Genomic DNA, 177,964 nt, shown 5'->3' on the forward strand with positions numbered 1-177,964 from the left:
BGCGCGCGCCCGTAAGGAAGGACGTCACGCGAGCGACGGCCGCCCGATCGGCGGCGTCACTCCCATTCGATCGTCGCCGGCGGCTTCGACGTGCAGTCGAGCACGACGCGGTTGATCTGGCGGCATTCGTTCGTGATGCGCGTCGAGATCGTCGCGAGCACGTCGTACGGCACGCGCGACCAGTCGGCGGTCATCGCGTCCTCGGAGCTGACCGGGCGCAGCACGATCGGCGAACCGTAGGTGCGTTCGTCGCCCTGCACGCCGACGGAGTGCACATCGGCGAGCAGCACGACCGGGCACTGCCAGATGTCACGGTCGAGGCCGGCCTTCGAAAGCTCCTCGCGGGCGATCGCGTCGGCGTCGCGCAGCACGTCGAGGCGCTCCTTCGTGATCTCGCCGATGATGCGGATGCCCAGGCCCGGGCCCGGGAACGGCTGGCGCCAGACGATCTCGTCGGGCAGGCCGAGCTCGGTGCCGATGGCGCGCACCTCGTCCTTGAACAGCGAGCGCAGCGGCTCGATGAGCTCGAACTTGATGTCGTCGGGCAGGCCGCCGACGTTGTGGTGGGACTTGATGTTCGACGCGCCGTCGCCGCCGCCGGACTCGACGACGTCCGGGTAGAGCGTGCCCTGCACGAGGAACTTGACTTCCTTGCCCCGGGCGCCCGCCTCCTCGATGACCTGACGCTGCGCCTTCTCGAAGGTGCGGATGAATTTCTCGCCGATGATCTTGCGCTTCGTCTCGGGGTCGGAGACGCCCTTGAGCGCATCGAGGAAGTCCTTCGACGCGTCGACGGCGATGAGCCTGATGCCGGTCGCGGCGACGAAGTCGTGCTTGACCTGCTCGGCCTCGCCCTTGCGCAGCAGGCCGTGGTCGACGAAGACGCAGGTGAGCTGGTCGCCGACCGCACGGTGCACGAGCGCGGCGGCCACGGCGGAGTCGACGCCGCCGGACAGGCCGCAGATGACCTGCGCGTCACCGACCTTCTCGCGGATCGCCTCTACCTGCTCGTCGATGATGTTCTTCGCGTTCCAGTCGTCGGGAATGCCGGCGCATTCGTGCAGGAAGTTCGAGATGAGGTCCTGGCCGAGCGGCGTGTGGCGGACCTCGGGGTGCCACTGCACGCCGTAGAGCCTGCGCGAGGCGTGCTCCATCGCGGCGACGGGCGCGCCCTCGGTGTGCGCGAGGACCTCGAAGCCCTCCGGGGCCTTGTTCACGGCGACGCCGTGGCTCATCCACGTCGTCTGCAGCGACGGCGAGCCGTCGAGGATGCCGACGGCGTCGTCGATGACGGCCTCGGTCTTGCCGTACTCGCCGAGCGCGGCCTTGTCCACGTCGCCGCCGAGCTCGTGGGCCATCACCTGGAATCCGTAGCAGATGCCGAGCACCGGCACGCCGGCGTCGAAGACCTTCGGATCGATCGTCGGGGCGCCGGGCTCGTAGACGGACGCGGGGCCGCCGGACAGGATGATCGCCGAGGGCTTCTTGGCGAGCATCTCGTCGACGGACATCGAATGCGGGACCAGTTCGGAATACACATTGGCCTCACGTACGCGGCGCGCGATGAGCTGCGCGTACTGGGCGCCGAAATCAACGACGAGGACAGGACCGGTTGCCATACAACTCCCTTTGACGGACGGATTGCACTCTTACGGGCATTACAACATAGATATTGTGCTGCCGCAAGGAGACATCGGCCGCGTCGGCGCCACGGGCGGCGCCGTCCTCGGCGCCGACGCCGCTGAAGCGGTCAAACGCGCCCCGCGCAAGGCGCCGGACATGCCCGGACGGCCACACGCAACACGCCGCGATTCGCACATGGAATCGAACGGAGCTGGAAACGTGGATCACCTCGGAGACCAATGATTCCAACGGTTTACCGCATTGTTCAGTCATCGGCCGAATTCACATTTCATCGGCAGATTCTTCCAAAATGCATAAGAAATCGCACATTTTCGCTCACACCTAACCAAAAGAACGCAAAACGTCAGCGAGTCCGCGTAACATGTTCCTCGACCGGACACGGGGTTCCTTCCTCACGGAGGGACATGCGGATCCCGTGCCCTGACCGAAAAAATCAATCGCACACTATGTGCAGGAGTACAGGAGCACACATGACTAATCCTGTTATTGGCACCCCCTGGCAGAAGCTGGATCGCCCGGTTTCCGAAGAAGCCATCGAAGGCATGGACAAGTACTGGCGCGTCGCCAACTACATGTCCATCGGCCAGATCTATCTTCGCAGCAACCCGCTGATGAAGGAGCCGTTCACCCGCGACGACGTCAAGCACCGTCTCGTCGGCCACTGGGGCACCACCCCGGGTCTGAACTTCCTCCTGGCCCACATCAACCGCCTCATCGCCGACCACCAGCAGAACACCGTGTTCATCATGGGTCCTGGCCACGGCGGCCCGGCCGGTACCGCGCAGTCCTACATCGACGGCACCTACACCGAGTACTATCCGAACATCACCAAGGACGAGGCTGGCCTGCAGAAGTTCTTCCGCCAGTTCTCCTACCCGGGCGGCATCCCGTCCCACTTCGCCCCGGAGACCCCGGGCTCGATCCACGAGGGCGGCGAGCTCGGCTACGCGCTCTCCCACGCCTACGGCGCGATCATGAACAACCCGAGCCTGTTCGTCCCGTGCATCGTCGGCGACGGCGAGGCCGAGACCGGCCCGCTGGCCACCGGCTGGCAGTCCAACAAGCTCGTCAACCCGCGCACCGACGGCATCGTCCTGCCGATCCTGCACCTCAACGGCTACAAGATCGCGAACCCGACGATCCTCGCCCGCATCTCCGACGAAGAGCTGCACGACTTCTTCCACGGCATGGGCTACCACCCGTACGAGTTCGTCGCCGGCTTCGACAACGAGGATCACCTGTCGATCCACCGTCGCTTCGCCGAGCTCTTCGAGACGATCTTCGATGAGATCTGCGACATCAAGGCCGCGGCGCAGACGGACGACATGACCCGCCCGTTCTACCCGATGCTCATCTTCCGCACGCCGAAGGGCTGGACCTGCCCGAAGTTCATCGACGGCAAGAAGACCGAGGGTTCCTGGCGTGCGCATCAGGTCCCGCTGGCCTCCGCCCGCGACACCGAGGAGCACTTCGAGGTCCTCAAGAGCTGGATGGAGTCCTACAAGCCGGAGGAGCTCTTCAACGCCGACGGCTCGATCAAGGACGACGTCACCGCGTTCATGCCGAAGGGCGATCTGCGCATCGGCGCCAACCCGAACGCCAACGGCGGCCGCATCCGCGAAGACCTCAAGCTCCCCGAGCTCGATCAGTACGAGATCACCGGCGTCAAGGAGTACGGCCATGGCTGGGGCCAGGTCGAGGCTCCGCGCTCGCTCGGCGCGTACTGCCGCGACATCATCAAGAACAACCCGGATTCGTTCCGCATCTTCGGACCGGACGAGACCGCTTCCAACCGTCTGAACGCGACCTACGAGGTCACGAAGAAGCAGTGGGACAACGGCTACCTGTCCGCTCTCGTCGACGAGAACATGGCCGTCACCGGCCAGGTCGTCGAGCAGCTGTCCGAGCATCAGTGCGAAGGCTTCCTCGAGGCCTACCTGCTCACCGGCCGTCACGGCATCTGGAGCTCCTACGAGTCCTTCGTCCACGTGATCGATTCGATGCTCAACCAGCATGCGAAGTGGCTTGAGGCGACCGTCCGCGAGATCCCGTGGCGCAAGCCGATCTCCTCGGTCAACCTGCTCGTCTCCTCGCACGTGTGGCGTCAGGATCACAACGGCTTCTCGCATCAGGATCCGGGTGTCACCTCGGTCCTGATCAACAAGACGTTCAACAACGACCACGTGACGAACATCTACTTCGCGACCGACGCCAACATGCTGCTCGCGATCGCCGAGAAGTGCTTCAAGTCGACCAACAAGATCAACGCGATCTTCTCCGGCAAGCAGCCGGCTCCGACGTGGATCACCCTCGACGAGGCTCGCGCCGAGCTCGAGGCCGGCGCCGCCGAGTGGAAGTGGGCTTCGAACGCCAAGAGCAACGACGAGGTCCAGGTCGTCCTCGCCGCCGCCGGCGACGTTCCGACGCAGGAGATCATGGCCGCTTCCGACGCCCTGAACAAGGAAGGCATCAAGTTCAAGGTCGTCAACGTCGTTGACCTCCTGAAGCTGCAGTCCCCGGAGGACAACGACGAAGCGATGTCCAACGAGGACTTCGCCGAGCTCTTCACCGCCGACAAGCCGGTCCTGTTCGCGTACCACTCCTATGCCCAGGACGTCCGCGGCCTCATCTACGACCGCCCGAACCACGACAACTTCCACGTCGTCGGCTACAAGGAGCAGGGCTCCACGACCACGCCGTTCGACATGGTCCGCGTCAACGACATGGATCGCTACGCGCTCGAAGCCCAGGCTCTCGAGCTGATCGACGCCGACAAGTACGCCGACAAGATCAACGAGCTCAACGAGTTCCGCAAGAAGGCGTTCCAGTTCGCGGTCGACAACGGCTACGACATCCCGGAGTTCACCGACTGGGTGTACCCGGACGTCAAGGTCGACGAGACGCAGATGCTCTCCGCCACCGCGGCCACCGCGGGCGACAACGAGTGAATCCTCTGCAGGACTGACCTCGTCTAGTCGATAGAGGCGGGGATCCGGACATTGTCCGGATCCCCGCCTTTTGCGTTGTCCGGGTGTTATCTAGCTCACATTTATGTTCGGCCCGCGCGCGCCGACAACGTTTGCACACCGACGCTAGGTAGAATGGCGGTTGTGAACAACGTCGTCACGCTGCCCGCCGGCGTCGCGCCGAAGCCGGGCATCCTCGCACTGCAACTGTAGAAGGAGCGAACAGTGAGCCTCAAGAACGTCAGCATCCTCAGTCCGAATCCCGGCAACGGACGCAACATCGTGGCGCTCGGAGTCGTCAACGCACTTGCCAAGCATCTGCGCACCAGCATCTTCCGTCCCGCCGTCTCCCCCGACGAGACCTTCACCGACATGCTGCTCAAGTACACGTCGGTGGACCAGACGCGCGCGCAGGCCGTCGGCGTCACGATGCCGACGGCGCGGCTGCGCAAGAAGGAGGCGCGCGAGCAGATCGTCGCCAACTTCATCGACATGAACGCCGAGCTCGATCCACAGGCGCGCGTCATCGTCGGCTCGGACAAGACAAGGGTCGCCGACCCCGAACGCTTCTCGTTCAACGCGGACGTCTCCGCCGACCTGCAGTCGCCGGTCCTGCTCACCGTGTGCACGATCGGACGGAGCCCGGATGAGGTGCTCGAGACGATCGAATCATGCTCCGAAGTCGTGACGAACGCAGGCACCAAGGTCATCGGCGTATTCGTCACCGGCTGCAAGGACGACCAGACGACGGCGCTCAAGGCGTATCTCAAGGACTGCCCGGTGCATGTGTGGACGCTGCCGTTCCTCGACATGTCCGGCCTGACGCCGTCGCGCGCCGACGAGGCGATTGCGCTGTTCGACGAGCATGTGCCCGAGCATGAGCTGATGGAGACGCTCGACTCCCCCTTCGTGCCGCCGACGACGCCCTACGCGTTCCAGTACGACCTGCTCGCACGCGCGAAGGCGGACCGCAAGACGATCGTGCTGCCGGAAGGCTCCGACGACCGCATCATCCAGGCCGCCGACTACCTGCTGCAGTCCAACATCTGCGATCTCGTCATCATCGGCGAGCGCGACGACATCCTCAATCGTGGGCGCGCGCTCGGTCTGCATTCCCTCGACAAGGCACGCTTCCAGTCGATGGAGGACGAGCAGCTGCTCGCCGTCATGGTCGACCGGCTGTGCGAGCTGCGCGCGAAGAAGGGCATGACGCCCGACGTGGCGCGCAAGACGCTGCGCGACCCGAACTACTTCGGTACGATGCTCGTCGTGCTCGGACAGGCCGACGGCCTCGTCTCCGGCGCGATCAGTTCGACGGCGAACACGGTGCGTCCGGCGCTGCAGCTCATCAAGACGAAGCCCGGCACCAAATCGGTGTCCGGAGCGTTCCTGATGTGCCTCAAGGACCATGTCTCGGTCTTCGCCGATTGCGCGATCAACCTCGACCCCGACGCCGAGCAGCTCGCGGACATCGCGCTGCAGTCGGCGCAGACGGCGAAGGCCTTCTCCGTCGAGCCGCGCGTCGGCATGCTCTCCTATTCGACGCTCGGCTCGGGCAAGGGGCCGGACGTCGATCTCGTCGACGCGGCGACGTCCATCGCCCGGCAGAAGGCGCCGGAGCTTGAGCTCGTCGGCCCGATCCAGTTCGACGCGGCATGGTCGTCCGAAGTGGCGTCCGTCAAGGCGCCGGGCAACCCGGTTGCCGGTCGCGTCACCGTCTTCGTCTTCCCCGACCTCGACTCCGGCAACATCTGCTACAAGGCGGTGCAGCGCACGGCGAACGCCGTCGCGATCGGCCCGATCCTGCAGGGTCTGAACAAGCCGGTCAACGACCTGTCCCGCGGCGCCCTCGTCCGGGACATCATCAATACGATCGCGCTGACCGCGATCGAAGCCCAGCGCAACGACTGAGCATGCGGGATATCCCGCAGCCGCCGCCCGCAGATGATGGTCTCGTCCGACCGTCGCCTGCGGGCGGCGGCTTTTCCGTGCGCCGCGTTCCCCTTCCCGCGACGGCATCGCCGGGAATGTCCATATTCGGCGGAGCCGTTCGCATGTTTGTAGCATTCGGTGAGTAATCTGTCTTGAGGAAAGTCGCAACCGCGGCGAACGCAATAACCCAATGGAGGATGCCACAATGGCGAAAACCGTCCTTGTTATCAACTCGGGCTCCAGCTCGATCAAGTACCAGCTCGTCGACCTCGAGACCGGCGAGGGAATCGCGTCCGGCCTCGTCGAGAAGATCGGCGAACCGATCGACGGTCACTACAAGTACGAATACAACGGCGAGAAGCATGAGCTCGAAGAGCGCATCGAGAACCATGAGCAGGGTCTCAAGCGCGTGCTCGGCTTCTTCGACGAGTTCGGCCCGAAGCTCGACGAGGCGGGCATCATCGCCGTCGGCCACCGCGTCGTCCAGGGCGGCAACACCTTCCCGCATCCGGCGCTCGTGACCCCGGAGACGACCGAGAAGGTCGAGGGACTCGCCGTCCTCGCGCCGCTGCACAACGGCCCCGAGGCGAAGGGCGCGCGCGTCATGCGTCAGCTGATGCCGGACGTCCCGCAGGTCTACGTCTTCGATTCCTCCTTCTTCCAGCAGCTGCCGAAGGCCTCCAGCACCTACGCGCTCAACAAGGAAGTCGCCGAGAAGTACAAGATCCGCCGCTACGGCGCGCACGGCACCTCCCACTGGTTCGTCTCCTCGCAGATCCCGGAGTTCCTCGGCGTGGACGCCGAGGCCGCGAAGGGCCTCAAGCAGATCGTGCTGCACATCGGCAACGGCGCCTCCGCCTCCGCCGAGCTCGGCGGCCGTCCGATCGAGACGTCGATGGGCCTGACCCCGCTCGAGGGCCTCGTCATGGGCTCGCGCACCGGCGACATCGACCCCGCCGCCGTCTTCCACCTGATGCGCAACGCGCACATGGACGTCGACGAGCTCGACGATCTCTTCAACAAGAAGTCCGGCATGATGGGCATGACCGGCTTCGGCGACATGCGTGAGGTGCACCGTCTGATCGCCGAGGGCAACGAGGACGCGAAACTCGCGCTCGACGTCTACGTCCACCGCATCGTCAGCTACATCGGCGCCTACACCGCGCAGCTCGGCGGCCTCGACGTGCTCACCTTCACCGCCGGCGTCGGCGAGAACGACGAGATCGTGCGCCGCATGGTGTGCGAGAAGCTCGCGCCGTTCGGCGTCAAGCTCGACATGGAGAAGAACGACACGCGTTCGAAGGAGCCGCGCATCATCTCCACGCCGGATTCCTCGGTGACCGTCGTCGTCTACCCGACGAACGAGGAGCTCGCGATCGCGCAGCGCGCGCAGGAGATCGTCGAGAAGGCCGAGGACAAGTACGGCAACAAGATCGCCGACTGAGCATCGATCGGTGCGGCGCCGGCCATGACGACCGCCGGCCGCGCATGATACGGAGGGACGACTCGTGGGAGTCGTCCCTCCTTTCGTTTGTCCGCCGTCCATCCGCCCGGGCATCCCTCGCCGCGTTATGGGGGGCAGCCGACGCATCCTGTACGGCTTACGGGACGTACGACTTACGGGGATGCCGCCCGCAATGGCGTGGAGGCGCCGTCCGCAGCGGGACGGCGCGCGTAAGGTCAGCGGTGCTGCGCGAGCATCGCCGCCCACATGCCGGTGAAGTCGGGGATCGTCTTGCGTGTCGTCTGCACGTCCCTGACCTCGATGCCGGGAATGCGCAGGCCGAGCATCGCCGCGAAGGTGGCCATGCGATGGTCGGCGTAGGTCTCCATGACCGCGCCGTGCAGTTCGTCGTCGGCGACCGGCTCGATGGCGATGCCGTTGTCGAGTTCCTCGGCGTGCGCGCCGACGCGTTCGATCTCGGTGACGAGCGCCTGAAGGCGGTTCGTCTCGTGTCCGCGCAGATGGCCGATGCCGACGAGCTGCGACGGGCCGTCCGCGAGCGTCGCGATGGCGGCGACGCTCGGCGCGAGCTCCCCCGCCGCGGACATGTCGAGTTCGCCGAGTCCGTGGATCGAGCCGTCGCCGGTCACGCACAGCGTGCCGGAAAAGTCGTCGTTGAACATCTCGCAGTCGTTGATCTCGTCGAACGGTTCGCCGTCGAGCGTGATCGTCGCACCGAACTTGTGCAGCATCGACGGCAGCAGGCCGCCCGGCTGCGTCGTATGGGCGGGCCAGTTCGGAACACGCACGGCGCCGCCGGCGATGAGCGCGGCGCCCAGGAACGGCGCGGCGTTCGACAGGTCAGGCTCGACGGTCACGGTCCGCGGCAGGTCGAGGTCACGCGGCTGCACGAGCCAGCGTCCCCGCTCCGGCATCGTCACGTCGCCGCCGGCGGCGTTGATGTCCTCCATCGTCATGCGGATGTGCGGCAGGCTCGGCAGCGTCCTGCCGGTGTGGCGCAGCAGCACGCCGCCGGGGATGCGGGACGCCGCGAGCAGCAGGCCGGAGACGAACTGCGAGGACGACGACGAGTCGACGCGGATCTTGATCGGCTTGCCGTCGGCCGAGCCGAGCTTCTTCGGCGGCGTCACCGTGAACGGCAGGCATCCTTCCTGACCGTGGTATTCGACATGGGCGCCGAGCTGCTTGAGGCCGAACAGCAGCGGTTCCATCGGCCGTGCATACGCCTGCTCGTCGCCGTCGAAGCGTACCGGGCCGTCGGCGAACAGCACAAGCGGCGGCACGAAGCGCATCACCGTGCCGGCGAGGCCGCAGTAGACCTCCGTGCAGCCGGTGAACACGCCGTTCGGCGGCGGCGTCACCGTGACCGTCGTCGGGTCGTCGGCGTCCTCCCGGCAGGTCACGCCGAGCGCGCGCAGCGCGTTCATCATCAGGTCGGTGTCGCGCGAACGCAGCAGGCCGCGGATGCGCACGGGATCGGCGCCCAGCGCGGCGAGGATGAGGTAACGGTTGGAAAGCGATTTGCTGCCCGGGATCGTGGCGGTCGCGTCCAGCGATGCGGTCGCGAGCGGTGCGGGCCACGGATCGGCCACGACGGCCGTATGGTTCGGTTCGTTCATGTCCTCCATCGTAATGGAGGCGGCTGAATTCGCAGTCCCCCGCATCTGCATGCCGGAGCGGCGCGGCAAACGCGGACGGCGCAACCGCACACGGTTTTGCCGGCACTCCTCTGCCGAATGCCGATCCGCACCGGTCATGACAATGAAAAAGCCGCCCGGAGGCGGCTTGTTGGCTCCTGCGACTGGGCTTGAACCAGTGACCGTCCGATTAACAGTCGGATGCTCTGCCAACTGAGCTACGCAGGAATGCTGCTTGCATCGAATCTCTTCAACGCAACAAAAAGACAATATACGCGCCATGCACCGAATATGCAAATCGGCGTGTCGCACATATTCGCCAAAGCCGGGAACCGTCGCAGATAAACGAAAAAATCGGTTCAAGGCCGGCGAACGGGTCGCGGATTCCGCGCCCCCGAAACCAATGACGCGAACCACCCATGCGTCCGACGGGATCCGTTCCGCCGTCGGCCTTGAACCGACACCATCCACTGTACGCGCTTTGCCCATAGGCGGTGCGATTTCGCCCGCATGCATACAAATTCCCCATACATGCTTCACGGTTTGGACAAATCCGTCCACAGCGCAGCGCCTGCATGCGCGACGGTAACGAAAAAAGCCGCACGAAGGCGGCTTGTCGGCTCCTGCGACTGGGCTTGAACCAGTGACCGTCCGATTAACAGTCGGATGCTCTGCCAACTGAGCTACGCAGGAATACTGCTTGCATCGAATCTCTTCAACGCAACAAAAAAACAATATACGCGCCATGCACCGAATATGCAAATCGGCGTGTCGTCGTCATGGCATCACGATCCGTTCGAGCGGCATCGCCGAGTCGATTGGGAAGTCCGGCGACGACGGTGCGACGCCCGACTGGACAAGGTTCGAGCCGAGCATGGCCACCATCGCGCCGTTGTCGGTGCACAGCGCGATGCGCGGCAGCCGCACGTCGACGCCGTGCTCCTCTCCCGCCATCAGCAGCGCCTGCCGCAGCTGAGAGTTCGCCGAGAATCCGCCTCCGACGATGAGCGTGTCCGCGTCGTACTGCGCACAGCCGCGCATCGCCTTCTTCGCGAGCACGTCGGCGACCGACGCCGCAAGCGACGCGCACACGTCGTCCACCGGAATCGGCTCACCCGCGGCCTGCCGTTCCTCGATCCAGCGCGCGACGGCCGTCTTGACGCCCGAAAAGCTGAAGTCGTACGGATGCTGCTTACCGGCGCGTCCCTGCGTGAGCCCCTGTGGCACATGGATCGCGTGCGGGTCGCCGCGCTGCGCGTGCGCGTCGATGTGCGGACCTCCCGGATACGGGAAGCCGAGCAGCCGCGCCACCTTGTCGAAGCATTCGCCAGCCGCGTCGTCGAGCGTCGTGCCGACGACGTCCACATGGCGCGCGATGTCCTCGACGTGCAGCAGCGACGTGTGGCCGCCCGAGACGATGAGCGCCATCGTGTTCGCCGGCAGCGCGCCGAACTGCAGCTGCGTCACCGCGACATGCCCGATCACGTGGTTGACGCCGTAGACCGGCTTGCCGGCGGCCCATCCGAGCGCCTTCGCGCCGGAGACGCCGACGGCGAGGCATCCGGCGAGGCCCGGCCCGGCCGACACTGCGATCGCGTCGACGTCCGAGATCTCCAGCCCGGCGTCCGCGAGCGCCTTCGAGACGACGGGAACGAAGGCCTGCGCGTGCGCGCGCGACGCGATCTCGGGGATGACGCCGCCGTAGCGCGCGTGTTCGTCCATCGACGACGCGACGACGTTCGAGCGCAGCGTGCCGCCCTGCACGACGGCCGCCGCCGTCTCGTCGCAGGTCGATTCGATGCCGAGGACGATCGGTCCGTCCATCGCTGCTGTCTGTTCCATGCTTCCACCTTGTCCTGTCATGTGTTCCCGTCCTGCCGCCGTCATGCCGTGAACCCGACGACGCGGGGCCTCAATTCGAGGCTCATCGTGTACGCGTCCACGCCTTCGGGCTGATAGTACCGTCTGCGCAGCCCCATCCGTTCGAATCCCATGCCCCGGTAGAGCGTGAGCGCGGCATCGTTGTCGACGCGCACCTCGAGCAGCATGCGTTCGGCGCCGGCCGCCTTCGCGTCCGCGACCATCCGTTCGAGCAGCGCGCGGCCGATGCCTTCGCGCTGATGGTCCCGGGCGACGCCGATCGTCATGATCTGCGCGTCGTAGCCGTCGTACCAGTATCCCGCGTAGCCGCGTATGCGCGGGGTCGCGTCGTCCGTTCCGCCCGCGCCGTCGTCCGTGTCGTCCACGTCGAAGTAGTAGGAGCGTGCGGGCGCGTCGAGCTCCTGCGCGATGGCGCGTTCGCTCCAGGCGCCGGCGCCGAAGAGGTCCCGTTCGAGCGCACCCATCGCCTTGATGACCGTCGCGCGGTCGAGCATGTCGCCGGTCACGATCATGCCGTCGCCGCCCCGTCGCCCGTCCCGTGCGCCGGATCGTGGTTGAGCACGTGCTTGAGCGGGTTCGGCACGCTGACGTCGGGCCTGCGCAGATACAGCGGCTCGACGGCGCCCGTGCCCTCGTCTGCCGGGGCGTGCGCCTGCGCGACGTCGGCGAACAGTGCGAGCCCCGCGGCGCCCATGTCGAGCGCGCCGATGTCGCTCACCGTCTCCAGCCGCGCGAGGCCGTCCCATGCGGACGCGTACTTGCGCGCACCGTGGCCGACGACGTCGAGGACGACGTCGACGCCGGGGTGGGCGTCGCGGTAGCGGTCGACGGCCTCGCCGACGCGCCGCGCGATATGGTCGGGCGCGTCGATGTCCATGTCGATGAGCGTCGTCGGGTCGCCGGTGCCGGCGTCGAGGTCGGCATACAGGCCGAAGTAGAGCTGCCGGCGGCGCGCGTCGTTGACGCTGAGCGTGAGCGCGACGCGCGGCGTCCCGTCGGTGACGACGCTCACGTCGGCGTAGTCGAAGCGGTCGGCGAAGCGCGGGTCGTGGCGGTGGGCGTAGTGCATGAGCACGGCGTTCGGCGTCAGGTCGTCCTGTCCGAGCAATGTCGCGCCGGTCGCGTAGGCGATCGCCTTCGCCGTGACGATGCCGGCGCGCAGGCCGGTGAACGGCGCGGGCCCCACACCGACGACGATGCGTTCCGCCTCGTGCGGTGCGACGCCCGCCTGCCGGCATGCGGCGTCGATGTCGTTGCGCAGCTTCTCCACATGAGTGCGCGAGTCGTGTTCGACGACCGGGTCGTGTCCGACGACGCCCACGGTCGAGCCGAACGATGTGTCGATGACTAGTGTGTGCATGTTCCGTCTTTTCGTTGTAGTGCGTCGGTCGTCGTCACCGGCGCGGGTCGAAGTCGAAGTCGTCGAGGAAGCCGTCCCAGCGCGCGCCGACGCCGGTGAGCGTCGCATAGCGCACGCCGTCGCTCGTCAGCGCGGCCCCGTCGGCCGTCCCGTGACGCTCGGCGGGGCGTTCGAGCACGACGTCGAGCCGTTCGTCGGCGAGCGCGGCGGCCATCTGCTCGCCCCATTCCATCAGGACGACGACGCGTTCGTCGACATCCTCGAGCTCCTCGTCCAGACCGAGCGATTCGAGCTCGTCGAGGAGCCGGTCGACGCTGTCCTGTCCGGGCGCGTAGTCGACGCCGCCCAGACGGTAGGCGTCGACGTGGATGAGGCGTGCGGGACGTCCGTCGGCGAAGGTCCCGGTCAGTTCGCGTGCGATCGTGAACGTCGGCGAGACAATCAACTCGTCGATGCCCAGCCCCGCGCCGAAACCCTGCGCGAAGGTCGTCTTGCCGGCCCCGAGCGGGCCGGACAGCAGAATGACCTCGCCGCCGCGCATGCGCCGCGCCACGACGGCGCCGAGCGCGCGCATGTCCTCGGCGCGCGGCACCGCGAATCGTTTCGATTCCATGTCCTTCGACCTTCCGATGTTGCCGTTGCTGTCCCGCACCATGTTACTCAACGCCTTTGTTCGCGATGAGCTCCACGCAGCGCTCGATCGCGTAGGCGGCGTCGCCGCCGTTCGTCTTGCACTGCTCGTCCGCCCAGGCGAGCCTGCGCACGCAGCGTCCGAGCGCCTGCGACGACCAGCCGGCGAGCTGGCGCTGCGTCTTGCGGATGAGCCATGGCTGCATCTTCGCCTCGGCGGCCGTGATCGACCCGGCGCGCACGGCGGACGTCTTCGCCAATGAGCGCAGCTTCATCGCGAGCGCGCCGACGAGCGCGATCGGGTCGACGCCCTGGACGAGCGCCGAACGCAGCATGACGACGGCTTGCGCGCCGTCGCCGGCGAGCGCGGCGTCGGCCACGTTGAAGCCGGTGACCTGCGGATTGCCGATCATGTACCGGTTGACCTGCTCGAGCGTGATCGGGTCCTCGTCGAAGTCCATGCACAGCTGGCCGACCATCGCGCACAGCTCGCCGAAGCCGTGCTCGCCGTAGACGGCAGCCAGCTGTTCGGCGGCCTGCGGTTCGACGCGGCGTCCGCGGCGTTCGAATTCGCCGATCGCGAAGTTGCGCACGCCGCCCTTCTCCTTGAGCGCCTTGAGGTCGTCGACCTGCTGCATCGCGGCGCCTGCGCGCCGCAGCTCGTCGACGAGGCGCCTGCCCTTGGCGCCGCCGGCGTGGCGCATGACGACGCCCGAGGCGTTCGGGTCGCCGGCCGAGTCGCGCACGTAGGCGACGAGCGCCTTGCCGAGCGATTCGTCGGCGTCCTCGAGATGGGTGAGCAGCACGCCGGCGCGTTCGCTCAGCAGCGACGGGCTGACCGCCTCGTCGAAGTCGTACCCTTCGGTCATGCGCGCGTCGAGTTCGACGAAGTCGGCGTCGCGGTGGTTGTCGAGCCATCGGCGCACGTCGGCGCGCGCCTCGCGTTCGTTGAGGAACTCGATGCCACCGAAGACGATGACGCAGTTCGCGTCGTTGTTCACTCCCATAGTCCCAATGTGTGCGCATCGTTGGACAATCACGGCCCGCTCCCCTCCCCGCCGCCGGACGCCCGATGGCGAGGCGGCCGTGAGCCCGCCCCGACCCGTCCATGCGGCCGCCGACGCCCCGTCGCGCGGGCCGTGCGCGGACGCCAGCGCAGGCGCACGAGCATCGCGGCCGTGCGTCGCCACCACAGCCGAGACCGGACGATGGGCGCGGGCGACGCGAAGGCGCGACGGCGCGGCATGCCGTCGCGCAGCCGCGCCATCGCGCGCAACAGCACGGCGATGAGCAGCACGAGGATCTCGGCGGCCGCCATCCGCAGCGCGCCGACCGTGTCCGACGGCCATGCAAGCGTCGCGGAGCCGTCCTCGGCGCCGAAGACGTCGGCGGCGATCTCGACGCTCTTCGTGCCGAGCGACGCGCACCACGCGAACGCGAAGCCGACCTGCGGCATGCACCAGCTGACCGTGTACGCGACGAGTCCGCATACTGTGGCGGCGTCCATCCACGGAGCGACGAGCAGATTCGCCGGCACCGCCCACAGCGCGATCCGCGGCTGCATGAGCAGCTGCAGCGGCGACGTGAGCAGCTGCGCGCCGAGCGTCGTCGCGAGCGCGTCGGCCATCGTACGCGGCAGCCATCGGCGCAGCGCGGCGGCGAGTGGACCGGAGGCGAGCGCGATGCCGAGGACCGCCGCGCAGGACAATGCGAAGCCGAGATCGGCTGCGCGCGCCGGTCTGGCGACGATCGAGACGATGGCCGTCCACAGCAGCAGCGGCGCCGTCTGGCTGCGCCGTCCCAGCAGCACGTAGCCGAGGGCGAACAGATGCATGACGACGGCCCGCGTGATCGATTCGCTCGGCACGAGGACGGCGGTGAGCGCCGCGACGGCGGCGGCGCGGGCGCAGGCGACGGCCCAGCGTGGCATGAGCGCCCATGAGCACAGCGCCGTCGCCGCCGCGACGAGCAGCGCGTAGTGGCCGCCGGAGACGGCCATCAGATGGATGATGCCCGCACGCCGGCTGCCCTCCTCGAGCCGGCGCGCATAGACCTCGTCGACCGGTTCGCCCTCGCCCAGCGCGTCCTGTCCGAGCACGCCGAGCGTCAGTCCGGGCACGAGGACGCGCCCCTGGTCCGAAAGTCCTTCGACGACGTCGAAGAACCGCCGCTGCATCGCATGCACGGCGCGCCGCCACGGCGCCGGCGGCCGCAGGGCGAGGGCCGAGCCGGCGTCCCGCCGCGCCACCGTCAGCTGCAGCGTGCGCGCGTCCCACGGCGCGCGGGCGAGCGTGCCGGCCATGCGGTATTCGCCGCCCTGCACGATCCGCATGCACAGCGCCTCGGGAAGCAGCGCCTGCACGTCGACGGCCGAGGGCGTGCGCACGCCGGCCGCCTGCACGGCGCGCGTGGAGGCCCGCACCGTGCASRGCGGCCGCACGCGACGACGACCGCAGCGCCGGCGCCCGGGCCCTGAAGTCGACGGTCGCCCGCGACGGGCCGTCATGGGACAGCCGCATCGCCGGATCGGCCGCCTCATGCGTCAGCGCGACGACCGTCGACAACGCGCCCGTCAGCGCCGCCGCCGCGCACATGAGCAGGCATGAGGCGCAGCGCAGCGCTGGACGCGCGCGGCCGGCGCGCACATGGCGCAGCCAGGCGGACACGCCGTGCAGCGCCGCGAGCATGACGGTGCAGGCGGCAACGCACGTCGCGGCGGCGAATCCACGCAGTCCGGGCGCGCCGTCCGGCGGCAGCGCGGCGCGCGCCGCGAGCGCCGCCGCCCACAGGCACAGCGCGACGGGGAGCATCCGCAGGTCGCGGTGTCCCGATTCGCCGTCGATCCAGCGGGCCGGAAGACCGCGCAGGCCGACGTGGCCGCCGCCGGCCGGTCGCCGCCGCGCCGTCCCGGCCACCGTTCCCTCATCGGTCATCGTTCCCGCGCCGGTCATCGCACCGTCACCTGTCCGCGGATCTTCTCGAGCGTCTTGGGGCCGATGCCGTCGATGTTGAGCAGCTCGTCGACGGCACCGAACTGTCCCACGCCCGCGCGGTAGGCGATGATGTTCGCCGCCGTCACCGGCCCGATCCCCTTGACCGTCTCGAGCTGCTCCTGCGTCGCCGTGTTGAGGTCGATGGGCTGCGACGACGTGCCCGGCAGGGCCTGCTGCGCCGTCTGCGGCGCCGGATCCGTCGTTGGCTGCTGCTGCGGCGACGTCTGCGCCGCATCCTGCTGTCCCTGCGCCGCGCCGGTCCGGGACGACTGCGACTGCGCATCCGGGGCGCCAGACGTGCTCGGCGTGCATGAGGGGGCGGTGTCCCCGGAGGCGTGCGGCGACGTCGCGATGGATGTCGGTTCGGGCGAGGCGGCGGCCAGATTGACCGACTGCTGCACGAGCAGCGCGAGGCTCGCCGCGAGCATGACGACGAGGATCGCCATGACGACGAGCGCATGCACCGGTTCGACGCTCAGCCTGGGCCGCGTGCGGGGCTCGCTTCCCCGCCGTTCCTCGTCCGCGTGCACGCCGGCGAGGCCCTCGAGCAGCGCACGCGCGCCGGTGGCGTCCGCACCGTCGGCCCTTGTGTCCGCGTCCCCTGCGCCGTCGCAAGGGCCGACGCGCTCGCCACCGAAACCGCGCGCGCCGCGATCGTCCGGCGAGCCGCGCTCACATCGCCCACTGCGTCCATCCTGCCCGCCGCGCCGCGCAGTACCGGGTCGCGGCGGCAGCGGCACGTCGGGCCGGCGCGAACGGCGCGCGTCGGCTCCCCGTGTCGGAGCGGCCGGACGGCCCTCATCATCGTCATCGAACATGGCCCCACTATCGCGGCCCGGACGTGTCCGTGTCCATCCGGACGGAAGCATGTGTACGGACGGCCCCTCCGTCCACATTCCGCCATGGGCCAAGAACGGCGCCATATCAACGAAAAAGGGAGGGTCGCCCTGACGGGCGGCCCTCCCCCACGACGTGTCGCGGTCAGTCGCCGGGCACGACCGACACGATCTTCGGCGCCTTGACGATGACCTTGCGCGGGGGCACGCCGCCGAGACGGTCGGCGACGGCCTCGAGCGCCATCCGTTTGAGCTCGTCCGGATCGATGTCCGGGCTCACCTCGAGCTTGGCGCGCACCTTGCCCTTGATCTGCACGACGGCCGTGACCATGTCCTGGCCGACGTAGCGTTCGTCCGCCTGCGGCCACGGATGGTGCGCGAGCGAACGGTCGTGGCCGAGCCTGCTCCACAGCTCCTCGGCGATGTGCGGGGCGATCGGCGAGACCATCAGGATCAGCGGCTCGACCGCGGCGCGCGGCACGCGCTCGAGGCCGGTCAGATGGTTGTTGAGCACGATGAGCTTCGCGATGGCCGTGTTCGGACGCATCGCCTCCATCTCGACCGTCACCTCGGCGATCGTGTTGTTGAGCAGCTTGAGCGTCTTGTCGTCGGGCGTCTCGTCGACAACGGTGACCTCGCCGGTCGCCTCGTCGATGACGTTGCGCCACAGACGCTGCAGGAAGCGCATGCCGCCGACGACGTTGCGCGTGTTCCACGGGCGGGACTCATCGAGCGGACCCATGCTCATCTCGTACAGGCGGAAGGTGTCCGCGCCGTAGTCGTCGTACATGTCGTCCGGCGTCACGATGTTCTTCAGGCTCTTGCCCATCTTGCCGAACTCGCGGTTGACGTGCTGGCCGTGCCACGTGAAGGTCGGCTCGCCGGACGCGTCCGCCGGACCCTCCTCGACCTCGTCGGCCGGGACGTACTCGCCGCGGTCGTCGGTGTAGGCCCAGGCCTGGATCATGCCCTGGTTGAACAGCTTGTGGAACGGCTCGCTCGAATCCACGTAGCCGAGGTCGAAGAGGATCTTGTGCCAGAAGCGCGAGTAGAGCAGATGGAGCACGGCGTGCTCGACGCCGCCGATGTACAGGTCGACGCCGCCGGATTCGCCGGCCGTCGGATTGTGCTTCGGGCCCATCCAGTAGTCGTATTCGTCGCGTTCGACCATGTGCTCGGTGTCGTGCGGGTCGAGGTAGCGCATGTAGTACCAGCACGATCCGGCCCAGTTCGGCATCGTGTTCGTCTCGCGGTGGTAGCGCCTGGGGCCGTCGCCCAGGTCGAGCGTGACCTCGACCCAGTCCCCGTTGCGGCTCAGCGGGGCCTCCGGGTTGGACTGCGCGTCCTCCGGGTCGAAGGTCTTCGGGCTGTAGTCGGGCACCTCCGGCAGGTTGATCGGCAGCATCGAATCGGGCACGAGATGCGGTACGCCCTCGTCATCGTAGACGATCGGGAACGGCTCGCCCCAGTAGCGCTGACGGCTGAAGAGCCAGTCGCGCAGGCGGTAGCTGACGGTGCCGTGGCCGACCTGCGCCTGCTCGAGCCACGCGGTGACGGCCGCGATCGCGTCGTCGACGCCCATGCCGTTGATGTCGAGCGCGTCGCCGCGCGCCCAGGTGGCGTCGACCGACGAGTTGACGACGACGCCGTCATGGGAGGTGTACGGTGCCTTGCCCTCGTAGTTCGCGAGCGTGTCGCCGCCGTCGGGCAGCGGCGCGACGGTGTAGATGACCGGCAGGCCGTACTTGGCCGCGAAGTCGTAGTCGCGCTGGTCGCCGCCCGGCACCGCCATGATCGCGCCGGTGCCGTAGTCCATCAGCACGTAGTCGGCGGTGAACACCGGCAGTTCGGCGCCGGTGATCGGGTTGATCGCATACAGGCCGGTGAACAGGCCGGTCTTCTCTCCGGCCTCGTTGACGCGGTCGGCGGCCGTCTTCGACTCCGCCACCGTGCGGTAGGCGGCCACGGCTTCGAGCGGCGTCGCATAGCCGCCGGTCCACTGCCCGCTCACGCCGTCGGGCCACTGTTCGGGTACGTGCATCAGCAGCGGATGCTCCGGGGAGACGACGCAGAAGGTCGTGCCGAACAGCGTGTCCGGACGGGTCGTGTAGATCTCCATGTCCTCGAGGCCGTCGCCGGCGCGCACCTTGAAATGCACCGACGCGCCATGCGACTCGCCGATCCAGTTGCGCTGCATGAGCTTGACCTTCTCGGGCCAGTCGATCGTGTCGAGGTCCTCGATCAGGCGGTGGCCGTAGGCGGTGATGCGCATCGACCACTGGCGCAGCTCGCGCTGGAACACCGGGTAGTTGCCGCGTTCGGAACGTCCCTCGGCGGTCACCTCCTCGTTCGCCAGCACGGTGCCCAGACCCGGGCACCAGTTGACCGGCGACTTCGAGATGTAGGCGAGGCGGTACTCGTTGAGCACGTCCGCCTGCTCGGCCTCGCTCAGGTCGTCCCAGGCGCGGCCCTCATGGCCGTCGATCGGGCGGGCGCCGGAGCGGAACTGCTCGACGAGCTCGCCGATCGGGCGCGCGCAGCCCATCGAACCGCTCGGGTTGCGCTTGTCCGGGTCGTACCATGCGTCGAAGATGCGCGAGAAGATCCACTGCGTCCAGCGCACGTAGCCGGGCTCGATCGTCGCGAAGGAGCGGCGGTCGTCGAAGCTCAGGCCCATGCGGTGCAGCTGGCGGCGCATGTTCGCGATGTTCTGCTCGGTCGTCACGCGCGGATGCTGTCCGGTCTTCACCGCGAACTGTTCGGCCGGCAGGCCGAAGGCGTCGTAGCCCATTGCGTGCAGCACGTTCTCGCCCTTCATGCGGTGGTAGCGGCTGACGACGTCGGAGGCGAGGTAGCCGAGCGGATGGCCCACATGCAGGCCCTTGCCCGACGGGTACGGGAACATGTCCATCGCGAAGAACGGCCGGCGGCCGTCCGCGTGCCGGCCCTCGCCGTCGGTCAGCCCGCCTTCGACGTTCGCCGCCCAGAACGTGCCCTGCTCGTCCCAGATCCTCTGCCATTTGCCTTCGATGGTCTGCGCCATCGCGGCGTTGTACCGGAATGCGGACTGATCCGCATCGTGCGCCTGCGCCGGCGCGCTCGCTTCGTTCTCACTCATAGGGCACGATTATCGTTTTTCAGCTGGACAGTGCCCTCCGCGCCGTCCGCAGTGCGAACGTGCGGCTCATTCCTCGTAGCGCGAGTCGACGATGTCGGGCGGGTTGAGTCTCAGGTCCGCGTCGACGCCGAGCGCGCGGCCCGCCTCGTCGACGATCCGGTCCCACGATCCGTCGTAGATCATGCCCTGCAGCGTCGTGTTCATCTGCGCGAGCAGCTCGTCGCCGCCGGCGATCGCGATGCCGTAGCCGCGCTCGCCGAAGGACGCATCGACGAGGCTCACGTATTCGGCGCCGGCCTGGGCGCGCAGGCCGGCGAGCACCGGACGCGCGCCGGCCACGGCGTCGGCCTCGCCGGCGAGCAGCGCGGAGACGCAGCGGGAGAAGTCGTCCTCCTCGCGGAAGCGTACGCCGTCGATGTGTGCGGCGAGCTGTTCGCGCACGCCGTCGTGTGCGACGACGCACACGCTGCGGCCGCGCACGTCGCCGGCTCCGCGGATCGCCGCACGTTCGTCGTTGCGCACGAGCAGCCCGTCCTCGGCGATCAGGTACGGCCCCGAATAGCGCACGTCGCCGCCGCGCGAGGCGAGCTGCTTTGTGAACGCGCGCGCGTCCTTGCCGCCCTCGTAGGCGTACGACGTCATCGCGAAGTCGATCGTGCCGTCGGCGAGCATCGCGTCGCGCGTCGCCGCCGTCATCGCGTGGAAGACGATCTGGCGGTTGCTGTAGCCGATCTTCTCGGCGACGTACTTGGCCACGTCGACGCTCAGGCCGCTGTAGCCCTCCTCGTGGTACCAGGAGACGCCGGGCTCGTCGACGGCGACGCCGATGTCGACCATCGGGCCGTCGGCCTGCCCGGGCACCGTCACCTGCACCGACGTGCCGCACGCGGCGAGCGGCGAGACGGCCGCCACGGCGCACAGCGCGGCAAGGACCCTCATTCTTCCACGGCTACGCATGCTGCCTCACTTGAACAGACGGGAACGGGTGAGGAACCACAGCACGAGCAGCGCGAGCACGAGCGCGAACACGATGATGATCAGGAACCCCCAGCGCGAGCCGGTGAACGGCATGCCGAGCATGCCGTTCTGGAAGTTCATGCCGTACATCGAGAAGATGAGCGTCGGGACCGACAGCGTGATCGAGATGATCGTGAAGATGCGCATCACGTTGCTCAGGTTGTTGGAGACGACCGACGAGAACGCGTCGGTCATGTTCGCGAGGACGCCGCTGTAGATGTTCGCCATCTCGATCGCCTGCTTGTTCTCGGTGATGACGTCGTCGAGCAGGTCCTCGTCCTCCGGGTACTGCTTGATGCGCGAGAGCGTCGTGAGCTTCTCCATGACGATCTCGTTCGACTTGAGCGACGTGTTGAAGTAGACGAGCGTCTTGCTCAGCTCGAGCAGCATCAGGATCTCGCGGTTCTGCATCGAATGGCGCAGCCGCAGCTCGAGCTTGTCGGTCTCGCCGTCGATGATGCGCAGGTAGCGCAGGTACATCGTCGCGTTGCGGTAGAGGATCTGCAGGATGAAGCGCGAGCGCATGAAGGTGTTGAAGCCGCGGATCGTGCCCTCCATGAACGGGTGGAGCACCGGCGTGTCCTGCATGCACACGGTGACGATGAGCGTGCGCGTGACGATGATCGACAGCGGGATCGTCTCGTACCAGTTGCGTCCCGAACGCTCCCCGACCGTCGGGATGTCGACGATGATCATCGTGTAGTCGTCCTCGACGTCGACGCGCGAACGCTCCTCGTCATCGAGCGGGGCGCGCAGGTCGGCGAGGTCGATGCCGGTCTCCTGGGCGACGGTGGTGAGCTCGACGTCGGTGGGGTCGCACAGCGCGAGCCATGAGCCGTTCTCCGGCTTGTCTATCTGTTCGACCTGTCCGTGAACGGTACTGAACATGCGCAGCATGAGATCACCCGCCTCTCATTCGCCGAGCCGCGCGACGGACGCGGCCTGTCCTTGTGCAAACATCAACAGCTTAGCCGCACCTATGAGACACGCCGCCCGGGCGGGGCCGGGCGGCGTGGGCGCCATGCGGGCGGCTTCAGCCGGCGATCGGCCTCCACATCGGCATGTCGGGGTTGCGCAGCTGCTCGGGGCCGTTCTCCCAGTCAACGAACTCGGCGATCTGCGGGCCGTGGTTGAACTCGGCGAGCAGCCAGCGGTCGCCGTCGGCGCCGTGCTCGAGGCTCAGACGCGACCAGAAGGCGTTGCGCATGGCGTCGAGCCCGTTGGCGGCGTCGACGTCCATGCCCAGCAGCGTCGCGATCGTCGCGACAATCCACGATCCGTGGGAGACGACGAACAGCGTCTCCTCGCCGGGCACGTCCCGCGCCTGGCGCACATACGAGCGGATCGTCTCGGCGCCGCGCTCGCCGACCTCGCGCCGGCTTTCGACGCCGTGGGCGAGCTCGCCGCCCTCGTGGCGCCTCCAGGAGCGGAAGTCCTCGGGCCAGCGCTCGCGGATCTCCTCGCGCGTCATGCCCTCCCATTCGCCGAAGCCGCGCTCGCGCAGCCTCGGGTCGAGATGCACGTCGAGGCCGAGGATGTCGGCGAAGACGTGCGCCGTCTGCTGCGCGCGGAACAGGTCCGAGCTGACGACGACCATCGTGCGCTGCGAGGCCGGCGCCTTGCGGTACTCCTCGGCGTCGACGGCGCGCACGGCCGCCACCGGCGCCTCCGGCAGCAGCTCGGGATGGGTGGCCAGATTGCTCACCTTCGCCCAGTAGTAGCGCTGCGCGAGCGCGAGGCCGCTCTGGTCCACCTGCCATTGGCCGACGATGTCGAGCGGGACCTCGACCTGGCCCTGCAGGCGGCGTTCGAGGTTCATCGAGGTGCGCCCGTGGCGCAGCATGACGATGTCGGTGATCATCTTTCCTTGTGACTCCTTACGCTTCGTGGATGGCGACGGGGCCGGTTCAGTCCTTCGCGATCGTCTTGCCGGCGTGCGCGCCGGCGGACAGGTCCTCGATCGTGTCGATCGTCATGACCGGCACGCATGCCGGGACCTTCGTGCCGCGTTCCTTCGCGAGCCTGACCTGCTCGTCGTAGACCGCGTCGTCGGTGTGCAGGATGACCTCGCCGCGGAAGCGGTAGCCCTTCTTCTGCTCGAAGTTGACGAACGCGACGACCAGGGGGCTGCCGTTCTCGAGGTTGCGGTAGGTCTGTCCGGCGGTGCGCTCGTGGTAGGCGAGATGCTCGTCGTCGAGCGCGAACATGCTCATCTTCGGTCCGAGGTCAGGCACGCCGTCGGGGCTGACGGTGGCGACCCATGCGAGGTTGTCCTTGATGAAATCCTTCATCGCTTCAGTAAGCTGTGCCATTGTGGGGCTCCTTTCTGTACACTCCCCACACTACGCGACCGCGGCCGGCCACATGCCCCGTTGCGCTGTGGAATGAGCGCGACGCATGTCATGCTGCTCACATGTGAGCCCGCTCACACCGATGCCGCACCGTCGCGGCCCGTCGGACGCTCTCCGTCGTGCAGGGTGCCGATAACGAAAAACCCGGCCGAAGCCGGGTGTCGATCGTGGAGCTAAGGGGATTCGAACCCCTGACCCTCTCCATGCCATGGAGATGCGCTACCAGCTGCGCCATAGCCCCGAATAGGGAGGAACCTGATGCCAGGAACCTTCGTGGAGCTAAGGGGATTCGAACCCCTGACCCTCTCCATGCCATGGAGATGCGCTACCAGCTGCGCCATAGCCCCATCGGCTTTTCAGCCAACTCGAAATAGTGTACATCATGGATTCCCAATATGCAAAGGTCCGGCGTGTCGCACTCTGCGACACGCCGGACCTTCCCTGTCGGAACACCGTCACTGGGTCTGCTGGCCGGTGTCGTCCTTGTGTCCGGAGTCGCCCTGCGTGGTCGTGCCCTCCTGCCCGTCGTCCGTGGAGCCGCCGTTCTGCGACCCGTCGCCGGTTCCCGCGCTCTGCGACCCGTCGCCGGTTCCCGCGCTCTGCGACGGCGACGGCGTCGCGCTCGGTTCGACGACCGGCGAGTTCGAGCCCTGATCGTCCTTCGTGTCCGAGCCGCCGTCCTGACGCCGGTCGTCCGTCGAGGGCGTCGACGCCGTATCCGACGCCGAAGGCTCCGGCGTCGGCGTGATGACGCTCTGCGACGGCGCCGGAGAGACGTCGCCGCCCTCCTCGCTCGTCACGCTCGGGCTGACGATGTCGTGGACGACCGAATCGGTGCCCCTGCCGCCGGTGAGCGCGAGGATGACGCCGGCGGTCACGGCTACGGCGACCAGACCGGAGACGACGGCCACGACGATCGCCACGCGCTTGTCATGACCGGTGAGCTGAGGCCCGGAGGGAGCCGGCTTCGCCGGCGCTTTCCCCGATGTGGAGGCGCCGGCGCCGTTCGACGCGACGACGCGGCCCTTGCGTCCGCGTTCCTGCGCCGGCCGGCCGACCGGGGTGATCGTCTGCGTGTCGTCGGACGCATCGGAGGTCCCCTCCTGCCGTCCATCCTTCTCGCCGAGCTGCTGCGCGGCTGCGTCCTGCAGCTTCTTGCTCGAGGCGTCGATGACGTTCTTGTAGATCTGCGATGCCGACGTCGACACGATCGAGGCGACGGCGACGCCGATCACCGAGCCTGCGATGCCGATCTTCGACGACAGCAGGAACGACGTGACCGCCGCGAGCGCGCCCGCGAGCAGCTGGGAGAACGATAGTCCATTGAAAAAATTCTTCACGGTCGATTCATCCGATCATGGCGCGCCCGCCGGCCGCTTGGACCGTCGGGCGCGTCGGTGGGCAGAACTGCCATAAGCATAGACCAGTTCACCGTCCGTCGGCCTTATGCCGTGTCGGGTTCTCCCACAGCTCAGTGTCGGCGAGCGCGGGCCCGTGGTTGTAGTCGACGAGGATCCAGCGGTCGGGGTCGTCGAGCCCCGCGTTGACCAGACGCGCCCAGTGCGCGTTGCGCATCGATGTGACGGAGACGAAGTCCGGCAGCGCCAAGCCGATGCCGAACAGCACCTGCAGCATGTTCTCGATGAGCGCGCCATGGGAGAACACGAACAGATCGGTGTCCGCGTCCGCCCGGTGCGACCAGTCGCGCAGCGCCTCGACGCCGCGTTCGCCGGCATGTTCATGGGATTCTGCCCGGTGGCGCATCTCGCCGCCGAGGCCGCGGCACCACAGCTCGAAGTCCTTCGGCCACTGCGCGTCGAGCTCCTCGCCGGACATGCCCTCCCAGTCGCCGAAGCTGCGTTCGCGCAGCCGCGGGTCGGCGTGGACCTCGAGGCCGAGCGGGTCGGCGAACAGATGCGCGGTGCGGTTCGCGCGCCGCAGGTCGGAGGCGACGACGAGCTGCCGCGCGACGGGGTCGCGTTCGACGTAGAGCCTGCGCAGCGCGTCGCCGGTCTGGCGCGCCTGCCAGACCCCCACGTCGTCGAGCGGGATGTCGATGCTGCCCTGAACGCGGCCGGCGAGGTTGTAGGAGGTGCGCCCATGGCGCACGAGCGTAATCGAACGCACCGTCCCGATCGCCGTCATCGTCGCTCCCCCATCGGTCAGTCGGCGTCGGCGGCCGCGTCGGCCGCCTCGGGTAGTTCGAGGTCGATGCGCGGGCAGTCGCGCCACAGGCGTTCAAGCCGGTAGAAGTCGCGCGCCTCCTCATGCATGACGTGGATGATGAAATCGCCGTAGTCGAGCAGGATCCACTGCGCCTCCTGGATGCCTTCGCGGCCCTGGGGCTTGAGCTTGCCGCCCTTCGTGTACAGGTCCTTCTCGATCTCCTCGGCGACGGCGAGCACCTGGCGCTCGTTCGTCGCCGACGCGACGAGCATGCAGTCGGTGATGCCGACCAGGTCGCTCACGTCGTAGGCGACGATGTCGGACGCCTTCATGCGGTCGGCCGCCGCGGCCGCGATCCGCACCGATGCGATGGATGATTCAAGTGCCGTCATATCAACGCTCCCAAGCTGGTTTCCAATGCTGCACGATGTGCTGCGTGTTCTCCGAATAGACCATCGCGTCGTCCGGCACGTCATGGCGGATCACCGATCCGGCGCCGCTCGTGACATGGTCGCCGACCTCGACCGGCGCGACGAAGAGGTTGCCGGCGCCGATGTGCACGTCCGAGCCGATCGTCGTGTGGTTCTTGTGCACGCCGTCGTAGTTGGCAGTGATCGTGCCGCCGCCGATGTTCGTGCGCTCGCCGAGGTCGGCGTCGCCCACGTAGCTCAGATGCGGCACCTTCGTGCCGTCGCCGATGTGCGCCTTCTTCATCTCGACGAAGGCACCCGCTTTCGAGCCCTCGCCGAGCTCGTTGCCGGGACGCAGGTACGTCCACGGCCCGATGTTCGCGTCGCGGCCGATGTGCGACTCCTGCACGCGCGAGCGTTCGACGTGCGCGCCGGCGTCGACGGTTGCGTCGATGAGCGTCGTGTACGGGCCGACGACGGCCTCCTCGCCGACGGCCGTGCCCCCCTGCAGGAAGCAGCCGGGCAGGATCGTCGCGTCGCGGCCGATCGTCACGTCGTCCTCGATCCACGTCGTCGACGGGTCGAGGATCGTCACGCCCTCATGCATCCAGTACTCGCACACGCGCAGGTTGTGGGCGCGCGCGAGCGCGGCGAGCTGCACGCGGTCGTTGACGCCTTCGACACTCAGCGGGTCGGGCGCCGCGAAGGCGCCGACCTTGCCGCTCGCCTTCGCCGCCTTGAGCGCGTCGGTCAGGTAGAACTCGCCCTGCGCGTTGTCGGCGTCGAGGTCGGCGATTGCGGCGGCGAGCGCATGCGCGTCGAAGACGTACACCGACGTGTTCACCTCGCGCACGGCGAGCTCGCTGCTGTTCGCGTCCTTCTGCTCGACGATCTTGAGGACGTCGCCGTCGGGGGCGCGGATGATGCGTCCGTAGCCGGTCGGGTCGTCGAGCACCGTCGTGAGCACCGTCGCGTCGTCGCCGCTGGCCGCATGGTAGTCGAGCAGCGCGCGCAGCGTGCCCGTGTCGAGCAGTGGCATGTCCGACGCCGTGATCAGCACGTCGCCGTCGAGGTCGCCGCCGGCCGTCAGCTGGCGCATCGCGCACTGCACGGCGCGGCCGGTGCCGGGGATGTCGTCCTGCTCGACGATCGTCACGTCGGGGTCGTAGCCGCGCGCCGCCTCGGCGACGCGTTCGCCCTGATGGCGCACGACGACGGTGAGCGTAGCGGGCCCGAGCGCCTCGACGGAGGACATGACGCGTTCGAGGAAGGTCTTGCCCGCGAAGGTGTGCAGCACCTTCGGCTTCGACGAGCGCATGCGCGTGCCCTCGCCGGCTGCCAGCACGATTGCGGCGGTTACCGTCATCTGTTCTCCTTTGCGAGGACGGGGCCGATCGCCCCGTCATGGTCCCTGATGCGAAAGGCGCCCACATCCAAACGCCGAAGGCCGGATGCGGACGCCGCTGGCTCCCCCACCTGGACTCGAACCAAGACAAAGGGTTCCAAAGACCCGTGTGCTGCCATTACACCATGGGGGAACGGCGGGCGGACCCGCCAAGTGTTCATTATGCCATAGGGCCGGACCATGGGCGCGACCCCGTGGCGGGTCAGGCAAAGAGGAAGCCCTGGCCGTGGTGCTCGGGATAGGTCTCGAAGAGCTTGGCGACCGAGCCGTCCTCGAACACCGCCTTGATCGCGCTCGCCAGCAGCGGCGCGATCGACAGTACGGTCAGGCCGTCCCAGCGCTTCTCCTCGGGGATCGGCACCGTGTCGGTGAGCACGACCTCGCGCGCGCCGCAGCTCTTGAGCCGTTCGACGGCCGGGCCGGAGAGCACGCCGTGGGTCGCCACGACGGTCACCGACTTCGCGCCGGCCTCCTGCAGCACCTTGCACGCGCCGGCGATCGTGCCGGCCGTGTCGATCAGGTCGTCGACGAGCACGCAGTCCTTGCCCCTGACGTCGCCGACGACGCGGTTCGCGACGGCCTGGTTCGGCCTCGTGATGTCGCGCGTCTTGTGCACGAAGGCGAGCGGGCCGCCGCCGAGGTGCTGCGCCCACTGCTCGGCGACGCGGATGCGGCCGGCGTCCGGGGAGACGACGGTCACATTGTCGAGCTGGTTGGAGAAACGGTCGCGGATGTAGTCGACGAGCACCGGCATCGCGATCAGATGGTCGACCGGGCCATCGAAGAAGCCCTGCGACTGCGCGGCGTGCAGGTCGACGCTCATGATGCGGTCGGCGCCGGCCGTCTTGAGCAGGTCGAAGACGAGACGGCACGAGATCGGCTCGCGGCCGCGGTGCTTCTTGTCCTGGCGCGAATAGCCGAGCAGCGGGCTCACGGCCGTGATCGAACGCGCCGACGCGCGCTTGAGGGCGTCGATCATGATGAGCTGCTCCATGATCGACTGGTTGACCGGGTTGCTGTGGCTCTGCAGCACGAAGACGTCGGCGCCGCGCACGGATTCGGTGTAGCGCACGTACATCTCGCCGTTCGCGAAGTCGTAGGCGGTCGTCTCGAGCACGTCGATGCCGAGCTGGTCGGCGACGTCACGGGCGAGCTTGGGATGCGCCCTTCCGGTGACGAGTATCAGGTTCTTGTCTGGTTTGCCTTCGAGGATTGCGCTCACCGTATCTCCAAACGTCGGTTGGTTCGTAGCCGAGTCCCCAGTGTAGTGCCGGCAGCTGACGTGGGCGGAGGGGACTCCTCAGCCGCGCCCGCGGTACAGGCCGTGCTTGCCGATGTACTGGACGACGCCGTCGGGCACGAGGTACCACACCGGCTCGCCGTGCGTCGCGCGGTCGCGCACGTCGGTCGACGAGATCGCCAGCGCCGGGATCTCGAGCATGTCGACGCGCCCCGCCGGCAGCGTGACCGCCGACGAATAGCCGGGGCGCGTGACGGCGACGAAGTGCGCGATGCGGAACATCTGCTCGACGTCCTTCCAGCGCATGATCTCGGCGACGGCGTCCGCGCCGGTGATGAAGAACAGCTCGGCGTCCGGATACAGCGCGCGCAGGTCGCGCAACGTGTCGATCGTGTAGGTGACGCCGGGACGGTCGATGTCGACGCGCGAGACGGTGAACTTCGGGTTCGATGCCGTGGCGATGACGGTCATCAGATAGCGGTCCTCGGCGTTCGTCACATGCTTGTCGAGCTTGAAGACCGGACGCCCGGTCGGCACGAAGACGACCTCGTCGAGGTCATAGACCCACGAGACCTCGGACGCGGCGACGAGATGGCCGTTGTGGATCGGGTCGAAGGTGCCGCCCATGATGCCGATGCGCGGGCGCGTGTGCCAGTTGCCGCGCGGCGAACGGCGCCCCGGCGGCGAGACGAGGTGCGCCGTGGCCGCGTCGGACACCGACAGCTCGGCCATGCGCCGTGGCGCGTCGGCGACGCGCGACGCGTCGCCGTTGTCGCTGCCCGCCATGTCAGCGCTTCTCCTCGGCGCCGGCCGCGGCGCTGTCGGCGGCGACGCGATCGATCTCCTGCTGCAACGTGAGCTCCTGGGCGCGGTCGTCGGCGGCGTCGCCGTCGGGGTCGATCTTGCCCATGTCCTCATTCCATTCGTCCTGCACGACGCGCCGGATCTCGGCGAAGGTCGGCAGCAGGAAGCTCGGCTGGAACGCGCGGCGCACATGGGCGACGCGTTCGGTGATGCGGATGAGCGTGTCGGTCATGCCGTCGATGTCGTTGTCGCGTTCCATCGTGCGGAAGCGGTCGATGTAGTCCTCCATCAGCACGATCTGTTCGACGACTTCGCGGTAGCGTTCGTCGTCGACGTCGACGACGTCGGCGGCGTCCGTCTCCGGCCATCCGATGAGCACGGCGTCGGCGTACTCGAGCGACGCGCGCTGCGCCGCCGAGGCGATGCCGTCCTCGATCTGCACGAGGAACACGTAGCGCACGAGGCTGAGCCGTTCGGAGGCGACCTTGAGCAGGTTGCGCCGGTCGGTGAGGTCGACGCCCCATGGGTTCGCGAGCACATGCGCGTCGTCGAAGGTGACGGTCGCCGCGTCGTCGCGCGCCGTGGATCCATTGTCCGCGACGCCGGCGTTCGCCGGCGCGTCGTTCTTCGCAACGCCGTTCCTCGCGGCGTCGGCGGACGTCATCGTTCCGTCGTCGTTCCTGACGTCGTCCGCACCGTCGTTCACGCCGTCGTTGCGCACGCTCATGCCCTCACCTGTCCCGTGCCGTAGCCGATCCATTTCGTCGTCGTCATCTCCTGCAGTCCCATCGGGCCGCGCGCGTGCATCTTCTGCGTCGAGATGCCCAGCTCGGCGCCGAAGCCGAACACGCCGCCGTCGGTGAAGCGCGTCGAGGCGTTGACCATGACGACCGCCGAGTCGACGTCCTTCGTGAACCGTTCGATCGCGCCGTAGTCCTCGGCGAGGATCGCCTCGGTGTGGTGCGTCGAATAGCGGTTGATGTGCGCGATCGCCTCATCCATCGAATCGACGACGCGCACGCCGATCTCGAGGGCGAGGTACTCGGTGCCCCAGTCGGTCTCGTCGGCCTCGAACAGCTTGATGTCGCGGATGTTCGCGTCGCCGATGATCTTATACGAGACCTCGTCGGCGTGCATGACGACGTCGGCGTCCGCGAGCGCCTTCGCGACGGCCGGCAGGAACTCCTCGGCGATGTCGCGGTGGACGATGAGCTTCTCGGCGGCGTTGCACACGCCGACGCGCTGCGTCTTCGCGTTGAGGATGACCGGGATGGCCTTGGCGAGGTCGGCGGAACGGTCGACGTAGATGTGCACGTTGCCGGCGCCGGTCTCGATGACCGGGACCTTCGACTTCTCGACGACGGCCTGGATGAGCTGGGCGCTGCCGCGCGGCACGAGCAGGTCGATGTGGCCGCGCGCCTCCATCATCGCCGTCGCGCCCTCGCGCCCGTAGGCGTCGACGGAGCCGACGAGCGCGTCGTCGAAGCCGAGTTCGCGCAGCGTGTCGCCGACGATGGCGAGCGTCGCCGCGTTCGTGCGCTCCGCCGCGTGGCCGCCGCGCAGAATCGCCGCGTTGCCGGACTTGATGCACAGCGCGATGACGTCGACGGTCACGTTCGGCCGCGCCTCGTAGATCATGCCGATGACACCCATCGGCACGCGCACCTGCTGCAGACGCAGGCCGTTGGGAGCCTCGAAGCCGCGCACGACCTGGCCGACCGGGTCGGGAAGCGTCGCGACGTGGCGCATGTCGTCCGCCGACGCGGCGACGCGCGTCACGTCGAACTTGAGACGGTCCAGCTTGCCGGCGTCCATGCCGTCCTCGAAGGCGCGGTCCATGTCGAGCGCGTTCGCGCCGGCGATTTCGTCGGCGCGCGCGTCGAGCGCGTCGGCGATCGCGTTGAGGATGCCGTTCTTGACGTCGGTCGTGGCCTTCGCGAGCTTCGCCTGCGCGGCGCCCGCACGGTCGGCCATCGCGCACACCGCGTCGAAGACGTCGTCGCTGACCTTGTTGTGTTCGCTCTGTGTGTTCGTCATACTTGCACATTAGTGGACGCCCTGCCCTCATGCGCGCGCACGTCCGCGGGACGGTCGCCTGGCCGCGCGCGTCCGCCCGTTCCGCGACGCGGACAGCGTCGACGCGACTTTCGTCTGTGAACCCTATACTGAAATCATCCACACACTTCATCTCTCTACATCGTTAAGGACGGACGAGTGAACAAGTTCCACAGCACACGCAGCACCACCGACTCACTGACCTCGAAGCAGGCCATCCGCAAGGGCATCGCGGACGACGGCGGCCTCTTCGTCACCGACGAACTCGGCGAACGCCTCGTCCCCATCGACGACCTCGCCGGCAGGAGCTACCAGCAGATCGCCTATGACGTGCTCTCCGTGCTCCTCGACGACTTCACCGAAGAAGAACTCAAGGCATGCATCACCAAGGCCTACGGGCCGCAGTGGTCGGACGAGCGCATCACGCCGGTCAAGCCGCTCGGACAGGACTGGGTCATGGAACTGTTCCACGGCCCCACCTCCGCGTTCAAGGACGTCGCCTTGCAGATCCTGCCGCGCTTCATGGCGCGCACGACGCCCGCCGACGGCGACCCGGACGAGAAGATCATGATCGTCACGGCCACCTCCGGCGACACCGGCAAGGCCGCGCTCGCCGGCTTCGCCGACGCCGAGGGCACCGGCATCACCGTCTTCTACCCGCAGGGCCGCGTCAGCCGCGTGCAGGAACTCCAGATGACGACGCAGCAGGGTTCCAACGTCAACGTGTGCGCGGTCGAGGGCAACTTCGACGACGCGCAGTCCACCGTCAAGAAGATCTTCGGCGACAGGGACCTCGCCGCGCGTCTCGAAAAGGACGCGCACGTCGCGCTCTCATCGGCCAACTCGATCAACGTCGGCCGCCTCGTGCCGCAGGTCGTCTACTACTTCTCCGCATACGCGCAGCTGCTCGAACAGCAGGCCGTCAACGTCGGCGACCCGGTCGACTTCGTCGTGCCCACCGGCAACTTCGGCGACGTGCTCGCCGGCTACTACGCGAAGATGCTCGGCCTGCCGGTGCGCCAGCTCGTCGTCGCCTCCGACAGGAACAACGTGCTCTTCGACTTCCTGACGACCGGCACCTACAACCGCAAGCGCCCGTTCTACGAGACGATCTCGCCGTCGATGGACATCCTCATCTCCTCGAACCTCGAACGCATGCTCTACTACATGAGCGAGAAGGACCCGCGCCTGACCGCCTACCTGATGAACGACCTCGCCGAATGGGGCGCGTTCGAGGTGCCGCCGGAGCTGCTCGCCCAGATCCGCCGCCTGTTCGCCACCGGCTGGGCCGACGAGGACCAGGTGCGCCGGATGATCGCCGAATGCTTCAGCGAACACGGCTACGTGCTCGACCCGCACACCGCATGCGGCTACTTCGTCATGCAGCAGATGCCCGCCGATCCCGGCGTGCCGCGCGTGCTGCTGAGCACCGCCAGCCCGTACAAGTTCCCGCGCGTCGTCAACGAGGCGCTCGGCCTCAAGCACGACGGCACCGACTTCGAATGCATGGACGAGCTGAGCGAGAAGACCGGCACCGAGATCCCGCCGATGCTGCGCAGCCTCGAGACCGCCGACGTGCGCTTCCGCGACTGCGTCGAGATCTCCGACATGGGCCACTACGTCGAACAATGCGCCGACCGCCTGTGACACCTGTGCCGCCTTACCGGTAGCATCGTAACGCACGACCGCCCGCAGTCCTCACGACTGCGGGCGGTCGTGCGTTACGGGTCGTGCGTTACGGGTCGTGCGTTACGGGTCGTGCGTTACGGGTCGTGCGTCGTTTGATCCGCCGTCGCTACCGGTAGCGCCGCATCGGCTCACTGCAGCCGGCGCGGCGCGTCGGCGAAGTCGAAGAGCACGCCGTCCGCGAGCGTGCAGATGCGGTCCCAGTCGTGGTCGGAGGAATCGTCGTGCACCGCCCACACCTGCATCCCGGCGGACTTCGCCGAACGCATGCCGGCCAGCAGATCCTCGAACACGGTGCAATGGGCCGGGTCGACACCTACCTGTCGCGCCGCCAGCAGATACACGTCCGGATGCTCCTTGCCGCGGTCGCCGGCATCGTCCACGCCGACGACCGCGTCGAACAGATCAGCCATCCCCGCATGCTCGAGCGCCGGCGTGCGCAGATCGGGCAGCATCGTCGTGGCGACGGCGAGCCGCGCGCCGCTCGCCTTGAGCGCGCGCAGATAGTCGACGGCGTGCGGCTTCGGCTCCACGGCCTGCGCGTACATCCGCCTGGCCATGTCGTTCCATTCGGCGACGAGCGCCTCCGGCGTGTCGTGCAGCCCGAACCGTTCGATCGTGTATTCGGCGATTTCCATGAACTGCATGGCGCTCACCTTCGCCATGTAGTCGTCCGGCACCGTGATGCCGCGCTTCGCGAGGAACTCCTCGTCGATCCGGTCCCACACGCCCATCGAATCGAGCAACGTGCCGTCCAGATCGAAGATCGCGGCGCGCCCCGTGTTATCGGCGGCGCCGCCCGCCGTCATGTCGTCGGTCCGCGTGCCGCCGGTAAGTGCATCGTCCATTGCATTCCTCCTGTCGAACCGTCGAATCGAATCGCCGTCTGATGGGTGCCGCCCGTAAGCAGGCTGTGCCGTGTGATGCCACCCATAGGAGCACAGCGCCATCCGTAGGTGCGCCGTGCCGCCCATAAGCGGGGGGCGTCACCCATGCAGGCGATGCCGCCCGTAAGCGAACGGAGGCCGCGCGGGCGCGCCGTGCCGCCATGTCACGTGAGCTTCGAGGCGGCGAGCAGCTCCTTCGCATGTTCGAGCGACGTGGGCGTCGTGCTGCCGTCGAGCATGCGCGCGATCTCCTCGGTGCGCGCGTCGCCGATGACCTCCCGCACATGTGTGCTCACGGTGCCGTCGTCGTCCTTGCTTTTGCCGACGACGAACTGGCTGTCGGCCCACGACGCGACCTGCGGCAGATGCGTCACGACGATCACCTGCGCGCGCCGGGCGAGTCTGGCGAGCCTTTTGCCGAGCTCGACCCCGGCCTTGCCGCCCACGCCGGCGTCGATCTCGTCGAAGATGAACGTCATCGCCGGCACCGCCCCGTCGTCGCTGTCCGACTCGTCGGTCGCGCGCTCGCCGGCGCACGACAGCTCCAGCGCGAGCATCAGACGGCTGAGTTCGCCGCCGGACGCACTTTTGCCCATCGCGAGCGCCGGCGACCCCTTGAACGGCGTGAACAGGAATTCGACGTCGTCGCCGCCGTTCATGTCGAGCGCGTCGGCGCCGTCGCGCGCGTGCACGGCGACCGTCAGCGACGCGTCGGCCATCGCCAACTGCGCGAGTTCGCCGTCCACGTCCTTCGACAGTCGTTTCGCGGCGCGTTCGCGTGTCTTCGTCAACGCGGCCGCCGCCTTGCGCGCGGTCTCGAGGCAGCGGTCACGCCGTGCCGCGAGTTCCTCGAGCTTTTCGGGGGATGCGTCCAGGTCCTCCACGTCGAAGCGCGCCTTGTCGCGCCATGCGATGACGTCGTCGAGCGTCGGACCCCAGCGGCGCGTGAGCTCGTCGAGTTCGTGGATGCGGCCGTTGATCGTGTCGAGGTCCTCCCCTGACTCGTCGAGGTCGAGCTGCTGCGACAGCGTGAACGAGATGTCCTCGAGTTCCGCCTGCAGCGAATCGAGACGGTCCGCGCACTGTTCGAACACGCCGCCCAGACGGATGCCGCGCAGCGCCTGCGACGCGTAGCGGACGAGCTCGTCGGCGCCGCGGTACTCGCCGCCGTCGCCCTGCGACGAGTCGAGCGCGGCGAGCGCGCCGGCGACGCCCGCGTTGATCTGCGCGGCGTGCTCGATGCGTTCGCGCTGGCCTTTGAGCTCCTCGAGCTCGCCCGGCTGCGGGTCTACGCGGTCGATGCGCGCGATCGATTCGCGCAGATAGTCGGCCTGCTGGCGCATCGACGATTCCTGAGAGCTGAGCCTGCGCAGACGGTCGTCGATCTCGCGGTACGCGTTCCATGCCTTCGCGTAGGCGCGGCGCTCCTTCTCGTTGTTCGCGCAGCGGTCGAGGAACTCACGCTGGCGCGACGGCGACGCGATGCGCAGCTGGTCGCTCTGACCGTGGATTGTGATGAGTTCGCCCGCGATCGAGGCGAGCACCGACTTCGGCACCGTCCTGCCACACAGGATGGCGCGCGAACGTCCCGACGCGGGCACCGTGCGCGACACGAAGATCTCCCCGTCGTCGTCGGTGGCGCCCGCCTGTTCCGCAACCGCGAGCACGGCGTCGCCCTCGTTGGCCAGGAAGATGCCCTGCGCCCACGCCTGCTTCGCGCCGGCGGAGACGCGGCCGGAGTCGGCGGCGCCGCCGGAGATGAGCCTGATCGCGCTGAGCAGCATCGACTTGCCGGCGCCGGTCTCGCCGGTGATCGACGTCATGCCGCGCGCGGGCACGAGCTTCGCCTCGCGGATCGGTCCCAGATCACGCAGTTCGAGTTCTTCCAGCACCTGTCACCGTTCCTGTTCCGTCGTCGTGCCTTCGTCCGTCGCGTCGCCGCGTTCGGGATCGTCGAAATCGCCCTGACCGCGCAGCGACGTGTCGACGCGCGCGCCGGCGGCGGCCGGATGCAGGTCGCGCCAGCCGACGACCGGAAGATTGAACTTCGTGACGAGTCGGCTCGTGAACGGCGCGTCGGACAACCGTGCGAGGCGCAGCCGTCCGGAGGACTGGCGAATGTCGACGCGCGCGCCGCGCGGCAGCGGGCGCTGGCGGCGGCCGTCGCAGCAGATCCAGCCGTCGGAGGTCGAATCGTCGTCGATGCGGATCGAGAACGTCGAATCCGAGCCGATGACGATTGGCCTCGAGAACAGCGCGTGCGCGGCGAGCGGCACGAGCAGCAGCGCCTCCACCGTCGGCCAGATGATCGGGCCGCCCGCCGAGAACGCATACGCGGTCGAGCCGGTCGGCGTGGAGACGATGATGCCGTCGCAGCCGAAGGAGCTCATCGCCACGCCGTCGACGGCGATCGACAGCTCGACCATCTTGCCGCGGTCGGCGCGTTCGATCGTGATGTCGTTGAGCGCCCAGTCGCCGAGCGGCGCCGACGCGCCGGGCAGCCACACGTCCACATGCGCGATCATGCGTTCATCGATGCTGTAGTCATGCACGGCGATGCGGTGGATCGCCTCGTGGATCTGGAAGCTTTCGAATTCGGCGAGGAAGCCGACGTGCCCCATGTTGATGCCGAGGATGGGCACGTCCGTGCAGGTGACGAGTTCTGCGGCGCGCAGGATCGTGCCGTCGCCGCCGAGCACGAGCACGATCTCGGTGTCCGGGTCGACCTTCGGCGACGGCGAGCCGAAATCGGGCGCTTCCGTGTTGTCGATGACGGAGACGTCGAATCCCTCGTCACGCAGCTGTGCGATCGCGTTCTCGACGACCGTGCTGCGCCGGAGCCTCTCGTGGGTCACGACGACGACATGGCGTGGCCCTTTCGTTTCCGCTGCCTGCATGGACACCCCTTTACGCATGATGTTTCCACTCACAGTGTAATGGAACCGCCGGCGCAACGGAACCGACGCATGCGGGAGGTTTTCCCCTCGGCCATGCGCCGCCCCGCCGATTCCTACGGGCGGCACGTGCATCCCGTAGGCGCGCGCATCCGGCGCTCACGTCTACGGGATGCGCCTCACCCCCGAAGAATCGCGCCCGGCCGCGGACGCCGTGCGCCGCACGCCATGTGACGCGATCGCCGCAGGCGTCCGCGGCGCTCCCCGCAGGCGTCCGCGGTGATGCGCGGGTCGACGAAACGTCACCGACCCCTCTACAATGAGCAGCGTACTGAAAACAAGGATGGCGACCAATCGGAGGCAGCATGGCCAATCTCCTGTTCGACGAATCGGCGTCGAACAGCGACGCGTCGAAGGGATACGCCTGGTGGTTCTCCGGCGACACCTTCGAACAAGCAGCCGCTAACGAACGCCATCCCCGCAAACGTTCGCTCTCCTACCGGATCAACTCGCATCCCGGAAGGCTGACGATCCTCTACTTCCTGCTGCTCATCAGCGTATCGACGGGGCTGCTGCTGCTGCCGATAGCCACGCAGCCCGGGGAGAGGACCGAATTCTCGACGGCGTTCTTCACAGCCGTGTCCGCGCTGTCCACCTGCGGCATCTCGATCGTGAACACGACGACGCACTGGACGTACTTCGGGCAGGCCGTGCTCATCGTCTCCGTTCAGCTCGGCGGCCTCGGCGTGATGACCTTCGCGTCGCTCATCGCGCTCGCCGTCAACCATCACCTCAAGGCGATGCAACGCCTGCTCACGGCGAACGAACTCGGCACGAACAAGCTCAGCGAGATCCGCGGCGTGCTCGCCGTCGTCCTCACGACGACCTTCGTCATCGAGCTCATCACGTTCATCGCGCTGTTCCCCGGCCTGTTCCACGTCAACAAGGGCAACGTGGGCAACACGTTGTGGGAGTCGCTCTTCTTCGCCGTGATGGCGTACAACAACTCCGGCTTCACGCCCGACGGCGCCGGCCTGTACGTCGACAACTGGGCGGTCGGCATGCCGATCATGCTCTCGGCGTTCTGCGGCACACTCGGCTTCCCAGTCATCCTCAACATCTACCGCACGGCGCGACGCCATCAGAGCCCGAAACGCTGGAGCCTGCACACGAAGGTCACGCTCGTGACGACCTTCGCGATCGTGCTTGCCTCCCTCATCTGGTTCCTCACCGTCGAATGGGACAATCCGGCGCTGTTCAAGTACGCCGATGTCGAGACGCGCATGCGGCGCGCGATGGTGGCCGCCGTGATGCCGCGCTCGAGCGGCTTCGACCTGTCGTGGGTGCCGCAGGTGAGCGAGGCGACGAAGGTGTTCATGAGCGTCGTCATGTTCATCGGCGGCGGCAGCACGTCGACGGCCGGCGGCATCCGCGTGACGACCTTCGCCGTCATCCTGCTCGTGTGCAAGGCCGCGTTCACCGGACACAGCGACGTCACGGCGTTCAAGCGGCGCATCCACACGCACGTCGTCATGACGGCGGTGAGCATCACGACCGCCTGCTTCGTGCTCGTCCTCTTCGCGTCGATGGCGCTCATGCTCATCACGGGCGCGTCGTTCAGCCACGCCGTCTTCGACGCATGCTCTGCCTTCGGTCTGGGCGGATACACGGTGGGCGTCGCGGACGTGAACAATCCCCCGTCCCTGTACATCCTCGCCGCGACGATGCTCGTCGGCCGCATGGGTCCGATGACGCTCGCGTACGCCGTGAGCCGTCCGCGTCAGGCCGAGCTCGTGCGCTACCCCACCGACCAGATCGTCGTCGGCTGACCGCGCCATCTGCCGGCAACGATGCGCCGCCGGCAGCACATCGTTACGGGCAGCGCATCATTATCGTTATCGGCAGCACATCGTTACAGGCAGCGTATTGCCGCCCATAAGGCAGTGCGTCCTTATGGGCGGCATCGCCTACAGGCGGCGCAACGTCACCGGATGCACACCATCGCATCACTACGGGATGCACATCACTACGGGAGACGGTGTCGCCACCGGTAGCGACACCGCTATCGATGACGCATCCATCATCATCGATTGCGCATCGTTACGGGTAGCATGCTGTAGCGGAACACAAAAGCAGGCGTACGGGTAGCGCGTCGCAGTCGGCACATCGGCTACCGGTAGCGGACCTGCAACAGACCTTAGGAGGTCAGGATGGCAGATAATCGCAGCGTGCTCGTCGTGGGACTCGGCCGTTTCGGCAGCGCGGTCGCCACGACGCTCGACGAGATGGGACAGGATGTGCTCGCCGTCGACAAGGACGCCGAGCTCGTCAACCGCTGGTCCGCGCAGATCCCCACCGTCCAGGCGGACATGACCGACGTCCTCGCGCTCGAACAGATCAACGCCTCCGATTTCGACATCGCCGTCGTGGCGATCGGCGACAGCGTCGAAGCCTCCGTCATCACCGCCGGCAACCTGCTCGACGCCGGCATCTCCGACATCTGGGCGAAATCGGTGTCCAAGGAGCACGCACGCATCCTGCAGCGCATCGGCGCACGCCACATCATCAACGCGGAGACCGACGCCGGCAAACGCGTCGGCCATCTCGTCTCCGGCAACTATCTCGACTACATCGAGCTCGAAGGCGCATACAACGTCGTCAAGATCCACACGCCGTCGCAGTTCGTCGGCTACACGATCGGCGACGCGAAGATCCACGACCGCTACGGCATCACGATCGTCGGCGTCAAATCCCCCGGCCACGAGTTCCAGTACGCGTCCAACGACCTCGAGCTGCGCCGCAACGATGAACTCATCATCATGGGCAAGCAGGACCAGATCGACCACTTTATCCGGGGCTGATCCGTTACAGGCGGCAATCCGCCCGCGCACGTCGAACAGGCCGCGCCATCGCTGCCGTACCTTAAGACTTACGGGAAGCGTCATCGCTTACGGGCAGTGCCTCCTCTTACCGGCGGCACTGCCCGTTCTGGTATGCGCCCCGCCTTTCTTACGGGATGCGCTCCGCCCGGTCATAGGTGGCACGCCCATTACGGGCAGTGCGATCGTTACGGGCAGTGCGATCGTTACGGGCGGCACGGCGTCATCCTGACTGTCGCGCCCATCACTGCTTACGGTTCGTGCCTTGCTTACAGGTCGCATGACGCGGACGGCATCTGCGTCTTTGCCTTCTTACAGGTCGCACCGTCTACGGACGGATGTCGTTCCGACGTCGCGTCGCATCGCATCGTTCCGCTCAGTCTCGCCTACGGGTAGCGGCATTGCGGAAACGAACACGGAAGGCATCCGCCGTCGGAAGATGGAGCCGGGCTTTCGCAACAGATGCCGCCCGTAAGGAGAACAGCTCGGTCGACACGACGACAGAGCTGCCCGTAAGAGAATGGTTGTGCAGTAACCCGTAAGTTAGGTGCGGCTACAAGCCAGACACGGCTACCCATAGGCATGGCACGGGCAGCTGCCCGTAAGCACAGTTAGCCACCCGTATACGATGCCGCCTGTAAGCGTCGGAAGCGCGAGAGCGCCGAAAAGGTACGAAGGCGACGGAGCGCAGGATCACAGAGTCACGGCGCGCGTCTTGACGGCGCTTCAGTCCGTCCGCGCGTAGAGCAGATATTCGATGTTGCCGTGGGTGCCTTCGATCGGCGACGGGGCGGTCGCCACGACGTGCATCCCGTAGGCGCGGGCACATTCGACGACGTGGTCGAGGGCGGCGCGGCGCTTCGCCGGATCGGTGACGATGCCGTGCTTGCCGAGCCCTGCGCGTCCCACTTCGAACTGCGGCTTGACGAGCAGCACGACCTGCGCGCCGGGTGCCGCGATACGGGCCACTACCGGTAGGACATAGGTCAGCGAGATGAAGGAGACGTCGGAGACAATCATCTGCGGACGGTACGGCAGATCGTCGGCTTCGACGTTGCGGATGTTGACGCCGCTCATCTCGATGACGCGCGCGTCGTCGGCGATCCTCGAATCGAGCTGCCCGTGGCCGACGTCAAGCGCGATCACATGGCGCGCTCCCCCGCGCAGCAGCACGTCGCAGAAGCCGCCCGTCGACGCGCCGATGTCGAGGCAGTCAAGCCCCCGCGGCCCCGTCAGTCCGTCGGCGGCGAAGACGTCGAAGGCGCCGAGCAGCTTGTAGGCGCCGCGCGAGACATAGTCGTCGGCATCGCGCACCTCGATGCGCGCGTCATCGCCGACCTTCATCGACGCCTTGCCCGCCCGCACGCCGTCGACGTACACATGGCCGTCGTCGACAAGGCGCCGCGCCTTCGCGCGCGACGGCGCCAACGCGCGCGCCGTCATCGCGACGTCGAGCCGTTCGTCCGCGCCCACGTCACGCTCCGGCGAAGGAGAACGCGGGCAGTGCGACGCCGTCCAGATCGACGCCGGCGTCGCGCAGGCTCCATCCGAGCATGCAGGCCGCACGCAGCGCGTCGACGCTCGCTGTGTCGTCGACGACGATCGCGTCGTCGACGAACCATGCCTTCGCGTCGCGGCAGCGGAACACATCGCCGCGCACGCCGGCGCCGGCCGCGCCGCCGTGTTCGCGCGTCACGGCGGGCTGCGCCTCATTGAGTCCGCGCAGGTCGAGCGCCACATAGGTCGGCCGCAGCTCCTTCGGCGCGCGGATGAGCAGGTCCGGATCGGTGACGCCGGTGAGCACGAGCAGCGAATCGTAGCCGCCTCGGTTGCCGGCCTCGATGTCCGTGTCGAGCCGGTCGCCGATCGCGAGGCTGTCGCCGACCGAGACCATGTCCTCGTCGTCGTGCGCGGCGAGCATGCGCGCCTCGTCGTACATCGCCGGTTCCGGCTTGCCCGCCGAGGCGACGGGCTCCACGCCGGTCGCGTTGACGACGGCCTGGATCATCGATCCACAGCCGGGCGCGACGCCATGCTCACGGGGAATCGTCAGGTCGCGGTTCGTCACGAAATACTGCGCGCCGCGTTCGACGGCGAACGACGCCTCGGCGAGCTGCTGCCACGTCATCTGCGGATACCAGCCCTGCACGACGGCGGTCGGCGCGCGGCCGGCGCCGTCCACGCCGTCGTCGACGATGCGCAGTCCCGCCTTGCGCACCTCGTCGCGCAGATGGTCGGCGCCGACGACGAACACGTCCACGCCGTCGTCGACGTGGCGCGCGACCATGCGCGCGGCCACGACGGACGACGTGATCACCTGCCATGCGGCCACGTCGAGCCCGAAGCCGCGCAGCTGTTCGGCGACCGTCTCCTGCATGCGCGACGAATTGTTCGTCGTGTACTCGATCGTCATGCCGTGGCCTTCGGCGTCGCGGATGGCGTCGGAGGCGTGCGCGACCGGCTGCTTGCCGTAGTAGACGACGCCGTCGAGGTCGAGCAGCGCGAGACGGTAGCGCCGTGACAGCGGCGTGTTCGTTGGTTTCAGCACGCCGCGCTCACTCCGTTTCGCTCTTGAGCTGCTCTTCGTAGTCGCCGACCTCGGCGTTCTCCTCGTCCGCGTCGTCAGCGGCGTCGGTCAGGTCGGGATCGCCCATCACGCCTTCCTCGTCGCGGCGCGTGTTGCGGTCCTCCATCTCGGCGGGTTCGATGTCCATCTCGGCGCCGGCGCGCTGCTCCTCCTCGGGGATGCGCGTCTCGTCGTCCATGTTGACCCCGTCCTCGTCGTCGAGCGGCGCGTACTGCGCGTCGTCGGGCGTCACGCCGAGCTTCGCCTGCAGGTCCTCCGGAAGGTCCTCGACGTCGTAGTCGACGACGAAGTCGTCGCTCGTCTCGTCCTCGTCGGCGTCGGCGTAACGCGCCTCGAGATCGTCGATGAGCTCGTCGAGCGCGACTGCCTCGTCGTCGCGTCCGGCCTTGGACAGGAAGTACTGCTCGGCCTGCGCGGCGCGCATGCGGTATTCGCCGGCGAGTCCCTTGGCGTGCACGAGCTTGGAGACGACCTCGATCGCCTGGTCGACCATGCCCATGTCGTTGAGCGCGCCCGCGTAGACGAGGAACATCTCCGCCTTCGCCTCGCCGGTGAGCCGCTTGGCGTTGTCGGAAAGCGCGATCTCGATCGCCTTCTTCGGCTTGTCGAGTCCGCGTTCGCAGTCGGCCATGAACGGCAGGTAGTCGAGGTAGCCGTTCATGCGGAACGCCGTCTGGAACTCGCGCAGCGCGAGCTTGTAGTCGCCCTGACGGTAGGCGACCATCGCGAGCGTCTCACGGGCGATGTCGACGCGCGACGCCTGCTTGGCGGCCCACTTGGCGTGCGCGAGCGCCGCCTGCGGGTCGTCGGCCTCGAGCGTGTACGCGGCGAGGATGTGCAGGCCGATGTTCTCGGCATGCTCCTTCGACAGGCCGCGCAGACGTTCGCGCTCGTCCTTGCTCAGCATGTTCCATTCGAGGCCCTTCGGCATGACCGGCTCGCCCGGACGGCGGTCGGTGTACGGGTTCTGCGATGGGAAGCTGACGGTGCCGTCCGAGTTCTTGCGCGAATGCGCCATGTATTCGGCGCGCTTGCGGTCGTGGGGCGCCTGGCGCTCGGCGGCGTCGTGACGCTGGCCGCGGCGGTCGTCGCGGCGGTCGTCATGGCGGAAATTGCGGCGGTCGTCGCCGCCACGGAAATTGCGGCGCTGGCCGTTGCCGTCACGACGGAAATCACGACGATCGTCGTCACCACGGCGGAAGTCACGACGCTGACCGCCGTTGCCGCCGTTGCGGTTGCTGCGATGGAAGTCACGGCGGTCGTCGTCACGACGGAAGCCGCGACGCTGGCCGTCGCCGTCACGACGGAGATCACGACGATCGTCGTCACCACGGCGGAAGTCACGACGCTGACCGCCGTTGCCGCCACGATGGAAGTCGCGGCGCTGTCCGCCGCGCTCGTCGTCGCGTCCACGGAAACGATTGCCGGAACGCTGACCGCCGTTGCCGCCGTTGCCGTTGCGGTGGAAGCGACGCTGTCCGTCGCCGTCACGACGGAACTCGCCGCCGCCCTCGCCGTCACGGCGGAAGTCGTTGTTCCTGCCGCCGCCGTTGCCGTTGCGGTGGAAGTTGCGTCCGCCGCCGTTGCGGTTGCCGCGATGGAAGTCCGAGCCGCCGCGCGAACGGAAGCCGCCGCCGGAGCCGTGACGATGGCCGCCGTTGCCCGATCCGTAGCGGCGGTTGCCGCCTTGGGAATGATGCTGTGATCCGCGTTCGTCTGCCATGTTCGTACCTTTTCAATCGAGAGGCGGGCATGTCGCCCGCCTCGTCCGTCATTGTCTTCCAGTGTAGCCAATCAGCGGTCCGGATCCGCCGTTTCGGCTGTCGGTGTGCAAAAAATCAGCCGAGTTCGACGACGCCGAGCGCCTTCTTGCCGCGGCGCAGGATCGCGAAGCGTCCCTGCAGGAAGTCGTCGCCGCCGAGCAGCTGCTCCTCGTCCTCGACGCGCGCGTTGTTGAGGTACACGCCGCCGGACTTGATCGTCTTACGCGCCTCGGAGATCGACTTGAACAGGCCGGCCCTGACGCCGGCCTCGCTGACGCGGTCGCCGGCAGCGGCCTTCGCGAAGGCCTTGGCGCCGTCCTCGTCCTCGACCTTGAGTCCTTCGAGCGCGGCTTCGAGGATGTCCTCGCCGATCTCGGCCACGTCGCCGCCGCGGCCGAACAGCGCGGTGGACGCCTCGATCGCCTGACGCGTCGCATCCTCGCCGTGCACGAGGCTCGTGACCTCCCATGCGAGCGCGCGCTGCGCCTCGCGGGCGCCCGGGTTCGTCTCGGTGGCTTCGAGCAGCTCCTCGATGCGCGCCTTCGGCAGGAACGTGAACGCCTTGAGCAGGCGCTCCATCTCGGCGTCCGGACGGTTGACCCAGAACTGGTAGAACTTGTACGGGCTGAGCATCGAGCCGTCGAGCCACACGGCGTTGCCTTCGGACTTGCCGAACTTCTTGCCGGTCGCGTCGGTGATGATCGGGCTGGCCATGACGTTGACGTTGACACCGCGCACCTTGTGGATGAGGTCGAGGCCGGAGGTGAGGTTGCCCCACTGGTCGGAGCCGCCGAGCTCGAGGACGCAGTTGAAGTGGTCGTACAGATGCAGGAAGTCGTTGCCCTGCAGCACCTGATAGCTGAATTCGGTGAAGGAGATGCCCTCCTCCGAGTTGAGGCGGCGGGCGACGATGTCCTTCGACAGCATCGTGCCGACGCGGAAGTTCTTGCCGACGTCGCGCAGGAAGTCGAGCACGTTCATCGTCGCGGTCCAGTCGTAGTTGGACACGAAGGTCACCGGGTTGTCGCCCTCCTGCACGAGGATGTCGCCGATCTGGATGCGCAGGCGCTCGCACCACTGCTCGACGACGTCCTTCGGGTTGAGGATGCGCTCGCCGGACTGGCGCGGGTCGCCGATGAGGCCGGTGGCGCCGCCGACGAGGGCGATCGGATGATGGCCGGCCTCCTGCAGGTGGCGCATGATGATGAGCTGCACGAGATTGCCGATGTGCAGCGACGGCGCCGTCGGATCGAAGCCGCAGTAATAGTAGATGGGCTCCCCGTTCAATGTCTCGGCGAGTCGATCCCTGTCGGTGGATTGCGAGATCAACCCGCGCCATTGCAATTCATCGAGCACGGAGTCGAATCCGGCTTCCTTGAAATCGATGACGTGAGCCATGCCAAACATCTCCTTGTGAAGTTTTCGAAGGTGCTCCCCGCCGTCCGGTCGGCGCGGAGCAAACACTGCCAGTGTGTCACACCTCGCCGACACTGCGCCGACGGCGTCACGGCCGCATCCACTCGCCTGTCGACTCCCCGAGATGCACCATGCCGCCCCGCGCGAGACCGCTCTCCCTCAGTGCCTTCCCTACCGGCTGCACCCCCGATTCCCTACCGGTGGCACCATCGATTCACCGTCAACACTTATGGGTAGCACCTCTTACGGGCGGCATCGTCGATTCCCGACAGATTCCTTACGGGCGGCATCATCGGATTCCTATCGGCAGCGCCCCCGATTGCCCATCGACGGCGTCATCGATGGGCAAATCCTTACGGGCAGCATCATGTACCCCCTACCGGCGACGTCGCTGACGCTTACGGGCGGCATCCGCACGTTTACGCCGCAACAGCCGCGACATCCACGATGCGAGCGTCTCTTGGATGGCGCTCGCCGTATCGGCGACGTTCACAATGACCCCCTCAAGATGTTTCGGCGGTATCGGCGTCAGAGGAAACATATGCGTGCGGATGCTGTTCGCGACGACGTCGTCGATCTCGAAATCGGTGCGCGCGTTGCGTTCGGCGGCGTACGGGTGGCGGAATCCGTGCAGCCGATGGCTGCCGTCGTCGTAGTCGTGCCAATCGTACAGGAAGTAGTCGTGCAGCAGTGCCGCCCGTACGAGCGCGCGCAGGTTCACATGGTTCCACAGTCGCAGCCGATCGGCGATCGCCACGCTCAGTCGCGCCACCTCCAGCGAATGCTCGTACGTCGTGACGTCGCCGTGCTGCAGACTTCGTTTTTCGATCTCCATGTGCTCGTGGTCCAGAATGTCCTGCCCGTAGTGATGCACGATGGCGTCGATGCGTTCCCGACTCAGCATGCGCTCCCCCTTCATTCATCCGACCATGATGCGGCCATCCGCAATCGGTGCCGTTCTCTTACGGGATGCATCCCGTAAGAGAACGCCTCCCTAGACAGTGCGTCCCGTAAGCGCATGCGGACGCAGACGATATTGTTCACGGACGCCGCTGCCCGTAAGCGATGGCCGTGCTCAATCCCCGGGCGATACGTAGACGGCGCCGTGCTCCGAACGTTGCCGCCCGTAGACGATTGCGGGACGATATATGCGCGGCACACGCGGCAGTCGACGGCGATGTCGACGGCCGTGTGCGCCGCGCGAACGCATGGACGCACCGCCGGAGGTCTCCGTGCGGCGCGCCCATGCGTCAGGCGGACGTCACTGTTTCTTCGCGAGGGAGCCGGCCGCCTTGTAGGCGATGCCGTCGCTCTTGGCCTGGAACATGCCGTGCAGGCGCTCGATCTGCGACTTCGCCGACATGATCTGTTCACGCACGCGCGTCGGCGCCGTGCCGCCCTTGCCGGCGCGCGCGGAGACGGAACCCTCCGTCGACAGCACCTCGCGCACCTTCACCGCCTGCTCCGGCGCCACGAAACCGCGGAAGATCTCGATGAAATCGTCGTCGGACAGGTCCCACAGCTCCTCGCCGCGGCTTTCGGCCAGCTTGACGCATGCGCCGGAGAGTTCGTGCGCATGGCGGAACGGCACGCCGTTCTTCACGAGCCACTCGGCGATGTCGGTCGCGAGCGCGAAGCCGGTCGGCGCCTCCTGTTCGAGACGCTCCGCATTGAAGCGCATCGTGCGCACCATGCCGGTGAACGCGGGCAGCAGCACCTCGAGCGTGTCGGTCTGGTCGAACACCGCCTCCTTGTCCTCCTGCAGGTCGCGCGCGTACGCGGTGGGCAGGCCCTTGAGCGTCGCGAGCAGGCCGGTGAGGTCGCCGATGAGACGGCCGGCCTTGCCGCGCGCGAGCTCGGCGATGTCCGGGTTCTTCTTCTGCGGCATGATCGACGAGCCGGTGGAGTACGCGTCGTCGAGCGTGACGAAGCCGAACTCCTGCGTGTTCCAGATGATGATCTCCTCCGACAGTCTGGAGATGTCGACGCCGATCATCGCGGCGACGAACGAATATTCGGCGACGAGATCGCGGCTCGACGTGCCGTCGATCGAGTTCTCGGTGACCTTCGTGAAGCCGAGTTCGCGCGCGACGACCGTCGGTTCCAGGCCGAGCGTGTTGCCGGCGAGCGCGCCGGAGCCGTAGGGGCTCGCGTCGACGCGGCTGTCCCAGTCGATGAAGCGTTCGACGTCGCGCAGCAGCGGCCACACGTGCGCCATGAGCTGATGTGCGAGCAGCACCGGCTGCGCGTGCTGCATGTGCGTGCGCCCCGGCATGACGGTGCGGCCCGCCGCCTTCGCCTGCTCGCACAGCGCGTCGGCGAGCGCGAGCACCTGCTTGGCGACGATGCGTGCGTGGCGGCGCAGCCACATGCGGATGAGCGTCGCGATCTGGTCGTTGCGCGAACGTCCGGCGCGCAGCTTGCCGCCGAGTTCGTCGCCGGCGATGTCGATGAGTCCGCGCTCGAGCGCCGTCGCCTCGTCCTCATCGTCCTCGATCGGCGCGAACTCGCCGCTGTCGACGCGGCGCTGCAATTCGTCGAGCGCGTTCTCCATGCGCTGCAGCTCGTCGGGAGTGAGCAGGCCCGCACGGCCGAGCGCACGCGCGTGGGCGCGCGAGCCGGCGATGTCGTCGTCGGCGAGTCGCCAGTCGAACTGCGTGGACTTGCTCAGCAGCGCGAGCTCGGGCGACGGGCCGGAGGAGAAACGGCCTCCCCACAACGCGAGATGCTCCCCCGACGGCTGTTGCTGCGCGGTCGGCGAGGTCTCGATGTCGGTCGTTCCGACGATGCGTTCGTCACTCATGATGTCTCCATGTCTCCTTCGTCGCCATGCCGACGACGTGATATGCAGTGGCGCGCGACGTCAGGCGCACCTGTGTTTTCTTCCTGCCGGTGTTCATCCTACCGGTGTTCGTCGAAATCCGCCGCCGTTTTCCACGTCCGCCGGCCGCCGAAGGTCGTCACGGCCCGTTACGGGACGTACGTCCTGCGTCATCTATCGTCATCTATTACGGGATGATATTACGGGATGTACGCGCCGCATCGTTACGGTGTGGTCGCTACGGGATGCATCCCCCACATCGTTATCGTTACGGGACGCATTCTCTCTCTGTCCTTAGTCCTTACGGGATGCGGCGAGCGGTTCGAACGGCTCGCCGAGCGTCCTGCGCACCCTCCGTGTCCTTACGGGATGCATGCTCCCGGTTGCCGTTCGTCCCGCCATCGTTCGTCGTTACGGGTCGCATGCACCCGCGACGGCGAATCCGTTACGGGAGGCGACGTCGCCTACGGGAGGCGAACGCGGCGGAAAAACGAGGAGGACGCGCAGCGCGCGGCTGCCGCCCTCCCCATGATCGGAACGTTCATCGATCGGAACGTTCATGCGCGATACGAGTCAACGTCACTCGACGTCGTTGTCCGGGACCTCGATGCCGTTGCCGAACTTGACATCGCGCGCGGCGGCGACCTTCGTCGGCAGGCCGTAAATCTCGATGAAGCCGTTCGACGCGTTCTGGTCGAAGGTATCGCCGGAATCGTAGGTCGCGAGGTTGTAGTCGTAAAGCGATTCCGCGGAGCGACGTCCGACGACGACGGCGCGGCCGCCGTGCATGACCATGCGGATCTCGCCGGAAACGTACTGCTGCGTGTCGTTGATGAACGCGTTGAGAGACTTGACCGCCGGCGAGAACCACTGCGCGTCGTAGACGAGCTCGGCCCAGCGCTTGTCGATGTCGCGCTTGATGCGGTGCTGCTCGCGCTCGAGGCACATGTTCTCGAGTTCCTGATGCGCGGTGATGAGCGCGATCGCGCCCGGCGCCTCATACAGCTCACGCGACTTGATGCCGACGAGACGGTCCTCGATGAGATCGACGCGGCCGATGCCCTGGGCTCCGGCGCGGCGGTTCATCTCCTCGATCGCCTGCAGCGGGGTGACGTCGCGGCCGTCGATCCTGACCGGCATGCCCTGCTTGAACTCGATGACGACCTCGTCCTCGACCGGCGGGAAGTCGGGATCGTCGGTGTAGGAATAGCAGTCCTTCGTCGGCGCGTTCCACGGATCCTCGAGGAAGCCGGTCTCGATGGCTCGACCCCACACGTTCTGGTCGATCGAGAACGGGCTCTTCTCGGTCTGCACGATCGGCAGCTTGTGGTCGTTTGCGTAGGCGATCTCGACGTCACGCGTCAGCGAAAGGTCGCGGATCGGGCTGATGGCCTTGAGCTCGGGGTCGATCGACTGGATCGAGACCTCGAAGCGGACCTGGTCGTTGCCCTTGCCGGTGCAGCCGTGCGCGATCGTGTCGGCGCCGAACTGGTGGGCGGCACGCACGAGGTGCTTCGTGATGAGCGGACGCGAGATCGCGGAGACGAGCGGGTACACGCCCTCGTACATCGCGTTCGCCTTGAGCGCCTGCATGCAGTATTCGTTCGCGAATTCGTCGCGGGCGTCCACGACGTAGGCCTCGACGGCGCCGCATGCGAGTGCGCGTTCCTTGATCGTCTCGAGGCTCTCGCCGCCCTGACCAACGTCGAGGGAGACGGCGACGACGTCCTTGCCCGTGCGGTCCTTGAGGTACGGGATGGCGACCGAGGTGTCGAGACCACCGGAATACGCCAGCACAATGCGATTCTGTTCGCTCATGGGTTGACCTTTCTGTTCAGATATTCATGAGTATATACAGTCCTCTGTATAAATATTCATTCCGTGTCCATGACCGCAACCTCCCCAATCACCTGCGTGCGGCATTTGCTTACGGGACGCATCGCTTACGAGCGGCCACTGCGGAACGCTTACGGGATGCATCGGCGAGCGTTTACGGGCCGCATCGCAGATCGTCTATCGGCAGCACCGCCGATCATCTACCGGTAGCACACGCATCTATCGACGTCACAATCAATCCCCCACTGGCGCCGTCGCCCGCCTGCCGACAGCACCGTCATCCGTCGTCCCGCCATCGATCTCCTACCGGCGGCAACTGCCTCCGCTACCGGTAGCGTCAACGTTCGTCGTCGAGCAACGGCATCCGCCACCGATAACGACGGCATCCGCTTACCGGCGGCGCCGACGGATCGGCCATCCGCCGTCCGCGACGATTGCTTCCCATAAGCGACATGTACGACATGTGATGCACAGCGCACGTCATGCACAGCGCACGTCGTACGCCGCATGCCGCTTACGGGATGCGGCGTACGACGCGTTCTGCATGGCGCATCAAATACTCGACTGCCGGCTGCCGATTATCGGCAGCCGGCAGTCAGGCGGGCATTGCACAGCCACTCCCCGTAAGGGTTCGCGACGACGGGTCGCGCTCAGCTCTGCGTGGAGGCGACCTCGAGCAGCCATGCGGAGCGACGCTCGGCCATCGCATCGTCCACGCAGATGACGAGCACGGTGTCGTCGCCGGCGATCGTGCCGAGGACGCCGCCTATCGGATGCTTGTCGATGACGCTCGCGACGTACTGCGCGGCGCCCGACGACGTGTGCACGACGATGAGGTTGCGGGCGCAGGCCACCGACGTCACGAGTCCGGACAGGATGCGCGTCATCTGCTGCTGCGAGCGTTCGTCGCCGTCGAAGCCGGCGGCAGGAATCGGCTGGTCGTCGATCGTGTACGCCACCTTGCCGTCCGGAAGCCGCGTCTTCGTCGCGTTCATCTCGTCGAGGTCACGGCTGAGCGTCGCCTGCGTCACCTCGATCCCCTGGTCCGCGAGGATCTCGGAGAGCTGCGACTGCGACGTGACCACATGGTCGGCGAGCGCCTGCTCGATCGCGTTGAGGCGTGCGGCGCGACTGGCCGGACGCTGCAGCGGAGTCGTCGAATCGGTCATCAGGAGAGCAGGCTTTCGTCGCCGCGCTGCTTGCCGATGAGCCATGTCAGCAGCGCCTTCTGCGCGTGCAGACGATTCTCGGCCTCGTCCCAGACCACCGACTGCGGACCGTCGATGACGGCGGAGGTCACCTCCTTGCCGCGGTAGGCGGGCAGGCAGTGCTGGAAGAGCGCGTCCGGCTTGGCGAGCGCCATGAGCTCCTCGTTGACCTGATACTGCCAGAAGGGCTTCGAACGCACGTCGTACTGGCTCTCCTCACCCATCGACACCCACGTGTCGGTGAAGACGCAGTCCGCGTCGCGCACCGCCTCCTGCGGATCGGTGGTCACGAGGATGCTACCGCCGGTAGTGGCGGCGATCGCCTCGGCGTCCTGCACGATGGCGTCGTCGGGCAGGAAGCCGTTGGGCCCCGCCACCCGTACATGCATGCCGGCGACGGCTCCGGCGAGCAGGTAGGAGTTGGCCATGTTGTTCGCCGCGTCGCCGAGGTAGGCGATCGTCATGCCTTCGAGCGCGTCCACGCCGCCCTTGAACTGCGCGATCGTCAGGAAGTCGGCGAGCACCTGGCACGGATGGAATTCGTCGGTGAGGGCATTGACGACCGGCACCGTCGCGACGCGCGCCATCTCCTCGATGCGCGACTGCTCGAAGGTGCGCCACACGAGCGCGTACGCCATGCGCGTGAGCACTTCGGTGGTGTCACGGATCGGTTCACCGCGACCGAGCTGGGATCCCGACTTGTCGATGACGAGGGGGTAGCCGCCGAGTTCGGCGACGCCGATCGAGAAGCTGGAACGCGTGCGCGTGCTCGGCTTGTCGAACAGCACGGCGACGCCCTGCGGCCCCTCGAACGGGCGGTGGTAGAACCTGTTCTCGCGGAACTTCATACCGAGTTCGAGGATCTGCTTCTGCTCGTCATGGTTGACGTCGTCGTCGCGCAGCATGTGACGGAGCTGTCCCATGATGGCCTCCTTCTTGTTTCCCTGATGTTGGTTGTTGCGATTGTTTGCTTGCTTGTTGCGGCACGTATGCGCGGTGTCCTTTTGCCTCGTGCGGTCACGCCGCTTACGGGCGGCGGGCGGCGCCGCTTATCGGCAGTGCCGCCCGCAGCAGCGGCACTGCCCGTAGGCGATGCCGCCCGTAAGTGCGCGGATCAGTCGTCGGGCAGATCGTCGGGCAGCTGGGAGAGGATCACCACCGCCTCGTTCACCTCCTGCTCGCTGACAACGAGCGGCGGCGCCAGACGCAGGACGTTCGGCGCGCAGGCGTTGACGATGAGGCCATGTTCGAGCGCCCAGTCCACGGCGGCGTGCGCGCACGGACGCTTCAGCACGATCGCGTTGAGCAGGCCGCGTCCGCGCACCTGCTCGAACAACGGGTTGTCGGTGGCACGCAGGTCGGTGCGCAGCTGCTCGCCGCGCGCCTCCGCGCACTGCACGAGCCCCTCGTCCTCGATCACGCCGATCGTCGCGAGCGCGGCGGCCGCGCCCAACGGGTTGCCGGCGAAGGTCGAACCGTGGGTTCCCGGCGAGAACAGCGAGGACAGCTCCTCGCCGAAGCTGATCATGCCGCCCATCGGGAAACCTCCGGCGACGCCCTTCGCGAAGGTGACGATGTTCGGCGTGACGCCTCCGAGGTCCTCGCGCTGGAACGCGAACCACGATCCGGTGCGTCCCATGCCGGTCTGCACCTCGTCGATGATCAGCAGCGCGCGGCGCTCGTCGCACAGCGCGCGCACGCCGCGCACATAATCGGCGTCGAGCGGCAGCACGCCGGCTTCGCCCTGCACGAGCTCCATGATGACCGCGGCCACCGGCCCCTTGTCGGCGGCGTCGAAGGCGGCCTTCATCGCGTCGATGTCGTTGGCGTCGACGAATTCGATGTTCGGCACGAGCGGCTCGAAGGGCACGCGGATCGCGGGCTTCCAGGTCGCGGAGAGCGCGCCCATCGTGCGTCCGTGGAAGCCGTGCGTCAGCGCGATGATGCGGTACGGCTTGTCCGTGCCGAGCTCGTCGCGCAGCCGCGCCCCGTAGAGCTTGGCCATTTTGAGGGCCGCCTCGTTGCCTTCGGCGCCTGAGTTGCCGAAGTAGACGTGCGATCCCTTCGGGGCTCCGGCGAGCTCGATGAGCTTCTCCGCGAGCCTGATCTGCGGACGCGTCGCGAAGTAGTTGCTCACGTGCGCGGCCTGCGCGGCCTGCGCGGCGACGGCCTCGATCCACTTCGGGTGCGCGTAGCCGATCGAATTGACGGCGATGCCGGCGAGGAAGTCGAGGTATTCGTTGCCGTCGACGTCCCAGACGTGCACGCCCTGCCCATGGTCGAGGACGCGCAGCGGCGTGCCGAAGACGTGCATGTGCACGTCGTTATATTCGTCGAGCAGCCGCCTGTCCTCGGTCAATGCGCCGCTTGTCGCGCCATCGGTAGCGGATGCCGCGTTCGTGTCATGCTCGGTTGTCATATGAGTTCCTCATTTCCAGTCCCTCGCCGGGTTCGACCATCGTGCCGATCCCTGCGCTTGTGAATACCTCGTTGAGTATCGAATGCGGCTTGCGGCCGTCGATGATGTGCGCCTGCTGCACGCCGCCGTCGATGGCGCGGATGCACGCCTCCATCTTCGGTCGCATGCCGCTTTCGAGCTGCGGCAGCATGTCGCGCAGGTCCTCGACGCCGATGCGGCCGATGAGCGAGTCGCGGTCCGGCCAGTCGGCGTACAGGCCGTCGACGTCGGTGAGGATGATGAGCTTATGCGCGCCCAGCGCGGTCGCGAGTGCGGCGGCCGCCGAGTCGGCGTTCACGTTGAGCACCTCCGTCGCGTCCTCCTCGTTCGGCGCGACCGACGACACGACCGGTATGCGTCCCGAATGGATGAGGTCGATGACGGCGGACGCGTCGACGCCGATGACGTCGCCGACCAGACCGATGTCGGTGGGCTTGCCGTCGATGATCGGCATGCGCTGCGTCGCCGAGAAGAGCGCGCCGTCCTCGCCGGACAGTCCCACCGCGTACGGGCCGTGGGCGTTGATGAGGCCAACGAGTTCGCGCGACACCTTGCCGGTGAGCACCATGCGCACGACGTCCATCGCCTCGGGCGTCGTGACGCGCAGGCCGCCCTTGAACTCCGAATGGATGCCGAGCGCCTTGAGCATCTGCGAGATCTGCGGGCCGCCTCCGTGCACGATTACGGGATGCAGGCCCACCTGACGCAGGAACACCATGTCGTCGGCGAAGCAGCTCTTGAGATGGTCGTCGACCATCGCGTTGCCGCCGTATTTGATGACGACCGTCTTCCCGTAGAACTCCTCCAGCCACGGCAGCGCCTCGATGAGCACCTCCGCCTTCTGGTCCGGACGCAGGTCCGTGTGCACGTCCAGATGGAAGCCTGGACCTTTCAGTTGTTTCGTCATGATTCCTTATCGTTCTCCTGTTCTCGCGCCGTTGCGCCTGCACCGCCGGCGGCCCATACGGCCACGATAGTCGCCGTCCGCCCCCTGTCGCTTACGGGTGGCATGCGACATGCGGGCGGTTGCGGCGTTCCCGTTTACGGGTGGCATGCCGCCGAGGGTGCGCCGCGGAATCGGCCGTCCGCCTCCCGTAACGGCATGGCGAACGGTGCCGCCCGTAGCTGGCGGGGAGATCCGCGGCGCCATGGCGCATGCCGCCCGTAACGACGGATGGCCTTCCGCGATGGTCGCCGCGGACCGCCGCCCGTAGGGAGTCGCATCCCGTAAGGGTGGTGCCGCATCCCGTGGCGCGTGGCGCGCACCGCCGGATGCGACGGTCAGCTTTCGTAGTCGGCGTTGATGTGCACGTATTCGTGGGTGAGGTCGTCGGTCCACACGGTGGCGTGGGCGCCGCCGACGTTGAGCCCGATGACGATGTCGACCTCGCGCGGGGTCATGTCGACCTCGCTGCGGTCACAACCGGGCTTGCCGCCGTCGCACACGCGCACCCCGTTGACGTCGACGGTCACCTGGTCGGGATCGTAGGGGGCGACGTCCACGGGCACCGTGCCCAGCGAGCTGACGATGCGTCCCCAGTTCGGGTCGTTGCCGCTGATCGCGCATTTGAGCAGGTTCGACGCGGCCACGGCGCGAGCGCACGCGAGCGCGGCGTCCTCGTCGGTGGCGCCGTCCACGGTGATCTTGATGTCGTGGCTCGCGCCTTCGCCGTCGCCGATGATCTGTCGGGCGAGCGCGGAGCAGCAGTCGGCGACGATCGCGTCGAACTCGTCGGCGTCGGGCGTGATGCCGGAGGCGCCGGACGCCAGCAGCAGCACGGTGTCGTTCGTGGACATGCAGCCGTCCACGTCGATGCGGTTGAACGACGTGTCGGCGGCGGCGTCGAGCGCACTCCGCAGCTGTTCGGGCGTGACGACGGCGTCGGTCGTGATCACGCACAGCATCGTCGCCAGCTGCGGCGCGATCATGCCCGATCCCTTGACCATGCCGCCGATGCGGAACCCGTTCGAGCCCAGACGCGTCACGGTCTTCGGCTTCGTGTCCGTCGTCATGATCGCATGGGACGCGTCCTCGCCGGCCTGGACGGTGTCGTCGAGCGCGGCGTATGCGGCCTCGGCGCCGGCGAGCACCTTGCTTAGCGGCAGCAGCTCGCCGATGAGTCCGGTGGAGCACACCGCCACGTCGTCCGCGTCGCAGCCGAGCAGCTCGCCGACCTTGTGCGCGGTCTTCGAGGACTGTTCGTAGCCTTCGACGCCGGTGCAGGCGTTGGCGCCGCCCGAATTGAGGATGACGGCGTCGACGCGGCCGTCCTTGACCACCTGACGCGACCACTGCACCGGCGCCGCGCAGAACCGGTTCGTCGTGAAGACGCCGGCGGCGGCCTTGAGCGGTCCATCGTTCACGACGAGCGCGAGGTCCTTCTTCCCCTCCACCGACGAGATGCCGGCGACGACGCCGGCGGCCGTGAATCCTTGTGCGAACGTTACGCTCATGGTGCCACTCCGATCTTGCTGAGTCCTGTTTCTTCGTTGAGTCCGAACGCGAGGTTGAGCGACTGCACCGCCTGCCCCGCCGTTCCCCGGTTGAGGTTGTCGATCGCCGCGAAGGCGTGCAGCGTCCGGCTTCGTCGGTCGACCGCCACCTGTATGTGCGCGGCGTTCGAGCCGAGCACGTTCTGCGTCGCCGGCATCACGCCTTCGGGTAGCACGAACACGAACGGCTGCCTCTCATAGGCCTTCGTCCATACGGCGCGGATGGCGTCGTCGTCCATGTCGAGCGCCTTGTCGGTGAGCTTCGCGCTCACCGAGGCGAGGATGCCGCGCGACATCGGCACGAGCATCGGCGTGAACGCGAGCGTGAATTCGTTCGCGGCCTCGGCGCCAAGGCCGGCCGCGTGCGCGAAGTTCTGCAGGATCTCGGGGATGTGGCGGTGCGTGCCTCCGACCGAGTACGGCGTCGCCGAGTTGAGCGCCTCCGATGCGAGCAGATTCGTACGCTTGAGGCTTTTGCCCGCCCCCGAATAGCCGACGGCCAGATCGGCGACGATCGTGTGCGGCACGACGAGGTTCTCCGCGATCGCCGGCTGCATCGCGAGCGTCGTGGCCGTGACGTTGCAGCCGGGTCCGGCGATCCGCCGCGTCCCCGTTCTTACGGGCCGCACGTCGTCCGACGTCTGCGTCCCGCTTACGGGCTGCACGCCCGTCGCCGCGGCACCGCTGATGACGTCGCGCTGCCTCAGGTACTGCCCGTTGGAGTCCTTGCCCAGAATGAGCTCGGGCATGCCGTAGGTCCAGTGCTCGTAGAACACGCCGCCGTAGTAGTCGTCCCATGCCTGCTGCATCTCCAGGCGATGGTCGGCGCCCAGGTCGACGACGGTCGCCGATTCGTCGAGCTGCGCGGCGAGCGCGCCCGATGCGCCGTGCGGCAGTGCTAGGATGATGACGTCGTGGCCGTTGAGCGCGTCGGCCGTCGTGTCGACGATGGTCAGGTCGGCCAGCTGCGGGATGTGCGGCTGGTAGACGCCGAGCTTCTCGCCGACCGACGAATGGCCGGCGACGGTCGTCACTTCGAAATTCGGATGGGCCGCGAGAATGCGCAACGCCTCCCCACCCGCGTAACCGGTCGCGCCCGCGACCGCGACGGTGTACTTCGTCATTCCCGATGCCTTCTTTCCCGACCCCGCCGGGGCCGTGCCGTCAGTGTTCTCCGTTGGTCGCCGACCATCCGCCACATGCCGCGCGCCGCATGTTCCTTACGGGCGGCACCCGCCGTCCGTCGTCCACATGCGCCAGTCTCTTACTGGCGGCACCGCGTATGTCCATATGCATATGCGCCCGCGGCGCACGCCCGCATGGAGCGTATACGAGCGACGGACATCCGTTACGGGCGGCGCCCGCCGCTTTCCGCATCCGGCATCATGCTTCATGTGTCGCCGCTGCGGGCGACGTCCCATCGTTACGGGCGGCACGACGTCCACGGACATCCGCACATACGCCGCCGGTAGCGGCAGTAGTCGGTGATCGATGCGACCAACTTTTTGGTTATGCGAACGACGATACTCTTTATGCAGTACATTGCATAATTATGCATTCATAATCGCACGGGCGAAGACATGGCATCGCTCACATTGCCCCACGCTCGCGAGCATGACCACCCATAAGACGACGCTGCCCATAAGACGACGCTGCCCATAAGACGACGCCGCCTGTAAACACAGACGTCCACCACCCGTAAGGCGACATCAGGCGGATTCGGCTGGCCGCCGCCCGTAAGACCGCCCACACCCATAGATGCGCACGACCGCCAGTAAGGCATTCAGCCGACCGTCGACCGCCCATACGCAACGGACGACCAAAGAACCGAACGAACCGACTCTTCCGCACGTCCGTCCCTTCTCCACGCTCCACGTCCGCAACGCATATCTTCTGCGTGCTCTGATAGCCGGAGTTCCTACCAACTGCTCCGCACGCGCATCCTCCCTGATTTTCCGCATCCCATAGATCTACGCCACACGATCCCAAGCGGCCGCCGACATGCGCAGCGCATGGTCGGCGATCGCCTCAAGCGGGATCACGTCGTCGGTCGGATATCGCACGCCGGTGCGTTCCTCGAGCGCGTCCGCGACACGTCTGGCCATCCATGCGCGCGCGTCCGGCGTCGCCATGTCGACGCGCGTCACCTGCACATACAGCCAGCCGGAACATTCGATCTTCGCACGGCGTATGCGATCCTGCTCCAGCTGTCTGAGATGGTGCGCGCCGTCGTATTCGCAGACGACGCCGGCCTCGACGAACACCAGATCGCCGCGCACGACGGAACCGTCGTACAGCATGATCGACAGGTTGACGGACGGTTCCGGCAGTCCGCGTTTCTTCAGCTCCAGTGATAGGCGCGCCTCCTGCGGCGACTCCATGTTCCCCCGGAGCAGGGCGATGGCGCGACGTGCCTTCTTCACACCGCGCGGAGCGCGCTTGCGGCCGAGGACGTGCGATTTGCCGAGCTTCTCCATCTGTGTGACGAACGCGTCGAAATCCCCGATCGTGACCCGATCGTGCACGGCGCTGCGCATGAGCAGGCAGTCGCCGAGCGTCACGAGTTCCTCCAACGATAGGAATCGGGCAATCATGAACCACGCGCATACGACGTCCACGCAGCGCACGCCTGGCATCGGCTCCACGATCCGCAGCGGGATGTTCATATGGTAGAAGCGCGCGCCCTGCAATCGACTGCGCGTATTGCGACGCGTCGCGAGCACGCACAGGTCGTCGCTGCCGACCGTGTCCCCGTATCGGGGCAGCGTGCACGGCAACGGCACCCCCTGCAGCCGCAGCGCGGTGAAGCCGCCGAACAGCAGGTCGCGGCTGAGTCGCGACCGCGCCTCGAGGCATCGCGCGATCTCATGCGCCTGCAGCTCCATGAGCTGCAGGCGCATCGGCAGCAGGTTCGGCGGGCTTCCCTCGCGGAGCCTGCGTTCGTATCCGTCCTCATGCCCGGCCGGATCGTACTCCGGCCCATACGTCTGCGTTTCCATGTATCGACGGTACGGACGCGGCGCGCGCCGTGTCCACTCGGATGGGGGTATGTGACCGGATGGGTGTGTCGACGGCGTGTCGACGGAATTTCCACGGCGTGTCGCTGTGGATAACTCCTCCGGGCTTCGTCTTCCCCTGTTCGCCTTCCGTGATATCCGCATCCCCGCCGTGGAAAGGCACCGCCCGACACGCATATGAGGCGTGACCGGTCCCGATACGTTTGCGACTTTGATACGCCGATGACCCCGACGTGCCGACGACGAGCACGCCGTCCACCGCACGCTCTCGCCCTGCCGGCTCTTACCGGCGGCGGCCATGTTGCCGACGGCGTCCGCGTTACCGGCGGCAGCCATGTTGCCGGCACCGGCACACATGGCGTTTACGACGCACCGACGGTGATGGCATCAACGACGATGCCGCCCGTATCCCCGCGCCGACGATGTCATCGGCATCGGGTTACGGGCGGCATCATGAACGACGTCGCCGAAGGTCAGCGCACGTCTCCGTCACAATCCCATCGCGGACGTCACACCGTCACCGGCGGTGCCGCCCGTAGACGACGGCGAAGGCATCGGCGCGGCCGTATCGGTAGGAGTGGGCGTCGGCGTCGTGGAGGGGCTGTCGGTGGGGCCGCTGAGCCCCAGCATGTGCAGCATGTCGTTGAGGACGTCCTGGGTGGATACGCCGTTGATCATCATCCAGATCATCGCGATCGAATAGATGACGTTGATGATGACGGCCGCCAACGCGAAGCCGAAGCCCTTCATCCTCATCAGCTTCGTGCGGTACATCCCGAAAGCGCCGAGCAGCGCCGGCAGGAACGGCACCGGCAGCAGCAGCGACAGCGCGAACGCGATGATCGAGCTCGTGTCCCACCGCCCGTAGTACACGTTCTGATTGGGGTCGTCGAGGTCGATGCCCTGCACATAGCGCGGCAGCTTGCCGCGGTTGTCGGCGTTGTAGTTGCGTCGGTCGCCGAAGGGCGCGTTCGGGTCGGCGTTCTGGTTCGACCACGGTGCGCCGTTCTGCTGCCCGTAGCCCGCAGGCGGCGTGGCCATCGGGTTCGGCTTCCGCAGATCCGCGCGACGCCGTTCGATGCGGTTCTCCTCGTCGCGGGCTTCGCGTTCGACCTGTTCGTGCGTCTCCCCGCTCTCTGGGCGTCCGAAGATGTACGGGTCGTAGCCCGGCGGGAATTGGCTGTCCATCGCACCGTATGCGAGTCCGTTCGGCGGGCCTTCGACCGGCATGTCGGTCTCCAGAATGGCCTGCGACACCTCCGAGTCCGGAATGTCCGCGGCGCTCCTGTCCTTTGAATCAATCGGCGACTGCGTCGTCGCGGGCGTCGCCGTGTCGTGCCGCGCGTCGGGAACCGTCGGCTGCGCTGCGGCAGGCTGCGTCGATTGTGTCGTCCGTGCCACGGACGCATCGGGATGCGACGCGGTCGGCACGGCGTGCGCATCATACTCGGATGCATCCTGTGGCTTGTTCTGTTCCGGTTCGCTCATCTCATGTCCTTACCGGTCGTCGATTGCGACGTCCGTTCCTGCGTTGTCCCGACATATATGATGCCGCCGACCTCCCCGCTACGGGTAGCCGTATCTCGCCCATCGGCGACCGTCGCCTGCCGTCCGCGGTCATCCAACCGACGATGCCGCCCGTAGCCAGCCAAACGTTACGGGCGGCATCATCGCGGATTCTCGGCGCGCGGCTCCATGGCTGTCGCGCTGCCGGCGTTCATCGCTACACACGCTACCAGTAGAAGAAAACGTCCGGGTGACGTGCTGCCCGTAAGCGCAATCATCGGGTGGACGGCGCATGCAACCTGTAAGGCGCCGCTCATCCGATGCCACCCGTTGCGTGGCGGACGCATGCCGCCCGTAGACGATGTCCTGCGCAATCGATACCGCCCGTAAGCGCATACCGCCCGTAAGCAAGTGTCGCCCGTAAGACACGGCGTGCGGCAACAATCACCGCTTCCCGTATGCGGCGGATGCCGCCCGTAAGACACGGTGCGACAAGAACCGCAAGCGCGACGCGTTTGAGACTGGGCGGAAGAGCCGGCAGACGGGGTGCAACAGGCAGCGACGACGGGCAGCGGGGACGCAGGAGTCCTTCTGACGCCGACGTCCCCGCCTCGCGACGCTACGCGCGCAGCTGCGCGCCGAGCGTCGCCGCGCGTTCGACGATCCTCGCGCGGATCGCCTCGCTGTCCTCGCTCGTGAGCGTGCGGTCAGGCGCGCGGAAGGTCACCGCGTATGCGAGCGACTTCTTGCCTTCGCCGAGCTGGTCGCCTTCGTAGACGTCGAACAGCTCGATCGATTCGAGCACGTCGCCGGCGGCCTGGCGGATCGCCTCCTCGAGTTCATGCGCGGTCAGCGAATCCGGCATCGTGAACGCGAGGTCCTGCTTGACCGGCGGGAACGTCGAGATCGGCTTGGCTTGCACCGGCTTGTCGCTCAGCGTCGCGAACAGCGCGGTCAGGTCGATCTCGAAGGCGGCCGTGTGGTGCGGGAAGCCGAGCTCGTCGTCGACCTTCGGATGCAGTTCGCCGACGAATCCGACGGTTTCGCCGGCCGCGACGATGCGTGCGGCGCGTCCCGGATGCCACTGCGCGGGTACGTCCTCGGCCTTCGGCTGGTCGAGCACGATGTCGGCGCCGAGGCGCTTGGCGACGCGGCGCGCCGCCTCGACGGCGTCGCTCCAGTCGACGGCGCGCTTGTCGCCGAGCCATCCGTCGTCCTCGGCGAGGCCGGTCATGATTGCGGCCACGTGCAGCGGCTGCTCGGGCAGTCCGGCGTCGAGCGCGGCGAGCTGCTCGTCGGTCGGCTTGACGGCGCCCGGCAGCGCCGGGATCGCCGGCGCGTTCGGGTCGGCGAGGTAGACGTGGCCGATCTCATAGCAGCTGACGTTCTCGATGCCGCGGCGCAGGTTGCGGCGCACCGTCTGCGCGAGCGTGAGCAGCAGCTCGCGGCGCAGGAACGGGCGGTCGTCGGCGAGCGGGTTGACGATCTGCACGCTCACCGGCTCGACCTTGTCGGCGTCGATCATGAACGCCTTGTAGTCGGCGGGTCCGACGAACGGGTAGCTGAGCGTTTCGACGAGACCGTATTCGGCGAGTTCGTTGGCGACCTGGCGCTTGTGCTTCTGGTCGGTGGTCAGTCCGACGTGGCCTTCGACCGGCGCGTGCGGCACGCGCGTCGGGATGCGGTCGTAGCCGTAGATGCGCGCGATCTCCTCGACGAGGTCGCACGCCTCGGTCAGGTCGGGGCGCCACGACGGCGGCGTCACCGTGAATTCGCCGTTGCCGCCGCCGCCGACGACGCAGCCGATGTCGGTGAGGATGCCGTTGATCTCGTTGAGGTCCAGATCGAGGCCCGCCAGACGCTTCACCTCGCTCGCCTTGAAGACGATCGGCGTGCGGCGCTTCGTCGTGTCGACGTCCTCCGGCGTCAGCGACGGCGTCGCCTCGCCGTACTTCTCCAGCAGCTCGCTCGCCATCTGCGCGGCCGCCGGCTGCAGCTTGTCGTCGACGCCGCGCTCGAAGCGGCGCGAGGCCTCCGACGGGATCTTGTGGCGGCGCGCCGAACGCGCGATCGTGATCGGGTCGAAGTGCGCGGCCTCGAGCAGGATGTTCGTCGTCTCGTCGGTCACCTCGCCGTACATGCCGCCCATGACGCCGGCGATGCCGAGGATGCGCGAGCCCTGCTGCCCGTTGGGGGAATCGGTGATGAGCAGATCCTCGGGGTCGAGGTCGTGCTCCTTGCCGTCGAGCGTCGTCAGCTTCTCGCCGGCCTTCGCGCGGCGCACGACGATCGGTCCCTCGATCTTGTCGAGGTCGTAGGCGTGCATCGGCTGTCCCAGATCGAGCATGACGTAGTTCGTGACGTCCACCGGCAGCGACAGCGAGCGCATGCCGGCTCGCGTGAGCCTGCGGCGCATCCAGTTCGGCGTCGTGCTGCCCGGCTGGTAGCCGTGCACGGCGCGCGCGTAGTAGCGGTCGCAGCCGACGACGCCGTGGATCGGGTTGTCATCGTCGATGATGACGTCGACGTCGCGCTTCGCGTCCCCGGTGTTCTCGACGTGCGGGACGCGTTCGTTGAGCGCGACGACCGGGTCGGTGAACTTCGCGCCGGTCGAGTTGTGGAACTCGCGCGCGATGCCGCGGTAGGAGAACGCGTAGCCACGGTCGGGCGTCACGTTGATCTCGAGGATCGGCTGGTCGAGGTGCAGCAGGTGCATCGCGTCGTCGCCCGGCTTGAGCGAGTCGTATTCCTCGGGCGTGAAGCCGTAGTCGCGCAGCAGGATGATGCCGTCGTGGCTGTCGCCGAGGCCGAGCTCGCGCTCCGACGCGCACATGCCGTCGGAGATGTGGCCGTAGGTCTTGCGCGGCTCGATCCGGAAGTCGCCGGGCAGCACGGCGCCGGGCAATGTGACGACGACCTTCTCGCCGGCCTTCATGTTCGGCGCGCCGCACACGATGCCGCGCGGCACCTTGTTGCCGTTCTCGTCGACGTCGTTGTACTCGTCGCCGACGTCGACGTGGCACCAGTTGATCGTCTTGCCGTTCTTCTGCGGCTCGGGCGTCGCGTCGACGACGTAGCCGATGACGATCGGGCCGGTCAGCTGCGAGGTGTGGATCTCCTCCTCCTCGAGTCCGACGCGGACCAGGTCCTTCGCGAGCTGCTCGTAGGTCAGGCCCTGCGGGACCTCGACGTCGTCGCGCAGCCAGTCAATATCTACCATTGGCATTGGGTATCACTCCCCCATCACAAACTGTTCGCTGAAGCGCACGTCGCCTTCGACGAGGTCGTGCATGTCGTTGATGTCGTGGCGCAGCAGCAGCGTGCGCTCGACGCCGACGCCGAACGCGAATCCGGTGTAGTCGTCCGGGTCGATGCCCGCCGAGCGCAGCACGTTCGGGTTGACCATGCCGCAGCCACCCCATTCGATCCAGCCGGGGCCGCCCTTCTTGTCGGGGAACCACAGGTCGATCTCGGCGCTCGGCTCGGTGAACGGGAAGTAGCTCGGGCGCAGGCGGCTCTTCGCCTCCGGGCCGAACATCGCCACGGCGAGCTTGTCGAGCACACCCTTGAGATCGGCCATCATCAGGTCCTTGTCGACGGCGAGCGCCTCGACCTGATGGAAGACCGGCGTGTGCGTCGCGTCGAGCTCGTCGGTGCGGAACACGCGTCCCGGGCAGGCGATGTACAGCGGGACGCCGTGGTTGATCAGGCCGCGGACCTGGTCGGAGGAGGTCTGCGTGCGCAGCACCATGTTCGATCCGACGAAGCCGGCGGCGTCCTTCGCCTGATTGCCCTTGACGTAGAAGGTGTCCTGCATCTGGCGCGCCGGATGGTCGGGGCCGAAGTTGAGCGCGTCGAAGTCGAACCATTCGGTCTCGACCTCCGGGCCGTCGGAGATCTGCCAGCCCATGCCCACAAAGAAGTCCTCGATGTCCTCCATGAGCTTGGGCAGCGGATGGCGCGCGCCGAGCGGCCTGCGGCGCACCGGCAGCGTCATGTCGACAGTCTCGGAGGCGAGTTCCGCAGCCTCCTCGGCGGCCTTGACGGTGGTCTCCTTCGTGCCGTACGCGCGGCCGAAGTCGGCGCGCAGCTTGCCCATGAGCTTGCCGGCTTCCTTCTTCTGGTCCTTGTCGAGCGAGCCGATCGCCTTGCTGGCGAGCGTCATCGCCGACTGCGCGCCGGCGTACTTGCTGCGGATGGCCTTGAGCTCCTCCATGCTGGAGGCTTGTTCGATTGCGGCGATGCCTTCGGCGACGGCTTGCTGCACCGCATCGGCATCGAATTGCGTGTTCCCTGCCACGAGTTACCTTTCATCAACAGGCGTCTTCTGGCGCGAAATCGCGTCATTCCAACGTTTTATCGACTTCACATTCTTTCAATACGACTCGACATAGCCAGCGTCATCAGCATGACCGCCGCGCTCGTGCCGAGATTGAGCGACTCCGCCTTCCCGTAGATCGGAATCGAGCACACGACGTCGGCGCGCGCCAGCAGCGCGTCGTCGAGTCCGCGCGCCTCATTGCCGAAGAGCACGGCCTTCGCGCCATCAAGCACATCCCCCTGGCGCACGAGGTCCGGAAGGCTTACGGGCGGCATCTGCTCGGTGCCGTACACGTCGGCGGCGACGACGCTCGCCTTACGGGCGGCGCACGTCGCGAAGAACATGTCCTCATCCATGCGCACGACCGGCAGATGGAACAGCGATCCGGTCGTCGCGCGGATGACCTTCGGGTTGAACACGTCGACGCAGTCGCCGACGAAGACGACGGCGTCGCATCCGGCGGCGTCGGCGCTGCGGATGACGGTGCCCGCGTTGCCCGGGTCGCGCACCTGCCAGAACGCAGCGATGAACGGCCGTGGCGTTTCGGGCAGCGCCGACAGCCGTTCGCGGCACAGTTCGAGGTCGCCGACGGCGAAGACGCCCTGCGCGTCCCGGCTCACATGGTCGACCACGCTACGGGTGACCTTGTGCACGTAGACGCCCTCGCCCATCGCGAGTCCGGCGAGTGACGCGACGGTCGCGTTCGCGAACGCCGCGTCCGTGGCGTCGCCGTCGGCCGCGACGTACAGGTCTCGCACGACGTCCGGCTGCCAGGTGAGCGCCTCGCGCACCGCCTGCGGCCCCTCGATGATGAACCGTCCGCTGTGCTCCCTGTGCTTACGGGATGCAAGCTCGACGAGCCTGCGCACGCGTTCGGACTTCGTGTTCGTGATTACATGGTTGTCGATCGGCATACCCGCCACACTACCGTGATACCCAGTCCTGCCCGTAAGCCCGCTGCCGCATCGACGACGCCCGGATGCGCGACGGCCGACACCTCCCACAGGTGGTGTTCCTCTTACGGGTGGTGCGCCTTCTTACGGGTGGCGCGCCTTCTCTTATGAACGGTGCTTGTCTTACAGGGAGCGGACTCCTCCCACAGGCGGTGCTCTTCTTTACGGGCAGCATCCCTTACGTCTTATGGGCAGCACCCCTTACGGGCAGCATGCCGCCGATAACGCATCGGCGACGCATGATGCCGAAGCGATCGCGCTGCCACCGATGACGAAGGCACCGCCGGTAACGAGAATGCCACCAATCGCACGGTTGCTGCCGGTAACGAGATGACGGCGGGTCGATTGGCGCCCACATGCCACCGGTAACGAGACGGCGGCGGCGACCACGGGTGGTGAACAGCCGACGGCGCATACGGCGGCGGCGCATGCGCCGCCGCCGTGCAGTGCGCGGACGCGGCTGTCAGGGAAAGCACAGTCGGTTTCCAGAAAACCGTTGGCAACGATTCGGCATCGTTCCAGCGTTTCCTCCGACGTCATCCAACTCGGGACTTTACGCTGACGGCATACGACAACCGTTCGTGCACAGCCAACAGATCAACGGAACACCGAAGGACGGCCATGTTCATCATCGGGAACGCGCTGAAGAACATCACCAGAAACAAGGGGCGCAGCGCGCTCATGATCATCATCGTCGCGATCGTCACCGCAGCGGCTACGATCGGGCTCGCCATCGTACAGGCGGCGCAGCGCGCACGGACCGACGCACTCGCGAATACGACGATCTCGGCGCAGATCACGCTCGACCGTCGCGCACTGATGGATGAAGCGCGATCCAGCTCCGACGGCGCCGACGGCAAACCGGACATGGACGCGATGCGCGCGTCGGTCGCCGACAAGACACTGACGCTCGCCGACTACGAGCGATACGCGAAGGCGTCGTACGGCGTCAAGTCGTCGTACTACATCGAAACGGCGGCCGTCGCCGTCGCAAACGATGGCATCGATGCGGTCGACTCGAATGGCGGAACCGTCAAGGAGGAGACGGGCTCGAAGCAGTCGGAGCAGTCAAACGGCACGAATGACGGCGCACAGTCGGGCGGCGGCGTCGACGGACAGCGCAATCCGCCGCAGATGCCCGACGGAGTCACGGGCATGGACGCAGGGGGCGATGCCGGAGCACAGATGACGGTCGGCGATTTCTCGCTCATCGGCTTCTCCAGCGACGAGGCCGTCGCGAACGCGCCGAACGGCGCCTTCACGATGGACGACGGCCATGTCTTCGGATACGACACCGGCGACGACAACGATGTCATCATCTCCGAGACGCTCGCCGCGGCGAACGACGTCAAGGTCGGCGACACGATCACCGTCGCGAACGTCGCCGACGAGGACACGACGTACACGTTCAAGGTCATGGGCATCTACAGCGACGCGAGCGACTCGTCGACGCCGATGGGCGGCCCGATGACGTCGACGACGAACGATCCGGCAAACGCGATCTACACCTCCGTGTCCACGCTCGACAAGCTCGGCCTTACCGCCGATAAGACGATCGATGTGACCGACGCGCATGGCGACACGCGCGAGACGCGTGCGGCGACGCTCAGCTACACCTACGTGTTCGACGGCAAGGACGGATACGACGAATTCGTCCGCAGCGTGAAGAAGGCGGGGCTCGGCGACGAGTACACGGTCGTCTCTCAGGACGTGCAGCGATACGAATCGAGCCTGCTGCCGATAGAGAACGTCGCGAAGTTCGCGAAGACGCTGCTCATCGTGGTATTGGCGGTCGGCGCCGTCGTACTCGTCGTGCTGACGATATTCAACATCCGCGAACGCAAGTACGAGATCGGCGTGCTCACGGCGATCGGAGTGAACAAGATCAAGGTCGCGACGCAGTATGCGGTCGAACTGCTCGCCGTGACGCTCATCGGACTCGCCGTGGGCGTGGGCGCCGGCGCTGCCGCGTCGATGCCGGTGTCGAACGCGTTGCTCTCCTCTCAGGTCGAGGCCCAAAGCGCCCAGATCGCCCAGCAGCGCGACCAGTTCGGCCGCGACATGCAGTCCGGTCCTGGCCAACGTCCGGATGCCGACGACGCTACGGGCGGCACATCCGGCGGCACCAATCCCGACGACGCGTCGAACGACGCTACGGGCGGCAATGGCGGAGATGCCACGGACGGCGCTATGGGCAATGGGCGGCAGCCGGACAGCATGCGCGACGGTTTCGGCAACGCCTCGCAGGTGATCGCGAAAATCAACGCGACCGTCGATTGGGCCACGCTCGGATGGATGCTGCTCATCGGTCTGGGGCTGACGTTACTGGCGGCACTCGTGGCCGCGGTGTTCGTCATGCGCTACGAACCGTTGCAGATCCTGGCCGACCGCTCATGATCGCACCAATTCTGACCTCAATTCGGCACCGACCATAGTTCGGTTCATCCGACATCCGTCGCCCCGGCGGCGGCCGTCGTTATCGGTGGCGCACTCCGGCTATGCCGCCGATAACGATTCCGATACGTCGCAGGACACGATTGCGGATGCGCCGCCGACGGCACGCGGCACATCCGTGCCACCGGTAGCGCCTCACATTATTTACCGGCGGCACATCTCCTAGCGGCGGTGCGTCCCTTACCGGCGGCACATGCCGCCGAGTGCCGCCAATAACGCGCCGCATCCGGACGCCGACGATCTCATCTCTCACATCCCACATCGCACATTTCGCACATTCCAAAGGAGCACATCATGACGAAGCCCTCAGCGTCGCGAACGGACGCAAACAACAATGACGATGCCACCCATACGCCGATACTCGTCCTGGACGACGTCAGCTACGCCTACGCAAAGGGCGGCAGGCGCGTCGTCGACCATGTCAGCACGTCATTCCACCGCGGCGAGGTGACGTCGATCGTCGGACCGTCGGGAGCCGGCAAGACGACGCTGCTGTCGCTGATCAGCGGCCTGACCACGCCGACCGAAGGCGCCGTGCTCTTCGACGGCACGGATCTCGCGACGATGGACCGCTACCGGTACCGCAGCCGCGACATCGGCGTCATCTTCCAAAGCTTCAACCTGCTGCCGCAGCTCACCGTGCTGGAGAACATCATGCTGACGATGGATGCATCCGGTAAGCGCTTCGACCGGCCGAAGAAGGACATCGCGCTCGAACTGCTCGGGCGCGTGCATCTGCCCGAACGGTATGCGAACGAACGCATCCTGCATCTGTCGGGCGGCGAGCAGCAGCGTGTGGCGATCGCCCGCGCGCTGAGCGACGACCCGCGCGTCATCATCGCCGACGAGCCCACCGGCAACCTCGACGGTGCGACGCAGTCGGACATCATGAAGATCTTCACCGACCTGGCGCACAGGGACGGCCGCTGCGTCATCATCGTCACGCATAGCCCGCAGATCGCCGCGCAATCGGATACGGTGTTCGAGCTGAAACCGCAGCCGCGCTGAACGATTCGTCAAGGCGCGCTTACCGCTACCGGCAGCAGCATCGTCACCGCCTACCAGCGGCGCGCATCCATTGCCGCTGCCGGTAAGCGATCCGCGTCCTCGTCGCTTACCGGCGGCAGACCGGACCAGCCACTACCGGTAGCGCCGGGGTACGCCGGAACGACGATTGCGCTCGACGAATTGATCCCCGGCGATCGTTCAGTTGCCCATGAACGAGAACGTTCCGGCGAACGCCGCGCTCAGCAGCGCGATCGTCGGCAGCGCCGCGCAGCCGATAAGGAACCACCAGTCGCGTGCATGCACTTCGCTCACACGCGCGTGGCTGCGAGGTGCGATGCCGCCGAATCCCCTCGCCTGCATCGCCGTCGCAAGCGTCGTCGATCTGCGGATGGACAGCACGAGCAACGCGAAGGCCTGCGGGAAGAACGCGGTGAATTTGTTGTCGTCGCCGAGTCCGCGCGAACGCCGCGACGCCGTGAGCGCCGTCCAGTCATCCTGAAGGACGGAGAACAGCCGCATGCCGGCCAATCCGCCGTAGACGAAACGGTCGGGCAGATGCAGCAGTTCGCTGAATCCGTCGGCCAGATCGGTCGCGTCGATGCCGAGCACGGCGATGATCGCCGGAATGCCGATCGCGAGAATGCGCAGCGCCGTGGCGAGCGCCAGCTGCGCGGAACGGTCGGTGACGGCGATCCATCCCCACTGCCACCAGACGTCGCCGCCCTGTTTGCCATACAGCAGCACGGCGAGCGCCGAACCGGGCGCGCCGATGAAAATCGGCCATGTCGATCTGATCACGCGCCACGGCGTGAGGCCGATGGCCAGCAACACGAGGAATTCAGCCGCGAGCGCGACCGCCGCCGACACCCAGTCGAGGCTGAGCAGCAGCGGCAGCGACGCCAGGAACGCGCCGCCGAGTCGGAACACCGGGTTGAGCGACGCCAGATACGGCGATCGGCTCGCCGGCTTGATGCGGTCGTGCCGTGCGTTGACCGGACTCACCCGCACGACCTGTTCGCCGTGCATCGCCACATCCACGCGCGCCGCCGGCGCCGACGTATCGTTACGGGCAGCACGACGTGCCGTCGTCGCTTCCGTCTGCTGCGTCGTCGTATCGTTGCCGGCGGCATCATCCATCCCGCTACCGGTAGCGACAGCCGATGCCGCATCGACGATGCCGCCCGTAGCACGATCGACGTCATCGTCGGCGACGGCGGCGACGGCGACGACGGCGGCGCTGCCACCCGTAACGCAATCGGCGGCAGCATTGTTATCGGCAGCACGACCATCCGCGGCACTGCTGCCGGCAGCGCCGGCGGTGCCGCCCGTAACGGCATCGGCGGCGACGACAACGGCGACGTCGGTGCTACTACTGCCCGTAACAAAGCCGGCGGCGGCAACGCTAGAAGGAGCGCCGCCCATAACGCAATCCGCGACATCCACAGCATCGGCGGCATCGTCATGCGAGCTCGGCGCGTCTGCGACGAATTCGACGACGCGCGCGCCGAGCGCGGTCACAAGTTCGCGGTCGTGCGTCACGACGATGATGCTCACGCCGTCGCCGCGCAGTCCCAGGATGAGCCGCACGATCTGCATCCAGGTGCGTCGGTCCTGCCCGAAGGTCGGTTCGTCGAGGATGAGCACCTTCGGTGCGGCGGCGAGCGCGGCGGCGACGGTGAGCCGCCGCTTCTCGCCGCCCGACAACGTGTACGGGTTCACGTCCGCGTACTGCTCGAGGTGGAACCGTCCGAGCAGTTCCTTCGCACGCGCCTGCGCCGTTTCCTCGTCGACGCCGGTGCGCTGCGGTCCGAGCATGACCTCGTCGAGCACGCTCGAGCATGCGAACTGGTGCTCCGGGTTCTGGAACACGTACGAGATGCGCGACGCGAGCTCCGTCGAGCTCCAGTCGATCGGCCATGCGCCGCGTGCGCCGTCGGCGAGCGACGTTCCGGCGACGACGCGTCCGACGACCGGCTTGAGCAGTCCCGCGAGCGTGAGCGACAGCGTCGATTTGCCGGCGCCGTTCGCACCCACGAGCGCCGTGATCTGCCCGGGGCGGAACGCCACGCCGATGTGTTCGGCGATGGCGTCGCCGTTCCTGCCGATGCCGAGGTCGTCGGTGCTCAGCACGACGTCGCCGCTACCGGTGGCGGGGTCGCAGTCGGGTTCGCCGTCGACGTGCATCCGCACGATCTCGTCGCCGTGCCGCCGGTAGCGTTGCGGCACCCAGATGCCGAGCTCGGCGAAGTCGATCGTGTCGTCGCCGAAGACTTCGTCCGGCGTGCCGTCGGCGATGACGACGGTGTTGCGGAAGCCGTCGCGCGCAATCTCGTCGTCGTATCCCTGCTGGTTGACGGCGCGTTCGTCGTCGTCCTTCTCGAGTCCGAGCACGACGACGCGGTCGATGAGGTCGATCCAGCGGTCCGCGCGGTGTTCGACGAGCACCATCGTGCATCCCGTACGCTCGAGGACGGCGCCGACGGCGCCGACGATCTGCACGACACCGTCGGGGTCGAGGTTCGCCGTCGGCTCGTCGAGCAGCAGCACCTTCGGCTCCATCGCGAGCGCGCCGGCGAGCGCGAGGCGCTGCATCTGTCCTCCCGACAGATGCATGACGGAGCGGTCGAGCTGCAGTCCGCCGAGTCCGACCGCGGCGAGCGACGCGTCGACGCGCCGCCATATCTCGTCGCGCGGCGCGTCGAGGTTCTCGGGGCCGAACGCCACGTTGTCGCCGATCCTCTGGAAGATCGCCTGTGCGTCCGGATCCTGAAGCACGAGGCCGACGGCGCCGCGCGCGCGGTGCACTTCGACGCCATCGATATCGATGGAGCCTTCGGTGACGCCGCCGTCCGCGTCCATGACCGGCTCGTCGCCGTCGTGTTCGGCGAGCGTGGCCGCGTCCTCGTCGCCGAGCAGCCCCGCGGCGCCTTCGAGTATCGTCGATTTGCCGATGCCGGACGCGCCGAGCAGCAGCACATGCTCGCCCGCCTCGATCGTCAGGTCGAGGCCGCGCACGGCGAAGCATTCGCGTGACGCGTGGCGGTATCCCCACTTGCGCATCCGCAGCCTGCCGCCGCGCCGCGCCGTGTGTTCCCCGTCGTTCGCGCGGCCGCCCGCATGCGTCGCCGACGTGGATGTGTGTTCGATTGTCTGGGACACTGGAATCCGTTTCCTTCGCTTGACTTGCTGTGCGTCCGCCGCCGACACGTGCCCGCGAACGCCGTCCATAACGTTACCGGCGGCACTCGTCGTCACGATACGCGCTCTTTTCGCCGCGGACGCCGCCATGCCGCGCGCCGGTCGCCACGCGCCGTCATGTTACAGGCTGCACAATGCATGGCGTCGCGCGACACGTCGTTTGCGTTACCGGCGGCATATACAGCCCATTGCCGGAGGTGAATCCCGCCGACCGCTCCTCTTACGGGCGGCGAACGATGGCATGCCGCCTCGGCCGCCGTCGCCGTGTCCGTCCGACCGGCGTCCGATCTTCATCGCATGACGTCCGCTCCACCATGGCCTTACGGGCGGCATCCCCGATGCGCTGCCCGTAAGCGTTGGCTCACGATGGGATACGGCTTATCCCCCGCCGTATCCCGTGACGTCGGCGGCACCCTCCGATGTGCCACCCGTGACGACGGATGCAGCTGTTCGATGCGACGGCTACCCGTAACGATCCGACCACCCGTAACGACGCTGCCGCCCGTAACGATTCGACCAACCGTCCCGCCTGATGCAACGGCTACCCATAGCAATTCGACCGCCCATAACGGCGCTGTCACCCGTAACGACGACTACCCGTAACGGAGACCGCCCGTAGCGACGGCCACCCGCAGCGACGGCCACCCGTAACGATTCGCCGTCGTCCCGTTCGCGGCCGCCGTCGGTGGCGTCACCGGCCGAGCGTCGGCTTCTTCTTCGCGCGGCGGATCCGGCGGCCCGATTCGAAGTTGTCGAGGGCGCCCGTCTTCGCGATCGCGATATAGAGGTACCACATCGCGACGCCGGCGATCAGCGCGCCGGAGACGACGGTCGCCAGCAGATAGACGACGCCGTACGTCTTGCCCACGTCGATCGCCTGCAGGTTCGTGAAGAAGGAGTATGCCCAGCAGCCGACGCCGCTCAGCGCGCCCGAAAGCACCGTCGTGCCGAGGTTCCATTTGCGGTACAGGAACACCGCGAAGGCGATTTCGGCGCCCAGACCCTGGACGAAGGCGATGAGGAAGGTGCTCACGCCTCCCCACATGTTGCCCATGAGCGCCTCGAGCACGCCGGCGACGATCTCCGCGTAGAGCGCCGCGCCCGGCTTGCGCACGATGACCGCCGCCAGAGGTCCGGCGAACAGCCACAGTCCGTTGATGACGCCGGCGAGTCCCGGCACGACGGCCTCGAGGAAGCCCCACGGGGCCGTGGAGAAGATGGCGACCAGCCAGTAGATCAGCGCGGACGCGACGCCTATGACGGATGCCACGGCGATGTCGACGACGCGCCATTTCATATTCGGTTTCGCTTCGATGACGGAAGCAGACATAACTTGTGCCTTTCTAATCTCGCCATGGCGATGGTCGCCATGGATGGTCAGGCACGGGAGATCTACGACGTCCGTGCGCCGGCATTGTCCGGATTCACGTTCAATCGGTCGAGGTTCGCCCTCTCTCAGCCGACGTCCCGCGCGCACACGTCATCGCGCGGGACGTCAGCCCCCGTGTCGCCCGAAAGTCTATTGCGACCCGACGACCTCGGGCGCCCGGCCACGCCGACGCGCACGTGGCGGCGCCCATATGGCGTCGACGGTCGCCACGGCGACTATAGTCGTACTCGGTACCGTATGATCTTATGGGAGGCATGGCGTACAACCGCTTGCCGCACCGGACGGAAGGCGGATATGCAGTTCATCATCGTGGACAACGACCCGCGCGCCGCGGAGAGCGTCGCCGGATTCATCAAGCTCGCCTATCCGCAGGCGATCATCCACCAGCTGCGCGGCACCGAACAGAACATCATCGAGGAATGCGACGCCGCGGACCTCGTCGTCATGGACATGCAGCTGTTCGAGGAATCGGGGCCCGAACTGTGCGCGAGGCTGCGCAGGACCAACGGACGCACGCCTGTGCTCGGCATGTCCTGCTTCCCGAAGGCCTATTACGATGAACAGTTCAGGGAGGCGGGCGGCCAGGCGCTCGTGCACAAGGAGGAGCTCGCCACATTGCTGGCGATGGTCAACCGGCTGCTGCGCGGCGGAGCCGAACCGGGATACCTGCCTCCGGACGCGGCGCAGCGCGCCGTGCTCGCGAACGACGCCCGCCCGGAGACCGCGGACGACGACATACCGGACGTGCTGACGCCGACCGAACGCAACGTGTACCGTCTGATGGGCGAATACGGCAACGACCCGAGGCAGATCGCCGTCCAGCTCGGCAGCAAGCCGTCGACGGTGCGTACCCACATCCGTGCGATACGCCGCAAGCTCGGCCTGCCGACGACGAACGACCTCATGCGTCTGCTGCTGCGCCGCGGCAACCGGTAGCGCCTGCGTGCCGCACCGTCGATGAATCGACTACCGGTTCCAGACCGCCCGCGACGCGCATGCCGCGATTGTGGAGACGCCCGACCAGGCAGGGCAGTCCGGATGCCGGCCCTTCTCTTCTCCGTCCAGCCGACTCACACCTCAGGAACGAACGACCTTCGCATTAATGAGGCGGTACGGCGCGGACAGCGCAACCATCGCCGCGCGCATGGGTCTGAGCGCTTCCACCGTTCGCGGCTACATGCGCGGCATCGCCGCCAAATACGGCATGGACTCGCCCAAAAACGTCGTCAGGCTGCTGCTGAGGGGGCATTGACGGCGGGCGCCGTGCGCGCTCGCGCATCCGCTCCGATCGGCAGTTCGACGTGGCCCTTCCAGACGCCGTCCGCCCGGTCATGGCTGAGCGTGCCTCCCATCGACGTGATGAGCGAGCGCAGGGCACGGATGCCGTTGCCTCCGTGCGTCTTCGTTTCGTCCGCTTCGGCGATGTCGTTCTCGTAGTCGATGCGGACGCGGGCGGCGGTCTCCTCCATACGCACCCGGTATCGTCCGGCGGCGTCGCCGTGCTTGAGGATGTTGACATAGACCTCGTGGCAGATCAATGTGACCAGTCCGCTGACGTCGCCGTCATGGACGTCCGCGTCGCGTATGACGTCCACTTCGGTGTCGCCGGTGAATCCATGCCTGTGCAGCAGCTCGTCACCCTCTCTTCCCTGATGTTCCAGCACCGTGGCGATGTCCTTGTCCTGGTTTTCGGACAGGCGCAGCGACATCGACTCATCGCGCAGGTTCATGATGATCTCACGCAGGTCGTCCAGGGCGTTGCCGGCGTATTCCCCGACGTGTTCCCACCGTTCGTCGTCGGACCTGCTCGGATCGGCGTTCCGCAGCTGCACCTCCATGGCGATGAGGGCGAGCTCCTGGGACAGGGCGTCATGCAGATAGGCCGCCAGATACTGGTTCGATTCCAACTGCCTGACCTTGGCTTCGAGCTCCACGGTCCTGCGCAGCTGCTCGTTGCGCTGGTCATTCCAGACCAGGAACCGGCCGACGACGACCATGACGAGATACACCATGCAGAACGCCGTGCAGCCGTAGAGGGAGAAGGCGTCCGGCCGCACGCTTGTCTCTATGCACGTATATGCGGCCATGACGAACCACAGGGCCGCGGCGATCCGGGCCGACGTCCTGTAGCTGATCAGCACCACGGCGAGGAACATGAAGTAGGCCGTGAACTGCCCATAGCCGGGGATGGCGTATTCGCCGACGCCGTTGAGCAGCAGCACCGCGACGGACGCCCATACCGGGAACCAGTAGCAGCATACGACGATGGCCTGGGCCGCCATCAGCCACACCAAGGTGCCTGGGGAGGGCTTGGGCATCGCATACACCCATACGTTCAGCTCATACAGCAGCGAGAAGATGATGATGAAGAACGCCCTGTACGGGTGCCGGATGCGCTTCGTACCGCGCGGTTTCGACATCATGCCATCTGCCTCCCGCCGCTCAGACCAGACACAGACCGAGCCAATGCATGATCGCATTGCAGCCCCTGCCCGATTCGGCCGTGGTCGGCGCGGCGGCGGTCATCGTGCCGACCTGCATGGAGCATACCAGACCTATGGAGGCGATGATGGAGGCAATGGACATGATGATCTTCTCCTTTATTCATGATGATCCCATTCGGGATCATCCGCGGTTTCAGTTCCTGCCAAGCTTATCAAGCAGAAGCGCCTCGGCGACGACGTCCTTCTCGAGTCCGGAGACGCTCACCGATTCGTTCGGGCTGTGCGCGTTCGAGATCGGGTCCTCGGGGCCGGTGACGAGCACCTGCGCGTCGGGGAAGATCTTCTGCAGCTGAGGGATGAACGGGATCGAGCCGCCCTCGCCCTTGTTCACCGGCGCGACGCCGAAGGCCTCCTCGAGCGCGGCGGCCGCGTCGGCGCTCGCTTCGCAGTCGGGGTCCATCGCCCAGCCCATGCCGGCGTCGAGCGGCGTGACGTGCACGTCGGCGCCGAAGGGCGCATTGCCTTCGAAGAACTCGACCATCGCGTTCATCGCGGCGTGCGGGTCCTGCAGCGGCGAGACGCGCAGGCTGACGCGGAACGTCGTCTCCGGGCTGATCACGTTGAACGAGCCGTCGACCGGATGCGCGTCGAAGCCGATGACGGTCGCGCTCGGCTTCGTCCACAGCCGCGAGGCGAGCGAGCCGTCGCCGGCGAGCCGGTAGGAGTCTACGACGCCCGCCGCCGCGCGCATGTCCGTCTCGTCGACGTCGCGTTGCAGGCCGCCGATCGGCTCGCCGCCCTCGACGCCCGGAATCGCGAGTGCGCCGTCCTCGTCGTACATCTTCGCGATGAGCATCGCCGCGAGCGTGTTCGCGTCGAGCACGGGGCCGCCGTACTGGCCGGAGTGCACCGGATGCTCGAGCACCTTGACATGCACGTCGCAGGTCGCGTTGCCGCGCAGCGACGTCGTCAGCGACGGCACGTCGGGCGCCCAGTTGCCCGAGTCGGCGACGATGATCACGTCGGAGTCGAATTCGTCGTGGTGCTCCTCGATGAAGGGGATGAAGCTCGCCGAGCCCATCTCCTCCTCGCCTTCGAAGAAGATCTTGATGTTGACGCCGAGGTCGTCGCCGAGCGCCTTGAGCGCGCCGTAGTGGATCGCGATGCCGCCGGTGTCGTCGCAGGTGCCGCGTCCGTACAGGCGGTCGCCTACCTGCGTGACCTCGAAGGGGTCGGTGTCCCATTCGTCCGGATCGGGTACGGGCTGCACGTCGTGGTGCGCGTACAGCAGCACCGTCGGCGCGTCCGGATTCGTTTCGAGCGAGCCGATGACCTCCCATGCGCCGGCGGATCCGTCGGGGTTGTGCGACTGCACGGCGCGCGCGTCGACGCCGACCTCGCGCATGATCCGCGCGACGTACTGCGCCGACTCCTTCATATGGTCGCCGGTGATGCCCTGCGCGGACACCGATCTGAGCGCCACCTTCTGACGCACGACGTCCATGATCTGCTGCCAGTCCGCCGCCACACGCGCGCGAATCTCCTTCGCCGATATCTCCATGTCGTTCCTTTCGCCGCCGCCGGCCGCACCGGCGGTCCGGACGCTTACGGGTCGTATGTTCCGATGTCGATTGTAGATGGCTCTCTCGCCCCGCGCCGCGCCCTGCGCCGAGGGCGGCGACGCGGCCGGCGGCGTCGATGTCTTCACGTACGCTCGTGCCTCATGGCAGTGAACAAGAAGGACGAAGGCAACGAAGGACAGGTCGCGCGCAGCGTGCACGACAAGAACGCGCAGGCCGGCAAGGGACGGCCGACGCCGAAGCGCAAGGACGCGCAGGCGAGGAACATCCGACCGCTCGTGCCGAAGGACAGCGCCGCACAGCGCAAGGAGGCGAAGCGCCGCATGCGCGAGCGCGAGAACCGCGAATACGAGGCGATGCGCACCGGCGACCTGCAGAACATGCCGAAGGCCGAACGCCTCCCCTGGCGCGTCTATGTGCGCGACTATGTGGACGCGCGCTTCAACATCGGCGAGTTCTTCATCCCGGTGGCGCTCGTCATCCTCGTGCTGTCCGTCATCGTCACGGCCTTCGCGCGGCAGATCCCCTACAGCATCCAGATCACGATGATCCTGATGACGCTGCTGTACCTGTATCTGTTCGCGATCATCGTCGACGTCGTCGTGATGTGGCGCAAGCTCAAGAAGCTGCTCGTCGCCAAGTACGGCGAGCAGGCCGTCGCCAAGGGCATGCGCACCGGGTCCTACGCGTGGAGTCGCGCGATCCAGCTGCGCCGCTGGCGTCTGCCGAAGCCGCGCTACAAGAAGCGCGGCCACTGGCCGAAGTAGACCATCCTCCGCGTGCATAGGGCCGGGACGAAGCGCATGCTTCGTCCCGGCCCTTTTCCGTTCGCGCCTCCTCCCCCGCGCCCTTCAACCCGAACATCCCCCGCTACGGGTTGCACTACAATGGTTGCCGGTTATCGGTCGTACATCGCAGCTTCCTGGAGGCATCGTGGCATCCCTACATTTCGACATCGCAATCATCGGCGCCGGCCCTGGCGGATATTCCGCCGCCCTGCGCGCGGCGGAACTCGGCAGATCGGTCGTCATGATCGAACGTGACGAAACACTCGGCGGCACCTGCCTCAACCGCGGATGCATCCCGTCGAAGGCGCTCATCACCGCCACCCGCACGCTCGACGCGCTCGCGCACGGCGAATCGATGGGCATCGTCTCCAAGCTCGAGGAGATCGACTTCGGACGCCTGCGCGACTACCGCGAGCACACCGTCGCGACGCTCGTCGACGGGCTGCGCGCGCTCGTCGAATACCGCGGCATCACCGTCTACCGCGGCGACGCGTCGCTCAGCGCCGACCATCATGTGCACGTCGTGCCATCCGCCGGACAGGAGCATGTGCGCAGGTTCGCGAAGAACGGCGGATTCGACGAGATCGCCGGCGACCTCGACATCACGGCCGACGACGTCGTGCTCGCCACCGGCTCGCGTCCGCGCGAGCTTCCCGGCACCGCCTACCACGGCGCGATCGTCGATTCGACGGCAGCGCTGTCGATCGACACGTTCCCCCACAGCGCGGTCATCATCGGCTCCGGCGCCGTCGCGCTCGAATTCGCGTCGATCTGGAACAGCGCGGGCAGCGACGTGACGCTGCTCATCCGCAAGGACAGCGTATTGTCGAAGAGCGACCGCCGCGCCGCGCTTGCATTGTCACGCGAACTCAAACGCCGCGGCATCGACATCATCCGCAACGCGCACGTGCGCGGCATCGACACCGGCGTGAACCTCGGCGTGACCGTGCGCTACACGCTCGGCGACGACGACGAGGAGCACATGATCGGCGCCGAGATCGCGCTCGGCGCGATCGGGCGCACGCCGAACACCGACGAGCCGTGGTTCGCCGACTGCGGCGTCGCGCTCGACGACGCCGGCATGGTCGTCGTCGACGACTACGGCCGCACGAACCTCGACCATGTCTGGGCGCTCGGCGACATCACCGCCGGCCATGCGCTTGCGCACCGCGCCTTCGCGCAGGGACTCGTCATCGCCGAGACGATCGCCGGGCTCAAGGCGAAGCCGGTGGACGAGGACGCCATCGCGAACATCGTGTTCAGCTCGCCGGAGTTCGCCACCGTCGGCCTCACGCTGCGCCAGGCGCAGGCGGACGCGCGCTACGCCGACGTGCGGGAGACCGTGTTCCCGGTGATGTCGAACCCGCGCATGGTCATGAGCGCCACCGGCGGTTCGTTCTCGATCGTCAGCGGGCGCGACGCGGGCGGCGACGACACCGAATATGTGCTCGGCGTGCACGTCGTCGCACCGGACGCGAGCGACATGATCGCCGAGGCCCAGCAGATCGTCGCCAACCGCATCCCGCTGCACGAGGCGTCCAATGCGATCCACCCGCACCCGACCTTCAGCGAGATGATCGGCGAGACGCTGCTCAAGGCCGACGGACGACCATTGCACACCCGCTGACGATTCCGAGCCGATCGTCGACGTCCCACGTTCCCGACTGCCGCCCGTAGGCAAACGGATGGGGATGGTCAGCTGATAGAGTATGGAACCATTGCAACAGCACGCATCGATAGCGTTCGCAGAGTGACAGGAGAGGCGATTCATGGCATCGAAGGACGAGCAGCCGAAGAAGAAAAAGCGCGGCATGTTCAGCCAGATCAAGCAGATCTACCAGTTCACGCACCGGGAGGACAAGGCGCTGCCGTGGATCGTCGGCGGCGTGTTCGCGGTCCCGCTCGTGATCGCGCTGGTCTGCGGATTCGTGTTCCACTGGGGTTGGTTCGGCTGGGTCAGCTGGATGATCCTCGCCGCCGTCACCGGCCTGCTGTTCGCCACGATCGTGCTCACCCGCCGTGCGGACGCCATCGGTTTCAAGCAGCTCGAGGGCCAGCCGGGCGCGTCCATCAGCGTCCTCGGCAACATGAAGAGGGCCGGCTATGACTTCCCGCAGGAACCGGTGTGGGTCGACCCGCGATCGCATGACGCGATCTGGCGCGGCACCGGCTATCAGGGCATCTATCTGATCGGCGAGGGCGACTACGGCCGCGTCATGCGTGCGATGGACCACCAGGAGAAGCTGATCAAGGGCGTGACCGCGGGCTCGCAGATCCCGATCTACCGCATCTGCGTCGGCACCGGCCCCAAGCAGGTGCGTCTCAAGGACCTGCGCAACGTCATCCTCAAGAAGCGCACGTACATCCCGAACACGAGCTCCAACAAGCTCGTGCGCGCCGTCAAGAAGCGCCGCCGCTTCGTGATGACCAAGGACCAGCTCATCACGCTCAACGAGCGTCTGCACACGCTGCAGCGCAAGAGCGGCATGGGCATCCCCAAGGGCATCGACCCGATGCGCATGCAGAAGGTCAGCAAGCGCGCGATGCGCGGACGCTGACCGCACGCGCTTTTCTCATTCTGGGACCGGCTTCGCCGGTCCTTTTTTCGTTGCATTCATCCGTCGATGCACCCGTCTCCCCTTTTCCCGCGACCGTCATCGTTTCCGCGACCGTCATCGGCGATCGTCTCCCCGGCGGACGCCGCTGCCCGTAATGATAGATATGCGCTGCCCGTAACGACGGATGCCTGCCCGTAACAACGGACGTCCCGCCACCCGTAAACGATGACGTCCGCTACCTGTAACGGACAAACGAACGAACAAAGGATGTCCGCCTCCCGTAAACGGTCGCGGCGACGACGCGGTGTCCACATTGTGCGCAGCCGCACGGTGCACGCGTCGTCGCCGCTTCGGCAAAGCATCGTCGTCGTTCCAACGTTTCCGCCGTATCGACGACGTTGTTCGCGCTGCACGAAACATGTTCGTAACTCAAACTTCGAGTGAGCGAAACGCTGTGACCTATGCTGATAGACGTAACCATTTATTGAAAGGAGCGGTCCCGTGACCACACTCGAAACCAAGGAAGACGCCGAGGCCCTGATCAATCAGGAAGGCATTGAATATGTCTCCGTTCGCTTCACCGATCTGATTGGTGTTCAGCAGCATTTCACGGTCCCTGCCAGCGAATTCCTCAAGGACGCATTCGACGAGGGCATGCCGTTCGATGGCTCCTCCATCGAAGGCTTCCAGGCCATCAACGAGTCCGACATGAAGCTTGTCCCGGACATCACGACCGCCTACATCGATCCGTTCCGCAAGCACAAGACGCTCAACGTCGCGTTCTCGATCGTCGACCCGCTGACCGATGAGCCGTACTCGCGCGATCCGCGCCAGGTCGCGGCGAAGGCCGAGGCCTACCTGAAGTCGACCGGCCTCGCCGACACCGCCTCCTTCGCGCCGGAAGCCGAGTTCTTCATCTTCGACAAGGTCCGTTTCGGCAACGACATGCGCGGCTCCTTCTACGAGGTCGACTCCGTCGAGGCGCCGTGGAACTCCGGCCTCGACGTCGAAGCGGACGGCACGCCGAACATCGGCTTCAAGAACCGCGTCAAGCGCGGCTACTTCCCGGTCCCGCCGATCGACCACACGCAGGACCTGCGCGACGACATGGTCGCCAACCTGCAGAAGGTCGGCCTCATCCTCGAGCGCGCGCACCACGAGGTCGCCGGCGCCGGCCAGCAGGAGATCAACTACCGCTTCAACTCGCTGCAGCATGCGGGCGACGATCTGATGAAGTACAAGTACGTCGTCCATGAGACGGCCGCGCTCGCCGGCAAGGCCGCGACGTTCATGCCGAAGCCGATCGCCGGCGACAACGGCACCGGTATGCACTGCCACCAGTCGCTGTGGAAGGACGGCAAGCCGCTGTTCTACGATGAGAAGAACTACGGCGGCCTGTCCGACATGGCCCGTTGGTACATCGGCGGCCTGATCAAGCACTCGTCGTCGGTGCTCGCGTTCACGAACCCGTCGCTCAACTCCTACCATCGTCTCGTCCCGGGCTTCGAGGCGCCGGTCAACCTCGTCTACTCGGCGCGCAACCGCTCCGCCGCGATCCGCATCCCGCTCGCGGGCACGTCGCCGGCCGCCAAGCGCATCGAGTTCCGCGCCCCGGATCCGTCCTGCAACCCGTTCCTCGCGTTCTCCGCGCAGCTGATGGCGGGCCTCGACGGCATCCTCAACCACATCGAGCCGCCGGAGCCGGTCGACAAGGATCTTTATGAGCTTCCTCCGGAGGAGCACGCCGGCATCAAGCAGGTGCCGTCCTCACTCGCCGAGGCGCTCGACGCGCTCGAGGAGGATCATGACTTCCTGACCGCCGGCGATGTCTTCACCGAGGACCTCATCGAGACCTGGATCGACCTCAAGCGCAGCGAGATCGATCAGGCCCGTCTGCAGCCGACCCCGCTCGAGTACGAGCTCTACTTCCACATCTGACGGCCGCATAGGGCGGAACATAGCCGGCAGTAGGGCTTTCGCGGTATCCAGAATAGCCCACTGCACCTATGCTGCACCTATGGTGTTCTGAAGAACCCCACTTCGTCCACAATCGGGCGCGAGTGGGGTTTTCCTTTAGGCGCGCCACGCTGGCAACATGTCAAGCCATTCGTCCAAATCCCGCCGTCGGATGCGCATCGTCGTGCTGCCCGCCAGGCACGCCTTCAGCAGTCCGTTGCGCACGTTGGCCCGGATGATTTTGGCGGGAACGCCCGTAAGAGCCTCCACTTCATCCACACCCAGCAGCGGGCGGTTTTCGATGGGCACGTAGGGCTTTTCCTTCGGTCTGGCCGTAGTGCCCTCGGATTCAAGTGTCTTCTTCGATTCCGTCATAGCAGCGGCTATGCGTCGCGAGGATTCAACGGCGTTGCGGCTCCGGCGCATCCGGCTGGATCGCTGCGACCCCGCTCCGCCGGCCGGAAGTCCTTCAGGGAGTCCGACCGGCGACGGGAATCCCCGCCTTCAAGCGGGAGAGGATGTCAAGCTAGGAGATGGCCGTTCACCACGATGTTCTGACCGGCCAGAATGCCCGGTGCAGGCGATCGGCACCCACGTGAACGTGCGAAGGCGCTGAGGGCTTCGATGACGGAGCTGGCCAAGGAAGTGCGGTTGGCTGCCTCCTACGGAGAACTGAGCGAGACCCTGCAGCAGAGGATCGAAGTCGTTATGAGATTCTTCCTGGCGCTTGGCGAGGGGGTTGATACGCCAGCGGAGGAAGAGCCGCGAATGAAGGTGCCCCCGGCTGTGCCAGAGGCACCTGAAGCCCGCGTCAACGACGACGTGAGCATTTTCGGGATGGGGCGCGGGAGAGGCTACGACCAGACGGTCAGGGCCTTGTCGGCAAGCCACTCCGCGCGCTCGTCGATGTCCTCTTCGCCCCATGATTCCTTCTCCAGGACGCCATCCATGGTGGCGAGGCCGGCGGCGCAGAGCGCCAGACCGTCCTTATATCCTTTCCCTTGCTTCTTGACGACCCACTCGGCATCGCGGATGGAGGCGTTGAGCGAATGAGTGATGATGGCGAGGTTGCCGAACGTGAGGAGCTTCCTGTCCCTTCGCGTAGCAGCCTCGTCATCAAGGGCTCCCCACTTGTTGCGCCACTTTTTAGGCATCATATGCTCGAGGGTGTACTGGTTGAATCCGAGAAGCGCGGTGCTGCTCATGCTCGGTCTGATGGCGCTTTCCAGCAGATAGAGGACGCCTTTGGACTGGAGGTTGTACAGGCACGACTCGCCGAACGCGGCGTGCACCTCGGGGTCGCTCGGCATATAGGTGGTCGCCTCCGCGTCGGCGGCAAGCGCGGTCCTCAGCGCGGCGGCGTCCTTTGCCTCGTTTAGGATCAGCGAGGTGAACAGCCTGTTGTAGTTCTTGGTGGTCGCCCTGACCAGCATTCGGCGGACGATGTAGCTCTCGAGCGTGGCGAAGATCTTCGCCTGCTCATCCGACGATTCCACGTTCTTGCGGACGTACAATACGTATGGGATGAGCGTCGAATTCTTAAGACCGAATATCAGCACGTTCATGCGCTCGGCGGACGGCGCGGAGGAGACGTTCCTGTCGCAACAGGTGGGGTCGAACGTGGACTCGAACACCTCGGCGTAGGCCTTCATGGCACCCAGCACCTCATCTTTGCTCCCATCGCAGTACCTGGCGATGAAGTCTTTGTAGGACTGGAAGAGGTTGGACGTGCGCGAATAGAAGAGCTTGTCCTCGGTCGTGACGCCGCGCTCCTTGTTCTGAACCAGGATCTGGAGGAACGCGTCGAAGAACAGATCGACGAGCGTGCGCTTGATGCGCCCGGTAACGACCTCCTGCTCCCAATATTCCCTCTTCTCCGCCGTGGGCTCGAAGACATCTTCCCAGCACTCCTTGAACGCCTGCTCGTTCTCGTGGTTGAAGAAGTAGTTCTTGAGGAGCTCCGCCGTCGTCAGGCGCACCCCGAGCGAGTTGATGGTGTCGAATATCTGCTGCTCGTCTTCGCCCTCGGTGAGATCGATGCAAACGAACTGAACGTTCGACTTGATCGCGTTCCTGTCGACCTGTTCCGAGTCGATGTTTTTGAGGAAGTAGTTGTAGGCGCCAATGATGGCCGACGAGCCGTCAATCGGCTCGCTGCCCTTGGCATCAACGACCTTCTTGAAATCGTCTCTATCGTATCTACTGTGGCTCAGAGCGACGTCGCCGGTCTCAAGGATGAAGTCCCGCTCGAACAGCTTGCCGGCGCCGATTTTCGCGCAAAGCGCCTTGAAGAAGATAATCATGGTGGTGAGGCGCTGCTGTCCGTCGATGACGGTGCGCACCTCGGATACCTCCGACCAGGTATTGCCGGAAGACTCCTGCTTCAGGATGATGGAGCCCAGGAAGTAGGGCCGCTTCGAGGCGGTGACGAACTCCATGTTGCCGAGGAAGCGCTCCCACTGCTCTTCTCCCCAGACGTACGCCCTTTGGTAGAAGGGTATTTCGAGCAGGCGCGATCCGTTGAACACGCCGCTTATCGTTGCTTTTCCTGCATCCATCCTTAAAGCCCTATCTATCCTTCGCAGTTATCACTTATGAGCCAATATCGTCAATGCGCCATTCGGCCTCTTAGTATTCCAGGCTCTTGGCATCTTCTCCCAGCAGGCGCTCGAAGATGATGCGCAGGTCCTCGTCATCGAGGTAGCCGCCCTCGAGGCAGCCGCGGTCGATGGCGTCGAGCATCGTCTGCTCCTTCTCCTTCAAGCGATTGTAGATTACGGCATCGAGGGATAGCTCCCTGCCGTCGCGCATGAACTTCTCGCGCATGAAGTAGTAGCGCGTCTTCTGATTGTCGGGCAGGCCAAGGCGGTGTATGCGGTCTTTCGACTGCAGCAGGTGCACCAGGTTATAGCTGTACTCGAAATACACCGCGTCGTGGCAGACGCTGTGCAGGGAGACCGACTCGGCAAGCGTCTGCGGGTTGGTCACGAGCACCCTGAAGCGCCCCGCGCGGAAGTCGTCCAGAATCTCGCGCCTCTCTTCCTGTGGCGTGGCGCCGTAGATCGCCTCTGCCGGAATCCCCATGGCGGCGAGGTCGCGGCGGAGGTTGGCGATGCTGCGGACGAAGATGCACCATACTATGACGGGGCGGCCTTCGGCGACGATGCGCTCCACGAGCCGCTCGCACGCCACGAGCTTCGAGCTCGGGCGGCTTCGCTCGATGGCCTCGTAGAACGTCTGAGAGAAGTCGACGTAGTCGATATCCGAGTAGTCGTCGCCGACCTGGTCGAGCACGTACTCGAGGTCGCCTGGGTCCACGGCTGAGCAAAGCATCTCGGGATCGCTCTCGAGCTGCAGGGTGCGTATGATCCTCGCGAGCGCGTTGGGGCAAGACGCGTACAGGACGCGCAGCAGCGTGTCCTCGTCGGGCGTCGCTTCGATCTCTACAATCTCGTCGGGCTCCGGGCGAGGCACGCCGAGATCGTCCTTGTTCGTTCGGCAGAAGAAGGGTGCCAGGCTGTCGTTGAGGCTTGCCTGGAGGTCTGCATCGGGCGCGCGGAGCTCGCCCGGTTCGTAGCCGAAGAACGTGTCATAGTCATCGGGGTACAGGATGTGCAGCAGGTTGTAGATGTCCTGGTAAGTGTTCGGGATGGGCGTTCCCGTAAGGGCGATCACGAACTTCGCACCGTCGGCCGCCTCGAGCGCGGCTTCCGCGCGCCTGCCGCCGATGGCCTTCACCCGGTGCACCTCGTCGAAGACGAGCAGGGTCTGATCGGGGATGATGGCATGCAACTCCCGCACGTAGCCCGAGAGCGACTCGTAGTTGAACGTGAACAGGTTGCATGCGCCGCTGTCGAGCGATAGCGCGTTGCGCCTGCGCTCGGTCGACATCGCCGCTATGGCGGGATCTCCCAGCGAGAAGCAGCTCAAAGGCAGCTTATCCCCGAAGGTGGCGACCCATTCCTTCTCCCACGATTCGAAGCCGTTCTTGGGGCAAACCACCACGATGCGGCGCGCGAGCCCCAAATGGCGCAGGTAGGCGAACACGCCGAGCACCGTCGCGGTCTTGCCGGCTCCGGGCACCGAGAAGTCGGCCGCGCGCCCAACTGTCGCCATGAAGAAGGCGTCGAGCATCTGCCGGTCGCGCAGGGGGCGCACCATCGATGCGTTCACCACGTCGCGGAACTCCCGGAAGCGCGGCCCCAACTGGTGGTCGTCGGCGATGCCTTCGGCGGTCTGCGCCTTGATGGCCAACCCCACCTCGGAGCGCTCGCGGATGTAGGTTTCGCCGGCGTTCACGAAGGCGCCGAAGCTTGGGTCCACCGCGATCTCGACGCCGTGGCCGTCGGCCTCTATGATCGCCTCGAGCATGTCCTGGCACTCGCGAAGACCCATGCCGCCGTCGAGCAGGATGCGGTTGCGATCGGTGCCGTCGACGGCGCTCGCCGGGTAGTACAGCCAGGCGCGCCATGCGGCCGAGGCCATGAACGAGGCGACGTCTTGCCCCTCGATGCGCAGGTACATGCCTGGCCGCGCCTCGTCGTAGCAGACGACGGCCCTAGGCGCGCTCATCGATCTCACCGATCAGCTCTTCCACCTTGTCGGCGACGGCAACGAGGTTGCGACGCACCTTCTCAAGCTCGTCGGGCCCCAGTACGTCGAGCATCTCGGGAAGGATCTTCTCGAGCTCGGAGAGGCAGTCGGCGGATTTCTTGGCGGGCGTGTCCATGAGCTTGACGCGTCGCACGGTTTCCCTTGCACGGTCACCGGCACGCTGGAAGCCGTTGACGAGATTGGCGTCCGAGCGCAGCTCGCTCACCTTCTCGCGCGTGAGGGCGTCGGGACCCATCTTCTCGAGGAGTTCGGACATGGCCTGCAGTTCGGCGGCCTTGAAGTCGGCCTCTGCGTCCGTGCCTGCCACGCTGCCGAAGTCTCTCACGTATCGGGTGATGTCGCCTTCGGGCTGCACCACCATGTTGGCGAACATAAGCTGTTTGACGAGCTGCTTGTCGCGCCTGCTGTCGTACTTCTTCAACACGCGGCTGAACTCGCCCAAGGGGCCGTCGACTTTGAGGGCGCGGGCGAGGTGGTATTGCTCGGGAGCCTGACAGAATTCGAGGAACTCCTCCATGTACTGGGCGCGGTCGACGAGCTTTCTCACCTCGGCCTCGGTCATGCCCGTCGCGTTGCCGTATTCCGCAGGGGTGATGAGGTGGTTCTTCACCACGTCGCGGTATACGCCGACGAGTCGGTCGACGGGGTCATACGCCACCTTCTCCTCTTCGCCGATCTGGATGGCGAGCTCGAGCAGCTTGATGCGCTTAGGGTCGCTGCCGGTGGCGTCGTCGAGAATGGCGGCCTCGAACCAGCCCGCTTCGTTGTTCGCCCTCGCAAGGCGGCGGACGCAGGTCAGGCGTCGGTTGCCGTCAATGACGCGTCCGTCATTGAGCACGATGCCCGGCCTAAGTTGGCCGCGAAGCGCTATGCTCTTCTCGGTCTTCCTGAGCGCTCCGGGGTTGCTCTCGACGATGAAGTCCTCGATGACGCCGTTGTACTCGTCGCGTCCGAGGGCGAGCAGGTCCGCGCCCTGCGCGGAGTTGTACTCGCTCACCCAAGTGGCGATGCGGTCGTTCTGGTCGTTGTAGAACAGAAGGTCGCACTTGATACGGTAGATGTCGAAGTCGCGCGTCACGTTGTCGATGGAGTGCTTCTCCTTGCGCCCCGTCGGCAGGACGTTGCCGGTCGCGATCCCTTCCTCAAGCAAGCTCATTTCGTGCCTCCTTCTTCCATGCCTCCATGGATGAGTAGTATGCGTCTCCGATGTCGTCGTAGTAGACGTCGGAGTTGTAAATGGTCGTCGTCAGGAGCGGTGCCGGGCACGTGATGCCCAGATCGTTCGCGAGCAGCCTCGGCAGGTCGTTGCGCTCGATCCCCTCGTTCTGGGAGACGATCCACTCGATGAGGTCGGCTGCGGAAAGCCGCCCTTCGCCTCCGGCGACGAACACCTTGGTTCCGGCGAGCGTACAGCTGCGCAGGAGCCCGCCCGCGTCGAGCAACCCCTCGTAGAAGTCGTCGGGCATGTCCAGCCCGTACAGCGGATGCGATACGGCACCGCCCGCGCGCAGGCTCGCCACAGTGAAGGGCTTGCCCTCGGGCGCGTCCACGCTCACCGCAGGCGCGTACGACTCGATGTCCGCCATGCGCGCGCCCAGCACGTCGTGCAGCCGCGCGAACGAGATATAGCTGTCGCCCTCGTAGAGAAGCACGCGGTGGTCCGAAAGCGCCTGGCGCAGCACGTGGCGGAAGGCGGGATGCTGCCACACGGCGTTCTCGAAGCCGGCGTCGCCCTTCGCGAAGGACGGATGCTCGGCCAGCAGCCGCGTGAAGTGGTCGCTCGGGATGCTCCCTTCTCGGAAGAGCAGGCCGCGGTCCTCGTAGTAGCCCGCGCCCTCGATGCCGCGGTCGAGCATTTCAGGGTGCTCATCGGGAAACTCGAAGGCAAAGCGCCTGCGAACGAGCTCCGCGTCGCAGATGCGGCCGGCAAGCTCCCGGGCGAGGAAGCTTTCGAGGGTGGGTGTCTCGCGCTCGACGCCGCGCGTCTCGGGCGCGTCCGCACGGGAGGCCTGGGCGTCCGCCGGGCATTCAACGACCTCTACGCCGAGCCACTCCGAGAAGCTCACGTCCGCGGGCTCGGCGAATAGGTCGAGCCATATCGCGGCGATGCCCGCGCTGAAGCCGTATTCGCGCTCATATGCTTTCGCTACGACGTTCCTGGGCTCGTCCGCATGGCACTCGGCGAAGGCACGCACCTGGCGGCGGCGGTCGACCTTGCCGAACCCGACGGAGAGGTGGTCGCCCAGGGTGACGCCCTCGTCCGCGTTCCAGAAGACCTGCTTCAGCTCATCGTAGAGAGCGGCGGGTGTGGCGATGCCCGCGCGCCTCAGCTCGTTGCGCGAGGCGCGGAAGACTAGGCGGGCGCACAGCTCGGTGCCGTCGCTCCGCACAGCATCCGCCGCCTCGCGCGCCGCCTGCGCGCGCTCGTCCTGCCGGCTGTCGACTACTTCCGCCACGCGCTACGCCTCGCCCAGCTTGGGCCCGAAGACGCGCTCGACATAAGCGTCCAGCGTACCCTCCTTGGCAAGCTCCGCGGAGTCCGCAAGCTCGAAGTTCGAGTCGCATCCCTGGCCGACCTCGTCGTGGAAACCCAGGATGAAGTGGGTGGCGATCTCGTAGATGATCTTAGTAGGCGCGATACCGAACACCTGATGCTCCAGGATGTGATCCAAACGCTCGCGGTCGTCCGGGAAGGCGGCCTTCATGCCCTCGCTTCGGTACAGGCGCTTGATGATCTCGGTGATGTAGAGACCCGACTTCATATACAGGTCGGCGAAGGTGTGGCTCGGGTCATCGAAACAGCCCGGGTTCTCCTTCTCGAAGAGGTCCACCATCTCGACCACGACGTTGCGCGGCGTGAAAATCTGGTTGGTCTTCTGGGGCGGCACGTAGTCGAAGATGTCCTCCGTCTGGGACTCGTCGAAGTAGTTGGCCAGGCGCTCGCGCAGCTTGATGAACTCGCTCACGGAGTCGTTGAACACCACCTCGTCGAAGAGGTGCCCAACGAAGTGCTTAACCTCGCCGGTCTCGGCGTCGATGTAGTCACCGCCATCGCGCAGGAAGCGGAACTCGTCCACGGTGATGCTCGTGACGTCCAGGAAGACGTCGGCGGGAATCACCGTGTCGAAGTTCGCGAGCGTCGTGCCCTCCTCGCCATATGCCATGAGGAACGACGGGATGGTGCGAGAGAAGCCACGCAGGTGGGCACGCACCTTGTCCTCGATGCCCTGCTTCTCTTCCTCCTTCTTGGCGGTCTCCACCTCGCGCACCACGGTCTCGCCGGCGCTCTGCACGAGCTCCTCGCGGGAGTCCTCGAGCTTCTGGGCGAGCGCCTGGAACGCCTCGGCCTTCTGCTCGTCGTGCCGTTGGTTCACCTCGGCGCGCTCGGCTGCGCTGGTTGCCGCCTTGAGCTCGTCCTTGCGCGACTGCTCGATGCGGCGCGCCTGGATCTGGTAGTCGCCGACCTGGCGGTTGAGCTGGATGTCGGCGTCTGCCTGGACCTTGCGCTCGATCTGCTGTTGCTGGCGCGGTTTGAGCTCGCTGCCGTAGCTCTCCTTGGCGGCCTGAACCAAAGGTGCGGTCACGCTCTGCTTGAAGGCCTCCTTGAGGTTGTCGAGCATCGCCCTGTCGTCGTCATCGGCTGCGTGTGCCTTCGCGATATCTTGGACCTGGCCCGAGAACTCAACGACGACATCACCGTAGACCTTCGGTCCGAAGATGTCCGCCGCCTTGCCTACGACCTGCTCGTCGGGAATCTCCACCTCGCCCTCGTCGTTGATGGAGAGATCGCGTGCCGTGCCTTCGTCGATCTCGACCTTGTTCTTCTCGGCGTTCTGCGCCTTGCCCTGCTCGTAGGGGTCGAAGCGCTGGATGATCTCCACGACCTCTGCCGGCGCGCGGAAGACGCTCGCGATGTTCTGGAATAGGAAGTTGCTCATGAAGCCGCGCTTGACCACCTCACGGGCGTGGATGCGCCTCGGCACGCTGAGCACCTGCTCGGCATCGAGCTCGACCATCTGGCCCTCGTCGTCCTCGCCATAGACGGGGAAGAAGTTCAGCAGCTGACGGATATGGCGCTCGCGCGTCTCCACGTCGCCACCACCGCGCGCGGTCTCGCCGTACAGGTCGTTGGCGAACTGCTCAAAGATAGTAAGCGTGCGCGCTGGGTCGAAGTCGAAGACGTAGGCGTTCTCCTTGCGCGCGTAGTTGCCGCCGCCCAGGTCGAACAGGCACGGGTTCTGGCTGCGGAAGGCCGCCTGCATGTACAGTGCGGGGCTCGCCATGTTCGAGAGCATGAGCACGGCGGTCCACTCCGGCACGGTCACGCCCGTGGTCAGCTGGCCGACCGAAAGGGTGATGGTCCTGTCGTGGTCCTTGATCGCGCGGCGTACCTTGTCGAGCGATTTCTCGTTCTCGTCGTCGGCGTCGATCTTGCCGTCGCCAGCAGCGAGTACCACCTCGTAATCCTTGAAAACGGGGTGCGCCTGCAGCTTCTTGGCGAGGGCGCGGGCGGAGTCGACGCGGTTGAGCATCCAGAACGTGTGGCGCAGCTCGTCGCGCAGCTCGGGCGTCGAGAACGGGAACTTCTCCTGCGTGGTGAGCGCGTCGAGGAACTTATCCACGTCGGCGTCATGCACGAAGCCGCCGTTCTGCTTGGTCGAGAAGAACTCGTTGAGGTCGAAGGCGAACTCGGTCTGCTCGCCGTCAATCTCCATGCCGCCGCGGGCCTCCTGCTCGACGATGTCGCTCATCTGGTAGGTGAGCAGGTTAAGCTTGGGGAGGTTGGCGTAGGGGTTCGGCTGTTCGGAGTCGGCGGGCCAGTCGCGCTTGGCCTGCTGCTCGTCGGCATAGGTCCAGTTGTAGATGGCGTCGTCGGCGAACTTCTCGTTGGCGATGGCCTTGAAGGGCGTGCCGGAGAGGTGCAGTGTGAAACGGCGCTTGATGTGGTCGAACGCCACATCGGTCTTGAAGGTGTCCACGCCCTCGTGTGCCTCGTCGATGATGAGCACGTCCCAGGTGAGGTCGGCCACCTCATCAAGCTTCTGGTACACGCCGCCAAAGCGGATGGAGCCCTTGAGGTCCTGAAGGCTCACAAACTCGATGAACCCCTTAGGGCCTTCTGGGTCGTTGCGGATGGCGCGAAGGTACTCCTCGCGGCTGAGGCAGTAGGGCTTGCCGGCCAGGGCGTCCACGCCGCTGATGAAGCGGTAGCCGCCCTCTACCCCAACGAACTTCACGTAGTCGTCGTACCAAGAATTGGCAATGGCGGGGCGGTTGGTGACGATGAGCACCTTCTGCGCGCCGATGCCGCGGCACAGGTCGTACGCGGTGAGCGTCTTGCCGAAGCGCGGCTTGGCGTTCCACAGGAATTCGCCGCCGTGCGCGCCACCTTCGTCCCAATGGGCGCGGGCGAAGGCGCTCGTTTGCTCCACGGCGCGCTGCTGCTCGGCGCGTAGGGTGTAAGAGGCGGCACCGGGCGTATCCAGCACGCCGTCGGTGTCGCGGAACCGGTAGAACTGCTGGTGCGACTCCTCGCCGCTGATCTTGAACCATTCCTTCTTGGGTTCGCGCTCGACGCCCTGCTTCTCGAGGTAGGCATGGAAGTCGGTGTCACGGAACGTACCCGCGCGGTGCTCCCACGTGGCGTTGCCGCTCCACTCCAGATGCCACTGAACGTCGGCGGTATGCGTCTGCTGCTTGATGCGCTCGCGCACGTCCTGCTCGGTGTAGCCGATCTTGGTCCAGCCGTTATGGCGGGCAATCTCGGGCGTGGTATAGGCGTAAATCTGAGGCACCGCAGGCACTGTGGTCTCGATGATCTGGGTGATGTCGATGCTCGCCATGCTAGTTCACCCCCGATTCGGAGCTACTGCCATTTCTAATCGAATCAACGCGATTTTTAATATAGCTAAACTCATGATCTTCGATACCCAGTAGTTCGCAGAGCTGTTGGTCGATATCTTTATCGAAATTTATGAGACTATTCTCATTCGAATAATCGCCAAGGTCGGGTACTTCTTTTCCTAATGACGTTAATGCCTCATCGGTCAACAAGAATGCGTACCTGATAATGTACGTTTTTACATAACGGTAGAAGTTAATTGCTTCATCGTTTGTTTTGAATGACCTAAGGGCTACGCGCGATCGCCCAAAGGCAGAGTGATTGTCGATTATTTCAAGCTGATTATCACGCTTCTGTCCTCCAGCGTTAGCACTGGAAACTACAACCTGCCACTCATCGATAAGGTGCTGGTTCTTTGTAATGATGCTTCTCTCTGCCACAAACCACATAGCGCGGCCTGTCTTGCCAGCCTTATCATTGGTGAAAAGTTTGATTTCATGTGAGTAATCTACAGCAGCATCATTCTCGTATTTACGAACCAGATTTGGATTATTTTCAACGAAATTGCTTTCAATGGGGAAAAGCGAACGCGGTAGTATGGCATCGTGGAGGAAGCCGATTCCAAGCTCTCTCACGGATTCATCGATTTTTTGAACCAGCGGAAGATCATTGGGATCGAGCGGCATTAATTTATCGCCAGGATTTAAAGCTTGGACAGCTGTCTCGTTTCCAGCCTTTGAATAGATATACTTAAAGCCTGGTTCTTTTTTTCTGTAGTCTTTCACGACTATCGTGATGCCATCAGCAAGTTGAGCCGCATCACCAAACAGCTCAGAAGCATCTGGAAATAATTTAACTACCGACAAATGGCAATCATTAATCTGCTTGTGTCCAAAAGTTTTCATTCCTTTTCCCGATTGATGGATCCATCTACCGCCGGGATAAATAAGTACCGCGCAATCAGAGGTGACCTGATCTGTGACCTCTTGGAAATACTGAAAAATATTTGTCATTGGCTTTTGACCATTTGATTTAGGTTTAGCTTGCGAATTCTCCTCCTGGTAAGGTGGATTGCCTATTACTGCATAGAACTTCTTTCCCATGTCACTTGCCTTGCCTTTCAATGAGGCGAACTCAAAGGGCTCGCCGTTCCGCCAGTCGTATATCACACAGAGAGGAACCGTTTCCTTAGGCTCCTCTTCTTCGATTTCTTTGTTTATCTCGTCGGAGAACACGCCCTCGAACAGGTCGAAAAGCGACGGTTGTATCGGTTTCGGCTCGGGCTCCTCGAACGTTCCCAGAGTTGACTCCACCTCGGCGCCCATCTTGTTGGTGGGCACAGCGTAAGTTCGCCCATTCATTTGCCAGAAGTTCCAGGAAACTATCCAGGCCGCCTGTTCAAGCTCGTCCTGTTGGGGGTCCGAACCCCAGCGGTCGCGTAGATGCTCGGCGAACGTCTCGAACACGTTGATGCGGGCGATGAGCAGGTTGTCGCCCTGGTACTCGAAGCCGTATGTCGCGCGCAGCGCGTCGAGGGCGCGGCGCACCCACTCCTTGCGAGTCTTGGTCTTTTCGGTCACGACGCGAAGTTTACGATCTAGGAATCCTACGCGCTCACCTACGGACAGCTCGTCGCCCGTTACGGTGTCGTAGCGTGAACACACGAACGGCGCCTCGCCGCACGTGATCTCGAGCCGCGGCGCTTCCACGTATGCTCGCCAGCCGTGTCCCTTGGATTTGGGAAATTCAATCGGATCGCTAGTCGGCGTCCATGTATTGGCGCCACCATCCGCAACGATCTCGGTGTTGAAGACATCGCGCCGGCCGAACCATACCTCGTCCAGGTCGTTGTTCATCTGATTGCACAGCCAAGACGGGGTGAACACCTCGGCGCGGCTCTTGGTACGCTGGGATTGCCTCTCCTGCTCCTTGGCAATGCGCGGCTTGATGACGCCGGAGTTCATGCCTGTGATCTTCTCGACGGTTATCTCGTCATCGCCCATGTAGCCGTCGCCCAGTGCCTCGTATTCGTTGTCGGCCCATATGATGTTGCGCCCCGTCGTGCGGTCGCGCAGCAACGTCTTGAGAATGAAAGTCGGGTATCGTCGGTCGAAGGATTCTATGAAGCCTTCGACCGAGATGTCGTGGATTGGCTCGGTCACGGGCTATCGTCCCTTCTTCGCGAGCTCTTCGATCATGCGCGTGCGCACGAAGGCGGAGAAGCTCATGCCCCGCAGGGCCGCCTCCTCCTTGGCCGCGTCACGCAGGGTGTCGGGAATGCGCAGGGTCACGGAGACTTGGTCGCCGTCCACCAGGAAGCTTCTGATCTCGGTCTCGTCGGGGTTGCCCTTGATGAGCTCCTTGTAGCTGTCAGGCATCTGCGCTCCCATCGCTCGAAATGCAATACAAATGCGTCTGCAGCATTATAACGCGGCGGCACGGAGCGCCCTGGGAATAGGGGGCATCGGCCGTTCGGGCTCAATGCGAAGATGTCCCTTTGGGTCCGCCGCAAGATGGCGATGCGGTTCCTGTACGCGATGAACTTCCTGCACAAGCGCGGCGTGTGCCACCGCGACCTCAGCTACAGAAATGTGCTCGTCCATACATATAACGAGGCGTTCATGGTCAAGGTCGCCGACTTCGGACTCGCCAAGGAGAGGAACTCGGACCTCACAAGCACGGGCTCTTCGATGAAAGGCTCCATAGAGGATCCGGCCCTGAAATCGTTCAAGGACTTCAAGCCGGTCAACGACATATATTCGATTGGTTTCATTCTCAACTACATCCTCACTGGCAAGGAGAACCTTGTCACCGATGGATCGCGGCTGGGCTCCATCATCCAGAAATGCTCGGCCACCAACCCCGCCGACCGGTATCAGACGGTGTGGGACATCATCGAGGATATGAGAAAGGCGGAATGTCCTGTCGGATGAAAACGGGCCCCGGCGGAAGGAAGTGATAAAAAATCCGCCGGGGTTTTTCGACTTGCCGGGCCGCGCATGCGGTCAGGGCCGTCGGCCCCGGCGGGAGGGTTATAGACCCCGCCAAGGGCTTGGGACCATTGTATCAGGCGCGACGGCGGATGAACAGGCGCTTGTAGAGGTTCTTGCCGCCAACGGTCGGTGCCATATCCGTATCCTCTGGCCATTCCTTGGGGCGTCCGTAGTTGTATGAGCAACCCACCAGCTCGAACTGTTCGGGATTGTATTTGTCCATGAACGTGATGGGCACACCCATGACGCCCCAATAGTCCTCGGGAATGTCCTTGACCTTCGATACCTCGATGGCGTCATAGTTGTCATAATGCGGGTACTTCGACGGGTCGTCGGCGTAGCGGCGGTAAAGGATGAGGTCCTCGTGGCGCTTGTCGATGTCCAGGTTGGTGTACCAGGCGATGGCGGGGACTTTGCTTATCTTCCGCCCGTACTTATCGCGTTCGCCGGTTTTCGATTCGTATTCCTCGGGCATGGCGAACTCCATGGCCTTGTTGAAGGAGAAACCTGGCCAGAGTCTGCCATCCCGGATCAGCGGGAAGATTTCCTTGTAGGTGATGGCATTGATGTTGCCCATGATGACGAATTTCTTGCCATGTTCCACGAGCGTCGCCACATACTCGCGGAACAGGCTGAACGGCGGATTGGTCACGACGATGTCGGCCTCGTCGAGCAGCTCCAGGCATTCCTTGGACCTGAAGTCGCACGCGCCGTATGTTCCGTCGCCGTGCAGCTCCGTCAGTTCGTTCTCCCCGGAGTCCAGCAGGTTTCTGATGTCGTCCATGTCCAACCCGCCATCGCCGGTGGTGTCGCGGAACACGTTGACGACGGCCTTGTACGCCCTGCGGTGTCGTCCCGTATTCTCGTCCACGTCATCGTCGAACAGGGATGGCTGGTACTCGCCGCCGGCGATGGGGGAGCCCGAGTAGCAGGTGGCGATGAGCTTCTTCAGCCCGAGGGGGTTGAAGTTCAATGACGCCCTCCAATACGGCGTCCTCCAGAGCCTTGTGCAGGGTGCGCCACGCGCTGCCCGCGGTGCCGGAGCTTTTGCCCTGCTCCTCCATGACGTAGCGTTCCATGCGGCGGAAGTGCGCGGGCTTGAGCTCGTCGAGCCTGACGGCGCCGATGGCGGGCTTGACGTTGCGTTCGATGACGGATGCGTACGTGCCCCAGGTGCGGGGTTTGAGGTGGGGTTTGCAGATGTCGTTCAGCCAGTGGTCGCACCATTCGGCCACGGTGGGCGGCTTCGTGTAGCCGAGCCGTCCGACGCGCTGGAGCTCGGCTATCTTTTCGTTGAGCCTGCGCTCCGCCTCGGCCCTGGTGGCGCCGAACGCGGTGGCGCGCCGGCGGTTCCCGGTCGCGGGGTCGGGCGGGAGCTCGCGGAACGCCTTGACGCGTCCGCGCTCCATGGTGAATCCTCCGGAGCCCTGCACGCGCCTGCGTTCGGGCGTGGGGTCCAGCCGTTTCGTCAGCTGGCGTATGATGGTTCTGGTGGATTCGGCGGTGAGCACAATCGGCGGGGTCTGGTTGGTGGAGTCGATGAGCGTCAGCGTGTATCGCGGCATGTTCGTCTTCCGGTTCATGCCCCGTGGCTATGCGCGCACGCGCTGCACCTAATACTGCACCTAGTTGGCAGGCCCATGTCATCGCATGTCACGAAAAAGGGCGGCTGATAATTGCCGCGAAAGACCGCAAAAGCGTTGTCCCGCAACGCTTTTGCGGCTATATTACGCAGTTTCGGCGCGTCAAGCGGAAGACGGTATCCTCGGCTTCCACATCTGATCCATTCTCCGCTCCGATAGCGAAGCGACAGGGGGGGCGGGTGACATCGTTCGACGTCACCCCCCCTGAGTCGTCTTCGCCATGCGATCGGCCGGCCGAAAGTGCATGGCCTCTGCTTTACTGGATGCGGACACGGGGGCTTGCCCAGGCAGGCTGAGAGGAAGCATGAGCTTCGACCGCATGAACGTGAATCGGATAATGCCGACGCACGGACGTCTCTTCTCCCCGTGCCTTCCCCATATGAACCACATATGGATATGATCAGGAAAGGCACTTTTCATGACCGATACCGAAATCAACGCCGCACGGATCCAGTACGCTTCGCGCCGATGGCGCGTCGTCGATCTGGTGACCGCCACCGCCATCGCCGCCGCATCTGGCCTCATCTTCTGGGTGTGGGACCTCATCTGCACCGCGCCGCTGGCGCTGTTCGGCGCCGTCACCCCGGGATTAGAAGGCATCCTCAACGCGTTCTGGCTGTTCGCAGGCCCGCTCGCGGCCATCATCATCCGCAAGCCCGGCGCGGCGCTGTATGCGGAGACCGTCGCGGCGATGCTCGAGCTGCTGCTCGGCAACCAGTGGGGCGCCGGCGGCTCGCTTGTCGTCGGCATCATGCAGGGCCTCGGCGCCGAACTCGGCTTCGCGCTGCTCGCCTACCGGGTGTGGAATCTGGCGGCCACGATGCTTTCCGGAGCGTTGGCGGGGCTGGGCTGCGGCATCTACTACTGGGTCACGAATCCCGGCTGGAGCGCTCTGCGTGCAGGCATCTATCTGGGCACGTCGGTGATCTCCGGCGCGCTCATCGCCGGCGCGTTGAGCTGGGCGCTCTACCGGATGCTGGTGAAGACCGGCGCGCTCGACCATTTCGCCGCCGGACGCCGATGACGTCCGGCGCGTTGCGGATGCATCCCGTAACCGTCGGCGCATGCGCACACGCTGCTTACGGGACGCATCGATGAGACGCCATTGATTGCGCCCCGCATACGATACACCGTTACGGGCGGCACGATCACCCTCGTCGTGATCGTGCCGCCCGTAACGATTCGTCCGCCTCTGGCGCGTCATCCCCGCATGCAATACAGTGGGTCATTGTTCGACCCCGACGAAATCTTCCTCGGGTCCTGTCCCCCATGCATGCAGAAAGGCATCGAAACCGAATGAGCGACGAGACGACGATCATTGAACACGCCATCATGGAACGCCTGGATCATGTCATCGACCCCGAATTGGGCCGTTCCGTGACGCAATTGGGAATGATCGCCAACGTCACCGTCATCCCGACCTCCGGCGGCGCCTCCCAAAACGCTACCGGCGGTATCTCCTCCCCCATGCTTACGGGCGGCACTCCGCGTACCGGCGATGCCACCCGTAACGATTCGGATGCCGCTGCCAGTAACGACGATGCTGCCGATCGCGATGCCACCCGTAGCGACGACGCCTCACGTAACAATGTCGATGATGCCACCCGTAACGATTTCGGCGATGCTACCGGTAGCGATGCCGGCGATGCTACCGGTAGCGATGCCGGCGATGGGTGCGATGGGGCGCGGCGCGCCTATGACGTGGTCGTCGACGTCGAGCTGACGGTGCCCGGATGTCCGCTGTCCGAACAGATCGCCGCGCAGATCGAGCAGGCCGTGACCAGCTACCCGTACGCGCGGCTCACGCCGCATATCAACGTCGGCACGATGGCCGACGAGAAGCTGCACGCGCTCGTCAACGACCTCAAGGCCGCACGCCGCGAGAACCCGTTCAACAAGCCGGGCATCAAAACGCGCGTCTTCGCGATCGCATCCGGTAAGGGCGGCGTCGGCAAATCGTCGATCTCCGCGAACCTCGCAGCCACCTTCGCCGCGCTCGGCTACGACACGGCGGCGATCGACGCCGACATCTACGGTTTCTCGCTGCCGCGCCTCTTCGGCGTGCACAGCCAGCCGACAAATCTCAACGGCATGCTGATGCCGGTCACGTCGTGGGGCGTCAAGCTCATGTCGATCGGCATGTTCGCCGGCTCCGACCGCGCGATCCTGTGGCGCGGCCCTCGTCTGCAGCGTTCCCTCGAACAGTTCCTCGCCGACGTGTGGTGGGGCGATCCGGACGTCCTCATCCTCGATCTGGCGCCCGGCACCGGCGACATGGCGATTTCCGTCGCGCAGGCGCTGCCGAACGCCGAACTCGTCGTCGTCACGACGCCGCAGCCCTCCGCCTCCGACATCGCCGTGCGTTCCGGGCTCGTCGCACTGCAGGTGCCGATGCATGTGCGCGGCGTCGTCGAGAACATGAGCTATTTCGAGCATGGCGGCGAACGCCTCGAGATCTTCGGCGCCGGCGGCGGCGCGCGCGTCAGCGAACAGCTGTCGCGCGCGCTCGGCCATGACGTGCCGCTGCTCGCGCAGCTGCCGCTCGATCCGCGCATCCGCGAGATCGGCGAGACCGAAGGACGGCCCGCCGTGCTCAACGAAGACGGCACGTTGCGCGACGACGACTTCGGCGACACCTTCGTCCGTCTTGCGCGCACGCTCATCGACGCCGACCCCGCGCCGGCATCCGACGATGCACGCTGACGCGGCCGTCGTCGGCGACACCGTCATCGACGACGGCCGGCGCCGCAGGTCGTCATCGGCATCGACCGCGCACGACCGACGAAATCACCACTGACGAAACATGGCCGACGAAGATGATGCCGTCGGCCATGCGCAGCCATGCGCGATGTGCGCGATGTGCGCGTCGGCGATGCGCCGGCGGCGACATATCGCCGTCACGCCTCCGCGGACACGCTCCGCTCGCTCGCGTTCGCCTGACGGACGCCTTCGACGGTGCCGGTGGCGAGCAATTCGTCGAACTGCCGTTCGTCGATCATCGGGATGCCGAGCGCTTCGGCCTTGGCGGCCTTCGAGCCCGCGTTGGCGCCGACGACGACCCAATCCGTCTTCTTGCTGACCGACCCTGCGGCGCGGCCGCCGCGTTCCATGATCGCCTCCTTCGCCGAATCGCGCGAATAGGTCTCGAGCGATCCGGTCACGACGACCGTCTGTCCGGCGAGCGTCTGCGGCAGGTCGCTTTTATCCGCCTCCATGCCCACGCCGGCCTTCTTCCATGCGGCGAGCACCTTGCCGCGCCAGCTCGTCGGGTCCTTCGCCTGGGCGAACCAGTCGACGACCGATTCGGCGATCTCGGGTCCGATGCCGTCGATCTGCATGAGCTCGTCGACGTCCGCGTCCTCGATCGCGTCGAGCGTGCCGAAATGCTGCGCGATGAGACGCGCGGTGGGTGGCCCGAGGCGGCGGATCGACAATGCGACGAGCACGCGGTCGAGGTCGGTGTGTCTGGCCTTGTCGACCTCGTCGAGCATCTTGCGCGTCGTCTCCGTCGGACACACGTAGATGCCGCGGCCGCTGCGCCCGTCGACGCCGACGACGACGCCGTCGGCCGGCACCGGCTTCGCGTCGCTCGCCTTCGTCGGCGTCGTCCAGAACGCCGGCACGCGGTGCCACAGCCCCGATCCGCCGATGCGCTTGCGCACCTTGCGGCGCTTGCCGTTCTCGACCTTCTCGCTGATCTCGATGATCGGCGCCTCGCGCCACACGTAGACGTCCTTGAGGCGCCGCGCGTCGAGGTCGAACACGTCCGCCTCGCTCGAAAGCACCGGCTGCTGCGCGTCGGGCAGCGCCAATCCCTCCGGGGCGATGTACGGCTCGGGCTCCTCGCCCGGCTTCACACGCACCTCGACGATGTTCGGCGCGTAGGCCTCGACCGAATCCGGGCGGTCGTCCTCCGGGTTCGTCAGCGCGATCGCGCTCTGCTCGCCGAGATGCTCGATGTCGAAGGCCTTGCGCGAAGCGAGGTTGATGATGCGTTCCGTCAGCTGCGCCGGGCACGATTCGGCGTTCGGGCAGCGCAGGTCCTTGTCGCCCTCCTTCATCGGGCGCAGTAGCGTGCCGCATGACGGGCAGTGCGTCGGCATGTGGAACTCGCGCAGCTTCCCCTCGCGTCCCTTGCGGCGCGCGAGGACGGGGCCGACGAGTTCGGGGATGACGTCGCCGGCCTTGCGCACGACGACGACGTCGCCGATCAGGATGCCCTTGCGCTTGACTTCGTAGCCGTTGTGCAGCGTCGTGCGCGAGACCGTCGATCCGGCCACGTAGACAGGCTTGAGGATCGCGACCGGCGTGACACGCCCGGTGCGTCCGACCTGCACGACGATGTCGAGCAGCTCAGTGTTCACCTCCTCGGGCGGGTACTTGTAGGCGATCGCCCAGCGCGGCGCGCGCGACGTAGCGCCGAGCCTGCGCTGCAGCGCGAGGTCGTCGACCTTGACGACGATGCCGTCGAGTGCGTGCTCGATGTCGTAGCGGTGCTCGCCGTAGTATTCGATCATAGCGATGATCTCGTCGAAGTTCGTCACCTCGCGCGTATGCGGCGACACCGGCACGCCCCACTTCGCATACAGCGCGTACGCCTCGGACTGGTCGTGCACCTCGTCGGCGACGTCGACGGGCTTGCCGGGACCCCAGACGAGTTCGCCGAGGCCATGCGCGTAGAAGCTCAGATGCCTGCTCGCCGTGATGCGCGGGTCCTTCTGGCGCAGCGAACCGGCCGCGGCGTTGCGTGGATTGGCGAACAGAGCCTTGCCCTCGTCCTCCTGACGTTCGTTGAGCGCATGGAAGTCGTCCCAGCGCATGAACACCTCGCCGCGGATCTCGACGAGTTCGGGGACGTCGCCTTCGGGGCCGCCGAGCGTGGCCGGGATCGTGGCGAAGGTGCGCACGTTCATCGTGATGTCCTCGCCGGTCACGCCGTCGCCGCGCGTGAGTCCCTGCGTGAGCACGCCGTCGCGGTAGATGAGGTTGAGCGCCAGGCCGTCGATCTTGATCTCGCAGGTCATCGGCAGCGGCTTGCCCTCGGGCCAGTCGAGCGCCGCGCGCACGCCGTCGTACCAGGCGCGCAGTTCCTCGTAGGAGAACACGTCGTCAAGGCTCATCATGCGCGACGGATGGCGCACCGAGGCGAACTCGTTCGAGAACGTGCCGCCGACGCGCCGCGTCGGCGACGACGGCGAGTCGAGCTGCGGGAACGCCGCCTCGAGCCGCTGCAGGCAGCGCATGCGCGCGTCGTAGGCGGCGTCGGAGGAGACCGGCGCGTCGTCGACGTAGTAGGCCATCTGGTCGGTCTCCACCCACGCCGCGAGCCGCGACCACAGCCGCGCCGCCTGTTCGGCGGTCAGCGCGTCCACGTCGAGGTCGTCGAGGTCCATCGCGTCGTTGTCGTCGTACCGGAGCGCGTCGATCCACCGGTCGGATCCGATGACGTCCTTCCCGTCCTTCATGTCCGCATCGTCCCGAGCTGCCGTCTGCATGTCCCGCACCTTTCCGTCCTTGTTCTCCGGTCCGGCCGCGCGCCGTCCGCGTCGCCCGCGGCGACGTGCGGCCGGACCATCTCCAATATATCGGCCGTGCGACGCCGACCCGCCGCCGGCGGCGCGAAAACCTTACGCGTTGAGCGAGCGCAGGAACTGCAGCTGCACGGCGTCCGTGTCGTCGCCGACGAGGCGCATCGCGGCGACGGCGAGCGTGCGCGCCGGGACGAACATCGCGCGGTCGACGCACACGCGCGCCGCGTCGAGCACGATCGGCGCGACCTCGGTGCGCGGCCACACCGGCACGTCGTGCGCCTCGAGCGTGGCCGTCGCCTCCTGCAGCGTCATCGGCAGGCGGATGCACTGCGACAGCGCGCGCGCCCGCACCTCGTTCATCTCGGTCTCCCGCGTCGCCGTGTCGTCGCCGATCGCCCCGCTGAGCATGTATGCGGCGTAGGCGACGTCGAACTCGTCGTGCATCCACGCCGCCTGCGCGAGGCGGTAGTAGGCGTAGGCGGCGTCGGAGCGGTCGAGCGAGACGCGCAGCGCGTTCAGGCAGGCGGCCCTCGCCGAATCCCAGTCCTCGTTCTGCGCGAGCTGCACCGCGAGCTTGAGATGCGTGAGCGCGTAGGACGGCGCGTAGGAGACGAGCGCGTTGAGATGCCTGAGCGCCGCCTCGGGGCCCTCGATCTGGCCGAGCGCGTCGGCGAGTTCGAGATGCGCGTAGAACAACGTGTCCGGGATGAGCACGGTATGTTCGTCCGGCAGCGCGAACAGCCGGTTGTAGACGACGCGGTCGGCGTAGGAGTTGAAGTAGCGGGGCACGCCGTCGATATCGCGGTACATGTCGTCGAGGGCGGCGACGGCCTGTTCGACGCCGGCGAGCGCCTGCCTGGGCTGTCCGGAGAAGAAGAGGTCGCGAGCCTTGAGCCGCGCGTCGTCGAGGTCTCTGAGCAGCGTCGACGTGAAGTCGGGTGTGTCGTCGCCGTCGATGAGCGCCGACGTGACGTCGGTCGCGTGCGTGAGCAGCTCGGGGTCGCCGATCCGTTCGATGACGTCCATCGCGCGCTGCGCCTTGAGCGCCGACGGCATCCGTGCGTCGGCGGCGAGCGTGTGGAAGCAGGCCAGCGCATTGCTGATGAGGTCGTCGCGCTGGATCGCCAGTCCGAAGGTGTCGTCGGCGCCGAGCACATGCGCAGCCCCCGCGTCGAGCCTGCGGTTGTGCTCCTCGGGCGCATCCTGCGCGCCCTGCGGCGAGAAGCGCGCGTCCGAGATCGAGAATCCCGGGTCCACCGGCCCCAGTCCGCCGTCATCGTCGAGTGCGAGCGCCGCGCCGAACATCCGGTACGTGCCGACCGGGTCGGCCAGGCCGTCTCGGGACAGACGCTCGAGGAACATCGCGCGCGTGAAGACGACCGTCGTCAGCGTGCGCATCGTCGGCCCCTGACGCAGCCGTTCGATCGCATCATCGCCGGAGGACGCCGAAGGCGCCTCGCCGTCGCCGGCTTCCATGGAACCATCGGCGCCGTCCGCGTTCTGCGCGGCGCCATTCTCCGCACCGTCATCACCGCCGACGCCGGCGTCGGCTGCCGCATCCGCTCCGCGCGTCGCGGCGAAGGGCGGCACGTCGCCGTCGTGGCCGTCGCCGTGGATGTCGTCGAGGGCGAAGGTGACCTCGTCGATGCCGCCGCCGCGCATCAGCGCGTCGAAGTCATCGTCGCCGCCGGAGGCGGGCTCCTCGCCGCGTCCGTCGCGCGGGGCGCCCATCGGAGGCATGTTCGGCGGCGTCATGATGCGCGTCGGATTGCCGTGCCGGTCGCCGTCCTTCGGGTCGGACTTGCCGCCGAGATGCTCGCGGCCGGCGTCGCCGAGATGTTCGAAGGCGTTGAGCGCGTCGCTGATCGTCGAGCGGATGACGTCGTCCTGTTCGGCGATCGCCTCCTCGAGGCCGAGCGAGTCGATGCGTATCGCCACTTCGTCGAGCCGCTCGTCGACGCCGAAGGCGAGCGCGGCGAGCATGATGCCGACGCGCAGGTTGTACCGCGCGCTCATCCGCGCGCGCCATGCGGCGTCGGTCTTCGTCCACTGTCCGCGGCCTGCGTCGTAGACGCCGCGCGGCATCAGCGCCAGACCGGCCGCCGTGAACTCCAGCGCGGCGCCGCCGTCGGGGTCGAGTCGGAAGTCGCAGTCGAAGCGGTACGGCAGCCGCATCGAACGGATGAGCCGTGCGAGCGTCTGGCGCACGACCCATGCGCTGCGCCGGCCGTCCCCGGCCGCGCCGTCGTCATGTGCGTCGTCGGCGTCGTCCGCCACGCCGCCGTGCAGGTCCTCGGCGAACAGCGGGGCGTCGTGTTCCGGCCGCGTATGCACCGGGTCGGGATACTGCATCGCGAGCGCCTGCGCCGTCAGTTCCGCCAACGCCGGGAAGCCGGCGACGACGCCGAAATCGGCGTCGTCCGGGTCGACGTCGCGCGACGCGTCGAAGGCGACAAGCGCCGGGTTCTCGAGGAACGTGCGGTCGGCGAGCGCGAGCTGTGCCGCGCTCGCCGCGTCCTCGGTCGGCCCGTCGCCGCGCGCCGCGTTCGCGTCGAGCCATGCGCGCAGCGCGGCCATGCGGTTGAGCGAGCCTTCGATCTTAAGCGACGTGAGCGCGGCGTCGAAGGGCATCGACGTGTCCCAGGTCAGGAAGTAGCAGCCCGAGTACGGCGAGCGCAGCGTGTGCATCGGTTCGGCGCCGTGGTCGGGAAGCAGTCCCGGCACGTCGTCGAGCGCGCCGGATTCGCGCATGAGCCGCATCGCGTACTCCTCGAGGCCCGACACATGCATGCCGAGCATCCTCGTCTCCTCCTCGTCGCGCACGCTCGTGCGGATCGCGCTCAGCGGCGCCTGCCGCGACAGGCGCCATGTCAGGTCGTCGGAGCCGAAGGGGATGAGTCGTCCGCGCAGTCGCGGCTGCAGGTAGGCGGCGAAGAAGGCGACGGTCACGGCGTCGCGGTAGCCGAGTCCGGTGCGCAGCGCGTCGGGCAGCGCCGCGCGCATCGAGCCGAGCGTGTAGCCGGAGCGCGTCTTCGTCCATCGTCCGACGACGACGTCGCCACCGGCGTCGAATGCCGTGATTGTGCCGCGTCGGACGCCGTCACGGCGCCCGCGTGCGGCGTCGGCGTCGAACACGAGGCGCGGTTCGCGGCCCTGCAGGTCGGCGCGCGGCTCGCCGGTCGCGAATACGCGGCCGCGGTCGTCGGCGAGCGCGAGCTGCACGAAACGGTCGTGGCGGACGAACAGGCCGATCGCGAAGGTGCGTGTGCCGGGGATCTGCAGCCAGCCGGGCGTCGCGTCGTGGCGTTCCCCGGGGAATCCGTCGAACATATGGCGGCGTGCGAAGGCACCGACGCGGTAGGTCTGCGCGTCCGGCGCGACGTCGTCGCTCCAGCGGAACACGGCGCGCAGCGCGCGCAGCGCATGTTCGAGCGGCTGCGGCAGCGCGGCCACGGTCGTCTCGCCGCCGCGCCGCGACTGCGCCGCCATGCGCTCCGTCTGCTGCGCGTCCCCACGGCCCCGTCCTTCGAGCCGTCCCCGTCGTCCCTGTGCTCCGTGCCGTTGTCTCATACGACTAATGTACAACGTGCCCGCCGATACCCACGGTGCCGTTAGAATAATGGCTGTGATTTCCCGCTCTGCCCATCGGTCGCGTCCGATGCATGTCCTGCGCGCCGCGCTCGTCGCGATCGCGCTCATCCTCATCGTCGAATGCGTCGTGTGCAATCTCGCGCACTGGCGCTCGATCGGCGCGTCCACCGACTCCGCGTCGGCGTCCAACGCGTTGGGGCCCGGACTGTCGCGCACCGCGCAGGGGCTGCTCGAGGTGCGCGACCCCGCCGGCGCCTACGTCGAGGTCGAGGCGGACGGCAGCAGCGAGTACTGGCGCGCCGACGCGACGCCGCAGACGCATGTGCGGGCCGTGCGCGACGGCGCGCGCGGCGACGACGTCGTCTCCACCGTCCATCTGCGCGTCGCGACGCGCGACGGCGACAGCTGGGCGTTCCGCTCCCCCGCAGTCGTCGTCTCGCCGTCGACGCCGTCGGCGCTGCTGTTCCGCGCGCCGGCGCATGGCCTCGTACGTGTCTGGATCGAGGAGCCGCGCGGCACGCTCGTGCCGATCGAGAACCTCCGCGCGAACGTGCGCGTCCCCTTCGTCTTCGACTGGGCGCGCGTCGCGACGATGGCCGCGGCGGCCGCCTTCATCATCCTGCTGCTGCCGTCGACCGGCCTGTGGCATATCGCATTGGACGTCTCGAGCCGGCGCCAGCGTCTCGCGTTCGCGCTCGCCGCCGGCGCGCTCGGCGTCTACGTCGCCGTCCGCAGCGCGATGATCATCGGCTGGGCGCATCCGCTCGTCTTCCACAAGGACGGCGACTACACCTTCGACTTCGACCAGTACGGCCATCTCGCCGACGCGCTGCTGCACGGCGGCGTCGCGCTCGACCTTCCGGTCCCCGACGCGCTCGCCGCCGCCGCCGACCCCTACGATCCCTCCGCACGCGCGCGCATGCTCGCCGACGGCGCGACGCCGATCTACTGGGACTATGCGTTCCACGACGGCCGCTGGTACTCGTATTTCGGCGTGCTGCCGGCTGTGGCATTGTTCCTGCCGTTCCGCGTCGTCACCTCGTGGTTCACGCCCGGAGGCCTGATGCTGCCGACGACCTGCGCGCAGCTGTGGCTGATGGCCGGCGTCAGCGTCGTCGCCTGCCTGCTCGTCATCCGCCTGATCGACCGCGTCGCGCCGCGCACGTCGCTCGCCGCCGCCATGCTGCTGTGCGTCGCGGCGATGCTCGGCGCGAACCTGCCGTACCTGTGGTTCCGTACGAACTTCTACTCGATCCCCTTCTCCTCTGGGCTGCTGCTCGCGATGCTCGGCCTGTGGCTGTGGCTCGGCGCCGTGCGCACGGCGGACGCGGACGGCAAGGATCACGATGGCGGCGAGCGCGCATTGCGGATCGTCTCGATGCCGCATGTCGCCTGGGGCGCGCTGTGCATTGCGGCGACGATCGGCTGCCGTCCGACCTTCACGTTCACGGCGCTGTTCGCGCTGCCATTGTTCCTGCCCGACCTGCTGCGCGCGGCGCGGGCGCATGACCGCGGGCGCATCGGACGCTTCGCGGCGGCGATGCTGCTGCCCGCGCTCGCCGCCGCCGTGCCGGTCCTCGTCTACAACCAGCTGCGCTTCGGCTCCCCCTTCGACTTCGGCAACGCCTACCAGCTGACCGTCACCGACATGACGCGCTTCCACACGCCGGCCGGGAACATGCCGCTGACCGTCCTCTACTATCTGTTCCTGCCGCCGCGTCTCACCGGTATGTTCCCGTTCCTCGCATTGTCGCCGACGCCTCTGCCGAGCTGGTCGTTCACCGAGCCGTGCGTCGGCGGCCTGTTCACGATGATGCCGCTCGCGCTGTGCGCGTTCGCGCTGCCGTGGCCGGCCGTGCGCCGCCGCTGCGGCGTCTGGTGGCCGACGCTCGTCACGACGCTCACGCTCGCGGCCGCCCTCGTCGTCTTCGACGCCTTCGTCGGCGGCCTCGGATGGCGCTACATCGCCGATTTCGGATGGCTGTTCATGGTGGCCGCCGTGCCCGTCGCCGCGCTGATGATGCGTCGTTGGCCGTGGACGCGCGCGCTCGTCGCCGTCATCGTGGGCGCGGCGCTTGTGTTCGCCGTCGCCTCCTGCTTCGTCGTCGGCCGCGACGACATGCTCGTCGCCAACGATCCTGCGCTCTTCCACCGTGTGCGCTGCTGGTTCGCGTTGCCGTAGACACAAGGCCGCTGCAGGCTTCAGGACGCGGGCACTCCCGCACTTACCGACGGCATCCTGCACGCCGTCGTCATCATCGCCGATGTGGACTCCGCCGCCGACGCCCGTGGTCGGACGCGGCGGCGACGCATGAACGCGCATGGATACAATGGCCGTATGAGCGTTTTCGATTCGTTGTTCCCCTCACGCCGACGCCGACCGCCCGCGCAAACCGTCGACATTGAGCTGCACGGCGCCGGCTACGTCTACGCGGACGGCTCGGTCGGCTGCGAGCCCACCGACCTGCGCATCGCGCACGACGGCGGCAACGTGGCCGTCATCGGTCTCAACGGCGCCGGCAAGTCGACGCTCATCCGGATGGTCGGCGCGCAGGAGTCGCCGACGTCCGGCGCCGCCGACTACATCGTCGACGGCGAGCCGCGCGAGCTGTCGCGCCGCGCCGACCGCCCGGTCGTCGCCTCGGCGATCGGCTATGTCAGCCTCGACCATGTGCGCGCCCATTTCCAGCGCGCGAAGTCCGTCGAGGACGCGCTCGACGGTTATCTCGAACATCATCATGTGCCGCCGACCGAACGCGCCGCACGCATCGGCGACCTGCTCGCCGCCTTCGACCTGGGCGAGGTGCGCCATATGCGTCTCGACGCACTCGACGGCGAACGGCTGCATCTGCTCGCGATGGCCGTCGCCTGCTGTCATCTGCCGGCGATGCTTGTCGCCGACGAGCCGACGCGCGGCCTCGACGAGATCAGTTCGGCGCATGTCGCGCAACGGCTGTTCCGCTACGGCAGGCCGGTCGTGTTCACGACGCACGACGTCGAGCTCATCGCCGACGAACGCTACGAGATCCGGCGCGTGCTCGTCATGGACGAGGCGCACATCGTGTTCGACGGCGACCCGAGGCACGCGACCGACTTCTACACGCAGCTCATCCGCAGCAAGTATCAGGCGATGCCGAGCCGCTGACGCACCGCGTCGAGCACGGTCGCGACGTTGCGCGCGAACAGCTCCTCCTCGGGCAGCAGCGAGATCGCGAGATAGCCGTTCGACGTCATGTCGAAGAAATACCCCGGCTGCCCGCTCGTACGGGATGCGTCGATCATTGCCAGCACGAGGTCGTTCTCGTCGATGACCCCGGGGAAACGCAGCAGCACGTTCCAGCCGCCTTCGGCGCGCAATACGTCGACGACGCCGAGGTCGTCCCCGTCGAGCATCCGGTGCAGCGTCGCCAGATTCGCGCGGATGCGCGAGCCGACGGCGTCGAGCTGACGCGGCGCCTCATGCAGCATCGCCGGGATCTCGCGGGCGACGAACTCGCTCATCGGCAGGAAGTCGTCGGCGATGACGTCGAGCCGGCGGCACGCCTCGCGCACGTCGTCGTCCGGTCCGGACACGCGGATCCATCCGACCTTCGCGTGCGGCGCGGCCAGCGTCTTCGAGAAGCCGTCGAGCGCGAAGGTGAGCATGCGCGGCTCGCCGCTCAGCCTCCGGTTGCCGTCGAACGGCTCCAACGGGTAGTCGAAGAACACCTCGTCGGCGATGATTGCGATGCCGTAGCGGCGGCACAGCGCGACGAGCGCCTCGCGTTCCGCCGGCTTGATGTAGGAGCCGGTCGGATTGTTCGGGTTGATGACGATGACCGCGCGGATGCGCCGGTCGGCGTCCTCGGCGAGCATCCGTTCGATCTGCGGGACGTCGATGAACCACGAACCGTCGAAGCGCAGCTGGTAGAAGCGCGCCTCGACGCATTCGAGCCGTGCGATCGATTCGATGAGCGGATACCCGGGCTTCGGCGCGAGCACCGCGTCGCCGGCGTCGCACAGCAGCTTCATCAGCCACGAATACGCCTGCGACGTCGAACTGAGCAGATACACCTCATCGGCCCTCGCCTGCCCGTCCTTACGGGAAGCACCCCCTTCCTCCTGTTTACCGGTGGCACCATCGTTGCGGGCAGCACCATCGTTACGGGTGGCACCGTCGTTACAGGCAGCACCGTCGCCGTCGTCGTTATCGGCGGCATCGCCATCGTCAACGCCGTCACCGTTACCGGCGGCACTCACACGCACGGCGCTATCGGTAGCGACATCCGCGTATACGCTATCGGCAGCAGTCTCATCGTCGACGGCATCGTCGTTACCGGCGGCACTTTGAAGGATCGTTGCGCCCGTACCTTTATATATAAGGTCATCCGCATGCGTTTGCTTACGGGAGGCATGCGCGGCGGAATCATCGTCGGCATCCGGAACGTAGGGCTCGACGGTCGCGTTGATGTAGTCGGCGATCGCCTCGCGCGCATAACGCTGTCCGCGCGGTTCGGCGGCGTAGACCGTCGGCAGCGACGACGGAGCCAGACCATGCCTCGTCGGGTTCGAATCGTTGAGCGCGACCGGCCGTATCCCCTCCGCCTTCAATGCGGCCTCTGCCTTCGCGATTGGATTGGGTTCATCGATGTCTACTCTTCGGGAAAAACGCACATCCTCAATCTACGCGCACCCGCACATTTTCGCTCGGTGCTCGGCGATCTTCCGCAGATGGCGGCCACCCGTAAGCAGCCGCCACCCATGGGAGTCGCCATCCGACGGGCGGACTTCGTCAAACCGATCCCCCATCGCAACAGTGACCGCCCGCAACGACTGCTGCCCGTAATGACGGCTGCCCGTAAGAATCGGCTGCCCGTAACGACGACCACCCGTAACGACGGGCGGCACGGTTCGCCGAGACGGCGCATGGCAAAGGGCGGCCGCCGGAGTGTTTCTCCGGCGGCCGCCCTCGGGATGCTGCGGCGTCATTCGACGCCTCACGCACCGAGAATCAGTCGGCGTTCCTCTGCATTTTCCTGCTCGCGTAGTACGCGGCGCCGATGATGCCCGCCTCGTTGTGCAGCTTCGCGGCGACGATCGGCGTCTTGATGTCGATGTACGGCAGGAACTTCTCCGAGACGCGGCTGACGCCGCCACCGACGACGAACAGCTGCGGACTGAAGTACAGCTCCATCAGACTGTAGTACTTCGTCAGGCGCTTCGCCCACTTCTTATAGCCCATATCGAGCTTCTCGCGCACCGACGACGCCGCGTACTTCTCGGCGTCGCCCTTGCCCTTCGGCAACTGGATGTGGCCGAGCTCGGTGTTCGGGATGAGCACGCCGTCATAGATGAGCGCGGTGCCGATACCGGTGCCGAGCGTCGTCGCGATGACGAGGCCCTCCTGTCCGGCGGCCGCACCGAAGCGCTGCTCGGCGACGCCGGCGGCGTCCGCGTCGTTGACGACGGTCACCGGACGACCGCAGGCCTCCGAAAAGACCTCGGTGACGTCGACTCCGATCCAGGACTGGTCGAGGTTGGCCATGTAGTCGAGCTTCTGGCCGGGCTTGATCGGCGCCGGGAACGCGATGCCGACCGGAATGTCCTCGGGCACTTCGAAGTGCTCGAGCTGCTGACGGACGATGTCGCCGACCGCCTTCGGGGTCGAATGCTCCGGGGTGAGGATCTTCAGTCGCGGTTCCGCGAACTCGCCCTTCTCCAGATTGACCGGCGCAGCCTTGATGCCCGATCCTCCAATGTCCACGCCGAACGCCTGTGCCGTCTCAATCATCGTCAACCTTCCTTACCGTTTCCAGGGGTGTCACCCAGTGATTTCACCATCTCGGGCCCGTCGGCCGATGCGCCATGCATCCGCGAATGACTGCCCTACTATATGATATATTAGTTCAACCAGTAAACATTGGTGTTTCGCAAACTATCCACATTCTGAAACGATGTTTTTCTGATAACGATTGTCATGTTGCGTTTCCTCGCATCCACGCATCACGCAAGGGTTTCCCTGACCATCGTTTGCTCGACGAATATCCCTCCTCCACCCGTCTTCAGGCGCACTTCGCGCAATCGACGGCGTCTGTTTATCCCGGCCTGCGTATACAGATGGAACATGTAGTTTCAAGGAAGGTGCAATTCCTTACTGGCGGTAGCGCCGCGCATCCGATGCGCCTACGGCGAAGCCCGCAACCCGCGAAAGCGGTGGATTCGGTCGGATTCCGAAGCCAACGGTGACAGTCCGGATGGAAGAAACGGAGCTCTGCGATGAGCACGATCGATGATGCCCTCATGTCCGCATCCCAACAGCCGACCGACGACGAACGCCCGATCACCAACGGCGACGCCCGGTCCGTATCCCCCGCCGCTGCCGGCGGTACGGCAACACCCGCCGCCGACGACGCAGCCGCCGCCAACGCCGTCAACGACGCTACCGGTAGCGTCGCCAACGGCGGTCGCGCCACCGATAACGCCGCCGCTACCGATAACACGACCGCTACCGGCGGCGCCGCGAAGCCCGCCTCGACGTCCACCGCGCGCACGTTGCGCGACCGGCGGCCCGACGACGCGCATTCGACGGGCGTCGGCGACGGCGGCCGCTGGTCCACGCGCCGCATCGCGATGTACGCGCTGTTCGTCGCGCTCGCGATGGCCGTCAGCTTCATCGAGTTCCCGCTCATGCCCGCGGCGCCGTGGCTCAAATACGATCCCTCGGGCGTCGTCTGCCTCGTCGCCGGCTTCGCCTTCGGCCCGTCGGCGGCCGCAATCGTCAGCGTCCTCGGCTTCCTCCCCCACCTCTTCACGAATCCGTGGGGCACGCTGATGGCGGTGCTCGTGGCGCTCGCGCTTTCGGTGCCGGCCGCCGTCACCTACCGTCGCCGCCGCACGCGCACGTCGGCGCTCGTCGGCATCATCGTCGGCGCACTGCTCGCGCTCGTGGTCGCGATCGGCGCGAACCTTGTCATCACGCCGATGTACGCGCACATGTCGATGGCCGACGTCGCGAAGCTCATCATCCCGGTGCTGCTGCCGTTCAACCTCATCAAGTTCGTGCTCAACGGCGTCATCACGTTCCTGATCTACAAGCCGATCTCCACATTGCTCGAACGGGGTCAGCGGTGACGACCTCCCCCCGCACCGTCGTCGACATGCGCGGCGTGCGGCTCAGCTACGACGGCGGCGCGACCTGGACGCTCGACGGCGTCGACCTTCAGGTGCGCGAAGGCGAACGCGTCGCCCTTGTCGGCCCGAACGGCTCGGGCAAGTCGACGCTGTCGCTGCTCGCCGCGGGTCTCGCCGCCCCCGACTTCGGCACCGTCGAACTCGCCGGCGAACTCGTCTTCGACGGCGCCGGCGCGCACGCCGGCGCCTATCGTCGTGCGCGCCGCGACATCGGCATCGTCTTCCAGAATCCGGAGGACCAGATCGTCACGACCGTCGTCTGCGAGGACGTCGCCTTCGGCCCGGAGAACCTCGCGACGCCGCGCGGGCAGATCGGCGAACGTGTGCACGACGCGCTCGCGACGGTCGGCATGACGACGTTCGCGGAGGCGAACCCCGCCGATCTCTCGGGAGGACAGCAGCAGCGCGTTGCGATCGCCGGCATGCTCGCGATGCGTTCGCGGCTGCTCGTCCTTGATGAACCGACGGCGATGCTCGACCCCGAGGCGCGCGCCGATGTGCTCGCCGCGCTCGACGACATCCAGAAGCGCGGCACCGCGATCATCATCGTGACCCACGACGCCGCCGAACTCGCGCATGCGACGCACGTCCTGCGTCTGGAGCACGGCCGTCTGCTGCCGGCAGACGACGGATCCGATCCGCTACCGGACGCACCGTCGGCGACCGGCCACGCCCTTCCCGATCCCTTACCGGACGCACCGTCCGCACCCGCCGGCGACGTACCGCCCGTAACGTCGACGCCGGCGATCGTCTTCGACCATGTGACCTTCCGCTACCCCGGAGCCACCACCGCCGTGCTCGACGACTTCTCGCTACGGGTGGCATCCGGATCCACACTCGCCGTCGTCGGCAGGAACGGTTCGGGGAAGACGACCTTCGCGAAGCTGCTGTGTGCGCTGCTGAAGCCCGACGCCGGCTCGATCCGCGTCGCCGACGTCGAACTCGTCCACGCGAGCCGGAGGGAACGCGCGGCATTGCGCCGCCGGCTCGGCTTCATCATGCAGCATCCCGAAAGGCAGCTGTTCGCAAAGACCGTCGCGCAGGACGTGGCGTACGGCCCGCAGAACCAGGGGCTTTCCGACGAGGACGTGCGCTTACGGGTGGACGAGGCGCTGCGGCTCGTCGGCGCCGCGCATCTGGCAGAACGCGACCCCTTCACGCTTTCGGGCGGCCAGCAGCGGCTCGTCGCCATCGCCGGCGTGCTTGCATGCCGCCCGAAGGTGCTCGTCATGGACGAGCCCACCGCATCGCTCGACGACGCCGCCTGCGCGCGCATCCGCGGCATCATCCGCGACCTGCGCATGCGCGGCGTCACGATCGTCATGATCACGCACGACCTGACGATGGCGCACACGCTCGCCGACGCCGTCGTCGACTTCCCTCCGTGCAACGCTTCGACGACGCAGATCGGCGACGCGCGCACCATTGCCGCTACCGGTAGCGGCAGCATGGACGATGCGCGCACCGCTACCGATAACAACAATGCGCACGACGCACACGGCACATGCGACGCACATCCTGCCACCGGTAGCGACGGCGGCCCCGAAAGCGGCGACGGCGCCCTCGCCGGCGACGACCGCGACAGCGACCGCCCGTCGCAGCCGATGCCGCCCGAAGCGATCTCGATGAGCGACACCGGCTACTCTTGGATATCCTCCCTCGATCCGCGCGCGAAGATGCTCGGCATCCTCGCGCTCATGTTCACGGCCTTCGCGATGTCGACGTGGCCGCAGCTCGCCGTCGGCTTCGTCGCGACCGCCGCGATCACGTGCGCGAGCCGCGTCGGCGTACGCCGGCTGCTCTCGTCGGTGCGCGTCTTCCTGGCGCTGTTCGTCGTGACGGGTCTGCTCAACCTCGCCGTCGTCCGCGGCGGCACGCCGCTGCTGCACATCGGCGGCTGGGCGATCACGACGGGCGGCGTGCACGTCGCGCTCCTCTATATGCTGCGCTTCGCGTTCGTCATCATCCTCGGCGCGGTCGTGCTGCTGACGACCACGCCGACGGCGATGTCGAACGCCTTCGAACGGCTGCTGCATCCGCTGCGCCGATGGATCCATGTGCAGGAGATCTGCCTGGTACTGTCGCTCGCGCTGCGTTTCCTGCCGACGCTCGTCCAGGAGGCCGTCTCGATCCGCGACGCGCAGGCCGCGCGCGGCGGTTCGATCGACTCGGGCGGCCTAATCAGACGGGTGCGCGCGATGTGCGCAATTGTCACTCCGGTGTTCGCCGGCGCGATCCGGCATGCCGACAACCTCGCGCTCGCATTGGACGCCCGCTGCTATCAGGAGGGCATCCGGCGCACACAATGGCACCCGCTGGAGATGCGCGCGCGCGACTGGCTGTTCTGCGGCGGCGTCGCGATCGTCATCGCCCTGGTCATCCTGGGACATGTGTTCAATATGTGAACAAAACGCGTGAATCAGCTCACAGTATGGCATCATGTGATTCAGCGACAAGCGAACAAGTGCTGACACAATCTTCATCTGTTCGCGAACGAAGACGAATAACGTCAACGGAGCGGAGTCATCGTCCACGGTTCCCACAAGGAACAAGCCGTGAACGGATTCCCTTCACGAGTCGTATATGTGCGGCCATCCGACAACAGCGGATAGCCGCACATCTTTTTTGCACTGCCGCCCATAATCGTGCAACGCATCCTCCGCGCATACGCGAACCATGATTCGTCGGCGTTTGCGTCGACGAGCGACCGACGCAAACGACCTTCGGCGGATGGACGAACATCCGTCAGCGCCCCGCATCCGCCCATAGGCGATTCGTTCGCCCTTACGGGTAGCCGGCCATTCGCGGTTGACCTTATACACCGACGATCCCGGATCCCCAAGCGGACCGCAGCTCCTACGGGTAGTCAAGCGCCCGGCGACGATTGGATGCCGCCCGTAAGCAGCCGCGGCCCACGTCCGCCGCCCGTAAGCGACCAATCGCGCTTACGGGCGGTGGCTACCCGTAAGCGGTCGGCTACCCGTAAGCGATCGCCGCCCGTAAGGGATCGCCGCCCGTAACGATACGTCCGCGTAATCGGTCGCCGCCCGTAAGCGAATCGGTCTGCGCGGCCCTGTCGCCGCGTCGCCGTTCCTCGCATCGCTGATTGCGATGCGTCCCGCGCACATGCCTTCTACGATGGGACGCACAGGAACAAGTCCCTCCGATCCGCCGGCGTCGTCCGGCGCGGCATGCACACGCATGGACGAATGCGCGGCCGGATCGGAGGGACGTCGCAGCGAACGAGGAATCGAGGAACCGTGAAACCCACGACACATGACGTCATACTCAACAACGACGTGCTCATCCCGCAGGTCGGCCTCGGCGTCTTCCGCACGCCCGACGGTCAGGCCACCGTCGACGCCGTCCACGCGGCGCTCGAATGCGGCTACCGCCATATCGACACGGCGAGCGTCTACGGCAACGAGAAGTCGGTCGGCGAGGCCGTAGCCACGAGCGGCGTGCCACGCGAGGACGTGTTCATCACGACGAAGCTGTGGAACGACGACATCCGCAAGCACCGCACGATGGACGCGTTCCAGGAGAGCCTTGAGCGTCTCGGCACCGACTACGTCGACCTCTACCTCATCCATTGGCCGGCCGAAGGCTGGCAGGACGCTTGGACCGCGATGCAGGAGATCTACCGCAGCGGCCGCGCACGGGCCATCGGCGTGAGCAACTTCGCGAAGAACCACCTCGACGAACTGCTGGCGCACACCGACGTCAAGCCGGCGGTGAATCAGATCGAATCCTCCCCGACCTTCCCGAACCAAGACATGGTCGACTACTGCCGTGGACTCGGCATCGCCGTCGAGGCGTGGAGCCCGCTCGGCGGCACCGGCAGCGACCTGCTCAAGGACGAACGGCTCATCGAGATCGGCGAGAAGTACGGCAGGTCGTCGGCGCAGGTCGTCATCCGCTGGCATCTGCAGCGCGGACTCATCGTGCTGCCGAAGTCGGTGCGCAGCACGCGCATCCAGCAGAACATCAACGTCTTCGATTTCGAACTCGACGACGAGGACATGCACAGGATCGCGACGATGGACACCGGCGTGCGCAACGGCGCCGACCCGAACGATTTCGATTTCTGATGCGACATGCCGCATGCGTGTGCGCACACGCACGTCGTCTGCCACCAGGCGTCGATCGAACGCATCGGATATGATGGTGCGGTTACGCACTTGATGAAATCGATGAATCACGTCACAGAAGGAAGACGATATCCATGGCATTGACGAAGAAGCAGACGAAGCAGCTGCGCGCGATGGCGAACCAGCTCAAGCCGCTCGTGTACGTCGGCAAGAACGACCTGACCGATTCCGCGATCCGGCAGGCGGACGAGACAATCGAGAAGCGCGAGCTGATCAAGGGTCAGGTCCAGGACGGCTCCGGCATGGACGCGCGCGAGGCCGCCGAACGACTCGCCGACGCGCTCGGCGCCGACGTCGTGCAGGTCATCGGCAACCGCTTCGTCCTGTTCCGCGTCTCGAAGCGCGACGACGTGGAACACATCCGCCTCGTGCGCGAGTGACACGCGGACGGACGACACATACAGCAGACGATAAAGGGGGGTGGATCCGCCGATCATGGCGGATCCACCCCCCTTCGTCATACCGCCGCCAGGCCGCGCACGGCGATGCGCCTGATGGGCAGATGTCACCGGAAGGACCTGCTTGCTGGCGTCACACCCCTTTACGGGATGCACGTCCCGCGATCGGCACGCGGTCACTGCGCGTCGATCGCCTCCCACTGCGGCTTCCAGCTCATCTGTTCGTCGTACGCGCTCGCCCAGAACATGTATTCGTTCTCGACGCCGTGGATGAACAGTTCGATGAGCTGTTCGCGCTTACGCTCATCGGCGTCGGCGACGAACCGTTCGATGTGTGCGAGCAGCCATGCCGACGACTGCCAGAACTCGTCGGTCTTGTAGGTGTCGATCCAGCTCTTGTACGGGTTGTCGCCGAGCGTGTCCGCGAACTCGTCCGCGAGACGCTGCCCGTAGTCGGCGTACACCCACGCGCACGGCAGCACGGCGACGAGCACGTCGAGCAGGTCGCCGCCATAGGCGACCGACAGCATATGCGTCGTGTACGCGCGCGCGAACGCCGACTGCTTCGCGCGCGCCATCTCCTCGGGCGTGATGCCGTACGACGCCAGATAATCGCCGTGCAGTGATTTCTCGACGTCGAAGATCGAGCGCTGCACGTCGACCATGAACTTCATGATCTCCGCGTCGTCGGTCTTCGTCAGCGCGAGCGCGTGCACCTTCGCGTAGTCGTTGAGGTAGAGCTCGTCCTGCTTGAGGTAGAACGCGAACTTGCGCGTCGGCAGCGTGCCGGCGCCGAGTTCGCGGATGAACGGCTGGCGGTACCCCTCCTCCCATACCAGGTTCGCCGCGTCGCGCATCCGCTGTGCGAACGGTGGCAGGTTCGTCAACGTGATGGCGGTTGCATTGCCGGATTCAGCTGTGGTCATATGTCGTCTCCCTACGATGGTGTTATCCAATCAAGACGGTCGTCCGACACGTAAGAACACGGCTAAAACCCAATGATTGCAACATTCACGAGAATCATCCGGTTCTAGCACCGCTCGCATACGACGTGAAGAGTTAATGAATGTTTAACGAAAACACGCATCGGACAGATCAACACCGTTCACGCGACCGGATAACCGCCAAGACAAGCACAACACACCGTCTGGATACGAAAAAACGGGGCCGGCAGCCACTCAGGCCGCCAGCCCCGTTAGTTGAGAGCGGCGCCTCGGCTCCGCCCTCTGAAACCCACCCCGCTGTGATGCGGGGAACACGATTGCATCAAACAATCTAGGGGGTCATCCCCGCTGTGATGCGGGGAACACTGTCGCGCGATTCGATTTAACGAATCATCCCAACAAGCGTAGGGAAACGCAACCGTGCTGTTTAATTGTGGTATCCACAAAATAGTAGATATTTCAACCCACTCACCGATTGCTCGGCGAGACAGTACGACAAGTATATCACAACTTGCGGTTCGGATTGTATGCGACACCGAACGCCGCTGCCACGGTCGGAATCGCGCCGGCCAGCGACGACAGCAGGATCGTCACCCATTTCGCCGCACCCGCTTCGATGGCGACGGGAGCTGCGACGGTGAGGATGACGCCGGCGATGGCGCACACCACATACACGGCGGTGCGCACGGCCGGGTCGAACACTGGCGTATACGGCTCCTCATGCGGAATACTGTCGGGCAGTGGCTGGTCCGTGTCCATGTACATACGGTCGAGGTCGTCGTCGCTCATATGCTCATCGGTCATGATGATCTCCCCTCACTTGGCGTCCTTGACGAGGACGCCGAACGCGGCCATGTCGGCCGGGGAGACGTCACCGTATTCCTCCTTGGCGCCGACGCACTGCGCCCACGTCTTGCACTGCTCACCGGTCTTCGAGTAGACGTATTTCATGGTCTTGAGCACGTTCATGGACGGGATGTGACGGTACTGGCCGGCGGCCATGTCGGCCACGTAGAGTTCCTGAGTGCCCTTCTTGCGGAAGATGACATGCATGTTCTTGTTCTCCTTTTTGAGTTGCGCCACCGTCTGTGCGGCGGTGGGCTTGTTGTTCATCTTGTCCTGGACGAGTCGGACGAAAGCATTCCAGCTGTAGCCGAAACGGTTGAAGTACGGGAACGGGTCGGTATGGTCGCTGCCACCGTACACTTGGCTGAACCACTGGTGGGGATGCATCCGATCCACACCCCATCCGTGTGCTTTGAGTATCTGCGCGCACACGTCGGCTGCGATCTGGATACCACGGTCGAAGTCGGCTTTGTTTGTGGCTTCGCAGATTTCGATGCCGACGCACGTCGCGTTGCCGTTGCCGACCTGCCAACACAGGCGGTTGTCGGGCACCGTGTGATACGCCTCGCGCCAGTCGGACGTGTAGTGCACCGCATAGTCGTATCCGCGCGACCACAGGTCGCGATGATTTCGGGCTGTGGCGCCGGGATTCGCTGTGGAATGCACGGCTAGCATGGATGGATTGAGTGGGCCGTGCCCATCGTTGACAATGTCCTGTCTGATGGATATCAACATGCGCTCCTTTCTGATATGAAAAAGGCCACAGCGTGGTGCTGTGGCCTTATGGCTTGTTGATGGCGGTTAGTAGTCGCCTTCGTTGGTTTCGTCGCACATGCGGCTGGTCGCGTCCCCGCCGGGCGGCACCGATGGTAGGCGTCGAATCTCCTCGATCATTTCAGTGCCGGTACCGTTGCCGCCGATCGAATGGTAGGCGGTGTAGAGACGTTCCAGCACGTGCTTTTCGTTCGGGTGCAACCAGCCGTGCCGCATGGCGCTCTCGTGCCGTTCCCTGATGCGCAGATAGGCAAGCTCGACCACGGCCGCGTTGAGGCCGTCGAGTTTTTCGGCGATCTTGTTCATGTCCACGGCCGGATGGCGTTTGTCGTAGCGGCCCAACAGCCAGCTGATGATGCCGGACACCCCCAACCCGGTGGCGACGCCAGCGAGAGCGGTGATAGCCTCCGCACTCAACAGATTCAAAAAATGTTCACCTCCCCTCGATGATTGGTTATGGTATGACGACTGGCGGGTGCATGTTCCGAGACGCCGCGATGCCGCTCATGCGGCCACCTTTCAATGGGACGCGGCTACGCCTTCCCGTACCACTCCTCGAACGGTGCCATGTCGAACGCGGCGGTCATGTTGTCCGAGCGCATGAGCGCGATCTCGCGCACAATCATCGCCGGTGCGGAATTGAGTACTCTCAGCGAGAGTCTCGGGGCGTCGAGGTTCTCCTGCGCGATCCAGTCGATGCGCATACCTGCCATGATGCGTGCCGCGGTCACATCCTGCGTGCCCGCATACTTGTGGGCAGTCCATTGCACCCTGTAGTTGTTGCCGTCGATGGGATCGGTCACATCGGCCCGGATCCATAGGCTCACCGGCGTACCCGCTTCGAGGGGGCACGGAGTCCAGTCGCATGGGATCGTCACCTGCTGACCGAAAGATATGGTCAGGTTCGGGGATGGCGTCAGCACGTGGTTTACCCAATCCGCCCCCGTCAACAACAGTTTCTCCGCGCTCATGCCACCACCACCAGTTCGAGGTGGTGTGGATAGAAGCCTAGGAAGCTAAGCCCCCCCCCCGTGGTGGGGAAGGTGTCGCCCGCGAACCACGGACGTTGCAGCTCAGGATATTTCAGCGTGCCGTTCTGCACCATGTCGTACAGCCTTTCCCAATCCTCCGGCGTGTACACGCCGCGTTCCATCAGCACGAACGGGCCGTAGACGAGCGGCAGCGTATGGCTGCTGTTATTCCCGTCAGCGACGCGCGCCGCCACCCAGCCATCCCTACGGACGAGCAGCGTGCCATTCTCGACCGTCAACCGGTCGAGCACGTTCGGATTGTCGCTGATGACACGCGCGTACAACACACGGCCCGCCAACTCGGTATTGGTCATGCCCTGCCATGCGAACGCCGTACCATTACTCGCACCCTCGGCCAGCTCGTACCGCCAATTGTCGCCGTTCTCCGTCGCCACACCCTCCCAACAAGCGCACTTTTTGCGCGCGTGGGGGTCCGGATGCAGATTACGCAATTCACTCATGAGTCGCCTCCTCGCCTAGTCGGGCCTGTAGGACGCGTGCCTGCGCGGTCAATACCGCGACCTGATATGCGAGCTGCGCGTTCTGCTCACGTAGCGCCGTGATCAGCTGCTCTGCTGGTATTTCTGTCATGCTGCCTCCTTAGATGAAGATCATGTAGTTGACACGGAACGTTGTGCCGGTTGAGGCGGAGCAGAACACATACCAGCGTTTGTCGTCCTGATTCCAGCCCGCACCTGTCAACGCGATGTTGTTCGCTCTCAGGTCGCCGTTGGCGACGAACACGACCGCAGTCGATGCGTCGATGTTCTCGCCGACGATCGCCGCCCACTGCTCCGCCGTGAACAAGTCATGACGATTGGACGACGCGGACGGGGTGACGACCTTCGTGCCCTTGAACATGCGCGGCACGTTGCACCCGTTGATACTGACCGGCATTCCCGCGATGGCGACACCCGCCGTGGGGGCGCCGACGCCGATGCCGATGCCTTTGCCGCCCGCCGAGAAGTCAAGCAGGAAGCGTTGCGGGCCTACCGTCGTGTACGCGTTCACGGTCCCGTACTTGTCTTTCACGACCACACGGAACCGCCATGAGGAGTCCGCTGACAAATCAGTCAGGGTGACTGTGCCCGTGCCTGTGGCGCCGCTCGCGGTGACCGGCGTCTCTTTCCATGTGCCACCGTCCTGTACCGCGATCGTCACCGACTGCACTGTGTTCGCACTGTCACCGGATGTGTCGCATTTCCATGTGACGTACAATTTCACGCGCGTGCCGGATTCAGACATATCGCCAGCCTCGTTCACACGTTGCGCGGTGAATGATTGGATGGTAGGTGGTTGCGCGTTGAGCTTCCATTTCGCGTACAACGTGTTGTTGTTGTCCGCACCGTACCGGCCGCCCGGCTGGTAGATGACCGCACCGTCCGCACTCGTCGCCCACCCGAGGAACGTATGGTTCGCGCGCGTGGGCCTCGTGCTCGACAAGGTGAGGACCTCACCCCACCATTTCGTCTGACTGCCGGGAGCCCCACTGCCGCCATTCGCGTTATACGAGACAGTGTGCGAGGGCAATGGCGGCACGCTGATACGCAAGTCGCTTCTCGACGTGCCTGCCGCGAACCCGCTGACTCGGGCCTCCGCGGTACACAGAACGCTTTGCGTCGCCTTGGTGCGATTAACCCAGATTTCTTTCGCCACCAAGCCCACGCCTGAGTTCTGCGCGATGCTCACATTCGTCTGATCGACCGTGCTCCACTGCCCGTTCACCGCCGCGCCGCCATGCACGCTCAACCCTGAGAACCAGTATCCGTTCGCGGAATTGATGAAGCATTCCGTCTTGATTCGCACACGGCCGTTTTCCGTTGCGGTCACGGTCGATTTGTTTCGCACGCGCCAATTATTGACGATGTTACCCAGGCTCTCAGCCATGTCATGCCTCCTGAACCGTTGCGCTGCCGCCGACGTATTGCAGGCTCATGTGCCCGTTGTCACGTGGCAGGAACGCGAAATTACCGATACGTAACGTGTTCACGATTTCCGCGTTGTTGATGTACAACCTGTCGTTCGACACGTAGGCGGCGACGGTGTTGCCCGCACGGAATTGCATCGCCGTCGAGGTCAATTGCACGCTGTACGCGTCCGTGTTCGTCAGGTCGCCGATGGTCAACCCCGTGTCCGGGTCGAACTGCATGTACTGTTTCCGTGCGTTGATCTCCTCGTCCAACCGGTCCGTGGTCGCCCCTACCTGCGTCTGCACATTCGTGACGGATTCACCCAATGCGTCGGCCGTCTGCGTGAACGTGGCGAGCGGCGTATACGAATCATGCACCTCGTCGGTCAGGTCGGAGACACGACTGTCCGACGCGATACCCGACGTACCCAAATCCACGGCACCGTCAGCCGCGAAACTGATGACCGTCTGACCGCCATGCGTGACCGTCAACCCTGTAGACGTGATGCTCACCCGGTTGCCCGCGTCCGTGCTCGTATAGATGTTCGTACCGACCATCTCACCGGCCGAAATGGTCGGCGCATTGAACACGGCATTTGTTGAGACAGCCCCATCGAGCGTCAACTCGCCGGTGGCCGCGTCGAACGCCATCGAGTATTCCTCTTTGCCATTGTTCTTATACGCGAACATGCCACCGTCGGTGATGACCAGACCACGGTATTTCTTCGCGGCCTCACTGGACTGCCACTCGGTGTTCGTGCGGATGACGCCGCCCGTGATGGCCGCACCCGAGATTTCGCCGCCCGACTGGATGGCTCCGTCCAGGCTCAACGTCCATACTCCATCGATTGGGGCGAACGTGAGCACGTTCTTCGTGCCGTCGGAAACACTGATGCCGTCCTCGTTGGCGCGCAGGAAACGCTTCTGGTCGGCCCGGTAGATGTCGAGGTTACCGCCCGTGAGCTTGATGCCACGGTTCGCGTCGTTCACGGTCTGCACCGTGCCGCCCGTCACCGTCGAACCGTGGATCCTGGACGCGTCGATGTCACCCGTCGTGATGCTCGGCGTCGTCAACGAACCGCCGTCGATGAGCACATCACGGAATGTGGCGCTGCCGTTCGCCGCGTTCATCGTGATCGTCGCATTCCCGCCAGCGCCCTTGAGCAGGATGCCTTCGTTGTTGACGACAAGCCGTTCGTTCGAGGTGAGGAACACGCCGCCCTTGATGGTCTTGCCGTACAGGGCGGTGGCGTCTATCGCGTCCGCTTCGACCGCACCCGCCTTGATGTTGCGCGCCTCAACACAGTCGGCGGCGAGCAGTTCCGTCACGATGGAACCGTTCACCAGCAAATCCTCGGCATACAGAGTGTGCGAGTTCCACTTCGTGCCGTCCCACACCCACATGTGCTCGATCTCATTCGAATGGTCCACGAGCACTGAAGGACTGTTGTTCGGCTCACCTGTCCAGTAGGTTTCCAGATTCGGCAAGGATGTCTGCCACCACAGGTCGCCGGCGGTCAGTTTCGCCGCCACGTCCGCATCCGCCGCCGGGTCGGTCGTGGCACGGTAGATGGCGTTCTTGCCGTCCGCCGTCGCCTTCGCCAACGCCGCAGCATCGCCCGCGTTCTCGGCTGCCTTCTTGGCTGCATCCGACGTGTCCTGAGCGCTTTTGGCGGCCTGCTCAAGCTCCCAGATGTGCGTGTAGTCGATGATCGATGCGTCGTCCACATACGCGTCCACAGGCTGTGGGAACGCGATACGGGCACGAATCCAGCGCATACCGTCGCCGATAAGCACCGTCTGCGATGCTGATGTCCACTTGTCGCCCGTATACACGAAGTCCGCTTCCGGCGTGAAATTGGCCCATACGGTCGAATCGGTCACGGTCACGTCGCCCGTGTACTGCAATCTCAAACCGCCGGCATCTCCGGCGCCGGACAGTGCGGTCATCAGCTTGTACCAAGCGTCGAAACGATACCGGTGGCCTGTCGTCACCGCGATCGGCTTCAGGCTCACCAGTTCGGACGCGCCGAGCGAACCGTTCAGATAGGCTCGCCTGCCGCCGGAACGCGACCATGGCGACTGCTGCGTGAACGCGGCACCGGCGATGTTCGTCCTCCACCCATCCTGGCCGTCCTCGAACCCGCCGTTGAACAGCAGCTCCTGCGCGTCACGACGCGCCAATTCGACCGCACGGTTCGCCTTGTCCGCATCCAATTGGGCCTTCGACGTCGCCTCGGACAGGTCGGTCAAACCCTGCTTCGCGTTCGCGATGTCCTTATCGACCTCGCCCATCTTCGTATCGTTCGCCGACGCGTAGTCGGTGAACTTCTTCGCCTCCGCTTCAATGGCGTCGGCGTTCGCCTGCACCTTCCCGTTCGTCTCGGCCAGCTTCTTATCAACCGCATCCGCCTTGCTCGTCGCATCCGCAGCGGCCGCCGCGAGAATCTCGTCGGCCTTCGTGTCAATCCGGTCGGACGTGTCAGCAATGTTCTTGTTGACCTGCTCGATCTGCGCCTTCACAGACTCGTCAGCAGCCGCGAGGATGTTCTCGGCAGCCTCGTCAAACTCCTGCTGCGAGACGATGGGCAGAATCTCCACCTGCACATGTTCGGATTCTTCGGATTCGTTATAGGCCGGCGCACCATCCCTATCATGCGCATCATCCAACGCGGTCGCCCACACATCCAGCACGGTGCCTGCGTCGAACACGCCCGTGTTCACCTCACCCGCCGACGAAAGCACACCCACAAGCGTCTTCACAGCCTCGACGTCATCTGCCGGTCTCGCCCACACCTGAACGCAGCGGAAATCCTCCGGGATTCCACCCTCAAGGGCACCATCCCAACGGATAAGGGCCGTACCCAAGTGGCTCGTCGCCTCGATGTCCAACGGACGGCCTGGCGGCGTCGTATCCCCCACCCACGGGGCGACGCCATTCACACCCAACACGGTATCCGTGCCGTCACGGTTAGGCACGACGATCACACCAGCGGTACGCGCCGCATTATCCGTCCCCAACAGACGGTTGGCACGCGCCGCCATGAACGGCAGCGCCGCATCATCCGGGTTCAATTCCTCATGAATCGCCATACAGCAACCTCCCTCAACTCAGGTCACAGGGTCGGACATGATGTCGAACGTCAACTCGACCTTGCCCGTCTCATCACCGCTCATCTGCATCAACCGCATCCCGTACACGCCGTCCGGCACGTCCGGGAATCCCTGAATCGAAACGTCGAACATCTCCCCCGGCCAGAAACTGCCCAACGGGTGCAAGGGAATGCCAGCGGATTCATCAAACGCGTTGATTTCACCCTTGACCTGCATCAACGGCTGCCGATTCGCGTGCAACACCGCCGTCGCGCCACTGCGCAACAGGCCGATCTCCTCCGCCTTGGAATCCTGAAAAGTCGTCTCGACCAACGGCCACGGGTCACGCCGGTTCACCAACGACAAATCCTCCGCCAAATACGTCAACGTGCCACTGCCGGTGCCTGCTCCCACACCGTAGACACGCATCATCGGCTGCGCCCTGTCCACCGTGATGTTCTCCAAAGTGGACGCCTCACCCGCCGCATACGCGAGTGACAATCGCTTGTCCTGATGCAGGTAGATGTCACCATCACTGCCGGCGAGGAACCGGTAGCGGATATGCCGCCCGTCCTCGGTCAGATACGGGCGGAACTGCATATCCGGGCCGCCAGCACTGTTCGCGATGGCGCGCAGGATGTCCGCACACCGATGATTCGTCACATTGAAATCCCTGTAGCGCACCTCGACCGGCTTCTGCTCCACCGTCGTCGTCGGCCCCTCGGTCTTCTTCGTGCTGCCGGTCTCCTTGCCGTTGCCGTCATACTTGTATGTGGTGATCGTCTTCGTCACCGTCTTCTCGATCCGGTAACTGCCTTTCGGCTTCGTGACCGTCTTCACCTCCGTCACGGTACGGCCCGTGCGGATGGTCTTCTGCTTGTCGCGGGTACGCTGGACGCGTTTACCCTTCTGCCACACCGTATACTTTTCCTTGACAGTGACCGTCTTAGACGTGACCTTCTCCGTATGGTCCACGACCGTGACCGTATCCCCCTCCGTCGTGGTAGACACCCAACCGTCAGGCTTCGTGACCTTCTTCACCGTCTTCGTGTCCGACGACGCCGTGTCCTCCTCATCACCGGACACTTCCGGCAGCTGATGCGTGCCCTTCTCGCCCAGATACGGCAAATCGATAGGCAAGGCGCCGCCCGGTTTCACCTCCGTGCACTGCCGGATCGTCTCGCACGCCAACGCCCGCCAGGACAGATTCACCCAACGGAACTCGTCCGGCGAACTGTTGCCCTTGCCTTTGCCGAAACGGCCCTCATGCACCAAGTACCGGTCTTCGAGCATGGCGAGCATCGACACGAACGGCATGGACACATCCAACTGGGAAGACTTGCGCACACCCAATGCGCCCCCCAATACGGGACGGCCCGGCATGTTCGCATCATCCGTCTTCGTATGCCAGAACGCGACAAGCCCACGCTTATACGGCATCAAAGCGCTTGCCTTTGCCGCCGCCGTCTCGCCCGGAATCTGCCCCCACGGCAGTTCCAGACCCGACACGTCGTCGATACCGAAACCCTTATCCTTGCTCGTCGAGAAGGAAGCGTCGGACACGCTCATTGACCATGTGAACGCAGGTACGTCGATCTGCTCCGCAAGCAAACCCGTAACCGTGTCATAAAGAAAGAAGTTCCAGCCGTCACGAAACGCCATGCCATCCCCTTCTATCGTTTATTCGTCCGGCCCCAAGTCCGTCGCCGTCAGCACGACGCCCGGCAGCGCACCACCGTGGAAGTCCGCGCTCGTACCGTTACCGACCCACATGATGACGTCCAACGTGTGCTCGCCACGGCCACACGACACGTCCTCGATGACCGCCGGCTTATCCGCCCACGAACCATAGGCGACCACATAATGACGCCTACCCACTTCAGTGCCGTCGATACGGAACGCCATGAACAATTCCGAATACTTGGAAAAGTCCGGTGCACCATTCGACTTCGACGCGCAGAAATTAGTCAACAACCGCAACTGCAAACGCCGGTCGGTCGGCAACGTGATCTTGCACTTGCAGTATGCGACCGGCGTCTTCGACGACAACGTGAAACCGTTCGCGATACGAAAATACGCAACCTGACGGCCCGCACTGCCGAACGGAATGCAGTAGGTCACGTCCTTCGTCGCCGAAGCGGCCTGCGTCGCCGTCGCCCCAGCCGGCATCAGCATGGCGCGCAGCGGCGTCGCATCCGTCGGAATCGTCGGCTCTACCGGCGACACCGACGCCACACCCTGCGTCACACCAACCTCGACCTGATTGCTTGCATCACCCGCATATTCCGGCTTGTTCAACGCCCGAACCCACACCACATCGATACGAGGATTCGACGGATCGCCAGCCGACACGGCAGGTGAGGCGCCGCCCGGCCAATACGCCAACGTCTTACCGTCCGAATCGCCACGCGAACACACGGCGACACCCTCCGCAACCTGATAGGTCAAATCGGAACGACCTGACACGCCAAGTCCGTCCATGATGCCCGTGTTCTGGAAGAACCCGCCGATGATATGCCGATGCGTCAACGGCGTCACACCGTTGCCGTCATCATCACAGGACACGCCAAGAGCCGTAGTCATATACGCTCACCACCATTCAAAGAAAAGCCAATACGATAAGGGCCGCACCACAACGGTGCAGCCCTTGAACAATGAGAAACATGAAGGTCACATCCATGTGTCGCGCATCAACGCGTCCACCCAGCCGTCACCAGCCGTGCGCAACGTCACCGTCACCGACCCATGCGGAGGCACGACAGGGAAGCCACGCGACACGAGCGTGCGCGACACATCCAAACCACCCACCTGCGCCGTACGGCTACGGCAGTCCAACACGAGCGGTTCGCCGAACACCGGCTGCGAACAACGCAACCACTGGCCCGTGCCCTCTACCACGAGATCGACACCGTTCGGCATAGGCCCGTTACAAGTGAACACCGGATAGGCGGGCGACGTGCCATGATTCGTGAACGTGACCTGATTCGGCCGCACAATCTTGCGCCGCGTCAAATACTTCAACGGATACGCCAAACCCTTCGTACCTCTCAGCACATCCGTACGCAACACCGAAGGCGAATTGTTCGGCTCCCCCGTCCAGAAGGTCTCAAGACCACGCTGGTTGTAGGACAGGCCGTTGCCGTCAGCCACATCCAACACGGGCAGCATCTGCCCGGTCTGCGGTGACGTCGCAAGGATTTCCGGCCGGTTGCATACGACCGTGACCACGCCCTGCATCCAATCGGCCTCCCACTCGGCCGGCCCCTCAAGCCGCATCATGCCCTCGACATAACAGTCATGGTCGTCATCCACAAGCCGCAGTTTGACGAGCCGATGCGCGAACCGGCGCACCGAATCCCACAGGCGCAACGTCTCGGCACGGTCGCCGCCCAAAGCGCCGACCGTGGCCTGCACCGTACGCGTCGCATAATCGATACACGACTCCGGCACATCATGCGCACCATCACCCGTTCCGCGTTCAACCGTGGACACTTTCAGATCAGGCGTCGAATACCATCCGTCGATACCCGCCTCAAGAAAATACAGGCGAGGTGCCGACCCCGGTTCGCACTCGAAACGAACCGGGGCCACACCATTCGCCGACAATTCAAGAAACGCAACCGTCATAGCCTCGCCTCCCTTCTCGCGGTACGCATCAACGCCGCACGGTCGATCTGCGCCGCAGCGTGCAAATCCTGATCCGAACGCACCACCTTCGTCTGAAGATTGAACGTCTGGTTCACGGTCTTGCCACCATCGACATGCACGTTCGTCGCGCCCGAGAACATCGTCTTGACCCTGCCGCCAGTCGCGTACGCGCCACGCGCCAACGACCGGGCCGAATCCAAGTAATGACTGTTCGCATTCGCCAATGCCTTGCTCAGATCACCCGTCTGGTTGAGCACGTTCAGGAAGTTCGGCCCAACCTCACGATCCAGCTTCGCCGTCGCATACGCACGAATCACATGCTCGTTATTCGACAGCATCGCCGGGATCGAATCAGACGTACCAGTACCCGGCCCATGAATACGACCACCAGTCGCCGCCTTCACCGACCCCGAGCCGCGCGTCACAATGTCCACGTAGCGGGTAGCCAACACGGAGCCATTCGTACTCGCAATCGCACTGAACACAGCCTGGGCGCTGGAGTCATCACCCTGCACACGCGCCACCGGACGGGCGATCGTCATACCGTTGAACAACCTGATGGCGTTGATAGCCGTCCTCGCCAACACGTTCTCACCTGCGACTCGTGCCCACGGATTCGCAATCGTACGCCCATTGAACGAGCTGATGGCACGAATGGCAGCCGAAGCCAAATTATGCTCACCCAAGACACGCGCCCAAGGATTCGCAATCGTCACCCCGTTGAACGCACTCACACCACCAATGGCATTACGCGCCTGCGTATCATCACCAAGAATGAGCGCCAACATGGAAGCCAACGTTTGACCACCAAACGCTTGCATCGCCCCGATTTTCGTACGCGCATCCGTATCATCACCCTCGACGCGAACCTTCGCAGGCGGAATCAACGTGGACGTAATCAACGAAGTGATGCTCGCGATCGTACCAATCAGCGACGGCTGCTCAACCTCGGTTTCCACCGGCTTCTTCACGGAAACCGCAGCCCAAGCCGACAACTGCCCATCAGCCTCACCAAGCGTCAAATCAGCCGGAATCGTCTTCACATCCGACGGATCATTAATGAACGCCGACACCTTCTCGTGCGCCTCGTCAGTTTCGGCACCGACCTTGACGTCCTTGGCCTCGGGAAGCTGAGCGAGCAGTTCGACGAACGCAACAAGAAGGCTCTTGCCTTCCTCTTTCGCTTTCAGCAGTGTCTCCTTGGCGTTCGGCACGCCGTCCAACGCGGCCGCTAACGCGTCCACATCGTCCTTGCCGTTGATCTTCGCCTGCACATACGCATCCCAACGCTCACCGGAGATATGCTTCAGATACGATTCGACGCCGTTCAACGTCGAATACACAGTGCCGGTGTTCGCATCCACATGGACGGTATGCCTCTTATCGGACATCTCAAGCAGCAGCTTGTTCAATCCGGCGACATCCAGCTTGCCATTCGTGATCGCGTCGATGACGAGCTGCTTCTGCTCGTCGCGACTGCCGTCCGGGAAGAGGTACTGCATCTGCTCGACGAGCGAAATCAGATTCAGCTTCGCCTGATCCGCAGTCAGCTCGACGCGCGTCTTCACCTCTTCAGGCGTACCCATCAACGTGTCCACGTACGCCTTGATGTCACCCTCGGCGACGCCGGCGGCGCGCGCCTGCTCCTCAAGGTTCTTGCGAAGCTCGCCATACTTGCCGTTGATGGTATCCCAACTGTCGCCACGCGCGATCATCGCATCGATGTACGCGGTCGTGTTCGACGCCAACGCGTTCATCGCATCCGACGCGGTACGGCCGTACTCGCTCGTCAGGTCGAAGCCCTCGGCGAGGCCCTTCCACGCCGAATTACCCGCATCGACCTGAGCCTTCACCTCGGACAAAGCCTCGGGCATCTGGTCGAGCGTCTTGTAATACGAGCTGCCGGCAGACTGCGCCTGAATCCACGCAGACTGCTGCTGCTTCGTCATCTGCGCCAACGCGCCCTTGACGGACACCAACCGTTCCGACTGCTCCGTCTCGGACAGCAGACCTTCGGAGATCGACGTGAGCGACTGCCCAGCCTCGTCCATCTGATCGACCCATTCGGCGGTCTTGCCGACATCGGCGGCCTTCGCCTTCAACGACGTCAACGCCTGCTGACGGTACTCGTTCATCTTATCGAGCACCAGCTGCGCCGCATCAGCCTGCTTCTTGTACGCCTTCGCCGCATCGCCGTCTGACTGATTGTACAGTTCCCGATTCGTGTTGATGATATCGGAAAGCGACTTGCCGTACTTGCCGAACGCGCCACGGCCCGACACCGTAGCCTTCGCCACGTCATCGACGTTCATGCCGACGTCCTTCAACGCCTCGGCCGCCGAAGCGAAGTTCGTCTTGGTCGGGTTGAGATTGTCCCAGAAACTACGGGATGCCTCGAACCCGTCCTTGGCCTTCACCGCGAAATTGTCCAACTGCTTCGGATAGTCACGCAACGTCTTCGCCTGAGCGGCCAACGCGCCCGGCGTGGCTCTCGCAGCCTCGTTGAAACCTTCCTGAACCTCACGCGCCTGGGACACATGCTGAGAATAGCTCGAAAACGCAGTGACCACGGCCGTAAGACCAGCAGAAACCGCGATACCGGGCAGACCGCCAACGGCACCGAGCAATGCACTACCAGCCGTCTTGAGACCATTGGCGACACCGGACAGCTTACCAGTGCTCTTCGCCATGTTCGTACCGACCGCGAGAATCCCCGGCGCCGCATCCTTCGCCGCCGACGACAGGCCGCTCATACCCTTGGCACTGTCGGACAGAACACCGGCGATGTTGCCGCTGCGCATCTTGACCTGCGCCTGCACGAGCCTACCGAAACTGATGCCCGCATCCCCAGCGCTCAAACCCAAGTCGGCGAGCGTCCTGCGATACGAAAGCGTCTTCTGAATGTTGTCCAACATGCCGGTCTTCAACGCCGTCAACGCGGTCGAACCGGCCTTGCCGAACGTCACCCACAAGCCCAACGCGCCCTTGATGGGATCAGGCAGCCTGTTGAACGCATCCGCAACCGTGCCCGTAGCCTTCGCGATAGCCTCAATCGACGGTGCGGCAGCCTTCAACGTGGCCGCCAACGTGCCACCGAACGTGCGCGACAGCTTGCCAGCCATCTCGATCAGCTCGCCGAACATCGGCGACACGTCCGCCAACGCATCCGAAATAGACGAAATGCCCTGCTTCACACCGTCGCTGAACTTCGACAACGACGGACTGACACGACCAGCCAAACGGGTCACGTCACCGAACACGTTGCCCGTCAACTCACCAAGGTTCGACATCACCGAGGCGACGTCCTGCCGCATGATGTTCGCGGCCTGACCCACCTGAGAGAACGCGTCACGCATTCCATGCTGCGCGTTCTGCGCACCAGTCACCCACGCGTTCATCGTGTCCTGGAAACTGATCGAGTTGACCGCGTGCGCAGCCTTCTGCAAGTTCACGGCGAACCGTTCAAGCCCGTTCTGGTTCTGCCCCAAAGCACCGAACACGCCCTTGGCTATATCCTTCAACGCGAAGAACGAATCCGCCAAATACCCGGCCTGCTCCTTGACCTGAGACATGGCTGCATCAATCGTGGACGAATCAGCCTGCACGGCACGCGACCATGTGGCGAACCATTCCATGTTACGGCTCAACCAGTTCGAGAACTGCGCCAGATACGTGCCACCAGCATCCGACAGGTTCAGGAACGCATCAACCACGGATTCCACACCCGGAGTCAACAGACGAAGCGAATCGTTCACATGCGTGAACACACGCCCCAACTGGCCCACCTTGCGCGAAGCGTTCACCATGTCCAACATGCCCGTGAACACGTCCGCCTCAAGCGACGCCAACTTCTGCATCTGCGGGCCGACCACGTTCCCGACCTGATTGGCGAACTCCTTGAACGCCGGGCCAGCCTTCTTATAGAACGTGTCCTGAAGCTTCTCGCCCAAACCGTCCAACGCGGTACCGGCGAGATTGATGTTCTCAGTCCACGCCTTGCCCTTGTCGCCGATAATCATCCGCAGCGAAGCGTACGCCAACCCCATACCGGTCAACGCCGCCGGAGCCGCATACGCCGCCTTCGACATGCTCACGATGCTCTTGCCCAAGCCACCGACCGTGCCGGCGAGATTGATCGCACCCGCCGCCACATCCGACAGGACAGTGCCCACAAGCGCGACCCTCGGAACCACCTTATCCAACCGGTCGAACAGGTTCACCAAGTTCTGGAACTGGTTCTGCACACCCTGCAAACCGGTCGCACCGGCCGTCATACCGCTGAGAATCTTACCCAAGTCCGTGCCGTGGAACTTCGCGAAAATGTCAACCGTGCGGGGCCGCGTGAAATACGCCAGATGGGCGCGCGCCAACGCGGTCTCCAAATCCACGTCCATGTCGAGCTTCTTGTAGTCGTTCTGCAAGTCCCGCAGCTTACGACGCGCATTCGCCTCATCGATGTCCACATCCGACTTGACCTCCCAGTCAAGTTCGGGATTCTTGCGAATCTGCTCGATCAGACGCTTGCGTTCCGCAATCGCGTTCTCATAATCGACCTTCAGATCGACGGGAATGTTCACCCGCTTGTGTTCAAGCTCGGACAGTTCACGTTCAAGATTCTCAAGCGCCATCTGCTGTGCGTTGACACGCACCTCGACCTGCACGTCACGGCTCAACCGTTCCAAGTCCGCACGCAGCGTACCCTCTTCCAGCTCCGCCTTGAACTTGAGCGTCGCCGACGGATTGTTACGAACCTTCAGCAGTTCCTTCTGCAATGCGGATACGCGTTCCGTCATCGCATCCAAATCCTTGACATGCGACTTCGTATCCACGAACTGGACACGGCCCAACGTGCGACGCAACGCATCCACATTGCCCTCGGTCGCAAGCAACGACTTCGACAATTCACGCTGACGCGCATTATGGTCACGCACCTGCTGAGACGCCTTACGGAACGCGTCCGTCTGTCCCTCAAGGTCACGTCTCAGACGCTGCACGCTCAGCCCGTTACGGTCGATAAGCGTATTGCCGGCACGCACCACGTTGTTGAAGCGTCCCGCATTGTCCTTCGCGTACTTGAATGCGTCCGCGCCCTCGGAAACCGTCTTCGACAGTTTCTTGTACTCAGTCTCGATCTTCTTGACGGAACGCTCATGCTGCTTGAGATACTTAGCCCGGTCGCGTTCCATCTTTGCGAGCGTGCGCTCCTCGCCCTTGATGGTCTTGCCCAGATCGGCGTATGCCTGACGAAGCTGCTTCACTTCGGCGCTTGCCGAACGGAAGTCCTCAGTGCCGCGCTTGAACGCGTCGCGCCGCCCACGAGCCTCCTCGATCTGCGCGGCAAGCCTCGCATACTCGTCTCGGTTGCGTTCGATCGTCTTCGTCAGCATCGCATGGTTCTTATCCAGCCGCTTCGTATAGTCGGACGCCTCCACCAACGCGCGCTTGCGCTCGTCGGACAGCTCACGAAGACGGCTGCGCTGCGCCTTGAACTCCTTCAACGAATCCGCGTCGATGCCTTTGACGGCCTCCGCATGGTTGCGGCGCATCGTGTCAAAGGCGGCAGCGACCTTCTTGTCGAAATCGTCGGTGTCGGCCGTCAGGCCGATGTCGGCGATCGACGCCATTTCAGCAAGCTGCTTGTGCACCTTGTCGAACGCGCTCGTGTTCACCCGCGCATCGAAATCAATCGTGCCGCCCGAACGCTGCAACCGTTCCAGCTGGGCGCGGGCAGCCGCCATATCGACGTCCGCATCCAAATGGATGGTCTGATCATCCAGACGCTCCAACATGGCCTTGACTTTCGCATAGAAGCCACGCGTCTCCGGTTCGACGTCGATGTAGACGGTACCCGCCTTGAACCCGTCAGCCATACCCACACCCCCTGCTGTGCGCGCAATGAAATACCAGCGCCTATGACCGGACTCGAACCGGTATACCCGCAACCACATATGCGGCGCTCTGCCAATTGGCGTACATAAGCGAAACCCCGCCACATGGGCGGGGCAATGATGATGTCAGCCCATGCCGAACAGTTGGGCCGTCATCATGAAATCGTCCAACCCGACCTCGCCACGAGGCAGCTCGGACGGTTCCTTATACGAGGGGTAATGCACCGGAGCCGGGTCGGTCTTGCCATCACCGCACTGCGCGAGGCTCCACGCCTCGACGAGGTTGCGCACATCGGTGAGCAGCATCGTCCTCGCATCCCAGCCAAGCCACGGCAACACCACCGGCTTCTTCGCATCCGAACCTTCGTCGTCAGTGTCGCTTTCCGACAGCAGGCGTGCACGGTACAGACTGTCCGGCATCATGCACAACCCCTCGATAAGCCGGGTCAGGCGCAGCGCGTTCAACCCGGACGGGTCGGTCACGTCCAACCCGTAGAACCGTTGGAAATCAGCGGTCAGTTCTGTTTCGTACCCGTCGAAGATGCCTTCGACGCCGACGCTTTTCCCAACTGGCCCGCATAATACGTGACCACGTTCAGGAACGCGAGGAACATGATGTCAGGGTCCATGCCCGTCGTCCACGCATCCACGCCGGCCGGGTCGGGCACAATGGACTTGAGGAAGTCCAGCATATGCCCGACCGTCTTGTTGCGTTCCTTCACCATGCTTACGGCCGTCTCCGCCGTAGCAGTATCCGCATCAAGCCGCTTACGTTCCTGAGCGGCATACACCGCGACCAGTTCAGTATGCGCCTCGTTGAACGCGCACGCATCAGCGAATGTGAACTCACGCGCCGGCTTCGGCTCCGGCAAACCAGTCAGGATCGGAGTATCCTCTACGAGCGCTTCCCACGTTTCTGGGATGTGGACTTCTTCTTTTTCTTCGATGTTCTCGACTTGCACGCCATTATCGTTCGCCATGTCTTTCTCTCCCGCCTTGAATACCAATCAACAATCCCCCGCCTACGAAAAGGGTTCCCCTCGTGTCTCGCGGGAGAGAAGACACAAGGGGAAGTATTAATCAGTCCGCAGCCGGCAGCACGAAGTGCAGAGGCTTCTTGTTGTTGCCCGGATCCTCGATCTGCGCGATCAGACCCTGCTCAACGAAATCATCACGCGACAGGGTAGGACCGCCGTCAGGCGTGATGGACGTGCGGCGCATCTCGACGAGCCACTTCGCCGGGTCCGTATCGTCCGGCGTCTCCTGCGCGACGAGCACAAGGGCAAGCACATTCGGCTTCGCCGCGATGTCCACCTCGACGCCGCCGCCGTCGGTGTCGGCGGTGCCGTTGTAGATCAGCTGCAACGTCTCCTTGTCGATCTGCAACGCCTTGACGCTCAACTGCGCGGACGCATCACCGTACGTGGTACGGAAGTTCTTCTTGAGCCATGTGTCGGACGAGTTCGCGTCACCCGGGTTGATGGTCAGCTCGGCCATGTTGTTCGCCGACGTGTGGCCGAGGTTCTTCCACTTCGCCGAGCCGCCATCACCGCCGGCGTTGACCTCACTGGCGTTGATCTTGAACGCCTCCAACGGATTGGTCGGCAGCGCGGTGCCGACCGGAGCGTAGAAGATCGTGCCATACGTGCTCTTATGCACGGACTTGTCATTGATCGCCATAAGATTGTGTCCTTTCAAACACGAAAAACCACCCCGCACATGGCGGAATGGCCTTGAAATACGAAAGCCCGCACACCGGCGAGGCGATGCGGGCAGAAAAAGAGAACAGAGGGAAGAGACTATGAGGCGTTGTCGCGGGCGACGAACTCGCACACCGATGCGGTCGAATACTGTTTGACGCGTTTCGATGTGGCCTGTTTGCCGCCGGCCGCCTTCGCGAACGCGGGCGGCGTACGAATCTGCACCACCCGACCGGCGTCCGTGTCGCCCATGAACGGCCAGCACATGACCAGCTGCCGCACATAGGATGCGAGACGAAACGCACGATCGGCGTCCACGGATTCGACAAGCACGCTCATGGACACATCCCAGAACGCGCCCTGATGATTCCGTGAGGCGAACTCGGGCGGCTCCACATGGAAGACGACCACATCGGTCGCCTGCACATACGCGTCCACGTCCACGTCGATCTCGTTGAACACAAGCACCTTCGGCAAACCGTCCGACACCGACAGGACGCTCGTACTGTCGTTCGGCTCGCCGGCCCCCCGGGTCTCCAACTTGGTTCGCGTGCGGAACTCCTCGCCAACCGACCCTTCCGGCGGCTGTGCGAATCCCTGCTCGAACAGTTCCATGACCAGGCTTTCCGCATCCAACTGCGGACGCAGCTCAGGCCATACGTTCAAATCAATGGAAGGCGCAACCATTGCGGTCAACCTCCCCTCGCCGCACGCTGCATCACATGATGCCCCTCAACAAACCGGCCCGCCTGCTTGTTCCAAGCGCCGACCTCATGCGCCATCGACACGTCTGAGCCGTCACGGCCAATGACCGTCATACCCACCGTCGTGTCAATACCGTGATACTTGATGCCCCATTCGATACGATCCGCGACGGAATGACCCGGATTACGGCCAATGGCCGCAGCGTTCGCGAGAGCCTTCGCCCTCGCCAACACCCTTTTGCCCTCGGCACGCGTCAACGCCGGGCCGAACTCCTCCGCGATCCTCGTGCTCAGGTGCCTATCGAGCCGGACTCGTACCATGCCAACGCCTCCTTCGATTCGCCCCACACGGGCGCATCATCCGCCGGCAGCTTCGGCCGAAGCCGAAACTCCTCGGGAATCATGCCCATATCGGCGGCGCGACGCACATGAATCTCCCAATGGTGCGTCCTGCCATGCTCACGATGTTCCGGCGCACCGTCCACGTCGTACAGGTCGCCGTCAATCCACACGAACGTGTGAATGTCACCATGCCATTCACGGCATTGAATCTGCTTGACCGTGACCTCACGCAAACCACCCGACGACTGCGGGTTCTTATCCTCAGCACCGGAAATCGAGAACATGCCCGCCTGCTGCTCACGACCCTCAAGCGAACACCAACACCACGCCGGCTCACCCCACTCATACGTCACGCCATGCGCACTCCGCCTAATAGTGGACGGGGCGACAATGATCTTCGACGTATAAAGCAAGTCAGTCAGTTTGACGAACGACTCATTCTCGAACGAAGAATCGACCGGCTCCTTGGGCTTGTCCGACGAAAACAAGTACGCCATTCGGCATCACCTGCCATACGCGCGGTCAAGACCCAACTTCACCGTGCCGAACGGTGCGGAATCCTCACTCACACCGGTGAGCAAGGCCCGCTCCTTCTTCGTCACATGCAAATCCGGGCTGGCCTCCCAACCGGGCGGACTCATGTCCATGACCTGATCGGTACGCGTGTACGCGCCGTTCGATTCGCTCTTACGCATCGACCAACGCGCCACACGCAACACCATCGCACAAATCACATACGTGAACGTGCGTTCGCTCAATGCGCCACTATCCAACCTGTAACGGGCAGCCGGGCATTCAGCGAACGCAATGTCACACGCCGTCAAACAATGCGGGATAATCCACTTCTCATCATCCAAACGGTCGATGAACACTTCCGGCGTGTTCCCGCCATACGTGAGGATCGCGTCAACCCAATCAATGTCTTCGACATTCACCGCCATCAGCGACCACCCCCCTTACAGGATCACAACACGTTCGCCTTGCACGTGGAGACAGCCTGCTGGAGAATCGGCATGTACGAGCCGTTCACCCACACGTCATAACGGGTAGGCGCGGCCTCGGCCATGACCAGGCCAATCATGCCGTAATTGTCCGCACGGTTGATGCCATACTCCGGGTCGTCAGCCTCAACGGTCGGACCGGACGCGGTGAAACCAAGCGTCGTGTCATTGAAGCTGGAGAACATGAGGAATGTCGCGTCAGGAATCAGCGAGTTCACAGCGACAGGCAGAAGAATGCCATTGTCACGCTCCAACTGGGTGTACATCAGGTCGATTTCCTGCACGGAAGTCAACCCCGCATACGAGGCAAGCACCTGCTTGACAGCATCAGGGGAGATGAACGACGGGCTATTCGCCGCACTCTGACCCGTGTACGCGGTGATGATCTCCTCATTCGTGGACAGCGCCTCAATGACCGCACTCGTGGTCAGCACAGCCGAAGGAGTGCGACCATGATTGTCTGTAATCAGCTTCACCCACTTCTTGATGTCCTTCAACGGGGTGGCGCCCGAAACATTCCACTTCTTCGTCGGAGCGACATCGTTCAACGCGGTAGGACGTTCGAAATCATACGTGGCGTTCACACCGTTCTCATTGAGCACGATCTTCGCGTTCACCATCGCATTGATACGCAGCAGCTCCACCTTGACGGCGGCCTCACGACCCAACTGGTCAAAATGCTCAGCCAGCTTGGTGCGCAGGAAAGCAGTGTCACCGGAACGACCGATCAGGTCACGTTCCGACACATGCGCCTTCTTCGACATCGGCAGCAGACCCGCAAACTTCTCTCCAGCCTGCTCGGTGGTCTTCAGATAGCCAGCCTCGGCATCCCACGCGCGAACTGTCATCGCATCAGTGGCAGGGGCCGGAATGTACGGCGTCCAACGCACGGTCTTCTCACCATTGTTCGACACGACCGGCAGCACGTTCGAGAACGGCAGCTTCGCATCAAGCGCGTTAAACGACTCGTCCACCAGACCGGACGCAGCCGAAGGGCTGAGAATCGTCTTCTCAACAGTAGCCATAGGTTAATTCCTTTCAAATATGCAAAAACCCGCCACAATGGGCGGGTTTCAAAACTCAATGCCTGTAATCGCAGCCTCACGCACCGGGGGTAACCGTGTTGGGAAGACGCTTCGTGGTACCGGTATCCGGGTCAACAGACACGAAATCACCATTCCACGCAACCGTGTCAGCCGGAACGACTGGAAGATTCTTGACAATCACATTGCCACGGAAACGCATACCGACCACTTCACTGTCCTCGACCTCCCAGCCACCGACGGTCACGTTCACCTTGATCTGCGATTCCAGCAAGCCTGCAACACGTTCCTGACGGCCATCCTTCGCCTCCGGGTCATACGGGCCATACAAGCCGTTGGAAGCGCCGGAGGTGATACGAGCCAGCGGCACACCGGACTTGATGTACACCTCGGTGGCGGAATCATCAAGACCAGTCAGATACTTCTTCTTGTTTTCCGTCTTCGCAGTGGAGAACGTGGCAAGGTCAAGGGTGACACTCACCGTTCCCGGCAGCTGCTCGCCATAACGCCACGTCTGATCGTCGATGACGCTACGCACACCAGTGCTATGAATCATGTTGACCATGAAATAATCCTTTCTAAACTTGTTTACTTATCGCCGGACGATACACGGCCATGAGCGCGGGCGATACGTTTCTCATTGAGCTTTCGGGCGATTGCACGCCCATCCTCTTCGGATTCGACAGCACCCTTCATCTTGCCGCCGCCTACCTTGTTCGCGCGCACACCCTGCATGATGAGCTGCAACTGAGTAGGCTCAGCAGACTCGTTCGCCTCATGCGGGGATTCATTCACAGCATCCTGCTTGGAGACAAGACCAGCGAACGATTCAGCCCATTCGGCCACCGCTTCAGGTGTGGACGCGCCACACAGCTTGTCGAACATCTCGTCAGTGATCTGCGGATGCTCACGCTGCGCGGTCAGACGGGCGATACGAAGATTAGCCTCGGTGAGCTGGGACGCGATACTGTCACGCTCCTTGCTCGCCTTCTTGAAATCGTTCTCGTTCTTACGGCTCATACGCTTCCAGTGGTCAAGGTCTGACTCAGGCGCATCCACCTCGTCATTCACCTTGTCACCGGAGGATTCCGTGTCCGGTTCCGGCTCGGACGCCTTGATGTTCGTCGCAGCGTCCTTGATTTCAGCTTCCACGGCCTTTTCGGCAGTGGATTCACTGTTGTTGATTTCCTGGGGCATGTTCAATCCTTCCGATTGTGTGCCAGTTGATTTACAGATCAGGCCACTCGTTGCGAAGGGCCTGAACATAATTCCTGTAGAAGTTTCGTGATTGCACCATCGTCGCCCGACGTGTCTGTTTGAAGATGCGAGTGTGGCCGTCAACAGTCTTTTTGACCTGTTCCTTGCCGTCCAACAGTTCCTTGTACATGGCGTCGTAGGTTCGATAGTTGCGTATGATGCGTTTCGCCTGTTCCCGCGTGGTCTTGCGGTCAGGCGGCGTCCAGTTGCTCACAGTGCGACCAGACTTGCGAGCCTCGTCCGCCAGCACGGGGCCGAGTTCGCCATTGGTCTGCACCTGCAAGCGGATGCTTTTCAGGTCGGCGGCGGTATTACCACCGGCCAAGTCGTAGAAACGCTGCAAATCAGCTTCGGAAATATCCTTGCCGACATCGTTCACCGTCGTAATCGGCGCGACACCGCACTTGCAGTTCGAATGCAACGGCATCAACGAGCGCGTGCTGTACACGCGAGTGGAAGCCACAGCACACAAGCCACACGTACCGGTCTTCGACAGTTCGGGATGGATGACACGCCGATACTGCGTCACGCCATTCTCCCTGAACCTGCCCAACGCGACACGATGCGCGGTCATCTGCGCATCCGTGTTCGCAATGTCCTCAAGCCGGTCAAGCGACGCCCGCAACCAACCCGTCACAGTGGACAGGTCCGCACCTTCGATCGCATCCCATGAATCCGGGCGGAGAGACGGCGACTGCACCGCCATATGCCGATACTCACCCGGAACGCGCAGCATCACATCAAGAGGCGTCGTGTTCTGACGCGGCGCAACATACGCCGTATCGAACGCGCTACCCGACTCAACACCGCCCATGCCGAGCATCGCATCCGCATAGCTCACACCAAGACGGCCAACCGCCTCAAGAAACGCCATCTCAAACCGTGCGGCCTGAGAGGCGGCACCCAAAGTGACGGCATCATTCCACCAATCCGAAGGCGTCAACGACTTCCATATGTTCCACACCTGCCGAACATATGTTTGGATCAATTCAGACCGTTGTTGCGCAAACGTATCCACAGCTTGTTCGACACGGGTCAACACCGCCATCAACGGCCCCGCTTCCGCAAACTCGGATACTTCCTTGCTACAGCCGCACGCACCCTACGCTTCTCACTCGCCGTCCCATACTGGGCCACACGAGCCAACGCATTACGCGCATGAGCAAGATCATGAATCGGATACTTACGCTCCTTGGGCAACGCGAAATTAGACCGTTTGATACGCTTCCGTCCACGCGGCGTCAACCTACCCATCGGATTCACCACCCACATCGACAAGCGCCTTTGAACCGTCATCGAAATCATCGACGCTCACCATTCCTCCAGTCTGCTCGGAGGTACGTTCCGCAGCGGAAGCCGCAGCAGACGCTGACACGAGCGCAGTCTGATACGTCGAATCGGCCATGTCCTGCATGGCCTCGGAAATCTCAGTCTCCGTCATATGCAGGAACCGACGCATGATCAGCTTGACCGGCAGCACATCCTTCACATAGTTCACAGCCTGAGCCATGTTCAGGTCACTGTCCATAGCAATCGGCGCCCACACCGTCTCGAACTCGTCATCAACGGCCTGAGCATTCCCGGACGTGACCATTGCCATGCGCAGCACACGCACAAACGCATCATTCGCACGCGCATTCAAATCCTCGACCTTCGACAGCAGGCTCTCACGCTTCAACGAAGCACCCTCGGCGCTACCTGCCACATCAGGGCTGAGAATATCCAACGGAGTGCCTGTCGCCGCAGCCAACTGCTTCACATCATGCGCCGAAGCCGTACACCACTGCGTAATATCCGTGACTTGGGACTCCCACACGTCAGCACCATCAGGCAACATCCACAACGCGGCAGGCCCCATCGCATACAACTCACCGAAATCAATCGGATCACCGGCCTGAGCCATGCCAGCCTTCACCTGCGGGTCATTCTCCGTGTACACGGTACGTTTCATACCCTTGATGCCGCGCTGACGGAACGCCTGCATCGTCTGAATGCAGAAACGGTCGAACTTCTGCTGATCCAACGCACTCAACGCGGGAATATGCGGTTCGAACTGCCCCATGCCACTGCCAGAGCCAAGACGAATCAACGGCAGATAGCCACACTCCGTCGCATAATCCAAATTCTGACGGCCACCATCCCATTCGAAGTTCTGTTCGAACCGAATGGAACGGGAATCAGCATTATTGCAATACCCGTAAATCCCCTCACTATCCGACTCATCGAACAGAGTGCGCGCATCGGCAGTCCTCGACGCCGAACGGCAATACACGCTCGACACCACACCATCATTGTCACGCTCACACCTGAACAAGCCAATGCGCTCAACCTTGTTCACGTCATCATACGAATAATGAACCGCGACATCATCATCAGCGCTCACATACGTATTCCAAGGCGTCAGCACATCAATACGCGCATCATCACCCATTGCCGTGACAAGCAGATACCCTGAACCATACAAGGCGACATCATGGAACACCTGACGAGACTTCAAATCCATACGATTATGACGCCACGTCGTATCAGCCTCGACACTACGCATCACACGGTCGGACACCTGCCGAAAACCGACAGGCTTCTGCCTGCTCGACACGTTATCCGTGATGATACGCGCGTAATTCACCGTGCCCAACTCCAGGAACCGCCTGTAAATCGCGAACGACTTCTGGTCAGTGCCGGAAGGAATCGCATTCGTCGGAACCTGCTCACGCCCATCATAGAACGTGCGCAACGTACACAGCATAGGAGTACGGTCGGCAAGCCTGCCAGCCAACACACTCAGCCAATACGCATCCACATCATCATCCGCAGCATCAACTATCAGATTATTGAACGACACAAGCCAACACCCCCTTTAATACACTCGGAACGGAATGAACTGCTCAGGCTCTTCTTCCTTCACACCGTCGGTCAAATACCTGTTGCGCGCCGTATACGCGAGCAAACCAGCCATCATCGCATCAATCTTCTCCGGCGAGTTCGGCGTCTCCTTGAACACCAAGTAGCCGAACGAACGCTCACGTTTACGCGCATTACGGAAATGCGCCACCAACCTAGGGTCGGCAAGCAACGCAATGGACGACACGTCAGGCTCGGCATGACGAGGAACCTGCTTCATCTCATACGTGAAGTTCGCAGCCATGTTCACCAAACCCTGATACACGTCACGAGACCAATTGTTCGTCCAATACTTGATCTTCGTACTATTCCGGCCACGCGGGCCAACCGCAAGCCTGTCCGAAAAATCACGCTCCCACGCGTCAATCATGCTCTCCCACGGGTTCACATCCGCGAAGAACGCGACCACGTTGTAACGCTCAAACATGAACCTGACCATGCCATCGAACGCCTCACGATCCACACGCCAATCAGCAGCACGAGCATCATCCGGCTTCTGCTCCAGTTTGATAAGGAACAACAAACCATCCCGCACACGACACCCAACAAGCGCCGTGGAATCATCACTGATGGAACCATCGAAACCAAGCGTGATCTCATCATCAGCATGAATCACATTCTTCCAAGCATCCATCATCTGCCGGCGGTCACCAGACAAATACATGTCCTTACCCACCAAATGCGCCTGAATCTGCGACTCAGGAAGCCACGAATCCACCCTCGACGTCAACGAGTTCAAATAGAAACGAATCGAACTTGACGGGTCACTGTTAGCGCGAAGAATAAGACTCATAGGGCCATCAAGGTCAACCCACCCGTCCTTCGACGGGCCCGGCTCGACACCCTCCATCGCCAACGAATACCCCTCCGGGTCTTTGCCTGTACGCGGGTCAATGGCCGTGACCCTACCATCAGGAAGAATCAAATGGTCCTTGCCGTCCGTGCTTATCGCACACGCGCCATACGCTTCCATAAGCGCATGCCTGAGCTTCTTCTCGTCACCAAGTTCCTCAACCGGCAATACCGCATACCGATGGTCGAACAACGTACGCTGATCGTGCTTCACCTTGCCCTCGGCAACAGACCACGCCGTCTTATACGTCTCTTCAGCCATCGAATCCATACCAGGCTGATACATCGTCGTGGTCTCCAACGCCCAAGGTTCAGCATCAAGTTTCCTCTTGGCCAGATTACGAGCCAAAAACTCGGCAGCGGCTTTCGCCCGTCCCGTGAACTCATGCGACTCATCAAATTCAGCCCATGTTTGCAAACCACCATCACTCGAAGCGCCGCCGGCCGTGGCCGGTTTGATCTCACCGCCACCGCACTCTTCGGGAATGAGAATGCGTGTCTGACCCACGTCCAATCCGACGCCACGCAACTGCGCCAACGGGCCATGCATGCAATTGTGGTAGATCACGTCATACACGTTGCCGGTCTGGTCTTCTGAGTTGGCGGAAAGGCTCACACGCGAATCACGAATCAGACGGCCAACCGGCTCACCCTTACGGTACGGGTACGTTTGCCCAAGGAACGTGTACGTTTCGCCCTCTTCAGCCCAATGGTCGAACCGGCACGGCGCCAACGATTCAAACAATGCGATATACGCGGCCAAACCACTCTTGTTGCTGCCCTTCGCCCGACTCAGGAACACACGGTCGAACAGGCGGCGCCCATCCTTGGCCAACGCATAGCAATTCACGATGAAATCCGTGTATTCAAGCGAGAACTTCATCGGCTTGTTCTTCGCATCACCGGAACCGACAAGACAAAACGTCTCAATCCACCAGCAGGCGAAGAAGCCCATGCTGCGGCGCTTCTGCTCCAACGTGACCTTGGGGATGATGTCATGCACCGAACACCACCCCCAGCCGCGTCACTCACCTAGGACTGATCTACGCCAACTATCCACACGTTCCGCGCTCACATCATTCACCACAGCGCCGCCACCGGCAGCCATCTGGTTCGGGTCAGGCGCATCCCACTTCAACGCGTGCCGCGCCATCGGAGTAATACCGAACGCGTTCTCACGCGCACGAATCTCAGCCGCCATCTGCGCACCCGGACGCCGATAGAAACAATCCTTCAAAAACACCAAGTCAAGCACCGACTGCCAATCCAAATCAGTGCCCATCTTCAACGCCTGCGGACTACGACGAAACTCCTCATAATACTCAATCGAGTTAGGCAACCATTCCTTGCCATCAGGCCGCAACCCCGGCATCTCAGGGCCACGCACCAAACCATCCCATTTAAGCGTCTCGCCGTTTACCCGCGATGCGCTTCTTCCTTGCCCTGCCATTCGCCGTCCTCGCTTCCCAACGAGCCTTGCACGCGATATGCAACGGCACACGATTAGCCAACACCGGTTCACCACCAGCTTCCAACGGCAACAACCAGCCAGACGCACACGGGCCACTACGATCAATCAGCTTGTAACATTCGACACACACGCCATCAGACGCGGCCAATACGTCAGCATTCGAAAACACCATCGTCACCGGTTCAGGTTCCACCGGTTCAGGTTTGAACACATCCTCAGTGGTTATCACCTTGTTCAACCCACGACGTGGCGCATTACCTTTACGTTTCGCACGCATATACCGCATACGGCAAGCCGCGCCGCAGAAATCCTTCGGCTGAGACCCCACGTCGAAATACGTGCCGCACATGAAGCACAGTTTCTTCTTCTGCACCGGCTTCACAACCCGCCCATGATACCGAACCATGTCATAATGCTTACGACACAAGCCACGCGCACACTCGTCTCGTGTACACCCCTCAACCGAACACGTCATTTGAACGCGGGATGCTCAAAGAACGCCGCATCCCTCCGCCGCTCGGCCGCACGCCGCTTGCCACGCGTACTCTCACACTGCGTTTTAATGTTGTGGTGCTCATGGCACAACGACCACAGGCGACTCAACCGGTCATCGTCATGCACCATGTTCTGATTCATATGATCGACCTCATTCGCCGGCTGGCCACACTTGCCAGCCGGAAACCCGTTCGCATCAGTCACCGGCCACTGGCATCGGTACCCGTCACGCTCCAACACCTTCAGACGAACCTTCGCCCACCCCTTGTTAAACCGCTTCTTACGATTACTCGACGACCACGGCATGAAGCATCCCTCCCAACACAAGCAAAAGGACGGCGACCATTGTTTGTATTTCAACTAACGTCAGCAAGAAGAAACGAACCGGCCGGAAACGGCCGGGCCGCCGCCCACAGATAAAGGGAACCGTCCGAAGAGAAGGAAAGGGAAAGACCGGACGGTTCCAGGACGCCGCACCACGCGCTGAGGGGAAAGTAAGGAATAAAGAAAACCTCGCGCGTGACGCGGCCAAGTACCGGTGAAGGGACTCGAACCCTTACTGAGATGATTTTGAGTCATCCGCCTCTGCCAATTGGGCTACACCGGCGCATACCAGGCGGGAATCGAACCCGCATCCGTGGTTTTGGAGACCACCGTTCTACCATTGAACTACCGGCATATATATTCAGGACGCGTCGAACGCCTGCGCGAACGCGATCATCGCCTCACGCAGGCGCCGACTCGTTTCGTCGGCATCAACTATGACGCAGACAGCACCCGGCCTCGTAGTGATGCGCTTCAACGGAAGCAGCAGTTCAACACTGCCGAATGGGTTGTCGCAGTCCTTGTCGGTGAAGTTGACCGTGAGCGTCGGCCCTGATCCACCAATGTCCATGACGGCCACCTCCAGAAAGAGATAGTGAGGAACCCAACCCGGGATAGTGTTTGTGGTGGGAATGATTGACGTGCTTCGGTCGAACGTCATGTTAATGCCATAGGCATCATACCACACTTTTTGTTGCGGCGCGCGTTGCAGTGAACGTTGCAGTAAGCGTTGCAGTCGGTGTTGCAGCATCAGCCCTACTGCCGATTGGGATTCGAGAAAAGTGTTACGCCGTTTCCAAAAGGTCTCAGGAGGCATTCACAGTCAGAACCAGAACCCCCAGCGGCCATTTCTATATTATACGGGGTACCCTCCCCCGCCCCTATGCGCACGCACACGCACACGCACACATGCACGCGCACGCACACATGCACGCACACGCACACATGCACGCGCACGCACACATGCACGCACACGCGCACATGCACGCACACGCGCACATGCACGCACGCGCACATGCACGCCGCCTGATATGGCCGCCCGTGAGCCTGCCATGCGCCCTGATACACGTCGCGCGACACGCCGATGAATGCTAGTGTTTCCAACGGCTTGCAATACTTTCCGTCGCCGCCGACTTGCTTACAGTACTGCAAGCGTGTACAGTGAGAGCCATCAACCACAGAACACAGCAAGGAGGTGATACAGATGAAACGACAACAACGACCACCGCCGGGCAACCGGACTCGCTGGGGACGAACCCGTAAACCCCTAACCGCGATTGAAGGCAAGCGCATGTAGGCCATGTAGCGTGACATGGCGGCAGTGACTACATGAATCGCAGCCACATGAACGGCAGGACATAACCGGAACTCCCCTTAGCTCACAGAGCGCGGGACAACTGAATATCGGATATATACGGCCTCGCTAGTACCATTGAAAGCAAGGAGGTGAAAGGACATGGGACTAGCCGAGCTACGTAAGAGTAAGAAACTTACCCAGCGCGCTCTTGCAGAGCGTGCCCATGTGCCATATGTGAGTATCGCTAATATCGAGCGCGGTGCGCGCGACGCTAGCGATATGACGCTAGGCACGGCGGTGCGCCTTGCTGACGCGCTGAAAGTAAGGGACTTGCGGAAACTCTTAGACTGAGAGCCGTAAGGCTCTAGCGCTAGCTGGTTTAGCCCTACCGGCTCATAACCGGACTAGCGCACGGCTAATACAATGATCCCCTGAGATGCGGGAACATCTCAGGGGATAGAAGCCAAAAATACTAACCACTTTCGGCTCTCTGATTGTATCACATGGGGGCCGATGCAAGCTAATCAGAGGTGATTACCATGCGTGTTATCGAAACACGATTCGAACGTCCTACCCGTACTGCTCGCTGGAAGGTGACGGGTACGGATACCCTCGCGGATGATATGCGGGGGGTAATCGTCTGGAAGCGGGTTCGTGACGCCATGTCGTTCAACCGCTCCATCGGCGGTTACGAGCGGCTGAGCGGCAACGAACTCACGTCCATCTCGCCGGATCGTCTCAGCAAGAGCGTTTACCGCTACTGCTGACTCTCTCTCCAGGGCGGCGGCAGTGCCGCCCTTCTCGCCCATATCGGGCATCTCTCTACTTCACAATTCATTTCATGGCCGCATGGTTGCGGCCGCTCATAGAAGGAACGATCTAAAATGCGTACTGATATCAAGGACATCGAGCAAGCTGTTCGCGAACTCATGGACGGCGTCTACATGGACTGCGTCTACATGGACGGCGTCGCCGTCGCCGTCGGCTACCAAGTCCAGACTATTGACGCTAATCCGCCTGAGTCGGCGGGCGCGTCTATCGCGCTCTACATGGGCGATGAACCGCGCTCTTGGGATGTTGTCGCGCAACGTTGGCGCGGCGGCGCGCCGGCGGCGTGGCTGACGTTCAGCATCCTGATCGATGAACCGGGCCGCGGCACAATTGCCGTCTATCAGCATGACGGCGACGACTACACGGACGTACTCGATTACATCGAGATTGATACGACATGGACGGACGACGAAACAGCCGTGATCATGGTCGAAGCCGAAACGCTTTACGCGGGGCTGCATGGCGCGACCGAGGATTACGTGAAGCGTGTCATGCTCAATGGTAAGGCGGCGTGACATGCGTCGCGTCCTGAAAGCGGTCGCCGCTGCCGCATACGTCGCGTTCGCTGCCTACATTGCGCGTTCGGTTTTCGACCCGCGTAGCGTGCAAGGCGTGATGCTGTTGGCGTTCGGTGTGCTATGCGCTATTCCCGCGTTTCTCTTGGGGCGGCGCGTTGAGCGCAAACCGCGCCGCGTGTCCTCTACGCCGATCGTCACCGACTGACTGACCTCTTGCTGCCGCGTCACACGGCGCGGCAGCCCCACACTTAATCAACCATCCCGCCGCGCTGTAGCGGCGGGCCTCTTGGAAGGCAGATCAAACATGCGTACTCAAACTCAGTGCCGGGGACTGTGGCAGAACGCGGCAACCGGTGATGTCATGTATGCGGATACTCAGCGTGGCCGCTTGTGGGTGCGCCGCGTGTCCGATACGGCGGAGACATGGACGGCGAAAAACATTGCGGCGAGCAACGTGCGCGGCTATCTCGCCGCGCTCAGTGAGAGCGGTTGGCTCATGGTCAGCGGCAACAACGATGTTGCGCGCGACGAGGACGCCTACACCGCTTGGTATCGGGACATGTTCCCGTGCGGTATCCCGCGCCGTGTGGCCGAGGATATGGCGGCGCTCGATAATGGTCAGCTTGTGGCGTGCGCCGCTGATGCGGCCGCCGGTTGGATGTGTCCAAGGCCGTCGGTTATTTCGCATCCGCTGCCGAGTGAGACGGCGCTCATGGTGCGGTTGACGATGCGCGGCGACTGCGCTGACGATGATGCGGACGCGGATGACGACTTCGACGTGCCCGAAACAGTGGCGGCGCGCACGGTAGAGTCGGCGCCGGCGCTGCCGGCGGAGTGCAGTGCGGAGACGCAAGAGATCCCGGAGGTACCGCCGGTACCGACGGAAACTGCCCAGGTGGTCGCCACGAGCGAGCACGTCATTCCCGCCACTGTCACGTTGCGTGAGTTCGCGCTGACGCGTGATGTTCCGCGCAAGCGTATCCGGCAGTTTAGGGATGCGCGCGGCCGTAGGTGCGCGTATGTGGTGCGCGCGGATAGCGGCGCGTTCATCCTGTGGCGCTCGTGGTATGAACACGAGGACGCCGACTTGGATGCGGAGGTACGTGCCTACTACGCGTCCGTCGCTTGATTGTCTCTCTCATGGCCGCCGCTATCGTGGCGGCGGCCATCCCCCGGTACATCTACTCAAACCGTTCCCATTGGAAGGATTCATTATGTTTCGTCTCACTTACAAGATTTCCACGCTCGTCTTCGATCCGGCTACGAAAACGTTCCTGTACGACGATACCGAGCATGGGCAGCCGGTTGACGTGTCGGTGCTGCCGCTGTTCGGCGACGTGCCGACGAACAAGAAGGCTATGAGCGCGTTCGCGGAGAGTCTGCGCCGACGTGGTTGGCGAGAGTACAACCGCGCGCAACTTGACATGTTCTGCGATGCTGTCGGCTGCCCGATGTTGGTGTTCGCCTGACCTCTCTCGCTCTGTGGTGCGGCCGCCATGCGGCGGCTGCACCCACACGAAACTGTTATCTCGATTTTTGAAAGGTGTTGTCATAATGGAAGACATTAATGAACCGATTGCTGTGTTTGCGGGCATGGCGGGCGCGCTGCAAAAACTGATTGATGTTTGGTCGCTTGCTGTGATGGCGTTTGGCGTTGAGCGTGTTGACGGTATCGGGTTCGAGCCGGACGGGTTCGACGGCGAACGTGATTGGCGTTCCTGGGCATTCCGTGTGCAGATTGGTGAGCGTTCCGTGTGGGCGTGGGCCGGTTACGAAGTGAGCGTAAGCGGCTATGTCGAGTGCGCGTCGTGTGGCGTGTGGGATGAGACGGATGACGGATGGTATGGTGCGGACGGCTGCGAGTCGGCTGATTGGTTCGCACTGTTGCGTAACGCTCTACTACCCGCCTGACGGTTCTTGATCTGTGGTGTAGCCGCTGTTGCGGCGGATGCATCTTCCAAACTCAAACCAAACTAGTGAAAGGTGTTTATTATGTCCACTCGTTGTCTAATCGGTGTTGCCCGTCGTGGCGGTTATGGTTGTCTGCCACCGATTGATTACATCTACTGTCACAATGATGGTTATCCGTCATACGTTGGCGAGGCGCTTGAAGCGTTTTACGATACCCATGAGAAAGCTGAGCGGCTGCTCGCTCTTGGTGATCTGAGCAGTATCGGTGTTGAGCCGGTCCCCTTTGCTGATAATGCCGAATACGACCGTGACTTGGTGGAGCGGATTAGGCGCCGCGTAAAGTATCCGACGAAGTGCTCGTCGTTTGCTGTTACCGATGGGCGTGGCATGGAAGGCAATGCGGTTCACCACACTAATCATTACGGTAGTTTCGTGCAGGAAGCTGACGACGGTATCGAGTATCTGTACGTGCTTACCGGTGATGGTACCTGGACTGTGTGGGATATGGGGCGTCCTTGGCGTGGCTGGCTCCTTGTGTCTGAGTGCACTGAGTAAGTTCGTGCTCTTTCATATATGAAGTGAGCGGCAGCCGTCGTGGTTGCGTGCTGCCGCTCGATGCTGATTGTCCTTTATTGTCAGCCGTCTCATGATAGCAGACGGCGCTATGTGAAAGAAGAAGAATCATGGGAAAGATGATTATCGAGGGTCATGAGTTTGAGCCGTTGAGTTTGGATGACGCTCTGAATGGCTGCTATGGGCAGATTATCATGGGCATTGTTGATTCGCTGCTCGCGGATGATGGCGACGTGGCGACGTGTTTCGTCAACGCGGATGACTTCGATGTTTCCGACGGCGGGTGGAATCCGGGTGCGTGGGATGAGTTCTTGGCCGAGTTGGAAGAGCTGGATGAGCGTTTCGGCGCGGATGTCGTGGGGTTGGTCGTTGAGGTTGACGCCGGGTTCGACCCGAGGGATGAAAACACGTGGCCTGACGATGGGATCGCGGCGACGTTTTTCGATCAGTTCACGCGACTGTTCGGCGTTGACCGGCAGTCCCCCGAGTTTTGGGAGGTGTGAGCGTCATGCGGGATCAGTGTGTGCACGCGTTTACTGCTGATGCTGACGTCGTCGGCAAGGTTGGCGCGTTCAAGGATGGCGCTCTCGATCTGCCGGTGCGTTCCGTCCAAGTCAACATTGTGGGCGGCCGTGTGTTGGTTGCTGCTGTCGAGCCTGGTGGCCGTCGTGTGCGTACGTTCGTCGGTGAGCGCACTGACCATCTGTTGGACACGGCTGAGGCGTTCACGGGGTTGGCGCGCGGATGGGCGGCCGGCTTCTGCTCTAGCGCTGACTGAGTTCGGCGTGCGGCCGCCCAGGGCGATAATGCTGGGCTAGAATACTAGTGAGGCCGCCATGTGGGTGGCGGCCTCGAAACTAATTTCCGGTATTTCGATGTGCTCGGATACGTTTCGAGCATATCACACATGAGGATTGTGATTGCAATGGCGAACATGACTGTTGAGGATGTGTACGGCGTTGAGGCTGTGCGCGGCTATGATCCGGTGAAATCGGCTGAACTGTGCAAGACTGTGCGGTCGGCCGACCTGACGCAGTTGGGTGATCTGGATGCCGTGCATCCGTACTACGTCGAGAAGGCCGAAACGTTGAAGCAGGCCAAGCGGTTCGACGCGGATGCGGATATGCGCGCGTTGGCCGCATGGGCGGAACACTGGAATGAGCTGCCGGGCAATCATCGTGTCGCCGTCGTTGATTCGTCGGGCACGATCTGGGGGTATGCGAATGTGGGCAACGGGTATCGTGAAGCGCAGTACCTGTCGTCATCGACGTGTGCGCGTTTCGGTTTCGATATGCATCCCGAGTTGGGTATCGGCATGAGCCTGATCGAGAAGCGTATCGGGCGGCCGGTCATCACGGTTACGATTAGTTCGTTCAGTGGCGCGTCGGAGTATGGCGAGCGGCAGCGTGAGGAGCGTGCGCGCAAGGGAGCGGAGGCGCGTCATGAGTGAGCAGATTACGTACCGTGAGGCGGATGGCCGGGTGTTCGTGAAATCGCCGTATTCGCCGCAGTTTGTGACGTTGGCGAAGCAGTCGGGTGCGAGATGGAATGCGGCGACGCGTGAGTGGGCGTGGGCTGAGGATAATGCTGACCTTGCTCGGCGTGCCGTCCGCGAGGCGTATGGCGTGGACGTCGAGCAGCCGAATGCGGCGCCGGTGTCGATTGAGGTTGACGCGGGCGTGCTTCCCGAGGAGGATGGCGAACTGCTGTTGGGTGGTGTCGCGATCGCGCGGCGCCGTTACCGGGATGATCCGGTGCGGTTGGCGCCGAACGTGGCCGTGATTCGTGGTGAGCTGTCCGCGTCGGGTGGGTCGCGTGCGAACCCGGCCGTGTGGGCGGGGCATGACGTGTGGCTTCGTGTGCGTGACGTGCTGCCGGCGCAGATTGCATGGCTGAAGGACAATGTGGCTGCGGACGCCTGGCGTGTTATCACGCCGGAAACGCAACGTGTCGAGGCGTTGAAGCGTGAGCGTGCCGAACTGTTGGCGCGCGTCCATGACATCGACGTCCAATTGGAAAAACTGGATACGGGACTGCACCACGATGATGGCGAGGCCGTGGCATGAGCGGCAAGAAGAGTCTGCTGCCGTTCAGTCCGTTGTATGAGCCGCTTGTTTTCGAGCGGTACTGTGACCGGTATTTGGCTGACCAGTCCGTGATGTTTTCGAGATTCCGTGGCGCTGCGGGTTCGGCGTATGCCGTCCTTGCCGACGACATCGAGGAGGAGTCGCGCGCCATGCGGTCGGCCGACTTGTATTATGCGCGCACCGACATGGTATCGCTGGCTGTGGCGGCGATGCTGGATGGCGACGTTCCTGATGTGCCGGCGCCTTCCGATAGCGGGTTTCTGCTGTTGGAAGACGGAGTGCGCCCGCTGGGCGTGGACGGGCCGGACACTGTAACCGCGTACGGCTTGGTGTGGTGGCATGTTAATGGCGGGTTGCAGGTCTCGCTCATGCCCGATGTGCTGCTTTCCCAGCTGGGTGTAAGGATTCCGAGCCCGCGTCACAGATCGCAGGTGGATGTCCGTCGGGATGCGACGGCGTTCCGCAAGCGTGATGTGCATGGCATGTATCAGGAAGATGCGTTGCTGCGGGCGATGTTCGCGTTGTGGGCTGAGCCGCATGTGGTGGAATCGTCAGCGCCGCGCGTGTCGCCGTTGGATCGTGTGGCCAAGCGTGTGAGCGAGCAGGCGAAGCGGGTGCGTATTGTTGATGTGCGTGAGCGTGTGGACGATGCGCCTGAACGTGACCCGTCGGGCCGTAAGTACAAGCCGTATGACCATCGGTTCATTGTGTCGGGTCATTGGCGTGAGCAGCCGTACGGGCCTAACCGTAGCGAGCGGCGACGCAAGTGGATCGCGCCATACGTGAAAGGGCCGGCGGATAGGCCGTTGGTGTTGAAGGATACGGTGCGCGTGTGGCGCTCATAAAAGACCCCCCATGTCCGGTTTCGGATGTGGGGGGTTCTTTTATGTTAGTTGTTGAATTGGTCGGTGATGATGTTGTGGGTGAGCAGTTCGGCGACGTCCGGCTCGTCGTCTTCGTCGTGTTCGTTGGCGGCGAGGATGGCGTAGCCGACGCCGGCTTGTGCGCATGCGGTCGCGTAGGCGAGCTGTTGGTCGCGGTTGAGGGGGAAGGATGACGCTTCGGTTGTGCGCTTCAGGTGCAGAAGCATGCTTACTGCGGCGTCGAGGCAGTTGTTCGCCCGGTCGGTCGTGGTTTCCTCGATGTAGGGGTCGGTGATGATGGTGTCGTCCATGTCCAGGCTGTCATCGTCGGTGCGCATGATCGTTGTTCTTTCAGTCGAGGTGCTGCTGCTTGTACGTGTCGGTGAGCTTGTAGGCGTCGGCGAGCCGGTAGTGTTTGGTGGCGTGGCCGTGTTTGTCGAGGATGGGCATGAGTTTGCCTCGTGATGCCCATGAGCGGATCGTGCTCGGTGCGATTTCGATGCCGAACGTGTCGAGCATGACGGCGAGTTCGCCGGCTGTGCCTTCCGCGTCCGTTTCGCATAGTTCCGTGTCGGTTGCGCGGCGCAGGATGGTTGCGGTCCACGTGTTGTTGCAGTGGGCGCAGGTGGCTTCGCGCGCGTCGGCTGGCGCGTACACGGGTTTGCCGCATTCCGGGTTGGGGCATGTGCCCAATCGGATTTTGGTTTCGTCCATGTTGGCGACGATCGCGGCGAGACGGACGACGATGCGATGCATTTCGGTCGAGTAGATGGCGCTCACTGCCGTCTTGTGCGGCGCCCACAGGTCGAGACTGTTGAGGATGCGCGCCTGTTTGGCGAGGCATCCGTCGGGTGCGGGTGGCTGATTGAAGCATCGTGCCCACGTGTTGAGCGTCTGTTTGAGGTTGCGTGTGCGGTCGAGGTAGAGGGCGTCTGCGATCGCTTCGCGTACGGGCGTGGGCGCCTCGCTGCGGCGTCCCCCTCCCCCGTTGCCTTTGTGTGTGCCGTAGGCGCGGTTGATGCGGTTGGTTTCGAGGTCGTCGCAGTTGGTGGCGAGCCATGTGAGGTCACGGGCGGTTTGGTGTTTGCACTCGTCGCAGATGGTTGGCGTTGCGGGGTTGTGGCACATCGGGCATGTCACGCGGGCGGTTCCTTTCGTCGTCGAGAAGCAATCCTGTCTTGTTCTCAACGGGGACCCGTGGTGGCGTGGATACGCTTGTGCGTCGCGTAATGGCGTCCCCAATCGCGTTTCGTGCCCGATGCGCATAGTTTATCACATGGCCGCATGTTCGGCGGTTCACGAGGTGTTTGTGGCCGTCGTGGCTGGTAGGGCGCCATAGGTGGCGTCAGCCCATTCGATGATCGAGGCTTCGTCCTCGCCGTCATCGAGGCGCCGTGCCACATCCTTGCACGCTTCGAACCATGCCTGTCCGGGGCCGACGTCGCCCGGATTTGGTTCGGGGAACCGGTCGCGGTACGGGGTCATGATGGCGCGCACTTCCGGCCCGCACCATGAGTGCCGTGGCGGCGCGACGTGCACTGGGTCGGGTGGTTTGACCTGTTTCGGTTTCTCTTTCGCCCATTGCGCCTCATGTTCGATCCATGTGCGGAACATGGCGTCCAACGCTTGCGGGGTGCGCCGGTGGATGCCGCACGCGTCGAAACCCTTGCGGGTGAGCTTGTCGCGCATCTTGTCCGCAAGCGTCTTGCCGTCCACGCCCAAGCTTGCCGCGTGTGCCAGGTCGTCGCTGGTCGGCAGCCAAGCTTCCAGCAGCGCCTCCTCCCGTCGCGCATCATCCCCGGTGGGGGCGGCGGCGGCCTCGCGCGCGTGCGCGCGCGTTAAGGTACTTTTACTACTACCACCTCCACTACTAGAAATATCCTCACTCCTATCTCCTACTCCTACTCCTACTCCGGTAGTGAATGTGCAGCGATCACTCATGAGTGTGTCATGAGTGTGTAGTGAAGGCTCATGAGTGTTCGATGGGGTCTCGCGAGTATCCATTGAGTCTTCCGCATCTTCCAACTGTTCAGGGGTGGGGAAAAGACACTTGCTCGGCCGGGCGATCTGCTGATACGTGAGGAAGTTCGGCAACCACAGCAGCTTTTTGCCTCGCCACTCGTAGCGGATGATGCAGCCGACGGCCTCCAGTTCGTCCAACGCGGCTTCGATGCGCGGGATCATGTCGTCGCCGTCGTAAGGCATACATGTGCCGCGTATCATGCGCGCGTTGTCGCGGTTCACGCCGTTGTCCTGCACGTACGACCACAGGCACTCGAACACGAAGCGCGCATCCCATGAGACGGCGCCCATGCTTTCCGAGTCGTAGAACTCGGGTCTGATGCTACGGATACGCATGTCAGCGTCCTTCCCTCTGAGCCAGTCTTGCCGCTTCTTCCATGCGGTTGCCGATGATGCCCGACGCGTAGGCGAATGCGTTGCGGGCAGAGAGGCGTCGCGCGTCGTATCGTTCCTTGGCGATCTCGAACGCGTATTCGAGGAACGTGCGCGGCACGTCGAGCTGCGCCCAGTAGCGCGCGCTTGACTTCCACGTGTCAGGCATCGGCAGGCAGTATGCGTCATCGAACGCGGTGATGTCTTCCCATAGGCGCCTCACCGTGTCCACGTATTCGCGTTCACGCTCGATGTCGCATGCGACCGCTTCGCGTGCTCTCGCGAGCGTCTGCGCGAATGCTTCCGCCTGTTGCGAGACTTCCGCCACGAGTGGTTCGTCCGGGTTGATGGATGTTTTGCCGATGTTGCAGTCCGAGCAGCACGCCACGAGGTTTTCCGCCGTATCCGGGCCGCCGAGCGCGCGGGGGATGATGTGATCCACCGTGAGAGGGATATCCGCACGGTGGCAGTAGTGGCATTTGAACGCGTCGCGTCTGATGACCTCGAATCGTAGTCTTTTGCTGACTGTCATGATTGTGCTTTCTGTGTGAGTGCTTGCGCGTATCCGGCGAGGCGTCCTTCGCGGTAGCCGCGCGCGTACATGGCTTGCAGCTGTTGGTTGTATTCTCGGATGTCGTCTTCTTCGCCGGTGTCTGGGATGGTGTCGGGTTCGACGTCTGCTCCGCATTCGGGGCACTTGTCGATGTTGTCCATGTGCAATTCCTTGGTTTTAGAAGTGGTGGGTGTCGGTCCACCATGAGATCAGTAGTAGGGTGGCGAGGAAGCCTATGAGCAGGAGTGTTTCCATACCGTCAGGCGTCCTCGCAGTCGTCGTCGCTGCCGTAGCGCAGTAGGTCGAGGCCGCATGTGCATAGGCCGATCGTGGTGTAGGCGGGTTGGTGTGGTGGTGATGTGACGCGGATGCGGGTGATGTCCTCGTCGCCGAATGCTTCCTCCGGTGTGGATGTGTCGGCGACGAGCACGTAGGGGACGGGGCCGAGGACGCCTTGTATCGCGTCGGCCAATCGTTGACGGAGGTCATTGTCCATGCGTTCATCTCCCCATGTGTCTGAGTCGTTCGTGTCGTTGCTGTTCTTCCTGTTTGTGTCTTGGGCATGGGTAGCGCCGGTCGATGGCGTGCGGGCAGCGGTTCTCGCCTATCGAGGGTCGGCCGCAATGCTCACAGTGATGGTCGCTGAACAGTGGTGCGTGAATCTGGTTCATCTCAGGTCTCCTTTCGGTGCGGTCGCGCCGGTCTGGAATTGGTAGTGTGAGCCGGCTTCCTCACTGCCGTACGGGTTGGCAGGCGTGTCGATCTTGCTGAATACGATTTGTGCGATGGTCATGCCGGGCGTGAGCACGAGCGTGTTGGCGGCTGCGTTGTACAGTTCGAGCGTGATTTGCCCGGAGAAGCCGGGGTCGATGAATCCGGCGCATACGTGCACGAAGAGGCCGTGGCGGGCGACGGTGCTTTTGCCGACGAGCTGGGCGACGAGATCGACCGGACAGTTGACGGTCTCCATCGTGGTGCCCAATGCGAATGCGCCTGGCTTCATCTCGAACTCGCCGACGTGTTCGTGGCCGACGTATTGGATGCGTTCGGGATGCTGCATGTTGATGACCTGTCCCGGTTTCTGCCATAGCAGCGAGTCGCCTAGGTGCACGTCGATGCTTGCCGGCTGGATGCTGTTGAGCGCCGTGTCGGTGGGTTCGACGAGATGGTCGCGCATGATGCGTGCTTCGAGCTGGTCGTCGTTGAGCCAATCAGTCATGCGTTCTCCTTGCTTCCGAATCGTTCGCACAGTGATCGCTTGAGAAGGGGCGAAAGTCCTTCGATCTTGGTGAGGCCATTGTCGTCGAGCAGTTCACGAGATTTGACCCATTCGTACCACTGCTGCCAGTCGCGGATGTCGCGGTTGAGGCAGTCGTCCACGCGATGTGTGGGCTTTTCCTTGCTGTTGCCGTAGGGGTTGATGCCTATTGCGTTGAGTGTGAGTCGTATTGTGGTCAGGTCGAGTTTGCGATAGGACACATTGCTGTTCCACGCCGGGGCGGCGAAGTTGAGGTTTCCGTAGGCTTTGAGCCATGTGAGGTCGAAGTCCACGTTGGTGCCGGCCGGGTGCAGCGTGATATGCTGACCGCCGGACACGGCCGCCAACCTATCGAAGCTTTCCACCAGCCAGATGTTCTCTTTCTCGGGTTGCTCCTTGTCCAGCACTTCGTCCAGCAGTCCGTTGTTCTGATGCATGTGGATCGCGTGCGCGGTGTCGCGCGTGTAGTTGATGCGCGAGTGTGGGATGACGGTGCTGAACTTGTACGGGTCTCGACTGTCCCACGAGTCGTGCGGGCTTGTGCCGTCGAGGTTGGTGATGCGCATACCGATTTCGAGTAGCTGTCCGTCCTCGGGCCTGATGGCTGTGGTCTCCACGTCGATCCACAGCAGCAGATGCTTGTTGTTGTCACTCATTGTTGACGCTCTCTTTCAGGATGAAGTTGATTGCGGTGAACATGTTGGCTTGCGTGTAGCCGTAGGTTTCGAGCAGGGCGATGGCTTCGTCGAGGTGAATGCGGCGTTCGCCTTGTTCGATACGGCGGATGGTGTCGTCTTTCCAGTCGAAGCCACGTTGTCGCATGGCTTCGCCCACGATCGCGGGCGTCATGCTGTGCTTGCGTAGTACGAACAGTTTTTCGCCTTGCCGCCATGCGCGCACATGACCGTACGTGCCGTTCATGGGTTGATCCCCTCTTCGAGTAGGTTGATGTGGTGTTGGACGCTTTTGCGCATTTCGGGCAACATGCCGAGTTTCGCGAACATCCAGAAACGGGACCATCCGATATTCGGTTCGTGTTGCAGCCGCTCGTATTTCCACGCAATCGGCCCCGGCTCGTAGGACGGCATGTATTCGTGGTTTTCGATGGCGCGGTCGATGTACCACAACGCTTTCTTGAGGTCTTCGAGTGGTTTGCCCTTCTGCTTGTGCCGCCACACGTATTTGATCGCGTTGCCGAGGCAGAACGAGTACAACTGCGTCAGTTCGATGCACTCGAACGGGCCGTTCTCGTAGTGTGCGGGATGGTTTACGTTGTCAGTCATTCGTTGTCTTCTTCCCTGTGCATGTGTGTGCGTGGTCCGGGCTGGAACATGCCGCGTTCGGTGTTCTTGAGGTTGCACTCTTCCTGCGCGCAAGCTAGATCGTCTTCGGTGATGTTGAACGCGGCACAAAGGTTGACGATGGTCTGCAACAGGTCGGCGACGTCGTAGGCGAGGGTGTTGTGCGATGCCATTGCCGCATAGCCGGCGTCGGAGCGGTTGATGGTGAGCTTGGCGCCCGATACAAGCTCCGACGCTTCTTCGAGCACTTTGAGCGCCTGCCACTTGTCTTGCCGCTGATGCGACGGGTCGAATACTTCCCACTCACCCAGATTGATCGTGGTCATGCTTCCTCCTCCGGTTCGTTGCATCGTTTGGCGAGTTCGAGTGTCATGAGGCTGCCGGCGTGTACGTGTGCCATGAGCGCCCACTGCTGTTCCTTGGTGAGTTGGTCCCACGTTTTCCAGTTGTGGTGTCCAGCGTGGATGCCCGCATATGACATGCGGGCCATGCGCCATGTGGAATCTTTGAACTCGATATCGCGTGGAATGTTCACTGTGATTTCCCCGCTTGCGGCTTCGTCGAGCCGGTCGGAGAAGTCGTAGGCGGTGCGCTGCCATAGCCAGGTGCATGTCATGTTGCATAGGACGACGCCGATGCATATGCCGCCGATCAGCATCATGATCGCGTCGCCAAGCCCGAAACTATGGGACGCGGCGAAATAGAAGACGATCAGTGCGATCCATGCCACCATGAGCAGCGTGTTGATCTTGTTGTATTTCCACCATTGCTTCAACGTCGCCCTGCTCATGCTTCGACACCATTCATTGCCTTGAGAAGCGTGTAGCTTCCGTGAACCTCGATACACATACCGTTGAACGTCTCCGACGACACGACGAGGCCTGAATTGTACGTGTATGCGGGATGCGACAGTGCGTATACCCGACCGGCCGAATCGCAGATGCGAGTGACGTTGGACAAGTCCTCGATGTGGATGAACCGCAGCGTGCCCGGCAGCACTTGCTTCGGGTCTTCCTCGTAGTCGTCGGTGAGCAGCGTATGCTTCCCGTAAAACGTGATACTGCCACCGCCCATCGTTGGGTAGGTCTCCCTCTCATCAACGTATGTGAACGCCCTCTCGTGGTGCTCCCCCTCGGTGTCTTCCCATACCGCCCACAGGGTGACGGGTTTGGGCATGTCGCGCACGTCTTCGGGCGTGTAGATGCGAATACTCATGCTTCCTCCTTTTCGGGTCCTAACGGTTGCATGTGGTTGAGTAGTAGGGCTAGTTGTTCGACGGGTAGGCCGATCAGCAGCGGGTTGCGGGGTATTTTCTCGGTCAAATGGTCGAGATCAGCGTCGGCCATGTCGCACATCTGGAAGTACGTTTGTTTGCGCGTGTAGGCGAGATGCTTTCCCACCTTGGATCGCGTGTCAACGCCTAGGCCGGGGCGTTTGCGGATGATCCAGCCGAACTCGGTGTCGCGGTTGCCCATCTCGACTTCGCACTCGGCCCAGTGTTTGCGCCAGTTTGGTGTGCGCGTAGCCTTGCATTCGATGACCACCGGCGCGCCGTGGAAGTAGATGTTGCCGATATCGCCAACATCCTTCGCGCCGTGCAGGGTGAGCCGTTGGATGCGTTCGTCATCCAACGCCCACCGCAGGTAGTCGCATACGGCCGACTCGAAGCGCGTACCCTTGGCCTTGCTCGGATTGCTCACTTCGTCTCCTTATGGTCGTCGGGCGAATACGCCCGTGGTGCCGTCCGCCCGGTAGGTGACGGTGTGAACGTCGAAGCCAGGCCCGGCCTGTTGGCGTAGCATCTGCGCCTCACGGTCGGCACCGGACGGAGTGGGGTAACGGCCCCACATGCGCCATTTGCGACGATGCGAACGCAAGTCGGCGAGGAACTGTCCGACATGGCCCGTGTCCGTGTCGGGCTTGACCCGTATGGGTAGGATCGTGAGCCAGTCCGTTTCCGGGTCGCGACCCTGTTCACCGTTGTCGAGATGGTTGATCATTGACTGTGCGCTGCATGAGATGTTGTCGATTAATGCGTCGGCGACGTCTCTGCGCCCCGCGTTTTCGAGCAGGACGCGCAACTGGATGCGTTCCATCTCGTCCAGCGAGCTGTAACGGGTGCCGTAGAGGTGCGTGGCGACGCGCCGCGCGTTTCGCCGGTCATGTTCCTCCTTGATGGCTTGTTCCCGTTCGGTTTCGGCTTTTAGTTGTTCGAACGCTTCCTGCACGCTCATGCCGGGATTCGCGTCGAGTAGCGTGTCCGGCTCGTAGTCGGATGCCCACTTGTTGCGTTTGCGGTAGTTGGCGATGGCGGTGCAGCGTTGTTTTCGGGTCATTTGTATGTTTGGGATGGTGACGTCCGCGCGTGGCATGAGTTCTCCTTAGAAGTCGTCGTCGTTGTTGTTCGGTGTCCAGTCGGGCGCTCCGAATCCGCTTTTGAAGCCTTGTGGTTCGTTGGCCCACGGGTCGTTTGCCGGCTGCTGCGCCTGCTGTGGGGCCGCCTGCTGTTGTGGGGGTGCGCCCCAACCGTTCTGCTGTGCTGGCTGCTGCTGGAAGCCACCGTTGTGGTTGAAGCCCGACTGCTGGTTGCCGACGAAGCCGGAGCTTGAGGACTGGCGCTGTACCTGCGCAGTCGCACGGCGCAGCGAAGGGCCGATGTCCTCGACGCGCAGTTCGACGACGGTGCGCTGCGAGCCGTCCTGCGCCTGATACGAGCGCTGCATGAGGCGTCCCTGAGCGATGACGGACATGCCCTTGGACAGCGAGTTAGCAATGTTCGACGCCAGCGACGTATGCGCCGAATCCCACGCCGAGCAGTTCATGAACAGCGTGTCGCCGTCCTCCCACTGGTTCGTGTTCCGGTTGAACGTACGCGTGGACGAAGCGATGGTGAAGTTGACGACCGTTGACCCGTTGCCCACGGTGCGCAGTTCGGGGTCGCGCGTCAGATTACCCGCGATCGTGATGATGGTTTCTCCAGCCATTACTTCTCCTCCTTCTGTGTTTCGGCTTCCTGCTGTGCTTCCTCGTGTGCGTGTTTGCGTTCCTTGGCTTGCTGTACGAGGGTTTTGATGCGGTTTTCAAGGAACTCGTCGCCGCCCTGCACCCACATGGCGAGTTCGGATTCGTCGATGTCAGCAAGCGGGTCCTCGACCGGGCCTTCGTGCAGCAGTTCGTAGACGCGCAAACGATTTTGCGGTTTCGTGATGCCCAGCATGGAAATCAGCCCGTCAACACGGTTAACGAGGTGGACCTTCGACGCCGGCCACGCATCCGCATCATCCTCGACGACGGTCGCCTCGACAGGCGTATCCATGTCATGCAACTCGTCGGCCGTATACGCGCCGCCAAGACCGAGGAACAGTTCGGGACACGCCTTGTTCGCACAGGCGGTGATTGCGCGCCACATGAGCATCGTCATCGGCTGCTTCTTGTAGTTGTCCTTACTGGTCAGGCCCATCTGCTGCGCCCATGCCATGTCACGGGTCGCGGTGAACGGATGCTCCTTGTCGTCTCCGCGCACGATCGTGCACGTCACGCTCTTACGCGCCTCGTCCTCCGCGATCCACAGTTTGTGTCCGCCGGCGCGCACCAACGCGGCCACCGCCTTCGCGCTCAACGTCGGCTTGCCTTGGATGACGTCGATGTTCTGCAACGCGGCCATCGGTTCGATACCCAATGAGGCACCGTACTGAACGGCGACAAGCACGTTCGCCGGATTGCCCTCGTAGGCGCGCGGCAACATGCCTTTGGCCTGACTTATGACCTCGGCGAAATGCATCTGTTCGCCGAACGTGCGCGGCACCGTCTGCATTCCCAGACGATTACCAGTGGTGAGTTCCTGATTCATGCTTCGATCTCCTTGATAAGGACGTTCTGCACGTCCGTTGCACTGATGGGATAGTCTTTGACGGTCTGCTTGTAGACGACGGTCGCGAGACGGCCAGGGCGCACGTCCACGCCGTCGGGCAGTTCCCCGCCGTTGCGTTCGACGACGGTGCGCAGATACCCGTTCGTACACGCCTCCGGCCGGGCCACCGGGCGTTCCTCCCACGCCTGCAAACCGCCCGCAATGACCTCGCCGACTTCCTTGAGGAACGCGCCGTAGGCGACCTTGTCCTTGACCACATACGTGTCCAGTCCGTCCTTCGTGACGGTGACATGGCCGACAGCAATGCCGTTGACGGTGGCTACAGCCTCGTCCACGTCCGCGTGATGCTCCCGGTACTCCTCACGCAATGCCTTGTCGTATTTCTTGAGCCTGTCCATGAGCGTCTTGCACAAGGCGATGTTCTGCAACACCTCCTGCGTGCTCATGTTCTCGACATGCTCGATCAACGCTTCATCTGTCTGCTTCATTAGTGCTCCTTATGGGTGTGACGGTCATGCCTTGTCTGAGTAGTTCCCGCCATAGGTGGGTGGTGTAGTTGTTGCCGTATGCGGATGCGGCGTGGGATGCGTAGTGGATGAGACGGTCGGTTTCGCATTCGTTCCGTCGTCGTGCGTCTCGTTGAGCGTCCACGACTACTCCTCACTGAGGGTGAGTTTCGTGAACTTTGCTGGTAATCATGCTTCCTCCTGTTTGTTGATGATTTCCATTGCGGTGATAAGGGGTTTGAATGGTGGTTTCGGCGTATAGTCGAGGCCATTCAGGTAGTCGCAGCCACAGTCAGCGAGAAGCGCGTAATACTCGTGCGGATGGTCGAACCAGACCACGTTGTTCTCACGGTCAAGCCACAAACCCGTTGTTGGTGGGTCGGGATACTCGACATGGTGCACGATTTTCGTGAGACGGTAATACGCGCCGTCCTGAATGGATACGTCAATGTCTCCCTTGTACGTCATGCATGATTCCAGATGCAGGGGGTCGGCCGCGAATCTGTATCCGGATAAGACGAACCTCAGAGGCGTGCGCATGGCTATGGAATCTTCAACTCGTTCGTAGGTGAGTTCGTCATCTTCCCATATGTGACGGCTCATTAGCTCTGTCATGGGGAAATCGTCGTGTACGACTTCGTGTCCGTCCGGGTAGACTTCCACATATTCGACCGTGCCGCTCATGCGTGTTCCTTTCCTTGGTGTCTACGCCGCCACTGTTCGTACGTGTGGCTCAGGAAGATGTAATCGATTGGGTCTAGGTAGACTTTGACGGGCCCGTTGCCGTTGATGCGCCGCGTGTACGGTGGTCGCCCATACTGTTTGCGGTATTGGTTGAACGCGTACTGTCCGAACCGGATCGTCGCGCGCGTCATGTCCGCCTTGGGGTGGTGCACCGAGTGGAGGAACTCGCTGATTGTAAACGTGTCCTCCACCGGCACACCACTGGGCAACGGGCGTTCGTTACTGTCTTTCACTGGAGTTCGCCCGTGTCCATGTCCACGTCGTCGGGTTCAAGACTGTTGCGCAGCTCGTCCAACAGGACAGCATGATGGCTGTTCAACGGGGTGGTGAGCATCGTGTTGATCGCCTGCGCGGTCTTCAACATGCGCTGCGCCATGTCGGCCGTGTCGTACACGACCTCGACGCATTCGCTCATTTCCGAATCCGGCCATTTCTCACGCCATGAATCCTTGTCACGGGTTTCCATGAGCGTGCGCACCTTCATCAGGTATGCGGCGCACGCCTTGTACAAATCCGCCGCCGGCTTCATCAGCATCAGCGTCATGTCGGGCGTCAGCTCGTCGGGAACCAACGCATCCTGCGGCATCGGCTTCTTCTTCCCGCTCATTCCGCCACCTCCGCGTTGAGCGCCTTGCGCAGCTGCTCGATGGACGTGATACGCGTCTTCATGATCGTGTTTCCTTTCTGTGTTGTTGGTGTGTGTGCGTCTGGTGCGGGTGTGGACGCTGCGGCGGCGTATCCCCCACAGGAGTCCAGGAAGGCTGACCGTCATGGAAGGACGACGATCGTTAGCTGCAAACGCATCGTTCGCGTCAGCCCGGCCAATCCTCGAGAACCGGGTTCGCGTGGCGTTGACGCCCACCCCGCTTAGCTGACCGCACCGGAATCGAACCGGCTCCAGCGTTCGACACCCCCTGCGGGTGGTGTTGTGCATGGGGCAAACCTGCGACGGCCATGACGGACGAGGCTTATTCATTCGGGGGAAGAATCGGCATGTCACCCAAAGCGTCGTACAGGTCGCCGTAGCGCACCCATCCGGTGCCCTGCTTCGTTTTCTGCAACGAGTGGATGATGTGGCTGAAGTTGTAGCGGAACGCCTTCACCGAGATGCCGAACACGTCGGACGCTTCGGTCAAAGACAGGATGTCCAACCGTTCGTAGTGTTCCTTTGCCAAGTCGATGCTTCCTTTCCAGTAAAGAATGAGGGGTGGGGACGGTGCGTTGAGAACTCGGACACGACCGTCCCCTATTCAGTTATGCGAGGGTTTTACCGTCTTGTCCTTGACGGGGTTTGAACACTGCGATCAGACGCCAGCCGTAATCGTCTTCCGGTTCGATGCGTAGGTAATGCGGCCACACAAGCCGGTCGGCCTCAATCCACGTCATCATGACCGCCACTCCTTTGCCTGCCGCTGCTCCTCCTGGGCGACAATCACCTCGACCTCAGCAACGGTCAGTCCCGTGTTCTTCGCGATTCATCTGATAGGCACGTCATCCGCAACCCACTTGAGAATCCGCTCACGATTACGCTTCGACACCATCAGTCATCCACAAGCTGTTCGATACGATCGTCGCGAAGCGTGACCATGTCATCAATCTGAGCGCGGATACCCGCCACCTCAAGCCGCATGCCTGTAAGTAAGCTCACGCCATCGATCGCATTGTTCTCCGCCATGGATTTCAACGTCACGTCCAACGCTTCAATCTTGCGGCCAAGGAACCGCAGCAAGGACGCCACGGAAACATACGGGTCGCCGTCATGATCGACGAAATACAATGGGTCACCCATCATTCCTCCTCTTCTTCGTCATCGAAGTATTCGTCGGGTAGCATGTCCATCAACGGCGCCACCGCGATAAGCGTGCTTGTCAGCAGCACAAGCCACCCGAACAAGTAGCGTGCCGGCCTCGCGCACGCACCCGGCCCAAACACCATCAGCCCGAGCGTGCCAACCGCCACAATCGCAGCCAACACATTCACCACGCCGTAGCGCACACGACGCGGCCCAAAACCATTACGGTCATCCGCATAAGCGGATACGTTCTTCTGATCAAGCATCAGAAGCCTCCTCTCCTGTGTTCGTTTCGTAGGCGACCCATACGTGGTACTCGTCGCCATCCTTGGTGATGATGGTCTTGAAACTTCCGGGGAAGCCACACACTTCCGGCCTGAACGAATGACGCCTACGGTTCGTCACGGTACGGGCGAACATGTCAGCGGATTCGTACGAGGCGAACGACTTCGGATAACGCGCATACTTGCCCTCATTGGCGGCAAGGTCACGGATGAAATCCTCCTCCATTGCCCACATGCGGGCATAATTGCCGGTTCGCCTCGAAACATCACGCGGCACCAACTCGGCAGCTGTCCTGAACTCAGTCATCCCAGGTCCCCTCCTCTTGCTCGAAAAGCGAGTCTTCAAAGGTGAACAGCTTCCTGTGCAGCGCTTCCATACCCTTGCGCGTGACACGCACCTGCGGCGCGAACGCGAACCGCTCCCCGTTGGAACGAGTGCCTGAAGCCTCGTATTCACGCATCATCAGCCATCCGTTATCGACCGCCTTCGCGTAGGCGACCCAATGGCCCTCGCTGCGGAAAATCCAACCGTTGTCAGCCATCCACCGGCGAAGCTGGGTTCCAGTGATGGTCACGCCGTTGTTCGTAAGGATTTTCGCTGTCTCGCTGATACTGCGACTACCCTCGACGGAAACGAATGCGTCCAACGCTTGAGCCTTTGGTTCAAGCTCCATGACCTGCTGTTCTGCCTGCTTGCGGGCCTCTCGCTCATGCTTGAGGTCAGTCGCAAGACGAATCAGCGTGTCCGGATCGGATAAAATCTGCTCAACGGTCTGCTCCGTCATATACGCGCCATGCTTGCGGATGCTCGGAAGCACCTCGCTCGTGACCCAACGCTTGAACTCACGGGCGGAAGGGAGCTTGCTGGATAGCACGAGCGAGTAGATACCGGACTCATTGATAAGAGTTCCCTGCGTCCCGTTGACGGTGAACGATTCGTTCACCGTCCGATCTTCATCATCTACATGGTCACGAATCGCCTTCTGCGGGTTGGCGTAGCCGAGGACTTCGGCGACGTCCTTGCCGACGAACCACGGTTCCCCGTCCTCGTCGATAAGCACGCGCACGGCGTTGCCGTGGAAATTGAATGGGGTGATCTTGGTGTTGTTCATGGTGTTCTCGCTTCGACTAGATAAGTTCCGGAATCTGTTCGTTCTCCCTGAAACGGAGATTCACTACCGACTGCCCGGTACGCCATTTGTTCCAGCACTTCATTGCAAGTACAGTTACCTTGAAGTTCGTAATGCGTCGCCCGGCATGTACGGTACGGATGGCAATCAGATAGTTACGTAATTTGAGAATTGGGTTCAATTCGTCAAGTCCCGCACCTGTTTGGAGGAGATCGAAGAACCTGTCGGCATCAGCTCGGTCTACTCGCGTGAACATGTAGTAAACCAGTGCGGCTGTTGATGGTGTCATCAACCCGCCTGTAACGGAATTAAACTGCGTTGCCCTTTTGCAGATGTCGGTAACTTCAGGATTCTTGTCGATGAACGCAAGAATCTCACTGTTGGAATAGGCTGACGAGTTGGCAATGGCTGGCCTGAGCCCATGATCTTCGTAGTCAAGTATCGTCTTAGCTGCCGCAGCCAGATTGTTGTTGTTGTTGTAGCCATGCATTTTCAGCACATCACCAGCTGTGCGCTTACGACCGGCATCAACAGTATCTATAGCTGATTCCGGTAGCCCTTCGATTACAACGGTCTCAAACGGGATATCTGCCCGAACACAAGCACTGAGACGATGTTGCCCATCGAGGAGGCGACCAGTGTCGCTGATCTTGATGCTCTCACCATTGAACACCCAACTGCCGTTCGCCATATCTCGTGCCATAGCACTGACAAGCCTTTCGTTGATGTTGCGGTTGCGAGTGTTGTTCTCCAGCAGTCGCTTGGCGTCGCCCGGTGTGATGGTACGCACGAATGTTGTTGGTACTTGCCGATAGTTATCGTTAGCTGTATTATGATTGGTAGAGTTCATTTGAATTACCTCAATTCTGTGGATTTGGCCGGTGTGACAGCGCCGGCCTTTTTCTTTTTCAGGCGGCTTCGGTGTGTTCTTCGTGTGCTCGTATCCGTTCTCCTAGCATGTAGCTGTCGAACAGCATGGTGAGTGGCATGTGAAGCGCCGTTGCGATCTTGCTGAGGTCTTCTGTGTTGAACGCTTTTCGCCCTGCTAAGCGTTCGTACGTATATGACTGGGAACGGCCGATGACCGAGGCCAGATTGTTGATGTCCATGTGCGCTCTTGCCGCTTCGGCGCGCACCGCATCGGCGATTCCCCTGCTTGTGGGGTCGGTTTGTCTGTCCATGCTTACAGACTACGTAATTACGTAGTGTTTGTCAAGTCGAGAGCGTACTTGCACTACGCATATACGGAGTGAAGCGTTGAAAAATAAAATGTTTTCGGCGTGTCGTGCTACGTATTTGAGTTAATATCACGGCATGGGACGAGTAGCAGCACAGGCAAATGATCCGTTTAGCAAAGCGGTCGTCGAATGCGTCGTCGAAGCGATCCATGCGTCTGGCATGTCACAGAAGAGCGTGTTCACAGCGGCTGAGATGTCGATGGACTACTTCTACAAAAGAACGCGCGGGGCATCTCCATTCAACACAAACGACATATACCGCATTTGCGAGGCAATCAGCATTGACCCAGCTGAACTCATGTACGAGGCGGCCAAGAAAGCCGACGCACAGATGCAGTCCGAAATGTCCGCAGAGGATCGTGCGAAGCTCGCGCTTGAGCGTGCGCAGCGTGCTGCCGAATACGGGTTGGCTGCAATGGAAGGGGATAAGCGAAGTGAGGATGACTGGGGTGCGTGACCGGCGTCGCGCGTTCGACCGGGCCGTTCAGGAGGGGACGTACGGTCGGATGCGCATGGCTCTGTACTCGTTGGCGCCGTCGCTCGTCGTGCAGTCCGCGCAACTAGGTGGGCGCCTCATGGGATGTTACGACGCCGATCTAGAGGCGATCACCATCGACCGCGACATGATCCTCGACGATAAGAAGTGCACGCTCGTGCACGAACTCGCCCATTGGGTGTATGACGATGATTCACGGCCGCCATACGGTGGCAAGCGGGAATGCGAAGCACGTCGTCTGACGGCCGAAACGCTCATACGACCGGATGCCTACCGTCAAGCCGAAACCATGTACGAAGGCGACGTGTGGCTCATGGCCCACGAACTAGGCATCTGCCCTGACATCATCACCGATTATCAAAAATATGTCATTCCAACACTAGCCAAAAGAGAGAGGAGACTATCATGGCTAGAAGCAACATCCTGAGAACGGCGGCCGCTCTTGTCTTATCCGGTGCGCTCGTGTTCGCCGGTGCGGCGTGCGGTTCGCAGCCGAAGGCTGACGTGCTCAAGGAGATCGAGACGGACTGCGGTGTCCAGTCTGAACGAGGCAAGAAACTCACGTACATCTACGGTACGTCGGTCGGATCGGACTACAACGAGGTCCAATGCGTCACGAACCACATGCCGGACGCCGCCTATGAGCAGTTGGAGAAGGATGAGCAACGTGGGAAATCCTATTCGGAGGCGCATGGCGGCAAGGCGTTGCAGGGAGGCATGGACGTGGACGGGTATTCCTGGTCATGGACGGTCATCCGCAACTACGACACCGCAGAGACGCATCTTCGCGTCGAAAAACAGTAGTATGACCGTCTCGTGATGTGGGTTTGCCCCTATGTCAGGCGAAAACGCAGTGAGCGCCGCTCAACCCGTTTGATTGGGTTGGCGGCGCTCAACTGTTATAGCAGTCCCATCGTAGTGTGCCTAGGGCGTTGATGGTTTCCAACGATTCTGATTATACAGTAGTGGCCTCCCGGGTTGCGCACCCCTATAGGCGTACTCGGCGGGTAAGGGGTATAAACCGGCAGTGGTCGGTGAAGCCTACATGCCCACGGAGCATGTGGCTGCCCCCTCCCACCCCGCGCGCGATCTCTTCGGGAGAGCGAACCAGGCGGGGTCTTTTCATGTCCCGAATGGCCTAAATGTCGCTAACGAATCCCATAGCGACAGATAATCGGATAAGTGTCGCTATGAGCGCGGTTGGCGACGGTTATCCAGCCCCGCCTTATCGCTGGTTCCAGCCTTCGGCCTCGCATTGCTTCCACCATGCGAGCACCTGCTCGTTTTCCTCTTCGTCGCCGATCATCAGCAGATAGGCGGCGTTGGTGTTCTTGCTGCTTGACCATCGTGGCGGGCGCACTTCGAGTACGAAGCCTTTCTTCTTGAGCGCCGATATGTGCCGGGAGATGACCTGCCGGCCTCGTTCGCGCCTGTTGCGCATGAGGGTGAGCGCTTCTCCGGGCGGGAGGGTCTTCTTCTCCTCGTCGGAGAGGTCTGCGCCGTAGCCAAGGGCGTCGGCGAGCGGCAGCAGTCCTCGCTCGTAGACGCGCGCCGGTACATGGTGCTTCTTCATCTGCGCGGTCAGCGGCCAGTCGTATGCTTCGTTCGCCATGAGCATCAGCACAAGCTGCTCGGCGGCGTTCGGAGTGGGGATTTTCCTGCCGGTCTTCTTGCTGGTGGATTCACGAAGGAACTTGCCTTTGGCTCCCAGTGCGGCGACAGAAGCTGCGTTGTTGCGTCCCATCTTGGTCATTCGCTTTCTGCCTTCCATCTCGTTTGTTATCATTGAAATGGATGGCGGTTGCTGTCCTCTCCCCTGATCGCTTGGGTTCAATCATGGCGGTCAGGGGACTTCTTTTATGGCTACATCCTAACACAACCTTGTACTGCATAACACTATTTGGCGTGTCGTGCAATGCACTCACATAGTGTACTGCAAACATTTTACAAGGTGTTCTGCAAGTCACAATATACAGTATATACAGTTAGAACAGTATATACAGTGCGGCAAGCCGCGAAGAAAGCCGCCACTCACCTACCCCAGTTGTGTACACGACTATTCCCCATCCGCTCCGGGCAGCAGTCCCTTGGGAAGTTGCAACGATTCACCCAGTTCGTTCATCGCCTCGGCCTTCTCCTCCATGTCCACCGTCCTGTAGATGTCATCCACGGCCATCGTCGTATGGCCCACGATCTCCAGCACCGTCTTCGTATCCACCCCGGCACGACGCAGCAACGTGACCGCACTGTAACGGGTCTCATGGCCGGTGCGTTCCTCCGGATCCATGCCGCACGACACGAGCAGCCGTTTGAAATCCGCCGTATCCTCGTCGGGGGTTATCGGCGAACCATCCTCATGACGGAACAACAGGCCGTACGGATTCGGCCACGAAGCCGTATAGTCGAGATACGAGCGCAGCACCTGAGCCAACATGGGCACCAACGGCACCGTACGCTCCTTGCCGCTCTTCGGCGGCTTCAACCAGAACCTGCCCACCACATGCCGCAACCGCATACCATCAGGCAGTATCCATTCAGCTTCGGGGCACGCGGACGCATACCGGTGCCCGCACGGCCAACCGGCACGCCCACGCCTGCCACACCCATGCCGACGCGACACCTCGGCAAGCGACCACCGCACCGCATACCAAGGCGTCGTCCCGTCCAAATGCAGGTCATCGACCGTGGCGCCCACGATCTCACCACGCCGCGTGCCCGTGAAGATACGGAACCACAGGCGGGCCGCCGTGTCCAACGGAAGGGCCGACGCCTGCATGAGCATCATCTTCAGCTCAGGAACCGAGAACGCCTTGCGTTTCGACTCGATCAGCGAGGTTTGCCGCCTGCCGCGAGTTATCGCCCTGGACGGGTTGACCTGCAACAGGCCGTCCTCGACCACGAGGTCGAGCACCTGTTTGAGCGCCGTGTGGAGGAAGCCCTGCGAGCCGGGCGTGGACGCATACGAATCCTCCAACTCGCGCACCGTGCTCGCCTTCACCAGATTCGCCGGCATGTCCCCTATCGCATCGTCGATGCGCCGCGCCGCCGTCTGGTATATGTCGTACGTCTTCGGTGCGACGCGACGCTGGGCGTCCGAGAGGAACAACGCCGTGTAATGCCGCACAGGCCGCGCATCCGGCGCGTCGGCGCTTCCGGTCAGGTTCAGCCGTGCGCGCGCCTCCTTCAGTTTGCGTTCGCACTCACGGAACGTGCTTGCGGTGATCTGCTTCGTCCTGCCGCCGCCCAACGACAGTTCGACCTTCCACCGTTCCACGATCTTCACCGTCCCGTCCTTCATGCGGCGCTTCTGCCGATACGGGTACGGGCGCGCCGCCCCGGTGGCCCTTTTCCTTGGCATGTCCAGCCTCCCTCGAACGTTTAATGAATGTTTAATGAATGCAGAAGGGCACCACATGGCACCCACCTGCTATGCACATGATACCCAAAACGGCGTAATACCAATGTTTTGCACGGCCACGCCCATGCGCCCACACGGTTTCCGCCGTCAAACACGATACGATGGTGTTATCCAATCAAGACGGTCGTCCGACACGTAAGAACACGGCTAAAACCCAATGATTGCAACATTCACGAGAATCATCCGGTTCTAGCACCGCTCGCATACGACGTGAAGAGTTAATGAATGTTTAACGAAAACACGCATCGGACAGATCAACACCGTTCACGCGACCGGATAACCGCCAAGACAAGCACAACACACCGTCTGGATACGAAAAAACGGGGCCGGCAGCCACTCAGGCCGCCAGCCCCGTTAGTTGAGAGCGGCGCCTCGGCTCCGCCCTCTGAAACCCACCCCGCTGTGATGCGGGGAACACGATTGCATCAAACAATCTAGGGGGTCATCCCCGCTGTGATGCGGGGAACACTGTCGCGCGATTCGATTTAACGAATCATCCCAACAAGCGTAGGGAAACGCAACCGTGCTGTTTAATTGTGGTATCCAAAATAGTAGATATTTCAACCCACTCACCGATTGCTCGGCGAGACAGTACGACAAGTATATCACAACTTGCGGTTCGGATTGTATGCGACACCGAACGCCGCTGCCACGGTCGGAATCGCGCCGGCCAGCGACGACAGCAGGATCGTCACCCATTTCGCCGCACCCGCTTCGATGGCGACGGGAGCT

160 protein-coding genes, 8 tRNA genes, 3 pseudogenes and 2 riboswitches are annotated in these 177,964 nt (G+C 63.9%); of the genes and pseudogenes, 39 read left to right on the forward strand and 132 right to left on the reverse strand.

What is annotated here, in order from left to right:
- Positions 1-56: 56 nt before the first annotated feature.
- Positions 57-1,619: a glutamine-hydrolyzing GMP synthase gene (gene guaA / locus BCHO_RS04245; protein WP_024540439.1), complete on the reverse strand. Its 1,563-nt coding sequence runs from the start codon at positions 1,617-1,619 to the stop codon at positions 57-59.
- A 495-nt stretch (positions 1,620-2,114) separates the two neighbouring features.
- Between guaA and BCHO_RS04250 the strand changes: the two genes are divergently transcribed.
- The 3 genes from BCHO_RS04250 to BCHO_RS04260 all read left to right on the forward strand — a co-directional run bounded on the left by BCHO_RS04250 (position 2,115) and on the right by BCHO_RS04260 (position 7,986).
- Positions 2,115-4,592 (forward strand): phosphoketolase, encoded by a 2,478-nt coding sequence (locus BCHO_RS04250; RefSeq protein WP_024540438.1) that lies wholly within the window; start codon positions 2,115-2,117, stop codon positions 4,590-4,592.
- Between the two features lie 243 nt (positions 4,593-4,835).
- On the forward strand, positions 4,836-6,521 hold the full coding sequence (pta, locus tag BCHO_RS04255) for a phosphate acetyltransferase (protein WP_024540437.1): 1,686 nt from the start codon (positions 4,836-4,838) through the stop codon (positions 6,519-6,521).
- Positions 6,522-6,747: 226 nt separating this feature from the next.
- Positions 6,748-7,986, forward strand: coding sequence for an acetate/propionate family kinase (locus BCHO_RS04260; protein WP_024540436.1), 1,239 nt, complete (start codon positions 6,748-6,750; stop codon positions 7,984-7,986).
- A gap of 236 nt (positions 7,987-8,222) precedes the next feature.
- Here the strand turns inward: BCHO_RS04260 and aroA are convergent, their stop codons facing one another.
- The 26 genes from aroA to BCHO_RS04390 all read right to left on the reverse strand — a co-directional run bounded on the left by aroA (position 8,223) and on the right by BCHO_RS04390 (position 31,892).
- Positions 8,223-9,626, reverse strand: coding sequence for a 3-phosphoshikimate 1-carboxyvinyltransferase (gene aroA / locus BCHO_RS04265; protein ID WP_024540435.1), 1,404 nt, complete (start codon positions 9,624-9,626; stop codon positions 8,223-8,225).
- A 170-nt stretch (positions 9,627-9,796) separates the two neighbouring features.
- Positions 9,797-9,872, reverse strand: a tRNA-Asn gene (locus tag BCHO_RS04270).
- Between the two features lie 392 nt (positions 9,873-10,264).
- A tRNA-Asn gene (locus BCHO_RS04275) sits at positions 10,265-10,337 on the reverse strand.
- A gap of 84 nt (positions 10,338-10,421) precedes the next feature.
- On the reverse strand, positions 10,422-11,468 hold the full coding sequence (gene tsaD / locus BCHO_RS04280; RefSeq protein WP_024540434.1) for a tRNA (adenosine(37)-N6)-threonylcarbamoyltransferase complex transferase subunit TsaD: 1,047 nt from the start codon (positions 11,466-11,468) through the stop codon (positions 10,422-10,424).
- Positions 11,469-11,527: 59 nt separating this feature from the next.
- Positions 11,528-12,037 (reverse strand): ribosomal protein S18-alanine N-acetyltransferase, encoded by a 510-nt coding sequence (rimI, locus tag BCHO_RS04285; RefSeq protein WP_024540433.1) that lies wholly within the window; start codon positions 12,035-12,037, stop codon positions 11,528-11,530.
- A complete protein-coding gene (gene tsaB / locus BCHO_RS04290; protein ID WP_024540432.1) occupies positions 12,034-12,885 on the reverse strand; it encodes a tRNA (adenosine(37)-N6)-threonylcarbamoyltransferase complex dimerization subunit type 1 TsaB in 852 nt (283 codons plus the stop codon). Before tsaB ends, rimI begins: the two co-directional genes overlap by 4 nt.
- Positions 12,886-12,919: 34 nt before the next feature.
- On the reverse strand, positions 12,920-13,498 hold the full coding sequence (gene tsaE, locus BCHO_RS04295) for a tRNA (adenosine(37)-N6)-threonylcarbamoyltransferase complex ATPase subunit type 1 TsaE (RefSeq protein WP_024540431.1): 579 nt from the start codon (positions 13,496-13,498) through the stop codon (positions 12,920-12,922).
- Positions 13,499-13,541: 43 nt separating this feature from the next.
- On the reverse strand, positions 13,542-14,522 hold the full coding sequence (gene holA / locus BCHO_RS04300) for a DNA polymerase III subunit delta (protein WP_024540430.1): 981 nt from the start codon (positions 14,520-14,522) through the stop codon (positions 13,542-13,544).
- Positions 14,523-14,551: 29 nt separating this feature from the next.
- A complete protein-coding gene (locus BCHO_RS04305; protein WP_162174551.1) occupies positions 14,552-15,937 on the reverse strand; it encodes a ComEC/Rec2 family competence protein in 1,386 nt (461 codons plus the stop codon).
- A 525-nt stretch (positions 15,938-16,462) separates the two neighbouring features.
- Complete coding sequence (locus tag BCHO_RS08790) at positions 16,463-17,326, reverse strand: ComEA family DNA-binding protein (RefSeq protein ID WP_051354840.1); 864 nt, start codon at positions 17,324-17,326, stop codon at positions 16,463-16,465.
- A 163-nt stretch (positions 17,327-17,489) separates the two neighbouring features.
- On the reverse strand, positions 17,490-20,462 hold the full coding sequence (gene leuS, locus BCHO_RS04315; RefSeq protein ID WP_024540429.1) for a leucine--tRNA ligase: 2,973 nt from the start codon (positions 20,460-20,462) through the stop codon (positions 17,490-17,492).
- Positions 20,463-20,528: 66 nt separating this feature from the next.
- A complete protein-coding gene (locus tag BCHO_RS04320; RefSeq protein ID WP_024540428.1) occupies positions 20,529-21,401 on the reverse strand; it encodes a transporter substrate-binding domain-containing protein in 873 nt (290 codons plus the stop codon).
- A gap of 24 nt (positions 21,402-21,425) precedes the next feature.
- Positions 21,426-22,376, reverse strand: a complete 951-nt coding sequence (locus tag BCHO_RS04325) for a magnesium transporter CorA family protein (RefSeq protein ID WP_024540427.1) — start codon at positions 22,374-22,376, stop codon at positions 21,426-21,428.
- A gap of 136 nt (positions 22,377-22,512) precedes the next feature.
- Complete coding sequence (locus tag BCHO_RS04330) at positions 22,513-23,340, reverse strand: histidine phosphatase family protein (RefSeq protein WP_024540426.1); 828 nt, start codon at positions 23,338-23,340, stop codon at positions 22,513-22,515.
- Positions 23,341-23,386: 46 nt separating this feature from the next.
- The gene (locus BCHO_RS04335) at positions 23,387-23,791 is read right to left on the reverse strand and encodes a pyridoxamine 5'-phosphate oxidase family protein (RefSeq protein WP_024540425.1); all 405 of its coding nucleotides are present in this window, start codon (positions 23,789-23,791) and stop codon (positions 23,387-23,389) included.
- A gap of 207 nt (positions 23,792-23,998) precedes the next feature.
- Positions 23,999-24,071, reverse strand: a tRNA-Ala gene (locus BCHO_RS04340).
- A gap of 33 nt (positions 24,072-24,104) precedes the next feature.
- A tRNA-Ala gene (locus tag BCHO_RS04345) sits at positions 24,105-24,177 on the reverse strand.
- A gap of 108 nt (positions 24,178-24,285) precedes the next feature.
- Positions 24,286-25,170, reverse strand: a complete 885-nt coding sequence (locus BCHO_RS04350) for a hypothetical protein (protein WP_024540893.1) — start codon at positions 25,168-25,170, stop codon at positions 24,286-24,288.
- An 88-nt stretch (positions 25,171-25,258) separates the two neighbouring features.
- Positions 25,259-25,975 carry a histidine phosphatase family protein gene (locus BCHO_RS04355; RefSeq protein ID WP_024540892.1) on the reverse strand — a complete coding sequence of 239 codons (717 nt, stop codon included), beginning with the start codon at positions 25,973-25,975 and terminating at the stop codon, positions 25,259-25,261.
- Between the two features lie 17 nt (positions 25,976-25,992).
- Positions 25,993-26,388 carry a ribosome silencing factor gene (rsfS, locus tag BCHO_RS04360; RefSeq protein WP_024540891.1) on the reverse strand — a complete coding sequence of 132 codons (396 nt, stop codon included), beginning with the start codon at positions 26,386-26,388 and terminating at the stop codon, positions 25,993-25,995.
- 1 nt (position 26,389) lies between these two features.
- Complete coding sequence (gene glmU, locus BCHO_RS04365) at positions 26,390-27,772, reverse strand: bifunctional UDP-N-acetylglucosamine diphosphorylase/glucosamine-1-phosphate N-acetyltransferase GlmU (RefSeq protein WP_024540890.1); 1,383 nt, start codon at positions 27,770-27,772, stop codon at positions 26,390-26,392.
- A 98-nt stretch (positions 27,773-27,870) separates the two neighbouring features.
- Positions 27,871-27,944 (reverse strand) — tRNA-Gln (locus tag BCHO_RS04370).
- Between the two features lie 69 nt (positions 27,945-28,013).
- Entirely contained in the window at positions 28,014-29,033 is a 1,020-nt protein-coding gene (locus tag BCHO_RS04375; protein ID WP_024540889.1) for a ribose-phosphate diphosphokinase, read from the reverse strand.
- A gap of 78 nt (positions 29,034-29,111) precedes the next feature.
- Positions 29,112-29,837, reverse strand: coding sequence for a nicotinate-nucleotide adenylyltransferase (gene nadD / locus BCHO_RS04380; RefSeq protein ID WP_024540888.1), 726 nt, complete (start codon positions 29,835-29,837; stop codon positions 29,112-29,114).
- 1 nt (position 29,838) lies between these two features.
- Positions 29,839-30,393, reverse strand: coding sequence for a hypothetical protein (locus BCHO_RS04385; RefSeq protein ID WP_029675443.1), 555 nt, complete (start codon positions 30,391-30,393; stop codon positions 29,839-29,841).
- Positions 30,394-30,578: 185 nt separating this feature from the next.
- On the reverse strand, positions 30,579-31,892 hold the full coding sequence (locus BCHO_RS04390) for a glutamate-5-semialdehyde dehydrogenase (protein WP_024540886.1): 1,314 nt from the start codon (positions 31,890-31,892) through the stop codon (positions 30,579-30,581).
- Between the two features lie 177 nt (positions 31,893-32,069).
- On the opposite strand from BCHO_RS04390, the gene thrC reads away from it, so the two are divergent.
- Positions 32,070-33,557 carry a threonine synthase gene (thrC, locus tag BCHO_RS04395; protein ID WP_024540885.1) on the forward strand — a complete coding sequence of 496 codons (1,488 nt, stop codon included), beginning with the start codon at positions 32,070-32,072 and terminating at the stop codon, positions 33,555-33,557.
- A 170-nt stretch (positions 33,558-33,727) separates the two neighbouring features.
- Here the strand turns inward: thrC and BCHO_RS04400 are convergent, their stop codons facing one another.
- From BCHO_RS04400 to BCHO_RS04410, 3 genes are all read right to left on the reverse strand, one after another.
- Positions 33,728-34,405, reverse strand: coding sequence for an HAD family hydrolase (locus BCHO_RS04400; protein WP_024540884.1), 678 nt, complete (start codon positions 34,403-34,405; stop codon positions 33,728-33,730).
- 242 nt (positions 34,406-34,647) lie between these two features.
- Positions 34,648-36,375, reverse strand: a complete 1,728-nt coding sequence (gene recN, locus BCHO_RS04405) for a DNA repair protein RecN (protein ID WP_024540883.1) — start codon at positions 36,373-36,375, stop codon at positions 34,648-34,650.
- Positions 36,376-36,378: 3 nt separating this feature from the next.
- On the reverse strand, positions 36,379-37,380 hold the full coding sequence (locus BCHO_RS04410; RefSeq protein ID WP_024540882.1) for an NAD kinase: 1,002 nt from the start codon (positions 37,378-37,380) through the stop codon (positions 36,379-36,381).
- Positions 37,381-37,742: 362 nt separating this feature from the next.
- On the opposite strand from BCHO_RS04410, the gene BCHO_RS04415 reads away from it, so the two are divergent.
- Positions 37,743-39,206, forward strand: coding sequence for a TrkH family potassium uptake protein (locus tag BCHO_RS04415; protein ID WP_024540881.1), 1,464 nt, complete (start codon positions 37,743-37,745; stop codon positions 39,204-39,206).
- Positions 39,207-39,587: 381 nt separating this feature from the next.
- Positions 39,588-40,238 carry a potassium channel family protein gene (locus tag BCHO_RS04420; RefSeq protein WP_024540880.1) on the forward strand — a complete coding sequence of 217 codons (651 nt, stop codon included), beginning with the start codon at positions 39,588-39,590 and terminating at the stop codon, positions 40,236-40,238.
- Positions 40,239-40,982: 744 nt separating this feature from the next.
- Here the strand turns inward: BCHO_RS04420 and BCHO_RS04425 are convergent.
- From BCHO_RS04425 to BCHO_RS09200, 19 genes and pseudogenes are all read right to left on the reverse strand, one after another.
- Positions 40,983-41,729 carry a TlyA family RNA methyltransferase gene (locus BCHO_RS04425; protein ID WP_024540879.1) on the reverse strand — a complete coding sequence of 249 codons (747 nt, stop codon included), beginning with the start codon at positions 41,727-41,729 and terminating at the stop codon, positions 40,983-40,985.
- A gap of 1 nt (position 41,730) precedes the next feature.
- Positions 41,731-42,804, reverse strand: coding sequence for an HAD-IIA family hydrolase (locus BCHO_RS04430; RefSeq protein ID WP_024540878.1), 1,074 nt, complete (start codon positions 42,802-42,804; stop codon positions 41,731-41,733).
- A gap of 7 nt (positions 42,805-42,811) precedes the next feature.
- The gene (locus tag BCHO_RS09700) at positions 42,812-44,566 is read right to left on the reverse strand and encodes a tetratricopeptide repeat protein (protein WP_024540877.1); all 1,755 of its coding nucleotides are present in this window, start codon (positions 44,564-44,566) and stop codon (positions 42,812-42,814) included.
- A 115-nt stretch (positions 44,567-44,681) separates the two neighbouring features.
- The gene (tyrS, locus tag BCHO_RS04440; protein ID WP_024540876.1) at positions 44,682-46,004 is read right to left on the reverse strand and encodes a tyrosine--tRNA ligase; all 1,323 of its coding nucleotides are present in this window, start codon (positions 46,002-46,004) and stop codon (positions 44,682-44,684) included.
- A gap of 394 nt (positions 46,005-46,398) precedes the next feature.
- On the reverse strand, positions 46,399-46,941 hold the full coding sequence (locus tag BCHO_RS04445) for an HD domain-containing protein (RefSeq protein WP_232513765.1): 543 nt from the start codon (positions 46,939-46,941) through the stop codon (positions 46,399-46,401).
- 342 nt (positions 46,942-47,283) lie between these two features.
- Positions 47,284-48,825: an argininosuccinate lyase gene (argH, locus tag BCHO_RS04450; protein ID WP_024540874.1), complete on the reverse strand. Its 1,542-nt coding sequence runs from the start codon at positions 48,823-48,825 to the stop codon at positions 47,284-47,286.
- A gap of 597 nt (positions 48,826-49,422) precedes the next feature.
- Positions 49,423-50,661, reverse strand: a complete 1,239-nt coding sequence (locus BCHO_RS04455; RefSeq protein WP_024540873.1) for an argininosuccinate synthase — start codon at positions 50,659-50,661, stop codon at positions 49,423-49,425.
- Between the two features lie 668 nt (positions 50,662-51,329).
- A complete protein-coding gene (locus BCHO_RS04460) occupies positions 51,330-51,848 on the reverse strand; it encodes an arginine repressor (RefSeq protein ID WP_024540872.1) in 519 nt (172 codons plus the stop codon).
- Positions 51,848-52,813, reverse strand: coding sequence for an ornithine carbamoyltransferase (gene argF / locus BCHO_RS04465; protein WP_024540871.1), 966 nt, complete (start codon positions 52,811-52,813; stop codon positions 51,848-51,850). Before argF ends, BCHO_RS04460 begins: the two co-directional genes overlap by 1 nt.
- 188 nt (positions 52,814-53,001) lie before the next feature.
- Positions 53,002-54,306, reverse strand: coding sequence for an acetylornithine transaminase (locus BCHO_RS04470; protein WP_081707941.1), 1,305 nt, complete (start codon positions 54,304-54,306; stop codon positions 53,002-53,004).
- A complete protein-coding gene (gene argB, locus BCHO_RS04475) occupies positions 54,290-55,252 on the reverse strand; it encodes an acetylglutamate kinase (protein ID WP_024540869.1) in 963 nt (320 codons plus the stop codon). Before argB ends, BCHO_RS04470 begins: the two co-directional genes overlap by 17 nt.
- A 374-nt stretch (positions 55,253-55,626) precedes the next feature.
- The gene (gene argJ / locus BCHO_RS04480) at positions 55,627-56,799 is read right to left on the reverse strand and encodes a bifunctional glutamate N-acetyltransferase/amino-acid acetyltransferase ArgJ (protein WP_024540868.1); all 1,173 of its coding nucleotides are present in this window, start codon (positions 56,797-56,799) and stop codon (positions 55,627-55,629) included.
- Positions 56,796-57,962 (reverse strand): annotated as a pseudogene (locus tag BCHO_RS04485) (N-acetyl-gamma-glutamyl-phosphate reductase); the annotation flags it as partial. The pseudogene BCHO_RS04485 and the gene argJ, both read right to left, overlap by 4 nt.
- An 846-nt stretch (positions 57,963-58,808) precedes the next feature.
- Complete coding sequence (locus BCHO_RS08795) at positions 58,809-59,837, reverse strand: hypothetical protein (RefSeq protein WP_024540866.1); 1,029 nt, start codon at positions 59,835-59,837, stop codon at positions 58,809-58,811.
- 507 nt (positions 59,838-60,344) lie between these two features.
- Complete coding sequence (locus BCHO_RS08800; protein WP_024540865.1) at positions 60,345-61,343, reverse strand: hypothetical protein; 999 nt, start codon at positions 61,341-61,343, stop codon at positions 60,345-60,347.
- A 637-nt stretch (positions 61,344-61,980) separates the two neighbouring features.
- Positions 61,981-64,587, reverse strand: a complete 2,607-nt coding sequence (pheT, locus tag BCHO_RS04500; protein ID WP_024540864.1) for a phenylalanine--tRNA ligase subunit beta — start codon at positions 64,585-64,587, stop codon at positions 61,981-61,983.
- A gap of 6 nt (positions 64,588-64,593) precedes the next feature.
- Positions 64,594-65,661, reverse strand: coding sequence for a phenylalanine--tRNA ligase subunit alpha (pheS, locus tag BCHO_RS04505; protein WP_024540863.1), 1,068 nt, complete (start codon positions 65,659-65,661; stop codon positions 64,594-64,596).
- 65 nt (positions 65,662-65,726) lie between these two features.
- A complete protein-coding gene (locus BCHO_RS04510) occupies positions 65,727-66,596 on the reverse strand; it encodes a TrmH family RNA methyltransferase (protein ID WP_024540862.1) in 870 nt (289 codons plus the stop codon).
- 240 nt (positions 66,597-66,836) lie between these two features.
- Positions 66,837-67,175 carry a hypothetical protein gene (locus BCHO_RS09200; RefSeq protein WP_152595866.1) on the reverse strand — a complete coding sequence of 113 codons (339 nt, stop codon included), beginning with the start codon at positions 67,173-67,175 and terminating at the stop codon, positions 66,837-66,839.
- Between the two features lie 81 nt (positions 67,176-67,256).
- Between BCHO_RS09200 and BCHO_RS04515 the strand changes: the two genes are divergently transcribed.
- Positions 67,257-69,032 carry an FtsX-like permease family protein gene (locus BCHO_RS04515; protein WP_024540861.1) on the forward strand — a complete coding sequence of 592 codons (1,776 nt, stop codon included), beginning with the start codon at positions 67,257-67,259 and terminating at the stop codon, positions 69,030-69,032.
- A 351-nt stretch (positions 69,033-69,383) separates the two neighbouring features.
- A complete protein-coding gene (locus BCHO_RS04520) occupies positions 69,384-70,097 on the forward strand; it encodes an ABC transporter ATP-binding protein (RefSeq protein ID WP_024540860.1) in 714 nt (237 codons plus the stop codon).
- A gap of 198 nt (positions 70,098-70,295) precedes the next feature.
- On the opposite strand, the gene BCHO_RS09575 is transcribed toward BCHO_RS04520, so the two are convergent.
- Positions 70,296-73,157 (reverse strand): ATP-binding cassette domain-containing protein, encoded by a 2,862-nt coding sequence (locus BCHO_RS09575; RefSeq protein ID WP_237743039.1) that lies wholly within the window; start codon positions 73,155-73,157, stop codon positions 70,296-70,298.
- 829 nt (positions 73,158-73,986) lie between these two features.
- Positions 73,987-74,625, reverse strand: coding sequence for an ECF transporter S component (locus tag BCHO_RS04535; protein WP_024540858.1), 639 nt, complete (start codon positions 74,623-74,625; stop codon positions 73,987-73,989).
- 354 nt (positions 74,626-74,979) lie between these two features.
- Here BCHO_RS04535 and BCHO_RS04540 point away from each other — a divergent pair, with 354 nt between their 5' ends.
- Positions 74,980-75,621 carry a response regulator transcription factor gene (locus tag BCHO_RS04540; protein WP_024540857.1) on the forward strand — a complete coding sequence of 214 codons (642 nt, stop codon included), beginning with the start codon at positions 74,980-74,982 and terminating at the stop codon, positions 75,619-75,621.
- A gap of 166 nt (positions 75,622-75,787) precedes the next feature.
- Positions 75,788-75,937: a helix-turn-helix domain-containing protein gene (locus tag BCHO_RS09730; RefSeq protein WP_152595865.1), complete on the forward strand. Its 150-nt coding sequence runs from the start codon at positions 75,788-75,790 to the stop codon at positions 75,935-75,937.
- Here BCHO_RS09730 and BCHO_RS04545 read toward each other — a convergent pair.
- Genes BCHO_RS04545 through BCHO_RS04550 form a run of 3 tightly spaced genes read right to left on the reverse strand, consistent with a single transcriptional unit; the run spans position 75,912 to position 78,690 of the window.
- Positions 75,912-77,108 carry a sensor histidine kinase gene (locus BCHO_RS04545; protein ID WP_024540856.1) on the reverse strand — a complete coding sequence of 399 codons (1,197 nt, stop codon included), beginning with the start codon at positions 77,106-77,108 and terminating at the stop codon, positions 75,912-75,914. The two genes, BCHO_RS09730 and BCHO_RS04545, sit on opposite strands and share 26 nt — an antisense overlap.
- A 19-nt stretch (positions 77,109-77,127) precedes the next feature.
- Complete coding sequence (locus BCHO_RS09210) at positions 77,128-77,271, reverse strand: hypothetical protein (protein ID WP_155803918.1); 144 nt, start codon at positions 77,269-77,271, stop codon at positions 77,128-77,130.
- Between the two features lie 51 nt (positions 77,272-77,322).
- Positions 77,323-78,690: a dipeptidase gene (locus BCHO_RS04550; protein WP_024540855.1), complete on the reverse strand. Its 1,368-nt coding sequence runs from the start codon at positions 78,688-78,690 to the stop codon at positions 77,323-77,325.
- A 162-nt stretch (positions 78,691-78,852) separates the two neighbouring features.
- Between BCHO_RS04550 and BCHO_RS04555 the strand changes: the two genes are divergently transcribed.
- From BCHO_RS04555 to glnA, 4 genes are all read left to right on the forward strand, one after another.
- Positions 78,853-79,476 (forward strand): DUF3043 domain-containing protein, encoded by a 624-nt coding sequence (locus BCHO_RS04555; RefSeq protein WP_024540854.1) that lies wholly within the window; start codon positions 78,853-78,855, stop codon positions 79,474-79,476.
- Between the two features lie 166 nt (positions 79,477-79,642).
- Positions 79,643-81,124 carry a dihydrolipoyl dehydrogenase family protein gene (locus tag BCHO_RS04560; protein WP_024540853.1) on the forward strand — a complete coding sequence of 494 codons (1,482 nt, stop codon included), beginning with the start codon at positions 79,643-79,645 and terminating at the stop codon, positions 81,122-81,124.
- Positions 81,125-81,266: 142 nt separating this feature from the next.
- Positions 81,267-82,055 (forward strand): DUF4191 domain-containing protein, encoded by a 789-nt coding sequence (locus tag BCHO_RS04565; RefSeq protein WP_024540852.1) that lies wholly within the window; start codon positions 81,267-81,269, stop codon positions 82,053-82,055.
- Positions 82,056-82,556: 501 nt separating this feature from the next.
- On the forward strand, positions 82,557-83,993 hold the full coding sequence (gene glnA, locus BCHO_RS04570; RefSeq protein WP_024540851.1) for a type I glutamate--ammonia ligase: 1,437 nt from the start codon (positions 82,557-82,559) through the stop codon (positions 83,991-83,993).
- 135 nt (positions 83,994-84,128) lie between these two features.
- Here the strand turns inward: glnA and BCHO_RS04575 are convergent, their stop codons facing one another.
- The 8 genes from BCHO_RS04575 to BCHO_RS04610 all read right to left on the reverse strand — a co-directional run bounded on the left by BCHO_RS04575 (position 84,129) and on the right by BCHO_RS04610 (position 96,845).
- Complete coding sequence (locus BCHO_RS04575) at positions 84,129-84,386, reverse strand: helix-turn-helix domain-containing protein (RefSeq protein ID WP_024540850.1); 258 nt, start codon at positions 84,384-84,386, stop codon at positions 84,129-84,131.
- Between the two features lie 479 nt (positions 84,387-84,865).
- Positions 84,866-86,539: a DUF262 domain-containing protein gene (locus BCHO_RS04580; RefSeq protein WP_051354867.1), complete on the reverse strand. Its 1,674-nt coding sequence runs from the start codon at positions 86,537-86,539 to the stop codon at positions 84,866-84,868.
- Positions 86,540-86,639: 100 nt separating this feature from the next.
- Complete coding sequence (locus BCHO_RS04585; RefSeq protein ID WP_051911603.1) at positions 86,640-88,535, reverse strand: DEAD/DEAH box helicase; 1,896 nt, start codon at positions 88,533-88,535, stop codon at positions 86,640-86,642.
- A gap of 34 nt (positions 88,536-88,569) precedes the next feature.
- Positions 88,570-89,781, reverse strand: a complete 1,212-nt coding sequence (locus BCHO_RS04590; protein WP_029675431.1) for a hypothetical protein — start codon at positions 89,779-89,781, stop codon at positions 88,570-88,572.
- Positions 89,768-91,081: a hypothetical protein gene (locus BCHO_RS04595; protein WP_024540846.1), complete on the reverse strand. Its 1,314-nt coding sequence runs from the start codon at positions 91,079-91,081 to the stop codon at positions 89,768-89,770. The genes BCHO_RS04590 and BCHO_RS04595 overlap by 14 nt, the downstream gene beginning before the upstream one ends.
- Before the next feature lie 3 nt (positions 91,082-91,084).
- Positions 91,085-94,468, reverse strand: a complete 3,384-nt coding sequence (locus BCHO_RS04600; RefSeq protein WP_024540845.1) for a DEAD/DEAH box helicase — start codon at positions 94,466-94,468, stop codon at positions 91,085-91,087.
- A 1-nt stretch (position 94,469) separates the two neighbouring features.
- Positions 94,470-96,629, reverse strand: a complete 2,160-nt coding sequence (locus tag BCHO_RS09425) for an Eco57I restriction-modification methylase domain-containing protein (protein WP_024540844.1) — start codon at positions 96,627-96,629, stop codon at positions 94,470-94,472.
- Between the two features lie 3 nt (positions 96,630-96,632).
- The gene (locus BCHO_RS04610) at positions 96,633-96,845 is read right to left on the reverse strand and encodes a YlcI/YnfO family protein (RefSeq protein ID WP_024540843.1); all 213 of its coding nucleotides are present in this window, start codon (positions 96,843-96,845) and stop codon (positions 96,633-96,635) included.
- A gap of 111 nt (positions 96,846-96,956) precedes the next feature.
- Here BCHO_RS04610 and BCHO_RS04615 point away from each other — a divergent pair, with 111 nt between their 5' ends.
- Positions 96,957-97,400 (forward strand): protein kinase domain-containing protein, encoded by a 444-nt coding sequence (locus tag BCHO_RS04615; RefSeq protein ID WP_024540842.1) that lies wholly within the window; start codon positions 96,957-96,959, stop codon positions 97,398-97,400.
- 133 nt (positions 97,401-97,533) lie between these two features.
- Here BCHO_RS04615 and BCHO_RS04620 read toward each other — a convergent pair whose 3' ends face one another.
- Positions 97,534-98,433, reverse strand: coding sequence for an adenine-specific methyltransferase EcoRI family protein (locus BCHO_RS04620; protein WP_081707937.1), 900 nt, complete (start codon positions 98,431-98,433; stop codon positions 97,534-97,536).
- A complete protein-coding gene (locus BCHO_RS04625) occupies positions 98,333-99,043 on the reverse strand; it encodes an N-terminal phage integrase SAM-like domain-containing protein (protein ID WP_024540840.1) in 711 nt (236 codons plus the stop codon). The genes BCHO_RS04620 and BCHO_RS04625 overlap by 101 nt, the downstream gene beginning before the upstream one ends.
- 321 nt (positions 99,044-99,364) lie before the next feature.
- Positions 99,365-99,473, forward strand: a riboswitch (TPP riboswitch).
- Positions 99,474-99,521: 48 nt separating this feature from the next.
- Between BCHO_RS04625 and BCHO_RS04635 the strand changes: the two genes are divergently transcribed.
- The 3 genes and pseudogenes from BCHO_RS04635 to BCHO_RS04640 form a co-directional block, all read left to right on the forward strand.
- Positions 99,522-100,127 carry an ECF transporter S component gene (locus tag BCHO_RS04635; RefSeq protein ID WP_033491186.1) on the forward strand — a complete coding sequence of 202 codons (606 nt, stop codon included), beginning with the start codon at positions 99,522-99,524 and terminating at the stop codon, positions 100,125-100,127.
- A gap of 272 nt (positions 100,128-100,399) precedes the next feature.
- Positions 100,400-100,522: pseudogene (locus tag BCHO_RS09215) on the forward strand (iron-sulfur cluster assembly protein); the annotation flags it as partial.
- A 237-nt stretch (positions 100,523-100,759) separates the two neighbouring features.
- Positions 100,760-101,806, forward strand: a pseudogene (locus BCHO_RS04640) (Mrp/NBP35 family ATP-binding protein); the annotation flags it as partial.
- Between the two features lie 194 nt (positions 101,807-102,000).
- Here the strand turns inward: BCHO_RS04640 and ligA are convergent.
- Positions 102,001-104,598 carry an NAD-dependent DNA ligase LigA gene (gene ligA, locus BCHO_RS04645; protein WP_051354866.1) on the reverse strand — a complete coding sequence of 866 codons (2,598 nt, stop codon included), beginning with the start codon at positions 104,596-104,598 and terminating at the stop codon, positions 102,001-102,003.
- Positions 104,599-104,730: 132 nt separating this feature from the next.
- Complete coding sequence (locus tag BCHO_RS04650) at positions 104,731-108,204, reverse strand: tetratricopeptide repeat protein (protein WP_152595864.1); 3,474 nt, start codon at positions 108,202-108,204, stop codon at positions 104,731-104,733.
- 55 nt (positions 108,205-108,259) lie between these two features.
- Here BCHO_RS04650 and BCHO_RS04655 point away from each other — a divergent pair, with 55 nt between their 5' ends.
- Positions 108,260-110,407 carry a hypothetical protein gene (locus BCHO_RS04655; protein WP_237743036.1) on the forward strand — a complete coding sequence of 716 codons (2,148 nt, stop codon included), beginning with the start codon at positions 108,260-108,262 and terminating at the stop codon, positions 110,405-110,407.
- Between the two features lie 156 nt (positions 110,408-110,563).
- Complete coding sequence (locus BCHO_RS04660) at positions 110,564-111,370, forward strand: ATP-binding cassette domain-containing protein (protein ID WP_024540834.1); 807 nt, start codon at positions 110,564-110,566, stop codon at positions 111,368-111,370.
- Here BCHO_RS04660 and BCHO_RS04665 read toward each other — a convergent pair.
- Both BCHO_RS04665 and ppgK read right to left on the reverse strand, forming a co-directional pair.
- Positions 111,349-112,815, reverse strand: a complete 1,467-nt coding sequence (locus tag BCHO_RS04665; RefSeq protein WP_024540833.1) for a pyridoxal phosphate-dependent aminotransferase — start codon at positions 112,813-112,815, stop codon at positions 111,349-111,351. The two genes, BCHO_RS04660 and BCHO_RS04665, sit on opposite strands and share 22 nt — an antisense overlap.
- Positions 112,816-113,215: 400 nt before the next feature.
- Positions 113,216-113,995 (reverse strand): polyphosphate--glucose phosphotransferase, encoded by a 780-nt coding sequence (gene ppgK, locus BCHO_RS04670; protein WP_024540832.1) that lies wholly within the window; start codon positions 113,993-113,995, stop codon positions 113,216-113,218.
- Between the two features lie 333 nt (positions 113,996-114,328).
- Positions 114,329-114,474: riboswitch (FMN riboswitch) on the forward strand.
- A 282-nt stretch (positions 114,475-114,756) separates the two neighbouring features.
- On the opposite strand from ppgK, the gene BCHO_RS04675 reads away from it, so the two are divergent.
- The 4 genes from BCHO_RS04675 to BCHO_RS04690 all read left to right on the forward strand — a co-directional run bounded on the left by BCHO_RS04675 (position 114,757) and on the right by BCHO_RS04690 (position 119,926).
- A complete protein-coding gene (locus BCHO_RS04675; protein WP_029675422.1) occupies positions 114,757-115,335 on the forward strand; it encodes an ECF transporter S component in 579 nt (192 codons plus the stop codon).
- A complete protein-coding gene (locus tag BCHO_RS04680) occupies positions 115,332-117,800 on the forward strand; it encodes an energy-coupling factor transporter ATPase (protein WP_024540830.1) in 2,469 nt (822 codons plus the stop codon). The genes BCHO_RS04675 and BCHO_RS04680 overlap by 4 nt, the downstream gene beginning before the upstream one ends.
- Positions 117,801-118,655: 855 nt before the next feature.
- Positions 118,656-119,486 (forward strand): aldo/keto reductase, encoded by an 831-nt coding sequence (locus BCHO_RS04685; RefSeq protein WP_024540829.1) that lies wholly within the window; start codon positions 118,656-118,658, stop codon positions 119,484-119,486.
- A 134-nt stretch (positions 119,487-119,620) separates the two neighbouring features.
- Entirely contained in the window at positions 119,621-119,926 is a 306-nt protein-coding gene (locus BCHO_RS04690; protein WP_024540828.1) for a YhbY family RNA-binding protein, read from the forward strand.
- A 194-nt stretch (positions 119,927-120,120) separates the two neighbouring features.
- On the opposite strand, the gene tenA is transcribed toward BCHO_RS04690, so the two are convergent.
- The 34 genes from tenA to BCHO_RS04845 all read right to left on the reverse strand — a co-directional run bounded on the left by tenA (position 120,121) and on the right by BCHO_RS04845 (position 150,918).
- On the reverse strand, positions 120,121-120,870 hold the full coding sequence (tenA, locus tag BCHO_RS04695; RefSeq protein ID WP_024540827.1) for a thiaminase II: 750 nt from the start codon (positions 120,868-120,870) through the stop codon (positions 120,121-120,123).
- Positions 120,871-121,392: 522 nt separating this feature from the next.
- Complete coding sequence (locus tag BCHO_RS04700; protein WP_034256275.1) at positions 121,393-121,677, reverse strand: hypothetical protein; 285 nt, start codon at positions 121,675-121,677, stop codon at positions 121,393-121,395.
- Positions 121,678-121,704: 27 nt separating this feature from the next.
- Entirely contained in the window at positions 121,705-122,469 is a 765-nt protein-coding gene (locus tag BCHO_RS04705) for an N-acetylmuramoyl-L-alanine amidase (protein ID WP_081930116.1), read from the reverse strand.
- Positions 122,470-122,535: 66 nt separating this feature from the next.
- A complete protein-coding gene (locus tag BCHO_RS04710) occupies positions 122,536-122,934 on the reverse strand; it encodes a hypothetical protein (protein WP_156097570.1) in 399 nt (132 codons plus the stop codon).
- 107 nt (positions 122,935-123,041) lie between these two features.
- A complete protein-coding gene (locus BCHO_RS09225) occupies positions 123,042-123,479 on the reverse strand; it encodes a hypothetical protein (RefSeq protein WP_156097571.1) in 438 nt (145 codons plus the stop codon).
- Complete coding sequence (locus tag BCHO_RS04720) at positions 123,476-124,000, reverse strand: hypothetical protein (RefSeq protein WP_034256197.1); 525 nt, start codon at positions 123,998-124,000, stop codon at positions 123,476-123,478. Before BCHO_RS04720 ends, BCHO_RS09225 begins: the two co-directional genes overlap by 4 nt.
- Positions 123,993-124,130, reverse strand: coding sequence for a hypothetical protein (locus tag BCHO_RS09230; protein ID WP_156097572.1), 138 nt, complete (start codon positions 124,128-124,130; stop codon positions 123,993-123,995). The genes BCHO_RS04720 and BCHO_RS09230 overlap by 8 nt, the downstream gene beginning before the upstream one ends.
- A 9-nt stretch (positions 124,131-124,139) precedes the next feature.
- Positions 124,140-125,426: an InlB B-repeat-containing protein gene (locus BCHO_RS04725; protein WP_051911605.1), complete on the reverse strand. Its 1,287-nt coding sequence runs from the start codon at positions 125,424-125,426 to the stop codon at positions 124,140-124,142.
- Between the two features lies 1 nt (position 125,427).
- Complete coding sequence (locus BCHO_RS04730) at positions 125,428-128,541, reverse strand: hypothetical protein (RefSeq protein ID WP_156097573.1); 3,114 nt, start codon at positions 128,539-128,541, stop codon at positions 125,428-125,430.
- An 18-nt stretch (positions 128,542-128,559) separates the two neighbouring features.
- Positions 128,560-130,203, reverse strand: coding sequence for a hypothetical protein (locus tag BCHO_RS04735; RefSeq protein ID WP_034256201.1), 1,644 nt, complete (start codon positions 130,201-130,203; stop codon positions 128,560-128,562).
- Between the two features lie 18 nt (positions 130,204-130,221).
- Positions 130,222-131,124, reverse strand: a complete 903-nt coding sequence (locus tag BCHO_RS04740; protein ID WP_051911606.1) for a hypothetical protein — start codon at positions 131,122-131,124, stop codon at positions 130,222-130,224.
- A gap of 87 nt (positions 131,125-131,211) precedes the next feature.
- Positions 131,212-132,168, reverse strand: coding sequence for a hypothetical protein (locus BCHO_RS04745; RefSeq protein WP_034256202.1), 957 nt, complete (start codon positions 132,166-132,168; stop codon positions 131,212-131,214).
- Positions 132,165-138,059 (reverse strand): hypothetical protein, encoded by a 5,895-nt coding sequence (locus tag BCHO_RS09040; protein WP_081930117.1) that lies wholly within the window; start codon positions 138,057-138,059, stop codon positions 132,165-132,167. The genes BCHO_RS04745 and BCHO_RS09040 overlap by 4 nt, the downstream gene beginning before the upstream one ends.
- Positions 138,060-138,096: 37 nt before the next feature.
- Positions 138,097-138,169: transfer RNA gene (locus BCHO_RS04755), tRNA-OTHER, on the reverse strand.
- Positions 138,170-138,203: 34 nt separating this feature from the next.
- Positions 138,204-138,500, reverse strand: coding sequence for a hypothetical protein (locus BCHO_RS04760; protein ID WP_156097574.1), 297 nt, complete (start codon positions 138,498-138,500; stop codon positions 138,204-138,206).
- A gap of 92 nt (positions 138,501-138,592) precedes the next feature.
- Positions 138,593-139,057 (reverse strand): hypothetical protein, encoded by a 465-nt coding sequence (locus tag BCHO_RS04765; RefSeq protein WP_034256205.1) that lies wholly within the window; start codon positions 139,055-139,057, stop codon positions 138,593-138,595.
- Between the two features lie 100 nt (positions 139,058-139,157).
- Positions 139,158-139,757, reverse strand: a complete 600-nt coding sequence (locus BCHO_RS04770; RefSeq protein ID WP_034256206.1) for a phage tail tube protein — start codon at positions 139,755-139,757, stop codon at positions 139,158-139,160.
- Between the two features lie 119 nt (positions 139,758-139,876).
- On the reverse strand, positions 139,877-140,464 hold the full coding sequence (locus tag BCHO_RS04775; RefSeq protein WP_156097575.1) for a hypothetical protein: 588 nt from the start codon (positions 140,462-140,464) through the stop codon (positions 139,877-139,879).
- 5 nt (positions 140,465-140,469) lie between these two features.
- Positions 140,470-140,802 carry a hypothetical protein gene (locus BCHO_RS04780; protein ID WP_051911608.1) on the reverse strand — a complete coding sequence of 111 codons (333 nt, stop codon included), beginning with the start codon at positions 140,800-140,802 and terminating at the stop codon, positions 140,470-140,472.
- Positions 140,772-141,320 carry a hypothetical protein gene (locus tag BCHO_RS08805; protein ID WP_051911609.1) on the reverse strand — a complete coding sequence of 183 codons (549 nt, stop codon included), beginning with the start codon at positions 141,318-141,320 and terminating at the stop codon, positions 140,772-140,774. The genes BCHO_RS04780 and BCHO_RS08805 overlap by 31 nt, the downstream gene beginning before the upstream one ends.
- A 6-nt stretch (positions 141,321-141,326) precedes the next feature.
- On the reverse strand, positions 141,327-141,764 hold the full coding sequence (locus BCHO_RS04790) for a hypothetical protein (protein ID WP_034256209.1): 438 nt from the start codon (positions 141,762-141,764) through the stop codon (positions 141,327-141,329).
- 23 nt (positions 141,765-141,787) lie between these two features.
- The gene (locus tag BCHO_RS04795) at positions 141,788-142,849 is read right to left on the reverse strand and encodes a major capsid protein (protein WP_034256212.1); all 1,062 of its coding nucleotides are present in this window, start codon (positions 142,847-142,849) and stop codon (positions 141,788-141,790) included.
- A gap of 76 nt (positions 142,850-142,925) precedes the next feature.
- Positions 142,926-143,432, reverse strand: coding sequence for a hypothetical protein (locus BCHO_RS04800; RefSeq protein ID WP_051911610.1), 507 nt, complete (start codon positions 143,430-143,432; stop codon positions 142,926-142,928).
- Between the two features lie 23 nt (positions 143,433-143,455).
- A complete protein-coding gene (locus tag BCHO_RS04805) occupies positions 143,456-144,064 on the reverse strand; it encodes a hypothetical protein (protein WP_034256213.1) in 609 nt (202 codons plus the stop codon).
- Positions 144,065-144,095: 31 nt separating this feature from the next.
- Complete coding sequence (locus BCHO_RS04810) at positions 144,096-145,172, reverse strand: hypothetical protein (protein WP_051911611.1); 1,077 nt, start codon at positions 145,170-145,172, stop codon at positions 144,096-144,098.
- Positions 145,172-145,429 carry a DUF6582 domain-containing protein gene (locus tag BCHO_RS09705; RefSeq protein ID WP_337588559.1) on the reverse strand — a complete coding sequence of 86 codons (258 nt, stop codon included), beginning with the start codon at positions 145,427-145,429 and terminating at the stop codon, positions 145,172-145,174. Before BCHO_RS09705 ends, BCHO_RS04810 begins: the two co-directional genes overlap by 1 nt.
- The gene (locus tag BCHO_RS04815) at positions 145,371-146,966 is read right to left on the reverse strand and encodes a phage portal protein (protein WP_034256214.1); all 1,596 of its coding nucleotides are present in this window, start codon (positions 146,964-146,966) and stop codon (positions 145,371-145,373) included. Before BCHO_RS04815 ends, BCHO_RS09705 begins: the two co-directional genes overlap by 59 nt.
- A 15-nt stretch (positions 146,967-146,981) precedes the next feature.
- Positions 146,982-148,880: a hypothetical protein gene (locus tag BCHO_RS04820; RefSeq protein WP_034256216.1), complete on the reverse strand. Its 1,899-nt coding sequence runs from the start codon at positions 148,878-148,880 to the stop codon at positions 146,982-146,984.
- Between the two features lie 21 nt (positions 148,881-148,901).
- Positions 148,902-149,327 (reverse strand): phage terminase small subunit, encoded by a 426-nt coding sequence (locus tag BCHO_RS04825; protein ID WP_156097576.1) that lies wholly within the window; start codon positions 149,325-149,327, stop codon positions 148,902-148,904.
- The gene (locus BCHO_RS09235; RefSeq protein WP_156097577.1) at positions 149,278-149,730 is read right to left on the reverse strand and encodes a hypothetical protein; all 453 of its coding nucleotides are present in this window, start codon (positions 149,728-149,730) and stop codon (positions 149,278-149,280) included. Before BCHO_RS09235 ends, BCHO_RS04825 begins: the two co-directional genes overlap by 50 nt.
- Before the next feature lie 89 nt (positions 149,731-149,819).
- A complete protein-coding gene (locus tag BCHO_RS09580) occupies positions 149,820-149,984 on the reverse strand; it encodes a hypothetical protein (protein WP_237743038.1) in 165 nt (54 codons plus the stop codon).
- Between the two features lie 392 nt (positions 149,985-150,376).
- Positions 150,377-150,450 (reverse strand) — tRNA-Leu (locus BCHO_RS04835).
- A gap of 1 nt (position 150,451) precedes the next feature.
- Positions 150,452-150,522 (reverse strand) — tRNA-Trp (locus tag BCHO_RS04840).
- Between the two features lie 6 nt (positions 150,523-150,528).
- Positions 150,529-150,918 (reverse strand): hypothetical protein, encoded by a 390-nt coding sequence (locus BCHO_RS04845; RefSeq protein ID WP_162174554.1) that lies wholly within the window; start codon positions 150,916-150,918, stop codon positions 150,529-150,531.
- Between the two features lie 705 nt (positions 150,919-151,623).
- Between BCHO_RS04845 and BCHO_RS09735 the strand changes: the two genes are divergently transcribed.
- From BCHO_RS09735 to BCHO_RS08810, 12 genes are all read left to right on the forward strand, one after another.
- Complete coding sequence (locus BCHO_RS09735) at positions 151,624-151,815, forward strand: helix-turn-helix transcriptional regulator (protein ID WP_034256221.1); 192 nt, start codon at positions 151,624-151,626, stop codon at positions 151,813-151,815.
- Between the two features lie 188 nt (positions 151,816-152,003).
- Positions 152,004-152,231, forward strand: a complete 228-nt coding sequence (locus tag BCHO_RS09245; RefSeq protein ID WP_156097580.1) for a hypothetical protein — start codon at positions 152,004-152,006, stop codon at positions 152,229-152,231.
- A gap of 117 nt (positions 152,232-152,348) precedes the next feature.
- On the forward strand, positions 152,349-152,810 hold the full coding sequence (locus BCHO_RS04855; RefSeq protein ID WP_034256222.1) for a hypothetical protein: 462 nt from the start codon (positions 152,349-152,351) through the stop codon (positions 152,808-152,810).
- 1 nt (position 152,811) lies between these two features.
- Complete coding sequence (locus BCHO_RS04860; protein ID WP_034256225.1) at positions 152,812-153,018, forward strand: hypothetical protein; 207 nt, start codon at positions 152,812-152,814, stop codon at positions 153,016-153,018.
- A gap of 99 nt (positions 153,019-153,117) precedes the next feature.
- The gene (locus tag BCHO_RS04865; RefSeq protein WP_156097581.1) at positions 153,118-153,942 is read left to right on the forward strand and encodes a hypothetical protein; all 825 of its coding nucleotides are present in this window, start codon (positions 153,118-153,120) and stop codon (positions 153,940-153,942) included.
- A gap of 70 nt (positions 153,943-154,012) precedes the next feature.
- A complete protein-coding gene (locus BCHO_RS04870; protein ID WP_156097582.1) occupies positions 154,013-154,282 on the forward strand; it encodes a hypothetical protein in 270 nt (89 codons plus the stop codon).
- Positions 154,283-154,367: 85 nt separating this feature from the next.
- Positions 154,368-154,724 (forward strand): hypothetical protein, encoded by a 357-nt coding sequence (locus BCHO_RS04875; RefSeq protein ID WP_156097583.1) that lies wholly within the window; start codon positions 154,368-154,370, stop codon positions 154,722-154,724.
- Positions 154,725-154,805: 81 nt separating this feature from the next.
- Positions 154,806-155,279 (forward strand): hypothetical protein, encoded by a 474-nt coding sequence (locus tag BCHO_RS09250; protein ID WP_156097584.1) that lies wholly within the window; start codon positions 154,806-154,808, stop codon positions 155,277-155,279.
- A 128-nt stretch (positions 155,280-155,407) separates the two neighbouring features.
- A complete protein-coding gene (locus BCHO_RS04885; protein WP_034256232.1) occupies positions 155,408-155,800 on the forward strand; it encodes a hypothetical protein in 393 nt (130 codons plus the stop codon).
- 422 nt (positions 155,801-156,222) lie between these two features.
- The gene (locus BCHO_RS04895) at positions 156,223-156,747 is read left to right on the forward strand and encodes a hypothetical protein (RefSeq protein WP_034256234.1); all 525 of its coding nucleotides are present in this window, start codon (positions 156,223-156,225) and stop codon (positions 156,745-156,747) included.
- Complete coding sequence (locus BCHO_RS04900; protein WP_034256236.1) at positions 156,740-157,363, forward strand: hypothetical protein; 624 nt, start codon at positions 156,740-156,742, stop codon at positions 157,361-157,363. The genes BCHO_RS04895 and BCHO_RS04900 overlap by 8 nt, the downstream gene beginning before the upstream one ends.
- A complete protein-coding gene (locus BCHO_RS08810; RefSeq protein WP_051911613.1) occupies positions 157,360-158,229 on the forward strand; it encodes an AcrVA2 family anti-CRISPR protein in 870 nt (289 codons plus the stop codon). Before BCHO_RS04900 ends, BCHO_RS08810 begins: the two co-directional genes overlap by 4 nt.
- Before the next feature lie 44 nt (positions 158,230-158,273).
- Here the strand turns inward: BCHO_RS08810 and BCHO_RS04910 are convergent, their stop codons facing one another.
- The 28 genes from BCHO_RS04910 to BCHO_RS05035 form a co-directional block, all read right to left on the reverse strand.
- Positions 158,274-158,585: a hypothetical protein gene (locus BCHO_RS04910; protein ID WP_034256237.1), complete on the reverse strand. Its 312-nt coding sequence runs from the start codon at positions 158,583-158,585 to the stop codon at positions 158,274-158,276.
- Positions 158,586-158,598: 13 nt separating this feature from the next.
- Positions 158,599-159,513, reverse strand: a complete 915-nt coding sequence (locus tag BCHO_RS04915) for a hypothetical protein (protein ID WP_162174555.1) — start codon at positions 159,511-159,513, stop codon at positions 158,599-158,601.
- A gap of 30 nt (positions 159,514-159,543) precedes the next feature.
- Positions 159,544-160,605 (reverse strand): hypothetical protein, encoded by a 1,062-nt coding sequence (locus tag BCHO_RS04920; protein ID WP_034256240.1) that lies wholly within the window; start codon positions 160,603-160,605, stop codon positions 159,544-159,546.
- Between the two features lies 1 nt (position 160,606).
- The gene (locus BCHO_RS08815) at positions 160,607-161,173 is read right to left on the reverse strand and encodes an HNH endonuclease (RefSeq protein ID WP_081930119.1); all 567 of its coding nucleotides are present in this window, start codon (positions 161,171-161,173) and stop codon (positions 160,607-160,609) included.
- Positions 161,170-161,355, reverse strand: a complete 186-nt coding sequence (locus BCHO_RS09585) for a hypothetical protein (RefSeq protein ID WP_051911615.1) — start codon at positions 161,353-161,355, stop codon at positions 161,170-161,172. The genes BCHO_RS08815 and BCHO_RS09585 overlap by 4 nt, the downstream gene beginning before the upstream one ends.
- 98 nt (positions 161,356-161,453) lie before the next feature.
- The gene (locus BCHO_RS04930) at positions 161,454-161,690 is read right to left on the reverse strand and encodes a hypothetical protein (RefSeq protein ID WP_034256241.1); all 237 of its coding nucleotides are present in this window, start codon (positions 161,688-161,690) and stop codon (positions 161,454-161,456) included.
- A gap of 171 nt (positions 161,691-161,861) precedes the next feature.
- On the reverse strand, positions 161,862-162,413 hold the full coding sequence (gene dcd / locus BCHO_RS04935) for a dCTP deaminase (protein ID WP_034256242.1): 552 nt from the start codon (positions 162,411-162,413) through the stop codon (positions 161,862-161,864).
- Positions 162,410-163,108 (reverse strand): 3'-5' exonuclease family protein, encoded by a 699-nt coding sequence (locus tag BCHO_RS08825; protein WP_051911616.1) that lies wholly within the window; start codon positions 163,106-163,108, stop codon positions 162,410-162,412. The genes dcd and BCHO_RS08825 overlap by 4 nt, the downstream gene beginning before the upstream one ends.
- Positions 163,101-163,373 (reverse strand): helix-turn-helix domain-containing protein, encoded by a 273-nt coding sequence (locus tag BCHO_RS04945; protein ID WP_034256243.1) that lies wholly within the window; start codon positions 163,371-163,373, stop codon positions 163,101-163,103. Before BCHO_RS04945 ends, BCHO_RS08825 begins: the two co-directional genes overlap by 8 nt.
- Positions 163,370-163,735 (reverse strand): DUF3310 domain-containing protein, encoded by a 366-nt coding sequence (locus tag BCHO_RS09050; protein ID WP_081930120.1) that lies wholly within the window; start codon positions 163,733-163,735, stop codon positions 163,370-163,372. The genes BCHO_RS04945 and BCHO_RS09050 overlap by 4 nt, the downstream gene beginning before the upstream one ends.
- Entirely contained in the window at positions 163,732-164,079 is a 348-nt protein-coding gene (locus BCHO_RS04955; RefSeq protein ID WP_034256245.1) for a hypothetical protein, read from the reverse strand. Before BCHO_RS04955 ends, BCHO_RS09050 begins: the two co-directional genes overlap by 4 nt.
- The gene (locus BCHO_RS04960) at positions 164,076-164,543 is read right to left on the reverse strand and encodes a hypothetical protein (protein WP_034256246.1); all 468 of its coding nucleotides are present in this window, start codon (positions 164,541-164,543) and stop codon (positions 164,076-164,078) included. The genes BCHO_RS04955 and BCHO_RS04960 overlap by 4 nt, the downstream gene beginning before the upstream one ends.
- Complete coding sequence (locus BCHO_RS04965; protein WP_034256248.1) at positions 164,540-164,968, reverse strand: hypothetical protein; 429 nt, start codon at positions 164,966-164,968, stop codon at positions 164,540-164,542. Before BCHO_RS04965 ends, BCHO_RS04960 begins: the two co-directional genes overlap by 4 nt.
- Positions 164,965-165,453 (reverse strand): hypothetical protein, encoded by a 489-nt coding sequence (locus BCHO_RS04970; protein WP_034256250.1) that lies wholly within the window; start codon positions 165,451-165,453, stop codon positions 164,965-164,967. The genes BCHO_RS04965 and BCHO_RS04970 overlap by 4 nt, the downstream gene beginning before the upstream one ends.
- Positions 165,454-165,462: 9 nt before the next feature.
- Positions 165,463-166,125 carry a hypothetical protein gene (locus BCHO_RS04975; protein WP_034256252.1) on the reverse strand — a complete coding sequence of 221 codons (663 nt, stop codon included), beginning with the start codon at positions 166,123-166,125 and terminating at the stop codon, positions 165,463-165,465.
- A gap of 9 nt (positions 166,126-166,134) precedes the next feature.
- On the reverse strand, positions 166,135-166,737 hold the full coding sequence (locus BCHO_RS04980) for a single-stranded DNA-binding protein (protein ID WP_034256253.1): 603 nt from the start codon (positions 166,735-166,737) through the stop codon (positions 166,135-166,137).
- Positions 166,737-167,603: a hypothetical protein gene (locus tag BCHO_RS08830; protein ID WP_156097587.1), complete on the reverse strand. Its 867-nt coding sequence runs from the start codon at positions 167,601-167,603 to the stop codon at positions 166,737-166,739. The genes BCHO_RS04980 and BCHO_RS08830 overlap by 1 nt, the downstream gene beginning before the upstream one ends.
- Entirely contained in the window at positions 167,600-168,112 is a 513-nt protein-coding gene (locus tag BCHO_RS04990) for a hypothetical protein (RefSeq protein WP_034256255.1), read from the reverse strand. Before BCHO_RS04990 ends, BCHO_RS08830 begins: the two co-directional genes overlap by 4 nt.
- Before the next feature lie 207 nt (positions 168,113-168,319).
- The gene (locus tag BCHO_RS04995) at positions 168,320-168,814 is read right to left on the reverse strand and encodes a hypothetical protein (protein ID WP_034256257.1); all 495 of its coding nucleotides are present in this window, start codon (positions 168,812-168,814) and stop codon (positions 168,320-168,322) included.
- Between the two features lie 289 nt (positions 168,815-169,103).
- Positions 169,104-169,646, reverse strand: a complete 543-nt coding sequence (locus tag BCHO_RS05005; protein ID WP_156097588.1) for a hypothetical protein — start codon at positions 169,644-169,646, stop codon at positions 169,104-169,106.
- Positions 169,647-169,842: 196 nt separating this feature from the next.
- Complete coding sequence (locus BCHO_RS09255; RefSeq protein ID WP_156097589.1) at positions 169,843-170,049, reverse strand: hypothetical protein; 207 nt, start codon at positions 170,047-170,049, stop codon at positions 169,843-169,845.
- 79 nt (positions 170,050-170,128) lie between these two features.
- The gene (locus tag BCHO_RS09680) at positions 170,129-170,263 is read right to left on the reverse strand and encodes a hypothetical protein (RefSeq protein ID WP_272944783.1); all 135 of its coding nucleotides are present in this window, start codon (positions 170,261-170,263) and stop codon (positions 170,129-170,131) included.
- A gap of 151 nt (positions 170,264-170,414) precedes the next feature.
- Entirely contained in the window at positions 170,415-170,663 is a 249-nt protein-coding gene (locus BCHO_RS05010; RefSeq protein ID WP_034256260.1) for a hypothetical protein, read from the reverse strand.
- Complete coding sequence (locus BCHO_RS05015) at positions 170,663-170,932, reverse strand: hypothetical protein (RefSeq protein ID WP_034256261.1); 270 nt, start codon at positions 170,930-170,932, stop codon at positions 170,663-170,665. The genes BCHO_RS05010 and BCHO_RS05015 overlap by 1 nt, the downstream gene beginning before the upstream one ends.
- The gene (locus BCHO_RS05020) at positions 170,925-171,257 is read right to left on the reverse strand and encodes a hypothetical protein (RefSeq protein WP_034256263.1); all 333 of its coding nucleotides are present in this window, start codon (positions 171,255-171,257) and stop codon (positions 170,925-170,927) included. The genes BCHO_RS05015 and BCHO_RS05020 overlap by 8 nt, the downstream gene beginning before the upstream one ends.
- Positions 171,250-172,062, reverse strand: coding sequence for a BRO family protein (locus BCHO_RS05025; RefSeq protein ID WP_051911618.1), 813 nt, complete (start codon positions 172,060-172,062; stop codon positions 171,250-171,252). Before BCHO_RS05025 ends, BCHO_RS05020 begins: the two co-directional genes overlap by 8 nt.
- Before the next feature lie 16 nt (positions 172,063-172,078).
- Positions 172,079-172,930 (reverse strand): hypothetical protein, encoded by an 852-nt coding sequence (locus tag BCHO_RS05030; protein WP_156097590.1) that lies wholly within the window; start codon positions 172,928-172,930, stop codon positions 172,079-172,081.
- Between the two features lie 58 nt (positions 172,931-172,988).
- The gene (locus tag BCHO_RS05035; protein ID WP_051911620.1) at positions 172,989-173,261 is read right to left on the reverse strand and encodes a helix-turn-helix domain-containing protein; all 273 of its coding nucleotides are present in this window, start codon (positions 173,259-173,261) and stop codon (positions 172,989-172,991) included.
- A gap of 133 nt (positions 173,262-173,394) precedes the next feature.
- Between BCHO_RS05035 and BCHO_RS05040 the strand changes: the two genes are divergently transcribed.
- Genes BCHO_RS05040 through BCHO_RS05050 form a run of 3 tightly spaced genes read left to right on the forward strand, consistent with a single transcriptional unit; the run spans position 173,395 to position 174,618 of the window.
- Positions 173,395-173,775: a hypothetical protein gene (locus BCHO_RS05040; RefSeq protein ID WP_156097591.1), complete on the forward strand. Its 381-nt coding sequence runs from the start codon at positions 173,395-173,397 to the stop codon at positions 173,773-173,775.
- A gap of 55 nt (positions 173,776-173,830) precedes the next feature.
- On the forward strand, positions 173,831-174,241 hold the full coding sequence (locus BCHO_RS05045) for an ImmA/IrrE family metallo-endopeptidase (protein ID WP_156097592.1): 411 nt from the start codon (positions 173,831-173,833) through the stop codon (positions 174,239-174,241).
- Entirely contained in the window at positions 174,220-174,618 is a 399-nt protein-coding gene (locus BCHO_RS05050; RefSeq protein ID WP_156097593.1) for a hypothetical protein, read from the forward strand. Before BCHO_RS05045 ends, BCHO_RS05050 begins: the two co-directional genes overlap by 22 nt.
- Before the next feature lie 421 nt (positions 174,619-175,039).
- On the opposite strand, the gene BCHO_RS05055 is transcribed toward BCHO_RS05050, so the two are convergent.
- Positions 175,040-175,558, reverse strand: coding sequence for a hypothetical protein (locus BCHO_RS05055; RefSeq protein WP_156097594.1), 519 nt, complete (start codon positions 175,556-175,558; stop codon positions 175,040-175,042).
- A gap of 312 nt (positions 175,559-175,870) precedes the next feature.
- Complete coding sequence (locus BCHO_RS05060) at positions 175,871-177,097, reverse strand: tyrosine-type recombinase/integrase (protein WP_162174556.1); 1,227 nt, start codon at positions 177,095-177,097, stop codon at positions 175,871-175,873.
- Between the last annotated feature and the right edge of the window lie 867 nt (positions 177,098-177,964).

It is taken from the genome of Bifidobacterium choerinum (assembly GCF_000741135.1).
GTDB classification, from domain to species: Bacteria; Actinomycetota; Actinomycetes; order Actinomycetales; family Bifidobacteriaceae; genus Bifidobacterium; species Bifidobacterium choerinum.

Bases quoted from the DNA above. Each gene is read 5' to 3' on its own strand.
- argB (WP_024540869.1), bottom strand. From the start codon at position 55,252: ATGACGAAACAACTGAAAGGTCCAGGCTTCCATCTGGACGTGCACACG.
- BCHO_RS04780 (WP_051911608.1), bottom strand. From the start codon at position 140,802: ATGGTACGAGTCCGGCTCGATAGGCACCTGAGCACGAGGATCGCGGAG.
- BCHO_RS05015 (WP_034256261.1), bottom strand. From the start codon at position 170,932: ATGCTTGATCAGAAGAACGTATCCGCTTATGCGGATGACCGTAATGGT.
- BCHO_RS04805 (WP_034256213.1), bottom strand. From the start codon at position 144,064: ATGCCCCAGGAAATCAACAACAGTGAATCCACTGCCGAAAAGGCCGTG.
- leuS (WP_024540429.1), bottom strand. From the start codon at position 20,462: ATGAGTGAGAACGAAGCGAGCGCGCCGGCGCAGGCGCACGATGCGGAT.
- BCHO_RS04700 (WP_034256275.1), bottom strand. From the start codon at position 121,677: ATGAGCGACGACGACCTCGACCGTATGTACATGGACACGGACCAGCCA.
- BCHO_RS04920 (WP_034256240.1), bottom strand. From the start codon at position 160,605: ATGCGTATCCGTAGCATCAGACCCGAGTTCTACGACTCGGAAAGCATG.
- BCHO_RS04355 (WP_024540892.1), bottom strand. From the start codon at position 25,975: ATGACGGCGATCGGGACGGTGCGTTCGATTACGCTCGTGCGCCATGGG.
- BCHO_RS04545 (WP_024540856.1), bottom strand. From the start codon at position 77,108: ATGATGTCGAAACCGCGCGGTACGAAGCGCATCCGGCACCCGTACAGG.
- BCHO_RS04910 (WP_034256237.1), bottom strand. From the start codon at position 158,585: ATGCGCACCGACGATGACAGCCTGGACATGGACGACACCATCATCACC.
- tenA (WP_024540827.1), bottom strand. From the start codon at position 120,870: ATGACCACAGCTGAATCCGGCAATGCAACCGCCATCACGTTGACGAAC.
- BCHO_RS04745 (WP_034256202.1), bottom strand. From the start codon at position 132,168: ATGACGGTTGCGTTTCTTGAATTGTCGGCGAATGGTGTGGCCCCGGTT.
- BCHO_RS04810 (WP_051911611.1), bottom strand. From the start codon at position 145,172: ATGGCGGTGTTGACCCGTGTCGAACAAGCTGTGGATACGTTTGCGCAA.
- BCHO_RS08790 (WP_051354840.1), bottom strand. From the start codon at position 17,326: ATGTTCGATGACGATGATGAGGGCCGTCCGGCCGCTCCGACACGGGGA.
- BCHO_RS04800 (WP_051911610.1), bottom strand. From the start codon at position 143,432: ATGGTCAACATGATTCATAGCACTGGTGTGCGTAGCGTCATCGACGAT.
- aroA (WP_024540435.1), bottom strand. From the start codon at position 9,626: ATGAACGAACCGAACCATACGGCCGTCGTGGCCGATCCGTGGCCCGCA.
- BCHO_RS04875 (WP_156097583.1), top strand. From the start codon at position 154,368: ATGGAAGACATTAATGAACCGATTGCTGTGTTTGCGGGCATGGCGGGC.
- guaA (WP_024540439.1), bottom strand. From the start codon at position 1,619: ATGGCAACCGGTCCTGTCCTCGTCGTTGATTTCGGCGCCCAGTACGCG.
- BCHO_RS04330 (WP_024540426.1), bottom strand. From the start codon at position 23,340: ATGATCACCGACATCGTCATGCTGCGCCACGGGCGCACCTCGATGAAC.
- BCHO_RS09050 (WP_081930120.1), bottom strand. From the start codon at position 163,735: ATGACTGACAACGTAAACCATCCCGCACACTACGAGAACGGCCCGTTC.
- BCHO_RS04730 (WP_156097573.1), bottom strand. From the start codon at position 128,541: ATGGCGATTCATGAGGAATTGAACCCGGATGATGCGGCGCTGCCGTTC.
- BCHO_RS05010 (WP_034256260.1), bottom strand. From the start codon at position 170,663: ATGGGTGACCCATTGTATTTCGTCGATCATGACGGCGACCCGTATGTT.
- BCHO_RS04845 (WP_162174554.1), bottom strand. From the start codon at position 150,918: ATGCTGCAACACCGACTGCAACGCTTACTGCAACGTTCACTGCAACGC.
- ligA (WP_051354866.1), bottom strand. From the start codon at position 104,598: ATGCAGACGGCAGCTCGGGACGATGCGGACATGAAGGACGGGAAGGAC.
- BCHO_RS04915 (WP_162174555.1), bottom strand. From the start codon at position 159,513: ATGCGCATCGGGCACGAAACGCGATTGGGGACGCCATTACGCGACGCA.
- BCHO_RS09200 (WP_152595866.1), bottom strand. From the start codon at position 67,175: ATGACGTCGGAGGAAACGCTGGAACGATGCCGAATCGTTGCCAACGGT.
- BCHO_RS04445 (WP_232513765.1), bottom strand. From the start codon at position 46,941: ATGAAGGGGGAGCGCATGCTGAGTCGGGAACGCATCGACGCCATCGTG.
- ppgK (WP_024540832.1), bottom strand. From the start codon at position 113,995: ATGATTGAGACGGCACAGGCGTTCGGCGTGGACATTGGAGGATCGGGC.
- BCHO_RS09230 (WP_156097572.1), bottom strand. From the start codon at position 124,130: ATGACAGAAATACCAGCAGAGCAGCTGATCACGGCGCTACGTGAGCAG.
- BCHO_RS04945 (WP_034256243.1), bottom strand. From the start codon at position 163,373: ATGAACGGCACGTACGGTCATGTGCGCGCATGGCGGCAAGGCGAAAAA.
- tyrS (WP_024540876.1), bottom strand. From the start codon at position 46,004: ATGGCTCACGTCATCGATTTCAAGGAAGCCGGATTCGACTCCGTGCTC.
- BCHO_RS04900 (WP_034256236.1), top strand. From the start codon at position 156,740: ATGAGTGAGCAGATTACGTACCGTGAGGCGGATGGCCGGGTGTTCGTG.
- BCHO_RS04650 (WP_152595864.1), bottom strand. From the start codon at position 108,204: ATGAGACAACGGCACGGAGCACAGGGACGACGGGGACGGCTCGAAGGA.
- BCHO_RS04705 (WP_081930116.1), bottom strand. From the start codon at position 122,469: ATGTTGATATCCATCAGACAGGACATTGTCAACGATGGGCACGGCCCA.
- BCHO_RS04470 (WP_081707941.1), bottom strand. From the start codon at position 54,306: ATGACAACCGAGCATGACACGAACGCGGCATCCGCTACCGATGGCGCG.
- BCHO_RS04990 (WP_034256255.1), bottom strand. From the start codon at position 168,112: ATGAAGCAGACAGATGAAGCGTTGATCGAGCATGTCGAGAACATGAGC.
- BCHO_RS04555 (WP_024540854.1), top strand. From the start codon at position 78,853: ATGGCAGTGAACAAGAAGGACGAAGGCAACGAAGGACAGGTCGCGCGC.
- tsaE (WP_024540431.1), bottom strand. From the start codon at position 13,498: ATGGAATCGAAACGATTCGCGGTGCCGCGCGCCGAGGACATGCGCGCG.
- BCHO_RS05055 (WP_156097594.1), bottom strand. From the start codon at position 175,558: ATGGGACGCAACAACGCAGCTTCTGTCGCCGCACTGGGAGCCAAAGGC.
- BCHO_RS04600 (WP_024540845.1), bottom strand. From the start codon at position 94,468: ATGGCGAGCATCGACATCACCCAGATCATCGAGACCACAGTGCCTGCG.
- BCHO_RS09705 (WP_337588559.1), bottom strand. From the start codon at position 145,429: ATGATTTCGATGACGGTTCAAAGGCGCTTGTCGATGTGGGTGGTGAAT.
- BCHO_RS04250 (WP_024540438.1), top strand. From the start codon at position 2,115: ATGACTAATCCTGTTATTGGCACCCCCTGGCAGAAGCTGGATCGCCCG.
- BCHO_RS04865 (WP_156097581.1), top strand. From the start codon at position 153,118: ATGCGTACTCAAACTCAGTGCCGGGGACTGTGGCAGAACGCGGCAACC.
- BCHO_RS04410 (WP_024540882.1), bottom strand. From the start codon at position 37,380: ATGCAGGCAGCGGAAACGAAAGGGCCACGCCATGTCGTCGTCGTGACC.
- BCHO_RS09575 (WP_237743039.1), bottom strand. From the start codon at position 73,157: ATGCGCAAGTGGGGATACCGCCACGCGTCACGCGAATGCTTCGCCGTG.
- BCHO_RS05050 (WP_156097593.1), top strand. From the start codon at position 174,220: ATGGCTAGAAGCAACATCCTGAGAACGGCGGCCGCTCTTGTCTTATCC.
- BCHO_RS09735 (WP_034256221.1), top strand. From the start codon at position 151,624: ATGGGACTAGCCGAGCTACGTAAGAGTAAGAAACTTACCCAGCGCGCT.
- BCHO_RS09730 (WP_152595865.1), top strand. From the start codon at position 75,788: ATGAGGCGGTACGGCGCGGACAGCGCAACCATCGCCGCGCGCATGGGT.
- BCHO_RS04540 (WP_024540857.1), top strand. From the start codon at position 74,980: ATGCAGTTCATCATCGTGGACAACGACCCGCGCGCCGCGGAGAGCGTC.
- BCHO_RS04825 (WP_156097576.1), bottom strand. From the start codon at position 149,327: ATGGCAGGGCAAGGAAGAAGCGCATCGCGGGTAAACGGCGAGACGCTT.
- BCHO_RS05045 (WP_156097592.1), top strand. From the start codon at position 173,831: ATGGCTCTGTACTCGTTGGCGCCGTCGCTCGTCGTGCAGTCCGCGCAA.
- BCHO_RS09245 (WP_156097580.1), top strand. From the start codon at position 152,004: ATGCGTGTTATCGAAACACGATTCGAACGTCCTACCCGTACTGCTCGC.
- BCHO_RS08800 (WP_024540865.1), bottom strand. From the start codon at position 61,343: ATGAGCGAACCGGAACAGAACAAGCCACAGGATGCATCCGAGTATGAT.
- BCHO_RS04515 (WP_024540861.1), top strand. From the start codon at position 67,257: ATGTTCATCATCGGGAACGCGCTGAAGAACATCACCAGAAACAAGGGG.
- BCHO_RS04520 (WP_024540860.1), top strand. From the start codon at position 69,384: ATGACGAAGCCCTCAGCGTCGCGAACGGACGCAAACAACAATGACGAT.
- BCHO_RS08795 (WP_024540866.1), bottom strand. From the start codon at position 59,837: ATGGAAACGCAGACGTATGGGCCGGAGTACGATCCGGCCGGGCATGAG.
- BCHO_RS04590 (WP_029675431.1), bottom strand. From the start codon at position 89,781: ATGAGCTTGCTTGAGGAAGGGATCGCGACCGGCAACGTCCTGCCGACG.
- BCHO_RS04960 (WP_034256246.1), bottom strand. From the start codon at position 164,543: ATGAGCAGGGCGACGTTGAAGCAATGGTGGAAATACAACAAGATCAAC.
- BCHO_RS04765 (WP_034256205.1), bottom strand. From the start codon at position 139,057: ATGGCGAACGATAATGGCGTGCAAGTCGAGAACATCGAAGAAAAAGAA.
- BCHO_RS04770 (WP_034256206.1), bottom strand. From the start codon at position 139,757: ATGGCGATCAATGACAAGTCCGTGCATAAGAGCACGTATGGCACGATC.
- BCHO_RS04325 (WP_024540427.1), bottom strand. From the start codon at position 22,376: ATGCTGCGCATGTTCAGTACCGTTCACGGACAGGTCGAACAGATAGAC.
- glmU (WP_024540890.1), bottom strand. From the start codon at position 27,772: ATGACGGTAACCGCCGCAATCGTGCTGGCAGCCGGCGAGGGCACGCGC.
- dcd (WP_034256242.1), bottom strand. From the start codon at position 162,413: ATGACTGATTGGCTCAACGACGACCAGCTCGAAGCACGCATCATGCGC.
- BCHO_RS04565 (WP_024540852.1), top strand. From the start codon at position 81,267: ATGGCATCGAAGGACGAGCAGCCGAAGAAGAAAAAGCGCGGCATGTTC.
- rimI (WP_024540433.1), bottom strand. From the start codon at position 12,037: ATGATCGTGACCGGCGACATGCTCGACCGCGCGACGGTCATCAAGGCG.
- BCHO_RS04335 (WP_024540425.1), bottom strand. From the start codon at position 23,791: ATGGCACAGCTTACTGAAGCGATGAAGGATTTCATCAAGGACAACCTC.
- BCHO_RS04980 (WP_034256253.1), bottom strand. From the start codon at position 166,737: ATGGCTGGAGAAACCATCATCACGATCGCGGGTAATCTGACGCGCGAC.
- BCHO_RS04510 (WP_024540862.1), bottom strand. From the start codon at position 66,596: ATGCCGATCGACAACCATGTAATCACGAACACGAAGTCCGAACGCGTG.
- BCHO_RS09225 (WP_156097571.1), bottom strand. From the start codon at position 123,479: ATGAGCGCGGAGAAACTGTTGTTGACGGGGGCGGATTGGGTAAACCAC.
- BCHO_RS08815 (WP_081930119.1), bottom strand. From the start codon at position 161,173: ATGACAGTCAGCAAAAGACTACGATTCGAGGTCATCAGACGCGACGCG.
- BCHO_RS04790 (WP_034256209.1), bottom strand. From the start codon at position 141,764: ATGGCGGTGAATGTCGAAGACATTGATTGGGTTGACGCGATCCTCACG.
- BCHO_RS04955 (WP_034256245.1), bottom strand. From the start codon at position 164,079: ATGACCACGATCAATCTGGGTGAGTGGGAAGTATTCGACCCGTCGCAT.
- BCHO_RS04390 (WP_024540886.1), bottom strand. From the start codon at position 31,892: ATGACGAACACACAGAGCGAACACAACAAGGTCAGCGACGACGTCTTC.
- BCHO_RS04415 (WP_024540881.1), top strand. From the start codon at position 37,743: ATGGCCAATCTCCTGTTCGACGAATCGGCGTCGAACAGCGACGCGTCG.
- BCHO_RS09585 (WP_051911615.1), bottom strand. From the start codon at position 161,355: ATGGACAACATCGACAAGTGCCCCGAATGCGGAGCAGACGTCGAACCC.
- BCHO_RS04575 (WP_024540850.1), bottom strand. From the start codon at position 84,386: ATGACGGAATCGAAGAAGACACTTGAATCCGAGGGCACTACGGCCAGA.
- BCHO_RS05040 (WP_156097591.1), top strand. From the start codon at position 173,395: ATGGGACGAGTAGCAGCACAGGCAAATGATCCGTTTAGCAAAGCGGTC.
- BCHO_RS04400 (WP_024540884.1), bottom strand. From the start codon at position 34,405: ATGACGGCGGGCGGCGCCGCCGATAACACGGGGCGCGCCGCGATCTTC.
- BCHO_RS09250 (WP_156097584.1), top strand. From the start codon at position 154,806: ATGTCCACTCGTTGTCTAATCGGTGTTGCCCGTCGTGGCGGTTATGGT.
- BCHO_RS04975 (WP_034256252.1), bottom strand. From the start codon at position 166,125: ATGCCACGCGCGGACGTCACCATCCCAAACATACAAATGACCCGAAAA.
- BCHO_RS04260 (WP_024540436.1), top strand. From the start codon at position 6,748: ATGGCGAAAACCGTCCTTGTTATCAACTCGGGCTCCAGCTCGATCAAG.
- BCHO_RS09210 (WP_155803918.1), bottom strand. From the start codon at position 77,271: ATGTCCATTGCCTCCATCATCGCCTCCATAGGTCTGGTATGCTCCATG.
- BCHO_RS09680 (WP_272944783.1), bottom strand. From the start codon at position 170,263: ATGATGACGTGGATTGAGGCCGACCGGCTTGTGTGGCCGCATTACCTA.
- BCHO_RS05005 (WP_156097588.1), bottom strand. From the start codon at position 169,646: ATGACGGTCAGCCTTCCTGGACTCCTGTGGGGGATACGCCGCCGCAGC.
- BCHO_RS05030 (WP_156097590.1), bottom strand. From the start codon at position 172,930: ATGAACTCTACCAATCATAATACAGCTAACGATAACTATCGGCAAGTA.
- BCHO_RS05025 (WP_051911618.1), bottom strand. From the start codon at position 172,062: ATGAACAACACCAAGATCACCCCATTCAATTTCCACGGCAACGCCGTG.
- pheT (WP_024540864.1), bottom strand. From the start codon at position 64,587: ATGCCAATGGTAGATATTGACTGGCTGCGCGACGACGTCGAGGTCCCG.
- BCHO_RS08805 (WP_051911609.1), bottom strand. From the start codon at position 141,320: ATGGCGTACTTGTTTTCGTCGGACAAGCCCAAGGAGCCGGTCGATTCT.
- BCHO_RS09580 (WP_237743038.1), bottom strand. From the start codon at position 149,984: ATGAATCAGAACATGGTGCATGACGATGACCGGTTGAGTCGCCTGTGG.
- BCHO_RS04965 (WP_034256248.1), bottom strand. From the start codon at position 164,968: ATGAGTATTCGCATCTACACGCCCGAAGACGTGCGCGACATGCCCAAA.
- BCHO_RS04930 (WP_034256241.1), bottom strand. From the start codon at position 161,690: ATGGACAATGACCTCCGTCAACGATTGGCCGACGCGATACAAGGCGTC.
- BCHO_RS04635 (WP_033491186.1), top strand. From the start codon at position 99,522: ATGACCGATACCGAAATCAACGCCGCACGGATCCAGTACGCTTCGCGC.
- BCHO_RS04550 (WP_024540855.1), bottom strand. From the start codon at position 78,690: ATGGAGATATCGGCGAAGGAGATTCGCGCGCGTGTGGCGGCGGACTGG.
- tsaB (WP_024540432.1), bottom strand. From the start codon at position 12,885: ATGCACACACTAGTCATCGACACATCGTTCGGCTCGACCGTGGGCGTC.
- BCHO_RS04775 (WP_156097575.1), bottom strand. From the start codon at position 140,464: ATGGTTGCGCCTTCCATTGATTTGAACGTATGGCCTGAGCTGCGTCCG.
- BCHO_RS04585 (WP_051911603.1), bottom strand. From the start codon at position 88,535: ATGTACCTGCGCATCGAGGGGCAAGACGTCGCCTCGTTCATGGCCTCG.
- BCHO_RS04885 (WP_034256232.1), top strand. From the start codon at position 155,408: ATGGGAAAGATGATTATCGAGGGTCATGAGTTTGAGCCGTTGAGTTTG.
- BCHO_RS05035 (WP_051911620.1), bottom strand. From the start codon at position 173,261: ATGGACAGACAAACCGACCCCACAAGCAGGGGAATCGCCGATGCGGTG.
- holA (WP_024540430.1), bottom strand. From the start codon at position 14,522: ATGGGAGTGAACAACGACGCGAACTGCGTCATCGTCTTCGGTGGCATC.
- BCHO_RS04615 (WP_024540842.1), top strand. From the start codon at position 96,957: ATGTCCCTTTGGGTCCGCCGCAAGATGGCGATGCGGTTCCTGTACGCG.
- argH (WP_024540874.1), bottom strand. From the start codon at position 48,825: ATGAGTGACGAACGCATCGTCGGAACGACCGACATCGAGACCTCGCCG.
- BCHO_RS05020 (WP_034256263.1), bottom strand. From the start codon at position 171,257: ATGACTGAGTTCAGGACAGCTGCCGAGTTGGTGCCGCGTGATGTTTCG.
- argJ (WP_024540868.1), bottom strand. From the start codon at position 56,799: ATGAGCGTAACGTTCGCACAAGGATTCACGGCCGCCGGCGTCGTCGCC.
- BCHO_RS04320 (WP_024540428.1), bottom strand. From the start codon at position 21,401: ATGAGGGTCCTTGCCGCGCTGTGCGCCGTGGCGGCCGTCTCGCCGCTC.
- BCHO_RS04455 (WP_024540873.1), bottom strand. From the start codon at position 50,661: ATGAGCGAACAGAATCGCATTGTGCTGGCGTATTCCGGTGGTCTCGAC.
- BCHO_RS04690 (WP_024540828.1), top strand. From the start codon at position 119,621: ATGGCATTGACGAAGAAGCAGACGAAGCAGCTGCGCGCGATGGCGAAC.
- BCHO_RS04855 (WP_034256222.1), top strand. From the start codon at position 152,349: ATGCGTACTGATATCAAGGACATCGAGCAAGCTGTTCGCGAACTCATG.
- BCHO_RS08825 (WP_051911616.1), bottom strand. From the start codon at position 163,108: ATGAGTGACAACAACAAGCATCTGCTGCTGTGGATCGACGTGGAGACC.
- BCHO_RS04740 (WP_051911606.1), bottom strand. From the start codon at position 131,124: ATGACTACGGCTCTTGGCGTGTCCTGTGATGATGACGGCAACGGTGTG.
- BCHO_RS04720 (WP_034256197.1), bottom strand. From the start codon at position 124,000: ATGAGTGAATTGCGTAATCTGCATCCGGACCCCCACGCGCGCAAAAAG.
- BCHO_RS04660 (WP_024540834.1), top strand. From the start codon at position 110,564: ATGAGCGTTTTCGATTCGTTGTTCCCCTCACGCCGACGCCGACCGCCC.
- tsaD (WP_024540434.1), bottom strand. From the start codon at position 11,468: ATGGACGGACCGATCGTCCTCGGCATCGAATCGACCTGCGACGAGACG.
- BCHO_RS04725 (WP_051911605.1), bottom strand. From the start codon at position 125,426: ATGGCTGAGAGCCTGGGTAACATCGTCAATAATTGGCGCGTGCGAAAC.
- BCHO_RS04995 (WP_034256257.1), bottom strand. From the start codon at position 168,814: ATGAGCGGCACGGTCGAATATGTGGAAGTCTACCCGGACGGACACGAA.
- BCHO_RS08810 (WP_051911613.1), top strand. From the start codon at position 157,360: ATGAGCGGCAAGAAGAGTCTGCTGCCGTTCAGTCCGTTGTATGAGCCG.
- BCHO_RS04420 (WP_024540880.1), top strand. From the start codon at position 39,588: ATGGCAGATAATCGCAGCGTGCTCGTCGTGGGACTCGGCCGTTTCGGC.
- nadD (WP_024540888.1), bottom strand. From the start codon at position 29,837: ATGGCGGGCAGCGACAACGGCGACGCGTCGCGCGTCGCCGACGCGCCA.
- BCHO_RS09700 (WP_024540877.1), bottom strand. From the start codon at position 44,566: ATGGCAGACGAACGCGGATCACAGCATCATTCCCAAGGCGGCAACCGC.
- BCHO_RS09040 (WP_081930117.1), bottom strand. From the start codon at position 138,059: ATGGCTGACGGGTTCAAGGCGGGTACCGTCTACATCGACGTCGAACCG.
- BCHO_RS04625 (WP_024540840.1), bottom strand. From the start codon at position 99,043: ATGAACCGGAAGACGAACATGCCGCGATACACGCTGACGCTCATCGAC.
- BCHO_RS04895 (WP_034256234.1), top strand. From the start codon at position 156,223: ATGGCGAACATGACTGTTGAGGATGTGTACGGCGTTGAGGCTGTGCGC.
- BCHO_RS04760 (WP_156097574.1), bottom strand. From the start codon at position 138,500: ATGATGCCGGACAGTCTGTACCGTGCACGCCTGCTGTCGGAAAGCGAC.
- BCHO_RS04460 (WP_024540872.1), bottom strand. From the start codon at position 51,848: ATGACCGATTCGACGACTCCGCTGCAGCGTCCGGCCAGTCGCGCCGCA.
- BCHO_RS04735 (WP_034256201.1), bottom strand. From the start codon at position 130,203: ATGGCGTTTCGTGACGGCTGGAACTTCTTTCTTTATGACACGGTTACG.
- BCHO_RS04610 (WP_024540843.1), bottom strand. From the start codon at position 96,845: ATGCCTGACAGCTACAAGGAGCTCATCAAGGGCAACCCCGACGAGACC.
- BCHO_RS04860 (WP_034256225.1), top strand. From the start codon at position 152,812: ATGCGTCGCGTCCTGAAAGCGGTCGCCGCTGCCGCATACGTCGCGTTC.
- rsfS (WP_024540891.1), bottom strand. From the start codon at position 26,388: ATGACGGCACTTGAATCATCCATCGCATCGGTGCGGATCGCGGCCGCG.
- BCHO_RS08830 (WP_156097587.1), bottom strand. From the start codon at position 167,603: ATGAATCAGGAACTCACCACTGGTAATCGTCTGGGAATGCAGACGGTG.
- BCHO_RS04795 (WP_034256212.1), bottom strand. From the start codon at position 142,849: ATGGCTACTGTTGAGAAGACGATTCTCAGCCCTTCGGCTGCGTCCGGT.
- BCHO_RS04535 (WP_024540858.1), bottom strand. From the start codon at position 74,625: ATGTCTGCTTCCGTCATCGAAGCGAAACCGAATATGAAATGGCGCGTC.